The organism is Paenibacillus polysaccharolyticus, from assembly GCF_023714295.1.
Classification (GTDB): domain Bacteria; phylum Bacillota; class Bacilli; order Paenibacillales; family Paenibacillaceae; genus Paenibacillus; species Paenibacillus polysaccharolyticus_A.
Map to the genome: position 1 here is coordinate 980,416 of NZ_JAMAUN010000001.1, position 230,686 is coordinate 1,211,101.

General features: G+C 45.3%; 213 protein-coding genes and 2 pseudogenes (1 of these 215 cut by a window edge). 183 read left to right on the top strand and 32 right to left on the bottom strand.

Annotated features, from left to right (window positions below; genetic code table 11):
- The 6 genes from M3629_RS04760 to M3629_RS04785 form a co-directional block, all read left to right on the top strand.
- Window positions 1–237, top strand: the final stretch of a protein-coding gene (locus M3629_RS04760; RefSeq protein WP_251503093.1) for a metalloregulator ArsR/SmtB family transcription factor. 357 nt of this gene lie to the left of the window's left edge; only the last 237 of its 594 coding nucleotides appear in the window; its start codon lies off the left edge, out of view; its stop codon occupies window positions 235–237.
- 503 nt (window positions 238–740) lie between these two features.
- A complete protein-coding gene (gene rsgA / locus M3629_RS04765) occupies window positions 741–1,838 on the top strand; it encodes a ribosome small subunit-dependent GTPase A (protein ID WP_435368176.1) in 1,098 nt (365 codons plus the stop codon).
- 57 nt (window positions 1,839–1,895) lie between these two features.
- Window positions 1,896–2,234: a L,D-transpeptidase gene (locus M3629_RS04770; protein WP_251503095.1), complete on the top strand. Its 339-nt coding sequence runs from the start codon at window positions 1,896–1,898 to the stop codon at window positions 2,232–2,234.
- A gap of 36 nt (window positions 2,235–2,270) precedes the next feature.
- Complete coding sequence (locus M3629_RS04775) at window positions 2,271–2,792, top strand: GNAT family N-acetyltransferase (protein ID WP_251503096.1); 522 nt, start codon at window positions 2,271–2,273, stop codon at window positions 2,790–2,792.
- Between the two features lie 146 nt (window positions 2,793–2,938).
- Window positions 2,939–4,420, top strand: a complete 1,482-nt coding sequence (locus M3629_RS04780; protein WP_251503097.1) for an aldehyde dehydrogenase family protein — start codon at window positions 2,939–2,941, stop codon at window positions 4,418–4,420.
- 245 nt (window positions 4,421–4,665) lie between these two features.
- Window positions 4,666–4,818: a hypothetical protein gene (locus M3629_RS04785; RefSeq protein ID WP_251503098.1), complete on the top strand. Its 153-nt coding sequence runs from the start codon at window positions 4,666–4,668 to the stop codon at window positions 4,816–4,818.
- Between the two features lie 105 nt (window positions 4,819–4,923).
- Here M3629_RS04785 and M3629_RS04790 read toward each other — a convergent pair whose 3' ends face one another.
- Window positions 4,924–5,163 (bottom strand): hypothetical protein, encoded by a 240-nt coding sequence (locus tag M3629_RS04790; protein ID WP_110892980.1) that lies wholly within the window; start codon window positions 5,161–5,163, stop codon window positions 4,924–4,926.
- A gap of 419 nt (window positions 5,164–5,582) precedes the next feature.
- Here M3629_RS04790 and M3629_RS04795 point away from each other — a divergent pair, with 419 nt between their 5' ends.
- The 11 genes from M3629_RS04795 (at window position 5,583) to M3629_RS04845 (ending at window position 20,380) form a co-directional block, all read left to right on the top strand.
- Window positions 5,583–5,903, top strand: coding sequence for a hypothetical protein (locus M3629_RS04795; protein WP_251503099.1), 321 nt, complete (start codon window positions 5,583–5,585; stop codon window positions 5,901–5,903).
- A 54-nt stretch (window positions 5,904–5,957) separates the two neighbouring features.
- On the top strand, window positions 5,958–9,962 hold the full coding sequence (gene essC, locus M3629_RS04800; RefSeq protein WP_251503100.1) for a type VII secretion protein EssC: 4,005 nt from the start codon (window positions 5,958–5,960) through the stop codon (window positions 9,960–9,962).
- Between the two features lie 16 nt (window positions 9,963–9,978).
- Window positions 9,979–10,809: a hypothetical protein gene (locus tag M3629_RS04805; protein WP_251503101.1), complete on the top strand. Its 831-nt coding sequence runs from the start codon at window positions 9,979–9,981 to the stop codon at window positions 10,807–10,809.
- 6 nt (window positions 10,810–10,815) lie between these two features.
- Window positions 10,816–11,364, top strand: a complete 549-nt coding sequence (locus M3629_RS04810; protein ID WP_251503102.1) for a WXG100 family type VII secretion target — start codon at window positions 10,816–10,818, stop codon at window positions 11,362–11,364.
- A gap of 182 nt (window positions 11,365–11,546) precedes the next feature.
- Window positions 11,547–11,822 carry a WXG100 family type VII secretion target gene (locus M3629_RS04815; RefSeq protein WP_251503103.1) on the top strand — a complete coding sequence of 92 codons (276 nt, stop codon included), beginning with the start codon at window positions 11,547–11,549 and terminating at the stop codon, window positions 11,820–11,822.
- A 155-nt stretch (window positions 11,823–11,977) separates the two neighbouring features.
- Window positions 11,978–14,023, top strand: coding sequence for a hypothetical protein (locus M3629_RS04820; protein ID WP_251503104.1), 2,046 nt, complete (start codon window positions 11,978–11,980; stop codon window positions 14,021–14,023).
- 34 nt (window positions 14,024–14,057) lie between these two features.
- Window positions 14,058–14,810: a vWA domain-containing protein gene (locus M3629_RS04825; protein ID WP_251503105.1), complete on the top strand. Its 753-nt coding sequence runs from the start codon at window positions 14,058–14,060 to the stop codon at window positions 14,808–14,810.
- Window positions 14,811–14,820: 10 nt separating this feature from the next.
- Window positions 14,821–15,663, top strand: coding sequence for a protein phosphatase 2C domain-containing protein (locus M3629_RS04830; protein WP_251503106.1), 843 nt, complete (start codon window positions 14,821–14,823; stop codon window positions 15,661–15,663).
- Between the two features lie 210 nt (window positions 15,664–15,873).
- Window positions 15,874–16,680 carry an SDR family oxidoreductase gene (locus M3629_RS04835; protein WP_251503107.1) on the top strand — a complete coding sequence of 269 codons (807 nt, stop codon included), beginning with the start codon at window positions 15,874–15,876 and terminating at the stop codon, window positions 16,678–16,680.
- 234 nt (window positions 16,681–16,914) lie between these two features.
- On the top strand, window positions 16,915–19,443 hold the full coding sequence (gene hrpB / locus M3629_RS04840; RefSeq protein ID WP_251503108.1) for an ATP-dependent helicase HrpB: 2,529 nt from the start codon (window positions 16,915–16,917) through the stop codon (window positions 19,441–19,443).
- Window positions 19,444–19,771: 328 nt separating this feature from the next.
- A complete protein-coding gene (locus M3629_RS04845) occupies window positions 19,772–20,380 on the top strand; it encodes a general stress protein (RefSeq protein WP_090921042.1) in 609 nt (202 codons plus the stop codon).
- Between the two features lie 141 nt (window positions 20,381–20,521).
- Here the strand turns inward: M3629_RS04845 and M3629_RS04850 are convergent, their stop codons facing one another.
- Window positions 20,522–20,899: a YidH family protein gene (locus M3629_RS04850; protein ID WP_090921040.1), complete on the bottom strand. Its 378-nt coding sequence runs from the start codon at window positions 20,897–20,899 to the stop codon at window positions 20,522–20,524.
- Window positions 20,900–20,968: 69 nt separating this feature from the next.
- On the opposite strand from M3629_RS04850, the gene M3629_RS04855 reads away from it, so the two are divergent.
- The 5 genes from M3629_RS04855 to M3629_RS04875 all read left to right on the top strand — a co-directional run bounded on the left by M3629_RS04855 (window position 20,969) and on the right by M3629_RS04875 (window position 26,151).
- Window positions 20,969–22,150: an acyltransferase gene (locus M3629_RS04855; RefSeq protein WP_251503109.1), complete on the top strand. Its 1,182-nt coding sequence runs from the start codon at window positions 20,969–20,971 to the stop codon at window positions 22,148–22,150.
- Between the two features lie 194 nt (window positions 22,151–22,344).
- Window positions 22,345–22,719, top strand: a complete 375-nt coding sequence (locus M3629_RS04860) for a helix-turn-helix transcriptional regulator (RefSeq protein ID WP_154958912.1) — start codon at window positions 22,345–22,347, stop codon at window positions 22,717–22,719.
- A gap of 2 nt (window positions 22,720–22,721) precedes the next feature.
- Complete coding sequence (locus M3629_RS04865) at window positions 22,722–23,738, top strand: Gfo/Idh/MocA family protein (RefSeq protein ID WP_251503110.1); 1,017 nt, start codon at window positions 22,722–22,724, stop codon at window positions 23,736–23,738.
- A 296-nt stretch (window positions 23,739–24,034) separates the two neighbouring features.
- Entirely contained in the window at window positions 24,035–25,291 is a 1,257-nt protein-coding gene (locus tag M3629_RS04870; RefSeq protein ID WP_251504567.1) for an MFS transporter, read from the top strand.
- An 89-nt stretch (window positions 25,292–25,380) separates the two neighbouring features.
- Window positions 25,381–26,151 (top strand): helix-turn-helix domain-containing protein, encoded by a 771-nt coding sequence (locus M3629_RS04875; RefSeq protein ID WP_251503111.1) that lies wholly within the window; start codon window positions 25,381–25,383, stop codon window positions 26,149–26,151.
- A gap of 201 nt (window positions 26,152–26,352) precedes the next feature.
- Here M3629_RS04875 and M3629_RS04880 read toward each other — a convergent pair whose 3' ends face one another.
- Window positions 26,353–26,919 carry a TraR/DksA C4-type zinc finger protein gene (locus M3629_RS04880; RefSeq protein WP_145329922.1) on the bottom strand — a complete coding sequence of 189 codons (567 nt, stop codon included), beginning with the start codon at window positions 26,917–26,919 and terminating at the stop codon, window positions 26,353–26,355.
- 200 nt (window positions 26,920–27,119) lie between these two features.
- Between M3629_RS04880 and M3629_RS04885 the strand changes: the two genes are divergently transcribed.
- The 46 genes and pseudogenes from M3629_RS04885 to M3629_RS05100 all read left to right on the top strand — a co-directional run bounded on the left by M3629_RS04885 (window position 27,120) and on the right by M3629_RS05100 (window position 67,310).
- Complete coding sequence (locus M3629_RS04885; RefSeq protein WP_251503112.1) at window positions 27,120–27,497, top strand: DivIVA domain-containing protein; 378 nt, start codon at window positions 27,120–27,122, stop codon at window positions 27,495–27,497.
- Window positions 27,498–27,539: 42 nt separating this feature from the next.
- Window positions 27,540–27,989 carry an Rrf2 family transcriptional regulator gene (locus M3629_RS04890; RefSeq protein ID WP_154886308.1) on the top strand — a complete coding sequence of 150 codons (450 nt, stop codon included), beginning with the start codon at window positions 27,540–27,542 and terminating at the stop codon, window positions 27,987–27,989.
- Between the two features lie 17 nt (window positions 27,990–28,006).
- Complete coding sequence (locus M3629_RS04895; protein WP_251503113.1) at window positions 28,007–28,504, top strand: metallophosphoesterase family protein; 498 nt, start codon at window positions 28,007–28,009, stop codon at window positions 28,502–28,504.
- Between the two features lie 274 nt (window positions 28,505–28,778).
- The gene (locus tag M3629_RS04900) at window positions 28,779–29,699 is read left to right on the top strand and encodes a sugar phosphate isomerase/epimerase family protein (RefSeq protein WP_251503114.1); all 921 of its coding nucleotides are present in this window, start codon (window positions 28,779–28,781) and stop codon (window positions 29,697–29,699) included.
- On the top strand, window positions 29,696–30,868 hold the full coding sequence (locus M3629_RS04905) for a Gfo/Idh/MocA family protein (protein ID WP_251503115.1): 1,173 nt from the start codon (window positions 29,696–29,698) through the stop codon (window positions 30,866–30,868). The genes M3629_RS04900 and M3629_RS04905 overlap by 4 nt, the downstream gene beginning before the upstream one ends.
- Window positions 30,869–31,073: 205 nt before the next feature.
- A complete protein-coding gene (locus tag M3629_RS04910) occupies window positions 31,074–32,171 on the top strand; it encodes a Gfo/Idh/MocA family protein (protein WP_251503116.1) in 1,098 nt (365 codons plus the stop codon).
- 233 nt (window positions 32,172–32,404) lie between these two features.
- Window positions 32,405–33,103 carry a hypothetical protein gene (locus M3629_RS04915; protein ID WP_251503117.1) on the top strand — a complete coding sequence of 233 codons (699 nt, stop codon included), beginning with the start codon at window positions 32,405–32,407 and terminating at the stop codon, window positions 33,101–33,103.
- A 166-nt stretch (window positions 33,104–33,269) separates the two neighbouring features.
- Window positions 33,270–33,839, top strand: coding sequence for a hypothetical protein (locus tag M3629_RS04920; protein ID WP_251503118.1), 570 nt, complete (start codon window positions 33,270–33,272; stop codon window positions 33,837–33,839).
- A 278-nt stretch (window positions 33,840–34,117) separates the two neighbouring features.
- A complete protein-coding gene (locus tag M3629_RS04925) occupies window positions 34,118–35,344 on the top strand; it encodes a GNAT family N-acetyltransferase (protein WP_251503119.1) in 1,227 nt (408 codons plus the stop codon).
- A gap of 138 nt (window positions 35,345–35,482) precedes the next feature.
- Window positions 35,483–35,896, top strand: a complete 414-nt coding sequence (locus M3629_RS04930) for a GNAT family N-acetyltransferase (protein WP_154958889.1) — start codon at window positions 35,483–35,485, stop codon at window positions 35,894–35,896.
- 10 nt (window positions 35,897–35,906) lie between these two features.
- Window positions 35,907–36,839: an aminoglycoside phosphotransferase family protein gene (locus M3629_RS04935; RefSeq protein WP_251503120.1), complete on the top strand. Its 933-nt coding sequence runs from the start codon at window positions 35,907–35,909 to the stop codon at window positions 36,837–36,839.
- A gap of 59 nt (window positions 36,840–36,898) precedes the next feature.
- Window positions 36,899–37,282 (top strand): GrpB family protein, encoded by a 384-nt coding sequence (locus tag M3629_RS28605; RefSeq protein ID WP_353056733.1) that lies wholly within the window; start codon window positions 36,899–36,901, stop codon window positions 37,280–37,282.
- A 52-nt stretch (window positions 37,283–37,334) separates the two neighbouring features.
- The gene (locus tag M3629_RS04940) at window positions 37,335–37,961 is read left to right on the top strand and encodes a Type 1 glutamine amidotransferase-like domain-containing protein (protein WP_251503121.1); all 627 of its coding nucleotides are present in this window, start codon (window positions 37,335–37,337) and stop codon (window positions 37,959–37,961) included.
- Between the two features lie 90 nt (window positions 37,962–38,051).
- Complete coding sequence (locus M3629_RS04945) at window positions 38,052–39,047, top strand: phosphotransferase enzyme family protein (RefSeq protein WP_251503122.1); 996 nt, start codon at window positions 38,052–38,054, stop codon at window positions 39,045–39,047.
- Window positions 39,048–39,138: 91 nt separating this feature from the next.
- Window positions 39,139–39,621, top strand: coding sequence for a DinB family protein (locus M3629_RS04950; RefSeq protein WP_251503123.1), 483 nt, complete (start codon window positions 39,139–39,141; stop codon window positions 39,619–39,621).
- A gap of 40 nt (window positions 39,622–39,661) precedes the next feature.
- Window positions 39,662–40,135: a hypothetical protein gene (locus M3629_RS04955; RefSeq protein ID WP_251503124.1), complete on the top strand. Its 474-nt coding sequence runs from the start codon at window positions 39,662–39,664 to the stop codon at window positions 40,133–40,135.
- Between the two features lie 23 nt (window positions 40,136–40,158).
- A pseudogene (locus tag M3629_RS04960) lies at window positions 40,159–40,499 on the top strand (low molecular weight protein tyrosine phosphatase family protein).
- Window positions 40,500–40,504: 5 nt separating this feature from the next.
- Window positions 40,505–40,924, top strand: a complete 420-nt coding sequence (locus M3629_RS04965) for an HD domain-containing protein (RefSeq protein WP_251503125.1) — start codon at window positions 40,505–40,507, stop codon at window positions 40,922–40,924.
- Between the two features lie 30 nt (window positions 40,925–40,954).
- Window positions 40,955–41,536 carry a hypothetical protein gene (locus tag M3629_RS04970; RefSeq protein WP_251503126.1) on the top strand — a complete coding sequence of 194 codons (582 nt, stop codon included), beginning with the start codon at window positions 40,955–40,957 and terminating at the stop codon, window positions 41,534–41,536.
- A gap of 14 nt (window positions 41,537–41,550) precedes the next feature.
- Window positions 41,551–42,006: a hypothetical protein gene (locus M3629_RS04975; protein ID WP_251503127.1), complete on the top strand. Its 456-nt coding sequence runs from the start codon at window positions 41,551–41,553 to the stop codon at window positions 42,004–42,006.
- A gap of 63 nt (window positions 42,007–42,069) precedes the next feature.
- The gene (locus M3629_RS04980; RefSeq protein ID WP_251503128.1) at window positions 42,070–42,519 is read left to right on the top strand and encodes a hypothetical protein; all 450 of its coding nucleotides are present in this window, start codon (window positions 42,070–42,072) and stop codon (window positions 42,517–42,519) included.
- Window positions 42,520–42,607: 88 nt separating this feature from the next.
- On the top strand, window positions 42,608–42,865 hold the full coding sequence (locus M3629_RS04985) for a hypothetical protein (RefSeq protein WP_251503129.1): 258 nt from the start codon (window positions 42,608–42,610) through the stop codon (window positions 42,863–42,865).
- Window positions 42,862–42,927, top strand: coding sequence for a hypothetical protein (locus M3629_RS28610; RefSeq protein ID WP_353056734.1), 66 nt, complete (start codon window positions 42,862–42,864; stop codon window positions 42,925–42,927). The genes M3629_RS04985 and M3629_RS28610 overlap by 4 nt, the downstream gene beginning before the upstream one ends.
- Window positions 42,928–42,992: 65 nt before the next feature.
- On the top strand, window positions 42,993–43,652 hold the full coding sequence (locus tag M3629_RS04990) for a hypothetical protein (protein WP_251503130.1): 660 nt from the start codon (window positions 42,993–42,995) through the stop codon (window positions 43,650–43,652).
- 127 nt (window positions 43,653–43,779) lie between these two features.
- Window positions 43,780–44,325 carry an O-acetyl-ADP-ribose deacetylase gene (locus M3629_RS04995; protein ID WP_251503131.1) on the top strand — a complete coding sequence of 182 codons (546 nt, stop codon included), beginning with the start codon at window positions 43,780–43,782 and terminating at the stop codon, window positions 44,323–44,325.
- Window positions 44,326–44,364: 39 nt separating this feature from the next.
- Window positions 44,365–44,652, top strand: coding sequence for a hypothetical protein (locus tag M3629_RS05000; protein ID WP_154958883.1), 288 nt, complete (start codon window positions 44,365–44,367; stop codon window positions 44,650–44,652).
- A gap of 146 nt (window positions 44,653–44,798) precedes the next feature.
- Window positions 44,799–45,305: pseudogene (locus M3629_RS05005) on the top strand (YfiT family bacillithiol transferase); the annotation flags it as partial.
- 63 nt (window positions 45,306–45,368) lie between these two features.
- Entirely contained in the window at window positions 45,369–45,872 is a 504-nt protein-coding gene (locus M3629_RS05010) for a helicase (protein ID WP_251504577.1), read from the top strand.
- A 134-nt stretch (window positions 45,873–46,006) separates the two neighbouring features.
- The gene (locus tag M3629_RS05015) at window positions 46,007–46,552 is read left to right on the top strand and encodes an AAA family ATPase (RefSeq protein WP_251503132.1); all 546 of its coding nucleotides are present in this window, start codon (window positions 46,007–46,009) and stop codon (window positions 46,550–46,552) included.
- Window positions 46,549–46,848 carry a hypothetical protein gene (locus M3629_RS05020; RefSeq protein ID WP_251503133.1) on the top strand — a complete coding sequence of 100 codons (300 nt, stop codon included), beginning with the start codon at window positions 46,549–46,551 and terminating at the stop codon, window positions 46,846–46,848. The genes M3629_RS05015 and M3629_RS05020 overlap by 4 nt, the downstream gene beginning before the upstream one ends.
- A 105-nt stretch (window positions 46,849–46,953) precedes the next feature.
- Complete coding sequence (locus M3629_RS05025) at window positions 46,954–47,472, top strand: phosphotransferase-like protein (RefSeq protein ID WP_251503134.1); 519 nt, start codon at window positions 46,954–46,956, stop codon at window positions 47,470–47,472.
- 116 nt (window positions 47,473–47,588) lie between these two features.
- Window positions 47,589–48,182: a hypothetical protein gene (locus tag M3629_RS05030; protein ID WP_251503135.1), complete on the top strand. Its 594-nt coding sequence runs from the start codon at window positions 47,589–47,591 to the stop codon at window positions 48,180–48,182.
- A 55-nt stretch (window positions 48,183–48,237) separates the two neighbouring features.
- Window positions 48,238–48,771, top strand: coding sequence for a hypothetical protein (locus tag M3629_RS05035; protein WP_251503136.1), 534 nt, complete (start codon window positions 48,238–48,240; stop codon window positions 48,769–48,771).
- A gap of 194 nt (window positions 48,772–48,965) precedes the next feature.
- Entirely contained in the window at window positions 48,966–49,454 is a 489-nt protein-coding gene (locus M3629_RS05040; RefSeq protein WP_251503137.1) for a DinB family protein, read from the top strand.
- A complete protein-coding gene (locus M3629_RS05045) occupies window positions 49,451–50,386 on the top strand; it encodes an acetamidase/formamidase family protein (RefSeq protein ID WP_251503138.1) in 936 nt (311 codons plus the stop codon). The genes M3629_RS05040 and M3629_RS05045 overlap by 4 nt, the downstream gene beginning before the upstream one ends.
- 499 nt (window positions 50,387–50,885) lie before the next feature.
- Complete coding sequence (locus M3629_RS05050; RefSeq protein ID WP_251503139.1) at window positions 50,886–52,277, top strand: extracellular solute-binding protein; 1,392 nt, start codon at window positions 50,886–50,888, stop codon at window positions 52,275–52,277.
- A 90-nt stretch (window positions 52,278–52,367) separates the two neighbouring features.
- Window positions 52,368–53,777, top strand: coding sequence for an ABC transporter substrate-binding protein (locus tag M3629_RS05055; protein WP_251503140.1), 1,410 nt, complete (start codon window positions 52,368–52,370; stop codon window positions 53,775–53,777).
- 147 nt (window positions 53,778–53,924) lie between these two features.
- On the top strand, window positions 53,925–56,798 hold the full coding sequence (locus M3629_RS05060; RefSeq protein WP_435368194.1) for an extracellular solute-binding protein: 2,874 nt from the start codon (window positions 53,925–53,927) through the stop codon (window positions 56,796–56,798).
- A 72-nt stretch (window positions 56,799–56,870) separates the two neighbouring features.
- Window positions 56,871–57,776 (top strand): carbohydrate ABC transporter permease, encoded by a 906-nt coding sequence (locus M3629_RS05065; protein ID WP_240037208.1) that lies wholly within the window; start codon window positions 56,871–56,873, stop codon window positions 57,774–57,776.
- Window positions 57,777–57,779: 3 nt separating this feature from the next.
- The gene (locus M3629_RS05070; RefSeq protein WP_251503142.1) at window positions 57,780–58,643 is read left to right on the top strand and encodes a carbohydrate ABC transporter permease; all 864 of its coding nucleotides are present in this window, start codon (window positions 57,780–57,782) and stop codon (window positions 58,641–58,643) included.
- Window positions 58,644–58,660: 17 nt separating this feature from the next.
- Window positions 58,661–60,100, top strand: coding sequence for a gluconolactonase (locus tag M3629_RS05075; protein ID WP_251503143.1), 1,440 nt, complete (start codon window positions 58,661–58,663; stop codon window positions 60,098–60,100).
- Complete coding sequence (locus M3629_RS05080) at window positions 60,087–60,710, top strand: Yip1 family protein (RefSeq protein WP_251503144.1); 624 nt, start codon at window positions 60,087–60,089, stop codon at window positions 60,708–60,710. The genes M3629_RS05075 and M3629_RS05080 overlap by 14 nt, the downstream gene beginning before the upstream one ends.
- A 22-nt stretch (window positions 60,711–60,732) precedes the next feature.
- Window positions 60,733–63,399, top strand: a complete 2,667-nt coding sequence (locus M3629_RS05085) for a DUF5696 domain-containing protein (protein ID WP_251503145.1) — start codon at window positions 60,733–60,735, stop codon at window positions 63,397–63,399.
- Window positions 63,396–64,295, top strand: coding sequence for a carbohydrate ABC transporter permease (locus tag M3629_RS05090; protein ID WP_090920925.1), 900 nt, complete (start codon window positions 63,396–63,398; stop codon window positions 64,293–64,295). The genes M3629_RS05085 and M3629_RS05090 overlap by 4 nt, the downstream gene beginning before the upstream one ends.
- Before the next feature lie 257 nt (window positions 64,296–64,552).
- Window positions 64,553–65,566 (top strand): carbohydrate ABC transporter permease, encoded by a 1,014-nt coding sequence (locus M3629_RS05095; protein ID WP_251503146.1) that lies wholly within the window; start codon window positions 64,553–64,555, stop codon window positions 65,564–65,566.
- A gap of 175 nt (window positions 65,567–65,741) precedes the next feature.
- The gene (locus tag M3629_RS05100; protein WP_251503147.1) at window positions 65,742–67,310 is read left to right on the top strand and encodes a glycoside hydrolase; all 1,569 of its coding nucleotides are present in this window, start codon (window positions 65,742–65,744) and stop codon (window positions 67,308–67,310) included.
- 96 nt (window positions 67,311–67,406) lie between these two features.
- Here the strand turns inward: M3629_RS05100 and M3629_RS05105 are convergent, their stop codons facing one another.
- Together M3629_RS05105 and M3629_RS05110 are read right to left on the bottom strand one after the other, a co-directional pair.
- Window positions 67,407–67,721 (bottom strand): cupin domain-containing protein, encoded by a 315-nt coding sequence (locus tag M3629_RS05105; RefSeq protein ID WP_251503148.1) that lies wholly within the window; start codon window positions 67,719–67,721, stop codon window positions 67,407–67,409.
- A gap of 110 nt (window positions 67,722–67,831) precedes the next feature.
- Window positions 67,832–68,659: a helix-turn-helix domain-containing protein gene (locus tag M3629_RS05110; RefSeq protein ID WP_251503149.1), complete on the bottom strand. Its 828-nt coding sequence runs from the start codon at window positions 68,657–68,659 to the stop codon at window positions 67,832–67,834.
- Between the two features lie 374 nt (window positions 68,660–69,033).
- Between M3629_RS05110 and M3629_RS05115 the strand changes: the two genes are divergently transcribed.
- The 9 genes from M3629_RS05115 to M3629_RS05155 all read left to right on the top strand — a co-directional run bounded on the left by M3629_RS05115 (window position 69,034) and on the right by M3629_RS05155 (window position 79,561).
- A complete protein-coding gene (locus M3629_RS05115) occupies window positions 69,034–69,810 on the top strand; it encodes a class I SAM-dependent methyltransferase (RefSeq protein WP_251503150.1) in 777 nt (258 codons plus the stop codon).
- A gap of 43 nt (window positions 69,811–69,853) precedes the next feature.
- Window positions 69,854–70,678 carry a methyltransferase domain-containing protein gene (locus M3629_RS05120; RefSeq protein WP_251503151.1) on the top strand — a complete coding sequence of 275 codons (825 nt, stop codon included), beginning with the start codon at window positions 69,854–69,856 and terminating at the stop codon, window positions 70,676–70,678.
- 138 nt (window positions 70,679–70,816) lie between these two features.
- Window positions 70,817–71,269: a GNAT family N-acetyltransferase gene (locus M3629_RS05125; protein ID WP_251503152.1), complete on the top strand. Its 453-nt coding sequence runs from the start codon at window positions 70,817–70,819 to the stop codon at window positions 71,267–71,269.
- 597 nt (window positions 71,270–71,866) lie between these two features.
- A complete protein-coding gene (locus tag M3629_RS05130; protein WP_154983809.1) occupies window positions 71,867–72,748 on the top strand; it encodes an AraC family transcriptional regulator in 882 nt (293 codons plus the stop codon).
- 22 nt (window positions 72,749–72,770) lie between these two features.
- Window positions 72,771–74,042, top strand: a complete 1,272-nt coding sequence (locus tag M3629_RS05135; RefSeq protein ID WP_251503153.1) for an ABC transporter substrate-binding protein — start codon at window positions 72,771–72,773, stop codon at window positions 74,040–74,042.
- 113 nt (window positions 74,043–74,155) lie between these two features.
- Window positions 74,156–75,061 carry a carbohydrate ABC transporter permease gene (locus tag M3629_RS05140; RefSeq protein WP_251503154.1) on the top strand — a complete coding sequence of 302 codons (906 nt, stop codon included), beginning with the start codon at window positions 74,156–74,158 and terminating at the stop codon, window positions 75,059–75,061.
- Window positions 75,061–75,885 carry a carbohydrate ABC transporter permease gene (locus M3629_RS05145; RefSeq protein WP_154886269.1) on the top strand — a complete coding sequence of 275 codons (825 nt, stop codon included), beginning with the start codon at window positions 75,061–75,063 and terminating at the stop codon, window positions 75,883–75,885. Before M3629_RS05140 ends, M3629_RS05145 begins: the two co-directional genes overlap by 1 nt.
- A 5-nt stretch (window positions 75,886–75,890) precedes the next feature.
- Window positions 75,891–78,446, top strand: coding sequence for a hypothetical protein (locus M3629_RS05150; protein ID WP_251503155.1), 2,556 nt, complete (start codon window positions 75,891–75,893; stop codon window positions 78,444–78,446).
- Between the two features lie 35 nt (window positions 78,447–78,481).
- Window positions 78,482–79,561, top strand: coding sequence for a glycoside hydrolase family 88/105 protein (locus tag M3629_RS05155; protein WP_251503156.1), 1,080 nt, complete (start codon window positions 78,482–78,484; stop codon window positions 79,559–79,561).
- A 93-nt stretch (window positions 79,562–79,654) separates the two neighbouring features.
- On the opposite strand, the gene M3629_RS05160 is transcribed toward M3629_RS05155, so the two are convergent.
- From M3629_RS05160 to M3629_RS05170, 3 genes are read right to left on the bottom strand one after another with little or no spacing between them, the layout of a single operon-like run.
- Complete coding sequence (locus M3629_RS05160; RefSeq protein ID WP_251503157.1) at window positions 79,655–80,665, bottom strand: sugar ABC transporter substrate-binding protein; 1,011 nt, start codon at window positions 80,663–80,665, stop codon at window positions 79,655–79,657.
- A complete protein-coding gene (locus M3629_RS05165; RefSeq protein ID WP_251503158.1) occupies window positions 80,658–82,256 on the bottom strand; it encodes a response regulator transcription factor in 1,599 nt (532 codons plus the stop codon). The genes M3629_RS05160 and M3629_RS05165 overlap by 8 nt, the downstream gene beginning before the upstream one ends.
- Window positions 82,253–84,064 carry a cache domain-containing sensor histidine kinase gene (locus tag M3629_RS05170; protein ID WP_090920897.1) on the bottom strand — a complete coding sequence of 604 codons (1,812 nt, stop codon included), beginning with the start codon at window positions 84,062–84,064 and terminating at the stop codon, window positions 82,253–82,255. Before M3629_RS05170 ends, M3629_RS05165 begins: the two co-directional genes overlap by 4 nt.
- A 247-nt stretch (window positions 84,065–84,311) precedes the next feature.
- On the opposite strand from M3629_RS05170, the gene M3629_RS05175 reads away from it, so the two are divergent.
- The 25 genes from M3629_RS05175 to M3629_RS05295 all read left to right on the top strand — a co-directional run bounded on the left by M3629_RS05175 (window position 84,312) and on the right by M3629_RS05295 (window position 106,006).
- Window positions 84,312–85,337: an ABC transporter substrate-binding protein gene (locus M3629_RS05175; protein ID WP_251503159.1), complete on the top strand. Its 1,026-nt coding sequence runs from the start codon at window positions 84,312–84,314 to the stop codon at window positions 85,335–85,337.
- A 123-nt stretch (window positions 85,338–85,460) separates the two neighbouring features.
- A complete protein-coding gene (locus M3629_RS05180) occupies window positions 85,461–86,993 on the top strand; it encodes a sugar ABC transporter ATP-binding protein (protein ID WP_251503160.1) in 1,533 nt (510 codons plus the stop codon).
- 4 nt (window positions 86,994–86,997) lie between these two features.
- Window positions 86,998–88,041 (top strand): ABC transporter permease, encoded by a 1,044-nt coding sequence (locus tag M3629_RS05185; protein ID WP_186812273.1) that lies wholly within the window; start codon window positions 86,998–87,000, stop codon window positions 88,039–88,041.
- On the top strand, window positions 88,031–89,005 hold the full coding sequence (gene yjfF, locus M3629_RS05190; RefSeq protein ID WP_154886262.1) for a galactofuranose ABC transporter, permease protein YjfF: 975 nt from the start codon (window positions 88,031–88,033) through the stop codon (window positions 89,003–89,005). Before M3629_RS05185 ends, yjfF begins: the two co-directional genes overlap by 11 nt.
- Window positions 89,006–89,132: 127 nt before the next feature.
- Complete coding sequence (locus tag M3629_RS05195) at window positions 89,133–90,188, top strand: ABC transporter substrate-binding protein (protein WP_251503161.1); 1,056 nt, start codon at window positions 89,133–89,135, stop codon at window positions 90,186–90,188.
- A gap of 112 nt (window positions 90,189–90,300) precedes the next feature.
- Complete coding sequence (locus M3629_RS05200) at window positions 90,301–90,879, top strand: AAA family ATPase (RefSeq protein ID WP_251503162.1); 579 nt, start codon at window positions 90,301–90,303, stop codon at window positions 90,877–90,879.
- Window positions 90,845–91,312 carry a DUF2691 family protein gene (locus M3629_RS05205; protein ID WP_251503163.1) on the top strand — a complete coding sequence of 156 codons (468 nt, stop codon included), beginning with the start codon at window positions 90,845–90,847 and terminating at the stop codon, window positions 91,310–91,312. The genes M3629_RS05200 and M3629_RS05205 overlap by 35 nt, the downstream gene beginning before the upstream one ends.
- 148 nt (window positions 91,313–91,460) lie before the next feature.
- Window positions 91,461–92,339, top strand: coding sequence for a class I SAM-dependent methyltransferase (locus tag M3629_RS05210; RefSeq protein ID WP_251503164.1), 879 nt, complete (start codon window positions 91,461–91,463; stop codon window positions 92,337–92,339).
- A gap of 35 nt (window positions 92,340–92,374) precedes the next feature.
- Window positions 92,375–93,358, top strand: a complete 984-nt coding sequence (locus M3629_RS05215; protein WP_251503165.1) for a phosphotransferase enzyme family protein — start codon at window positions 92,375–92,377, stop codon at window positions 93,356–93,358.
- A gap of 40 nt (window positions 93,359–93,398) precedes the next feature.
- On the top strand, window positions 93,399–93,890 hold the full coding sequence (locus tag M3629_RS05220; protein ID WP_251503166.1) for a GNAT family N-acetyltransferase: 492 nt from the start codon (window positions 93,399–93,401) through the stop codon (window positions 93,888–93,890).
- 27 nt (window positions 93,891–93,917) lie between these two features.
- Window positions 93,918–94,385 carry a GNAT family N-acetyltransferase gene (locus M3629_RS05225; RefSeq protein WP_251503167.1) on the top strand — a complete coding sequence of 156 codons (468 nt, stop codon included), beginning with the start codon at window positions 93,918–93,920 and terminating at the stop codon, window positions 94,383–94,385.
- Window positions 94,386–94,426: 41 nt separating this feature from the next.
- A complete protein-coding gene (locus M3629_RS05230) occupies window positions 94,427–95,020 on the top strand; it encodes a GNAT family N-acetyltransferase (RefSeq protein ID WP_251503168.1) in 594 nt (197 codons plus the stop codon).
- Between the two features lie 18 nt (window positions 95,021–95,038).
- A complete protein-coding gene (locus M3629_RS05235; RefSeq protein ID WP_251503169.1) occupies window positions 95,039–95,572 on the top strand; it encodes a GNAT family N-acetyltransferase in 534 nt (177 codons plus the stop codon).
- Entirely contained in the window at window positions 95,569–96,204 is a 636-nt protein-coding gene (locus tag M3629_RS05240; protein WP_251503170.1) for a hypothetical protein, read from the top strand. Before M3629_RS05235 ends, M3629_RS05240 begins: the two co-directional genes overlap by 4 nt.
- A 277-nt stretch (window positions 96,205–96,481) precedes the next feature.
- The gene (locus M3629_RS05245) at window positions 96,482–97,684 is read left to right on the top strand and encodes a glycoside hydrolase family 5 protein (RefSeq protein WP_251503171.1); all 1,203 of its coding nucleotides are present in this window, start codon (window positions 96,482–96,484) and stop codon (window positions 97,682–97,684) included.
- Window positions 97,685–97,902: 218 nt separating this feature from the next.
- Window positions 97,903–98,442 carry a GNAT family N-acetyltransferase gene (locus M3629_RS05250; protein WP_251503172.1) on the top strand — a complete coding sequence of 180 codons (540 nt, stop codon included), beginning with the start codon at window positions 97,903–97,905 and terminating at the stop codon, window positions 98,440–98,442.
- Window positions 98,443–98,679: 237 nt separating this feature from the next.
- A complete protein-coding gene (locus M3629_RS05255; RefSeq protein ID WP_251503173.1) occupies window positions 98,680–98,961 on the top strand; it encodes a hypothetical protein in 282 nt (93 codons plus the stop codon).
- 13 nt (window positions 98,962–98,974) lie between these two features.
- Window positions 98,975–99,814, top strand: coding sequence for an aminoglycoside phosphotransferase family protein (locus M3629_RS05260; protein ID WP_251503174.1), 840 nt, complete (start codon window positions 98,975–98,977; stop codon window positions 99,812–99,814).
- Window positions 99,815–99,889: 75 nt separating this feature from the next.
- On the top strand, window positions 99,890–100,369 hold the full coding sequence (locus M3629_RS05265) for a GyrI-like domain-containing protein (protein ID WP_251503175.1): 480 nt from the start codon (window positions 99,890–99,892) through the stop codon (window positions 100,367–100,369).
- An 86-nt stretch (window positions 100,370–100,455) separates the two neighbouring features.
- On the top strand, window positions 100,456–101,004 hold the full coding sequence (locus M3629_RS05270; RefSeq protein ID WP_251503176.1) for a glutathione peroxidase: 549 nt from the start codon (window positions 100,456–100,458) through the stop codon (window positions 101,002–101,004).
- Window positions 101,005–101,090: 86 nt separating this feature from the next.
- On the top strand, window positions 101,091–101,939 hold the full coding sequence (locus tag M3629_RS05275) for an AraC family transcriptional regulator (protein ID WP_251504580.1): 849 nt from the start codon (window positions 101,091–101,093) through the stop codon (window positions 101,937–101,939).
- Between the two features lie 240 nt (window positions 101,940–102,179).
- Window positions 102,180–102,425 (top strand): hypothetical protein, encoded by a 246-nt coding sequence (locus M3629_RS05280; RefSeq protein ID WP_251503177.1) that lies wholly within the window; start codon window positions 102,180–102,182, stop codon window positions 102,423–102,425.
- 102 nt (window positions 102,426–102,527) lie between these two features.
- Window positions 102,528–103,127, top strand: coding sequence for a nitroreductase family protein (locus tag M3629_RS05285; protein WP_251503178.1), 600 nt, complete (start codon window positions 102,528–102,530; stop codon window positions 103,125–103,127).
- A gap of 122 nt (window positions 103,128–103,249) precedes the next feature.
- Window positions 103,250–104,893, top strand: coding sequence for an S-layer homology domain-containing protein (locus M3629_RS28615; protein ID WP_251503179.1), 1,644 nt, complete (start codon window positions 103,250–103,252; stop codon window positions 104,891–104,893).
- 186 nt (window positions 104,894–105,079) lie between these two features.
- The gene (locus tag M3629_RS05295) at window positions 105,080–106,006 is read left to right on the top strand and encodes an NAD(P)/FAD-dependent oxidoreductase (protein ID WP_251503180.1); all 927 of its coding nucleotides are present in this window, start codon (window positions 105,080–105,082) and stop codon (window positions 106,004–106,006) included.
- 75 nt (window positions 106,007–106,081) lie between these two features.
- On the opposite strand, the gene M3629_RS05300 is transcribed toward M3629_RS05295, so the two are convergent.
- Entirely contained in the window at window positions 106,082–106,291 is a 210-nt protein-coding gene (locus M3629_RS05300; protein ID WP_251503181.1) for a hypothetical protein, read from the bottom strand.
- A gap of 220 nt (window positions 106,292–106,511) precedes the next feature.
- Between M3629_RS05300 and M3629_RS05305 the strand changes: the two genes are divergently transcribed.
- From M3629_RS05305 to M3629_RS05320, 4 genes are all read left to right on the top strand, one after another.
- The gene (locus M3629_RS05305; protein ID WP_123066707.1) at window positions 106,512–106,865 is read left to right on the top strand and encodes a DUF3243 domain-containing protein; all 354 of its coding nucleotides are present in this window, start codon (window positions 106,512–106,514) and stop codon (window positions 106,863–106,865) included.
- Between the two features lie 284 nt (window positions 106,866–107,149).
- The gene (locus M3629_RS05310; RefSeq protein WP_251503182.1) at window positions 107,150–107,716 is read left to right on the top strand and encodes a hypothetical protein; all 567 of its coding nucleotides are present in this window, start codon (window positions 107,150–107,152) and stop codon (window positions 107,714–107,716) included.
- Window positions 107,717–107,927: 211 nt separating this feature from the next.
- Window positions 107,928–108,785 carry a heme o synthase gene (gene cyoE, locus M3629_RS05315; protein WP_251503183.1) on the top strand — a complete coding sequence of 286 codons (858 nt, stop codon included), beginning with the start codon at window positions 107,928–107,930 and terminating at the stop codon, window positions 108,783–108,785.
- 189 nt (window positions 108,786–108,974) lie between these two features.
- Window positions 108,975–109,457 carry a tetratricopeptide repeat protein gene (locus M3629_RS05320; protein WP_251503184.1) on the top strand — a complete coding sequence of 161 codons (483 nt, stop codon included), beginning with the start codon at window positions 108,975–108,977 and terminating at the stop codon, window positions 109,455–109,457.
- Between the two features lie 3 nt (window positions 109,458–109,460).
- On the opposite strand, the gene M3629_RS05325 is transcribed toward M3629_RS05320, so the two are convergent.
- Window positions 109,461–110,336 carry a LysR family transcriptional regulator gene (locus M3629_RS05325; protein WP_251503185.1) on the bottom strand — a complete coding sequence of 292 codons (876 nt, stop codon included), beginning with the start codon at window positions 110,334–110,336 and terminating at the stop codon, window positions 109,461–109,463.
- 182 nt (window positions 110,337–110,518) lie between these two features.
- Here M3629_RS05325 and M3629_RS05330 point away from each other — a divergent pair, with 182 nt between their 5' ends.
- The 6 genes from M3629_RS05330 (at window position 110,519) to M3629_RS05355 (ending at window position 117,985) form a co-directional block, all read left to right on the top strand.
- Complete coding sequence (locus M3629_RS05330) at window positions 110,519–111,430, top strand: DMT family transporter (protein ID WP_251503186.1); 912 nt, start codon at window positions 110,519–110,521, stop codon at window positions 111,428–111,430.
- Between the two features lie 199 nt (window positions 111,431–111,629).
- Window positions 111,630–112,661 (top strand): LacI family DNA-binding transcriptional regulator, encoded by a 1,032-nt coding sequence (locus tag M3629_RS05335; protein ID WP_251503187.1) that lies wholly within the window; start codon window positions 111,630–111,632, stop codon window positions 112,659–112,661.
- A 245-nt stretch (window positions 112,662–112,906) separates the two neighbouring features.
- A complete protein-coding gene (locus tag M3629_RS05340) occupies window positions 112,907–115,456 on the top strand; it encodes a beta-mannosidase (RefSeq protein WP_251503188.1) in 2,550 nt (849 codons plus the stop codon).
- 202 nt (window positions 115,457–115,658) lie between these two features.
- Window positions 115,659–116,126 (top strand): stalk domain-containing protein, encoded by a 468-nt coding sequence (locus tag M3629_RS05345; protein WP_251503189.1) that lies wholly within the window; start codon window positions 115,659–115,661, stop codon window positions 116,124–116,126.
- Window positions 116,127–116,243: 117 nt separating this feature from the next.
- Window positions 116,244–116,948, top strand: coding sequence for a response regulator transcription factor (locus M3629_RS05350; protein ID WP_251503190.1), 705 nt, complete (start codon window positions 116,244–116,246; stop codon window positions 116,946–116,948).
- Window positions 116,945–117,985, top strand: coding sequence for a sensor histidine kinase (locus tag M3629_RS05355; protein ID WP_251503191.1), 1,041 nt, complete (start codon window positions 116,945–116,947; stop codon window positions 117,983–117,985). Before M3629_RS05350 ends, M3629_RS05355 begins: the two co-directional genes overlap by 4 nt.
- A 146-nt stretch (window positions 117,986–118,131) precedes the next feature.
- Here the strand turns inward: M3629_RS05355 and M3629_RS05360 are convergent, their stop codons facing one another.
- Entirely contained in the window at window positions 118,132–118,797 is a 666-nt protein-coding gene (locus tag M3629_RS05360; protein WP_251503192.1) for a hypothetical protein, read from the bottom strand.
- A 60-nt stretch (window positions 118,798–118,857) separates the two neighbouring features.
- Complete coding sequence (locus M3629_RS05365; RefSeq protein WP_251503193.1) at window positions 118,858–119,379, bottom strand: hypothetical protein; 522 nt, start codon at window positions 119,377–119,379, stop codon at window positions 118,858–118,860.
- Between the two features lie 227 nt (window positions 119,380–119,606).
- On the opposite strand from M3629_RS05365, the gene M3629_RS05370 reads away from it, so the two are divergent.
- From M3629_RS05370 to M3629_RS05390, 5 genes are all read left to right on the top strand, one after another.
- Entirely contained in the window at window positions 119,607–120,284 is a 678-nt protein-coding gene (locus tag M3629_RS05370) for an SOS response-associated peptidase (protein ID WP_251503194.1), read from the top strand.
- A gap of 295 nt (window positions 120,285–120,579) precedes the next feature.
- Window positions 120,580–121,713: an NADH-dependent flavin oxidoreductase gene (locus M3629_RS05375; protein ID WP_154985831.1), complete on the top strand. Its 1,134-nt coding sequence runs from the start codon at window positions 120,580–120,582 to the stop codon at window positions 121,711–121,713.
- Between the two features lie 168 nt (window positions 121,714–121,881).
- Window positions 121,882–122,649, top strand: a complete 768-nt coding sequence (locus tag M3629_RS05380) for a DeoR/GlpR family DNA-binding transcription regulator (RefSeq protein ID WP_251503195.1) — start codon at window positions 121,882–121,884, stop codon at window positions 122,647–122,649.
- Window positions 122,650–122,933: 284 nt separating this feature from the next.
- Window positions 122,934–123,392 (top strand): OsmC family protein, encoded by a 459-nt coding sequence (locus tag M3629_RS05385; protein WP_251503196.1) that lies wholly within the window; start codon window positions 122,934–122,936, stop codon window positions 123,390–123,392.
- Between the two features lie 58 nt (window positions 123,393–123,450).
- The gene (locus M3629_RS05390; protein WP_090920818.1) at window positions 123,451–124,047 is read left to right on the top strand and encodes a DUF2062 domain-containing protein; all 597 of its coding nucleotides are present in this window, start codon (window positions 123,451–123,453) and stop codon (window positions 124,045–124,047) included.
- Here M3629_RS05390 and M3629_RS05395 read toward each other — a convergent pair.
- Window positions 124,025–124,954, bottom strand: coding sequence for an AEC family transporter (locus M3629_RS05395; protein ID WP_251503197.1), 930 nt, complete (start codon window positions 124,952–124,954; stop codon window positions 124,025–124,027). The genes M3629_RS05390 and M3629_RS05395 overlap by 23 nt on opposite strands.
- 222 nt (window positions 124,955–125,176) lie before the next feature.
- Between M3629_RS05395 and M3629_RS05400 the strand changes: the two genes are divergently transcribed.
- The 12 genes from M3629_RS05400 (at window position 125,177) to M3629_RS05455 (ending at window position 140,392) form a co-directional block, all read left to right on the top strand.
- Window positions 125,177–126,259, top strand: a complete 1,083-nt coding sequence (locus M3629_RS05400; RefSeq protein WP_251503198.1) for a lactonase family protein — start codon at window positions 125,177–125,179, stop codon at window positions 126,257–126,259.
- A 672-nt stretch (window positions 126,260–126,931) separates the two neighbouring features.
- Complete coding sequence (gene hxlA, locus M3629_RS05405; RefSeq protein ID WP_090920812.1) at window positions 126,932–127,564, top strand: 3-hexulose-6-phosphate synthase; 633 nt, start codon at window positions 126,932–126,934, stop codon at window positions 127,562–127,564.
- Between the two features lie 4 nt (window positions 127,565–127,568).
- Window positions 127,569–128,132, top strand: coding sequence for a 6-phospho-3-hexuloisomerase (gene hxlB / locus M3629_RS05410; RefSeq protein WP_251503199.1), 564 nt, complete (start codon window positions 127,569–127,571; stop codon window positions 128,130–128,132).
- Between the two features lie 189 nt (window positions 128,133–128,321).
- Complete coding sequence (locus M3629_RS05415) at window positions 128,322–128,696, top strand: winged helix-turn-helix transcriptional regulator (protein WP_251503200.1); 375 nt, start codon at window positions 128,322–128,324, stop codon at window positions 128,694–128,696.
- A 220-nt stretch (window positions 128,697–128,916) separates the two neighbouring features.
- Complete coding sequence (gene pepF / locus M3629_RS05420) at window positions 128,917–130,719, top strand: oligoendopeptidase F (RefSeq protein WP_251503201.1); 1,803 nt, start codon at window positions 128,917–128,919, stop codon at window positions 130,717–130,719.
- Between the two features lie 98 nt (window positions 130,720–130,817).
- Window positions 130,818–131,369 (top strand): DUF2500 domain-containing protein, encoded by a 552-nt coding sequence (locus tag M3629_RS05425; protein ID WP_251503202.1) that lies wholly within the window; start codon window positions 130,818–130,820, stop codon window positions 131,367–131,369.
- Window positions 131,370–131,581: 212 nt separating this feature from the next.
- Entirely contained in the window at window positions 131,582–133,078 is a 1,497-nt protein-coding gene (locus tag M3629_RS05430) for a rhamnulokinase (protein WP_251503203.1), read from the top strand.
- A gap of 2 nt (window positions 133,079–133,080) precedes the next feature.
- A complete protein-coding gene (locus M3629_RS05435) occupies window positions 133,081–133,842 on the top strand; it encodes a DeoR/GlpR family DNA-binding transcription regulator (protein ID WP_251503204.1) in 762 nt (253 codons plus the stop codon).
- A 50-nt stretch (window positions 133,843–133,892) separates the two neighbouring features.
- Window positions 133,893–134,621 (top strand): (Fe-S)-binding protein, encoded by a 729-nt coding sequence (locus M3629_RS05440; RefSeq protein ID WP_251504583.1) that lies wholly within the window; start codon window positions 133,893–133,895, stop codon window positions 134,619–134,621.
- Window positions 134,618–136,138: a LutB/LldF family L-lactate oxidation iron-sulfur protein gene (locus M3629_RS05445; protein ID WP_154958825.1), complete on the top strand. Its 1,521-nt coding sequence runs from the start codon at window positions 134,618–134,620 to the stop codon at window positions 136,136–136,138. Before M3629_RS05440 ends, M3629_RS05445 begins: the two co-directional genes overlap by 4 nt.
- A complete protein-coding gene (locus M3629_RS05450) occupies window positions 136,128–136,853 on the top strand; it encodes a LutC/YkgG family protein (protein WP_251503205.1) in 726 nt (241 codons plus the stop codon). Before M3629_RS05445 ends, M3629_RS05450 begins: the two co-directional genes overlap by 11 nt.
- Window positions 136,854–137,218: 365 nt before the next feature.
- On the top strand, window positions 137,219–140,392 hold the full coding sequence (locus M3629_RS05455; protein WP_251503206.1) for a bifunctional cytochrome P450/NADPH--P450 reductase: 3,174 nt from the start codon (window positions 137,219–137,221) through the stop codon (window positions 140,390–140,392).
- A gap of 171 nt (window positions 140,393–140,563) precedes the next feature.
- Here M3629_RS05455 and M3629_RS05460 read toward each other — a convergent pair whose 3' ends face one another.
- Both M3629_RS05460 and M3629_RS05465 read right to left on the bottom strand, forming a co-directional pair.
- Window positions 140,564–140,989, bottom strand: a complete 426-nt coding sequence (locus tag M3629_RS05460; RefSeq protein WP_251503207.1) for a hypothetical protein — start codon at window positions 140,987–140,989, stop codon at window positions 140,564–140,566.
- Between the two features lie 209 nt (window positions 140,990–141,198).
- A complete protein-coding gene (locus tag M3629_RS05465; protein ID WP_090920758.1) occupies window positions 141,199–142,488 on the bottom strand; it encodes a Gfo/Idh/MocA family oxidoreductase in 1,290 nt (429 codons plus the stop codon).
- 125 nt (window positions 142,489–142,613) lie between these two features.
- On the opposite strand from M3629_RS05465, the gene M3629_RS05470 reads away from it, so the two are divergent.
- The 22 genes from M3629_RS05470 to infC all read left to right on the top strand — a co-directional run bounded on the left by M3629_RS05470 (window position 142,614) and on the right by infC (window position 165,607).
- Complete coding sequence (locus tag M3629_RS05470; RefSeq protein WP_251503208.1) at window positions 142,614–143,510, top strand: helix-turn-helix domain-containing protein; 897 nt, start codon at window positions 142,614–142,616, stop codon at window positions 143,508–143,510.
- 167 nt (window positions 143,511–143,677) lie between these two features.
- Complete coding sequence (locus M3629_RS05475; RefSeq protein WP_251503209.1) at window positions 143,678–144,136, top strand: RidA family protein; 459 nt, start codon at window positions 143,678–143,680, stop codon at window positions 144,134–144,136.
- A gap of 5 nt (window positions 144,137–144,141) precedes the next feature.
- A complete protein-coding gene (locus tag M3629_RS05480) occupies window positions 144,142–144,732 on the top strand; it encodes a GNAT family N-acetyltransferase (RefSeq protein WP_251503210.1) in 591 nt (196 codons plus the stop codon).
- Window positions 144,733–144,934: 202 nt separating this feature from the next.
- A complete protein-coding gene (locus M3629_RS05485; RefSeq protein WP_353056722.1) occupies window positions 144,935–147,085 on the top strand; it encodes a class I SAM-dependent methyltransferase in 2,151 nt (716 codons plus the stop codon).
- A complete protein-coding gene (locus M3629_RS05490) occupies window positions 147,082–147,660 on the top strand; it encodes a histidine phosphatase family protein (RefSeq protein WP_251503211.1) in 579 nt (192 codons plus the stop codon). The genes M3629_RS05485 and M3629_RS05490 overlap by 4 nt, the downstream gene beginning before the upstream one ends.
- A 5-nt stretch (window positions 147,661–147,665) precedes the next feature.
- Complete coding sequence (locus M3629_RS05495) at window positions 147,666–148,355, top strand: 3'-5' exonuclease (RefSeq protein ID WP_251503212.1); 690 nt, start codon at window positions 147,666–147,668, stop codon at window positions 148,353–148,355.
- Window positions 148,352–148,711, top strand: a complete 360-nt coding sequence (locus M3629_RS05500) for a hypothetical protein (protein WP_154958815.1) — start codon at window positions 148,352–148,354, stop codon at window positions 148,709–148,711. The genes M3629_RS05495 and M3629_RS05500 overlap by 4 nt, the downstream gene beginning before the upstream one ends.
- A complete protein-coding gene (locus tag M3629_RS05505) occupies window positions 148,668–149,123 on the top strand; it encodes a putative metallopeptidase (RefSeq protein ID WP_251503213.1) in 456 nt (151 codons plus the stop codon). Before M3629_RS05500 ends, M3629_RS05505 begins: the two co-directional genes overlap by 44 nt.
- Before the next feature lie 180 nt (window positions 149,124–149,303).
- Window positions 149,304–150,617, top strand: coding sequence for an RES family NAD+ phosphorylase (locus M3629_RS05510; protein ID WP_251503214.1), 1,314 nt, complete (start codon window positions 149,304–149,306; stop codon window positions 150,615–150,617).
- A gap of 241 nt (window positions 150,618–150,858) precedes the next feature.
- Window positions 150,859–151,194: a hypothetical protein gene (locus M3629_RS05515; protein ID WP_251503215.1), complete on the top strand. Its 336-nt coding sequence runs from the start codon at window positions 150,859–150,861 to the stop codon at window positions 151,192–151,194.
- A gap of 114 nt (window positions 151,195–151,308) precedes the next feature.
- A complete protein-coding gene (locus tag M3629_RS05520) occupies window positions 151,309–151,929 on the top strand; it encodes an SH3 domain-containing protein (RefSeq protein ID WP_251503216.1) in 621 nt (206 codons plus the stop codon).
- A 45-nt stretch (window positions 151,930–151,974) separates the two neighbouring features.
- Window positions 151,975–152,718: a hypothetical protein gene (locus M3629_RS05525; RefSeq protein ID WP_154886208.1), complete on the top strand. Its 744-nt coding sequence runs from the start codon at window positions 151,975–151,977 to the stop codon at window positions 152,716–152,718.
- A gap of 365 nt (window positions 152,719–153,083) precedes the next feature.
- Window positions 153,084–153,521: an Imm8 family immunity protein gene (locus M3629_RS05530; protein WP_251503217.1), complete on the top strand. Its 438-nt coding sequence runs from the start codon at window positions 153,084–153,086 to the stop codon at window positions 153,519–153,521.
- Window positions 153,522–153,742: 221 nt separating this feature from the next.
- A complete protein-coding gene (locus tag M3629_RS05535; protein ID WP_251504588.1) occupies window positions 153,743–154,729 on the top strand; it encodes an ABC transporter substrate-binding protein in 987 nt (328 codons plus the stop codon).
- Between the two features lie 134 nt (window positions 154,730–154,863).
- The gene (locus M3629_RS05540; protein WP_251504589.1) at window positions 154,864–156,507 is read left to right on the top strand and encodes an AraC family transcriptional regulator; all 1,644 of its coding nucleotides are present in this window, start codon (window positions 154,864–154,866) and stop codon (window positions 156,505–156,507) included.
- A 232-nt stretch (window positions 156,508–156,739) separates the two neighbouring features.
- Window positions 156,740–158,884, top strand: a complete 2,145-nt coding sequence (locus M3629_RS05545) for a putative PEP-binding protein (RefSeq protein WP_251503218.1) — start codon at window positions 156,740–156,742, stop codon at window positions 158,882–158,884.
- A 336-nt stretch (window positions 158,885–159,220) separates the two neighbouring features.
- Window positions 159,221–161,164 carry an LTA synthase family protein gene (locus M3629_RS05550; RefSeq protein ID WP_251503219.1) on the top strand — a complete coding sequence of 648 codons (1,944 nt, stop codon included), beginning with the start codon at window positions 159,221–159,223 and terminating at the stop codon, window positions 161,162–161,164.
- A 282-nt stretch (window positions 161,165–161,446) separates the two neighbouring features.
- A complete protein-coding gene (locus M3629_RS05555) occupies window positions 161,447–162,454 on the top strand; it encodes an LLM class flavin-dependent oxidoreductase (RefSeq protein WP_154958809.1) in 1,008 nt (335 codons plus the stop codon).
- Window positions 162,455–162,592: 138 nt separating this feature from the next.
- Entirely contained in the window at window positions 162,593–163,342 is a 750-nt protein-coding gene (locus M3629_RS05560; RefSeq protein WP_251503220.1) for a metallophosphoesterase family protein, read from the top strand.
- Window positions 163,343–163,459: 117 nt separating this feature from the next.
- The gene (locus M3629_RS05565) at window positions 163,460–163,783 is read left to right on the top strand and encodes a (2Fe-2S) ferredoxin domain-containing protein (RefSeq protein ID WP_154886199.1); all 324 of its coding nucleotides are present in this window, start codon (window positions 163,460–163,462) and stop codon (window positions 163,781–163,783) included.
- Between the two features lie 210 nt (window positions 163,784–163,993).
- Window positions 163,994–164,926: a manganese-dependent inorganic pyrophosphatase gene (locus M3629_RS05570; protein WP_251503221.1), complete on the top strand. Its 933-nt coding sequence runs from the start codon at window positions 163,994–163,996 to the stop codon at window positions 164,924–164,926.
- A gap of 189 nt (window positions 164,927–165,115) precedes the next feature.
- On the top strand, window positions 165,116–165,607 hold the full coding sequence (gene infC, locus M3629_RS05575; protein ID WP_251504591.1) for a translation initiation factor IF-3: 492 nt from the start codon (window positions 165,116–165,118) through the stop codon (window positions 165,605–165,607).
- Between the two features lie 116 nt (window positions 165,608–165,723).
- Here the strand turns inward: infC and M3629_RS05580 are convergent, their stop codons facing one another.
- Window positions 165,724–166,548 carry a protein-glutamine gamma-glutamyltransferase gene (locus M3629_RS05580; protein ID WP_251503222.1) on the bottom strand — a complete coding sequence of 275 codons (825 nt, stop codon included), beginning with the start codon at window positions 166,546–166,548 and terminating at the stop codon, window positions 165,724–165,726.
- 202 nt (window positions 166,549–166,750) lie between these two features.
- On the opposite strand from M3629_RS05580, the gene M3629_RS05585 reads away from it, so the two are divergent.
- A complete protein-coding gene (locus M3629_RS05585; protein ID WP_251503223.1) occupies window positions 166,751–169,501 on the top strand; it encodes a PAS domain-containing hybrid sensor histidine kinase/response regulator in 2,751 nt (916 codons plus the stop codon).
- Window positions 169,502–169,715: 214 nt separating this feature from the next.
- On the opposite strand, the gene M3629_RS05590 is transcribed toward M3629_RS05585, so the two are convergent.
- Entirely contained in the window at window positions 169,716–169,928 is a 213-nt protein-coding gene (locus M3629_RS05590; protein WP_090920691.1) for a hypothetical protein, read from the bottom strand.
- Window positions 169,929–170,066: 138 nt separating this feature from the next.
- Window positions 170,067–170,804, bottom strand: a complete 738-nt coding sequence (locus M3629_RS05595; protein ID WP_251503224.1) for a hypothetical protein — start codon at window positions 170,802–170,804, stop codon at window positions 170,067–170,069.
- Between the two features lie 595 nt (window positions 170,805–171,399).
- Here M3629_RS05595 and M3629_RS05600 point away from each other — a divergent pair.
- From M3629_RS05600 to M3629_RS05660, 13 genes are all read left to right on the top strand, one after another.
- Window positions 171,400–173,094 carry a M3 family oligoendopeptidase gene (locus M3629_RS05600; RefSeq protein WP_251503225.1) on the top strand — a complete coding sequence of 565 codons (1,695 nt, stop codon included), beginning with the start codon at window positions 171,400–171,402 and terminating at the stop codon, window positions 173,092–173,094.
- A gap of 203 nt (window positions 173,095–173,297) precedes the next feature.
- The gene (locus M3629_RS05605) at window positions 173,298–174,449 is read left to right on the top strand and encodes an iron-containing alcohol dehydrogenase (RefSeq protein ID WP_251503226.1); all 1,152 of its coding nucleotides are present in this window, start codon (window positions 173,298–173,300) and stop codon (window positions 174,447–174,449) included.
- A gap of 712 nt (window positions 174,450–175,161) precedes the next feature.
- A complete protein-coding gene (locus tag M3629_RS05610) occupies window positions 175,162–176,325 on the top strand; it encodes a glucose-1-phosphate adenylyltransferase (protein WP_285888422.1) in 1,164 nt (387 codons plus the stop codon).
- Window positions 176,326–176,359: 34 nt separating this feature from the next.
- Complete coding sequence (glgD, locus tag M3629_RS05615; protein WP_251503228.1) at window positions 176,360–177,463, top strand: glucose-1-phosphate adenylyltransferase subunit GlgD; 1,104 nt, start codon at window positions 176,360–176,362, stop codon at window positions 177,461–177,463.
- A gap of 363 nt (window positions 177,464–177,826) precedes the next feature.
- Window positions 177,827–180,259 (top strand): glycogen/starch/alpha-glucan phosphorylase, encoded by a 2,433-nt coding sequence (locus M3629_RS05620; RefSeq protein WP_251503229.1) that lies wholly within the window; start codon window positions 177,827–177,829, stop codon window positions 180,257–180,259.
- Window positions 180,260–180,536: 277 nt separating this feature from the next.
- Entirely contained in the window at window positions 180,537–181,406 is an 870-nt protein-coding gene (locus M3629_RS05625; protein ID WP_251503230.1) for an AraC family transcriptional regulator, read from the top strand.
- 182 nt (window positions 181,407–181,588) lie between these two features.
- Window positions 181,589–183,292 (top strand): glycoside hydrolase family 13 protein, encoded by a 1,704-nt coding sequence (locus M3629_RS05630; RefSeq protein ID WP_251503231.1) that lies wholly within the window; start codon window positions 181,589–181,591, stop codon window positions 183,290–183,292.
- A 193-nt stretch (window positions 183,293–183,485) separates the two neighbouring features.
- Entirely contained in the window at window positions 183,486–184,178 is a 693-nt protein-coding gene (locus tag M3629_RS05635) for a metal-dependent hydrolase (RefSeq protein ID WP_251503232.1), read from the top strand.
- Window positions 184,179–184,469: 291 nt separating this feature from the next.
- Window positions 184,470–186,185: an alpha,alpha-phosphotrehalase gene (gene treC, locus M3629_RS05640; RefSeq protein ID WP_251503233.1), complete on the top strand. Its 1,716-nt coding sequence runs from the start codon at window positions 184,470–184,472 to the stop codon at window positions 186,183–186,185.
- A gap of 37 nt (window positions 186,186–186,222) precedes the next feature.
- Window positions 186,223–188,217 carry a PTS system trehalose-specific EIIBC component gene (gene treP, locus M3629_RS05645; protein WP_251503234.1) on the top strand — a complete coding sequence of 665 codons (1,995 nt, stop codon included), beginning with the start codon at window positions 186,223–186,225 and terminating at the stop codon, window positions 188,215–188,217.
- A gap of 243 nt (window positions 188,218–188,460) precedes the next feature.
- A complete protein-coding gene (locus tag M3629_RS05650; protein WP_251503235.1) occupies window positions 188,461–189,315 on the top strand; it encodes a chemotaxis protein in 855 nt (284 codons plus the stop codon).
- Window positions 189,316–189,352: 37 nt separating this feature from the next.
- Window positions 189,353–189,616 carry a YkgJ family cysteine cluster protein gene (locus M3629_RS05655; RefSeq protein WP_154958793.1) on the top strand — a complete coding sequence of 88 codons (264 nt, stop codon included), beginning with the start codon at window positions 189,353–189,355 and terminating at the stop codon, window positions 189,614–189,616.
- A gap of 73 nt (window positions 189,617–189,689) precedes the next feature.
- Window positions 189,690–189,893 (top strand): hypothetical protein, encoded by a 204-nt coding sequence (locus M3629_RS05660; RefSeq protein ID WP_251503236.1) that lies wholly within the window; start codon window positions 189,690–189,692, stop codon window positions 189,891–189,893.
- Between the two features lie 81 nt (window positions 189,894–189,974).
- Here M3629_RS05660 and M3629_RS05665 read toward each other — a convergent pair whose 3' ends face one another.
- Complete coding sequence (locus M3629_RS05665) at window positions 189,975–191,309, bottom strand: MFS transporter (protein ID WP_251503237.1); 1,335 nt, start codon at window positions 191,307–191,309, stop codon at window positions 189,975–189,977.
- A gap of 77 nt (window positions 191,310–191,386) precedes the next feature.
- The gene (locus M3629_RS05670; RefSeq protein ID WP_251503238.1) at window positions 191,387–192,103 is read right to left on the bottom strand and encodes an O-methyltransferase; all 717 of its coding nucleotides are present in this window, start codon (window positions 192,101–192,103) and stop codon (window positions 191,387–191,389) included.
- 173 nt (window positions 192,104–192,276) lie between these two features.
- Here M3629_RS05670 and M3629_RS05675 point away from each other — a divergent pair, with 173 nt between their 5' ends.
- On the top strand, window positions 192,277–193,176 hold the full coding sequence (locus tag M3629_RS05675; protein ID WP_251503239.1) for a LysR family transcriptional regulator: 900 nt from the start codon (window positions 192,277–192,279) through the stop codon (window positions 193,174–193,176).
- Window positions 193,177–193,233: 57 nt separating this feature from the next.
- On the opposite strand, the gene M3629_RS05680 is transcribed toward M3629_RS05675, so the two are convergent.
- Window positions 193,234–193,959: a YoaK family protein gene (locus tag M3629_RS05680; protein WP_251503240.1), complete on the bottom strand. Its 726-nt coding sequence runs from the start codon at window positions 193,957–193,959 to the stop codon at window positions 193,234–193,236.
- Between the two features lie 232 nt (window positions 193,960–194,191).
- Between M3629_RS05680 and M3629_RS05685 the strand changes: the two genes are divergently transcribed.
- Window positions 194,192–194,938 carry a GTP pyrophosphokinase gene (locus M3629_RS05685; protein ID WP_154984253.1) on the top strand — a complete coding sequence of 249 codons (747 nt, stop codon included), beginning with the start codon at window positions 194,192–194,194 and terminating at the stop codon, window positions 194,936–194,938.
- Window positions 194,939–194,983: 45 nt separating this feature from the next.
- A complete protein-coding gene (locus tag M3629_RS05690; protein WP_251503241.1) occupies window positions 194,984–196,222 on the top strand; it encodes a multidrug effflux MFS transporter in 1,239 nt (412 codons plus the stop codon).
- Between the two features lie 73 nt (window positions 196,223–196,295).
- Here the strand turns inward: M3629_RS05690 and M3629_RS28385 are convergent, their stop codons facing one another.
- Window positions 196,296–196,934, bottom strand: coding sequence for a hypothetical protein (locus tag M3629_RS28385; protein WP_435368178.1), 639 nt, complete (start codon window positions 196,932–196,934; stop codon window positions 196,296–196,298).
- A gap of 245 nt (window positions 196,935–197,179) precedes the next feature.
- Between M3629_RS28385 and M3629_RS05700 the strand changes: the two genes are divergently transcribed.
- From M3629_RS05700 to M3629_RS05715, 4 genes are all read left to right on the top strand, one after another.
- Complete coding sequence (locus M3629_RS05700) at window positions 197,180–197,800, top strand: flavin reductase family protein (RefSeq protein WP_251503242.1); 621 nt, start codon at window positions 197,180–197,182, stop codon at window positions 197,798–197,800.
- A 183-nt stretch (window positions 197,801–197,983) separates the two neighbouring features.
- The gene (locus M3629_RS05705) at window positions 197,984–200,125 is read left to right on the top strand and encodes an MMPL family transporter (protein ID WP_251503243.1); all 2,142 of its coding nucleotides are present in this window, start codon (window positions 197,984–197,986) and stop codon (window positions 200,123–200,125) included.
- A gap of 185 nt (window positions 200,126–200,310) precedes the next feature.
- Window positions 200,311–201,330, top strand: coding sequence for an alpha/beta hydrolase family protein (locus M3629_RS05710; RefSeq protein WP_251503244.1), 1,020 nt, complete (start codon window positions 200,311–200,313; stop codon window positions 201,328–201,330).
- Window positions 201,331–201,462: 132 nt separating this feature from the next.
- Window positions 201,463–202,581, top strand: coding sequence for a rhamnogalacturonan acetylesterase (locus M3629_RS05715; RefSeq protein ID WP_435368195.1), 1,119 nt, complete (start codon window positions 201,463–201,465; stop codon window positions 202,579–202,581).
- Between the two features lie 373 nt (window positions 202,582–202,954).
- On the opposite strand, the gene mnhG is transcribed toward M3629_RS05715, so the two are convergent.
- From mnhG to M3629_RS05745, 6 genes are read right to left on the bottom strand one after another with little or no spacing between them, the layout of a single operon-like run.
- Complete coding sequence (mnhG, locus tag M3629_RS05720) at window positions 202,955–203,347, bottom strand: monovalent cation/H(+) antiporter subunit G (protein WP_251503246.1); 393 nt, start codon at window positions 203,345–203,347, stop codon at window positions 202,955–202,957.
- Window positions 203,331–203,615, bottom strand: a complete 285-nt coding sequence (locus tag M3629_RS05725; protein ID WP_090920611.1) for a Na(+)/H(+) antiporter subunit F1 — start codon at window positions 203,613–203,615, stop codon at window positions 203,331–203,333. Before M3629_RS05725 ends, mnhG begins: the two co-directional genes overlap by 17 nt.
- Window positions 203,615–204,091, bottom strand: coding sequence for a Na+/H+ antiporter subunit E (locus tag M3629_RS05730; RefSeq protein WP_090920607.1), 477 nt, complete (start codon window positions 204,089–204,091; stop codon window positions 203,615–203,617). The genes M3629_RS05725 and M3629_RS05730 overlap by 1 nt, the downstream gene beginning before the upstream one ends.
- 6 nt (window positions 204,092–204,097) lie before the next feature.
- The gene (locus M3629_RS05735) at window positions 204,098–205,576 is read right to left on the bottom strand and encodes a Na+/H+ antiporter subunit D (protein WP_251503247.1); all 1,479 of its coding nucleotides are present in this window, start codon (window positions 205,574–205,576) and stop codon (window positions 204,098–204,100) included.
- Entirely contained in the window at window positions 205,569–205,907 is a 339-nt protein-coding gene (locus M3629_RS05740) for a Na(+)/H(+) antiporter subunit C (RefSeq protein WP_090920602.1), read from the bottom strand. The genes M3629_RS05735 and M3629_RS05740 overlap by 8 nt, the downstream gene beginning before the upstream one ends.
- 1 nt (window position 205,908) lies before the next feature.
- A complete protein-coding gene (locus M3629_RS05745; RefSeq protein ID WP_251503248.1) occupies window positions 205,909–208,863 on the bottom strand; it encodes a Na+/H+ antiporter subunit A in 2,955 nt (984 codons plus the stop codon).
- Between the two features lie 309 nt (window positions 208,864–209,172).
- Here M3629_RS05745 and M3629_RS05750 point away from each other — a divergent pair, with 309 nt between their 5' ends.
- Together M3629_RS05750 and M3629_RS05755 are read left to right on the top strand one after the other, a co-directional pair.
- Entirely contained in the window at window positions 209,173–210,813 is a 1,641-nt protein-coding gene (locus M3629_RS05750) for a diguanylate cyclase domain-containing protein (protein ID WP_251503249.1), read from the top strand.
- Between the two features lie 90 nt (window positions 210,814–210,903).
- Window positions 210,904–211,428, top strand: a complete 525-nt coding sequence (locus tag M3629_RS05755) for a hypothetical protein (RefSeq protein ID WP_251503250.1) — start codon at window positions 210,904–210,906, stop codon at window positions 211,426–211,428.
- A 121-nt stretch (window positions 211,429–211,549) separates the two neighbouring features.
- On the opposite strand, the gene M3629_RS05760 is transcribed toward M3629_RS05755, so the two are convergent.
- Window positions 211,550–212,398 (bottom strand): GGDEF domain-containing protein, encoded by an 849-nt coding sequence (locus tag M3629_RS05760; RefSeq protein WP_338119248.1) that lies wholly within the window; start codon window positions 212,396–212,398, stop codon window positions 211,550–211,552.
- A 502-nt stretch (window positions 212,399–212,900) separates the two neighbouring features.
- On the opposite strand from M3629_RS05760, the gene M3629_RS05765 reads away from it, so the two are divergent.
- From M3629_RS05765 to M3629_RS05795, 7 genes are all read left to right on the top strand, one after another.
- The gene (locus M3629_RS05765) at window positions 212,901–219,614 is read left to right on the top strand and encodes a DUF7507 domain-containing protein (protein WP_251503252.1); all 6,714 of its coding nucleotides are present in this window, start codon (window positions 212,901–212,903) and stop codon (window positions 219,612–219,614) included.
- Window positions 219,611–221,323 (top strand): DUF11 domain-containing protein, encoded by a 1,713-nt coding sequence (locus tag M3629_RS05770; RefSeq protein WP_251503253.1) that lies wholly within the window; start codon window positions 219,611–219,613, stop codon window positions 221,321–221,323. Before M3629_RS05765 ends, M3629_RS05770 begins: the two co-directional genes overlap by 4 nt.
- 161 nt (window positions 221,324–221,484) lie before the next feature.
- Window positions 221,485–221,742: a YolD-like family protein gene (locus M3629_RS05775; RefSeq protein WP_090920584.1), complete on the top strand. Its 258-nt coding sequence runs from the start codon at window positions 221,485–221,487 to the stop codon at window positions 221,740–221,742.
- A 104-nt stretch (window positions 221,743–221,846) separates the two neighbouring features.
- Entirely contained in the window at window positions 221,847–221,966 is a 120-nt protein-coding gene (locus M3629_RS05780; protein WP_017688846.1) for a hypothetical protein, read from the top strand.
- Window positions 221,967–222,132: 166 nt separating this feature from the next.
- A complete protein-coding gene (locus M3629_RS05785; RefSeq protein ID WP_090920581.1) occupies window positions 222,133–222,636 on the top strand; it encodes a ferritin in 504 nt (167 codons plus the stop codon).
- 447 nt (window positions 222,637–223,083) lie between these two features.
- Window positions 223,084–223,827 (top strand): polysaccharide deacetylase family protein, encoded by a 744-nt coding sequence (locus M3629_RS05790; protein ID WP_251503254.1) that lies wholly within the window; start codon window positions 223,084–223,086, stop codon window positions 223,825–223,827.
- A 58-nt stretch (window positions 223,828–223,885) separates the two neighbouring features.
- Window positions 223,886–224,809 (top strand): hypothetical protein, encoded by a 924-nt coding sequence (locus M3629_RS05795; RefSeq protein ID WP_251503255.1) that lies wholly within the window; start codon window positions 223,886–223,888, stop codon window positions 224,807–224,809.
- Between the two features lie 172 nt (window positions 224,810–224,981).
- On the opposite strand, the gene M3629_RS05800 is transcribed toward M3629_RS05795, so the two are convergent.
- From M3629_RS05800 to M3629_RS05810, 3 genes are all read right to left on the bottom strand, one after another.
- A complete protein-coding gene (locus tag M3629_RS05800) occupies window positions 224,982–225,581 on the bottom strand; it encodes a response regulator transcription factor (protein ID WP_251503256.1) in 600 nt (199 codons plus the stop codon).
- A complete protein-coding gene (locus M3629_RS05805) occupies window positions 225,578–226,726 on the bottom strand; it encodes a sensor histidine kinase (protein ID WP_251504593.1) in 1,149 nt (382 codons plus the stop codon). The genes M3629_RS05800 and M3629_RS05805 overlap by 4 nt, the downstream gene beginning before the upstream one ends.
- 92 nt (window positions 226,727–226,818) lie before the next feature.
- Complete coding sequence (locus tag M3629_RS05810; protein ID WP_251503257.1) at window positions 226,819–227,877, bottom strand: fatty acid desaturase; 1,059 nt, start codon at window positions 227,875–227,877, stop codon at window positions 226,819–226,821.
- A 401-nt stretch (window positions 227,878–228,278) separates the two neighbouring features.
- Between M3629_RS05810 and M3629_RS05815 the strand changes: the two genes are divergently transcribed.
- Together M3629_RS05815 and M3629_RS05820 are read left to right on the top strand one after the other, a co-directional pair.
- On the top strand, window positions 228,279–229,118 hold the full coding sequence (locus M3629_RS05815; protein WP_251503258.1) for a YitT family protein: 840 nt from the start codon (window positions 228,279–228,281) through the stop codon (window positions 229,116–229,118).
- 254 nt (window positions 229,119–229,372) lie between these two features.
- Window positions 229,373–230,605 (top strand): ROK family transcriptional regulator, encoded by a 1,233-nt coding sequence (locus M3629_RS05820; protein WP_251503259.1) that lies wholly within the window; start codon window positions 229,373–229,375, stop codon window positions 230,603–230,605.
- Window positions 230,606–230,686: the final 81 nt, after the last annotated feature.

The window sequence follows — 230,686 nt, forward strand, 5'->3', positions numbered from 1 at the left end:
CGTCAAATTCCTGCACAGTACAAGAAAAAACTGGTTGTGCTTGAATATCTGGTGGAACAATTAGAGTTTGGACGCAAGTACAGCGAGAAAGAAATCAACACGTTTATTCAAGAATACCATGAGGATTTTGCAACCCTTCGCAGGGAGTTTATCATGCATCAGTTCATGTACCGCGAAGACGGAGTGTATGAACTAAACCCTCGAGAAATGTGGACGAGATGGGATCAAGTGAAATAAAGAGTGAATAGCTACAAAAAACAATGGGCTTGACAAACGCACAACAGACTGTGTAACATGATGGCATATTCTACAAGGGAGGCGATGTTCATGACAAATCTAACGGCAGTATACGTGGAGTTGAATAGGAACAGCGTCTCCGGAACGGATCAAGGTACATCGATTTTGCTATAGCTGGATAGAAGTATCCAACTTGGGCGAGCGATGATAAGACCTTCATACAAAGTCACGGGTGACGTACCCGTGGCTTTTTTGTGTGCTGATATGGGGAGTTCCAGGGCTGGGATAACGGACGGAGTACAGGATGACCGTTATTCAACATGCTGTGGAGGCAACCTCATATTCGGATAACTATGGATTGCCGCGGGTGTGAATCACCTCGTGGTTTTTTTGTTTGGATCTGTAATCGGAGATGCAAGACGGTATCGTGAAAAAAATGAATTTAAACACACTTCAACTGAATCATAAACAATCTGGGAGGAATTTTTATTTTAAATCAACGTATGGAAAGTAAAGGTATTGAAAATTATGGATGGTCTGCGGTATGGGAGAAACGATGGTCTGAGGAACAGTTGTTGAGCTTGGAATCCAGACGGCCTGCCCGAATAATTGCGGATCATGGACATATGCAACGTCTGATCACAGCGGACGGAGAATGTTGGGGCAAAGTGTCAGGAAAACTTCGTCATGACAACTTGGAGACAGGGCTTGCACCTGCTGTTGGCGATTGGGTAGCTGTGGCAGGAGAACAGGGCGAGGAAGTGATTATTCATCATGTATTGCCACGTCAGAGTCGTGTATCCAGGCAAGCCGCTGGCCCGGTAACGAAAGAACAATTGATTGCAGCGAACGTAGACGCTCTTCTGATCGTTGCGGCGCTTAATCATGATTTTAACCTCAGAAGACTTGAAAGATATGTGTTAATGGCTTGGAACGGGGGAGTAAGACCGGTTATTGTCCTCAGTAAAAGTGATCTGTGTGATGATGTGCAGGGACGAATCCGTGAAGTGGAGGGTATTGCACCAGGCGTGGAGGTACTGGCAATTTCGGCAATCGAAGGACAAGGGAAGGAAATGCTGGAAACCTATCTGAAACCAGGTGCAACTGTAGCGCTCACAGGCTCCTCTGGAAGTGGTAAGTCCACACTGGTCAACTGGATGATGGGCAAGGATGTTCAGATTACGCAATCCGTGCGTGAAGGGGACAGCCGTGGCAGACATACAACGACACACCGGGAGATGTTTGTATTACCACAGGGAGCTGTCTTGATCGATACGCCGGGCATGCGTGAACTTCATCTCTGGGACGAAGGAGAAGAAGGTCTTTCACAGGCATTTGGAGAGATTGAAGAGCTGTCTGGCGCGTGCAGATTTATGGATTGCAGTCATACGAAGGAAGAGGGCTGTGCAGTTAAAGGGGCCATTGAAAACGGTGAGCTGGATGAGAAGCGACTTCATAACTTCCTGAAGATGCAGAAAGAAATGCAGTATCAGCGGCGCAAGGAAGAGGTGGCTTCGCGAAAACGGACAGCTTCAAGCAAACCGGTAAAAACACGCAAGGCCAAACATGCCCAGCGGGCCAAAGATTGGGAACAGGACTGATATGAGGCTGGGCATCCGTATTTCTCTTGCATAGGATAAAGCAGGAGGGATGTCGTGATGCCGAATTACAGAATCATTGTGGACTTGTCCGACCATATGTTATACCTGCTGGATGGAGATCATGTTGTGAAAGGCTATCCGGTAGCCACAGGTAAAATGCTGACCAACACTCCAAGCGGAGAGTTTACCATTGTCAACAAACAGGAGAATCCTGGAGGGCCTTTCGGTGTGCTCTGGATGGGCCTGTCCAAACCCCATTATGGTATTCATGGAACCAACGAACCATCTTCGATTGGCAAGTCCGTATCACATGGCTGCATTCGGATGTACAATTCAGACGTGCTGGATTTGTCCTCGAAGGTATCCGTGGGAACCCGAGTTACGATCCGGCCATAGGCCGGATATTCTTTTTTTTGAAAAGGGGGCGAAGCTATGTATATAAGGTTAGCAAGTGAAGGGGATGCGAGGGGGATCGCATACGTACATACAGAGAGCTGGAAAACGACATACCGCGGAATTGTGCCAGATCACGTTTTGCATCTTTTGACTACAGAATCACGATTAGCTCAGTGGGAGCAGCAGTTACGCGCTAGCGAAAATGATCAGATTTTGATCGTCGCCGAGGATGAAGAGGGGGAAATTGTCGGTTTTGCCTGTGGAGGTAAGGAACGCGAAGGTAAATTACCTTATGATGGCGAGCTGTACGCCATTTATCTGCTCCAGTCTCATCAAAATTCTGGAATAGGCAGACAACTTGTGAAGCAGGTGGTTCAGCACCTCCAGACATGCAAGATTGATAATATGATGATTTGGGCTTTGGAGCAAAACCCGGCGTGTCGTTTTTACGAAAAAATGGGCGGCATACCTGTTCATACACAGTCGATTCGTATCGGGGAAAAAGATCTGGTAGAAATCGCTTATGGCTGGGCTGATTTAACTTCTTTTAAAGAATAATTCACACGTGGCTTTGACCATGTGCTGACAAAGCCCGATCCGCTTTCAGGTTGCATAATCCGTTTGCCTAACTTCGAACAAGGTTAATGAATGGGACATCGTTTTTTTTTATGTACATTCTAATCTGAAGATCGGAGGCGTGTGTTATGACTTTAGTGGATAACCAACATAAAACGGCAACGTGGACTAAACAGTTCATTTCAGGTAAATGGATCGAAGGCTCTGGCGAGAAATCGATAGAAAATATCAATCCGTATACGGGTGAAGTGATCGCAACCTGGCGTTCGTCCAGTCAGGAGGATATAGATCAGGCTTATGAGTCTGCACAAAAGAGTTCGATGGAATGGAAAGCAACGCTACCTTCCATTAAAGAAGGGGTGCTCCGGAAAGTCTCATCTTTAATGGAAGAACGAAAAGATGAGATAATCCAACTACTGATTACGGAATCCGGTAGCACACGCATCAAAGCTGAAGCGGAATTTGCCGCAGCGAGACGTATTGTGGATGAATCGGCTTCATTTCCTTTTCGAATGAAAGGCGAACTGCTCCCATCGAATACGCCGGGCAAAGAAAATCGGGTAGTCCGTGAGCCCAAAGGGGTTATCGGCGTTATTGGACCATGGAATTTCCCGCTTCATCTATGTTTACGTTCCGTCGCACCCGCGATCGCACTCGGTAATGGTGTGGTGATAAAACCCGCTTCAGATACCCCGATTACGGCAGGGTGGCTAATTGCGGATCTGTTTGAACAAGCGGGTCTGCCGGAGGGAGTATTAAATGTAGTCGCCGGAAGTGGCAGCGAGATTGGGGATTATTTTGTCACACATCCAATTCCTAAGGTAATCTCATTTACGGGTTCTACAGAAGTGGGTAAGGGTATAGGTAAACTTGCCGGTGAACATCTCAAAGAAACTGCACTGGAACTCGGCGGCAACAATGCGATGATCGTTCTGGATGATGCGGATATTGAGCATGCTGCACAAGCCGCTGTGTTCGGTAAGTTCCTGCATCAGGGTCAGATTTGCATGGCGCTAAATCGTATTATCGTGCACGAAGATGTTTACGATCGGTTTGTACAATCCTTTGTTAACAAAACGAAAAACATACATGCTGGTGATCCGGCTGATGAGAAAACACTAGTGGGTCCCCTAATCCGAAAGAAAGAAGTGGAACGGCTTCTAGAGCTCGTAAAGCAGGCTAAAGAGGAAGGCGCGCAATTAGTGCTTGGCGGAACACATCAGGAAAGTGTGCTTATGCCAACCGTGCTTGCAGATGTCCAACGCGAGCAGGAGATTGTACAGCAGGAGCTGTTCGGACCAGTAGCTATCATTATGAAAGCTACAGATGAGCAGGATGCTATTGGGCTGGCTAATGATACTCCTTACGGTCTGAGTGGCTCTGTATTTACGGCCAATCTGGAGCGGGGGTACCGGGTGGCAGGGCAGATTGAATCGGGTATGGTACATGTCAACGATCAATCGGTGAATGATGAAGCACATGTCATGTTTGGCGGAGAGAAATCGTCAGGCATAGGTCGTTTTGGCGGAGACTGGGCGATTGATAAATTCACACGTACACGCTGGATCAGTCTACAACATCAATTTCGGGAGTATCCGGGTGTGGATTAAGTCGAATATGCATGAATAGAGAGAGGCAGTCCGTGGTTTATCCGAGTCGGTTCGGGATGAAGCGACAGGAGATGCAAAAGCCCGTCTGAGTCTTATGGGAACGGGCTTTTGCATCATTTTACAACAGATGTAAATACCGCTCTCCATCGAATGCAAAAGCTGTTTGGGCAACTTCTGATCTGGTTATTTATGGATACACGGAACATAGTGCTCCGTAAAAATCATGGCAAAGGGGCTTGGAACTTATGTCCATTGACCGCTTTATTTTAAGAAAAATAAATACCTGTCAGGAAGAACATACACGAGCGAATTTGGTTAGACTGTTTGTCATTCGAATACGAAAAGCTGAGTTTGCAGAAGAATATGATGCGGCTTACGTGTTGGAAAAGCTGAAATAAGAGGGTGCGGATATGCCCAAAACCACGTCAAAAAGGAAGCTTGTCCTTTATAGGGAAGCTTCCTTTTTCATGGTAACGCATAAACGAAGGTTACTGGACTCTTCTTCAATATAACGATAGAGCAAGAGAGTCATTTTCACTGCGGCTATGAAGAATAGCTTCGCCGCCAACAATTTCAATACTAATCAAAGAGTGCAGACATTTTTGCAAAGCGCGTTTACCATTACTGATCTTATGCTCAAGAGCACTGCTAAGCAATCTTAATGTTTTTTGCACAGGTTGTTTGTTTTCTTGATTAAAATATACAGGGATTGATTTGTTTTGAAATGTTATTAGAGTTCTCACTTGAAATCACCTCACGAGAGTTATTTCATACAGGTAATATTAAATACCAATGCTTAAAATTACCTTAAAATCAGCTTATGAAAACATAAAGGTGGATAAAGTTTGAAAAGTGTTCACAATTCAATTGTGGACGAAGGAATAAAAGTCCCGAATCCCTTCTTTCTTTTTCTATTAAATGGAAATCACAGTGATAGTTTCGCATCGTTGCAATTTTTTTACCAAACAATGACACGAAAGTTCTGAGTCAAATGGACGATATTGTAATATAAACGTGGGTCATATGTAACAAAATTACAGCGAATACGTTGCAAACAAGGGTTTTATATAAGAAAATAGGATGGAATACCGTTTCACTCGCATTTTTTTGATTTAATCTGACATTAGGACAATTTACATATGAGACCTTGGGAGGGATTCACATGATTCTAACCGTGTATTCCGGCCGGGAGGAAGGCGAATGGTTCGACATTGAGGTTCCGGATGAATGCACCATTGAACATCTGAAGACGTTGCTCGGTGTACGAATATTCGGACAGGCGCCGGGAGATGGCGTTCAGTATATTTTGGAAGCCAGATTTCCTGAGGGGCTCTGGTTTACGCCGCAGAACGCCCAGCAGCTAATGGAGACGGGGCTACGTCAGGGAAGCTGTGTGCGTGTACAGCGGGCTTTTTCGACGACTTCTGAAGAGGCACCCATCTACGGGAGACGCTCATTATTTCAGCAGGAGAGCAACGAATGACGCTCTGTGGCGTATCATTCATTAATTGAACGACTAAAAGGAGGTCTTTTCTTCGTGAATGTGTTATATCAGCGTTCTCCGAGAATGACACCGGTTTTGAAGGAAGAGAGCCTCGAAATTCTCAGGCCGCCTGCAGAGCCGAACAAACCTACATTTTCCATGATTTCAATCGTGGTTCCCGTGATGATGACGATGGTCAGCATCGGTTTCTACGTGTACATTAATATGACGGGTAAAATGAATAACAGCAATTATATGATGTTCCAGATGATGACGGTTATGATGATGCTTACATCTTATACCATCCCGTTCTTTGTATATCTCAGCAATAAAAAATCATATCGCAAAAAGATCGAGGAACGTAAAGCGATGTATCTTGCACAGCTGGATAAACATCGTGAAGAATTGAAGGAAGCACAGGCGGAGCAAGTGAAGAGCCTGCATGAAATCCATGGTGATCCATCCGTCTGCCTGCAAATTGTCAAGAACCGAAACAGCTCGCTCTGGGAGCGTTCCCCGGAAGATGACGATTTTTTACAGGTACGTATCGGTACAGGAGAGATTCCGTTTCGCATCAAACTTCAGGTACCACGTATCGATGGATATGAAAAGGATGAGTTGATTGAGGCCGCTCATGGGCTCGCTGCGGAATTCCAGACCGTGCCGGATGCCACGATAACCCTGCCTCTGTTCGAATCCAAGGTCATGGGTCTTGTGGGGGATCGGGAAGAAGTGATGGCTTCGCTGCGTGTTATCGTCTCACAGCTTACGGTGAGGCACTCACCCGATGAACTGAAACTTGCTGCGTTTTATGAAGAAAAGGATACCAAGGAGTGGGAATGGCTCCGTTGGTTGCCTCATATTTGGGATGAGGATCTGGGACAGCGATATATGGCCGACAGGCACAGCAGTGCGCATCAATTGGCGGACAGCTTGTTTTCCGTGTTGAACCGCCGCCGTAATAATAAGGAAGATCGCTACAAAAAAGCGGTGCAAACTCCTTGTTATGTTATCATTCTGTCGGATACGCAACTGATCGAAGAAGAACCTTTACTTCCATTACTGCTGGAGGCTGCGCAAGAGATTGATGTATGCACGATTGTGCTGGCGAACCGCAAACAATCCCTGCCTATGCACTGTCAGTTAATTATGGAGGCTTCCAAAGGCAAAGGAGTGTACATCAAAAAGACGGAAGATGCGGATGTCGTCTCGCAGACCTATAAACCGGATGTGATCTCCAAGGAGACGGCAGAGGCGTTATCCCGTTATATGTCACCGATTCGTCTGAAGCGTTCCTCCGCTTCGGAGATCCCGCAAGTGTTGCCACTATTCGATATGCTCAGCACTTCACGTGTGGAGGATCTGGATGTTGTCTCCCGCTGGGGGCAAACCAGATATCCGGATACACTGCCTGTACCTATGGGGGTAAGAGCTGGTGGTAAAAAAATAGCTATTAATCTGCATGATAAAATCGAGCGGCAAGGGCATGGTCCCCATGGTTTGATTGCGGGTACAACAGGCTCGGGTAAGAGTGAGGTTATTCAGTCTATTGTTGCTTCACTGGCAGCCGAGTTCCATCCACATGATCTTGCTTTCATGCTGATCGACTATAAGGGCGGAGGTATGTCTAATACCTTTGTCGATCTACCGCATGTTGTAGGTACCATTACGAATCTGGATGGAAATCTTATTGAACGTGCCAATGTTTCTCTTCGTGCTGAACTGGTGAGAAGACAGAAGATTTTAAATGATGCGGGCAACCTGCAACATATTGATGAGTACTACAAAATTTTGCGTTCAAGACACGAACAACCACTGCCGCATCTTGTAATAATCATAGATGAGTTTGCTCAACTGAAACGTGACCAGCCGGAATTTATGGATGAGTTGATCAGTATTGCGGCGATCGGCCGGACACTGGGTGTTCACTTAATTCTCGCAACCCAAAAACCTGCAGGAGTCGTGGATGATAAAATTTGGAGTAACTCTCGTTTCCGTATCTGTCTTCGTGTTCAGAGCGAGGGAGACAGCAGAGATATGATAAAAATTCCGAATGCTGCATGGATTACGAAGCCTGGTCGAGGTTATTTTCAGGTCGGCAGTGACGAAGTCTTTGAAGAAATGCAATTTGCCTGGAGCGGCGCACCTTATAATCAGCAGGAGGATTCAACAACGGTGCTGCCTGTAATGGAAGTACGCCTGAACGGCAAACGTGAACCACTGCTGACAGGAGAGCGAAGAGCTGTTCTCAAGGGAGAGGATGTGCCGAAACAGCTACAGGTGTTTATCGATTATGTGGCAAAGGCTGCTACAGAAGCTGGTATCGAGCGTTTGCCTGGACCTTGGTTGCCTCCGCTGCCAGAGATACTGGAACTGGACGGTCTTCATGACTGGAAACAGAAGGAGAAAAGAGAATCTCTGCTTGATGATGGGGCGAGTGGTCTCAAACCTTTGGTTGGCATGCTGGATGATCTTCCGAATCAGCGTCAGCTGCCACTGGCATTGCCTATGGATCAGGGGCACCTTGTCGTATATGGCATGCCTGGCCTTGGCAAAACGACTTTTGTTCAAACGTTATTAATGTCTCTTGCCCGTACGGAGCGCACAGAGCCGTGGAACGGATATATTATTGATATGGGCCGTATGATGAAAGACTTTGCGGGACTTCCGCAGATCGGTGGCGTAATGATGGCCGAAGAGGAAGACCGCATCAAACGCTTATTCCGTTACATTCTGAAAATCTCAGCGCAGCGCAAAGATATGATCTCAGAGGCTGGGGTTAAAACGATTTCAGCTTATCGTCGTACGTCTCATGCTACAGTTCCGCAGATTGTTGTCATTATTGACGGTTATATGTCTTTCCGTAATGCTTACCCCGATGAAAATGAATCGCTTGAGACCATTCTGCGAGAAGGTGGAAGTTTAGGTATTACCTTTGTGCTGACCGCCAATCGGGTCACTGATATTTTCGAAAAATTCAGAAGTAATATTCAAAATGCTGTTTCATTTGAGCTCTCTGATCCAAGTGATTATTATTATGCTGTAGGACGGCCTTCCAAGGCGCCAAGCCAGCTGCCTCCTGGCCGAGGTCTAGTGAAGGGACAAGTCCCACCACTGATGTTCCAGGCTGCTCTGCCATCTTCAGGAGCGGACGAGGGTGAACGATCTGCTGCTTTACGCAGAGCAATTACGGAGATTCGTCAAGACTGGACGGGTGAGGAAACGCCACAAATTGCGCCATTACCGGAAGAAATCAAGCTTAAAGATTTGCTTGTTCGTACAGGTACCTTCGGCAACGTAGGGGGAACTTCAACGGTAAATGTACCTGTAGGTCTGCTCACGGATGATTTGGAGCCATTTGAACTTAACCTGCGTGAAGGGCCACACTTTATGGTGACCAGTCCGATGGAAGGAGGTAAAACAACTTTCTTGCAAACCTGGATGTTATCACTGGCCTACCATGCTTCACCTGAGGATGTGCAAATATACACGGTAGATATGAGGTATGGGTCAGGTGGAATAGGTGAAATCAGCAGTTTGCCCCATGTCCGTGGACACGTATCGAGGGAAGAATTGCTTGCGCCTGTCATTCAGGAGTTGTACGATGAAGTTCTAAAACGTGGTGAGATTACCGGAGGACCTGAAATCGTGCTCGTCGTGGATGATGCGGACACCTTGTCCAAACAGCTCACCGATTTTAGTATCAAAGATCAACTCGGTGTTATTGTTCGTCAGGGCAGAGACAGAGGCATTCATGTGATTCTCTCAGGCGTTCCGGCGGATTTTCCAACGTTCGGGTCGGATTGGGTAAGTGATGTAAAAGCATCCCAAAGCGGATTGTTGTTCGGGACTTTGGACCCTAACGATCTCTCGTTCTTCCGTATACCTTATTCGGAATCCGGGGGTACTGCAGGTGGGCTGAAGGTACTGCCACCAGGTCAAGGTTATTATATAAAACGTAAATATTCCAGGGTTAAAGGTGCAGTTCCATGCGATAGCACTTGGAAAATGAATAATTGGATTTCAGAAATTCGTGACCGATGGCATGTTGTAGTTTGAGGGGAGGTGGCTCATAATGTTGACGGTTCATGATTCTAAGCAAAAAGTAGTCACGTTGCAGATTAAGGAACTATTTTTCCTAGCTGGTATTCTCGGTTCAGATCGATTGCTCGGCGTGGAAGACCCATTCCGAGGTTATATGGCAGAAGATATTGCCAAAGAATGGGAGCTTGTCAAAACCTCTTTGCTGGACAAAGGCTACTTGATTCAGGATCAAGATACTCATGAGCTGATCATGACACCAACCGTTTTTTCCAGAGTAGCCATTGCCGGATTATCCGACAGAGCATGCTGGCTCCGCTATACGATTGACGGGAAGTCGCAGGAAAGTTATATACACTGCACAGATGAACGGGTCGTTGAAGTAGCCCGCGCTACGGATGCCCCCGATTCGTTCCGGCTAAGGGACCTGGGAAATGTTCGTGAAGCCATTGATGTTCTGATTGAACGGATGAAGTGGAGCGGCCATTCTCCAGTGGATAAACCGGCACTGATGTGTTCCAAGAAAAAGTTTTATGATGTCTTGAACGGGTTGAAGGGGTATGAAGTACAAACCGTCGCTGATGAACTCTCACAGGAAACGAATGATCCTGAAGGTTCACTGGCATTAGCACGTTGTCTTGTAGGCAAGCAATCTGACGGAGAGCTCCGATTACTTGTATGGGGACAGGGGGGCTGGCAATCACAATCGGCGGCATTCACCGCAAGCGCAGCCTCCAACTGGTTATTCCGAATGAGCACAGCGGCTTCGGATGACTGGCTCGTTGCAGCGCTCACAACAAAAGAACAGTTTCACGAAATGCTGCTGGACTGGCTTAAACAGCCTGCAGGGGAAGAGGAAAGGTGATGGTAAATGCGCATTCGTGTGGAACCGGATGTGCTTCGGGCACTGAGCAGGCAGATTCAGTATGCAGCGGAGCAAATACAGCAAAAAATGACAGTGTTGGATCAGGCGCTACATTCGCTGGATTGGGATATCGAGTCCCGTGCAGCGGTGATGAGCGAATGGGATCGTAGTAAACGGCAGGGTGAGGAAGCCCTTCGTCGTTTGATGGACTTAAGTGTACAGCTTGGACGCAAGGCATTGTTATTCCAACAAGCAGACATGGAATATCGTTCCGTGCTGAGTCATGTCAATGTGGCCTATGGCAATGCGGTCAATATGCTGAATGTTCTTCAGAGTAGCCGTAGTGGTGATATCCTGCCTGCGCATGCTGCTGATGTAGCTGTTGTATCCGACCCGCTTTCCGCTATGGCGGCTGTGTATCGGGTACAGGATAGTGCTCCACCTCATGGTTCTCCAGCAACCCTTGTTCAGGCTACACAGCCTGAGCCTGTTGCATGGAGATTTAGAGACCCCTCTTTTCGAGAAAGAAGAGGAACTGAACCTGTAGTTTCATAGCCGCCTACAAGGGTAGTACAACTGCACGTTAAATAAATTGTAAATAGTCTGTTAGTTGAAGTTTCATATGCTAAAAATGGGGTAAATAGGAGTAGGTCCTTCGGCTTTTGTCCGAATGATCCTTGTATAGTACAATTTGAACAAATCAAATTTAATTGCACACATCAAGGAGGAATTTAACAATGGCAGGACGTATTTTAGTTACCCCAGAACAACTGGATCAAGTTTCGAACCAATTCAAACAAAGTGGAGAACAAAGTCAACAAATCGTATCTTCATTGACTCAATCCATCACAAGCATGGAAGGACAATGGGAAGGTATGACGAAGCAACGTTTCTTCCAAGAGTTCCAGGAAGCTAGCAAGCAAATGCAATCTTTCGTTCAAACGTTGAATAGTATTAGCGTGGAACTTTCAGCGATCGCAAACAAATTCCGCACAGCAGACCAAGCTCGCTAATCTGCTTTACATAGATCAGGACGATAAGATATTTGAGATCGCTCTGAGCATATGCGGGCAGCAAGTTAAAGATTGCACAATGACGGCAAAAACCGGGTGGATTACACCCGGTTTTTGCCGCAACTATAACACGAAAAACAGAGAGAGGGATGAGCATGTCTTTTCAACCGAATCCCGGGGATGAAGTGGTGATTAACGATATTGCCTATACGATTGGTCAGCATCCGGCTGCGCCCGGTCTTGCTTATGCCCAAGCGGGAAGGCAAGGAATAGTTTATCAATTAATTCCCCGCACGGGTACTATTCATGGGGCCAAAGCACTAAAAGTATTTTTTCCCAAATTCCGTATACCGGCGATGGTCTATCAGTCCGAGCATATGGAGCCTTATAGTGAACTGCCAGGTTTGCGTGTATGCAAGCGTGAAGTGCTCACTCCGGAAAGAAACGGAGCGCTTATTGGAGAACATCCCGATCTGTTATATGCCGTACTGATGCCATGGGTACAGGGTCTGACCTGGTTCGATGTGATCAGTGATCAAAAGCAGCTGACAGCGGAGGAGAGTCTGCAGCTGGCTAGAGCACTTGCAGGTACAGGTTCTGCAATGGAGCAGCGTGGACTCGCACATTGTGATATGTCAGCGCCCAATGTAATGATTCCGTTTTTTTCCGAAGTGCAGAACTCTGCACTGACTTCTGCAGTTGAGCTGGTTGACGTGGAGCAGATGTACGGCTCTAAGATGGACAGACCAGATGCACTGCTTGCTGGTTCACCTGGTTATGCAGCCCATCGGACGGTGCACAGCGGCTTGTGGAGTTCGTATGCAGATCGATTTGCCGGAGCTGTTATTATCGCTGAGATGTTATGTTGGTCTGACCCCTTCATCGTAGAGAAAGCTTGGGGCGAAAGCTATTTTGATCAACATGAGATGCAGACCATGAGTGAGCGTTATTTCGCGATGCGGGGTTCCCTTGAGAATCGCTGGGGTTCGAAATTGTCCGATCTCTTTATCCGGGCATGGGAAAGTCATGATCTGAGCAGTTGCCCGACATTTGGGGAATGGTACATTGCTCTTGCAGCCGTGGATACGGGGCAGGCTGAGGCTGCTCTGGCAGCATCGGAGGAGGATGTAACAGGTTCATCAGAAACCGATGTGGTTGCTGTTCCAAAAGACTCTTATACGTCAACAAGTATGAAACAAGATACTGAAGTCGGCAAAACATCAAATTCAAAACAATCTCCGGACCAAGAGGCTGTTGTGAACCGGTTGTTTTTGCAAGCGAGAGCACTGGAGGATGAAGACAAACCTGCCGCTGCGCTCGAGGTTTACCGCTCACTGTATCACTTCATTCCGCATAACAGTGCGATGCAGCTGGAAGTGGAGGCTGCGATCAAGGAACTGGATGCCAAAATCAACTCGAAAACGGAGAGCTTAGAGCCGGTAGCGGTTCCATTTTACCGTTCTAAAAAGTTCATGATCTCCTCGGCAGTGCTTATTGTACTGCTTGCTGGGGGAGTACCCACAGTTAAAATTCTGGCGGATCAGGCCGAGGTCAAACAACAGGAAGCTACTCGTCTAGCGGCAGCCAAAGCGGCACAAGATGCGGCAGCCGCCAAGCTTAAACAGGAAGAAGCGGAAAAGCAAAAAGCTGCAGAAGCGGCAAAGCAGGAAGCTGATGCGAAGAAAAAGCTTGCTGAGGCTAAACAAAAGGAAAAAGAAACAAAGAAACAAGAGGAAGAACGCAAAGCATTGCAAGCGAAATATGAGAAGCAGGCTAAGTATGAGGCTTATCTGGCGAAGCAAGAGCAACAGAAAAAGGAAGCAGCACGTAAAGCTCTGCAAGCAAAATATGACCAGCAAGCGAAGTATGAAGCCTATATAGCATGGAAAAAAGAAAATGACGCCAGAATTGCAAAAGAGAAGGCTGCGGCCGAAGCCAAACGCAAGCAAGAGTTGGCGCAGAAAGAAGCTCTTAAGAAAAGACGGGCGCAAAACGTTGTGACACTGATCGCGAGCTATAACAAGGCGTACAATGCGCAAAAAGGCAGAAAAACAGATAACGCACTTGCCTATGCCCGTGATTTTAAAAATCTCTATAATACAGATGCCTCGTATTTTAAAGGTGTTGGGAAAGTAGCAGCACGGATGAGTGCGATTAACAAATTTTTGAGTAATTCCAAGTATTCACTGCCAGACTTATAAATTTATATTAAATAATAGAGGTGACACACTCTAGATGAACTACACAATTCAAGCATCACAGCGTACACCTGCACTTATTATTTATTTGATTGATATTAGCGCCTCGATGAATATGGTTCTGGACAATCGTCGCCGGATTGACATCGTTTATGATGCCTTGTCTTTGGCAATCCGCCAAATGGTATTTCGATCAACCAAAGGAAATCGGCTGACGCCGCGTTACCGAATTGCTATATTGGCCTACAGTGATGATGTATACGACGTATTGAACGGAATTAAAGGAATCGACGAGATTGCGGCTGTAGGTTCGTTACCGGATTTGACACCTAGACGTTTTTCGGACTCCGCAAAAGCATTTTTGCAGGCAGAGAAAATTTTGCAAGCAGAAATACCTAATATGCAGGACTGTCCGGCTCCGCTCGTATGTCATATGACCGATGGAGTTGCGACTGGCGAAGACCCGGAGCCGATTGCCAAGCGTATTATGGGCATGAGTGTGCCAGACGGTAATGTCCTGGTTGAAAATATATTTATAAGTGATCATCTGCTCGAAGCTCCAATTGCAGAGCCTAGACGCTGGAAAGGGATCTCTCCAGAGACGAACTTACAAGACGAGCATGGAGAGAAGTTGCGTAATATGTCATCCGTTCTGCCTGAAAGCTATCGCGAAATGTTGGTGGAGGCAGACTATTTGCTTGCGCCAGGAGCACTTATGATGTTGCCTGGTACTTGTGCAGAACTGGTATCTATTGGATTCCAGATGTCTGCTGCAACACCTGTAAGATAGGAGGGGAATCATGCGAGCAATGCGTATGGCAACATTGTCTGCAAGTGATCGAGGAGGTCATGCGAAGCAGCCAGATGATAATTTCCGCTATGTGAGCATTCAGACTGGAGAACAGCCCTTAACTCGCTACCAGGGCAAGCTGAAATGCAGATACGGATATGGACGTGCAGCAGAAACCGTGAACCAGGGTGACGCAGGGCAAGACTTTGTTGCGATTCGCATGCAAGGTAATGTCTGTCATTTTGTATTGTGTGATGGTGTCGGCATGAGTTATCTGGGTGATTTTGCTGCGCGTTTTCTCGGTAGTGCACTGCTGGAATGGCTGGAAACGACGTCATCATTAACCGCTGAAGGGGTCGAACAGTTTCTCCAAGGTCTAACGGGTTCTGCATCTGAACAGCTGGAACAATTACAGCCTTTGGATACCTCCCCGCTGCTGCTGCGGGAGGTATTGATGGAAAAACGGAGCCAAGGAAGTCAGGCGATGTATGTATGCGGACGCATTGAACTCACGTCTGGAAGACGAAAGAGCCGAGTTTGGCTGGCATGGCAAGGAGATTCCAGGATCCGCCTCTGGCGTAATGGACAGGAGCAGTCGGAACCATTCCAAAAACACTGCAAGACGAGTGAACGTTGGTCTACACGAGAAGGGTCCATAGGGGGCAAACCCCATGTTTTTGAAATGAAAGGTTCAGGAAGTGAAACATTTCGCCTTCAATTGTATACAGACGGACTGAATGATCTCGATGCCGTTGGTACATACATCCCGGATGAGCATATTCAAGTGTTGCTGGATGCCGCCCATACGGGAGGACTTGAGGATGATGCCGCTTTCATCGAACTAGAATGGTGAACACGGCTATGCAGAGGATCGCTTTTTGAGAAAGAGGCATGTGTAGCTTCTGCGGATCGTCAGTATACGTAGCTTCCTGAAAATGAAAAAAAAGTTAAGGCTATTGATTTAAAAGCTGCTCGTTTTGGGTAATCTTGTGAAGAATTGATTGAAAGTAAAATCGGATTAAATCTTCTTACATAATTTCCAAAACGAAGGAGTGGTTAGGCGATGACACAACACAGCAGCAGATTACCATTTCAAGGTAAGGTGGCTATCATTACAGGGGCTGGCTCGGGAATCGGCAAGGCCACGGCGCTCAAACTGGCGAATGAAGGGGCGCATGTGGCGTTGTTCGATCTGGTGAATGATCGGATTTCTAAGACAGAAGCGGAGATAAATGCGAGCCATGAAGGGGCTGCACGAGCGTTCGATGTGGATATTTCCGATCCAGCGCGGGTTGAAAAGGCTGTACTGGAAACGGTCGAATTGTTTGGGGGACTGGATATCGTTTTTGCCAATGCGGGCATAAACGGGGTGTCTGCTCCAATCGAGGAAATTCAGGTGCAGGACTGGAAACAGATTATTACGACGAATCTGGACGGCACATTTTTCACCGTAAAATATGCACTGCCTCATCTGAAAAAACGCGGCGGCGGCAGCATTATTATTACGAGCTCGATCAATGGGAATCAGCGTTTCTCCAGCTTCGGTATGTCGGCGTATAGTACGTCAAAGGCAGGACAGGTTGCTTTTGCCAAAATGGCGGCTTTGGAGCTGGCGAAATTCAAGATCAGAGTGAATGTGATCTGTCCAGGCGCGATTGCTACCAATATTGATCAAAGTACAATCAAGACAGATGATCTACAGGACATCATTATCCCGATGGAATTCCCGGAAGGACAGCAGCCGCTCGCGGATGGACCAGGGCAGCCAGAGCATGTTGCGGATCTGGTTAGCTTCCTCGCTTCCGGTGCCTCTAAACATATTACAGGGGCAGAGATTGTGATCGATGGTGCGGAGTCTTTGCTAAGCTGATCTGGTAAACGATAGGACAGTAACCCGATAAGACAGAAACTGTTTGAAATGAAGGATAGCCCATTAGCCCAGACGTTAAATGACTGAATGGCCTTGGGAATATCGTTACAAGTGATAGATATCGTACAGTCGTTCCTTCGGAACGGCTTTTTTTGTTATAATGCTAACAATCGAATACTGAGCTTATAGAATGATATTTAAACGGTAAGACTTGCATGCATTAGGAGCGATGATATGTACACTGATTTACCAATACAAGCCATTATTCCGGAGTTACAGCAGTTGTTCCGTGAGCAGGAGACAGGTGTTTTGATCGCTGAACCGGGGGCCGGAAAAACAACGGTTGTACCGCTGGCCATGCTTGAGCAGCCTTGGCTAGATGGCAAAAAAATCATTATGCTGGAGCCGCGGAGACTCGCTGCTCGATCAGCCGCATCAAGAATGGCAGCAACGCTGGGTGAAAAAGTAGGACAGACGGTGGGATACCGCGTACGAATGGATACCCGGGTAAGCCCGGCTACACGAATCGAAGTGGTCACTGAGGGTGTGTTAACGCGCATGTTGCAGCAGGATCAGGGACTTGAAGATACGGCAATGATCATTTTTGACGAGTTTCATGAACGGCACCTGCACGGGGATTTGGGGCTAGCTTTGGCGCTGGAATCGCGGGCCATGTTGCGGCCTGATCTGAAGCTGCTGGTCATGTCGGCAACGCTTGACCCGGAACCGGTCTGTCGTATGCTGGGCGAAGATACACATGTTGTACACTGCGTGGGACGTACGTATCCAGTGAAAACGAAATATGTCGCGAAGCCTGCGGCATTCGAACTTGAGAGCTGGACGGCTCGTACCATTATTCGGGCATTGAGTGAAGAACAGGGGGATGTTTTGGTTTTTCTTCCTGGAGCAAGAGAGATTCATCGTACGGAAAGGGAGCTGATGCAAGCATCTCTTCCTCCGCAGGTCCATGTACATACGCTGTATGGCAGTATGCCTGCCGAGAAGCAGGATGAAGCCATCCGGCCTGCTGCCGAAGGATGGCGCAAGGTTGTGCTGTCGACCTCCATTGCGGAGTCGAGCTTGACTCTTCCGGGTATAAAAGTCGTTGTGGATGCCGGGCTCAGCCGGGCGACGGCTTTCTCGCCAAGAACGGGGATGAGCCGGCTTGTCACACAGCCGGTCTCCAAGGCGTCCGCCGATCAGCGGCGCGGACGTGCGGGGCGTATTGCCCCGGGGGTGTGTTACCGGCTATGGAGCGAGGAGGCTCATGGCGCGTTGCCTGAAGCAACACGCCCGGAGATCACCTCCGCGGATCTTGCGCCGCTGGCGCTGGAGCTTGCCGCGTGGGGTGTCCAGTCCCCAGCTGAGCTGAGCTGGCTGGACACCCCACCTGATGCGGCTTACGCTCAGGCACAGGCGCTGCTGCGCCAGCTGGGCGGCCTGGACGACGCAGGCCGCCTCACGCCCTTTGGGCGGCGGATGAACACGCTTGGCGTTCATCCGCGGCTGGCCAGCATGTTGCTCCGCGCGGCGGAGCTTGGGCTGGCCAGCTACGCCAGCACGCTGGCGGCGCTGCTGCAGGAGCCGGCAGGCCTCCGCAGCAGCAGCGCAAGTGCTGGCGGCGCGGGCACGGACTTGCGCCCGCGCGTAGAAGCGCTGCTGGCCGCAGGCAGCAGCGGGGGGCCGCCAGCGGCGGCGGCTGGCGCAGACGGCGCTGCCGTGCGGCGCATGTTGCAGGAGAGCCGCCAGCTATGCTCGGCGCTCGGCAGCGCGGCGGCCGATCCGGTGCGGCCGGATGAGGACAGCTGCGGGTTGCTGCTGTCCTTTGCGTATCCGGACCGGATCGGGCAACGCCGCGAGGATGGCCGCTATCTGCTGAGCAGCGGCCGCGGAGTACGGCTCGCGGGGGCAGAGTCGCTGAGCCGTTCCGCCTATCTGGTCGCAGCCGAGGCCGACGACCAGGGGGCAGATGCGCGTATCCTGCTGGCTGCGCCAGTGCAGGAGCAGACGATGCTGCGTGCCGCGCAACATCTATTGCACGAGGAGGTGCTGGTGGCTTGGGATCGCACGACTAGAAGTGTGCGGGCACATAAGCGGCAGCGCATCGGAGCAATAATGATCAAGGAAAGCATGATTGCACAGCCACCGGAAGATCAGGTGCTGGAAGCACTATTGTCGGGGATACGACTGGAAGGGTTGGACATCCTGCCGTGGAGTAAAACATCGCGCCAACTTGCGGAGCGCATGCGTTTTCTGCATCTGCACATGCCAGACTGGCCTGATCTGATCGAGAATCATCTGACGGATGAGCTGCAGGAACAGCTTGCACCGTATCTGGCAGGAATGCGCTCGGCCGCTGATCTGAAGAAACTGTCCATGCATGATGTACTTTTAGGCGGACTTAGCTGGGCGCAGCGGCAGCAACTGGATGAAGAGGCGCCTACCCACATTCAGGTTCCAAGTGGTTCTCGGATTCCCGTAGATTACAGCAATCCGGAAGATCCGATTCTGGCTGTTCGATTACAAGAGATGTTTGGACAGCAAGAGACCCCTCACATCGGAGGCGGTCGTGTTCCGGTCACGTTGCATCTGTTATCTCCAGCGCAACGCCCTGTACAGGTTACAAGAGATTTGGCGAACTTCTGGCGTGAGACCTATTTTGAAGTGAAGAAAGATTTAAAAGGGCGTTATCCGAAACATTACTGGCCGGATAATCCACTTGAAGCAGTCGCAACGAATCGTGCGAAACCGCGAACAACCTGATAATCAGGTTGTTCATAATCTACAGAAGTCAAACGGAACATGTCTATACCTACAGTCTGATGACAGAATAACCCTACGGAACGCTGTATTTTCGCTTTGTCGTGTATGCCTCTCTCGTCGCGAAGCATATGCATCAGACGCAATCCGCAGTATCGCTGTTTTTCAATTTTTCTCTGAACGATCTCGTCATTTTTTGGGCTCTGCGGGATTCGGTCTTTTGGCTCAAATTAGTATTTATGCATATGATCATTAGCCCAGAGACGTTTGAAAGAGAGAATGACGGGTAATAACATAGCGAACCACTCAAATCCATGAGGAGGTATTCACTATGAAGAAGAAAATCGTAGGTGTGTTTAATACAGAGCGTGAGGCATCCGATGCTATTGAAAGTTTGAAAGCCGAAGGATTTACATCGGATGAGATATCTGTCGTAACGCAGGACAGAGATGAGCTGAAGGCTATTCGGGAAGAGACAGGCACAAAAGCGCCAGAGGGTGTAGCAGCAGGTGCAGCCACAGGCGGTGTGCTTGGAGGTGTAGCAGGTTTGCTTGCTGGCATTGGTGCACTGGCTATTCCGGGGATCGGCCCGATTCTGGCTGCAGGACCTATTGCCGCAGCATTTACAGGTGCAGCTGTAGGTGCAGGAGCCGGAGGATTGGTTGGTGGACTTGTAGGACTGGGTATTCCAGAAGAGGATGCGAGACAATATGAGGAGTATGTGCAGCATGGTAAAATTTTGTTGCTCGTAGACTCATCGGATCGGGATAGCGCGGTATACGATGTGTTCAACCTTAACCGTCAGACTCATTCCAACATCGATCCCGTGCATGGTGAAGATGTGAATACTGCTGATGCCCGTCCAGATCTTGATATGGAAGAACGCCGGATGGAAGCGCAGACCAAAGCTGCTCGTTTCGGCAACAACACCTTTTTGTAAAGACTGAACGCCACAGAACACATGCGGGCTCATTTGGGTTAGGGGCTTGAAACAGCAATGATGCATGTGAACGATAAAACAGACTGAAGCCGGTCTCCGCTGAGGAGAGCGGTTTTTGTCCTCATACGGGATTCGGCTATGTCAGGCAGGGAATAACAATACATATAGCAGCACCGCAAGCGCGAGGCCAATCACAAGCAACAGGAGACTGAGAAAGGTGATAAGTCCGGTAGTGGCTTGGAAGGTCTGCTCATTAATCTGTGTGCGTTTACGGTGGTAAGCAATGGCTGAACAACCAATGACGGCAATGCCACCAAAGAGAGAAGTGATTCCCGTGATGATGGCAGCAAGATGGGCAATGCGGTCATAGGTGGTTGAATGAAAACCGAAACCGGCGGCAAGGAAACCGATCCCGGCCATTGCAATGCCTGTGCGCACCCAGGCGAGAAATGTACGTTCGTTAGCCAAGTGTTGTTGAACCGTTTTGGATTCAGGGATTCTGGATGATTTGTCAGACATTCGTTTTACATATCTCCAATGGACGGTTATCATTATTTGTTTGATATTGCAAGAATGAAGAAAGGTAGGTTGAGTGATTTGCCTCGCAAAGAACGAATTACTGAAATCGAAACATTACGAGGCCTGGCCTTTGCAGCGGTTGTACTACAGCATTCAATTGCTCATTATTCGTTGGTTCCGCAGGCTGGACTTCAGGACGGCGTCGTGCTGGCCTTGCTACTGATGTTAGCGAAGTTTGCTGTGCCACTTTTTATATTTATAACCGGGATGGTGCTGTTCTACAACACAGGTGATAAGCTCCATTACGGCCAGTTTATGCGAAAAAGAGTCATGGATGTCATCTTGCCTTATGTGGTCTGGTCTCTTATTTATTTTATACTTGCCCCGCGTAACTGGGCAACATTCGGCTGGCAGGACATTCCGGACCTCGCTCTGAAGCTCGTGACGGGTAAGACGGCTTCACATTTCTGGTACATCATTATGCTCATTCAGTTTTACGTGTTTTTCCCGTTATTTTTGCGTGGTATTCGGTACGTGGTTCATCGTTACCAAGCCAAGGGGCGAATGCTCGCACTGCTGGGTTCAGGTGTCGTATTTCTCATTTTGGCGGATCAATTAAGGAATATTGCCGGATGGATGGAGCGGATGCAAATCCCCGTGCTGACAGATGCTTTTACAACCTATGCAGACCGTAATTTCATCTATTTCTTTTTTTATTTTGTACTTGGTGCTGCGGCAGGACTTTCGGTACAGCGCTGGAAAGAATGGATTAATCGGTTGCGCTGGGTCTACTGGTTGGTGTTTATAATCTTGGGTCTACGGTTTATGTATCTATTAATGCTGGAGTTTCAGAAACCCGAAGGAATTCAAATCCGATTTTATACCGTCAGCCTGATCAGGCCGGATATGATTTTGTTCCTGATTGCTTCCATCATGGTCATGTACCAATTAGCCAGTAAGTTTTATCACCATCGCGTTCTTTACTGGCTAGGATGGATTGGTGGTATGTCGTATGGAGGGTATTTGATGCACATGCTGGTACTGCGTTACAGTTACATTCCAGACGAATGGTTGTACGTGGCGTGGGGCTGGAATCCTGCGATACGCACGATTGTCACTTGGATTGTAGCACTGACCGCATCTTGTGTGCTGACCTGGCTGATCTCGCGTTTTAAATGGGGAAAATGGATCGTAGGCGTTGTACCGAAACACACCCAAGCCAATAAAACACCTACTTCGGTCCAAGTTTGATTATTTCATCATATGAAAAATTCACAATAATAAAAGCTGTGCTTTCTTACATCAGCCCTCCTATATCCAATCTCTTGATCCTGCTTACTCTCCATAAAAACACGTTACAAGAGTGGAATCAGGATCAAGATGGCAGGATCAGAACATATGTTTTATAATGAGAGATAGACAGGTTCTGACAGGAGGGAAAGCACATGGCTTTTATGATTGCACAGCGGGCATTTATCAAAGTTTATCTGATCACGATGGTAGAGCAGCATAGGGGTTATGGTTACGAGATGTTGGAAGCGATGAAGCAGGAATTCAAAGATTACGGATATATACCACCCCAAAGTGAAGTATATCGGGCATTACATGAGCTGGTGCAACAGGGCATCTTTTATCGAACCAAAAAATTAAAGGGAAACGACCCCAAAGTTGATTTCCAGGAAATTGTTCTTTATCACTTCACTGATGATGGGGCGGCCAAAGCAGAGTTGTACAAGAAACAGGTGAAAGCCGATCTGGATCGTTGTCTTGGCATTTTGCACAAGGCAGAAGCGGATAATTACGGTACGAAAGGAAGATGAGCATGAACAGACCTCTGCAGTGGGGTGTACTGGGTACTTCAACGATTGCCAAAAATGCTATTATTCCTGCAATTCAGCAGTCTGAACGTGGTGAAGTACTGGCGATTGCCAGCCGTTCCAAGGAAAAGGCTGAAGCTCTGGCTGAAGAGATGGACATTGTCAGATCCTATGGCAGTTATGAGGAACTTATTGCTGATCCGGATATCCAGGCCGTCTATATCCCGTTGCCAAACCATTTGCATCGAGAGTGGACGATTAAAGCTGCCGAGGCAGGAAAACATGTGCTTTGTGAAAAACCTGCCGCGCTGAATGCCAAAGAATCTATAGAGATGATTAAGACATGTGAACGTCATGGGGTGTTGTTCTCAGAAGCTATCATGTATCGATATCATCCGAAGCACAGACGGGTGCAGGAGATTATCGAGAGTGGCGAGATTGGAACGGTCAGAGCGATTCATGGTAATTTTACATGTAATACCGCAGATGACAAAGACAATGTGAGATTCAAAAAACACATGGGTGGCGGTTCTATTTTTGACCTCGGTGTATATCCCATTTCTGCTGCCCGGATGTATCTGGGACAAGAGCCGGAAGCCGTTACGGTTCATGCTTTATTCTCAGAGGAACATGATGGGGTGGATATGATGGCTTCAGGTCTGATTGAGTTTCCGAACTCGGTCGCATTGACCTTTGATTGCGGCATGTGGGCGTCAGGACGGGCTGAGATGGAGATTCTCGGAACGGAAGGACGTATTGAGCTGCCTAAAGTGTTCGGCTGGGAGAATAGTGATATTCCGCCTCAGATCATCATTCATACGGATTCCGTCAGCCGGGAGGAACGAGTTTCGGTATCCAACTCCTATGTGCTTCAGGTCGAAACATTTGCAACTGCAGCTCTTGAGGGAGAGGCGTTGCCATTCGGTCCGGACAACACCATTTTGAACATGCGTGTGATTGATGCCTGTTTGGAATCTGCGCGCAAGCGTCAGCGGGTGCTGGTAGATCGTAGTCCGATTTAAACAACTGCTACAGATGTAGTGCAATAACCTCCAGACCTTAACCTTTAGGCTGTAAATTTTAAAATCAGAGATGATACAGGACTCCATCGATGACGATGAGAGTCTTTTTTGTGTGGTTATGCAAGGGCCATTCAGGATGGAGAGTTAAGCCTGATATTTGTTTAGAATTTCAACGTTAAAAACATCCTTAAGGAAGAACGTTAAAAATATTTTCACGTTTGTATTGATTTTTGCATAAACTTCGTTAAAATAATATTAACATGAAAAATATTTTAACGTTGAGGAGTGGAACAGTGATGAACGAGGGTGCTGTGGCGGGGAAACAAGGTTTGGGAGAATTAATTCGAATCAGGCCATATATGCAATTTATGTTGAGTAAGATGGTGTCCCGCTTTGGGGATTCCATCGATTCGATTGCGTATAGCTGGATGGTGTATATTTTAACCGGCTCAAAGGTACTGATGGGCACACTTCTAGCCATTAACTTTTTACCTAATATTGTGTTTGGGCTGTTCGCCGGGGCATTGGTGGATCGATTATCTCCGAAAAAAGTCATCGTCATGACGAATACCGGACGCGGAGTGATGGTTGGACTCACAGCACTCTTATTCGCTCTGGGGCAACTTGAAGTGTGGCACTTATTTGTATTTACGGTTCTGAACTCCTTGCTGGAATGTTTCACGTCACCTGCCGAGGTGTCCAGCGTTCCCAGGTTATTGCCTCAGTCCATGTTGCTTTCAGGTAATGCGATGACCTCTTCAGCCACTCGATTGGCTGAACTGGCGGGGCTAGCCGCGGCAGGCGCTTTAATTGCAACTGTGGGTATCGCGTGGACCATCTGGATTGACGCCGCGTTGTTTGCACTAAGCGCAATCTTGATGAGCCGGGTGGACTATCCAGAATGGATGTCACCACGAGCAGTGTCATCTGGCGCCAAGAGTCTGATCTCCGAGATGGCGGAAGCTTTTCATTTTCTACGTAAACATGCCTTGTTATTGGTCTCTTCCGTGTTATTCGCTTGGGTTAACTTCTGCCTGATGCCATTTAATGTGCTACGTACACCTTACGTGATGGAAACACTGCAAGCAGGTGCTTGGGGATTAAGTCTGCTTAGTGGGCTTTTAGTTGGAGGGATCGTGCTTGGGGGTCTGTGGATGTCACAACAAGGGACGCGTTACCGTAAAAGCGTACTGGTTATCTCCGGCATTGTTATGCTTGGTTGCGGATACGCCATGACTGCACTTCCGGCTTATATGACGTCATTCCAGCTCCCAACGGCAGGTGTGTTCTGTCTGCTTATGGGTTTAGGCATACCGCTTGCGACAACGCCGCTCGTTTCATATCTGATGGAAGTAACCCCAGGTCATATGCTTGGAAGAGTGTCTGCGCTGCAAAGTATGCTGGTCCTAAGTGTTTCACCACTCGGTAGTTTGTTGTCCGGTGTTCTGGCCGATTGGTTTTCCATGCCGATCCTGTTCATTGTATTTGGCGTATTACTGGGGTTGTCTGCGATATTACTTCTTACCAGCAAAAGTTTTCGGCGGGAGATGTAAGTGTACGTCCTTTTGACCGAAGTCCTGTCTGAACGGTATAATATAGGGAACGAAGGGCAGGCAGGTACCCCGGAAATGAGGACTCGGATATGCAGCAACATAAAGTGCTCTCAACAATTGAAGAGATCAAAATTTATTCTGATCCATACCGGATACAGATTATGAATATGTTTAACCGCCAGGGCAGACCTTCTACCGTGAAGGAAATTGCAGATCTGATGGGAGAAGTGCCTGCGAAGGTGCATTATCATGTGAAAAAACTGGAGAAAATCGGTCTTCTAACCATGGTATCCACTCGGGAAATCAACGGCATTATCGCAAAATATTACGAGCCCTTCTCGGGTGAAATCCACCTTCGTCACAAGGATGAAGAGGATGAAAATTCACCGCTGAAGCAGGTTTTTCGCTCCGAAACGCTAAAGCTGCTGAACGAAATGTTCGAACAGAGCCGCCAGCGCTTTATGAATCATGCAGAGCATGATCGTCAGGAGAAACGTTTTATCTCAGACATGACGCTCTACGCTACGGCGGATGAAGTAGAAGAGCTATATCAGCAGATTGTGGAGCTGTGCAAACCCTATTTAACCAAGGATGAACAGAAATCAGACCATCAGGTTTTTCAGCTGTTCACGGCGCTGTCCAAAGAGGCACAGGTTGCGTCGCATTCTGATTCTGGAATTAAGAAGAAAAAGGCAGTTTCGGCTGGGCAGAAAAAAGAAAAAGAAAAAGAGTCTGCTTCCAATGCATCTACAAAGGCACCCTCAAAGGCATCGAAAACATCAAGTACGGCGAAAAAATCGAAACCTGCTGCCAAACGGAAAGCCTCAGAACCTAAGGCGCGCAGGACGGACCAAATGTAGACGTATGATAGTCGATTCATTCATTTTAGGAAGAGAAAACAATCGGGTAGCATGGAGTTACAGCAAAAAAAGCCGCCAATGGCGGCTTTTTATTATCATAATGGATAGGGCTGATTCCATCTGGATCGATGTCCAGACTATTGGATCATTAGATGTCCATATGCCTTGGTTAATCTGGACTTGAGGTATATTTCTTTTACTTTACATGTTCTCGTCGTAATCCTTCACATCTCGTTTGGCGGCCATCGCGGGGGAATTGGATGTACCGTAGTCCTCAACAGCTTCCCATGCTTCTGCATGGTCAAACTTGCCCGCGTTACGCTGTCTCACTTCCCCGGCACCACTCGGTGGCATCGTCATGACCTCTTCCTCAACAGGACGATCATTACTTACGTCCCGGTTTGGAGTATCATCGATGCAATAGGCGGTATAAGGTATAGCTTGCAAACGTTCAAAAGGGATCTCTTTGCCACATGTAACACAGGTTCCATATGTACCCTCATCCATACGTTCGAGGGCTTCATTGACCTGATTAAACTCTTCGGTTAGTGTATCGTCGATTGCGAGGTCACGGCTACGTTCAAACGTTTCTGTTCCCGCATCTGCCGGGTGATTATCGTAAGAGGAGAGTTCGCCTGTAGAATCTTTTAACGACTCTGCTGGTGCGCCATCCTCCATGCTGGATTCAAAATGACGTTGCAGATCCTCACGCTGCTCCAGCAGGGCTTGCTGCAATTCTTTACGTTGTTCTTGGGTTAATGTACTCATAAGGACATGCTCCTTTCCCGCTTAGGGGTTGTAACGACTTCTTACCCGAAAAGCAAGAGAAACAATCATTTTGCACGGGAGAGGGCGGTTTCGTTTTATATCTGATGCATTATGTGTTATAAAAAATAGAGAGAGAAATTGCCGTGTGTTCTTTTCAGATGAATTGAACCGCTGCTCGGCTATAATGGAGGGTTGTCAAGATGGATGAACATATGAAACGAAGATTGGACAAACAGAGACAATTGTTCAAACAACTGGGTGTGCAGCTGGATGCTTTATCAATTCATGAGAAACAGTTCAATTATAAACTTCGTGGCTATGACCCGGACGAGGTAGATGCTTACCTGGATCTGGTGATTAAGGATTACGAGCGCTTTTATGCGAATATTGCGGATTTAATGGATAAATGGCAGGAACAACAGTTGACCATTCGTGACCTCAAAAATTCGGTCAAACCTGTCGAAGACCCGAATAAGATTGATCGCAAACAACTGGATGACATCGTGAAGCAACTGGAATACACCGTGCGGCAACTCAAAATCAGAGCACGTCCTGAACAGAATCTGTTTACGGAATAGCAAGGGTACATTCAGGATTATATTAAATAAAGGTGGTTAACCATGAGTACTCATTTTTCGGTCAGTGTGCATTGTTTGTTGTTACTGTCTCTCAGCGCGCCTGAACGAATCACGTCTGCTGAAATTGCAGGCAGCGTAAATACCAATCCTGTCGTTGTCAGACGTATACTGGGAGGGCTGAAAAAGGCAGGATTAGTCAATTCTTCACCAGGCACTCGAGGGTTTTATTTGGCAAAGCCAGCGAGTGAAATTACACTTGCCATGGTTTATGAGGCAGCCAAGGATGAAGGACCATTGTTCCCGATTCATGGTAATTGTAATCCCAATTGTGAAGTAGGCCTTCAAATCGATGGACTACTGACCAATCTGTATCAGATTGCTGAATCTAAAGTGGAGCAGTTTTTTGCAACGATTACGCTTGAAGATATGGAACGGACCAGTACCGAGCGGATCCAGGCTTCACAATTAGAGGCGAATCAGAAGTCGAACTAAGGGAAGGCGGTAATCACATGAAAATCATTGTTATCTCCGACACGCATCTACCCAAAAAAGCAAAAACGTTACCAGCGCCGTTGGCTCAAGCATTGTCAGGTGCAGATCTCATCCTCCATGCGGGGGATTGGTCAGACTGGAGCGTGTATGAACTGCTTAGCCAATACGCTCCGGTCGAGGGCGTCGCTGGTAATACGGATCCGTCCGAGATTGGGGAGAAGCTTGGATTCTCTCGTATTGTCGAGGCAGAAGGGTTACGGCTTGGACTGGTGCATGGTCACCGTGGATCAAGCGGCACAGAGCAGAATGCTATTCAAACCTTTGCTGGAGAGCTACTCGATGCAGTGATCTACGGGCACTCACATGTTCCGGTGATGCATACGGTAGACGGTTTGCTTGTATTTAATCCGGGTTCACCCACGGACCGCCGATTTCAGAAGCGATTTTCGTTCGGGATTATGACGGCAGAAGATGGGAAATTGCAGGCTGAACATGTTTTTTTTGACCGGGAATAGATCGTGTTTTTATGGACAAGTTTGCTTGGACAACAATAGAACAACGTTCAATATAGAAGGTGTCTCTGAACAGAAGTCATTCTGATTTAGAGACGCTTTTTTTGTTTTCTAAAGCATGCTTTTGGATTATAACGTTATCTCTGAATGGGGAATATGTGCGGTTTGTTATCTGTCATTCATCTGTTTGCGTTATGCTCTATGGCAGTGGTCGTTAGAGTGATACAATGCGTTTACATGAAATGAATGCGTTTACATAAGGGGGAGGTTCAAGAACATGAAACTGTCCATATTCACTGTTGCTGTCCCTGATCTGGATGCTAATGAGCTGGCTTCCGCAGCTTCGGCAGCGGGTATCGATGGAATAGAGTGGAGATTTCGTGGCATACCGGAAGATGCGTTATCGGAACAACCTTCGTTCTGGCGGAACAATCGTTGCTCCATTGATCCGGACAGGTGGCAGGAACAAGTGCCTGTTTTTCGGGAAGCAGCCAAGGATCATGACAGAACGTCTATTGCACTTGTACCGTATCTGAATTGTGGGGATATGACTGCAACCGAGCAAGCGTTCCAGGCCGCTTCTACACTTGGCGCTTCTATGATGCGTGTGGGTGTCCCGGGTTATGACCGGAGTACAGCTTATCCCGAGTTATACGGGAAGGCCGTTCGTTATCTAAACGAAGTTCAGGATATAGCAAAACAGTATAAGATCAAGGCCATCGTTGAGACGCATCATCAAACGATCGCGCCCACGGCTTCACTGGCCTACCGTCTTGTACAATCTCTAGATTCCGAGCATGTCGGGGTACTCTATGATCCAGGTAACATGGTGCATGAAGGGTATGAAAACCATCGCATGGGACTTGAACTGCTTGGTCCCTATCTCGCCCATGTGCATGTGAAAAATGCCGGGTGGTACAAGAAGTATGTCGGGAATGCATCCGATCAAGGGGCTTTGACTCCGAGAAGTGACTCTAAACCGCTTTTGAGCACGCCCTGGCAATGTCGCTGGGCTCCGCTGACGGAAGGTATGGTGGACTGGGTACAGATGGTACGTGATCTGAGAGCGGTAGGATACGACGGCTATTATGGCATTGAAGATTTTAGCGGAACTTTGGATTCAAGAGCGATGTTGCAGCATTTTGCAGATGTCTTTGCAGAAATTGAGCGTCGCGTATACGAGGAGGAACAAGCATGAGTATCGTTCGAGTAGCGGTTATCGGGATTGGAAACATGGGGGCATCACATGCCAGAACATTAGTGGCTGGAGAAGTGCCGGGCGCAGAGTTGGTAGCTGTGTGTGATGTGAGAAAAGAGATGGAGAGCTGGGTAACGAGTAACCTTCCGTCTACCGTAACATATTGGCAGGATGCGGAGCAGATGATGTCTTCGGGAACGATTGATGCCGTTATTGTTGCCACGCCACACTACGATCATCCCGAACAAGCGATTCAGGCATTCCGGCATGGCTTGCATGTCATGATCGAAAAACCGGCAGGTGTGTATACAAAACAGGTACGGGAGATGAACGAGGCTGCGGCGGCAAGCGGTAAAGTGTTCTCCATCATGTACAATCAGCGGACCAATCCGCTGTACATTAAGCTGCGTGACCTGATTGCTTCAGGTGAGCTTGGCGAGGTTCGGCGTACCAACTGGATTATTACGAACTGGTATCGCTCCCAGAGCTATTATGATTCCGGCGGCTGGCGTGCAACATGGGCAGGCGAAGGAGGCGGTGTGTTGATTAACCAAGACCCGCATCAGCTGGACTTGTGGCAATGGACGATTGGCATGATGCCTGTGCGTATGCGTGCCTTCTGCGCCTTCGGCAAATACCGGAACATTGAAGTGGAAGATGATGTGACCGCTTATGTGGAATATGAAAATGGAGCGACCGGTGTGTTTGTAACCACCACGGGTGAAGCACCAGGAACGAACCGCTTTGAGGTCAGCGGCGACCGCGGTAAAATCGTCATCGAAGACGGACAGCTCACCTTCTGGCGGTTACGCGAATCGGAGCCGGAGTTCAATCAACGTTTTACGGGCGGATTCGGACAGCCCGAATGCTGGAAATGCGATGTGCCGATTACAGGCATTGAGACAGGTCATCCAGGGTTAATCCGCAACTGGGTTGATGCGATTCGCACAGGTGCGCCACTGATCGCTCCAGGGCAGGATGGTATTCACGGTTTAACGTTATCCAACGCGATGTTGCTCTCCACATGGACGGATAACTGGGTCGATCTGCCGATCAATGAAGACTTGTTCTATGAGCACTTGCAGGAGCGGATTGCTAATTCAACAACGAAGAAAGACAAGGCGTATACGGGCGGTCAACCTGCCGATCTGAGTCAGACCTTTAAATGATGATGTAGATAAGTTCAACTGGGATTTACACGGAACACTCCGATGACAGAATAATCTTTCAATCGCTGTTATCCCCGGATTTTTTTTATTCCCAATATCAACGGGGGAATCCGGAAAATAACAGTCAAACGTATTGATGGGTTCTTGGATATCAAAAGGCTTGATCAAAATACATTAAATGCAATATAGAAAAGGATGGGATAACATGGCTAAAGACGGAATGTTTTATGCACCCAAAAGTGCTACAAAAGAGGTCGTGTGTGAACCGGGAGAGTTCACGATCGCAGCAGTGGCTTTGGATCACGGGCATATCTATGGCATGGTAGGCGCATTGCTGGAGGCTGGAGCTACGCTGAAATGGGTATATGATCCAGACCCGGCTAAAGTGGATGCGTTCCGTAAACAGTTCCCTCAGTCACAGGTAGCCGCATCCGAAGCGGAAGTACTCGCGGATGAAGAGGTGTTGCTGGTAGCAAGCGCAGCTATAACATCAGATCGAGCACCACTCGGCATGAGAGTGATGGCGGCTGGCAAAGATTATTTTACGGACAAAGCCCCATTCACCACGATGGAGCAATTAGACTTAGCGCGTGAAGAAGTGAAGCGTACGGGCAAAAAATACATGGTGTATTACAGTGAACGCTTGCATGTGGAAAGCGCCATCTATGCGGGACAGCTCATTGAACAAGGAGCCATCGGCAAAGTAGTTCAAGTTATGGGTACAGGACCACACCGTTTGAACGCGGGCGGACGACCAGATTGGTTCTTCAACCATCAGCAATACGGCGGCATTCTCTGTGACATTGGTAGCCACCAAATTGAGCAGTTCTTGACCTTTGCGTCGTGCAGTGATGCACAGGTAGCTTTCAGCCGGGTCAACAATTTCAATCATCCACAGTTCCCTGAACTGGAGGATTTCGGTGAAGCTTCCCTGATCGGTGATAACGGAGCATCCGGCTACTTCCGAGTAGACTGGTTCACACCGGACGGCCTCGGCACTTGGGGCGATGGACGTACTGTGATTCTCGGTACAGATGGTTACATCGAGCTGCGCAAGTACATCGACATTGCACGCGAGCCGGAAGGGGATCAGGTGTATCTGGTTAACCATGAGGGTGAGTTCAGATACAACGTCAAAGGCAAAGTCGGTTATCCTTTCTTTGGTCAGCTTATCCGCGACTGTCTGGATCGTACCGAGACTGCTATGACACAGGAGCACGCGTTCAAAGCGGCAGAGCTGTGCTTGATCGCCCAGCATAAAGCGATGAGCGAACGCGTAGTGTGGAGTGTCGGTGGCAAGTAAGGTTTAGGTGTAAGGAGTAAAATTTTAGGTATGAGGCAGTAAGGATTTAAATAAGCCCAAGCAGTCCCATAGTAACTGTAGGTATGCTTGTTAGTTCGTACTAACAAACGACGCGCAGTTGTGGGGCTGCTTTTCTCTATTGACGACTTCGCAGATGGAACAAATTGGGTTATATTAGATGTAGTTCGGATATGGGTTTGAAATGAGATGTATATACGGGGTTCGTAAATACAATGTTAGGCAAAATTATCAGAAAGAAGGAAAAATATATAATGACTCATAAACTAATCATAGTAGATGGAATACCGGGGTCTGGGAAGTCAACGCTTTCGGAAATGATATCTAAAGAGTTGGATAAGCAAGAAATAAACAATATATTTTATCATGAATTAACTGAAAATCACCCACTATTTATATGGGAGCGTAAATTTACGACCTTAAAAGATAAAGAGGAGGCAGAGTATTATTTTAATCGAGTAGTTGAATTGTTTAATCGTTTTGTAGAATCCCATAAAAATAAATCGGAAGTTATTATAATCGAAAGTGTATTATTTCAAGATACATTAAGTTTTGCATATAACAGGGGAATGGACCGGCTAAAGATTGAAGAACTATTTAGTAAATTAGTAGATATATTAAGAAACATGAATCCTATTCTCGTTTATATCTATCAATTAAATGTTAGAAGAAATTGGGAAATAATTGGTAAGGTAAGAGGTGTAGAATGGATAGCTTCTTTACATACTCAAGAAGGATTAGATGAAGCTGAAAGAGATTGGAAACCGAATCAAGAATTTATTAAGTCATTGATTGAAGAATGGAAGATACCAAAATTAATTATTGAAAACAAAGATTATTTGTGGGAGGAATATAATGAAAGAACTAAAGAATTTCTGAGAGCTAATTCAATGCTGTCTGATAAAATCACCTAACATCACATTCCTACTGCGGGGCATTCGCCACTTGCTCCGGCAGAGGTTTTTCGAAGAAGAGGAAGCAGCTGGACACATCCATTTCCCTAAGATAAGAGCTATTTAAGGGGAATGGATGTCGCGAATATTAGCTCAAATAACCGAAACATTAAAAAGGTGAGATAAAATGAAGTTCACTTATACATTAAATAATATTGGTTGGGCAGATGCTTATCTACAAATTGGAGAATCAGAAATATATATTTTCCCAAGCTATCTCTCAGAACCATTAGTTGACTTAGTAAGGGCAGTTGAACTATTACTATCTGAATGTACGCCTCAAGATGAAGTTAAAAATATAGTTTATTTTGATTGGAATTCGGAGCCCGCTATTCATAACTGGAAAATTGAAATGAAATCAAAAGAAAAAATACAAATAAATATTACGGTATATGACGATGGGATAAAGACAATTCCAGGGGAATTAGTGTTCTGTGAGGAATGTAATCTAAATGAATTCATATCAGAAGTCGTACAATTTATGGAGGTATTATTGAGGGATCATGGGATATTAGGATATAGAAAGCAATGGTATGCCCAAGATTTCCCGATCAGTAGTTATCTTCAATTGAAATATTATATTTTGAATCAGAGTAGCTTTCCATTACAGATTAGAAATTCAAATAATGAATGGATTGAAAAAATAGAAACAAGTCTAAAAGATGAAATAGATATTATAAAGAAATTCATAGTCTAAGTAAGGAATCAGTTACATCAGCCAACATAATATTCAAGCAGCGGCTCCGTTGGAGCCTTGGTCTGCAAGGTGTAGTTTAAAGAGGCATTTCAACAGACAACCCCTCCTCTGGAGTTCATGAATACCAAAAAGTTAGGTGAAATTATCAGAAAGAAGGAAAAATATAATGACTCATAAACTAATCATAGTAGATGGAATACCGGATTCCTGGAAGTCAGCGCTTTCGGAAATGATATCTAAAGAGTTGGATAAGCAAAAAATAAACAAAATATTTTATCATGAATTGGACTGAAAATCACCCACTATTTATACGTGAGCGTAAATTTATGATCTTAAAAGATAAAAAGGAAGCAGAGGATTGTTTTAACCGATTAGTTGAATTGTTTAATCGTTTTGTAGAATCACATAAAAATATAGAGAATTTAAAAACCGGATTAAAACTTATTGTCAATTGGGAAGAACATTTAAAGTTGAAATATCCTGAACGAGAGTTTATTTTGATTTTAAGTTCAACAATCGCAGGTGAAGACGTTGCTATTCGATTTAACCAGGATACGCTGAGTCGTGAATACATGAACGCTATCAGAAATAGGCTCAGAATTTATATAATATGGGGGATTGTCATGAAAATTGTTTTTAGAAATTTCGATGATTCGTATTATGAACAAGTTTGTGATTTTTTGATTGAACTATCAAAAGACGACCGAAAACATATTAATTGGAACTGGGCAAGGTGGGAATGGATGTTTTTTCATCCTGAATTTAATCGTGATTTAAAAAATAAAATTGGATTATGGTATCTTGCTGATGAGTTAGTAGCTATAGCAACGTATGACCATTATTTCGGTGAAGCTTTTTTTGCTACTAAACAGGGATTTGAAGAATTCGAAAAAGATATATTAGAATATGCTATTGCTACTTTCAGTAATGAAGGTGGCCTTGGGGTTGCGGTGAATGATAAAGATATCCATACTGTAGATTTACTGCGTAGTTATCATTTTGTGAAGCATGACCAGACGGAAAACATACTTGAGCTTGCGCTAGAGAATGTTAGCCTTGAAGGTACAATTTCTGAAGACATAACCCTAAAAAACATCGATATAAAGAATGACTTATATAAACTTCATCATATGTTATGGCAAGCATTTGATAACGAAGGGCCTGTACCCGTTGATGAAGTTACGATGAATAAGCAAAAAGAAATGTTATCCGCAACCCATTTGAACCCTTTTCTACATGTTGTGGCTGAAAATAAAGATGGGGAATATGTTGCATACTGTGGCTTATGGTATAGTCCGAAAACGGATTATGTTTATGTTGAACCTGTATGTACGGTTCCTGAGTATCGTCATAAGGGTCTAGGCCAAGTAGTGGTTATGGAAGCTTTAAAAAGAGGCCGTTCCCTAGGTGCTAAGAAAGCATATGTTATTTCTGATAGTCATTTTTATAAGTCATTAGGATTTCAACAGCATTCACATTACATGTTTTATTGGCATAATAGCTGATATTTCGATCATCATTAAGTGAGAGTTGCATATATTCAAGTTGAGTCCTTGTCTATCTTTGGTCCGAGTTGAAGCATAGATGAGGTTTCAAAGAAGCTGATTCAGTAGCTGTTCATTTACAATGAAGGGTGGACCAAAATGCATATTGAATTTGATGAATTTCTTATTTCTGATGATAAATCCTTATTAGATTATGAAACCATATGTGGCTTCTTATCAAGAAGTTACTGGGCTAATAAGAGACCTAAAGAAAAGATTATAAGGTCATTCCAATCATCAGAATGTGTTGGTGTGTACCATGAGAATAGACAAGTCGGCGTTGCAAGGTTAGTTACGGACTATGAGACGGTCTATTATTTATGTGATGTATATGTAGATGAAGATTATCGCGGTAGAAGTATAGGGAAAAAATTAATTGAAAGTATTACGACCTCTGACAAGTATAAGAATTTATTAGGTATTCTCGGAACGAAGGATGCTCATGGATTATATGAGGAATATCAATTTATAAAAGACAATGATAGATTTATGCGGCGAATGCCTGATTTATAAAGGAGGATCAATGAATACAGAACTTAGAAATACAATGCAGAGTACAATTGACCGTTTCGTATCGCCTAATGCAGAAATATTGAGTATTAAAGATCACGATCTTGCTTACGGCACCTCAGCTGTAGAACTTAAAAGACATGAAATATTACTTAGAAATGATACTCGTGATTGGAGTATTAATCTTATTTCAAAGAGAGCGTCACTCAGTGAAAGGCGTACATTAAATTATCTACATGATCAATCAGCAAATGTTCCATTTAGTTTTACATTAAATATGACAAGTAACAGCCGAGAATATCTTTGCATGCAGGATGTAGATTATGAAACGGATTACAATAATTTAGATAACGAACTGCTTCAAAAAAATGAACAAGCTGCTCTGGCAGATATACATGCGTTCAACTTTGAAAAATATTATAAATTGCAATGGCTTCCATTGCTTGATTCAAGATATATTAAATCAGTACTGAACGAGAAATGGGGACCGACTTGGAATAATGCAAAATCAGATCCGGATTTTATAAGTCATTTTGGTGATCTTATTCCAGAGATTGATAAGGTTGCAGAGCATATAGTTAAGGACATGGATAAAGTTCTCAGAGATGAAAGCTCCCATACCCTTGTACATAACGATCTACACCCCGGCAATACATTAGTTCACAAAAACCGAAATGTATATTTCATTGATTGGGAAGAAGCACATTATGGTTCCTTATACATTGATGTAGCGCTTAGGTATAGAGAGTTTTCTCAAGCCGAGAACTATAGAATGTTGATGAATTCGAGAGGCTTAAATCTATCGGCGGGTATATTTAAACTGAATTATACAATTACGTCCAGATACTTGGGATTACGATATATGTCATGGTTTTTATCCACGTGGAAAGATGATAAGCGATGGCTGGACGAATTAAACAAGTATATAAATATGACTATATCCTAAATAAGATTGAAACTACTTTAGTGAAGGGATATAACATAATATTTATGTTGCGGATATTCATGCTTGGCCCTGCATTAGCTGGAAAATCAGTATCCTTGAGCCGTGAATATCGTAGATCTTTTAGAAATATTTTCAAACTCAAGGAGGATGGCGATGGAGAATCAAAAACCAGTAGTCATAGAAGAATACACTACGTACCTTACAGTGTTGAAAACGTTATCAAGTACAAACATCATCTGTACGTATGTAATAGAGAAAGTAATGAACTACAAAGACATATCATGTTCCGGGACATATTAAGGAAGAGTCCCCTATTGGTATGTGAGTATTCAAATTTGAAGATTCAACTGTCATCTGAATTCAGAGATAATCGCAAAGCCTATACTGAAGGGAAAACAGAATTTGTTACGAGGATAATGAAAGAGTACAAAGGTGTTTTGTAGCGTATTTCAGGTTATGAAGATCAGATAAATCCTTATTAAGGGCGGGGATTCAATGAGTAGCGTGTTACTGACCTCTTGTGGGTTTAATACGGAAGACATTAAAAATCAATTTCTGAATTATATTGATAGAGATATTTCTCAATTAAAGGTCGCTATTATTACAACAGCATCTCCTATGAAAGAAAATAATAGATATGCACAAAGGGCAATGCAAGATTTCAAAGACATGGAGTTTCAGCATATTGAGTTTGTAGATATCGAATTTGATGACCCGCAAGTTCTCGTACATAGAGATGTTATATATATCAATGGTGGAAATCCATATACATTATTGTATTACGCTAAGAAAAGTGGTGCTGATGCAATTATTAAAACATTGGCTTCGCAGAATGTAATTATAGTTGGAGTAAGTGCTGGCGCGTTAATACTGGGGCCAAATATTAACATTGTCGGTTACTTTACTCCAGAGATGAATACGATGGATATAACGGATTTTAGGGCATTAGGTGTAACCGACAAGTTTATCTTTCCTCACTATGATCGAGAGGACATATTTAGAGATAGTACGAATAGAAGGATTGAAGAGAGAATCGTTGAATTTGAATCTAATGAGAATTGTAAAGTGACAAGGCTTAGAGATGATGAATATATTTCGATTTTAATGAATCAAACACAGTAGAAGTCGTAAATGCTGAAGCCCTTAAGCCATACAAACTAAGTAAATACGTAGATGTTAGACGAGATCGTGATATAGAAAGGAAGAGATTTGATGGAAAAGCGTCTTAAAGAACTATTTACTAAGGAAGTACTTCATGAAGCAGCTCAAAAGTTTAATATTATTCAATCCAGTCTTAAAGACTTGCAAGGGTTTCAGAACTTTGTTTATTTTGGAAAATCAAATGATGAAAGTATTGTCCTTCGGATAACACATAAATCTCATCGAACCGAAGAAGAGATTTTATCTGAAATTGATTTTATAAATCACTTGTCTTCTCATCATGTATCTGTTTCCAAAGCTATAACATCTATTCATGGGAAATTTGTAGAGGAAATCAGGGATGGGGAATTTTATGCAACATCTTTTGAGTTTTCTAGTGGAAGAAAGGCTAAAATCGCTGAAGAGAGCGATCTGTTCTATCAAAGAATCGGTGGTTATGCAGGAAAAGTACATAGTCTTTCAAAGACTTCAAATCTGATACATCATTTAAACAGGAGACAATGGCATGAAAAAGAGTTTTTGATCCATATAAAAGAATATTTACCTGCGGAACTTTCTTATGTCATGCATCAATACGAAATTCTGAAGAGAAAGCTTAGTCAGCTTCCAAAGAATACGGATTCGTATGGAATGATTCATGGGGATTTAAATCATGGGAATTACTTAAATGTAGGCGACGATGTCATATTTATTGATTTTGATGAAGCCGAATACAGTTGGTTTGTGAGTGATATTGCTATCCCGTTATTTTATGAAATTCCAATCCCTTGGGTAGTCGATGGAAAGCAAAGGTTAGAGATAACTAAGAGGTATTATTATAATTTTATGGATGGTTATGTTAAAGAAAATACAATAGATCATACATGGTTAGAATTAATCCCTGATTTTATTAATCTTAGACAGTTTGGTGTAGTTTCCGCGATTTATAGAAGTTATAATTTTGATAATTACAACAACTGGAGTGATTGGGACAAGGAAGCGTTGAAATTCTATCTGAATAATATCGAGCATGATATCCCGTATATTGATATGGATTTTAGCAGGTAGTTTAATGTGGCATGGACTAAGCTTGTATTATAAATGCAGGACGTTTACTGAAGAAATTAACACTTAGAATGAATGAAGAGAAGAGGATCAAATGATGAGCTATAAATCCATTTTAACAGATCAAATATCGGCATGTTATAACGATAAAAGCTGGTTTATTCCGCTGGAGGACATATTGAAAGATGTAACAATGGAAGAAGCATTGACTGAGGATGATAATAAACAAACCATTTGGTCCATCGTGAATCACCTTATTTATTGGAATGAGAAATGGCTTGAGCGTTATAAGGTCGGAGAATTTGTATTAAATCATGGAATCAACAATGATGAAACTTTTGCTTTGAATGAAGATCAATTGAATGGTGCTGGCTGGAAGGAAACATTAAATAGACTTGAGCATGTTTTTATCAGTTGGAGAGTTGTTTTAGAAGAAACAGATGAATCTAAATTCACGAAGCAACTCCCAGAATATTTTAATGCTCCTTGGTGGGGAGTTGTTTCTAATCTAAGTATTCATAGTGCATATCATATTGGACAAATTATGTTATTAAAGAAACAAATCCGAGGTAGATAATATCAGATTAGACTACTATCCATTCATGGGAGTGAATACAATGTTGATTTTTGAGAATCTGGCTATTTACAATTTCAACTTAACAACTGAAGAAGAAGCAACAATTTTAAGTAAGTTTATAGATGCAGACCATGACTTGTTATTTCCTTATTTTGAATGTAATTTTCGGGCATTTCCTGAGGATCGGGCATATATTGAAGAGCGAACAATAATAAGGAGCAAAGAGAAAGTTTTTGAAATGAATTATTCATTTGTCGAAAATGAATTAGTTTATTGGTATAAGCCTCATGATCGAGACGATTTAATACATATTATTAATCAGGACAGGATTACTTATCGAAGCATAGTAGTACCAAAGAATGGGGGGCTGAATGACTATAGATTCAAACTTTTTACATATGAGCATGCTATCTACAATGAAGAAGAAACTAGGGTGCTTTGGATAGAAGAGGCCATTGAAAATGACTATATCGAAAATATTTGTCCTAAAATAGTAAGTCAAACAAATGAATAATCAAAAAGGATAGGTGAGATGACATCAAATTACTGTTTATTTGCAGCCGGAATAAATGGCGTAGCTTAACTGCTGAGAAAATTTTTGAAGGGTACAACGGATATGAAGTAAGGTCGGCAGGAACCGAAACTGGAGCAAGAATCAAGGTTACGGGAGGGCACATTGGATGGTCAGAATTAATTTTTGTTATGGAGAAAAAACATGTGAGAAGATTGAAGGAAAAATTTCCAACAAGTCTAAAAGATAAATGTTTAATCTGTCTGGATATTCCAGATGATTATCAATTCATGGATGAAGAATTAATCAAAATTTTGAAAGCAGAGTATCCGAATATATTGAAGTGCTCATCTCAATAAGGAGTTGACTATTTTGGACATCGAATTGGCTATATCTGTCGCGTTAAAAGCTCATAAAGGGCAGCTTGATAAAGGTGGGCACCCGTATATTTTACATCCGTTAGCTGTTATGAACAGAGTGGCAAGCATAGAAGAGAAGGTCGTGGCTGTTCTCCATGATGTCATTGAAGATTCAGAAGTCACAATTGAAGAGTTAAGAGAATTAGGATTTTCGGAAGAAATTTTAACAGCCATTCAGTTGTTGACGAGATCGACAGAGGATAGTTACGAAGAATTTATTGAGAAGACGATAATGAATCGAACTGCAAGAAATGTGAAAATCGCTGATATTCAAGAGAATATGAACATATCAAGAATAAAGAATCCGATGGAGGAAGACTATAATCGACTTGAGAAATATAGAAAGGCGTTGGAAAGATTAGAGCGTGAATAACATGTGAAAGAAACTAAAAAGAGGTACGTTATGTCCCCGACAATTACGATTCCTAGAATACAGATGAAATTTCAAAGTGCTGTATGGACAGCAGTAGTCTTAAGACAGAAGGATATAAATATCAAAGTAAGAGAAGAGCTGGGTCATCTACTGTTAGTAGATGCTAGGGCCTGTCCTGAAATGTTTTTATTAGCCAGTTTATTTCAGCACGCCATGTATACTCACGACATTATTTATTTTGCGAGAGAAGATGATTTAAGTTGTGATCTCTTGGTATTTAACGGTGCGATAACTCCAATAAATCAAAAAGATTTAAAAAATCTAAAAACAGTGATAAAGCATACACAGTCAGGAACTTATACAATTCCGTTGATAGATTCTCACGATGAATCAATGTGGAAGACTTGGCAACATTGGAAACACGATGAACAATTGAGAGTCATGGCGAACAAAGATTTAGCCATCATTAATGCATCTCAGCTGGGATACGAACTATTAATTCATCAATGTGCATACTTAGCAAGCTCGTATTCAGGGCATTCACATTTTGATCAGTATTCAACCAAGAAATCTATAGAACTGATTATACGTAATATGAAGCGAAATAATTAAATGAGGTATTTTATATGAGTGAGCCAGTGCAGTTTTTTTATAATGATGATCTTATAGGAGTTTGGTCGTCTGAAGCGTTTTTCTATGATGCATTTGAAGATACACAGTTAGAATTTCATGCGGATAGCACAGGATGTCATGCCTATTTGAGACCTGATGGTCAAGAGATTACCTTATTCCGATGGACGTTAATTAAGGATCGCATTGAATTTGAGGAATATTTCAGGATATCCATTGAGGTGAGTGAGGTTACGGGAGAAGAAACTTGTTCCACAGATCGATTTGAAAATAAATATTCAGCAAGGTTTTTCAAAGCGAAGGGATTAAATGTGGCTAACGAAGAGATCAATGTAATCGTATTTTATTCTCCTTTGATTGAAGGCATCAATTCACAATCATTTGGAAAGATATTAAAAACATTGGATAGATCACTTATTGATGTAGCCATGAGATATGAGCAGGACATCTGATAGATCATGGAAGCTGGGCTGCTCAGAATAATCTGTACAAATACTCAATGATTGGAGTCCAGGATGAGTAAATTAATTCCTATATTGATAGGTGTCCTTCTACTTATAACAGGTTGCAGTACTACACATAAGATCCATACCGATTCCACCAAAGAATTAACAAAAGAGCTGAAGGAACTTTTTCCGTCGATTGAAAAAGTTGATTTTACGTTTACCCGTCCAGATCTCTCTTGCAGAATAGACATGAGCAAAGAACCGAGTAAAGAAGAACTGGAAGCAATTCTTACAGTAGTCGAGAGATTTACAACAGTAGATAACATGAATGAGATTGCTCGTAGCGTGAAATGGGGACTGGAAATATCCAAAATTTATCTTGATATGAATACGGATGAGGACACGAAAACCATTGAACATGCTTATTATGCGAGATATTTCAAAACATCCAACGCTAGCGACTATTCAGAAACAAACATTGAGGGCTACAAAATTTGGTATAAAGTAAATGAGAAATAGTGGCCACTGTACCTATTAAATTCTCAGATTAGCAATTAAACGCTACCCTAACCATTGAAAGTCTTATAAAGAATAGGAGTACAATGAATTGATTACTTTTAAGGAGATCTTAGAGCGTGTTACTTTCGATGCCGTTTGGGATAACTTGATTACATATTATCCTGATATGTCTCAAATAAAAGAAAATTATTTAATACTATATGAATCCATTCTTTTACAAAACTCTGCAACTAACGTGGTTGAAATGATTATTCATATAGACTCGATTGATTATAATGATGATAAGGATAAAAAAGACATCAATTCTCAAATGAACAAATCGTCGCACTTTGTTTGGTTGAAATGACTTGGTTTGGTTTTTCTGAAGAACGAATCAAGGATCGGATTGATCATCTTGAAGATGATTAACAATTCGGAGTGAACACAGGAACTTTAGGCAAAATTGGCGCAGATATGATGTTGGGGTGATCAGGATGAAGCACAAAATAAATACCATTACCAAGCTTGTATACAATGTTGCTAATTACTTGGTTGAGGAAAAGGACTACACAAGTACATATAATAAAATTAGGTTGTTAACCAAAGAAGTATGGAATATTCATCACAACGAGCTATTGAACGAACTAAGTAAGTTAGATAATTCTACTGCTGATTATCAATTATTCTGGCTGGAATGCCTAAGTTGGCCAAGAAAGTCTCCAAACTTGAAAGGGTTAGATGGAATGCCATTATTTTTTCCCTATAGCTCATTACCTTCAGATTTTAATGGTTTCGGTTTCCATGAATCAACCATAGATTCAATTTCTGTGAATGATCCAAGGGAAGTCGTTCTTCATATCAAACTTGATTCTTGGGATTATCAAAAAGCAGAACTGACTTTTTACAACGTAGGTAGTTGTTTTTATCAGACAGAAGAAGGGACAATTATTGAGAACCTAGGTCGTATTCAGGATTTTTGCATTTTGTCAGATGGGGAAGTACCGAACATCAGCTTTGCTTTGAAGCATTTAAAGATTAGCCAGGTAGGCACTATAACGGATAAAAGACTGTTTTATTTCTCGGGATCAGCGTCTTCAAACACTTATGGATCAATCTATATTTTTGCAGAAAATTGGAATATAGAAACCATGTAATAGCTTTAAGTGAATAACAACATTCCTATTATATCCTTGAAAGGGGAATTCGCCCTTGGTTTAGCATGGTTAGGGGGAACGTAGTAAGACAAAAAAGTAGAAATAATGATGTGACCGGAGGGCAACCATGGAAGCAATGTTTAATGACTCGATAATTCAACTAGTTCGAGGAGATATAACCAAAATAGAAGTGGATGCTATAGTCAATGCTGCTAATACTAGTTTAATGGGAGGGGGCGGAGTAGATGGTGCTATTCATAAAGCTGGAGGAAAAGCATTATTAGATGATTGTATAAAGATCCGGAATCAACGAGGTGGTTGTGCAGTCGGAGAAGCAGTAGTAACGACTGGGGGTAATCTGAAATGCCGATATGTGATTCATACTGTAGGCCCTGTTTGGAATGGTGGAAAAAACAATGAAGAAGAAAAACTTAGAAACTGTTATAAAAATTCGTTAATGCAAGCTGATCTTCATAGCGTCTCCAGCTTGGCTTTTGCTAATATAAGTACAGGCATATATAAGTATCCCAAAGAATCAGCCTGTAATGTGGCCTTGGATGAGGTATCACAATATCTATTGAAAAATCAAACAAAAATTCAGAAAGTAATATTTGTTTGTTTTGATGACGAGAGTTTAGAAATATACACGAATGAATTAAAGAGATTGGGGTAACGAAAATGAAGCATCATTTGTAAACTGAGGAGCGAATGAATGGCATTTTGTATTGATTTTAAATTAATTTGTGTCAATGACGGTACTGCAACGTATGCTTACGGAGACTGCTCTGAGAATCTTGAAGGCCGGTTTGAATTAAATATAGAACGCCTGCTCACAGGCGAAATGAGCATGGATACAGATATGAGAGAAGTTGTTAAGGTAACCAAGCCGTGTTTAAGTGATGGAGAACATCAACATAAAGCAAACCGGGCATTCAGTAAGATCTATAAACATTATAAAGTTACGGCTTCGTATCTAAAAGAAGGAGGGTACTATGCCTGATTTTACTATATAAGATGGAGTCATTGAAGCTAGCCGTTAAGATCATGGCTGCTTCTTTTTTTATTTTTTCACTTCGCAAATGGAACATTGTGGGTTATATTGGATATGATTTGATTCTGTAGTAGATGAATGGAGCAGTGTTTAAAATGGCTTTAGATGAAAAGATACGTTTTCCAATCGGACACTTTGAGCCCCGCCTGGACTTCACCAATGAGAATCGAAAACACTTATTAGATCAAATTCCCAAGATTGCGAAGACCTTAAGAGAGATTACACAAGATCTTAATGATGAGCAACTTCGTACGCCTTATCGTACAGGCGGCTGGACGGTTATCCAGATTGTGCACCACCTTGCAGACAACGATATGAACGCGTACATAAGATTCAAAAGAGCATTAACTGAGGACCAACCACTCGCAAGCTCGTATAGGGAAGATTTATGGGCATCGCTACAAGAGTATAAAGATTTGGCATTGGAAGATTCAATCATGTTGCTTGAAATACTGCACAAACGATTTCTCACGCTGCTGCGTGGTTTACAACCCGAACAATTTAGGCGGAAACTGCGAACAGAGGTATTAGGTGCAATATCGCTGGATATCGCTATTCAACGATTCGTCTGGCATGGTCAGCATCATATTGCCCAGATTAAATCTTTAAAAAGTGTCACAGAAATCGGTGACTTTTACCAAGAAGAAATTTACCCTCATTGTCCCATGAAAATAAGAGTCATTGAAGTTGGGGGAGTAAGCAAACCGCAGCTTAAAGATAAATTACAGCAGTGTTCAATTCGAATGAATGAATACGGAAATAAACTGTTTGATGATGAGAAATTTGTCATTTCTCCCACCAAGAGGCGGCTAGAGACGGTCGAGTTGGCTGTTAGAAATCTAGGATTTTTGGATGGAGCTACGACCCTACAACTCTTTCAAATGGCAGATACTCTTGGTTTGCAGTTATGTCCTATTGATTTGGGTCCCTTTCTTAGAATTCAATATTTGGATCAACCTGAGACATGTACATCAAGCCCTGAAAAAGGAAACCAAGCACCATCAGGTTCGATTACAATAGCTTCTAAACCTCTTACTGAGGATGATTATTTTCCAAAAGGTTTTTATCTCAGACGTATAGAAGACGAGTTGTGGTTACGAGGTTACATTGCGGACGGTCTGCATGTGTGGAACCCTTATGACCGTTTTATCTTTTGCAGAACTTGTTAGAAAAAAGCTGATTGGATCGAGAGGGCTTTGGTTGGATCATCCAATCGGAGAGGGAATGATACGGAAACTTTTCACGAAGCATTAGGATTCAATATGTGGCATATCTAGATGTATAAAAAGAAGGGGAACACAACATGAGCCGAACAGTATATGTGATCTCAGGGCCGGCTGGGGTAGGAAAATCGGCAACCTCGCAACAGCTTGTTCAGACATTGAGCAAAAGTGCGTATATTTCGGGAGACGCAATCAGTCATATTCCAGTGAATGGACGGGGTAAACCATGGTTATGCAAAGAGACGTATGATCTGACATGGAAAAATATACTGAGCTTAACCCGGAATTTGTTAGAACAGGATTATAATGTTGTCATTGACTACGTTACTTTCCCTTCAGAGATAGTATGGCTTGTACAACAGTTAACGGGCTTTCAATTCAGGGTCGTCTATGTTGTCTTGTTGGTAGATCGAAGTACCCTGATCACCAGGGATCAATTGAGACACATAGATGCTCAGATGGGTGAGCGCAGTTTGGTTTTACTGGAAGAATTCGAAGCGTGCTCAGAATTAAAAGAACAATATAAACTCTATACTCAACATTACAGCCGAGAGCAAGTATCTGAAATCATTGAAGATTTACGAAACAATCTGAGATTTATTTGGAAAGGAGAACATTCGAGATGAAGCCAATACCCATGATTTTTTCATTTATTTTCATTATTGTAGGAATCAGCATAGTGACTCTTACCAAAACGATGGAAGAGGTCATTCCCAAACTGGGATATGCCGCATTTCAGGCTGCAGGAGCGGGAAGTTATAGTCCGATCAATTATGAGATGGATTTGAATCTAAACTACTGGGTAGGAAGCATATGTATCCTAGTGGGAACCGTTTACTTTATTCGTCACATCGCTTTCATTCAACATTCGCTTACCGAAATGAAAAATAGAGATAAAGAGTTTGAGGAGCAATATAAATAACTGTTGTAAACGATCCCGCTTGATTGAATGAGCCGTTTGGAATGCTTGTTAGTACACGCTGTAAAATATTTATAAATTCATACTTTAGCAAAGGAAGATAACATAATGGATAAAGGTAAAATTATATTTTTGAATGGTGTAACGAGTTCGGGAAAAACGTCAATAGTCGAGGCCATGCAGTCATATGATGATCCGTTTTTCTATGTCGTGGCGAATGATTTATTTGAGAATACAATCGGGGATAAACATCTACAGACCGATTACTGGAAATACCTAAGCGAAGCCATCATCATGATGTATCACACAGCAAAGGTATTCTCAGACCATGGCAAGCATGTGCTGATCGATGGGATTTTGGTGGAGAGACCGGAGCTTGCACCGCATTATGAACAAGTGAAAAAGATATTTGAAGGATATCCACTAGAGATTGTGGAGCTACATTGCCCTCTCGATATCTGTCGTCAGCGTAACATTGAACGGGGAGACCGCAGAGAAGACCAGTCTGAAGAGCAACATCGTATGATGGCGTCCGACATTCAGTATACGTACTCGGTTGATACGAGTCAGCATACACCTGAAGAATGCGCCGAGATGATTATCAACACGTTATTCAGAAGTGAATAAGGTTTCTTCTATGGCATGAAACGAGGAGAATAAAAATGAAGCTGGGACGTCTAAAGCAAGATGGACCAGCTTCTTGACTATTTCAGCACAATAGCAGGAAGAAGGAGCAAACAGATATGCAGTTTGGGAAACATAAAGAGCGCTCGAATCGAGAAAGAATACTTCTTCAATTCATAACCTTGCGCTGGGAGAAGGATGTAAGAGGGGCCCCTTTTTCCACTGCCCGAAATGATATGGAGAAAGCCTTCCGTTTACCGGATATGCTGTTCAGTTACGACACGTCCTATGGTCTGCCTTACCATCGAATGCTCATTTTGCATAACAAGAACGGTTTTGAGAAGATTCAAGATAAAAGTGTCATTCTGAAACCTACTGCAAAGAATTTCAAATTGGGTTGTGTTTTGATTGATAGTAAGGAGCCCGAATCTGAAACTTCCGAATATGATGTAACCTTCACCTACTTCCCAGAGTGTGGAAAACCAATCCGATATGACAAGCGATATCAGCCTTTGACAGAGCGGGCATTTGGATTGACTTCAAACGAATATGGAAGAGTGGTGTACAACGGAAGGCATATCTATCAGGATACCGGAGAATGGTACTACGAGTTAAATATATTGAATATGTTACTTACCGAGCAGAAAGACCCGAATATGTTGATTGATCAGGAGCCGCTGAACGTATACAACCAGATTGAGATTTTATATTAATGTAATTTAGATACGAATGATTGATATAAAATGAGCGTTAGGAGTGGGACGCATAATGATGAATCCTCAAGAGATTTTACCGTTAGTCAAACGTTTAGAAGCGAATCATATTGCATATTCATTGGGTGGAAGTGCCATGTTGTGTTTTCTTGGCTTGGTTGATTCCGTGAACGATTGGGATCTGATGGTCAATTGTCCAAAATTCAAATTGATAGAAGCGATTGCTGGATATGAGTGGATCGAGAGGGAGAGCGGCGACAAACCTTTTGCAAGTGAATATAGAATGGAAATTGGGCCGTTAAATGTGGATGTCATTGGCGGATTTGCTTTTGATGTAGGTGGAAGACGACTGGAGTTACCTATATCATCTATTCGAAATGTAAAATGGCACGGAATGTATGTTTCAAGTCCTGAAGTGTGGTACGTTGCTTATCAGATGATGGGTAGACATGAGAAAGCGGATTTGATTTTAGATTATTTGCAAACAAGCAATGAGTATGTGAATCAGGATCTGATTAAGAGCTTGTTAGCGAACGACAATTTAACAGATGAGATTAGAAAAGGATTGTGTACGTTGATTGAGACTTAACTTCATCGAACAGAGGTGTATCAAATGCTATATCATTTCAGTGAAGAATCTGATATTCATATCTTTATACCGAGAACGAAGCAGAATCGGCACCGTTTCAATTATGCAAGAAAATCGTGACCAAAAAAATCATACAGATATAGAAAGTGAGAGAGTGAATCATGTTCAACAAAGAAAGAAGGGGGAAGTAGATTATGAATAAAGAAATGGAACATTTGCTTCAAGCTTTTGAAGAATGGACGCTATTTGTCAAAACATTGAGTCGTCTCGAAGAAAAGATATGGAATTCCAGTCTGGAAAAAGGAAAGTGGACGATCAAATCCATCGTAAGCCATATGATGTTATGGGATCGATATTTTTATAAGGAAGCGATTGAGAAGATTGCCCTGAATCAGCAGATTACGTTGAAGCATCTGGATTTTGATGAGTTTAATCGTAAAGCTGTGGAGTACGGGAACCGCACAGAGCCGTCCGAAATTGTCGACAAGGCGATCACTTACCGTCACAAAATTATGAATGATATTCGAGGGTTATCGGAGGAACAGCTTTATCAACGATATGTGGATCCAGAGAACAAGGATAATGTATTTTACATTCCCCAATACCTTAAAGATTTTATATGGCATGACCAGCATCATATGGAGCCGTTAAAACAATATCTGGCCGGGGAGGGATTGTTGTGAGTATTCATACGATTACATTAGCTCAGGAAAATCTGATCGGTTCATTTACCAATGAGGTAGCACCTATATTAAATATAAAGTCAGGTGATTCCATCCGCTTTCAGACGTTAGATGCGGGTTGGGGTACGGGCAAGAGTTATGCGGAACGGATAAAACCTTTTCCACGACAAGGTGAAAAAGATGGAGGTCACGCCTTAATTGGTCCAATTTATATTGAAGAAGCGAAGCAGGGCACAACGTTAGAGATCATTTTCAATGAGATCATACCGGGCAGTTACGGGTTTACTTCCGCAGGAGGATATCCGAACTGGCAGAATCAAAAATTGCATCTAACAGAGGTCGATGAACTGTCGCTGAATTGGACACTTGATCAACAAGCAATGAGTGCTTCTTGTGAAGTGCGGGGAAAAAAATACTGCGTATCCTTAAATCCATTTATGGGTGTCGTGGGCATGCCGCCAGAATCAGGCGGAATTCATACGACGTGGCCGCCGCGATATTGTGGAGGGAATATGGACTGCAAGGAACTTGTACAGGGAAGTAAGTTATATTTGCCTATTCCAGTAGACGGGGGTTATCTTGCGATCGGTGACGGTCATGCACGGCAAGGCGATGGGGAAGTCAGCTGTCAAGCGATTGAATGTGCTATGGAGCTTGTAGAAATCACAGTGAATGTCATAGATGATATAAAGCTGACCAATCCACGTGCGCATACGCCTTCTGGATGGATTACCTTTGGTTTTGATGAGGACTTGAATGAAGCAACGGTTCAAGCGTTGGATGGCATGTTAGGCCTGATGGGCGAGTTATATGGCCTGGAGCGGGTAGAAGCGATTGCGCTGGGAAGCGCAGTGATTGATTTGCGTATCACGCAAATTGTGAATGGTGTGAAGGGCGTGCACGCTTTTTTGCCTCATGATGCATTTAAGTAATTATAATACGCAGCAACACCTCGGGCAGATTGTTGTGTCTATGAAAGTATGAATATAAGGCATTCGGCAAATCAACTCGGCTTGAAGACTTTACTGTTTGTTCTTTCTCAAACTAGAACCCCAAAACCAATCATATATGAAGCCCTCCAAGCTGCTATTTCGTTTGATGCTAGAGGATTCTGATGGTTTCCCCCCTTTAAGTGTTATGTTTTCCTGAAATTATGCGGAATGAAATAGTGATGATCAAAATATTCTAAATAATAACAGAATATGTATTGACCCAAGGCTTTTCATGATACTATAATGAAATGGGTTTCATGAAATCCGTTTCATTAACTCCTAACAATTTCGTAAGCGCTTTCTGTTGAAGGGGGTTGGCAGGTTTTCAAGTTCCCATCCGTGACAGCCTTGTGATGAATTAAGTCACTCGAGGAAGTCATCCAAGTATGATGCAAGCTTGATTCATCTTTATCTAACTTTGAGGGGGAGCGTGTGAAAGATGAAGTTTGTGAGAAAGAAGAGGTTCAGCCTGTTGGTGATATTCACTCTACTGGTAACCATTATTGCTGGTTGCAGTGGTGGAAGTACACCATCTGATACAGCGACCCAGCCACCGGCGGATAAAAACAAAGAAGCGGCAGTCGAACCTGTACAGGAAAAACAGGAGCCTAAGGTGGATTTGAACGGCAGAGCTGTCCGCATATCGAACTGGTGGGATGCATCTCCCAAGGGAGATTCGGAGGCAGATGAGCGCGCTCGAGAACGAATCAAAAATGTAGAAGAGAAATACAACGTTAAAATTTCTTACTTGAATACAGATTACGGAGCAACATCCGAGAAAATTTCTTCATCCGTAATGGCGAATGAACCTTTTGCAGAGATTGTACGTGTGCCTGACGGCAATATTTGGGGTCTTATGCAGGGCGGATTCCTTACACCACTGGACGAATATCTGAAGGATACGCAGATCAAGCCGGATGTCATCGATTCGATGCGATTCGGCAGTGATAAAGTATATGGGCTGACGGGTTGGTATACCCCGAATGACAGCGGAATGTTTTACAACAAACGAATCTTTAAGGAAGCTGGTTTGAAAGATCCGCAGCAATTAATGGAAGAGGATAACTGGAACTGGGATACGATGCTGGATGCAGCCAAGAAGCTAACCGTAGATAAAAACGGTGATGGCAAGACGGATCAGTATGGTCTGTCGGGTGCGTACTATGTATTTCATGAAATGCTAATCGGAAGTAACGGCGGCAAGATGTATGACGAGGCAACGCAAAAGGCAGCGTTTGATTCACCTGAATCTTTGGAAGCGCTTAACTTTTTGTATAGTCTTTACAATGACCACAAAGTTGTGAAGGCTAACGCTGGTAATGATTGGGAAGATCCATCCAAATTCTTTTCAGAAGGTAATATTGCGATGTACCCTGGGGGATTATGGGAAGTCGAAGGCCGTATTCTGGATAAGTTAAAAGACGACTGGGGTTATGTTTACATGCCTAAAGGTCCAAAAGCAAAAACGTATCTGGATACAGTCAACAGTACAGAAAGTTTTGTTATTCCTAAGGGCGTAAAGGATGCCGATATCATCGTGAAAATTTGGGAAGAGCTTCAGGACTTTGACAACTGGCAGGATAATCACCGTCTGTGGTTAGAAAACATTTTGCCTGACGAAGCTTCCATTGCTAACGCCATGAATGACAACGGGCAGGTTGAACGCGTATACGGCGCCCGTGCCGGAGGACTAGGGGTTAAGGAAGCTCTTGGCAGTGTAACCGAAAAGTTTGTGAAAGGTGAAGTGACTCCATCTACAGGTGTAGCTCAGGTCATTGGACCTGCACAGGCAGGAATTCAGAAAGTACTGAAAGGTGAACAAGGCAAATAAGGAATGACCTAAGGCACGTCGAGTTGAATCTGATGTTTCTTTTATGGAATTAGCAGTAAAGGAAATTCATTTACTTAAGGGAGGCAACCCATGTTGAAAAAATTGATTTCTAACCAAATCATGTTCATCGTTTTGTTTGCCGCTTTGATTATGCTTTTGTCTGCATGTAGTGCTTCTAATGATAAACCAGCCGAGCCTGTTGCGACTAAACCAGCTGAGACGGAGACTAACACCACACCTGCCAAGGAAGAAGAGAAGGAAGAGGCGGCGCCAGCTCCTGATTTGAACGGACGGGTCATTCGCATATCTCACTGGTGGGATGCTACTCCCAAAGGAGATTCGGAGTCAGATGAACTGGCGCGTGAGCGGATCAAAATGGTGGAAGAAAAATATAACGTGAAAATCAAGTATTTAAATACAGAATACTGGTCTACATCTGAAAAACTGTCTTCCTCCGTGCTTGCGAACGAGCCTTTTGCGGAAATTGTCCGCATTCCTGATGGTTTCATCTGGGGACTTATGCATGGTGGATTCCTGACCCCGCTGGATGATTATCTCAAAGACACTCGGGTCGAGAAGGATGTTGTGGACTCGATGCGCTTTGGCGGTGACAAGGTGTATGGTCTCGAAAGCTGGTATACACCGAATGAAAGTGGCTTGTTTTATAACAAACGGATTTTCAAGGAAGCGGGCTTGAAAGACCCACAGCAGTTAATGGATGAGGATAACTGGAACTGGAATACGATGCTAGATGCAGCCAAAAAGTTAACCGTTGACCGCAATGGTGACGGTAAGATGGATCAGTACGGTCTCGCTGGAGCGCATTACGTACTTTCGGAGATGCTGATCGCGAGCAACGGTGGCAAACTGTACGATGAGCAGACAGGCAAAGTGACGTTTAATTCTCCCGAAGCTATGGAAGCGCTCAACTTCCTGCATAGCTTGTACACCGAGCATAAAGTGATCAAAGCCAATGGAGGCAACGACTGGGAAGATCCAGCCAAATATTTCGGAGAAGGCACGATTGCAATGTATCCTGGTGGACTCTGGGAGGTTGAAGGCCGGATCGTAGATAAGCTGAAGGATGAGTGGGGATATGTTTATATGCCTAAGGGCCCTAAAGCGAACTCTTACTATGAACCATTCGGTCAGACGGCAGCTTATGTTATTCCGAAAGGCGTTAAGGATGCAGATGTGATCGTGAAGATCTGGGAAGATCTGCAAGACTTTGATAACTGGCAGGATAACCGCAGACTGTCTCTTGAAAATATTTTACCGGATGAAACTTCAATCGCGAATGCGATGAATGATGATGGCAAGGTACAACGTTTGTTTGGCGGACGCTTCGGCGGTCTGGGCATCAAAGAGCAATTGGACAGCGTAACCGAGAAATTTGTTAAAGGTGAAATTACACCTTCTACAGGTATTGCACAAGTTATTGCACCTGCTCAGGCTGCGGTGAAAAAAGTGCTAAGCGGAGAGCAAGAAAAGAAAAAATAATGGATATAAGTTGACGGCCTCATATCTGTTCTCGGTTAGCCGGGAAACAAATTTGCGGGCCGTCCATCTGATTACGTTTACGAGAGTCAGTTAAAGGAGGGGCATTGGGTGAAATTCACATTATCCCGAGTGACGATTGTCGTCGTCATGGTCATGCTCGTCGTGGTGTATGCGATATTCAGTTCCGGTGCGAGCGGTAATTCCAAATCCGGAAATCGAACATCAGATCCGAGCCGTGTGATGCCGATATCGGAGTCTGCTGCGGAGGGTAGCTATGATTATTACCTGCAGCAACACCAGAACGAGAAGCGGCCTTCAAGGGAAATTGTCATTCAGGGAGCAGATTACACAGCTGCTGAAGGAATGAAACCAGAGATGATCACAGAGCTCGGCGGCGAAACGGGCAAGTTCATACGAACAGAGGAAAGTGGTTCCATGCAGTGGGACGTGGATGTTCCGGAATCCGGGATGTATCACATGACGTTGCGTTATTACCCGATTCAAGGAAAGAGCTCTGCCATCGAACGCGAGTTATGGATTGATGGGAAGATCCCTTTCAACAGTGCACGCAACATGAGCTTTCATCGGGTTTGGGTCAATGAAAAATCCGAGATTGAGCAAGACAATAGAGGCAATGACTTGCGTCCGCGTCAGATTGAAGCACCCATGTGGCAGGAGTCCATCCTGAGAGATAAAGAAGGCTATTATGAAGAGCCGTACCAGTTTTATTTTTCAGCAGGGAAACACTCCATAAAGCTTGTATCAACGCGGGAACCGATGGTCATTGATTCGATCAAGCTACATCATTACGAAGAACCGCCTTCCTATGCGGAACTGAAGCAGGAGTACGAATCGAAAGGATACGCGGAAACAAGCGGACACTTGATCAAAGTTCAAGGGGAACAGGCAGCAACCAAGTCATCACCGACGTTGTATCCGATTACAGATCGATCCAGCACCTCAACGGAACCGTATGATGTTTCCAAGATCAGAATGAACACCATTGGCGGAAACAACTGGCGTGTGCCAGGGCAATGGATTGCATGGGAAATGGATGTGCCGGAGGATGGTTTATATAAAATTGCGATCAAAGGCAGACAGGAATTGCTGAGAGGCATTTATTCCACGCGCTCGCTGCAGATTGATAACCAAACGCCATTCAAAGAAATGATGCAGATTCCATTCTTCTATGATTCGGATTGGCAGATGCATGTGCTTGGCAGTGAAGAAGAGCCTTATTTATTTTATTTAACCAAAGGAAAACATGATTTACGGCTTGAGGTCAGTCTTGGGGCCATTGCGCCTTTGATTCGCCAGGTTGAAGCCAGCGTGCTTGAAATCAATGCGATGTACCGAAAAATTCTGATGATTACAGGAAATGTTCCTGACCCGTATCGGGATTATCAATTAGAGAAACAGATTCCAGATATGGTGGAAGTATTTCATAAGCAAAGCGATATCTTGAATGCGGTTTCTGAAGAGTTGATTCGTCTAACAGGAGAAAAGAGTGACAAAACTGCGATTTTGAATAAAACCGCTTATCAGTTGGCCGATCTGGCCGACAAACCGGAAACGGTTCAGAAACGGTTGTCTCAATTCAAAATTAACGTCGGAAGTGTCGGTTCTTGGCTTCTGGAAGTCCGGGAGCAACCGCTGGAAATTGACTATCTGCTCTTAGCTTCCCCTGATGAGAAGTTGCCAAACGCAAATGATTCGGCCTTCCGTAAAGCCGGACATGAGGTTTCGTCTTTCTTCCATTCTTTCTTCGAAGATTACGACACCATCGGTAGCACAGCGGATGAAGATAAATCCGTTACCGTCTGGATTGGTACAGGCCGAGACCAGGCGCAGGTATTAAAAGCGATGATTGATGACACGTTTACACCGCTGACAGGCATTAGTGTCAATCTCAAGCTGGTCAATGCCGACGTGTTGCTCCGCGCCTCCCTTGCAGGAGAAGGACCGGATGTGGCGATGCAAGTAGGCAATGATGTGCCGGTTAACTTCGGCATGCGGCATGCGGCAGAGGATCTGTCTACGTATCCGGGGTACCACGAATTGATCAAACAGTTCAGGGACAGTGCCATGGTTCCTTATCAATTTGAGGATCAAGTATTTGCCCTGCCGGAACAGCAAATATTCAATATGTTATTTTACCGGAAAGATATTCTGGAACAGCTTGACCTTGAGCCGCCGCAGACGTGGGAAGATGTGTATGCCATGATTCCGGTGCTGCAGAAGCATAACATGGAAATGGCACTGCCGCTTGCTCAAACCACAGGTGTACCGGTACTCGAAGTAAACCGGGCGTATGCAATGCTGCTCTACCAAATGGGTGGTTCATTCTATTTAGACCAAGGTGCCAGAAGTGGTATGGATACGGAAACGGGGCTGGAAGCGTTCAAAGAATGGACGAATTTTTATACCAGTTATAAACTTCCGCTCACCTTTGATTTCCCGATGCGCTTTAGAACAGGTGAAATGCCAGTGGGCATTATGGATTACACCTTCTACAACTATTTGTCTGTATCTGCGCCAGAGATCAAAGGATTATGGGAGTTTATCCCGGTTCCAGGAATCAAGCAGAAGGACGGAAGCATCAAACGGGATGTGGCTAGTGGTGGCACGGCGACGGTCATGCTGAAACAATCCAAACATAAGGATGCGGCATGGGAATTCATGAAATGGTGGGTTAGTAAGGATGCACAAGTTCGATTCGGAAGGGAAATGGAAGGTCTGATGGGAGCTGCGGCGCGCTATCCGACAGCCAACATTGAAGCATTACAGGAATTGCCTTGGCCAATCCGCGATTATCGCAGTTTGGAAGAACAATGGGAGTGGGTGCAGGGCGTGCCTGAAGTGCCTGGAGGTTACTTTACAGGTCGCCATCTGGACAATGCCTTGCGTGAGGTCGTGAATAACGGTACCAATTCCACGGATGCCATCTATGATTATGTGCAGGAAATTAACTACGAAATTCAGCAGAAACGAAAAGAGTTTAAATTGGACGGAATGCGCTAGGGAGGGACTCTTTTGCAAAAGACAGAAATGGTGAACAAAACCGGTTCTCGGCCCAAGCGCACGCCTGCCGGCATGCCGGGAAAATGGGAACTCTTTGTCAGAGATATGAAGCGGGATAAACATCTGTATGTTCTACTATCTCCGTATATGTTGTTGTTTTTACTATTTACCGTGTTTCCCGTCATCATCTCCATTTTCTTCAGCTTTACTAACTTCAATATGCTGGAGTTTCCGCAATGGGTCGGCTGGGAGAACTATTCCAAGCTGCTCTGGAATGATGATGTGTTCTTGATTGGTCTCAAAAATACAATTATTTTCTCGGTGGTCACCGGCCCAATCAGTTACATCGCTTGTTTTGTATTCGCGTGGCTGATTAATGAGCTGAATCCCAAGGTGAGAGCCTTTATGACCCTGATCTTTTTTGCACCTTCAATTTCGGGAAATGTGTTCTTTATTTGGCAAATTATTTTCTCCGGGGATTCGTACGGCATTATGAACGGTTTCTTGATGAAAACAGGCATTCTTTACGAACCGATCCTGTGGCTTCAAGATCCGAAATATATGCTGGCGATCATCATGCTAGTGCAGCTGTGGCTCAGCTTGGGAACCAGTTTCCTGGCGTTCATCGCCGGTTTGCAGACCGTGGATCGTACGCTGTATGAAGCAGGAGCAATCGATGGGGTACAAAATCGCTGGCAGGAGTTATGGTACATTACGCTGCCTTCGATGCGGCCTCAGTTGATGTTTGGTGCGGTCATTCAGATTACTGCGTCCTTGGCGGTTGCCGAAGTTGCTACGGCGCTAGCAGGGTTCCCAAGTGTGCAGTACGGTGCCCATACGATCGTCACTCACTTGATGGATTACGGAACGATCCGCTTCGAAATGGGTTACGCGTCTGCTATTGCAACGGTGTTATTCGGTCTGATGCTGGGTTCCAACCTGCTTGTACAAAAGCTTCTGAAGAGAGTGGGGGAATAGCAGATGAAAATAGCCCTGCGTATGAAACGAAAAATCAACCGATCCTGGCAGGTCGACATCCTGCTGTTCCTGCTACTTGGCGGATTTGGCGCGTTTATGGCGGTTCCGCTCATCTATGTCATTAATAATGCGTTTAAACCGCTGGATGAGCTGTTCATATTTCCGCCAACCCTGTTTGTTCGGAATCCGACGTTTGAGAACTTTTCGGATTTGTTTCAGGTGATGAAAAATTCATGGGTTCCCTTCTCAAGATACATTTTTAATACGGTGTTTATTACGGCGGCGGGCACATTCGGTCATATCATGCTGGCCTCGGCCGCAGCATACCCACTGGCAAAACACAAGTTTCGCGGACATAAGATTTTGTTCACGGTAATCGTCTTGTCGTTGATGTTTTCGCCACATGTCACGGCCATTCCGAACTATATGATCATGTCGACACTCGGCTGGCTTGATTCGTATCAAGCAATCATTATCCCGGCCTTTGCTTATCCGCTGGGTTTGTATCTAATGAAGCAGTTTATGGAGCAAATCCCGGATGCACTGCTTGAAGCGGCAAAAATGGATGGTGCGAGCGAATACCGAATTTTTTTCCAGGTCGTTATGCCGCTCGTTAAACCGGCGTGGTTAACGCTACTGATCCTGATGATGCAGATGTTATGGGGAACGGATGGCGGCAGTTTCATCTACAGTGAACAACTCAAAACGATGCACTATGCCATGGGACAGATTGTGCAAGGGGGAATTGCTCGTGCAGGGGTAGGCGCTGCCGTGGCTGTCATCATGATGACGGTGCCAATCGTGACGTTTGTACTATCGCAGAGCAATGTCATTCAAACGATGGCTTCATCCGGCATGAAGGATTAAGGGAGAGGGTGTTACAGATGAGAGTGAAATCATGGCTAATCGTTCTGGTAGCTTCCCTGCTGATTGCCGGATTAGGACATAATCAGGCTCATGCGGCACCGTATGAGGGATATACCTACAACTATTGGGGAGATTCGGTAAAGTCACCGATTGCGTTTCTTCCCTCCAGAGTAATCACAGGGGATGAGGCCGGAACAGGAGCATGGCAGTCTCCGCTGGATTTATATGCTGCGAAAGATGGCTTGCTCTATATTCTGGATTCAGGCAATGGACGGATCGTTGTCTTAAACGAGAAATGGGAAGCGGTTCGGGTCATACAAGATTTTAAACATGACGGTAAACAGGATAGCTTTAACAATCCGGAGGGAATCTTTGTGACGGAAGCAGGTCAAATCTACGTTGCGGATACCGAAAACAGACGAATCGTGGAGTTGAATCACGATGGTACTTTTGTGCGTGCCATCGGTGCACCAGAGTCGGATGTGCTTAGTGATACGTTTGAATACTTTCCTCGCAAGGTTATCGTGGACAAAGCTGGACGGATCTACGTGGTTGGTCGCGGGGTCTTTGAAGGACTGATTGAGTTCGACAGTGACGGACGTTTCACCGGATTTATGGGTACCAATCGAGTGCAATTCGATCCGGTCGACCTGTTCTGGAAAACCGTATCTACCAAGGAACAACGGGAGAAAATGGTGCGGTTTATCCCGCTGGAGTTCAACAACGCGGACATCGATGACGGCGGTTTTATCTACACCACAACAGCGGATAAAAACTCGCTTTCTTCCGTCAAAAGATTGAATCCGTCCGGTATTGACGTACTTCGGGTCAACGGTGAATTTGCACCGGTCGGAGACTTGACCTTCAATCGCTCTTCCTTCGTGGATATCAAGGTGTCCAGTAACGGTGTCTATCGTGCGCTGGATTCAACTAGAGGACGGGTGTTCACGTATAACGAGGACGGTAATCTCCTCTATGTCATAGGTCAGCTTGGTAATCAGATCGGTACGTTCAAAAACCCGGTCGCTATTGAGAGCCACGGGGACGCTATCTACGTACTGGATCGGGATCTCGGCCGGATTACGGAGTTCAAGGCGACAACGTTTGGAAGCCTGGTTAACGAAGCCAATCGGTTGTACAGCTCTGGCAAACATACGGAAGCCGCGAAGTTATGGCAAGAGGTGTTGCGCCTTGACGCGAACTATGAGATGGCCTATATCGGTATCGGCAAATCGATGCTGCGAGAAGGGAAGTACAAGGACGCAATGACCTATCTGAAGTTAGGGAATGACCGCGAATACTATTCCAAAGCTTTAGCGAAATATCGGAGAGAATACATGCGTGAATATTTCGGGATGTACATGACTGTAGCAATTGCCTTGCTAATCAGCGTCATCGTCTGGCGCAGGATCGCCAGGACAAGGAATGAGAGGGGGGTCAGAGATGTCGCTAATTAAGGAACTCAAATACTCTCTGCATGTCGCGGTACGTCCTTTTGACGGATACTGGGATTTGAAATATGAAAATAAAGGCAGATTGCGCGTTGCATTGTTAGTGCTTCTGGCTGTCACGATAACGATGATCTTGAAGCGACAGTTTGCAGGGTATGTTGTCAATAATAACTATCCACTTTCACTTAACAGTATTAACGAGTTCAAGTATATCGTACTCCCTTTTCTGCTCTGGTGTATTTCCAATTGGTCGCTGACTACGCTGATGGACGGTGAGGGCAAGTTCAAAGACATCTTGATTGCTACAGGATATGCGATGCTTCCGCTTATTCTGGTCAACATTCCTAATATTTTGCTCAGTAATGTGATTACGCTGCGCGAATCTTCTTTCTATTACTTGCTGGATTCGTTCGGTGTCATCTGGTTTGTGTGGCTGCTGTTTATCGGAACCAAGACAGTACATCAATACTCGGTCATGAAAACGATTATGACCATGCTGCTTACGCTTGTAGTAATGGGTGTTGTGATTTTCCTGGGCTTGCTTTTTTTTAGCCTGATCCAGCAAATTATCAGTTTCGGTTATACCCTCTTTCAAGAGATTACACTGCGCGAATAGGAGAAGAAAGGAGGTGCCTGATATGAGAAAAAAGCGTACCGCATTGGCAGCGGCTATCCTCATCGCAAGCTTGTTCATGTCTCAAAATGTCAATTATGCGGAATCCGTATCGGAACGGGTGGCAACCACATCTGGCGATTCACAAGAGACGAGTAAGAATACGTCTGCTGAGTCGTCTGAAACACAACAAAGTCCTTCGGAGCAGGTGAAGGCGGATGCTTCACGTGAGGGAGAAGAGCAGTCTGCTGCGACCAGCTCAGGCGCGAAGGCAGCATCTACAAATCAACAGAATAAGGAAGCGGTAGCTGTTGCTGAGGGGATGGAAGCTGTTGCGGAAAAGGACGGCCTGATCCTGTATCTAAAGCCGGAAACGACAGAGATTGCGGTCAAGGACAAGAAGAATGGTGCCATGTGGTTTTCCAATCCACAGGATCGTGAAGCAGATGCCATTGCGACCGGATATAACAAATCCCAGCTGAATGTGCAGTTTGAATTGACGTATTACGATAATACGGGCAATGCGCTCAAATACGATAATTTTACGCACAGTGTAGAGAGTGGTCAGTTTGAAGTTGAAAAAGTAGAGGACGGCCTCAACATCGTATACACACTGGGTGAAGTCAAAAGTGATATTGAAGCTATCCCTAAATATATTAGCGAGGAACGCTTTAACACGTTGATTCTCGCGAAACTGGAAGAAAAAGACCAGAAAGAAATCGAGAAGCGCTTTAAGTACGATGAGAAGAACAAACGTTTTGAGAGACGGGACTCTTCTCTGAAAGGCGTAGGTTTGTCCAAAGTCACCCGAATTTTCGAGTCTATCGGTTATGATGAGGCACAGATCGCAATAGATAAAGCGGCCTACGGCGAAGAGGAAAACGTGAGCACAAGTGTCGTTGTACCTGTTCACTATCGGCTGGAGCAAGGACGACTGCGTGTATCCATCCCGGAGAACGGAATCCAGTATCCAGATACGATGAAAATTCAATCGTTGTCCCTGCTGCCGTTTTTCGGAGCCAGCGGGCCGAAGGATGAAGGATATAGCTTGGTGCCGGATGGATCAGGATCACTGATTTATTTTAATAACAAAAAAACGTCTGTATCCCCATACAGTACAGTGCTGTATGGTAGCGATCATGCCGTGAACCAGCTCACCCAGATTCAGAAAGAACAGAAGGCAAGAATGCCTGTGTTCGGTATGAGTTATGGAGACAAAGGTTACCTTGCGGTCATCGATAAAGGTGATGCGGTTGCGTCTGTTGAGGCGGATGTCAGCGGCAGATTGAATCAGTACAACACCGTACATTCAAGCTTTGCCCTGAGCAGCATGGAAGAGGTTACCCTGACGAACGGCTGGCGTTCCAGCACAGTCAAACGGTTTCAGGCACAGCCTTTTCATAACGAGATGGCTGTCGTGTATGAGTTCCTCGGAGCCGAGGATGCGAGTTATTCAGGCATGGCCTCGACTTACCGGGAGTATCTGACGGAGCAGAAGAAACTCACCCGTTTAGGCGACGATGCGGAAATGCCTTTCTATGTCGAACTGATTGGTGGCATTCCGAAGAAAAAATTCTTCCTGGGTATCCCGTACAATGCCTATGAACCTCTGACGACGTTTGAAGAGGCACAGGATATTTTAAAAGAAATGCAAAGCCTAGGCGTGCAAGATATCCAGCTTCGGTACTCGGGGTGGTTTGGCGGAGGCATTCATCATAATATGCCGAAGTCCATCGATGTTGATAAAAAGCTGGGTGGCGCTAAAGGTTTGCAAAGCCTGCAGGCCTACGCACAAGAGAATGGTTTTGGATTATATCCGGACGTATCCTTCCTGGAGGCATTCCCGGAAGCGAAAGGATTCAAGAAATCGTATGCTTCACGCCAAATTACGGGGAAACTTGCGCAGTTGTTCCCGTACCGTATCTCCACTTTTGCACAGGACGATGAAGTCCCTCCGGGGTATGTCCTGAGTCCGGAAGCGGTGCCGGGCATTGTGAATGGATTTTTGCAAGATTTTAAAGGGAATGGACTTACAGGTCTGTCGCTCCGAGACTTAGGCGACCAGCTGAATTCCGACTTCAACCGCGCTAAGGTGATCAATCGCGAGCAGGCCAAACAGGTTGTAATAAAGCAGCTTGAGAAGGTGCGCAGCTCGGACGTATCGCTTCTTGTGGAGGGCGGCAATAGTTATGCGATTCCCTATGCCAGACATATTGTTGACGCACCTGTGAGCAACAGCGGGTTTAACATCACCGATGAAGCGGTTCCTTTTTTCCAACTGGTCTATCACGGCTACGTGCAATATACAGGGCAGGCATGGAATATGGCGGATGATCAGGATTCCCATGTACAGATGCTACGGGCGATCGAAACCGGATCAGCACCGTATTACACGTGGTTCTACGCAGATCCATCTGCGATCAAACTGACAAGTTTTGACGCGTTATATTCAGCCGATTATCGGCGCTGGATTCAAGAATCAGCAGAGCGATACAAGGAACTGCGGAACGTGTTGCAAGATGTACAGAACCAAACGATTGTTAAACATGAGAAGCTAAGTAGTGGTGTTTATCAAACGACTTACGAAAAAGGCAAAACGGTCATTGTGAATTACAACGATGCTGCTGTGGAGTGGAATGGCATACGTGTGGCAGCGAAGAGCTACTGGGTAGGAGGTGACATGCCGGAATGAAACTTAAGAAATTATCCCTAGAGCAAAAAAACAGATATTACGGTTTGTATTTCATCCTGCCTTGGTTCATCGGTTTCCTGTTACTTTTCATGGTGCCGCTGATCTCTTCGTTCCGATACAGTCTGAGCAATCTGCAGGTGTCTAATGAAGGGTTTACGCTGGAGTTTATTGGTTTGGCGAATTTCCGTGAGGCGTTATTCTCTCATGAATCCTATGTGAGGATGTTGACGGAATCTGTAATCAATATTGTCGTGAATACACCTTTAATTATTATTTTCAGCCTATTTTTTGCGGTGATTTTGAATCAGAAGTTTCATGGAAGGGTGCTGGCGAGGGCGATTTTTTTCCTTCCGGTTATTCTGGCTTCGGGTATTATTGCGAGTATCGAAAACGGGGATTTGATGCAATCCGTTGTACGTAGTGCCAACGATATGACGGGCGGTGGACTGTCCGTGATGAAAAATCTGGATCTGACCATTATGTTGCTTGAATCAGGTATGAGTCCGATTCTGGTCGAATATCTGACAGGTGCGGTTAGCCGGATTTACGAAATTGTCAGTCAATCAGGCGTTCAGATTCTGATTTTCCTTGCCGGTCTGCAGTCGATTTCTCCATCGCTGTATGAAGCAGCGAAAATCGAAGGGTCTACGGGCTATGAAGCCTTTTGGAAAATTACGTTCCCGATGCTGAGCCCGCTGATTCTGACCAATCTGGTGTATACCATCGTGGATAGCTTCATCAGTGATCAGACGAGTCGGCTTGTGGTAGATACGGCCTTCAAAAGCTTTAACTTTGGGCTCAGTGCGGCGATGTCCTGGATGTATTTTGCTGTGATTGCACTGATCCTGTGGGTAACGACCGCGCTAGTGTCCCGCAAGGTCTTTTATCAAAACTAGCTATATAAGTTAAACTAATTTTTTTACACAAAAACGGAGAGGACAGAAAAAACCTGGAAAAGCGGAGCTGAAAGCTTTCTGAAAGAAAGCTACATCGGAAGCATAGGCTTCGCCTTTATCACCGGATTTTCACCTTTTATTAAAGGTAATCAAAGAAATCTGGGGATAACAGCGATTGAAAGGTTATTCTGTCATCAGAGTGAATGTGTAAACATCTTTGGTTTAGCTTATGTAGAACAAGGAAAAGGAGGCCTGACATGAAGACAGAAACCGCAGCAGGGCAACCGCCAGCGAAAAAGGAATGGCTGCATCGCCTGGGTTCCACGGCCTACTGGTTTGAAGCGATCAAGAAGTGGGCGTGGATTCTGGTTCGATTTGTCTTGATCTTTGGCATTTCATTTGTGATTCTATATCCGATTTTATTGAAAATATCGATATCCTTTAAAAGCATGTCCGATCTGTATGACCCAACGGTGATCTGGATTCCGCGTACGTTTACGCTCGAAAATTTTAAGCTGGTCTTCACGGCGATGAACTATCCTAGTGTGTTAATGAACACCTTATGGTTATCCTCTGCGGTGATGCTTCTGCAAACGATAACCTGTGTGCTAGCCGGCTATGGGTTTGCAAGAATCAAGTTCAGAGGCAGTGGTTTGTTGTTTGCTGCCGTCATCTTTACCATTCTGGTGCCTACACAGACGATCATGATTCCGCTCTATCTGAATTTTAAGAATTTTGATGTGATGGGTTTAATCGAGCTGTTTCGTGGCAGTCCTGCTAATCTGATCAACACATACTGGCCGTTTCTAATCTCCGCAGCACTCGGTATGGGTGTGAAAACAGGTCTGTACGTCTACATTTTCCGCCAGTTCTTTAGAGGTATTCCGCGTGAGATTGAAGAGGCTGCCTACGTGGATGGTGCAGGATATTTCAAAACGTTTGGACGTATTATTTTGCCTAACGCGATCCCTTCAATGGTTACGGTCATGTTGTTCTCGTTCGTATGGCAATGGAATGACTCCTTCTTCACCAATATGTATTTGAATGAACCTAAAGTGATGTCATCGATGATGTCATCCTCGGGCTTTACCATTGCGACGTATCTAACGGGCGGAGGCCAGGCTGCGGCATCTTATACACAAGACCCGTTTTTCATGTCCATGATGATGAATACGAGTGTGCTGATGGCGATTCTGCCGCTGATTATCATTTATCTGTTCGTTCAGCGTCATTTCGTGGAGAGTGTGGAACGTTCCGGTCTTGTGGGATAAAAGGATTCAGAGTGGAGAACAGAAGGAGAATAAGTCCTTCATGACTGGAGAAGGATACTGAATTTGTAAAACGTTAAGAGACTGCCCACATCGATGGCAGTCTCTAACCCATAGCTATTTAACAGTGTATGGTGCAAAGACCTGCAAAGATAGATCAGGAAGAGGAGGATGAGGAATGCAAAGAGATAACCCGAAATCAAAGGATAGGCTGGATGCACAAGTCACGATTGATGGAAATACATGTTATCAGAGCATAGACAATTTTGGCGCGTCGGATGCGTGGTCGATGGAACCGCTAGGGAAGCATTGGAGCGAGGAAAACAAGGCGCAAATCGCCGATCTGTTATTTTCCAGGGAGCGAGGCATCGGGTTGTCCGCATGGCGTTTTAACATAGGCGCAGGTTCAACAGAAACCGATCAGGATCGAATTCCCGACCCTTGGAGAAGAGCCGAAGCTTTCAGAATATCAGAGGAGCACGAGTATGACTGGAGTAAACAGTCGGGCCAACAGTGGTTCCTTCAAGCCGCGCGTGATCGGGGAGTTGGGACACTTATCGCATTTGTAAATAGCCCACCGGTATGGATGACCAAAAATGGGCATGCCCAGCCTGATCTTGAAGTGGGTTCGACGAATCTGAAACCGGAGTATAATGGAAAGTTCGCGTCGTATCTAATTGATGTTTTATCGTATTTCAAGGGAAAAGGACTTGCTTTTGACTATATTAGCCCGATCAACGAGCCGACTTGGGACTGGAATCAGTCTTGGCAGGAGGGAAATCGTTATAATAATGATGATCTGAAGCAAGTGATTCTGGAATTATATCGCCAGTTACAGCAGACCGATTTGCAGACACGGATCAGTGCACCGGACGGTGTGGAAATTACGGCGCTCTTGGACGACGAATACTATCGTCAGTTTGCGGGAAGTAGAACGTATTCCAGCGGCGCTAACAAGCTGGGTACAGGGAAGTATCGGGAATACATAAAGGATATGATCGGTGATCCTGAGGTGAAAGAAGCGATAGGAAATAAAATGGCTTCTCATTCATACTGGTCTGACTACAGTAATCCGGGGGATGATCGGTTAGTCAGATTGAGGCAATTGCTGCACACGAACATGAAGCATTACGATGAAGAGAGCAAGTACTGGGTGACGGAATATTGCATTCTGGGGGATTATGGCCCTGGACGTGATTTGGGGATCGAGCCTGCGCTTCATGTGGCAAGAACGATTCACTTTGATCTGGTGGAAGCGAACGCGGCAGCATGGCAATGGTGGACAGCGGTTTCCAAAGTAGATTACAAAGATGGATTAATCTATACGGATTTTAATGAACCTGGCGATGAGCAAAATATTCTGACCTCGAAGATGCTGTGGGTACTCGGTAACTATAGTCGATTTATTCGGCCTGGTGCGAAGCGAATCGATTTGACCGGACTCGGTGAGGAAGCTGACAGCGGTTTGTTAGGTTCTGCATATGTTCATGAGGGAGAGCAAACCGTGACGACCGTTTTTGTAAATCATGGTGAACATGACAAATGCGTGCAACTAGACCTTCATGAGCTAGGATTAAATGAACGAATTACGACAATGCAGTCTTACGTAACCAACGCGGAACTGGATCTGGTTTGTCAGGAGAGAGTTACCGCAGCGGAAGAAGAACAATCTTTTATCGTGAACATTCCAGGGAAATCGGTCGTGACCGTCACTGGCTGTGTACAGAAAGTGGAAAGTAAAGAGTAAGAGCTTCACTTCATATTGCCCATGACATCATGAAGCTTGAACCATGCAGAAGTGTGTGATTAAGCTGAAAGTTTGTCATGGGCTTTTAATTAATAATTAAAGTTCTTTAGGCTCCATCAGCATAATATGGCATTCACTCTCGGCAGAGGGCTTGATTTCGAGTCCTTTAGGAACGATAAACATTTCGCCTTTAGCAATTCTCACTTGTCGATCACGCAGATCAATGATCATTACGCCTTCGAGCACAAAAAAAACTTTATCTGTTTCTTCATGAGCGTGCCATTCGTATTCCCCAATCATTTTAACAAGTTTGAATTGATACTCATTCATCCCACCAATGTATTTCGGAGACCAAAACTCCGTAAATTTAGTAAGCTCCTGCATTGGTTTTATAATTTGATATTGGTTCATAATTCCTCCTTTTATTAGCTAGGGGTTTGTTGCCTGATTAAAGATGTTTTTTAACCTTGTCTATAAGTATATAAATTTCATTAGCCATCTAAAATAGATACCTGTTGAAATCAGAATGGATTATTGATGAATTGATGACGATATGCAGCAGGAGAACAGCCCACCTGTTTTTTAAATACTCTGCTAAAATAATAGGCATCATGGATACCTACTGCTTGGGCAATATGTTGTATCGTGGCTTGGCTTTTAAGCAGTAACTTTTTGGCTCTTTCAATACGGTATTGGGATAAATATTCACCTGGCCCCATATCCGAATGTCTTCTAAAGACATAAGAGATTCGATTGCGATTAACACCAAATTGTTCTGCAAGTGATGCAACGCTATGATCTAAGTGATAGTTTTGATGGATATAGTGGGAAATCTGCTCAAACAAGTCAGAAGAGTCATGTTGATTTTGTCCCTGTGCAGCAGACAGGAGGGCTTCATTAAGTACATTGCGAAATAACATTTCAGTTTGAAACCGCGAAAGACCTCCGCACTGATTATATACTTGCCAGAGTTGCAGAATGAGTTCTTTAAGGCGGGGAGATTGTCCCGTTGGTAATTCAAAATGCTGATTGGAAAAGCTTGATTTTTCAAGTTGCGAACCATATGTCTCGTATAAAACAAGAATGTATTCCCAATTGGAGTTGTGGAATGTTTTCTTGGCCAGTTTCATTCTGGCACCACCGTGTACTACCTTTCCTGGCGAAAGAATATAAGGCATTTCATTGAATTGAAATTGTATCTTTCCTGTGAGAGGAAACACAAATCCTGGATAAGAATCGGTGTAGTCAGCGTGTGGCACCCCGCGAAATTGGGTATATCGATAGATTCCTTTAACTTGAAAAGGAGTATAAGCAAAATGCTCTGCTAACTGATTAACGTCTATGTTCACAAGACCTGCCCCGTTTCAAATATGTTTAACATGCTCGGAGAGCAATGATGAGTACTTTTACATTATTGATAACCGTTATCAATGTCAAGCAGGCTTCTGAAGGAGGAGATTGAAGAACGCAAACAGCTAAACGCCAAATTGCTTGGGATGATGGTCCAGATCCTTTTCCCCATTGCTCATCTGTCAGCTTCCCGAAAAAGGATGGGGATATTTTCATCGGAACACCTCGATCCATTTTAGTAACTGGTGAACTAGAAACAGGATCATTCCATTATTGAGAGGTTTGTTCGGATATGTTCAACAATAATAAAATATGGTAAGTTTTAGTCAATCAAAAAGAGTGAAATAATGTTAGCAAAATGGAGGCGGATACCATGGAAAACAAAGAAACATTTAATCTCGTAGCGAGTGAATATGAGCGTTACAGACCTGTCTATCCGAGCGAAATGTTTGATGATATTTTTACATATGCGAAGCTTGATAAGCAAGATTCCATTCTTGAAGTTGGTTGCGGAACAGGGCAGGCCACTGGTGGTTTGGTGAGTAAGGACTACACCAACATTACGTGTATTGAATTAGGTAGCAATTTGGCACAGTTTACCGCAGATAAATTCAGATCGTATCCATCCATTCAAGTGATCAACACTTCGTTTGAGGAATGGAATGAAGAAGGAAAGCTTTTCAAGTTGATGGTGTCAGGGACAGCCTTTCATTTTATTGATCCAGAGATCGGCTACCGCAGGGCCTGGGAAGTGCTTGAGGATGAGGGATGCATAGGTTTTTTTTGGACCATTCATGTTCCTGGCTACGACCAGCTGCATCGAGAAATACGTGCGCATTACATTGCGCTAGCCCCTCATTTGGATGATTCTCAATATTCTTCGCCTGATGAAGTCATTCAGGAGCGCAAAGAAATAACGGAGCGTTCGGGCTTGTTCACAGACATTAAGGTCAAGGAATATAACTGGATACAGTCCTGTTCGAGCGATGAATATGTCGCACTTTTAAATACAAATTCCAAGCATCAGCAGCTTTCTGAGGATGTTCGGAGTACGCTTTTGGAGAGAATCAAACGTTCAATAGATCTTGCAGGTGGAACGATAGACAAATATCACATGGTTGCTCTTTTTTTAGGTAGAAAAAAAGTGTAAAAATACAGGTTCTATCATTTTAATCAAGAGGAGGAAAAGGAATATGACTGACCCGCGTTCAACTTACAATATCCAAACCGCAGTATTAAGTTTCGAAGATGAATTAGAGAGGTTAAAGATGCAAGCCGGCATGGGTTGGTTCAAAGAATTTCGTAATCTGGCGTGGTATGGGCTGAAAAATGGAATGCGTGTATTAGAGGTCGGAAGCGGACCCGGCTACATCACAGAACAATTATTGAACAGTCTACCGGGCAGCGAGATTACCTCGCTTGAGATAGATCGTACGTTACAAGCGCAAGCCAAAGAACGGCTGAAGGACGTTTCTTCGGAGCGACTGCAATTTGTGGAATCTTCCATTTATCAGATGGATCTGCCGGATAACTCCTTTGATTTTGTGGTGGCTAGGCTGATTTTTCTTCACCTGAACAATCCGATCGAAGCTGCGCAAGAAATTTATCGTGTGCTCAAGCCTGGTGGCCGGCTGGCCATTATTGATGTTGACGATGGTGTTTTTGGGGCAGTGAGTCCAGATATACCGGTGCTATATACCGTATTAATGAAAATCGCGGGCTATGTAGCCCAACATGGCGGTAATCGGTTAATTGGCAGAAGTTTGCCGCGGCTCCTCTCTGAGAGTGGATACATTGATGTTGACATTGATGCGGTTGTGCAACACAGCGACATCATCGGTATAGAGGGTTTCAAGCAACAATTCAATCTCCAGCGTTTTGTACATTTTGTTGAAAAGGGGATCATTAGCCGGGAGGAGTTTGCCCAGTTACAGCGAGCTTTCGAAGCTATAAATCATTCGCCAGAAGCCTATGCCATGATGAATTTTATTACCGCTTGCGGCACGAAGCCATTGTAAGGGTTATGAGGGACTTAGAGAGATACAGCGAACGCCAGCAGTCTGTACCTAAATCTACGTGAAAGGAGTGATGCAGTATGAGTAAACAGTTGAATATGTGCATTAGAAAACGAAGAAAACCATTAGGAGGATTTTTAAATGACTATTCAGGTTAGAACGGTTTCGATGGATGATTGGTTTGCTTGTACTCAATTACAGGTAAGTGAAGAACAGAAAAAGGCGTTCCCTGCACCCGTGGTATATTGGTTGGCTGAGTCCAGGTTTGTCACTGACTTTCAACCCATGGCCATCTACAAGGACTTAGATTTGGTAGGTTTTGCAGTATACTCCGATCAAGAGCATGACGAGGGTGATTATTGGCTGCCTGCTTTGATGATTGATAGTAAATATCAGGGTAGAGGATATGGAAAAGAAGCGCTTCGTGCTTTGATTCAAAGGATGCAAAAGACACTAAACTGCAAACGCATTCTAATTGGACATAGGCCTGATAATCACGTTGCCGGCGCCTTATACGAATCTCTTGGTTTTCAGCGGATCAGTGAGCAACTTATCGATGGTGAGGTTGTTCGAGCTCTGAAATTCGGCATATAAAGGGTTTGAATAACGTCTTTATGATGGATTGAACCCATGAGCCTCAACTTGTTTAGAGAGGAGGGACAGACGAAGATGAACATATTCAAAAGGCTGACCTTTTGGTTAGTCCTTTTCTCATTACTGGTATGTTTCAATAACCTAACGGGCAATGACGATAAAAACATTTTGATATATTTAACGAATCCATTCAATCCACTATTAAACCGCTGGCTAACAGACATCAATATGAACCCGGAGACAACGTACTTGTTTAAACCTCTCATTTGTGGATTACATCTACTCTTTTGGACAGCATTGGGTCTGATTATTGATAAATTAATAAAGAAGGATAACATCAGGAAACAAACCGGGAGGTAATATTCAATAATGGTTGATCAACCACGTCGTAGACTAAGAGCTATGGCGTGTTTTTTATTTCCAGCATTTAGATGGTTGAGATCCTTTGGAATCATTTGCAACAATTGTGATCAACAATACAGCAATATAGTTCATATTAGTTCGAAATATCTGTGATACAATTCATTGTAAAGCGCTATCATTACAAATGATTAAACTATATTGCTATTTGTATTCAGAGAAGGGAGATCTTTATTGATGTTAACTATACACACCCCGACGAATATGGCATTGCAGGAAAATGAAGTTTATGTGCGCTCGGAAGCTGACAATTTTCAGGATGAATGGCCCATTCATACACATAACGGGTATGAGATTCATTATTTCATCCAAGGGGATGCAACCTTCTTAATCGGTGATCGAATCTATAAGCCGAAGCCCGGGGATATGTTTATTTTCAGAGGTGGAGTTCCTCATCGAATTAATCCTTCGAGAGAGATTGTGTACAAGCGAAGTTTTGTTAATTTTACGGAAATATTGCTATTAGATATGCTCGAACTTAGTCAATTAGAAAATCTGATGTCTATTTTCCGTCACCCCGACGGTTTATTGGTACATTGGTCCCCGGAGGAGCGTGAATACATCTCAAGTACATTTAAAGGGATTAAAGAGGAGATGGATGCCCGAAGTGCGGGATGCAAAACGATGGTTAAATTGATTCTTACTCAGTTGCTACTGCGGATTTATCGAAAAATGACTACGGAGCAATCTGTCGATCCGATTCTGATTTCCTCACAGAAGCAGTCCAGTGTGAGCCGCGTTCTTCATTATTTGAACCAAAATTATGCGGAGAATGTTTCGCTCGATGAACTGTCCAAAACGCTACATTTGAATAAATATTATATTTGTCATTCTTTTAAAGAAACAACGGGATATACGATCAGCAATTATGTCATACGAAAAAGGGTGGCAGAGGCCAAAAAGCTGTTGCTATCTACCGATGCACCGATTTTGTCTATATCCGAGACATTAGGCTTCAATACACCTGTGTATTTCAGCAGAGCATTCAAACAATACGTGGGTGTTTCTCCACAGTTGTTCCGTAAAAACGAATTGCTTCATGTATCCCAAAATCATTAATTCTTCTTAAGGAGAGGTTAAAATGACAAGAAAAACATGGTTTAAGATGAGCATCAGCGTGTTACTGACAGCTGTGCTCATCCTGCTGAGTGCTTGTGGAAGTGCGGGTAACAACGCTAATGGGAAACAAAAATCTCTTGATTTCTTATGGTTCTCAGATGGGAAAGAAGGAGAAGTCATCAAGGAGATTATTAAAGAATACGAGCAAAGTAATAGCAACGTAAAAATCAATCTGATTGAAGTTGGCTTCAAGGATATCCAAACCAAGTTGAAAACGATGTTATCTGGAGGCAAACCACCAGCCTTGAGTAGGGTGACGGATACGGGGTCTTTTGCCAATCAGGCTGTTGATCTTACCCCTTATGTACAGAATGCGGAACAATTCCAAGATCAATTTATCGACTCGCTTAAACCTTACTATGTTATGGATAACAAACTGGTAGCCGCACCGATGGATGTTACAGCAAATGGATTGATTTATAACAAAACCTTGTTTGATAAAGCCGGTGTCAAGGTGCCAACTTCTCCAGATGAAGTATGGACTTGGGATGAATATATCGCTGCATTAAAGCAGGTGATGGACAAAGGCGGAGCACGGTATGGCATGGTTTGGGATGTCACTCCCCACCGGTGGTCTACGCTGTTGTACCAGAATGGCGGAAGCATCTTGACAGAGGATGGCAGTGCTGCGGCGATTAACAGTGAAGCTGGAATTCGCTCCATGGAGATGTTCAAACAGCTTCATCAAGAGGGTATCATGCCTGAATCGGTGTGGCTGGGTGGAGAAAATCCGAACAACTTGTTCCGTTCCGGAACGGTAGCGGCGCACTGGGCTGGCAACTGGATGATTAGCAATTATAAGGATATTACCGACTTCGAATGGGGTGTCACCTACATGCCAAAAGGAACGCAGCGTTCTTCCGTACCCGGAGGGAAGTTCCTTATGGCCTTTAAGGGCAGCGGACAGGAAGAGGAAACTGCAAAGTTTATTGAATATTTGACGTCCAAGGAAGTGAATTCCAAATATAATCAGGAGTCCTTGTTCATGAGTCCGAGGAAGGACAGTTCCACACTGAATTATGAATTTGGCAAGGAGATGTTTGAAATATTCTCGGATGAACTGAAAAACAGTTCGCCTCTTGCAGCGAATGATTGGTCCAGACAAACGCTTATATCCAAGATTTCTACGGATTTGAAAAATCATATTATGGACGTGTTATCCGATAAAGCAACCCCGCAGGATGCATTGGATCAGATGGCTAAGCAGATCAATGAAGCCATTGCCAGTCAATAAGGTCTAAACCAAACACAAAGTTAAACGTAAAGCCAAATGTTCATCACAACCGGGGGCTTAGCGATTCCAGTTAGGCCTCCCTTTCGTTTAATTTATAAGGAAGGGGCACGCAGATGAGTGAAGCACAGCGAACAAATCATAAAACATTGACCAAACAGAACAGGAAACTCGTTATTGCTCCGTATCTGTTCATACTTCCGAATCTCCTGATCTTTAGTACATTTATTGTCTTTCCCTCTTTATTGGGGCTGTACTATTCATTCCATGTCTATGATGGGTTGAATCCGATGAAGTTTAATGGGCTGGACAATTATTTGAAGATTCTGACGGATCAGGAGTTTTGGTCAACCATAGGACGAACAGGCGTTTATGCTGTCATTGTTGTTCCATTAATTTATGCAACGGCTTTAGGCATTGCGTTGTTGCTAGCGCGTGAGATACGGATGCGCGGTTTCTTCAGAGCTATCTTTTACTGGCCGACCATGATTTCTTTTATCATTGTAGGTTTAACCTGGAAGTGGATTTTCGGAGATTCTTTCGGCATTCTGAATCATCTGTTAACGATGGTAGGTGCAGAACCCGTAGGCTTTCTAACTTCATCTTTCTGGGCCAATACGGCCGTTATTGTAGCGACGGTATGGTCACGAGCAGGATTTTTCATGGTCATTTTTATTGCGGGATTACAAGCTATACCCACAGATTATTATGAGGCCGCTCGCTTGGATGGAGCAACGGGCACCAAAGTTTTTCGTTATATTACCTTACCACTATTGAAGCCGACAAGTTTACTCGTGGTTATGCTTTGTCTGATTGACGCGTTTAAAGCCTTCCCACTTATGTTTGCGCTTACAGGCGGTGGGCCAGGTAAAGAAACGACCTTTATTGTTCAATACATTTATGAGATTGGATTTAACAGGCAGGAATTAGGTCTTGCTAGTGCCATGTCTGTCATTCTGTTTATTCTCATCGGCGGATTCTCGGCACTTCAATTCCGCTTATCGAAAGGAGGAGCTGTCTGATGGTGATGAAACCTATGGCCAAAATTGCAATCTACAGTATATTGAGTGTGGCCGCAGTGTTATGGCTCCTGCCTGTGCTATGGGTTGTGATCTCTGCTCTGAAAACCAATAGCGATCTATACAGCTTTCCTCCTAAATTGTGGCCAGATCCAGTGACCTTCGAACATTTTAAGGCGGCATTCAAAAAAGGTGATTTTGGCTTGTATTTTATGAATAGTACGATCGTCACGATATCTTCAACGTTATTGCTGTTATTGATCAATTCCATGGCAGGGTTTGCACTCGCAAAATATCGTTTCCGTGGAAGCTCCATTATACTTATTGCTTTTATCTCAACACTTATGATCCCGATTGAGGTCATTATGATCCCAATCTTCAAAGTGCTAAGTGCACTTGGTTTATATAACAGCCTGCTTGCCATCATCATCCCGCCTGCAGCAACGCCGACAGGTGTGTTCCTTATGCGGCAATATTTGCTGACCGTACCGGATGAGTTGTTAGAAGCGGCTCGTATGGATGGAGCTGGCGAATGGAAAATTTACTGGAGCATTATTCTTCCGATAGCCAAACCCATTTTGGCTGTACTTGCGATCTTTTCGTTTATGTGGAGATGGGATGATTTTGTATGGCCTTTGATTGCAATCAGTGATCCATCCAAATACACCATTCAGCTGGCGCTCTCTAATTTTATTGGGGAATACAATGTCGATTGGGGAAGCCTGCTTGCGATGTCCGTTATTACGATGCTTCCGGTCTTAATTGTATTTATGGTTTTCCAGCGTTATTTTGTCAGCGGTATGATTACTTCAGGGATGAAAGGATGAGTTAAATGATAGAATCCACCCAGGGCAGGACGGATACGTTGAATTACAAGCCGATGAAACTAGGCGGAGATCAAGTGATCAATCATTGGTTGATCAGTGGTATATATACGGAGCCTGTTGCGTTTGTTCCAACAACGATGGAGGGAGATATTAATGATTGGCTTATCGATGGATTTGCTATTCACGAAAACCCGTGCAGGCAGGAGTTCGTTGAACATAGAAGATCACAGCCTGTATCCCGATTTTTCGATCAATGGAGTGAGTTCCCGAGTCCGGGAGATCGATTTCGTGGAGAACAGGGTGAAAAGCCATGGGAGATTTATTCTCCCTGGGGTAATCCGCGAGTAGAGAAATCAGGTTTCTGGTTTGTACCCACTCATCTACGTAGCTATGCCGCGACACGTCTGGTCTCTCCAACCGCTCATAAGGCGTCATTCCGAATCAAAACGTATGGAAGCCTGACACTGTGGATCAATGGAGAACAGGTCACGGATTTTGCGCCACTTGTTCGTAACAAGGAACAGGAAATCGTGATTCAAGCCGATCTTGTAGCCGGAATCAATGAGATTTATGCCTGCTGGGAGGATCTGGCTGAACGAGATACGATGTATGCTTTTGCCTTAGAATACCTTGGAAAAGAAGAATTGCAAGTTTCGTTGCCTATTGCTTCCCATTTGGTAGAGCCTGTGCGATCCGCCGAGCGTGCTCTGGAACAAGCTTACTTTCCTTCGGATATTTTTAAAGGCGAACAGATTAAACTGAAGCTTCCGCTTTCCTTGCCAGATATCGTCAGAGAGATGCGTGTTGAGTATGGCAATTTCTTTGATGGCACCGAAAATAAGACGATACAGATCGCCGAGAAGGAAGCGGAGCTGGTTCTGGGACATACCAATGAAATTGGACATCATTACGTCTATTTCACGCTGACCCTTTCGGTTTCAAACGTAGTCCTCACCAAAAAGTTTGGCTGCCAATCCTACGATACCCGATATGATGAGGCTGCTCAACAAGCCAAGGATATTGAAGCCCGCAAATTGCTGGCTCTGAAGTGTATTGCCGAGAAGGGTAGCTCTAACATTCACACAGCGATCGCTATGCTAAAAACAAATGGCAATGTGCAAGCCGCGGAGACCATGCTGTTAGAAGGTGTGGAGGGCATTGAAGAGCGGAAGGATTGTAGTGATTTTTATCTCGTAGGGCTGTTCCGGCTATGGAGAGATGAACGAGATAGCGGGTTGTTCAGTGAAGCATTCTGGGAGCGGGTAAAAGCAAGTATCCTGAATTATCGGTATTGGATCGATGAACCTGGCGATGATGTGATGTGGTTTTTCAGTGAGAATCATGCTTTGTTGTTCCATACGAATGAACTGTTAGCGGGGCAATTGTTTGGGGAAGAAATGTTCACGAATAGTGGTGAAACCGGTGAAGTACATCGTCAGAAGGCAGAGCAGCGGCTTGCTTTATGGTTTGAACGCTTTATGGAAGAAGGATTGGCTGAATGGAATTCTAGTGCGTACATTCCCATTGATGCCGTTGGACTCTTGCATATTTACGAGTTTGCTCAGAATGAACAACTTAGAGAGCAAGCGAAAAAAGCAATGGATTTGTTATTTTATTATATTACGATACAGATGCATCAAGGGGTAATGTCCACCACGTTTGGGCGTAGCTACGAGAAGGAATTGCTGGGGAGTTATGCCGCGGGGACAACGTCTATGTGCTGGATCGGTTATGGTGTCGGTCATGTGAACAATTATTCGATTAGTAACGTGGCTCTGAGTTTATCCGATTATATCCCTCCTGCGACTTATCAGGAACATCTCTTGCTTGAGGAAAATGAACAGTTAACGTTTACTAATCAGCAGGGCAAGGGAGGGTATGCCAAACTCTATCACTATCGAACAGCGGAGTACGCTTTGTCTTCCATTATAAACTTTAGACCTGGAAAATCAGGTTATCAGGAGCATGTTAACCATCTGTCCCTGTCGCCAGAGGCGCAGGTATGGGTGAATCATCCCGCAGAGATATACAAACATGGGGATGGTAGACCATGTTTCTGGGCTGGAAATGGTATTTTGCCTGACGTTGTTCAGCATGAAGCAATCGCTTTGATGATGTTTGATATTCCGGCAACGCATACTTCCGATTGGACACATGCTTATTTTCCTACGTCATTTTTCACAACATGGGAGAAACATGAGAATTGGTATTTTGGCTGTCTGAATAAAGGGTATGTGGCTCTATATGCAGCGAATGGAACGAGCATGGAGAAGAACGGAGTGACCAGAGAGCGTGAGCTTGTTTCCCCCGGATTGCGTAATGCCTGGATTATCAGAGCAGGCAATGAATCGCAATTCGGATCATTTAGCCATTTTATAGACCAAGTTCGTTCTTCCAGCCCGCAATTCGACAGTACTTCTCTGACGCTTAGCCTGACCGATCCGATATACGGTTCCGTTCAGTGGGGAATGAACAAACCTTTATTTGTCCAAGGAAAGGAAATCGTACATGCAGGTCATGGTGTTATGGGACAGTTGCATCTAGATAACATCAAACGTTGAATCGTGTGCAATAAAATCTGGGGAGTGAAACAATCATGCTGAATCAAGATATGCTTATGGAGAAAATAAGCAAGGTATCAGGTGCGATGAAATCGATGAAAAATACAAGCATCAACGAACAGTTTCCCATTGGACTGATCGACATTCATCTATGGGAATGGCCTCAAGGGGTCGGACTTTACGGTCTCCTTCAGCTCTATGAAGCAACCAACGATGCTGAAGTGCTTCGTTTTCTTGAATCCTGGTATGATGCCAGGCTGATGGAGGGACTACCCGAGAAAAATGTGAATACCTGTGCACCGTTGCTTACTTTAATGACACTAAGCCAGCTGACCGGAAACAAAGAATACGAACGTGTCTGTGAAGAATGGAGCAGCTGGATTATGGATGAACTGCTACGGACCGGAGATGGTGCGTTTCAGCATATGATCACGGGAGATGCAAATGACGGACAGATTCTGATCGATACCCTTTTTATGACGGTGTTGTTTTTAGCTAAAGCAGGAGTGCACTTTGAGAAACCAGCCTATGTGGAAGAAGCCAAGCGACAGTTCCTTGTGCATATTAAATATCTATACAATAAACAAACCGGATTGTTCTATCACGGCTGGGATTTCAATGAAAACCATAACTATGGTGCTGTTCATTGGGGGAGAGGCAATGCGTGGTACACGGCCGGAGTGATGGATTTTCTAAATATCATCCCCATTGAAGATGGGCTGAAGTCTTATCTGCTAGATACAGCGACTGCGCAAGTCAGAGCACTTAGCAAGCTACAGCATGAGGATGGCATGTGGCATACGGTACTGGATGATCCAGACTCCTATAAAGAAACGTCTGCAACGGCGGCGTTTGGATACGGAATTCTCAAGGGAATCCGGTACGGCTACCTGGATGAATCCTATCTTGATACGGGGATGAGGGCGCTTGAAGCCGTGTTGCAGCATATTGATGAAACCGGAGTCGTACAGCAAGTATCTTATGGAACACCTGTAGGGCATGATGCCCAGTTTTATAAAGAAATACCGATTAGTCCAATGGGCTATGGACAAGCGTTGACGTTATTTATCCTCATTGAGGGCTTGCGGTCTTCAGTCGTTGCAGAAGTGTCTTAAAAAAGATAATACTCTCTACATGATTCGATAAAATTTCACCCTATAGCGAAGCCCTCTGAAAGGGTATTTCTATAGGGTGATTTCAATTCGTTACTATTCAGATGGAAGTATAGTTTGGTTGATTTCCTTTATCCCGGTATTAATAAAATTCTCAACAGGAAGTCCCTCGCTTGCACGCAGCAACGTCTCAATAATTTTTGTTCCCCATACCTGCTCACTTTGCGAAATCACGGTTGATATCTGCCCATTTGACAGTCCTTTTTCGCTAATTGAATTGCCACCGAAAGCGATTAGATGCCGGTTCAAGCCTTTGGCTTTCCAAACAAGGGTAGAGGCGGAAACGGATACAAAATCCAGCCCCACCACTGCATTAAAATGGGGGTGTGCATCAATCATGGATTCAATATCGTTGACCGCTCGATCTTCATTGCCTTGATTGTATCTGACTTCCAAAATTTCGATGTCAGTGTCATTACGAATATAATCAATGAATCCGTCCAGACGTTGCTGTAGACCAACCATCTCTTCCATACCACTTTCGACTAGAATCATGCCTTCATTATTCAGGAGCCTGGCTGTGGTCTGAGCAAACTGTCGGCCCGTTAGATAATTATCCGCTCCAACATACGCCATTCGATCGCTGGAAGGTGCATCCGATTCAAATGTAATCACCGGAATACCTGCTGCCGTAGCTTTATGAATGACCGGTGTAAGCGCGGCAATATCAATAGGAGCGATGGCAATTCCGTCAACATGTTGTTTGATCATATTTTCCAGAATGCGTATTTGCTGTTCGGTACTTGCTTCGTCTGGCGCGTTGACGGTAAGCGTCACGTGATGTTTTTCAGCAGATTGTGTAGCATCCATTGTGATCATCTCATATGTCGGATAGGTCATCGGATAGATGATTCCGAAAGTTTTGTTTTTGGACGCGGATGCTTCCTCAGCTGTAGCAACATATTGGATTACTTCCCTATTTTTGGGATGTGAATCACCTGAATCCGAATGGATCGTTGAACTCGAAGGGGCTCTCGTGCAAGAGGTTATCGATGATGCAAGCAAGATTAACAACAAGAACCAGCCAGCACTTTGGAGCTTACTCATACATCGGCTCTTTTCTCATGTCCACAGATGATTCATCGGGTACCACGGCCCCCCGTGTGCGATATTCCTTGGGCGTAAATCCGGTTGTCTTTTTGAATATATTTGAAAAATAGTGTGGATCATTATATCCAACCTTGAATGCAATCTCAAATGTCTTGTTGCTCGTTGTTTTCAGCAGTTCTTTGGCTTTGCCGATTCTCACTTGGGTTAAGTATTCCGTTATGGTCTGACCGGTTTCCTGGCTGAAAATTTTACTGAGATGACTTGGGCTAATACGCACATGTGCTGAGATACTCTTCAAGGAAACCTGCTCGTTATTGTATTGCCCAGACACATACGCTTTGACCTGATCAATGACATCACTGTATTTGCCAGAAGATGCTGCTCTTCGCTGCCATAATTGATCGAGCAGATCACACAAGTATCGGGTACAGGCCTCCCAGCTTGTAATTCCCCGAATCATCTGTTGCAAGCTCCGAATGTTTTCGTCCGGGTCAGCGCCCATACGAAAGATTTGATTCGCGATACGGAAGGATTCAAGAGTAAGATCGTTTAACAAATAAACGCCATACGACGAAGAATTCCAGTCCATCGACTGTAATGGAGCTGCAAATTCTTGTACAAAGCTGTCACGTAGATGGGGGTCACCAATCTTGAGAAATTCAAGAAATCGACTGCGATCTAACAAAATATTCATTTTCTCATCCAGGTGAATCTCTCGTAACGAGGCTTTGTTTTGCTGCGTCAAACGCGTGATATATTTGTCTTCATCTGCTTCCAGATAGGAAACATGAATGCCTTGCAGGCGTTCCTGATGACTTCCAATGCCAATAACGACACTGCAGTTGAATTGTTGCTCCAGATCCAGACGTATCTGTCCTCGAAGCTGTTCCAGATAAGCCATAATACGGTTTTCGGAGCTGGATTTAAGCAACAGCACCCGTTCCGTCCGGCTACGAATGTAAGAGAGAAATTCCACATCAACGCTACAGAATTCCTCCAGAATCCGAAGTGTTTTATTTAATAATAACTCCGAATTTTGAGAATCATCATGGGGTCTGATATCCAAAATGACTATGGTGTAGAATTTGGCAGAAAGAGATAGTGAGAGCTTTTTGGCAGAATCGATGGCATCCGATGTACCGATGAGTCCCCCGCACAGATCGGCGAGCAATTTTTCTTTGGTCATCGTAAGACTGGTCAGTCGTTGTTCTTCTTCATCCATCTTCTGGCTGACTTCATGCAATATCTGAAGAAGTTCTGTTGCGCTGACGGGTTTAAGACAATATTCGGTAACGCCAAGCCGGATTGCCTCCTGAGCATAACTGAACTCATCATGTCCGCTCATAATAATGATTTTGATATGAGGTTTTTGCGCACGGATGATAGAGGCCAGCTCTAAACCGTTCATAAACGGCATTTTAATGTCGGTAATGAGAATATCAGGTGCCCATTCTTCGATTAAGGGTAAAGCTAGCTCCCCATCCGGTGCATCTCCGCAGTAGTGAAAACCTTCCTTTTCCCATTGTACGCTGTTGCGTATGTTCTCCCGAATCCCGATCTCATCATCGACAATCATTACCTTTTTCAATGCTGAACCTCCTTGCTTTTGGGGATGCGAATCTGAAATGTACTTCCTTCCATATACGTGCTCTCCATCTCAACACCATAGGATGGGCCGAAATAGAGACGAATGCGATCATGCACATTCAGCAGACCAAACCCGCCGTCTTGCTCATTTTCTTGAGGAGAACGGGAACCAGCAGGTTGATCTAATTTTTCTCTCAACTGTGTCAGTTGTTCGGTGTTCATACCAATGCCGTTGTCACGCACCGTGAGCACAATGCTTGTATCGTCCGAGTATCCCTGAATCGAGATGAGTCCTTGACCTCGTTTATTTTTAATGCCATGGTAGATGGCATTTTCGATCAGAGGTTGTAGTGTCATTTTCAGAATGGGATACTCTTGAAGCTCATGTTCGACCTTGATTTCGTATGTCAAAATATCGTGATACCTCATCTGCTGAATGACCAGATAATTGCGCGCATGTTCAAGCTCCGTCTGGATCGATACCCAATCAAAGCCTTTGTTCAGACCCAACCGAAAGAACCTGGAGAGCGCCTGAACCAGCTTGATCACACTTTCCTTTTTTTCGGCTTCAGCCATCCAGATAATGGACTCCAGCGTATTGTATAGAAAATGCGGATTAATCTGCGCTTGCAACGTTCGTAATTCGGCTATTTTGACTTGTTCATTTTCTTTGATGCTTTGGTCAATCAGCGTTTTAATTTTCTCCAGCATGATGTTGAAGCTTTGCCCTAAATCCGCGATTTCGTCCGAACCGGTAGGGGTGACTTTGACCTCCAGATATCCGCTAGCCGCTTTACGCATCTTGTTCATGAGAATTTGTATGGGATGAATGAGTCTGTTATTCAGGAAAAAATATAAAGAAATCGCAAAAAATGCGCTTAATAAAACACTGATGATAATTAGCTGGCGAATGCCATTGGCCTCCGTAATAATTTCCTGAAAAGGCGCAGCTCCGATGATTTTCCATCCCGTCTGCCTGGATGTACTATATACGACAAACTGCGGTTTCGAGCCTGCGGACAAGTTGAAGCTGTCTTGCTCTGCGTGTAGAGGCACGGAATTGATCTGGTTGATGATGGCGAGAGACGCCTCGCCCGCAGGCGGTGTGAAAAGTGTTTTCCCATATTGATCGTTAATATAGAAGAAGCCGGAATCTTTAATTTTCGTCGTTGTCAAAAAATCATCAATGAATGAATCATTCATATCAATCACAATAAAGCCGATGACTTCATGTGTAATGCGTTCCTTGACGGTTGTCATAATTGAAAGCGCATTCTCTTTTGGGTACGCGAATCCATCCAAACGGTTATATTCAGCATAAGGTGCAGCATGAGGAATTCGCAAAATAGCGTTTGGGTACTGTACCAGATACTGAAAATAGGGATTGCGAAGCGGGTTACGCTCCAGCTTGAATACTCCTTTTCGTTCGCTGATGCCTTTGCCATAGAAGTTAACAAATGAGATGTTGAGTACCTTATCGTATTTGTAGGTTTCACGGTAAAGATTGTAGGTCTGTAAAATAGCCTTGGCTTCGCCATACGACTCGGATTGTGCGTACAAATACTGTAGAACTTGTGGATTCTTGCCCAGTTCTAGTAGCCGCTCCGTATCTTCAAACATGATGTCAATATTTCTGGCAAGCTGGTCCGCAGCCAGTTGGGTGGAGGCTTTGTTGTGATTCGATACAACGGTATATGACTTGTGGTACGAAATTAATCCAACGATAATCAGCGGTACAGAACTGAGGATGATAAACATGCTGAGTAATTTAAGTCTGAGGCTTGAAGCTATCCACCTAACAAGTTTCAACGTATTCCACTCCATCTGAAGGAATCAGGATCTAAAGGTAGCATTATTATAACATGAATTTGAACAATGAAAGCGTATCGCAAAATAGTACACCATTCACTAAAAAAATTACACGTTTATATGACATGTCCTCCACAATTACTAAATTATTACATAAAATTCGCATCACATTCCATGTTAGTAAATGATGTAAGCGTTTTATAATGTGATCACACCACACAAGGTGAACTGAAAAAGGGAGGATCACATGATGCGAAGCAAAAAAAAGTGGGGACTCGCCATCACACTGGCGATGGTTATGCTTGTAAGTACAGCGTGTAACAGCGGTAATGGGGCATCTGGTACAAATCAAGCGAGTTCTGGAGGAGATAGCGGAAGTGCACCTGCGACTTCCAAGACGATTACACTTGGTTTTTCTCAAGTAGGAGCGGAGAGCGGCTGGCGTTCAGCCAACACCAAGTCCATTCAGGACTCAGCCAAAGAAGCCGGGTATGATCTGAAATTCTCGGACGCGCAGCAGAAACAGGAAAATCAGATCAAAGCCTTGCGCTCCTTTATTCAGCAGAAGGTGACTGTGATTGCTTTTTCTCCGGTGGTGGAGTCTGGTTGGGATACGGTCTTAAAAGAAGCAAAGGATGCAGGCATCCCGGTCATTCTGACGGACCGCGCCGTAGATTCACCGGATAAATCACTGTACAAGACGTTTATCGGTTCCGACTTTGTAGAAGAAGGACGTAAAGCAGGCCAGTGGCTGAGCGATAAGTATAAAGATGCACAAGAGGAGATCAATATTGTTGAACTGCAAGGTACAACAGGTTCTGCTCCAGCGAATGATCGCCAGGAAGGTTTTATGGAGATCATTGGTTCCAATGCCAAGCTGAAAGTGATCGCGTCCCAATCCGGCGACTTTACACGTGCCAAAGGGAAAGAGGTTATGCAGGCTTTCCTCAAAGCTCATAAAAAAATCGACGTTCTCTATGCACATAATGACGACATGGCACTTGGGGCCATTCAGGCCATTGAAGCTGCGGGGTTAAAACCTGGTGTAGATATCACCATTATCTCGGTTGATGCGGTGAAAGATGGTATGCAGGCAGCAGCAGATGGCAAAATCAACTTCATCGTGGAATGTAATCCGCTGCTCGGACCTCAGTTGATGGAGGCGGTTCAGGCTGTGGTGGATGGCAAGGAGATTGAGCCGCGCATTGTCACGGAAGAAACGACCTTTACATCGGAGCAAGCCAAAGAAGCACTGCCATCACGGCAATATTAAAAGCAGCTGCGGTTAACACCGAAAAGTCATTTTTCGACCTCACTGTCGCTAAATGACTTTTTTCTATCCCAATCGGATGGCCGTTTGAATGCGAACGGCTTCTACAATAAAGGAGAGATGGATATGGAGGATCATCACGCACCGATCCTGCAGATGACGGGGATCACCAAACGTTTTCCAGGCGTTAAAGCACTCTCTGACGTCAGCTTTCGCCTGTTTCCGGGTGAGATTCATGCATTGATGGGTGAGAATGGAGCGGGAAAATCAACATTGATCAAAGTATTGACAGGGGTATACTCGATTGACGAAGGCACGGTGACGATGGACAGTCGAACGCTTGCCATATCAGGGCCGCTAGAGGCTCAAAAAGCGGGGATTAGTACGGTATATCAGGAAGTGAATCTTTGTCCGAATCTGACGGTAGCGGAGAACATTTATATCGGGCGGGAGCCGATGAAGTATGGCCGAATCAATTGGAAACAGATGAACCAGGATGCGGAGAAACTTTTACGTGAACGATTAAATCTGGTCATCGACGTGAAAGCGCCTCTGCAGTCTTATTCGGTAGCGGTACAGCAACTCATCGCCATTGCAAGAGCACTTAGCATCTCGGCTAAAGTCCTTATTTTAGATGAACCCACTTCCAGTCTGGATAAAAATGAAGTGCAGCAACTTTTCCAGATTATGCGCAAGCTGAAAAGCGAAGGACTGGCGATTCTGTTCGTCACGCATTTTCTTGACCAAGTGTACGAAATGTCGGATCGTCTGACCGTGCTCCGCAACGGGGAACTCGAAGGGGAATACATTGCTTCATCGCTTCCACGTATGGAACTCGTACTCAAGATGATTGGTAAAGAACTCGAAATTCTAGAGGATCTTCCTAAGCAAACGATCGAAGGGAAGTCAGAGACAGAAGTAGACGCAGACGCAAGGGAGATCATGATTACCGCAACGGGATTGGGACGAAAAGGAGCGATCGACCCATTCGATTTAACGATTCGTAAGGGCGAAGTTGTGGGTTTGGCTGGATTGCTCGGATCAGGTCGTACGGAGATTGCTCGTCTGATCTTTGGCGCAGATCGTGCGGATGAAGGCAAGCTGACGGTAGCAGACACAGGTAACTCAGTAAAGTCACCGCGGCATGCGATTGACCAACATATTGCCTTCTGCTCGGAGAACCGCAAAACCGAAGGCATCATCGACGATCTGACGATCAGGGAGAATATCGTTCTTGCCTATCAGGCGACACGAGGCTGGTCGAAGCCTATATCGCGCAAAAAGCAGGATGAGCTTGCAGAGAGATATATCAATCTGTTGCATATTCATCCTAAAAATCCGGAGCAGCTGATCAAAAACCTGAGTGGTGGCAATCAGCAGAAAGTATTGCTTGCGCGCTGGTTATTGATGAATCCCGATCTGCTGATCCTTGATGAGCCTACACGCGGTATTGATATCGGGGCTAAGGCGGAAATACAGAAGCTGGTGCTCTCATTGTCGAAGCAAGGCATGGGTGTTCTGTTTATTTCGTCGGAGCTGGAAGAAGTGATTCGGGTTAGCGACCGGGTAGCGGTGTTGCGAGACCGGAAAAAAGTAAAAGAGCTCAGTGGAGAAGAGATCAATCAGCAGCAAATTATGAAAGCGATGGCAGGAGGTTGACGTCATGATGAGCAGGATGCGAAAACATCATTTGTTTTGGCCGTTATGTATGCTCGGTTTACTTTTATTATTTAACTTGATTTATTCACCCGATTTTTTCTCGCTTGTGATACGTGAAGGCAATCTATATGGCAGTCTGATCGATATTCTTAATTTCGGCGCACCGCTGATTCTGGTCTCCATAGGTATGACACTGGTCATCGCAACCGGCGGTATTGATTTGTCCGTAGGTTCGATTGTTGCGATCTCGGGGGCAATGGCTTGCATGACGATCAGCAAAGGAACAGATCAAAGTTCACTTTGGCTTGTTCTGAGTGCACTTGCGTTATCGATCGGTCTTTCGCTTGTTCTTGGTGTGTGGAATGGAGCGCTTGTATCGGTAGCTCGAATCCAACCAATTATTGCAACGCTCATTCTTATGGTGGCTGGACGAGGTGTTGCGCAACTAATCACCGACGGACAGATTATAACGGTGTCCAACGCACAGTATCAGTTCATTGGCGCGGGTTCACTCTTAGCGTTGCCTTTTTCCATTTTCATCGTACTGACAGTACTGCTCGTTGCCGTTCTTCTCACCAGAAAAACAGCACTGGGGCTGTTTATTGAGTCGGTTGGCAATAACGCGCGGGCGAGCCAACTTGCTGGCATTCGGTCCAAAACGGTCATCCTTGCCGTGTACGTGTTCTGTGGTCTCTGTGCCGGGATTGCGGGACTGATTCTCAGCTCCAACGTATCCAGTGCGGATGGCAATAACGCCGGCCTGTGGTATGAGCTGGACGCTATTCTAGCCGTCGTCATCGGCGGAACTTCGCTGAACGGTGGACGTTTCTATCTGATGGGCACGGTGGTCGGTGCGCTCATTATCCAGACCTTAACGACAACCATCTACATGATTGGTGTACCGCCTGAGGTTACACTCGTTGTCAAAGCCTTTGTTGTACTCGCCGTATGTCTAATCCAATCCGATGCTTTCCGCAAGTCCATGGCAGAACGCCTGAAAAAGCGGAAGTTTCCAGCTGAACAAGGGGTGAATCGCCATGTATCTTAATCGAAAGCTGCTCCCGGTTCTGGTCACCTTTGGCTTACTGGCTGTTATGATTGCCATTGGCTCGTTCCGTTACACGGGTTTCTTTTCCACACAAGTACTGTTTAATCTGTTGATTGACAATGCTTTTCTCATTGTGACGGCAATTGGCATGACCTTTGTCATCGTATCCGGCGGCATTGATCTGTCCGTCGGTTCGGTCATTGCACTGACCACGATTATTAGTGCGAGTTTGGTTGAAAAACAAGGCTGGTCGCCTACCGTGGTCATTCCCATGGTGCTCATAATGGGTGCGGTATTTGGTACATTGATGGGAGCCATTATTCATTATTTTAAAATTCAGCCCTTCATCGTGACACTCGCCGGTATGTTTCTGGCAAGGGGACTCTGTTATGTCATCAGTACCGACACCATTACGATTACCAACTCGTTCTATACGGACGTTGCACAAGCCAAGATTCCGTTACCTGGAGGCAGCTTCGTTTCCGTTAATGTAATCATAGCTCTGATCGTCTTATTGCTTGCCATCTTCCTTGCCCACTACACCCGCTTTGGACGTAATGTGTATGCCATTGGCGGAAGTGAGCAATCGGCCATGCTGATGGGTCTACCTGTAGCACGCACCAAAATTTTGGTGTATACCTTCAGCGGTTTTTGCTCTGCACTGGCAGGAGTTGTATTTACGTTCTATATGTTGTCGGGTTATGGATTACACGCCATGGGTCTGGAACTGGATACGATTGCTGCGGTTGTTATCGGGGGAACATTGCTGACGGGTGGCGTTGGTTACGTAGCTGGCACGTTCCTTGGTGTATTGATCCAGGGGGTTATCCAAACTATAATTAGTTTCGAAGGCACGCTCAGCTCCTGGTGGACGAAAATTGTGATCGGTTTGATGCTGTTTGTCTTTATTTTATTCCAACGACTTCTCAGTGAACGGCGAGTATCCGCCAAATCATTGCATTAACCTACTTTATAACCATTGGCGAGTTGAATTTTTCAACACACATTTAAGAAAAGCACGTCAGATCAGATTGTAGTGAGAGGCTGGCAGACTTGGTTGGTATAAATGATGTAAGAGGGGGGGGGAATTGGTGAAAACAAATGCGATTGGGTTGTGTGTACTGCTACTGATACTGTTGTGTCTCTCTGGCTGCACCCTGGTTGAGTCCGAGTCCAAACCTCTTCCTGTCCCTTCAAACGTTGAATCTCTGCCCTCGTTAGAGGAATGGATGGAATCAGCGGAATATAATCTGCCTTCCAAAGAACCGATTATATTGGGCTTTTCGCAACTGGGTACGGAGAGTGCCTGGCGTATCGCCAATTCCACCTCTATTCAGGATGCCGCCAAGGAATCTGGAATTACCCTTATTATAAAAAATGCAGAGCAGTCTCAGACGAAACAATTTGAGGCTGTTCGTTCGTTTATCAAGCAAAAGGTAGATGTAATCGCTATTGCACCCGTGGTGGAATCCGGCTGGGATGACATTCTGCAGGAAGCGAAGCAAGCCGGAATTCCCGTAATCATCGTAGATCGGTCCGTTGACGCTAAAGATACCTCTCTGTTTGTAACGACGATCGGCTCGGACTTCTATGAAGAGGGTGTGAAAGCCGGAAAGTATATTCAGGATCGGCTACGGAATATGCCAGGAACGATTCGCATTGCTGAATTGCAGGGCACAAGTGGATCAACGCCGTCTATCCAGCGGGGAGAGGGCTTTCGAAGCATTTTAGGGGATAAAGCCCAGATCTTGTTCTCGCAAAGTGCCCCTGCTGATTTCACAGAAAACAAGGGCAGGCAAGTGATGGAAGGTTTTCTTCAGGTTCGGGAAGAGGAGCGACCACAAGTCCTTTTTGCGCATAATGACGAGATGGCTTTTGGTGCTATTCAGGCGATTCAGGATGCTGGCTTGAAACCTGGTGAAGACATCATTATTGTGTCGGTAGACGGATCACGGAAAGCACTGCAGAGTTTGGCGGACGGGCAGATTAATGCCGTGGTGGAATGTAACCCGTTACTTGGACCTCAGTTGATGCAAGCTACCAAAGAAATTATGGCAGGGCGCACACTTCCCAAACGCATGGTACCCCGAGAGGATATTTTCACACAAGAAAGTGCGAAGCGTGAGATGCTTAGTCGAAAATTTTGAGCGGCTAGAGTTTATAAAAATCCTGTTGGAGAATCCCAACGGGATTTTGCATTTTTATTGAAGATGGCATATAGTATTTACCCGATATGATTTGATGTGAAGGAGTGAGTGTATGATCATCATGATTAATGGTGCGTTTGGTTCCGGTAAGACCTCAGCAGCGAAGGCGCTACAGCCAAGAATTGAAAATAGCATGATCTATGATCCCGAAGAGATTGGTTATATGATCCGAAAGCTTCTGCCTGAGGAACATCGGGAAGAACAGGAGCGCACCGATGATTTTCAGGATATTGAACTCTGGAAAGTGTTGACGGTGAACGCTGCGAGAGAGGTGAAGCAAAAATACAATAAACATTTGATTGTCCCCATGACGCTCTACAAGAAAGCAAACTTTGATTACATTTATAGTGGGCTAAAGAAGTTTGATCCGGACCTACATCATTTTTGTCTAACGGCTGAACTAGAGACGATATATAAGCGTCTTGCCAAGCGTGGAGATGAATTCGGCGGATGGCAATATCAACAGGCTCCGAAGTGTGTTGAAGCGTTCAAGGCAGATGTATTCGAAACCCGAATTGCGACAGATCATCTGGCAACAGATGAAGTGATCGATATCATTTTGCAGAAAGTGAAGGGTAAAACGAAGAGGAGGCAATATGAAAAGAGGCATACAATTTCAAATTCCAAATGAATATGGGAGCTTCTTGGGAGAAATCCTGAAACCGATCAAGATCGCGGATTATGACTGGTTTGTTGGCGGGGAAGAGTCCTATTTAGTAGTTAAGAATAGCTTGGGAGAGAGTCTTTTTCCAGACCGGGTTATGGGCATGGCAGGAGAAGAGTTGCAGACAATGATTGATGATAACAAGTATTATTTGATCTTTGCCAATCTGAAAGCCTATCCGAGAGGTACAGCAATTATAGATATAGAGACATATGAAGACTATGCAGAGAGTGATTGTCAGCTTGCATTGCTTGTCGTAGATAGCAGTTACGTTGCGGTATACATTAAAGATGCTGAAATACGGGAAGAAATGCTTGAGCATATCAAGAGAATAGGATACGAAGCGCTGGATTATATTACGGATGATAATGACGTAAGAACAAAACTGTTCGTCTGGTGATAATTGCTGGAGTTCGGGATCATATCATCCTGAAGTTGGATAGACTATGACATATTTTAGGATTAGAATGAGATGTATTAAATTGTAAATGAAGTTAGATGAAGTCCTTTGGAAATGTGAATGCGTTTACAAGTAAGGGGTGTAACTATTGTCGGATTATTATTGGGATAACCAAATAGAGTATCTGAGAAATACACGCTGGCTTTATTATAACGATGATTATCTCGAATTTTTGGTTGAACGCGTTTGGAAGATTAAGCAAGCTGTACATATGATTGATTATGGATGTGGTTTTGGTTACATGGGACTGAAGTTACTCCCGCTCCTGCCTGTTGGCTCAAGGTACACGGGAGTAGATCAAGGATCAGAACTGATTAAACATGCGAAAGAACTCTACGCACAAACAACTTATCAGGCTGAATTTATAGAAGGTGACATTGAAACGGTGCAGGTCGAACGAGCTTATGACATCGCGATAAGTCATGCTTTTTTGTTACATATGACAGAACCACGTGTGATATTAGAAAAGATGATTGGCAGTGTGGTGAATGGAGGCCGAGTGATTTGTTTCGAGCCACACTGGATTGCCAACATGGCGAGTTATGCAATAGACGGTATGGAGCAGTCCAGTATTGTGCAACTGGGCGTACTTCAGAAGTTGTATGAGCAGGCTGCCGGAGAGAGTGGCAAAGACGGGAATATAGGAATGAAGATTCCGACACTGCTCAGTCAGCTTGGTGTTAGAGGCGTGGAATGCCGAGTAAGCGATCGTGTGAACTTTTTAGATCAACAGTTGAATAACTCGGATAAACATACGTTGTATAACGCGTTAAAAGAAGAAGGGTTAGGGGCTGTCCCGGGTAACCGAGAAGAAGTCATTGCCCACCTTATTAGACGAGGATTAACTTCCGAGGAAGCCATCCATCAGTATGAGGCAGAAGAGAGATTTGCCAGGGAATTCAATGAACACACGTATATGACGTATGCTCCGAACATGAAAATTACTAGCGGAATTGTAATGGGATAAATTGAATGTATACCGAAGAAAGGCAGTGAAATTATATGGTGCCTACAGCAATACTTTCACAAGCTTCTCAATCCTTTGGCATTGCTCCGGACTCACTGGTTTTAGTAAGTCGATCCACGAATGTGGTTTACAAATACCATCAGCAAAATAAAACATATTTTCTTCGGTTATCGGAGAAACCGGCAGCTTATGAAACATCTATTCAGGCAGAAATTCACTGGGTTCGCTATCTGGTATCCAAGGGAGTTCGTGCATCATTACCCATTCTTACAGTAGAAGGCAAGCTGACTGCTGTATGCCGTGATCAAGAGAAATGTTATGTTGCCGCGGTATTTGAAGGAGCGACCGGATATTTTTTTGATTATGACTGGAGTGTATGGGATACGGATTTATTTACTCGATGGGGGAGCGTGATGGGCAGGTTACACCATTTAACACAAAGCTATCAACCCGAAGATCCGAGGTTAGTCAGAGCGGACTGGGCGCCACTGGAACTGGAGAATCCACATCTGCATACAGGTGACTATGTCTTGCTCCTAGGGAAGCTTCGAGCATTGGAGCAACAACTGACGGATTTGCCCAGAGAGGCCGAGGGTTATGGCCTAATTCATTATGATTTCCATCCTTATAATTTTTTGATTGATCAGGGTGAGCTTAATGTCTTTGACTTTGATGATGCGATACGCGGCTGGTATGCTCTGGATATTGGGATCGCGGCTACACATGCGGTGTGGTGGGGGTCATATGATCCGAAGTGGGGAACGAAGGATGAGTTCGCTAAGACGTTTCTGACCGCTTTTCTGGAAGGGTATGTGCAACAACAGCCAATAAGTCAGGAATGGATCGCTCGGATTCCTTTATTCATGGAGTACCGAAATATAAGTTCATTCTTCTGGTGGTTAAAGGATTGGAATGGGGATGAAGGTAGCTTATCTAAACATCAAAAAGGGGCTATCGCATCAGCAGTTAATTTGATCCAAAACGATCTAACGTTTGAAGGTTGCCGTTTTAAACTATAGAAGACCAATTGAACTGTTAAAGCGAGGAGTGTACTGCATTATGGAAACAGAAAGGCTTATATTTCGTGAATATACTAAGAATGATTTCGAACATTTATATATGATGACAAGTGAACCAAATGTGATGAAATACATTCGCCACGGAAATCCATGGACAAAAGAAGAAACGATGCAGACACTAGAGAAGTTTATTCAATGGAACAAGGCAGGAAAAGGACTTTTGCTTGCCTTTAACAAAGAAGATAAGCAGCTTGTTGGAACGTCTGGATTGATACCGCAAGTGATTGATGGAACCGATGAGCTGGAAGTCGGTTATTGGGTGCGAGAGCCCTATTGGAGACAAGGCTATGGGTATGAGCAAGCCAAAGTCTGGAAGGAGTACGGTTTGCAACAAGGGAAGGAACGTTTGATTTCCTTGATTCAACACGGAAACGTAGGCTCGATGCGGATCGCGGAAAAGAATGGAATGACCCATGAGAAGGATGTCGACATCATAGGGAAACATGTTGCGGTATTTTCAATCGAGGTGTAGAGGTTAAACGTTAAATGAGGAGATTATATGAGAACACACATCATCCAGATTCATCCTGTAACAAGATATAATTGGGAACAGGCTCTAGAAATTTCTTTACTTGAAAACCAGAAACATCTAGTTCCAAGTATTACGGAGGGACTTGCTTATGCCTATATTAAACCGTGGGATGAAGCATTGGATCCTTACGTTTTGCAGATAGAAGAACAAGTAATCGGATTCTTTTATTTGAGTTATACACCCGAGAGTTTAGATAATTATTGGATTGGCGGCTTTCAGATCGACAAGGCGTTTCAAGGGCAAGGTATGGGAAAACGAGCTTTAAGAGCCATCATCGATTTTCTCACCGATAAACATCCGTTATGTCACGTCCTTTCTCTGACCGTTGAACGAGATAACCATATTGCCCAGCACTTATATACAAGTATGTCATTTGTAAGCGAGAATCTGACCAATTCGGATGATGAAATTATTTACAGATTGAGAATAAGATGAATCACAAAATCAACATACATCGTTTAAAGGGAGGTATTTTTATGAGAACAATCGATTACAGCCAGTATTACTGGCAAGATGACAAAGTAAGGCTGAGAGCTTTTGAAGAAGAGGATTGGGAGAGTTGTTACACCGGTGGTTTTGACTCTCCCGCGCGCATTTTGCTTGAATGTGCTGTTGAACTTCCGCCGACGATTGCTGGAGCCAAACGATTTATAGATCAGAACGTAGCATTCTCATCAACCAATGGTCGTATTATGTTTACCATCGAAAACCTGGAGGGGCAAACCATCGGTGGTATTAATCTGAACAGCATTGATGAGCGAAACGGAACGTTCAGTATCGGCATAGTCATCGATCAACCTTATCGTGGTCAGGGATATGGTACAAGCGCGATGAATATTTTGCTTGGTTATGCTTTTTTGGAGCGCAGACTTCACAAGTTCAACGATTATGTGCTGGAAGTTAACGAAGGCTCGGCTAGAATGATGCAGAAATTAGGTTGTGTGCAAGAGGGGATTCGTCGTCAGGTTGTTTATATTCATGGGAAACATATGGATTTTATTATGTTCGGATTAACGAAGGATGAGTATCTCGCTAATCGAGATACAAACAAGGGAGACTCACGGGGCTAATAAAAAGGAGACAAAAGAATGATTACATACCAAATCTTGAACCAGGATCATGTAAAACAGTTACATGAAATTGATCGTTCTGAGTATATCGACCTCATCTATGAGGCCGGTGAACAGGGCTTAGTTGAGCACAAACAAGATCATGAGTGCGCGAATTGGGGTCAGGAACAACTGGAAGAGATGCAGGATCGTTATATTTATGAATTGCAGCAAGGTGGGATGGCTTATGGGGCTTTTGATGGTACGAGATTAGTAGGCTTTGGTGTACTTGCCCATCAATTTAGAGGGAAAGAGCAGAATCAGTTGCAGCTCGATCTCATGTATGTATCCAGAGCGTACAGACGGCAGGGAATTGGGACACGCATTCTTGCTTTTTTAAGTGAAGAGGCAAGAAGGCGTGGAGCGCGGTCCTTGTACATCTCGTCAACCGAAACGAGATCAGCGGTTTCTTTTTATCAAAGCCAGGGAAGTGAAGTGACAGAAGAAGTGGACGAAGAACTGTACACCAAAGAGCCCAAAGATATTCATATGGTAAAGGAGCTTAACGGATGACGACGGTTGGCTTGTTAGGAACCATTCATAACGCGGAACTTAGAGAGCGGTACAACTGTTCGCTGTCTCTATACAAGCGGATCATTCACGAATTCAAACCTGACGTGATTTGTGGTGAGGTGCACCCACAGAGCTGGCAGAAGTATATAAATGATCCACAAGACAAGGGATACTGGGGAGAACCAGCCAGTGAATATTGGGAACTGATTTTTCCATTGTGTGAAGAACATCGCATTACTTTTGTTCCTATTGATTGGTTTGAACTGGATGTGTGGCATGACTTTGATCCGTTTATCGGGTATGGAGTCGAAGAACGTAAAAAACTAGAGCAGCAGGATGATGCCTGGTTTATAAAGCAAATGGAAACTAGCTCGTATGGGAACATTCCGTTTAATTCGAATGAATTCGATCAAATTACTAGAATGAAATATGAATGGTTAAGTAAGGTTAGCCCCAAGTCGCAAAATATGCGCTGGCAGGTTCGTAACCAAATTATGATCCAGCGAGTGAAAAATGCGATGAAGGATTATGCAGGTAAGCGAATTCTCTGCATTGTAGGTGCGGATCACAATTACATATTTCAGGATGAGTTACGGAAAGAGGATGTTCATTGGATTTATCCTTTGAAGTAAAAGGAGAAGGAAACATTCATGGCTTGGCTGATTGAACATTTCAAATAGGATTGAAAAGTGTAAAAACCTGTCAAAAAGGACAAGAGAATGAACTTTATTTACCATAATTGTGTTATTATGTTGGTGCGAACCGTTTTTTCGCATAATCTATTCATAGAGAAGGGAGGAATAGTTTTTCTTATTTCTTCAATCTAATCAATCCATTTCTTTAACCAGCCAGGTGAACCAAGAGAATAACTGTACTGCTAGTTACTAAAAAAGAATCGGAGGTATCGTTATGACGAAAACGTTTAAAAAATTTGGCATAGCCAGTTTGGCGCTGCTTTTCATGGCCACAGCGGCGTTTGCGGGATGGGGCTCCAAAGCGTCGGCTGCTGACATGAGATCATTAACCGCTGCGCAGATTACGGCGGAGATGGGTGCGGGCTGGAATCTGGGGAATCAGTTGGAAGCTACCGTAAACGGGACGCCGAATGAAACGTCATGGGGCAATCCAACGATCACACCTGAGCTGATCAAAAAGGTAAAAGCGGCAGGTTTCAAAACGATTCGTATTCCGGTTTCTTATCTGAACTATATTGGAAGCGCTCCCAATTATACAGTGAATGCATCTTGGCTTAATCGTATACAGCAAGTGGTGGACTATGCGTATAACGAAGGTTTATATGTAGTCATTAATATGCACGGAGACGGGTTCCACTCGATTCCGGGCTCGTGGTTACATGTGAACAGTGGAAATCAGAACGTTATTCGTGAAAAGTATCAAAAGGTGTGGCAACAAGTTGCCACCAAATTCAGCAATTATAATGAACGTCTTATTTTTGAATCGATGAATGAGGTATTTGACGGGAATTACAACAATCCAAATACATCTTATTATGGTAATCTGAATGCGTACAATCAGATCTTTGTGGATACGGTTCGCAAAACGGGTGGCAACAACAATGCAAGATGGTTGCTTGTTCCAGGCTGGAACACAAACATTGACTACACTGTGGGCAATTATGGTTTTGTCGTTCCAAGTGATAATTTCAGATCTTCCGCCATTCCAAGCTCTCAGAAGCGAATCATGATCTCGGCACACTATTACTCGCCATGGGATTTTGCTGGTGAAGAAAATGGAAATATTACGCAATGGGGAGCTACCGCGACGAATCCTTCCAAAAGATCGACATGGGGGCAAGAGGATTACTTGGAATCTCAGTTCAAATCTATGTACGATAAATTTGTGACCCAAGGTTATCCAGTCGTTATGGGTGAGTTCGGTTCCATCGACAAATCTTCTTATGATTCCAGCAACAGTACCTATCGAGCGGTTTATGCCAAAGCCGTGACTGCCAAGGCGAAAAAATATAAAATGGTTCCGGTTTATTGGGACAACGGGTTCAACGGCCAGCATGGATTCGCGCTGTTCAACCGGTTTAACAATACGGTAACACAGCAAAATATCATTAATGCGATCATGCAAGGCATGCAATAATTGATATTGTCAGAAGGAAGAATGGGGCGGCATGTTTCTTATAACCAGAGACATGCCGCTTTAGTATGTTTTCTCAAAAAAGGTGATGCGAGTTCACTCGTAATTTCTCATGAATTTTTACACAAGCCGCAAGTAGAATTCATTAAATGCCACACAATCATGGTTATACTTAATTTTGCTTTGATCTAGCGAACTTGAAGGATTGGGTGGTAGACAGAATGTTGAAGAAGCGTGAGATGCATGAATGTCAATCTCTGTACAGCTTAATGATGGATCCCGCAGTTTCCCCTTATGTTCGTTATGCATGTCAGTCGCAAGAGGAATTTATGTTTTTAACGAGGCAGTTGATCGCAGAAGAAGAACAGGGAAGTGTTATAACGCGTACGATTTTGAATGAAACAGGCACCGCAATTGGCACTGTTGATCTGTATCAGATTGTCAACCAGACTGGATTTCTGGCAACTTGGATTGGTGCTTCTTATTTCGGACAAGGATACAGTCAAAGAGCCAAGTCCGCGTTTTTGACAGAATTGTTTCTTGAACAAGATATACAGACGGTTTTTATGAAAATACGCAAACAAAATGTTCGTTCCCGCAAAGCGGTGGAGAAGCTTTCTTACGTTAAATTTTCGAGCGACCTTTACCCAGAGGTTATGCAGGACATTAATTCGGAGCAGGCAGTATATGATTTGTACCATGTCGAACGTGTTACTTTTCTCGAAAGTCATATGGAATTGCACCACATTTTAGCTACGTAAGATAACTCGGGAGGAGTAAAAAAATATACTATGCGCCGTCAGAGATGACGGCGTTATTTGATATACAGAGAAACATGATCCCATGAAACTAGGCATAGCTTCATTCGTAGAGGCATATGTGAAATCAAATCTCCGGGATAAAAAGCTCTGCATATCTGGTAAAAGGTTATAGAAAATTCCTTAATGGAAGAACATGGATTATAATTGATGCGAAGTCTATTGAAGGAGGTCGTTGTTTTGACAACAGAGGTATGGATCCCAATGGATGAGATTCGGGATCAGGAGACGATCTGGGCAGGTACCAAAATTCGAATATATCAACAACAAGAACATCCAACGGTTTACTTGCTCTCATACATATATGGAAATTCGAATGAGCTTCAACTAACCTGCTTAACCCATGGCGAGGCAGGTAATATCGGAGGCGTCATTGCTAAAGATTTTTCCAACCACTATGCACTAGCTCAAACGCTAAAGACCTTTTTGACTGGAGTGTACAGTGAGATTTGTTTTGAATAGAGGAGGATTCAAGTTGTCTGAACTACCGGAGGAGAAGTTAACAGGTGGTAACGTGAATGAGGTTGTGCGCGTTGGAGATACGGTTCGCCGGGGGAGTAACCCGAATCGTTATGTACATGAACTGTTGTTGCATCTGGAAAAAGAGGGCTTCCATCAGGCGCCGAGATATCTCGGCATGGATGAGAAGGATAGAGAAATGCTCTCTTACCTTGACGGAGACGTCCCAGGTAATGATTATCCGGAGATCGAGAGCTATATGTGGTCCGACGAATCACTTATTGCTGTTGCCAATTTATTAAGAGCGTACCACGACGCAACCGTTAACTTTATCACTGTAGAACAGCCGGACAACAAATATCCAGGTGTAGAGGAACAGGCGGATGAATCTGTTTTGAGGGCGTCTGAGGATACCGAAGTCGTATGCCACAACGACTTTGCTTTATACAACATCGTGTTCAGACATGGTTTGCCGCAGGGCATTATTGATTTTGATCTGGCTTGCCCGGGGCCAAGGCTATGGGATATCGCGTACACTTTATACACGTGTGTACCCCTAGCCAATTTTTCGCCCAAGCTTGAAGAGCAAGGCAAATCAGTTACCTTATATGATAGAGAAAATCATGCCAACGTCCGGAAAAAACGCATTGAAATATTTATGAATGCTTACGGGTTAAATGTTCCGCCTAATCTGAAACATTGGGTCGTGTCCCGTATTCGCTTTATGTGCAAAACATTAGAGGATCGTGCTGCAGCAGGAGATGCAGCCTTTGTGAAGATGGTTGAAGAAGGTCATCTGGCTCATTATGAGAGAGAAGTGATTTTCCTGGAGCAACATTGGCAAGAGTGGACATAGTTTTTGTCGTATGATTTCGGGCCAATGCAACGTTAAAACGGTTTGTATTCTATTTGTTCATTGGGGGAGAAGAAGATGGAAACGAAGATCGTTACATTGGCTGCATTTCATGTTGCAGGTTATCGCATTGAAGCTACGGTGGAAGAGTTTGAGGCAGGATTACGACAGAATCTTTATGATAAGTTAATAGAGAACAAAGACGAGATCAAGCATCGGAAAAACGACCAGGTTCTCTTAATGCAACTTTATCCGTCCCATGAGGACTTTAATGCGAAAGTAGATTCATTCACACATGTATTGTGCTATGAAGTAAACGTGCCGGAGGGCATGCCGCCTGGAATGATTATTCATCATGTGCCAGCTCGCTCATACGTTACATGTACGCACAGAGGACTAGAATCCGAAATAGGTGATACTTATGACTACGTCTATGGACAATGGTTAGATGATACTGGGCACGTACCTGAGTGTTATGATTTTGAAATCTGGGATGAACGTTACCAGCCGGATAGTGTCGATAACGAGATCGATATTTATGTGGCTTTGCAATCCTAGTATTCGTGATGAACGAGTTCGTATATAATGAGAGGTGAATCTACAAAACAATTAACTACATACTATTGCGAGGTGCACTTCGACTTATGCCAACGATCTATGATTTTACTGTGACGAGAACGAGTGGAGAGCGTTTTCCGCTCTTTCAATATGAAGGAAAGCCTGTACTGATTGTGAATACGGCAAGCAAATGCAAATACACGCATCAATTCGACGACATTCAGAAGTTATATGATGAGTACAAGGATCAGGGGTTGCAGGTCATTGGCTTCCCATGCAATCAATTTGCGGAGCAGGAGCCGGGTAGCAGTGCGGAAGCCGAGTCTTTCTGTCAGATCAATTACGGGGTGAAATTCCCGATGTTTGCAAAACTGGATGTGAACGGAGAGGAAGCGCATCCCCTGTATGACTTTTTGAAAAAGTCAGGTCCGTTTGCCGGCTTCGATGAGAGCGACATTCAAGCCAAACTGCTCAAACTGATGGTGGCAGACAAAGCACCAGAGTGGCTGCACGGCGATGCAATCAAATGGAATTTTACGAAATTCCTCATCAATGCAGAAGGTCAAGTCGTTCGGCGCTTCGAGCCGGTGGATTCCTTGGACGAGATCAAAGCTAGTATCCGAGAGTTGTTATAAAATGTTAGCTTAACAATGGCGGGGCAACCAATCATAACGTTGATCCAGCTCTCTTTTTTTGTACAGGAGGTGATGACGTGCCAAGCATGATGCAGTTTAATGCCCCACTGGCGTATACGTATAGAGCCACGAGTCAGTTTGATCCAGGTAATTCGGACGGATTTCATTCGCATCCGCACTATGAGATTTATTATTTTCATGAAGGAGAATGCACCTACATTATTGGGGATCGGGTATATGCTCTGGAGCCGGGGGATCTGGTATTAATGCATGGATTGACTTTGCATCGGCCGCATCCCAAAGTCGGTAAGCCGTATGTTCGGACTACGCTTCATTTCGATCCTTCTGCCGTTCGTAAAAGCCTGCACCCCGAGCGTATCCATGAAGTGCTGAAGCCGTTCGATGAGCTTGGCAATTGCCGGGTGAACCTTACCGGTGAGGTTCGAACCGAGTTTGAAGCACTGCTGCTAGATCTGCACCAGTTATCTTCTCATTCGTCCAGATTCAGACAGGAGCGTATGCATATCCGGGTCTGTGATCTGTTATATTGTGTAGCAGAGATCTGTCAGGGACATGTGCAGGAACAGCGTTCTTCATCGGAAAAAGAAAGACATGTCCAGCATATCATCCGATACGTGGATACGAATTACATGCATGACATCGGTCTGGATGATCTCGCTCAGGAACTACATCTGTCCAAGCCTTATTTGGCAGGTATGTTCAAAGAGATGACGGGACTGACCATATTTAAGTACTTATATGACCGGCGTATTAATCAGGCGAAACTGCTATTCCAGTTTCAGCCCGAGATGAGTGTGACGGAGGCCAGTCGGTTGTCTGGTTTTAAAAGGTTGTCTCATTTTAGCCGAATTTTTAAACAAAGCGTGGGCTGCTCGCCCGATCTGTATCGAAGTCAGCTGCATCGGCAGCTGTAGGGTCGATAGGGATGTTAAAGCAACGTTTAGCGCTGTTAGCGTTAACGAGGAATAAATGGTTGTATGTAGAAGCCGACCCGCAGATTCATCGCGGTCGGCTTCTTTAGCTTTATTTTTATAACCATAAGCAAATAGCGAGCAAGGATCAGCACCCTTCACGTAACGCAGATGTTTAAAATGCCAAACGAACAGGTAAAGAAAGGTAACGAGAAAAAGACGATTACAGGAGGCGAAAAGGGAATGGAGAAGCAAACACCGGCGCAACAACGGGAAAATGGCAAACGAGATAAGATGCCAGACCACCCGGAGCAACATAAGACGGAACATGAAAGCATGCTGGATCGATACGAGCAAGAGCAAACGGTCGATCCCATTCCAATGCAAGATTTGAACATGGAAGCGCAGGAAGAGAAGAATAAGGATCAGACGAAAAGTAATTCGTCTACAGAAGAGAAATACCGGGCAGACTATCGCAAGAGGGATTAAATAATAAAATGAAAATAAAATAGTTTATTGACTAATGTATGTTACTATATTATAGTTACCTTGTTGGCAATGAACAACAAATGACTTAGGAGGCGTATACGAATGTCTACTTTTTTTGATGCGTTGAAGAACAGAAGATCTTATTATGGAATCAGTAAGGAATCCACAATCTCGGATGCTAAAATTCAGGAAATCGTCGAAGAAGCGGTAAAGTATACACCAACTGCATTTAACTCGCAGACTTCCCGGGCAGTTGTATTGCTTGGTGAACAACATGATAAACTATGGAATCACACGGAAGAAATTTTGCGAGAAGTGGTGGGCAACGAAGAGGCATTCCAATCCACAGCTGAGAAAATGGCAGGTTTCCGTAACGGTTATGGTACGGTTCTGTTTTTCGAAGACAACAATGTGGTAGCACAGCTTCAACAAAACTTTGCTGCGTACGCAGACAACTTCCCGATCTGGTCTAACCAATCCAATGGTATGTTGCAACTGGTCATCTGGACTGCATTGGAGCAAGAAGGACTGGGGGCATCCCTACAACACTATAATCCACTGATTGATGAAAAAGTGAAGCAAGAATGGAATATTCCGGAGCACTGGAGACTGATCGCTCAGATGCCGTTTGGTAAACCAACCGCAACCCCAGGCGAGAAAGAGTTCCAACCGATTGAAGAGCGCGTCAAAGTACACAAGTAAGGAAGAACGCATTAAAGTACACAAGTAATTCTTAGACATTACCAATATTTAACCACATACGGCCTCGCTTCAATTTGATACGATAATGAAGATCGTAATCTATTAAAGCGAGGCTTTTTAATGTGAAAATAGTAAATGATAATAGAGCTTCTCGAGCCTTTCATCCCGTCTGGAAGATCGTATTAAGCGGCGTCATTTTATTCGGTTCAGTGGTTGGACACGGAAGCGCCGTTCACGGAGCGGGGGGCGAGCAGCCTACCTTTCAGGATACAAGTAAAAGCTTCGCAAAAGAAGCCATTGCGCGATTAGTACAGAAAGGTATTGTGACAGGAACAACGGAGCACACGTTTGAACCGAAAAAAGCGGTCACACGCGCTGAATTTGCATCATTTGCGGTTCGATTGCTCGGACTAGAGCCAGTTTCAAACAACATTAAACCTTTTGCAGATATTTCTGCGAAAGCTTGGTATTACGGTAACGTAGCTGCGATGACCAATCTATCGATTCTTGAGGGTAAAGGGCAGAATCAGTTTCAGCCGAACGCTTCCATTACACGGGAAGAGGCAGCTGCTCTGCTTGTTCGTATGCTGAAACAGTACCCTGTGGCAAGCGATAATATATACAATACATATGCAGACGCAGCGGACATCTCAAGCTGGGCTCTTCCATATGTACGTAAAGTGCATCAACTTGAACTAATGCGCGGAAGCAATGGGATGTTTCGTCCAGCTGACCAGGTCACAAGGGAAGAGGCTGCGGTTATGTTGGATGCAATTTTACAAAACAGAACTTGGGCCGGACAGATCCAGCGGAAGCAGGATCATGGGATTCAACTGGGATGGCAGTATAATTCATCGACAGCAGAATTCATAAGACAAGTGGAGCAGTCTCCTGTGAACACGGTCGTTCCGCGTTGGTTTTTCCTGAATAAAGATATGAACGTTTCGGATCATGCCAATGCCACATTGATCTCTTGGGCATCTGCTTCGGGCAGAGCGCTTTGGCCGATGCTGGGTAACCGTTCCAATAAGGAGATGACACATCAGATGTTGTCCAGCTCGGCGAACCGGGATGCGGTGGTTAGTCAAGTGAGTGCTTATGTGAAAAAATATAAACTCGGCGGCATTAATGTGGATTTTGAAAATGTAGACCCTGTCGATCGCGAAGGTTTTACGGCGTTTGTGACTTCGTTAACGAAATCCTTGCACACACTTGGCGCTGTGGTATCGGTTGATGTATCTCCCAATCTCGGTTCAGATTGGACGGCAGCCTTTGACTACGTCAAGCTGGGGGCGATCTCGGATTATATGGTACTTATGAGTTATGAAGAGCATTGGAACGGTGACCCCAAGCCCGGTTCGGTCGCTTCGCTTCCATGGGTGGATCGAGCACTGACAAAGATGCTCTCCGAGGTACCACGTACCAAGACTATTTTGGCGCTTCCACTATATACGCGGGATTGGTCCACCGTGAATCCTGCAACAGCTTCCTGGGACATTACACTGGGAGAGCAAGGAGTGCGGGCATCAGCATCAGGTTCGCTAAGAAACTGGGATACACAGCTGAAGCAGTATATGATTAACTACACGTCTAAATCGGTGGCACGAGCCATCTGGGCGGAAGAGAGTCGCTCCTTGTCTGCCAAAGTTCGGATGAGTGGTGAGCGAAACATTGCAGGACTGGCTTACTGGTATATGGGCGGCGAAACTGCGGATGTATGGAACGCCATCACCAATGCTATGCGTTTCGAATCGTATCAGTTCTAACACTTGAAGACCGAAACCTTTCGTTTGAAACCGGAGGTTTGGGTCTTTTATTTTTGGTTTAAGCTATGGAATAAGTCAGGCCGTTTAAGCCTCTTTGTACGGTTTAATGTATAGAAGGACAAGAATTGTCCTGTAAATATACCATTGAAAAAGAGAAGTTATTGGATATACAGGAGGAGAATACACATGCGAGAGTTTGATTGCATTATTGTAGGCGGAGGGATTGCAGGGCTTCAGGCAGCCATTCAGCTGGGACGTTATTCAGCGCATCAAGTACTGGTAGTCGATGCTGGGGAAGGCAGATCAACGTTATGCCGAACCTATCATAACATTCTCGGTTATCCGGATGGGGTGTCGGGCAAAGAATTACGGGCCATTGGCAGGATGCAAGCTGAGCAGACAGGTGTTTTGTTTGAAAAGGATCGAATTGTAGAAGCCATGCGTGTGCATGAGGACAAGATCAGGCTTAAAGGGTCCTCTGGAACCCTGTATCAAGCCAAAACAGTGCTGCTGGCAACCGGGTTATCGGATCGAATACCTGATATTCCGGGACTGAAGTCTACACTCGGCAGAACCGTGTATGTATGCCCTGACTGTGATGGTTATGAGATTCAAGGGAAGCAAACGATCCTGCTGGGGGCTGGCGAAGCTGGAGCGAATATGGCCATGACCTTAATTGAACGTACTAATGATCTGTTATATATCAACCACGAGCAGACAGCGATCTCGGCTAACCTTCATCGTCAAATGAAACAAGCAGGAGTCCGTTATCTTGAGGCAGCGGTACAGGAAGTACAACAGATGGAGGACGGTCATATTACAGGTGTTTTAACCGAAGATGGTCAGATTTTTGAATCAGAACGTGGATTTATCGCGTTTGGCGGGAACCGGGTTCACTATGAGCTCGCTGAGCAGCTTGGGGCGGTCATTGCAGACAATAAACATGTAGAAGCGAATCCTCGTAGTATGCAGGCGGCTCCTCACGTGTGGATTGCTGGAGATCTTGGTCTCCATGCCGAGCAAGCGACTGTTGCTATGGGCGAAGGCGCGATCGCGGCCATATGGATTCATAAAGCATTACAGAAAATAGCTAAGAGTAACGGCATATTATAAAAAAATCACAACAAAACAAGTCCTCTCTTTCCTGTTGGCATAGAAGGACTTGTTTTGGTGCGTTTCTTTTAAGGATTATTTACCTGGTTCATCGGTTGCATTATTATTGGAAGAATGATCATGTCCTTTGTGGGTGAAGTCTTTGCGAATGTTGTCTACAATGTCTCCGACGACACCTTCAATCATGTCCGTAGGTCCCGGATTTCTTTTGTCTGGTTCGATGACGGTATTTACGCCGGGTTTGAGTTCATCGTTTGTTTTGTCGTGTTTAGGCTTGTCTTTCATGAGGTCTCCTCCTTTAACTCGGTAGTAATCAATGTTTACTAACATAACCAAACATCTACATGTATATGTAAAACGTTTAACCGAACTACGATTTTTGAAACGGCTGATTAAACTTCAGCGAGACGTTTATATTATAAATGACTCAGGTTGCGAAGCTTATTGCAAGCTCAACATAAGTCACAAAAATGAATATGCAATTAAACTGAAGGAGGTAACAAGCATGAATGAACAAAATCATGTGATCCACAAAGACGGGCAGGTTTCCACAGATCAGGTAGACAACGCAATCGAAAAGATTGCACCGGAGGAAAGAGACCACATTTTACAAAATTTTGATGCATTCAAAGAATACCTCGGTAAACGGATTGCCATGGGCGAATCCATCGGTTTAAGTGAAGAACAAATGGCTAAAATTGCACAAAAAGTAGCAGATCATCTGGCGGCTAACGAAGAACCGCGCAACCGGGAAGAGAAGCTCTTACAGGAACTCTGGAACGTAGGCAAAGAAGAGGAACGCCATATGCTGGCTCATATGCTGGTTCGTTTGGCGCAAGACACCAGAACAAGTCATTAAAGAAGTTCAGGCATAAATGGATGGTACAAGCATAGATTAATATAGATGCAGCGGAAACCCCGAACGTAGCAGATTTGGGGTTTCTCCATGTAAACGGGTGGACAAGCTTGGGAGTGATGACGTGAATTGTAACTATTTTTAATCTGGCTGATACTTTTCAGAAAGTGCAATGACGTATGATAAGTACAACATAAACGAATGGTTAATGTTTGGCGTGTCCGTTTGAGAAGAAAAGCTTTCGTTTAATAATTGAAGAGACGTATGAAATAAGGAGAGATGCTGGCATGAAAAACGCGGCGAAACAATGGAGATATCGGATGATCGGTGCAGCAGTGGCTTTACTAGGCATCATCGTGCTGACTACATATTTGCTTACCCCTGCAAATGCAGAGAAGCGTACCAATGTTCAGTCACCTTCTGCTAATAAGGCTCAGTTGTCCAATTCTGAAGTGTATACGGCTTATATTGACGGGATGCGTGTGGAAGACGGTAAATTAATGTTGACTGTAGATAAAATCGGCTGGTATCAGGGCGAGGAAGCCAATACCATTTTCAAACAACGAAATCCGGATGCCGGCATGGACGAAGCACCTGACGGTTATTATATTGTTAATGATAACAAAGAACAAGAACAGGTTGAGGTCAAATCTGACGCCAACGTTCTCATGCAACTGTATGACCGTGATGGTACGGTTCAAGGGGCAGAAATTCAGTGGAATGAACCCGTGAGCTTGACCAAGTTTGAGTCGCTGTATGGGGATAAACGCATTTTGGATATGTCTGTGTTTCCTTACCACTTGACGATTCAAGATGGAAAAGTAATTAAAATCGTACAACAGTATATTCCTTAAACAGAGATCAATCCAGACGAAAGTATAAAATGGCCCGTAAAATATGGCTTGAAAAAGGTAGCATTCAAATAAACAAAAGGCATTCTTTCCGTTCAATTAAACGGTGAAGAGTGCTTTTTGTTATGACAAATGGTTGAAAGCGATTGTAATTCGTTGGTGGTACATGTATCATTATAGGAATGGCGTTTTTACATCATTCAGGAGGCTTCTGATGCTTAAAGACATGATTGCATTAACCAAGCCCGGACTGTTAAGGTTGAATGTATTTGCGGTCGCCGTCGGTTTCTGGGTTGCTTCACAATGGGATATCGCATGGATATCTCTGCTTATGGTCGTGATTGGTTCGACGCTCGTGATTGCTTCGGCTTGTGTCATCAATAATTATTGGGACCGTGAGCTGGATCAAAAGATGGAACGAACGAAAAAAAGGATGGATTACATTAATCATCTGAAACCTGGATTTGTTCTTGGTTATGGCTTGGTGCTCGGAGTTGCTGGTTTGGCGATATTGTTCCTACTGGTGAATCCGTTATCCGGCTGGATGGCTTCACTCGGTTGGTTTGCGTATATCGTGATCTATACGATGTGGCTAAAACGATCATCGACATGGAGTACATCGCTGGGCGGAATTGCAGGGGCGATGCCACCTGTCATTGGGTATACTGCCGTAACGAATGCAATCGATGCAGGAGCCTGGCTGTTGTTCGCACTGTTATTTTTGTGGCAGCCTCCTCATTTCTGGTCGCTAGGTATTCGCCGTGTAGAAGAGTATCGTGCTGCAGGCTTTCCACTCTTACCGGTGGTCAAAGGTGTGAAACGTACCAAGCTACAGATGATTCCTTATGTTTTTTTGCTGATTCCCGCTGTATTCCTGTTGTATTATTTCGATTACGTTGGACTGGTGTTTCTGATTGTATCTCTGATTAGCAGCGTGATCTGGTTTGTACATACACTCGGCGGATTGAAAACACAGGATGATGAGAAGTGGGCGAAGGTTAACTTTTTGATCTCGGTCAATTATCTCATGCTCATATTTATTGTAATGGTTGCGAACACCACGTGGTCTTGAAACAGAATCATAGGAGGGCACTCATGTTCTTCTGAACGCACCTTTTGAATGAAAGAGGGACAACCCTGGTTGTCCCTCTTTTTCGAAAGTGTGCATTTTGTTATGCGTTAAGTTATGCTTAATATATGTAAGTAGTAAAAAGAATTATGCTCAGGAACTATATTATTGGTTATTGGATGTGACAACAACATGAGTGATTTGCAACAAGCGATCTGCCTGCGACAGGAAGGCAAAGTGAGGGAAGCAATTGAGCTTTTGAACCAAATTACCGAGTTTGAGCCGGAGAATGGAGAAGGCTGGTATCAGCTCGCATGGGCACATGACTCGCTAGGATTGGAACGTGAGGCTGTGCCTTATTATGAAAAAGCACTGCAGCTGGAACTATCGGCAGAAGATCGGGCTGGTGCAATTCTCGGACTAGGGAGTACTTATCGTACGCTTGGGCAAAACGAGCAGGCTAAAACATGGCTGCTGGCAGGAATATCGGAATTTCCTGAGCACCGGGAATTTGAGGTATTTTATGCCATGGTGCTCTATAATCTCGGCGAACACGCAGAAGCAATGCAGCGGCTGCTTGTTCAGCTCGCGGATACTTCCGGGGATTCGCGAATAATGGACTACAGCCGGGCGATACGCTACTATGCAGACCAGCTAGATCGGGTCTGGGAATAATATTTAATTGTTTGAAATGAGCCATTGCTGGACATCTTCAATAAAACGACGTGCGGCTGGCGAAAGGTTTTGAAGTGAAGCACAAGCTAAACCGATCATCCGGTAAGGGTCACCTGCAAGTGGCACGAGCGCGAGTGATTCCGTATGATTTTGCAGCACCATCTCGGGAAGCAGGCTGATGCCAAGTCCGTTACGAACCATGGCCATAATAGCCTGATCCTCGGCAACCTCGTACACAACATTTAATTTGGCAGCATGCTGACGAATCAAACGTTCAATTTCGTTGTCGCCGCCCCATTTGGGAAGAATGAAAGGCTGCTCTAGCAAAACTTCAAAAGATACCGATTTCTCTGAAGCCAGCGCATGATCCAGAGGCAGGATGCACATCATCCTGTCTTTTTGTAATGTGATCGTTTCAAATGGCGACGAGTCGCCAAGAGACAAGAACCCAAGGTCGATGGCCCCGCTGGCGAGCCAGTTCTCAATTTCGGCATAGTCACCCTCCCACAGCTTAATCTCAATTCCGGGGTGACGGAGTCTGAACTGCTTGAGAATACCCGGCAGCCACTGGGTCGATACACTAGCAAATGTCCCGATTCGTACCGTGCCAATCTCGGCACCGCGGATCAGGGAGATTTCCTGGTTCATTAGTTCGGCCCAGCGGATGATTTCACGAGTATAACCGAGAATACGCTCACCTTCCGCGGTGACCCGGACACCTGAGCGGCTGCGATGCAGCAGGGAGAATCCATATTCGCTTTCCAGACTGGCGATGGCGTGGCTGACGGCGGATTGTGTAATATTCAGGGCCTCGGATGCTTTGGTCAGACTGCCATATTCAACTACCGTGTTTAGAATTTCGTATTTAATTAGCGACATGTTATAGTACTTCCCTTCCAGATTAATCCACATTTCTATACATGAGTTTATTTCATATTAACTATTATAAATATTCATTTTTATAATGCAAAGAGATCGTTTATACTTGCCAAGGCGAGTTAGTTTAGTACATATATATAACGTAGCTCAGACTATTATTGAAGAATGAAGGTAGAAGTTAGATGAATGGGGTACAGGGAAATCAGATTCAGGCATCACGAAGAGCAGACGTGCAGATGTTGCTTGCAACCGTTATTTGGGGTTCTTCTTATCTGTTTATGAAATCGGGACTAGCTTCAATGCAAGAACTAAATTTGATTGCTTTGCGATTTGGAATCGCTTTTGTAGCGGCGGGGCTGCTCTTTCACCGCCGTTTGAGAAGTGTAGACCGTGGGACGTTGCTTGCCGGAGGCATGCTGGGTACAGCGCTGTTTGCTGCGTTTGTATTCATTACCTATGGGGTACAGCGAACGACGGCTTCTCAGGCGGGGTTTTTAATCAGTTTGGCCGTCATTTTTGTACCGATATTAACGACTCTCTTACGCCGACGATTGCCGGACAAACGTCTTAGTGTCAGTATTGTGGTCGCAGTAGCAGGGCTTGGGCTATTGACCCTTCAGCATGAGATGAGTTTGCACCTTGGGGATCTGTTGTGTATTGTAGCGGCACTGGTTTACGCCGTATATATTCTGCTAGCCGGTAAATATACACCGCGGCATGACCCACTTACACTAGGAATGGTTCAACTTGGTGTAGCAGCTCTTTTAGGGGCCGTTGCTACATTTGTGTTTGAAACCCCGCAGTTGCCAGATACGCCGGAATCATGGGCATCGATCCTGGGACTCGGAGTATTATGCAGTGGGCTTGGTTATATTTTGCAAACTTTTGCCCAGCGCCACGCTTCACCTACGAGAACGAGCCTGATCTTTTCGCTGGAGCCGCTGTTTGCCGCAGCGTTTGCTTTTATTTTTCAGGGAGAGTCTCTTACGTTGCAAGGATACTGCGGAGCGGCATTGATGCTGGCTGGCGTATTGATTACGGATATCAAACTGCCGCTGCATGTGTTCAGACGCAGAAAGCGCCCGGCGTTATAGTGTGAAGCGAATCTGTTGGTTCATCTAACCATGTTTAGTTGAAGACAGTCGCCCATAAATAAACGATAGATAAACGAAGTTACAGGTTATTCCGCCTTGCTACAATAACCTAACAAACCCCGAATGGACAAAACATGTTTTGTTCATTCGGGGTTTTATGCTACACTGGATGAAATATCAGGAAAATCGGGTGAGCAAGATGGGAAAAAGAGTGACCATGCAGCAGATTGCAGATGCTGCAGGAGTATCCAAGTTCGCAGTTTCCCGTGCACTGACGGGTAAACCAGGGGTTAGTGAGCACACACGTGAGATGATTGTTAGAACCGCAGGGCAGCTGGGTTATTTTAAAATAGAGCCAAAATATAATGCAGTGGATTCTCATACATCATCCAGCAGAAACGAGGGGAAGAAACACGAAGGTACCATATTGATTTTGTTTCCGAATATACGCTCTCAAAATCGATCTTCCTTGTATTGGGGGCCTGTATTCGACGGGATTTCAGCGCGTTTGAATGAGCAGGGCATGGATATTTTGACACTGACAGAACCTTCCTCCGACCATATGTTTTCGGTTCTCAATCCTGACGCCATTCGGGGTGTCATTACGGTAGGCACGATCTCAACGCCAGTGCTGCTCGAAATATATCGCATGCGCATTCCGCTCGTTATGGTCGATCACGAGGATTCGGCAATACATACGGATACTGTATTTACTGACAATGTGAAAGGCATGAAAGAGTTAGTCCTGATGCTTGCAGCAAAGGGTTATCAACGTTTTCAGTTTGCTGGACAGCTACCCGATGCGGTTAGTTTCAGGGAACGGTGGCTCGGGTACCGGATGGGACTTGAAGAAATGCAGTTACAGGCAGAACAGCATGCGGGGCTGCTCGTGCAGGAGTACGGGGAGATGCAACAGACGATCAGAGAGCTGAAGCTCGACGATATTCCGGAGGTGATCGTCTGCGCGAATGACCATACGGCATTCATTATCATTGAGGCTTTGTCAAGTCGAGGCGTTCGGGTGCCTGAACAGTGTGCGGTAACAGGGTTCGATAATACACGTGCAGATGATCCTATTATGGCTACGGCACATATTCATAAGGAACATCTCGGAGCCCGTGCTGTAGATCAGCTGTTGTGGCGCATTAGCAATCCGAAGGTTCCATATGAGCGTAAGCTGATTCATGCGGACATCATTATGCGCGAGGAATATCATTTGTTACGGAAGTAGCCAGGTAAGGTTTGTGGTTTGTGGACCTTCTTAGCGGGATGGAAACAAAATAGAAGGGAAAAGACATGGAAAGTAAATCTCTATGTCTTTTTTTGTGATTGCAGTGATAATAGAACAATTTAATTGACCAAATGCATTGACTGTTATACGGCTAACATGTTAATTTTGTTTTGTGAATTGTTTGCTTATATAATAACAAAACCTAACAAAATACGTTGGTTACTCTAACGACATGGGAGGCTGTCATGAGCACAAACCTATCGCAACGATTTGAAAACTGGACGTTCAAGGCTAGTGAGGATCAGGAATGGATGCCGGCTCAGGTGCCTGGATGCGTACATACCGATCTGCTGAGATTAGGCAAGATTCCTGACCCGTTTTACGGGACAAATGAGAAGGAAGTGCAGTGGATCGACAAGAAGGACTGGGAGTATCGTACAACGTTCGATATTGAATCTGTTTTATATACGCAGGAGCATCTCGAACTTGTTTTCGACGGACTGGATACGTATGCGGATGTATATGTGAATGACACACATGTGTTGTCTGCGGATAACATGTTTCGAGTATGGAAGGCAGATGTAAAAGCATTGGTAAAGGAACGGGGGAATATGCTTCGCATTCATTTTCGTTCTCCCATTCAGGAGGATTTACCGAAGCTGGAGAAGCTGGGATATGCCTTGCCTGCATCCAATGATCAATCTGACGTGGGCGGTCTCGGGGATAAACGAGTAAGTATCTTTGCTCGCAAAGCGCCATATCATTACGGCTGGGATTGGGGTCCACGTTTTGTCACCAGTGGCATCTGGCGTGAAGTTAGGCTTGAGGGATGGACAGATGTGAAAATTAATGATTTATTTATCCGTCAAAATGAAGTGAATGCCACTTCGGCACAAGTCACCGCCGTGGTAGAGGTGGAAACTTCTCAGCCTATAGATACCGTTATTCGCGTAGGCGCAGATGGTCAACGCTGGGAGAAGGCCATATCTTTGCAAGGAGGCTCCCATACGGTAGAGATCCCGATCTCGATTCAGAATCCTAAGCTCTGGTGGAGCCGCGGATTGGGTGAAGCGTATCGGTATGCATTTGCTGCCGAAGTACTTCAAGGTGACCGTGCGGTCGCAGCGTATGAGGTCAAAACGGGACTTCGCTCCATCCGTCTTGTTCGCGACCCGGACGAAGCCGGAGCTTCCTTTTATTTTGAACTGAACGGAGTTGCGGTGTTCGCTAAGGGAGCCAACCACATTCCGAATGACAGTTTTATCACCGAAGTGACACGAGAGCGGTACATGCATGAGATCATATCGGCAGCGGAGTCCAACATGAATATGCTGCGTGTATGGGGCGGTGGCTTTTATGAAGAGGACGTGTTCTACGACCTGTGTGATGAATACGGTATCATGGTGTGGCAGGATTTTATGTTCGCGTGCAGCATGTATCCGGGTGACGAATCGTTCCTGAGCAGTGTCCGCCATGAAGCGATTGACAATGTGAAACGACTGCGTAACCATCCGAGTATTGTACTGTGGTGTGGCAACAATGAGATTGATTCGGCTTGGGCGCATTATAATGAAAACGGTGGCTGGGGCTGGAAAAAGGATTACAATGCCGAACAGCGCGAACGCATCTGGGCGGACTATGAGGCCATTTTCCATGACCTACTGCCAGAAGTGGTCGAAGCGTATGCACCTGGTATCGACTACTGGCCTTCTTCCCCTATCGTATCGCTGACAGGAGACGAAAAACAGCATGCTCATCCGTCTACATCGGAAGGGGATATCCATTATTGGGGCGTGTGGCACAATGTCGAGCCTTTTGAGAATTACAATACTTATGTAGGCCGTTTTATGAGTGAGTATGGGTTCCAGTCGTTTCCGGAATACAAGTCGGTACGCACGTATGCGGAGGAAAAAGACTTGGCGCTGGAGTCGGAGGTCATGCTTGCACATCAGAAGAACGGTGCGGGTAATCGGCTGATCAAGCAGTATATGGATATGTATTTGCATGAACCGAAGGATTTCCCATCCTTCCTGTATATGAGTCAGGTCCTTCAAGCGGAAGCGATGAAAACCGCAATCGAAGCCCACCGCCGCCGCAAACCTTACTGTATGGGAACGCTCTACTGGCAAATGAATGATTGCTGGCCTGTCGCTTCGTGGGCGGGTATGGACTATCTTGGTCGCTGGAAGGCATTGCAATATTATGCGAAACGTAGTTTCAATGATGTATTGGTTTCCGTGGATGGTACCAAAGAAGACGTCACAGATATCTATGTGGTTTCTGATCTATTGAAGAAGGTGGAGGGGGAGCTTCAAGTTCAATTGATTGGATTCGATGGCACGGTGCACTGGGAAGAGACTTTTGCAGTAAACGTAGCACCCAATGCAGGTGAGAAGTTGTTGTCCTTACGTAATGCAGACTGGCTTGAAGGGCATGATGCTACGACGACGCTACTGCGGATCGCTCTCCGTCAAGAGGGAGTAACAGACATTGTCCAGGAGCATTACTTCGTGCCTGCCAAAGAGCTTGCGCTTCAGCCTGCGAGCATCAAAGTCAGCGGAGGAGCGGATGAGGAGGGTGTACATCTGTTGCTGGAAAGTGATGTTCTTGCCAAGCAGGTGTGGATGTCTTCGGAAGTTGAAGGGGTCTTCTCGGATAACTTCTTTGATCTGATTCCCGGGTTTCCGGTAAAGGTGAAGTTCATCTCCAGAGAAGGTTTACAGCAAGCAGATGTCAATTCGAATCCAGGGGCGGCCCAGGTTCGATCCATGGCTGATTTTATTCGAGTGAACTAAATGTGAGGCAAGCGAAAAAAAAGACGTAGCAACGAATAAAACGGTTGAAGTCTCTCGCGGAGAGGGACTTCAACCGTTTTTTGTGACAGGATGATACCACAAATTACATCGTAATGGTTTCGTAACATTTTGCTTAGAGAATCGTAAGTTGTTTTCCTTATTGTAGTTCATGCAAGCAACTAAACCATGGAGAGTGATAACAATGATGAAAACAAGCAAAAGCAAAAAAATGATTGCGGCAGCGGTGTTGATGATGTCTTTAACCTTTTCAGGATTAGCAAGTGCAAGCGCTACAGAGATGAAAATGATTAAAAAGGATGGCATGGAACTTGTGCAATTGAGACAGGCGGCAAAAATGTATGGTTACAGCATTATGTGGGACAGCAAAGACCGCTCGGTAACGTTAATGTATATGGACAACATGCACGACAAGATGATGGAAGACGATATGAAAATGAAAAATGACATGATGATGAAGGACGACATGATGATGGAAGGTGCTATGATGCCTGCAGCTAAAACCATTAAAGTGTGGGTTGGTTCTACAAAAATGATGGTAGACGGCATGCAGGTTAGCTTGAAGTCAATGCCCATGATTCATGAGGGCAACACATATGTAACGGATATGGTCATTTCCAAATACATGATGCCGATGAAGGCCATGAAGTGAAGGTAACGAAGTAAACGTAAAAAATTGAAAGTAAGGCAGATCAATAATACTGAAACATGATCCTTGCCCTGTGATATGATGATGCCAGATGCTTGTTTTGAATATGGGGTGAGTTCATTGAATGAGCGTATCATGGTTGCCGATGATGACAGTAATATTACAGACGTTTGTCGCAGGTACCTCGAAAGGGAAGGTTATTCCGTGGTGACAGCTAAGGATGGTATGGAGGCGATTGAGTTGTGGCGCAGCCACACGCCAGATCTGATTGTGCTGGACCTGATGATGCCACATAAAAATGGATGGGAAATCTGTAATGAGATTCGGCAATACGAGGATGTACCCATTGTTATGCTGACTGCTCGTGGGGAAGAGCAGGATCGACTGATGGGTCTGACGATGGGAGCAGATGATTATCTGACCAAGCCATTTAGTCCGAGAGAACTCGTTCTGCGTGTCAAAGCGATATTGCGCAGAATGCGAACGGTACAGGTGTCGCCTGCCACTCATTCATCACATACGATTCGTTATGAAGGGCTGACCATTGATTTTGTGAAACGTGAGGTAGAGATTGACGGACGGCTGATTGACTTGACAGTTACTGAATTTGAGATGTTGTATTTGCTAGCCAGCCACCCGGGACAGGTGTTTTCGCGTAGTCAGATGTTAAGCAAAATATGGGATTTTAGCTACGAGGGAGATACGACGACCGTAACCGTGCATATTCGAAGATTACGAGAGAAGATCGAGCAAAATGCTTCCGATCCAAAATATATTAAAACGGTTTGGGGTATAGGTTATAAGTTTGCAGGTGGCTCATCATGAAATTACGCACGTATCTGGTATTGTCCAGTCTCCTGGGCATCGGGGTATTGTTGATTTGTTTGTTCGTCAGTTATTCCAAAATGCTGCTCACCATCGATCAATTGTATTGGCTGTCGGGTATAACGGCCGGGGTAGGTTTACTTTCGTTTGTTCTCCAGTATGTATTAACGAAGCCATTGGAAAAATCAATAGCTCGTATTACCGAGCGTACAGTGAAGGTAGCCGAAGGGGATTTCCATACGGAAGTCCCTCTCATCGGGCCACAGGAATTCAAACTGCTGGCACAGCAATTTAATGAAATGAGTTCCAGACTGAAGGATAGTTTTGACGATCTTCATCAATCCGAATCGGCCAGGCGTGAGCTGATAGCGAATGTGTCTCATGACTTACGTACACCACTGGCCTCGATTCAGGCCTTTGTCGAAGCGCTGAAGGATGATGTGATTAAGGATGAAGCCACCTTCAGGCGTTATTTGAATACGATTCGCCTTGAAACGAAGAGGCTGGGAGGGCTGATCCAGGACTTGTTTGATCTATCGAGTCTGGAGGCCCAAGGGGAGCCATTTGATCCAGAGCCCAATCATGTTGATGAGTTGTTGCTTAGCACACTCGAGGGCTTTTCGTTCCATCTTGCCGAGAAAGAGCTGAATGTGGAGATTGAGTTGCCTGATCAATTGCCAGCTGCCATGATGGTACCTGCACAGATGAAACGGGTGGTCTCCAATTTATTGCAAAATGCCATCCAATACTCTTCTACAGGAGGCACAATCATGCTTACTGCCACAGAGCAGGGAGCGTTTTTGCAAATTGCGGTGTTGGATCAAGGTGAGGGGATTGAAGCGGAAGAAACGACACGTATTTTTGAACGGTTTTACCGGATTGATAAATCCCGTAGTAAAAGTAGTGGTGGAGCTGGACTTGGGCTCGCGATCGCTCAATCCATTGTGGAACGGCATGGAGGCGAAATTGGAGTTCAGAGTAAGAAGGGAGAAGGAAGTTGTTTCTGGTTTACCCTTCCGGTATTTGTCAATCGCTAGCCATTGGCATGGAGAGATTTTGATCATAACGATAACGTAAAAACGTGCCACCCCGTATTTGGGGTAGCACGTTTTATTATTCTTATGTAGAGCGGCATGTTGAGATGGACATCAAATAAGTAAGTAGGTAAAAGAGTAAATATACGTTACGGATTGGACTGTTTGTTTTTGATTTGTTGCAATTCGCTCAGGCTGAGCGTCAGATCATTCTCCGGATTTGCGCTAACAATCACCTCAGACTGGGATTGCTGGCTGGCTTGGTTTGATTTTGAAGCAGGTTTGACCACATAGAGACTTTGGACGCTGTTCAGCAGGCTTGCAGGAGTATCCGCATATGTTTCGAGAAAAAGTACATAATCCTTGGCTTGCATAAGCTTAAAGCTGTCATCGTTGACGATTTCGGTGTTGCCCAATTGTCCACCCAGCTGTTTGACTTCAAGCCGATCCCCGGTTGTGTAAGCCCCTTTGTAGGATTCAGTCACCTGAACCGTATAGATCGTATAGATTTTGTCGAAAGAAACCTGTGCATCTGCTGCACTTCCCGCTGCATTCATATGGTTCTGATCCTGGGAGGCAGCTTGTACCCTGTCATCTAAAGCTTCAACCCGGGTTTGGATGACATTGCCCTTCACAATGGTATCGGCCCGTTGGGACAAGGCATCTACACTGCCATAAGTGGGATAATCTTCGGATGCGATGATCGTGACGGGAGCATCGGGGGGAGAAGCGGCGGGAGTTGCTGGAGAGCAGCCGATGGCAGACAAGGTAAAGATGGACGAGACGAGCAAGGTAAGTACTCGATTCTTTTTCATGGATTGGAATCCTCCTTGGAAATAAAATATAAATGAAGTGGAATGATGACGTACGAAAGATTAGTATCTGGATCTGACATTATTGATATCGAAGGCTTGCGGTTTGGTCATGGAATTTCGGTTACGTGTGTAAGACATAATGGAAGGACTATTCGTTGTAGGGTTGTCCCCAAGCCAGACGGAGTGGCCCAGTTCATGGACGAACACACTTTGTATAAAGTTGGATAGATTGGATGCATCAGCAGTAATCGTGGAGGCGTTGAGTTCGATGCGGAAGTTGACAACCTGATTGCCGGAGACGGAAGCGTAGTTGACACCATAAGCGGTATTGTTGAAATTACCAGCGGTGATCGTGTTCGGAGAATTATTCGTTTTGACGAATTGCACTTTGGCTCCCGCATTGTTCCAGTTGGCAAGAGAGGCATCCATTGGACCCTGCCATGCAGAAGCATAGTTGTAGGTCTTGATTGGAATGGTGGAACTTGGGTAGCCGTAATTCAAAAAGGTTGCTGCATAGATCGTGCTACCAAACATCGCAAGCGCAGAAAAAAACATCAGGCTCATCAAAAACTTCCTTTTCATACTTAAAACCTCCAATAAATGTATATTTTCTCTATTATAGTAACAAGGAAATGTGTACCTGAAATGAGTCTCAAGTCGTTGTTTTTGTTATGGAAAAAAGGAAAAAACCTGTGCAATAAAGGAATGTTGTCACAACAAGTCGCTTTCTGTCTTGGGAAGGTATGCATAAATTCCCTTAACTCACAAATAATACACTCAACCTTACTAGGAAAAAGGAGTGTATAGGGATGTGCGAACGTTTTTCACTCGCGGCTGATCTAGATGAAGTTCGGGATCATTTCAAGGTACAACGAGTCATGTATTACTATAAAAATCGCTATAATATCAGTCCAACGCAACATACGCCGATCATTCTGCATCAGGATGGAGAACGTGTGCTGGATGAATTTCGTTGGGGATTCATTCCGTTCTGGGGGAGGGATGCGGTGAATGCTAATTTAATGACTGTGCATGAAAACCCCGCGTATTATAAGTTAGTGGAGACCAAACGCTGTGTTATTCCATGCAATGGGCTGTATTACTGGCGACAAGAAGGCAAGAAGCGTTATGCCGTGCGTGTTGTCATGCCGGATCGCGGACTTTTTGGCATTGCGGGATTGTATGAGATCTGGAAAGATACCCGCAAGCAACCGCTTCGCACCTGTACGATGCTCATGGCTGGCGCGAATCTGGCAACACGTGAGTTTGGAAACAAGATGCCGGCTATTCTCATGGATGATGAGATCAACACCTGGCTTGATCCGGCCAATACCAGAGTTACACAGTTGTTGCCACTGCTTAAAACATACAATCGCACAGAGATGAATCTATACCCGGTCACGCCGATGGTGGCGAACGACGAACATGATTGTTATGAATGTGTGGAAGAGATGGATCAGAAGCTGGCTTACGTGCGGAGTTACTGAGGAATGACTCAACTGAGGGATGCTTAGGGTATTACCGAGGTTTTCTGAAGATTTAGCTACGTTCATGTTTATGGTTTCTAAGTTTCTGAACTCTGGAAATGGTTAATAACAGGATGGGGCGTCTGAGGACACTCTGTCCTTTTTTAGTTGTGTCATTGTTTCCGTTGTAGGCTGACAAGGAATGGAAAAAGAAAAGTTGCAATTGAGTTGAAACGTAACTATAATAATTACAGTAGTTGAATGTATATATCCATATATCTATTTAAAGAGATATAATATCAGGAGGGAACCACGAATGAATCCAAAGTATTCGAAAATGTTTGAACAAGTTTCACTGCCAAGCAGCGGCATTACACTGAAAAACCGGATCGTGCTTGCTCCTATGACTCATATGTCCTCTAATTCAGATGGTACGGTATCTGATGCCGAGCTTGCATATTATGCACGTCGCACAGGTGGGGCTGGCATGTCGGTTACAGCGGTAACACATGTTACGCCTAACGGTATCGGCTTCCCTGCACAATTCGGCTCTTATGATGACAGCTTTGTGCCTGGACTGAAACGTCTGGCTGAAACGATTAAACAGCAAGGTTCTGTTGCCGTACTGCAAATGTTCCATGCAGGCCGTCTGACTCCGGAACAAGCCGTTCCTGCGGGACAAGTGGTTGCACCTAGTGCAGTCGCAAGTGAACGCCCAGGTTCACCGGAACCAAGAGAAATGACGGATGAAGAGATTACTTCTGTCATTCGTGATTTCGGTGAAGCGACTCGCCGTGCGATTGAAGCTGGTTTTGACGGTATTGAGATTCATGGTGCGAATGGTTATCTGATTCAGCAGTTTTTCTCCCCACATTCCAACCGGCGCGAAGATCGCTGGGGCGGCAGTGTAGAGAAACGTTTGGCGTTCCCATTAGCCGTTGTAGATGAGGTACAGCGTGTCGTTGCCGAGCATACTAAACTTCCGTTTATCGTGGGTTACCGTTTCTCGCCGGAAGAGCCAGAAACGCCAGGACTAACAATGGAGGATACGTATGCACTGGTTGATGCTTTGAAAGATAAAAATCTCGACTATTTGCATGTTTCCTTGAATGAGTTCTGGTCGAAGCCAAGACGTGGTGAAGAGGATACACGTGCCAGAATTGAATTTATCCTGGATCGTGTTGGCGGTAAAGTACCTGTAATTGGTGTTGGATCGATTCATACCGCCGATGAAGCAGCAGAAGCGCTGGAAACCGGCGTACCGTTGCTTGCGATTGGACGTGAGCTGATCATCGAGCCAGACTGGGTCGAGAAGATTGAAAGCGGACGTGAAGAGGATATTGAGACCATTCTGACGAAATCCGATCAAGAGCGTTTGGTGATTCCTGATGGATTGTGGAATGCAATTATCCACACACCGGGTTGGTTCCCTATGGCAGAGGATAAATAATTTATCGGAATGACTGGATGGAGGAGGCGCAAGCCTCCTCTTTTTACATATGCATGGATGTTTATGGACGTCATTTTTTGTAGATGTGTGAAATTCTCCTTCCAACTGCTCTATGGTATGATGGGTAACAGGATTAACTGGTATATTAACGGTTTGGAGTGAATGAAGATGCTCGTTGCGGAACGATATGAGAAAATTGTGGAATGGGTGGATGCGCATGGAAGCATGCGTGTCACTGAGCTTAGTGAGCGCTGTGGAGTGACCGAAGAAACGATTCGCCGTGATCTGGACAAGCTGGAGCAGGCGGGCAGGCTCAGACGCTCGCATGGTGGAGCGGTGAGTGTGAAATACAAGGATGAATCGCAAACCGAGATTCCGTATCCCGAGCGTGCTGTTGCCCATGCCGATGAGAAGCGCCGCATTGCAAGTGAAGCGGTGAAACTGGTGGAACCCGGTGACCGGATTGCTTTGGATGCAAGTACTACCGCGTGGTATATGGCAGCTGGACTGCCCAATATTCCGCTGACGGTATTAACCAATTCAATTAAAGTTGCCGCGGAGCTAAGCGCGAAAGAACAGATTCGCGTCATTGCTACAGGTGGACAGCTTGCCTCCAAATCCTTATCCTTTGTCGGGCCGCTCGCAGAGCGCTCGCTGGATGCGTATCATGTGGATAAAGTGTTTTTGTCTTGCAAAGGCGTACATCTGACCAAGGGCATCAGCGAGTCGAATGAACTACAGGCTTTGGTAAAGCAGAAAATGATTCATATTGCTGACGAGGTCATTTTGCTAGCCGATTCGAGCAAATTTAACATTCAAGCTTTTACAAGAGTAGCTGGCATGGAGAGTGTTGGAAAGGTCATTACCGATCAGGGTGTGCAGGATGAACATGTTGACGCACTGAAAGAGCTTCAAATTCCGTGTATACGTGTGTGATCGTAAAGGAAGTCAGAATATTACAAATGAATATTTATAAGTTAAACTCTTTATTTACACTTTAACGGAGGGGACAGAGAAAAACTGAAAAAGCGGAGCTAAAAGCTTTCTTAAAAGAAAGCTAACATCGGAAGCATACGCTTCGCCTTTATCACCGGATTTTTCCCTTTGGAAAAGGGAATCCAAAAAAATCTGGGGATAACAGCGATTGGAGGTTTATTCTGTCATTGGAGTGTCGGTGTAAAAGTATTTAGTTCGACTTATCATAGAAAGGATCGATGACAATGAAACATCCGTTTCACTTAAAGGCGGTATGGAATGGCGGACGTAACAGTGAGGGCACGATTGATGCAGGAGGTTTGAAAACCGTCATTTCGATCCCGCAGGAGATGGGCGGCCCTGGTACAGGAACGAACCCGGACGAGATGCTACTGGGGGCAGCGGCAACCTGTTACCTGATTACCCTTGCGGCGATGCTGGAGCGTTCAGATATTACTCCTGATGAGCTGACGCTGGAATCGGAGGCAACGGTGGATGTGACCAATAACATCTTTACGTATGAACGTATCGTACACAGGCCGCGAATCGTGCTTCCACAAGATACATCCGAATCGGATCTGAGTAAGGCCGAGAAGCTGGCGCATAAGGCAGAAGCATCCTGTATGATCTCTCGGGCAGTATCTGGCAATGTGAGGATGGAAACCTGTCCGGTGATTGTAACCACTGGAGCTGACGCAGTGTGATATAATTGGTGGGTAGACGACATGATTCGTCATTTGTGCAAATAAGGAGAAATTCAGGATGAAAAACCAGAAGCGCAAACCCAATCGAATGGCACGTTTGACTCGTGCAATGAAACTGAATTTTCTCAAACTTTTACGTGCTCCGGGTGGTGCTCATAAAGTATCTACCGGATTTGCTATAGGATTCGGTCTCGAACTGATCGTAATCTCGACTGCATCCCTGATTTATCTTGTGTTTTATCCGATCGTTCGTTTGTCTGGCGGCTCCATGCCAGCGGCCATTGTAGGCAACGTGGTGGGCAAATTGACATTTCTGCCGATTATTCTTATGCCACTTGCGAAACAGATAGGTTCATGGATTTTGCCAGCGCACAGTATGGGACAGGGACCTATGCATGAGAGCGCATGGAGGGAACTGTTTCATGGAAACTGGTCAGCGGTAAGTGAATTGCTGCTCGGTGGACTTGATATCCTGGCAGGTATGAGTGTGCTTGGGTTAATTTTGGGATTCATTTCGTACTTTGTCGTCAAATACTTCTATGTTAGAGCTCTTCATCGGCGGCATGAACGCCGGCTGGAGAAGCGCCGCCAAGCGGCAAACGCTTCAGGCCTTAGCACGGCGTCTGTACTGATCAGGAAGACATCACAATCATAATTGGCAGGAAGACCATGGAAACAGCGGTAGTCCACAGAATACAGCGGGATACAAATTGCGGAGATGCACCGAACTGTTCAGCCAAAATAACAGCGTTCACTGCGGTTGGCATCGAGGCGAGGATAAGCAACACAGGGAATAATGTTCCTTCTACTTGCAGTGCTTTCAGTATAAGCCAGGCTAAAATCGGTGCTGCAACCAGCCTGACAACAATTCCGGCCCAAAAAGCCTTACGAACATTCGATTGCCAAGGTGCTGTATCTCCTTTGGGTCGTAACATCTGAGCGCCCAGAATCGCCAAGACAATAGGAGAATAACCGGTAGCCATCATCGAAACGCCCCCATCCAGAGCATCAGGAAGGGAAATGCCCGAGCTCCGCATGATGACTGCGATCACAGCTGCGTAGATGGTAGGCATGCGGAATACGGACAGCATCGCGTTTTTTACCGTGAATTCGGATCTTGCGGCAAAGAAAATACCTACCGTATTGACGATAATCATCTGTCCAATGACGTAGACCGAAGCCTTGTCCAGTCCAAGTTGACCAAAGGCAAGCAACACAAGCGGGAGCCCGTAGTTCACACAGTTGGTAAATGTGGAGACGAGGGTCAGTCCTGCTTTTTCAGGTGCACCCAGACCAAAGATTCTGCTTATGATCTCAGCCAGAGCCCAGAGGGCGATCAAGTTGAGGATAGAGAACCAGAAAGTGCTTGTAACATCCGTCCAGGTAATCTCTGCGTGTAGCAGGGTATGGAAGATAAGCGCAGGACTTAAAATATAGAGTGAAAATGCCGAAAGCGGCCGTGTATCCCAGTCCTTGAAATGTTTTAACAATATTCCGCCAATGACGGGCAAGGATATGGGTAGGAACACATGATAGAGCGTAATGAAGAACGAGGTAAACAATCTGTTCAGTCCTTTCTAGATGAAAAACCTATCTTATCATAGCAGGAAATGCTCGACAGTTGAATGTATAGGGACATAATCCTTGTACAGATACGCATTTCATTGCGTTAAACATGGCAGGCTCCGGTAGAGTGAGCAGGGGTCCGATTGCTATTTTGATATGGCAGATTTATTATAGAAGAGGTGCAACAAGATTACATACACATAGAGGAGGAAACTGTAATGAGTGAATCAAAACGCTTGCTCGTACTAGTCGGCTCTTATGCCGAAGCGGAAAATGAGGGCATTTACGCATATGAATTAAATGAGGATACAGGCAGTCTGGCGAAGCTGGACGGCATTGCGGGCGTGAAAAACCCGACGTTTGTTAACGTGGACGCGCAAGCAAACAAGCTATATGCGATTGGTGAAACGGTGTCTGCCGAGGGCAATAAAATGTCTGAAGCGGTAGCACTGAGCGTAGATCCTTCGACGGGTAAATTGACTTTGCTCAATCGCAAAGACTCCATCTCTGCTCCTCCATGCCACATTCAGCGTGACCCTTCCGGTAAATATTTGATCCTGTCCAGCTATCACGGTGGATTGGTAGGACTTCAAGCCCTTACAGACAATGGTGAAGTTGGAGCACTTCTGGACGAGAAGAAACATGAAGGACACGGGGCACATCCTGAGCGTCAGGACAAGCCACATGTGCACTCGGCATTCTTCAGCCCGGATGGTAAATATATGATGGTACAGGATTTGGGCGCAGATAAAATTGCGATCTACTCCATTAACGCAGACACCAATGAACTGGTGCTTCACAGCGAAACGAAAACTCATCCGGGCGCAGGACCACGCCACTTGGCCTTCCATCCGAATGGTCAGTTTGCCTATGTGATCAACGAAGTGGATTCGTCTGTCACATCTTACAAGTATGATGCAGCTGCGGGTACGCTGACTGAAATCTCCAATATTTCAACGCTTCCTGACGGCTATGATGGCGCTGAGAATACTACTGCTGAGATCACGGTTTCGAACGATGGCCGTTTTGTATATGGTTCCAACCGTGGACATGACAGCATCGTCGTATTTGCAGTAGATGCAGACAAAGGTCATCTGAGCCTGGTAGAGCATGTCTCCGCAGAGGGACAGCACCCGCGTCATTTCGCATTGACACCGAATGGTAAACTGCTGATTGCGGCTAACCGTGATACAAACAACATGGTTACCTTTACGGTGGATCAGGAGAGCGGCCGCCTGAAATACACAGGTCACAGCACAGGCGTATCCAAGCCGGTATGTGTGAAACCCGTATATCTGTAAGAGGTCGATGGATAAATAGATAGGAACATACAGCGCTTATGCTGCTATGAAAAATCAAGAAGAATCCTGCCTGAAAAGACAGGGTTCTTCTTTTTCTTTTTGATAAAAGACTTTATGAAAAGTGAATAACATCCATTGTAAGAAACCTACATCATTGATGTTGTACAAACAATACGCTGTTCGTAAATAGCATTGACTTTAGAATAGATGAAGATAGATGTATCTCAAGAATTGATTCGTATAACAAGGTAAAATATACATTAGTTTCTCCCAAGTAACTACCTCACTTGAAAGTGCGTACTTCCTGAATGGATAGTCAGGCTCTACAATGAACTAGCAACCACCATTACGAGATGCTGGCCTCAGCAACGGATCATTGGCGGTAAAAATAAACATTTGGATCTATATAAGTTGAACTATTTTTTACACGTTAACGGAGAGGACAGAAAAAACCTGGAAAAGCGAAGCGCTCGCCTAAAAGCTTTCTGCAAGAAAGCTGCATCGGAAGCATACGCTTATCACCGGATTTTTCCCTTTGGAAAAGGGAATCAAAAAAATCTGGGGATAACAGCGGTTGGAAGGTTCTTCTGTCATCGGAGTGGACTGTGTAAATCTTGATTTCAACTTATACAGCATCATTAATCAACCTCAAATACAAAGGAGATATAAAACATGAAATTACAACTCGCACTAGATTTGGTTAACATCCCGGAAGGTATCGCATTGGTTAAAGAAGTTGAACAATATATTGATATCGTTGAGATCGGCACACCGATTATTATTAATGAAGGATTGCATGCTGTAAAAGCAATGAAGGAAGCTTATCCTAATCTGCAAGTTCTTGCGGACCTGAAAATTATGGACGCTGGCGGATATGAAATCATGAAAGCAGCTGAAGCGGGTGCAGACTTGATCACCGTTCTGGGTGCAAGTAACGATATGACGATCAAAGGCGCTGTAGAAGAAGCGAAAAAACAAAACAAAGAAGTTCTCGTGGATATGATCAACGTGCCTAACCTGGAACAACGTGCACGTGAAGTTGACGCTCTGGGTGTAGACTACATCTGTGTTCACACTGGTTATGACCTGCAAGCGGTTGGACAGAGCCCATTCGAAGACCTGCAAACGATCAAAGGTGCAGTGAAAAATGCAAAAACTGCGGTTGCTGGTGGTATCAAATTAGACACATTGCCAGAAGTTGTGAAAGCACAACCTGACTTGGTCATCGTTGGTGGCGGTATTACAGGACAAGCTGATAAAGCAGCTGTAGCATCCGAAATGCAGCGCCTTGTTCAACAAGGGTAAGCTGATGAGCAGCAAACAATACGCCGCAGACATCCTGAAGGAATTGGAACGCACGTTAAGCCAGCTTGACGATGGCGAGATGCAGGCAATGGCCAAGCAGGTGTTAGCTGCGGAACGCGTTTTTGTAGCTGGAGCGGGTCGTTCAGGTCTGATGGGAAAAGCATTCGCGATGCGATTGATGCAGATGGGACTTACCGTTTATGTCGTAGGCGAGACGGTGACGCCAGGGATCAGCTCAGCAGATTTCCTGCTGTTATGTTCTGGTTCTGGCGAGACAGGCGGGCTGGCGGCGATGGCACGTAAAGCGAATCATGCAGGTGCACCTGTAGGATTAATCACAATTAAGCCGGAGTCCACGATCGCACAGCTGGCACAAGCAGTCGTTCGTCTGCCTGCCTCTGCAAAAGAGGATACGGCGGGAGCTGGAGCAGACGTTACCATTCAGCCTATGGGCTCCTTGTTTGAGCAAAGCCTGTTGTTAAGCATGGACGCGCTGATCCTCACTATGATGGAGATAAAAGGCATGACCGGTGCAGATATGTTCAGCCGACACGCGAATCTGGAGTAGCCGATCGAAGCGTTTACTTGTAAACTTGTAAATAAGTTATTAAATAAGAAATAGACCGGAATCCTGTGCTATTGCAAGGATTGCGGTCTTTTCTGTGAAAAAGATGAGCGAACTTTTCATTCGGTCCGTGCTATAGTAAAATGAAGTATTAGAGTTTGATATCGTACGAGATAAAGGGGGCTTGGAGCCATGGCGTCCGAGGTCAAAGAACGCATTAATTTAAAAGAAATCAACTGTGAAAAGGAATTAACGCTGGCGGTGATTGGCGGCAAGTGGAAACTGATTATATTGTGGCATTTGGGTCTGGAGGGCACCAAACGTTTCAGTGAGTTAAAACGCCTGATTCCCCATATTACGCAAAAGATGCTAACGAACCAACTACGGGAGCTGGAGGAGGACAAACTGGTGGAGCGCAAGGTGTACGCCGAAGTTCCGCCGAGAGTTGAATATTCACTGACGGATCATGGACAGAGTCTGATGCCCGTGTTGCATGCGATGTATAACTGGGGTAAAAACTATGGTGAAAATGTCATCTGGAAAGCGGACGAATTGAACGTTTTATAGTACACCAATGAATATCCTGAAGAATCAGAAATGAATGATCGATTAACGAAACGTCAAGCAAACTGGACATCCCCAGAGCTTGACGTTTTTTTACTTTTCCAGCCGGATTGATTTCTGCAGATTTAAACCAAAAGTCTCATAATCAGGAGATGTCATGTATCGATTAGCAGAGTATGATACGATGAGAGATATTGGAAATGCAAGGAGGATGACGATTAAAATGGAAAAGATACGTTTACGTGCCGAGGTTATGGAAGAAACAACCTGGGATTTAAGTGATTTGTTTGCAACCGATGCGGAGTGGGAACAAGAGCTTATATCCCTGCCGGATGCTGCTACTGATATCGAAACGTTCAAAGGTACATTGGGTCAAAGTGCGGGGCAATTGCTCGCTTGTCTTGATGCTCGTGAAGCTTTGCAGGAACGAATCGGTAAAACGGCTGCGTATGCGCGCTTAAAACAATCCGAGGACAGCACGAGCTCGGTGAATATCGAGAATGCGGCTAAAGCTGGTGATATTCTGTCTAACTTGTCGTCCAGCTTGTCATTTGTCAACTCCGAGATTGTTTCGCTGCCAGAAGGCACGATTGAGAAGTATTTGAATGAACTTCCGGGTCTGGAACCTTACAAGCGCAGCTTGGAAAGACTTATGGAAGAAAAAGAACACCGACTCTCGCCGGAAACGGAGAAAGTGCTCGCTTCACTTGGTGAAGTACTGGATTCCCCTTATCGAATCTATCAACGTGGCAAGCTCGCGGATATGACTTTTGGTGAAGTGTTGGATGGTGAGGAGCAATCACGTCCATTATCGTGGTCTTTTTATGAAAATAATTACGAGATGTCAGCCGATACCAGCCTGCGTCGTTGCGCTTATGCCTCGTTTACTGAAACGTTGAATCAATACAAAAATACGTTTGCTGAAGGATATGCGACTGAGGTTAAAAAACAAGTCGTTTTATCCCGTCTACGCGGATATGAAGATGTGACGGACATGCTATTAGCTCCGCAACAAGTAAGCAAGGAAATGTATACCAACGTTCTTGATATTATTCAAAAGGAGCTTGCGCCGCATATGCGCAGACTAGCTGCACTGAAAAAGCGTGAGCTTGGACTCGACCAATTGATGTTCTGTGATCTTAAGGCTCCGCTTGATCCGGAATTTAGTCCAGCGATTACATATGAGGAAGCGTGCGCGTTGATCCGCGAGGCGCTGGATGTACTGGGGCCAGAATATGGGGAGATCGTTGAACGAGCCTTCAATGACCGCTGGGTTGATTATGCAGACAATGCAGGTAAATCCACGGGAGCGTTCTGTTCCTCCATCTACGGCTCGCACTCCTACATCTTAATCTCTTGGGCGAATAACATGCGCGGAGCATTTACACTGGCTCATGAAGTGGGACATGCAGTGCATTTTATGCTAGCTGGTAAATATCAGCGGCTAACCAATACGCGGCCGTCTCTTTATTTTATCGAAGCACCTTCGACAATGAACGAAATGCTACTGGCGGATCATCTGTTGAATCGTTCTGAAAATCCGAGAATGCGGCGTTGGGTGATTTTGCAACTGCTCAATACGTACTATCATAACTTTGTTACACACTTGCTAGAGGGTGAACTACAGCGGAGGGTATATGCACTCGCAATGAATGATAAGCCGATTACTGCAAAGACGTTAAGTGAGCTGAAAGGTGCGATCCTTTCCGAATTCTGGGGGCCAGAGCTGGTAGTGGACGAAGGTGCCAAGTTGACGTGGATGAGACAGCCGCATTATTACATGGGCTTGTATCCGTACACGTATGCAGCTGGTTTAACTGCGTCAACAGCAGCAGCACAGAAGATTAGAGAGGAAGGGCAACCCGCAGTGGATCGCTGGCTTGAGGCACTTAAATCCGGCGGGAGCCTCCCGCCGCAGGATTTGATGAAACTTGCAGGTGTGGATATGTCTGGACCTGAACCAATCCGTACAGCCGTTGCTTATGTTGGCAGTCTTGTGGACGAACTTGAACGTCTGTATTCCTAATCGGGCTCATATAGTATAGGGACAAGGCAGAGCGGGTTGTCTGCCGATGTATCACGATGTGAACGGGAACAAGAAGTAGAAAAGGAAAAGGTGTTATTTTGCGTGCGGAAAGGATCGATGCGGTTATGGCGGTTACGGGCATATTTTCATCAGTAGGCCATTTAAGTGTAGATGGCTTTGGTGGATTCGATGAAATGAGTGGCGTGCCGGGGTTTGAAGGCAATCAGAGCGGTTTTTTTTCCGGGTTCAGCGAGCTTGGAGCAATGGGCACGATCGTGCCTATTTTGATCGGCATCGTGTTTCTGGTTGTGGCAGGCGGCATCGTATATGCAATCTTCTCAGGTGTGCGAACCTGGTCTTCCAACAATGCTGCAGCTGTACTTACCTTACATTCCAGAGTCGTTACAAAACGAACGGAGGTCAGTGGTGGAAGTGGGGACAGCAGTGCAACAACGAGTTATTATGCAACCTTTGAGTTCGACAATGGGGAACGACTTGAGTTAAATGTAGGTGGTCAAAATTACGGTATGCTGGTGGAGCAGGATCGAGGCATGTTAACCTATCAGGGTACACGTTTTAAACATTTTGAGCGGGATATTCAGCCTCAATCCGGGCAAGCCGGGGCGGAGAGTGGACAGTTTTATATGTAAAAAGAAAGCAACGACTCTTCTCGAAAGGGAATGAGTCGTTTTTGTTATGGAATAAGAAAGCGAATTCACGGGTATTCAAACGTTTACATTGATGATATACTCATAAAATAAAACAAAACAGTATTAAACAAAGGTAAACAAACAGAAAATCAGTGATTAAATAAAGATAAAAACGAAGATGAAGACAACAACAACTGAAAGGTGGGAGAGCAGTGAGTGTATTAGCTTATGATTTGGGTGCAGGAAGTGGCAGAGCGATACTTGGTCATCTGAATGATCGAGGGATTGAAACCCGTGAAATTCACCGGTTCAAAAACGAACCGGTGAAGGCTGGCGATCGGATGCACTGGGATATTTTGCGGCTACATCATGAAGTACTGCAGGGTTTGACGTTAATAAAACAACAAGGTGAAGTGCCGGAGAGTTTGGGCATCGATTCTTGGGGTGTAGATTTTGGTTTGCTTGGTAGCAACGGCGAAATGCTTGGTAATCCCTATCATTATCGTGACACACAGTTTAACGGTGTGATGGATACGGTTTGTCAGGAGTTAACGGCTAAGCGAGTTTTCGAGCGCACGGGGATACAGTTTCTACCGTTTAATACATTGTACCAACTCGCGTCACTGAAGCGAAGTGCTTCTCCCTTGCTACGCGAAGCGGAACGTTTTCTAATGATCCCTGATTTATTAAGGTATTTTCTCACGGGAGAAGCGGTGAACGAGTTCACTAACGCTACAACAACACAGTTATACAATCCTGTACTTGGGCAATGGGATCGTGAACTTCTCGCCCATATTGGTGTTTCCGACCAATGGTTTGGCGAAGTAGTCCTTCCGGGAACCCCTGTTGGACAATTACGCAGCAGCATATGTAATGATATTGGCCTGCCGTCTATTCCCGTCCTGGCTGTAGCAGAGCATGATACCGGTTCAGCTGTAGTTGCGGTTCCAGCTATAGAACGAAGCTTTGCTTATCTAAGCTGTGGAACGTGGTCCCTGATGGGCACTGAACTGGATCAGCCCGTTATCAGCGCGGAGAGCATGGAACTGAATTTTACGAATGAAGGTGGTGCAGGTGGCACATATCGTTTACTCAAAAACATTATGGGCCTCTGGATTTTGCAGGAATGTATGCGGCAATGGGAACGTGAAGGGCAAGGAATCAGCTATGGCTCACTCCTTGCGAAGGCTGAGATAGCTCCGGCGTTTGCAAGCCTTTTCGACCCGGATGATGTGTTGTTTCTGCCTGCTGGCAATATGACAGAGCGCATTCGGCAGTATTGCCAGAAAACAGGACAGCGTGTGCCAGAGGATCAGGGCAGTATAGCCAGAGCTATTCTGGAGAGTCTTGCTTTGAAGTATAGAAGAGTTCTGGAATGGACAGAGCAACTCTCAGAGAAAACATTCGGCGGACTGCATATGGTGGGCGGCGGTATTCAGAATGAGTTATTATGCCAGTGGACAGCGAACTCTATCGGCAAGCCTGTATGGGCAGGGCCAGCGGAGGGAAGTGCAATCGGCAATATGGCTGTGCAATGGATCGCGAGCGGAACGTTTAAGGATATTTGGGAAGCGCGCCGGGCTATTCGCGATTCATTCCCGGTAAAGGAATATGAGCCGCAAGACAGGTCGGCTTGGGCAGAAGCCTATGAACGATTTTTGCGAATAACGGCCTTATCGCCGGGTACAGAAACCGGGAGTGAGGTGTAGGCATGCTCGCGGCAGAACGATATGACCGGATTGTAGAGCTAGTCAATATTAAGGGCAGCATGCGAGTATCTGAGCTTAGTGAACGTTGCCGGGTAACCGAAGAAACAATCCGCCGTGATCTGGATCGGTTAGAACAGGCTGGTCGGTTACGCCGATCACACGGCGGAGCGGTGAGTGTCAAAGAGGATCAGCCGGAGATTCCTTACCGGATACGGGAAACGACACATGCAATGGAGAAGAAACGGATTGCTGATGCGGGATTGGCGCTAATCGTGCCGGGAGATCGCATTTTGCTGGATGCCAGTACAACAGCAGGTTATATGGCGGCGAACATGCCGGATATGCCATTAACGGTGCTGACCAACTCGATTCAAGTTGCCACCGAACTCAGCAGTCGGGACAACATCGAGGTGATTTTTACTGGAGGGCAACTGGCTGCCCGCTCCTTATCCTTTGTTGGACCACTGGCGGAGCGTTCTCTCGAAACGTATCATGTGGACAAACTTTTTTTATCCTGCAAGGGTGTGCATCTTGAAAGCGGCAGCATCAGTGAATCCAATGAGCTTCAAGCCAGATTAAAACAGAAGATGGTAGGTATTGCAGATCAGGTGATCCTGCTGGCTGATGCGAGCAAGTTTGGCCTGAGGGCTTTCGCTCGTGTGACCGGACTGGATGAGGTGCACACGATTATTACGGATCAACCCTTGACCGAAGAGCAGATTTCCTTGTGCAGTGCCTACCAAATGCTGATTCGCACGGTATAACGATAACGAGGCGTTAACATGAAATAATTTGTTTATTGGAGTGTGTAATGATGAAGGTATCCTTGTTTATAACCTGTCTCAGTGATGCCATATACCCCCGAGTGGGAGAGGCAATGGTTCGATTGCTGGCCGCACATGGCATTCGGCTGGAATTTCCGCAGGTACAGACCTGTTGTGGTCAGCCCTCTTATAACAGTGGGTATTGGGATGAGACCCGGGTAGCTGCCAAGACGATATTAGAAGCGTTTGATGACAGTGATTTTGTGGTCTGTCCGTCAGGCTCATGCACTTATATGATCCATCATTATCCAGAGCTGTTTGCAGATGAGCCGGAATGGCTGGATAAAGCGAAGCGCCTTGAGACCAAGGCTTACGAGTTCACACAATTTCTAGTACAGGTGTTAGGAATAACAGATCTCGGTGCACATTTTCCGCATAAAGTAACCTACCACCCGTCCTGCCATGGCAGTCGTCTGCTTGGGGTGAAGGACGAACCGCTGGCCTTGCTGTCCAACGTGAAAGGGCTTGAACTCGTTCCATTACCTCATGCAGAGGATTGCTGCGGATTCGGAGGTACGTTTGCGATTAAAATGTCGGATATTTCCGGGGCGATGGTGACCGAGAAGGTGGATCATGTGAAAGAAACACAAGCCGAAGTTCTCGTTGGGCTAGACATGGCTTGTCTGATGAATATTGCGGGCAATCTGCGGCACCGAAATGAACCTGTGCGAGTGATGCATCTGGCTGAACTTTTATATGAGGGGGTGCAGACACGATGAGCCAACCTGGTGTTATGGATGAAACGGTCAAATCCCGTGCGGGTTTGGCACTGAATGATGATTTTCTCCGTAAAGCGGTCAAGTTCACAACAGAACGTTTGCGGAATGGCAAGAAAGCTGCGTCGGAAGAGCATGGCAACTGGGAAGAATGGCGGGAGCGTGGACGCCAGATTCGGTTGCATACAATCGCACATCTCGATTATTACTTGAATGAGTTCGTGAACAACGCCCGTGCGAACGGAGTGCATATTCATTTTGCAGATACTTCAGCGGAAGCGGCTTCCATTGCCCTTGATATTGCCGCCCACAAGCAAGCTACAAGTGTGGTGAAATCCAAATCCATGGTGTCCGAGGAAGTACATCTGAACCATGTGCTAGAATCTGCAGGCATAGAAGCCATTGAAACCGATCTTGGCGAATACATTATACAACTGGCGGGTGAAGCGCCGTCCCACATCGTTATACCGGCCATTCATAAAAACAGATATCAGATTGCGGAGTTATTATCCAAGGAAGCCGGAGAGGTACTGGAGCCAGATACGACGGTACTCGCCGGGTTCGTCCGCAAAAAGCTGCGCGAGAAATTTTTGGAAGCGGATATTGGTTTGACAGGTTGCAATTTTGCGATTGCGGAGACCGGTTCGATGGTGTTATTTGAAAATGAAGGCAATGCCCGTATGGTATCTACCGTGCCAAAAACACAGATTACACTTATGGGCATGGAGCGCATCATTCCGTCATGGGCAGATCTTGAAGTCATGGCAACCTTGCTGCCACGCTCTGCCACTGGACAAAAGCTCACGATGTACATGTCAGGCATTACAGGTCCTCGTCGCTCGGCAGATGCAGATGGTCCGGATGAGATGCATATCATTATCGTAGATAATGGACGATCTTTACAACTCGGAGATCCCGAGTTCCAGGAACTACTTAACTGTATTCGCTGCGGGGCATGCCTTAACGCTTGTCCGGTATATCGGCACATTGGCGGTCATGCTTACGGTGGAACCTACAGTGGACCGATTGGGGCGGTGCTGACTCCTGCATTAAACGGTAACATTGAGGAGTGGAACGATATTGCGAGCGCCTCAAGTCTGTGCGGTGCTTGTTATGAAGCTTGTCCCGTTAAGATTCCACTGCATGACATGCTTGTATATTTACGGAGACGTAAGGTGGAAGACGGACATGGAAATAAGCTGGAAACGATGGGCATGAAGGGCTTTGCGGCGGTTGCGGCAAACTCCAAACGTTTCGCTCTTGCTATTCGGCTTGGGCAGATCGGACAAAAAGCAGTTGTGCGCAATAATGGTATTTCACTGAAGCTTGGCCCGCTTAAAGGCTGGAATACGTATAGAGTAGCCCCCAGTCTCGCGAAAAAGTCCTTCCGACAACAGTGGAACAGTCTGGATCAAGAGTTGAATCAGCAGCAACATACTGCTATGGATACATCTGTACGAGAGCGTATGCAACAGATTGTGCGTGATCGCGGGGAGGGAGGTTCGAAGCATGGGAAGTGAACATCAGCAATGGCTTGCATCCATGGAGGAAAAGTCAAGGCGTAGACAGGAGAAGTTCATGGACGATATCGCCACCAAGTTGAAAAGACCTAGACAGCTTCATGCACCGATCCATGCTTTTCGAGGTTCCCCGGACTTCTGGAATGAACTGGAATGGGATGAGGAACAGCGAATACAGGCGTTTACGGATAACTTTGTTAGTGTCGGTGCTCATATTGCCCGAATGTCAAATATGGAAGAAGTAGCAGGGTTTATAGGCAATAAAGCACATGAATTAAGCGCTAAATATCTAATTCGCCAGAATGAGCAAGCTCTTACGGATCTGGGACTGGAGAAACAACTTCCAGATGTGCAAGTATCCGTGTGGAACAGTGCTCCGGATGTAGACTGGCGAGCCCGAGCAGCCGAAGCGGATATCGGTATAGTTATGGCGGATTATGCCACAGCGTACACCGGCTCAGTCACTGTCCTCTCTTCCCCGGAGAAAGGACGTTCGGTCAGCCTACTGCCGACCGTGCTGATTCTGATTATTCCGCTTGAGCGGCTGCATACAAGGCTCGGAGAGACACTGAAACGTTTTGACGAAGCAGGGCGGGTACAGCTACCGGCAGGCATTCATTTTATATCAGGTCCTAGCCGATCATCCGATATCGAAAATGATTTAACGATCGGAGTTCATGGTCCAGGGATTGTGTATGGTTTAATTGTCGGTTAGCCCGCGGATCTCTAGCCCGCTTGAAACGGGGAACAAAGGTAAACATAGAACTGTCCTTAAGGTAGAGTTACTGCTGAGGACAGTTTTTGTTTTTTTTAGAAGTGAGGATGCCGACAGAGAAACTGAGACTTTAGGGCAGTTGAAGATTGCAACTGGAAATGATATGGTAAAGATAGACATAGAGAAATGCCCATTTTTTTTACTCGGAATTGACCGGATTACGATTATGGTCAGTTGGTTTTGGGTATGACATATTACACACTACACACACGTGAATAAAAGATGGATTCAACTGAAATCTGATTCAACGCACTGTGCTTCAGGACTCATTATTTACATTTGGAGAGAAAGAAGGAGTGAGAGCTATGTCATCTATTTCAGTGCCTCAGCCCAAAACGTACGGTCCGCTGGGCAATCTGCCGCAGTTGAATTTTGATGAGCCGACCCAGTCCTTGGTTAAGCTGGCAGGCGAGTACGGACCTATTTTTCGGATGGATTACCCTGGAAGAAGTGAGCTTTATATTTCAAGTGAGAAGTACGTAGCCGAAGTGACGGATGAATCCAAATTTGATAAAAGAGTATGGGCCCCGCTTGCGAAGGTCCGTGCTTTTGCCGGGGATGGACTCTTTACCAGCTGGACGGACGAGCCGAACTGGAAAAAGGCACATAATGTGTTGCTTCCAAGTTTTAGTCAGCGTGCGATGCAAGGATATCATAACAAAATGGTAGATCTTGCTGTGCAGCTCGTGCAGAAGTGGTCAAGGCTTAATCCCGATGAAACGGTGAATGTACCGGATGATATGACTCGTTTGACGTTAGACACCATTGGCTTATGTGGGTTTAACTATCGTTTCAACAGCTTCTACCGCGAAGAGCCGCATCCATTCATTACAAGCATGGTTCGTGCCTTGGATGAATCGATGAGTTCGTTGCAACGTCTGCGTTTGCAGGATAAATTGATGATCAGTAAAAAGAAACAATTCGAACAGGATATCCGTTCCATGTTCTCCCTAGTGGATCACATCATTGCAGAGCGCAAGGCGCAGCCTCAGGAAGGGGCAGATGATCTGCTCTCTCACATGCTTAGCGGCAAGGACCCGGAGACAGGCGAAACGCTGGATGATGAAAATATCCGGTATCAGATTATTACATTTCTAATTGCAGGGCATGAAACGACGAGTGGTTTGTTATCGTTTGCCGTGTACTACCTGATGAAAAACCCGGATAAGCTCGCGAAAGCTCAGGCGGAAGCAGATGCGATTCTGAAAGATCCGGTGCCAACGTACAATCAGGTTCGTCAATTGAAATATATACGTATGGTACTGAGTGAAGCACTGCGATTGTGGCCAACCGCACCAGCATTTTCGTTATATGCAAAAGAAGATACAATGCTCGGCGGACAATACCCGCTTCAAAAAGGGGACAGTGTCAGTGTGCTCATTCCCAAGTTGCACCGTGACCGTGAGGCATGGGGGGATGATGTAGAGGAGTTTCGTCCTGAACGTTTCGAAGACCCAAGCAAAGTACCGCATAACGCGTATAAACCGTTTGGCAACGGTCAACGCGCTTGTATTGGTCAGCAGTTTGCGCTTCAGGAAGCGACGCTTGTGCTGGGCATGGTCCTGAAACATTTTGACTTCATCGATCATATGAATTATCAATTAAAAGTCAAAGAGACATTGACACTCAAACCCGATCAATTGATCATTCGTGTACGTGCGCGCGGAGGTCAGCCTGTGATGGCTGTACCTGGTGTGGCTATACAAGAGCCTGCTAACACAGTGAAAAAGGATGAACAAGGTGCTGTAGAAGCACACGATACTCCCTTGCTTGTACTCTACGGTTCAAATCTCGGGACGGCTGAAGGGATCGCTCGCGAAATAGCGGATACCGCGAGATACCAAGGTTTCCGTAGTGAAGTGGCTGCGCTGGATGATCGCGTCGGTAGGCTGCCTAAAGAAGGAGCTGTCATCATTGTCAGCGCATCGTATAATGGTCAGCCGCCAAGCAATGCCAGAGCGTTTGTAGAGTGGATACAGCATGCCGATCAGAGGGAATTCGAGGGCGTAAATTATACGGTTCTCGGATGCGGTGATCACAACTGGGCTAGCACGTATCAGCGAATTCCACGTTTGATTGATGAACAGCTCTCCTCACGGGGAGCCAAGCGTTTATCCTCTCTAGGAGAGTCGGATGCCAGCGGGGATTTTGAGAAGCAGGTGGAGGACTGGACGGAACAGTTATGGCCTGATTTGGCACGAACGCTGGAATTGAATCTGAACACGGGAGCCAAAAGTGAACACAGCTCCCTGTCGGTACAATTTGTTACTGGCAGGGCGGTTACTCCGCTGGTCGAAACGTATGACGCACATGTGGCAACCGTGCTGGAGAACCGGGAGCTTCATGATGAAGGGAGCGAGCGAAGCACAAGACATCTGGAGATCAAGCTGCCGGAGGGGGTCACGTATAAGGAAGGTGATCATCTTGGCGTTCTGCCACAAAACCCTCCAGAACTTGTGGAGCGAGTGTTACGTCGTTACGGATTAACGGGAACAGAGCATCTGCTACTCGATGCATCGGGGAGAAGCGCGGCGCATCTGCCATTGCAACGACCAGTGAACTTGTTCGATCTGCTCAGCCATAGCGTGGAATTGCAAGAGTCCGCAACACGTGCACAGTTAAGGGAACTTGCTGCCTATACAGTCTGCCCTCCACACAAGAAGGAACTTGAGGGGCTCTTGGATGAGACATTATATATTAAGGAAGTTCGTGACAAACGGATATCGATGCTAGACTATTTGGAGAGATATGAAGCATGTGAATTGCCATTTGAACGTTTTCTTGCGTTGCTACCTTCGTTAAAAGCCAGATACTATTCCATATCCAGTTCACCGCGGGTGCAAGCAGCGCAAGCAAGCATTACGGTAAGTGTCGTAAAGGCATCTGCCTGGAGCGGAAAAGGGATTTATAAAGGTATTGCTTCCAATTATCTGGCTGATCTGAAGCCTGGTAATGAGGTTGTAATGTTTGTTCGTACACCGGAATCCGGCTTCCAATTGCCTGAAAGAGCAGACGTGCCGATCATCATGGTTGGTCCGGGAACAGGGGTAGCGCCGTTCCGTGGTTTCTTGCAGGCGAGACATGTGATGAAGGAACGAGGCGAGCCAGTTGGTGCAGCGCATCTGTATTTTGGCTGCCGCAATCCGGAGCATGATTATCTGTACAAAAACGAGCTGGAAACTGCAGAGAGAGAGGGGCTTGTACAGCTCCATACAGCCTTCTCCAGGATGCAAGGGGAAGACAAATGTTATGTGCAACATCGGATGAAAGAGGATGCACATCTGTTAATTCCTTTGCTGGTAAACGGGGCGCATCTATACATCTGCGGAGATGGCAGTAAAATGGCTCCTGATGTGGAAACAACGCTAAAACAGGCTTATGCAGATACTCAAGGTAAGACGGCAGAAGATGCAGAAGCCTGGCTTAATCAGCTTCAAGAGCAAGGTCGTTATGCCAAGGATGTCTGGACAGGCATTTGATTGGATGGAGCGAACGCGTTCTAAGATTTGAATAAATACAGCAAGCATGCGTAGCAATGTGCGCATCTAGCCTCGCGGTGAGAAGCGGAGACAACCGATTCTCACCGTTTTTTTCTCATGGGCTTGTTGATTAGTTATCTAACTTGAGCAGTTCTTTCAACTCGATCTGATCTATCTACGACGGATACAAGCACGTTTCCGCTTCAAGGTTCGCTTGCGAGGGCGATAGATGGACTCCACGCTGGAAAGCGGAAACAGAATACGTGAAGGAACTCTACCTTTGCCTTGTACCTCAATATAATTGAGTCCAACGCCAACCAGGCTAATATTTCGGAATGCATTGCGGGAAGGAAATGTTGTACGAATGCCAACCCGAATCCCTCGCTGTGTGCGTGGAACGTTGAACACACGAATGGAATTCAGGCTAAGCGGAATAAATAATTGATGATTGATTTTGACAAAATTACGAGGGAATACCCGACGGATGCGTCCAGGCTCCAGACCGGAACGCGGGGCGTTAAGCTCAGCAAGATGTCCCTGGAATTGGGCCAACCGTTGCTGGAGTGTTTTGCCTGTACGAAGATGTTGCCAGCTCATAATTTATCCTCCGTTCATCATTTATACCTAGTATATGAACGGAGCAAGGAGGAAGGTGAATACTTGACAGCCCATGTTGATGCCGAGGTGAAAGGTACATGAGACATACTATGGGATGTGAAATAGAATGTGCAATGAAATAAAAATCAGAAAAGGCATCAGATTAGAGATACAATGTCTCTATCTGATGCCTATTTACATGCACTTTATTAGAATTGCACCAGAGTATCCACTTTAACTGGAAGGCCTGTTGCAATCGCACGATTGGCTGCAATGCCTGTTAAAATCGAACGGGCGCCATCCACATGATTGGCTGCACGATGGAACGGATCTTCTGACGGTGCGCCGAACAGATCGTTGAGCAGTACAGGGTCGCCTCCGCCATGACCGCCTTCCTTTTCCTCGACTTCAACGTCATAAGGTGAGCCGAACATCGGAAGTACACGGAGTGTTTTGCCAATCAAAGCGCCTTCCTTGCTTTTGTCACCCAGGGAATTGACGTAGGATTGTTCGATAATGCTCATTTCGATACGGCCTTTAGTACCGTTAATCGCAATGCGGTAACCTTCCCACGGCTGATAAGCAACAAGGGAGTAAGTCAAGATTGCCTTGTTCCGATATTGGACAAGAACACCCATCGTATCTTCAATGTTGATTCCTTCACCAAATACACTCTGATCACGCTGGTAGCCATCTTCAGTCTCGGCATCCAGATACATCGATTTCAGGTGATCATCAGAATCCAGATGCAGTGCAAATGGATCATCCTGTGCGAGCGGATTACCTGTAGCACGGTTGTAGAATTGGGTAACCCCGCGATCCTCGGCATTTTCTCTGCCGTAGAACATCAAATCTCCAAACGCAAAGACAGTATCTGGCTGTGAGCCAATCCAGAAGTTGACGAGATCGAAGTGATGCGTCGATTTGTGAACCAGCAGACCTCCACTATTGCGCTTATCCCGGTGCCAGCGGCGGAAATAGTCCGCACCGTGACGTGTATTCAGTAGCCATTCAAAATGCACAGAAGTCACTTTGCCGATGGTATCGTTCAGAATAAGCTCGCGTATTTTCGTGTGATGCGGTGCATAACGATAGTTGAATGTCACGCGTACATTCTGTCCGGTACGTTTTACTGCATCCAGAATGTCCTGACATTTCTCTTCATTTATAGTCATCGGTTTCTCCGTAACCACGTCACAGCCGAGTTCCATTGCTCGAATGATGTATTTATGGTGAGTTCGATCCACGCTGGTCACGATAACGTAGTCGGGCTTCTCGTTCTCAATCATCTGGTCAAATTGATCTGCCAGGTATGTAGGCACCTCAGCATAGTTATATTTTTCTCGCAATAGCTTGTTCGCATAGTTCATACGTACTTGATTGATATCACAAAAGCCGACAAGTTCGGAAGTAGCGCTAAAATCCCGGGTCAAAGCACCATAGAAAAATTCAGCACGACCACCGGTTCCGACTAATACATAACGTTTTTTGTTCCCCACGCATATCGCCTCCTTGAATGTAGGTTTAGACTATAACAAAGGAGCACTTCTTTCACCGCATTTTATGCGTAACCGCTTTCAAACACCGCATATTTTGCTATAATTGTGAAAAAGGAGAGAGTGACATGACCGAAGCCATTCGTGCAGATTACCATGATGCAACGAGTTTATTACATATGGAATACGATCGCCGGATCGGATATTACTCTATGCCCAATGATCATTTCCATGACCATTATGAGTTGTATTATTTACTTTCCGGGGAGCGCATTTATTTTATCAAAGATCGTTCGTATCTGGTCAAAGCAGGGGACTTGGTATTTGTAGACCGCAATACGGTGCACAAAACACTGGAAAGTGGGATGCCTGATCATGAACGAATCGTGTTGTACCTGCAACCGGAACTATTTGCCGCTATGGCGGTCACGAATGAGCTCACAGAAGGGTTAACGGAGCCTTTTCGCTGGGATATACCGATTGCGAGATTCTCCGCTCAGGTCGCCAAGATGACAGAGGAAATCGTGGCAGAAATGGTCGCAGAGATGCGTAATCCCGACGAGGGAAGTGGAATGTTGCTACGTCACCGTACGCTAGAGCTGCTGCTGCACACGTACCGTCACCGTCATCTAGGACGTATACAGTCCGATGATCAAGACCCGGCCCTTCACCCCAAGATACAGGTCGTTGTCCGTTATCTGAATGCGAATTACCAGAATCCGGTTTCGCTGCCGGAGGTGGCAGGCAAGTTTAGAATTAGTCCGCATTATCTAAGTCGGCTATTCAAACAAACGACGGGTTTTACGTTTAGCGATTATCTGAATCTACTGCGAGTGAAGGAGGCCCAGCGATTACTGCGTGAGAGTGAAGAGTCGGTGACCGATATTGCTTTGCTGGCGGGATTCGGCAATTTTTCGCATTTTGGCAAGATGTTCAAACGCGCCGTTCAGATGTCGCCAAGGACGTACAGGCAGGAATACAATGGACGGGATGGAATTAAAAAAACACAATCAACAATAAGCTAAGGATTTAACACTATTAAGGCACCGGAAGAATTCAGTGAATGCATGACCTCTATTTACTTTCATGTTTAATATGAAGTTTTATATAATCATCTATATAGTACCGCTGGAAGCATGTAAAAGTAACATTTAGAGGCTTTTCATTTTATTGAAAATAGAGAGGCGGCCTGATGATGAAAACAATCGAAGCCAGACTACAGGAATTAGGAATCACACTCCCGCAATCCAGTTCTCCTGCGGGGAAATATGCGAACGCCGTCATTGTAAATGGAATGATGTATGTATCAGGAAAAGGTCCGGCTACGGATGAACGCGGCAAGCTTGGCGTGGAATTTACGACAGAACGGGGATATGACTTCGCCCGGAATGCAGGACTGGAGGTACTTGCAGTTGTTCGGGACGTGCTAGGTTCGCTGGATCGGGTTAAAAAGGTAGTTAAAGTGCAAGGGTTCATCAACGCTTCGGCTTCCTATGAGGAACATCATAAGGTGCTGAACGGGTTCTCGGATCTGATGATCGACGTTTTTGGAGAAGAACAGGGAGTTCACGCCCGCTCCGTCTTGGGGGCCGTTTCTGTCAGAGATCAGCTACCGCTGATTATTGATTCGATCTTTCAGGTGGAGGAATAGAGTTTATGACAGATTATGGTTCGATTGATCCCATATTGCTTGACTTTCCGGAGAGCTTTGATACAGAACGTCTTACGATTCGCTCACCGCAGTGGGGTGATGGCGCAGATGTTAATGAAGCCATTCAGGAAAGTGTGAAAGAGCTACGGCCCTGGTTACCTTTTGCAGAGAACATTCCTACATTAGAGGACTCAGAAGCATCTGTACGTAAAGCCAGACTACAATTTTTGGAACGCAGTGACCTCATGTTACACTTACGCGATAAAGACACGCATGAGTTTGTGGGCAGTAGCGGCCTGCATCGGATGGACTGGAATGCACGCTCTTTCGAAATTGGTTACTGGGTGCGGACCTCCCGGTCGGGCGAAGGCTTGGTTACAGAGGCTGTGCGGGGGATAGAAAAGTTTGCCATTGTACATCTGCAGGCCAATCGGCTTGAAATTCGTTGTGATGCCCGAAATGTGCGCAGTGCCAGTGTAGCTAAACGGCTCGGTTACACACAAGAAGGAATATTGCGCAGGGTAAAACAAGATCGCACAGGTGCATGGGTGGATATGATCATTTTTTCCAAAGTGAGAGGAATTGAGTTCGATTAAAAAAGAATCTCGCATACTCAGGGGGATAAGCAGATGAAGCTGGTGGGTTCAGGAAGAAGGGCGGGCGATGTGGCCAAGACATGGGTAATATTAAAGAGCGACAAGCTGCCAGACGATACCTTTTTCAGTTTGTGCGAGACAAACTGTGCTTAATGGATGAGACGGTTCATACAACATCATGAAATAAAGAGGTGGAGAATCCGTGCTACACGCGCTGGAAGTAATTCAACGTTATAAATCTGGAAAGTCACCACAACAACATTTACAACAAGAGCCGCAATGGCTGCAATGGTTAGTCGCGGCGGAGAAGCCTCGGATTAATCTGGAACGCATTCACTCTATTGCCGAGCTTCAGAAGACGAATGCGGTATTGGATTATACCGAACGCACACTTCGCATGCTGGATAGGCTTCAACTTTCGTTCTGGATTCGAGAGCTGCTCGAAGAGGTGTTGGTCTGGTCGGAAACGGCAAAAGGGGGTTCACTGGAACAGCGCAGAACGTGGCAACAACAAGGAATTAACCTCTTTGTACATAATGTTGGCTCGGCTCAGCTGTATCATCTTAATGCAACAGATCGAGAAAATGGACTGGAATCGGCAACGTCGCCGAGACAGGAGATCATTCGTATTTTAATATCAACACATGGACTGATCGGACAATACATACGGGGTGAAATTCCGTATGCAGAGAACACACCGTTGCGTACGTTGATCACCAAAGGCTGGGTTACTGGCGGTGAACTTCGAAGTATGTTAATGGCTCTGAACCAATGTATTATTGGAGCGGTTGATTCCGGTCTTTGGGAGCAGGTTCAGGATGAGGTAGGGCAGATTGTGGACTGGATCGTGTCAGGAACGGAGCATACAGACTGGAGCGTGAAGGAGCGATTATCTCGCCTAAGAAGTAATTCAATCCGCCAAGGTGAGGCAATTGACGAAACGTATGCCAGGCTGACACAACAGTTTCCTGTAGAGCAAGAACTGTCTGCTCTTGCCTCGCGCACATTGTGGTATGTGGAGTCAGCCATGCGGGATTTTTCGCTGGAAGAGATGGTCAAAGTATTTTTACTTGCCCTTCATAGCGAAGAATGGGAGAAGGAAATAGATGAGCATTTAAACGATTCTTCCGTGACTTCTATACGTCATATCAGCTTCGAACCGTTAATGAACACGATGTATTATGACTATAAGGGTGTCAAAAAGCTAAATATTTACAAGAAGCGTATGATTGAAAAATATCTGGAGCAGTATTCATGGGAACATATTACCGCTGGCGAGCAATTGCCTTATCCGCATCTGAGGCATCGGATTGAACGGTATCCCGATCTGCCCGATACGTTGTTTGTAACCTTTGAATTCTCGCCTGCGGCCGAAAAATTGATTGCTTTTTGCATTGAAGCAGAGAAATCTCCGTTGTACGAACAGGCGGTGCTGCTTTTATTTGATCTGTTTGGTCTGCGCCGGGATGCGTATGATCGGTTCCACAACGAAGAGACGTATCTTTCGGATATGAATAGCTCGGGTGATTACAAAAAAGTGCTGCTTGACTATATGGTGGGCAAGCGTGTGCTTGACATCGGTCCAGGTGGCGGCGTGCTGCTGGATTTGATTGAGCAGGAGAAGCCCGAAGTTGAAGCGATAGGCATCGATATTTCGGCCAACGTGATTGAGGCGCTGGAGCGCAAGAAGCAGCGGGAATCTCATCGCTGGCATGTGATGAAGGGGGATGCTCTGCAACTGGATCAGTATATGGATTCGGGCACAGTGGATACGGTTATCTTTTCCTCCATTCTGCACGAGTTGTATTCCTATATTGAGCGTGGCGGTCGCAGATTTAATACAGAAACGGTTGCGGCAGCACTGCATAGTGCTTTTCAGGTGCTCTCACCAGGCGGAAGAATCCTTATTCGGGATGGTATTATGAGCGAACCGGAGTCACAGAAACGACGTATTCGATTCCTGGAGCCGGATGGGTTAAGATGGCTGGAACGTTATGCGGCCGACTTCAAAGGGCGCGGGATCAGTTACGAGCGTATTTCCGATGATGAGGTAATCATACCGATTAACGATGCTATGGAATTTCTATACACGTATACCTGGGGTGAGGAAGCCTATGTGCATGAAGTTCAGGAGCAGTTCGGTGTATTTACACCGCAGGCGTACGAGAAATGCATACGCGACACGTTAGGGGAGCATGCGGATATCATCATGTTGCGTCATTTCTTGCAAAAGGGGTATACCGAAGCGTTGGAAGATCGGATTGTTTTTATGGATGAGGAGGGTACACCTGTTTCCTTGCCTGACAGCACCTGTCTGATTGTGATCGAGAAGAAGGGCAGGAGAGATGTATGAGCGCAGAAGCTTACACAAGCCTATATTTTGTGCGACATGTAGAATCCAGGTTCATCGAAGGTCAAGAGCGCGAGCGCGGACTGACTGAACAAGGAGATTTGGACGCGGAAAAGGTCGCTCAGCTTTTGCACAAAGAGGACGTGGAGGTGTTTTACTCCAGTCCTTATCTTAGGGCTGTACATACCATTCAGCGTCTGGCTGACTTGTGTAAGAAGCCTGTGTTAATCCATGAAGATTTGCGTGAGCGCGCGTTATCGGTTTCCCACGTAAAACGTGATGATTTTTTGGAGGCCAAGCGGCAGTTGTATCATGATGCTTCGTTCGCTTTTCCAGGAGGAGAGTCAGGGATTGAAGCTCGGGCGAGAGCCATAAACATGATTGAACAAATGCTGGACGAGCATAGGGGGAAAAAGATCGTGATCGGTACCCATGGTGATATCATGACCCTTATTTTTCAGCATTATAATCCGAGTTATGGTTTCGATTTCTGGAAGGGCACGACGATGCCGGATATCTACAGGATGGATTTGGATCAAGCTGACAAGATGCTTCAGATTACACGAATGTGGGAGTGAAAGATGTGAAAATCACGTTTTTGCCGGGTACATATACGTTGGACGAGCTAAATGTGACACCGTTACAGGATAGAACATACTGTATATTTGATCTGGAAGGAACAGGTATTGATGTAGCTGTGGAGAGTGTCACTCAGTTTGGTGCAGTACGTTATAAAAGGAGCGAGGGAGCCAGTGAAACTAGTTTCTCTTCTCTGGTTCGTTCATCCAAACCAATTCCGGCAGCGGTGGAGAAACTCACTGGTATTACGAATCAAGCGATGTCACAGGCTCCGCTTTTTAAAGAGGTTTACGAGCGATTCTGCAGCTTTATCGGAGATCAAGTGCTTGTGACTCATGCGGGATACGAATATGATCTGCCCATGCTAGAGCGTCATTGTCAAGAATTCGGGTTAACCATGTTTACTAACAAGGTACTGGATACCAAAGCGATGTTTACATATATTCATCCCGAGGTAACAGATGTAGTTTCAACCGATTTTCTTATCGCATATTACAATCTGAACACAGAAGGCATTCACAGGCATGATGCGCTGGCGGATTGTGGCATTATTGCTCGTATCTTCGAATGTGTACTTAAAGAATACGAGGAACGGGGATTAGATCATTTTATAGCAGATTCTAGTAAACACATGAAACGTTTTGTTATACCTGAGATGTATTTGAAGAAGGAAAATGAAGGAGTGACGAAATGAGCAGAAGCGATGTAGACACGTTGTTGCAAGATTTGAAGGATGGACGCTTGCTTGACAAACGGAATTTTGAAGGACTGGATGTAGATGCGTATCTGGATGAAAGGGATGAAGCCCCATTTGCAGATGAGTGGATGCAGGCCTATGAACGCTATGCCGGGGACTCGACCGTTGCCGAAGATGAAGTGTTGCGACAGATCAGGGAGACTGCGTTTAAACGAACACTGGCCTTAACAGGTGAACCGGAGTTAGCGGGATATGTCAGCGATGATTTTGGATTGATCGGTTGTTACTTGTTACAAGGTGGCGAGCAAAATGGGTTTGTGGAACGGTTGTATGAGGGTTACGTTAAGGCATAGGGAATTAAAGTGCTTTTTTAGAGCCGCTATAATAGTATTATCCCCTTTTGTAGACAAGAGAAAAAAGACATCTGTTAAGATGGACTTAATCTTACCAAACAAAGTGTGGGAACACCTAACGGATCAACAGAAAGAGGCGCTAGTCTTTCATGAGCTATGTCATGTTGAAGCATCGGTAGATAAAAATAGAGCCCCCAGAAATTCTTCTAATGATGGACGACCAGTCTTCAGACTATGTAGCCATGATCTAGAGGAATTTAAGCTTGTAGTAGAAAAATACGGGCTTTGGAGACCTGACGCTCAGGATTTTATGGTTTCTGCTAAGAAAGGCGAACAATTAACCATGGATTTCCCTCAGCAAAATCCCAAAAAGGCACCTAGCAGTAATGTAATACATTTACGTGCAAAATAAATCTAATCCATTCAGGGGCATAATGGCAACTAGTTGTGTCCCTTACTTTTTCTTACCCAGCTCCTGCTTCATACCTGTACTCCATTTAGGTATATGTAATAGTGTAGTATCCCGCCCCCAGGTGGTTATAGTACTATAGGAAGGAGAGTATTACCACAAGGTAGAGAGTAGGAGAAGAATATGCCAAATGAGTTATCCGATCTACATGAGCGTACGGTCTGTAGTTGTTGCGCAGAGGACATTTTTAAATTCTTTGAAAAAGTATGGAGGCAGATCAAACTCTACGAACGTTTTGTACAGAACCGTATTGCACTTGTATCCAGAGAGGTGCGTTGCGAAATCTGTAATTATCAAGTATTAGAGAACGAGAAATATCACAGGATTAATGTTGAAGACAAATTTCTTATTCCTATAGCGGATATGTTGTCCGAAGATATTGGTGGATGCGAACATTGCCACGGTAAAGAAATTGAAGATATGTTAAATGAAAACCGCATTGAGTTGCAAGATGAGTATATACCCTATGATCCTGGTGGTTCTTATTATAAGGCGGGCGAGTACATTTCTGACTACGGCGTTCCCGACTCTATATCCCCTTTATTCCTTTCACTGCTAAAGTGCCCCTGCGGCTATGGTAGAGGCCAAGCTGTCAGCTCATCCAACTCTAAAATGAGTTTCTCTAAATATTGTGATTTATATACAAAACAAGAGGTTGAATCCACGTATACTTTTGACATCCAAGAATTCTCCGATTTTGCTGAACAGTACGGAGAAGAGATTAGTCTGAAGGATTTAGAGGCATTTAAAGAAATACTCAGAACGAATCCGATGTTGGCTTATCATCATCAAACTGGTAGAGCGATCTATGAAGTTCTGAAGCAACACTTCCATCACGGAAATATACATATTTTATCAACTGGGCAGATGGATCTGTTTCGTGGAAGGACTAGAGCTGTAGATTCTATTAAGGCATACACATTCGAAGAATTATGGACTGCACCTGTCGGCAAATCTTCACATGGGAGATACAATTTCATTGGGGTGCCTGTTCTATATCTAACGAACTCAAAGGAAGCCATCCCCTATGAAATTAATCCTGCGCATGATCAGCTCATAGATATTGCCACGTTTAAGATTTTGAGAAGAGAACTTCGCTTGTTTAACCTGGGTGAATTTGATCCGAAGTTTCAAGGTTTCTTTAATGAATCGAATGCTGAAACAGATACGAGAGTCAAATCTGCATACCTGCTTCCTAACTATATTGGAGCTTGCTGCAGTCATATTGGCTACGATGGTATTGTCTATTCAGGAGTACACCATGTGGCCGGGTTAGAACCGTATACCAACTATGCGTTGTTTGATATGGATGCAGAATTAGATTTAATCCCCACGTCTCAAACAGTCAGTACGTTTAAACCCATGATACATATTACATTGCAGCATTGTGAACAGAAAGAGCTGAAGGATACTACTGATAATCTAAGTCATGTTTGAGCCAGGATTTTCGTTTTTCTCAAAACTAACTCCATAAAGTTCTACTTCGTTACTTTATTGCATATTATCCTTGTCTCATCATCCTGAATCTGCAGAGATCATAGAATTGCTTAAAAGGAGCAGCACCTATGTACGACAAATTGATATGGGATACCTTAAAACCACTTCTTGTTACGGAAGTTCCATCTATCGCCACTATGATTCTATCCTAGATGAATATATTGAGTCAGGGATTGAAAATATGAAATTCGTTAGAGAATGGTGGGATGTTGAAAAAGTCTATAATGAAATCAAATTATTTGATGGTGAAGAACTAGGAGGTATGGGATACCACATCTTCGAGGATGAAGACGATAAAGAAGATTGGTTAGCGGATTACATGCTTGAGCATCGAACGTGGCCAGAACCTATCATCGTCCTGGATAACTTAAGTTTAACTTCATGGGGAAAACCCTTTCATTTGATGGAAGGGCATCGTAGATTGGATTATTTTAGAGAAGTTTACCAGGAAGAAAGAGATACATTAAAATCACTACACGAAGTTTGGGTTGTGACTCTTAAATCAGACCGGATATAGAGGGTTGCTAGCCCATAAATTCAAATATATGATTTAATATTACAAAATGTAACAAATTAAGCGTGAGGCGGTGGTACAATTTAACTGATTACAAACTGGAAGGAGAATGTAACTGTGCTAAAATGTACTAGTGTATGTGGTAAATTATTCATCTTATTCATCTTTGCAGTTGTCTCGTTCTATATTCCAACAGACAAAGCAGACGCTAGGCTTGTATCGTACAGCAAAAAGGTCAGTGTATGGGATGTAAAAGCTTCAGGTTTGAACATTCGAAGTGGACCCGGTAGCGTGTATCCAGTGATTGCTCAAGTGAGTAAAGGCGCTGATCTCGTAGATTATTGCCCATCTGCAGATTGTGGTCTTACCACTGGTGGTGATTTTGAATGGAGTCGAGTTTATTACCCAAATGCTAGTATTGGGTATTATGCAAACGCTGCTTCAGGATGGGCTGCTATGTATAATACAGTAGGGAATACAGTTTTTAATTTTCATTATACTCACGTAGCTAAAACAAGTAGAGCTACCAGTATGTATACAAGTGATTGTAGCAATTTGAGTGGAATGATCAGACATTTCCCAGAGCAGAATTATTACCTGCAATCATTCGATTCTGAATTAATGGCTTCGCCTTGCAATCCTAATGCTTGGAGGTTGCAAGATCCTCAAGGTGATTCGGATGCACAGGGTTATTTTTATAGCGGATTTGTAAATGGCTGGAACTTAAAAGCGGAATAATGCGTTAAGAAGATATACAGAATAAATAAGAGGAGGATCTGAACTGTGAAGAAAAAATTATGGGTCTCATTGCTGACCATACCACTGGCCTTTGCATCTGTTGGGGGATACATCTATTTCAACCAACCGACCGTCGTAAGTGCGCAGAGTGACGTCGAAAGCGCAGCACAAAAAGCAACTCAAGCAAAAGTGGAGTACATTAAAGAAACGTTGGAAGATGGATCGTACACCGTTCGCTACCGGGATCGCGTCAATTTGACTGAGATTACCGAGGAGTATCGGGATAACAAACTTCACACCAAGTTGATCGTGGAAGATGGCGGGAAGAAGGTCACATCATACGGACGTGATTTTGAGTCTGGTAAATTGGTGGGTAACACCTGGACGATGCCTGAGAATATTGCCGCAGAAAATGAAAAATTGCTTCAAATGTCATTGCTTGAAAATGCAAAGCAAGAGTTACAAAAACAGAATTGGACAGTACTTGAGCCTGAAGGAGCACAGGCTCGTTCACTTGCAGAGAGTAACGAACAGCAAGCTGTTACAGAAGACAATCTCCATAAAGAAATTGTAACGATTGATGTTAAAACGGGCTTACCAACGAAACGTGTAATTTATATGAAAGATAAGAATGGTGAGATTGTCTCAAGTTCAACAAAAACAGAGGAATATAAGTATCTGGATGCTATGCCGATGAAAGTTCAAAGAATGGCTGCTCCTGAAGAATCGGTTGAGATTAAAGAAATTCCAGCACCGGTGATTGAAGACAAAGTGATTGAAGGTTCATAAACTGAAAGTGATCAACAAAAGCCAGCACCAATAACCTAGTGCTGGCTTTTTATTACACACTCAAGAATTTCTGTTAGAGTAGTTTCTAGGAATAAGTAACATCTTCTCGAACAGTTGCGGATCCGTATCTTTAAAGAATTAAACCTGCTTTTGACTCAGTTTGTCTAAAATGCCTTCTTGTTGAGCCATTACAAACATGGAGAGACCTATTAGCTTGGTGGGGAAAAAGGCATTTAAAATCTGATCCGGATATTTGTAATGGATAAGGTGAATAAAGGCATAAATACTAGATTTTAGGTAACGAATACAAATTATCATTTCTAATAAACTAGCAGATTATTTTTTGATGTAAGAGGTGCACTAACATGATCCAACCCGTACTAAAAGATATTGTCATTACAGGAAATCCTAACATCCATGGCAAATTAGAGTTCACAGAAACAGAAGATATTGGAGATGACTTTTATTTGTCAGGTACCGCTTGTATTGGAACTAAAGATGGTGATGGAGCGGATTGTTTTGATTTTGGAATAATAACCCCGAAGGCGCTTGAAAGAGAACTAGGAGATGGTGTAGATATTATATCAGGTTCAACATATTTTATTGTAAATAGGTTGGACTTTGAAATGATTACTAGAAAGATAGAACAGATACTACTTAAACATCAGAGGGAAACATGGGAAGAAGTAGCTAACAGTCTTGATCCTTATTTCAGATGGGAATATACCGATTCTATACGCTTAAATAGTGAGGAAGAGCTTCTTGAGATGATTAGCAGACATCAGGAAGAGAGTCTTAATTAAAACACTTGTAGATAAACTGCCCCTGCATTCGTAGCAGGGGTTATTTTTTATCAAGAATGCTTCGTTTGTATAAAAAAGAGTCTTCAAATGTGTATTGTGACGACACAGCTACATCATGTACAATTCACCTACAGAGTTTTATGAGAATGATTATCATTATAGATTAAAGTATTCTGTTCTCATGATGACATCTACAGATTACACATAGGGGGAAATGCATGATGGTAAGGCTAAGCAAAGTAATTCAAGGGTGGTTGATGTTGTTATTGCTCACTGCAATGGTGATATCCGGTTGTAGCGCAAATACGGAAACGTCAGCACAACAGGGAGAAGCCAAGAATAGTACCTCTGTAGAAACGGAGGCTCCAAACAACGAGACACGTGTCGTAAAGGATGAATTTGGAGAAGTAACGATTCCTGTTCATCCACAGCGTATTGCGGGTATCTATGTCGAGGACTATCTCAAGGCGATGGATATTACACCGGTTGTACAGTGGCATCATCCCACTTGGGGAGTACAGGATTATTTGAAGTTAGATGCGCCAAAGTTTGATATAACAGGCAGCATCGAGGCACTTTTGCAATACAACCCGGACTTGATCATTGTGGACGGTGGAGTAGATGCAACACAATACGAACAATATAGCAAAGTAGCCCCAACCTACCGTCTGCCGGAGAGTGTTCTTCAGGACTCCAATCAGGTATTGACGACCATTGCCGATATTGTAGGGCAGCCAGAAAAAGGGGTAGCATTTGAAGAACAATTCAAACAAAAAATTGCAGATGCGAAAGCAAAATTACAACAAACCATCGGAAATGAGACGGTTGCGGTTGTGAGGTTAAACGTAGCAGACAAAGGATTGGCGTTATTTGGGGTCAAAAATCGCTATACCGGATTTGTTTACTCTGATCTTGGACTCACTCCACATCCACTTGCACGAGATATGAAAGAGTACCAAGAGATTCTGTCCGAAGAGGCGATTCCGAGTCTGGATGCCGATCACATTATCGTGTTTCCATCGAACGGAACCTGGGATTCCGCAGAAAATCAGGAGGCCATCCACATGTTGGACGGAAAACTGTGGCAGTCGCTTCCGGCAGTTAAAAATAAACATGTCTACATGATGGAAAGGTCTCACTGGCAGTCCGGTGCAGTCATTGCAAATTCCATGAAAATTGATGATTTGTTGGAAAAGATGACGCCATAACTTGTGAATTGAATAGAGAAAGTTCTTCAGCGCGGCTTGAAGAGCTTTCTTTTTTCGTTTACACTAAATCTAATTGATAACAATTCTCATATAAGGAAGATGGATGCACAATGTACGCTTCAATACAGCACATCATGACCAAGCCGTGGCTCTGCTCTTTACAACGCATACAATACATAAATTATACATTGGAAACAAGCTCAACATATTCAGTTCAGCAAACGGAAGCTCATTCTTTTGTTATTGTGGTGCAAGGAAGGGGCGTTCTAACGTATTCTGAGGGCCAAACAAAGCTGGAACCGGGTTCCATATGTTTGGTGCGCGCAGATGTTTCTTTCTCTGTAACAGCTGATGTTGGAGAAGAAGAGGCCTTGACGTTCTATAAAATGGATATGAATTCAATGTTCGAAGACAGCTGTTCCGATAAGTTAATACCGATCCAAAACAATCTGGAGAAGCAGGCTAATAACCGTGAAATAAGTTTGGTTACTGACAACATAATATCCGTAATTGAGTTTACATATACCCCTTGGAGTGCTTGTGTGGAGTGTATAGAACAGTTATATCGCCAGCAACATGTTACAGTTGTGCATGACGTGTGGGATATGCAAATCCAGTTCCAACAGTGGTTCCGAGATGTCATTCGTCAAAATGATCCGGAGCTTCAACCGAATCATGATCGGACCCCACTCCAGCAATCCGTTCAATACATTGAATCGCATTATAATCAGATACTCACCGTGGACGAGCTAGCTTCCCGAGCCGGTCTATCCAGAACAAGTTATACGCGGCATTTCAAGAGATTGACAGGCCAGCTTCCTCTTGATTATGTGAACCGTGTTCGACTGGAGCGATCCAAACAGCTGTTACAGATAACGGATGATCGTCTGCACGATATTGCGAGTCATGTGGGATTTAACAATGAGTATTATTTTAGTCGCCGCTTCAAGCAATACGCGGGAGTCTCACCAGGCGTGTACCGTCGTCATCACCGCCAGGAGGTGCGAGTGTTTGCTCCTTACTTGGAGGATTTCCTGTTGGCGCTCGGAGTAAAGCCGATATTGCAAGGTTCGCACAGAGCCTGGGGCAAACAACGTTATTTACAGCTGGATGATGTGCCCGAATTTGACGTCAGTCAGCGGGATGCCAAGTTTCAGGCGGAGCATATACCAGAGTTCATCATGCTGGACATGGGATATAAAACATGGAACCTGGATCGATTCGAGCAGGTGGCGCCCGTGTATTATGTACATCAAGAGGGTGAAGATTGGCGTGCCATTTTGAAATCGGCGGCAGACGTGCTTGGCAGAAACAATAGAGTCCAGGACGTTATTGAGTCATATGAGGATAAAGCCATGGAGGCCAAAAGACATCTGCAAGGACGTATGCGCAAAGAATCGGTTGCTTTTCTCCGTGTTTCGGCTTCGGGAATTACACTTTACGGCGATCAATCTGGTTATGTAGGCCCAGTCATCTATCGGGATCTCGGTCTCAACCCTCATGAATATGTGACACAGTGGACACAACATGAGCGGAGAGTCGACATTGGATTAGAGCAATTAAGTCAGCTTCGGGCTGATCATCTACTGATTACCTTTGATACTCGTGACTCTTTAAGGATCGGAGAGGAACGGCAACTGCTGGATAGAACGGAATGGACGCAACTTCCAGCTGTGAAGAGTGGTCATGTTTATGAGGTAGACTTTTTGACGTGGATGAACTACGGTGTAATCTCTCATGGGAAGAAAATCGACGATATCTTGCGATTTATAGGGTAGTATTGGTTATGCAAAAAAACAAACAAAGGCTCCTTCAGCTCATGCTGAGGGAGTTTTTGCTTTGTACGGAATCAAATTTAACAAAAAAACAGAATAACGTTCACAAAATGTTGAACCTGTAGTCTTTGAAGACGCTCCTGCAACATAACATTAAAGTGAAGGCAGCGCTGTTTTAAGGCCTAACGACGCTGCTGATTAATTACAGCCATGGACGGCAGATGGGAGAGTTGCAATGACTAAACGGGTAATGCTGTTGGGAGAAAGAGGTGCAGACTTGGAAGGACTGACGCATGGTGTGGGGGTAGCCCTCGCAGAACTGATGCAAGCAGGATGGTCTGTTCCAGCGGGAATGGTCGTTACGACGGATGGCTGTCGCGCATATTGTACCCGTCTTGGTCAACTTTCCGATGAAATCATGGAAGAGCTGGTTAGAGCCATCCGACATCTGGAGCAACAAACGGGTACATCTTTTGGAGGACCGAACCATCCGCTTCTGTTTGATGTGCGATCAGATGAGGCTGGTTATTCTTCGGTATCCGAAGAATACGCTATATCTTACGTAGGTCTGAATGATGACACCGTCGAAGATCTCGCTCGCCAGACAGGCAATCGTTTTTGTGCGCTTCAATGTTATCTCGCCTTACTTCAGCAGTACGGGCACATGGTTCATGGTATTCCTTATAAGATGGCATTTGCGAAGACTGCAGATTCGGAGAACTATTTTACCAGAGAAGCGGAGCTTGAATCATGGATTGAAGAAAAGAAAGGCTGGATTCAGGCGATCAGCGGAAGCCCTTTTCCACAGGACGTAATTTCTCAACTTCAAGCAGCTGTTCGAGCCGTTTATTCTGCTGAACAGATCAACCATGGAGATGATCCCACTGAAGGTAAAACAAAGGCAGGGGTAACCAAAAAAGCAACAAACGGGGCAGCGGTTCTTATACAGGCTATGGTACAAGACGATTACGCTAATCACAAAGGTGCAGGGAAAGTATATACTCGTAATCCCGCAACAGGTGAACAAGGCATGATAGGGGATTATCTTCCGGCAAGAAGCAAGTCTGGCATGGTGCATGCTCTATCATATTTAAAAAGAAATAGTTTAAAGCGCTATACAGAGCTTGAGATGATCTGTACGGAGTTAGAGAGACGCGCGGGGGCAGTGCTGGAACTCTCCTATGTGGTGAAGCCGGGGTCGGTATGCATACAACATGTGCAACCTGCGAAATTAAGTTCATTGGCTACGATCAGAAACGCAGTCCATTTCGTGCAAGAAGGGCTGGTTTCAAAAGAGGAAGCTCTCCTCCGAATGAGATCAGAGGATGTAACAGCGTGTATGCAACAGGAGCTGCCCGAACTGAAGGTTTTGCTGGAATGGGCGAATGAAATAAAAGAGTTATCCATCCTCGCCAAGGTGGAACATATAACAGAGGCTTGGCAGGCACGAGTATGGGATGCGGAGGGAGTGGGGTTATGTACAACAGAGACGATGCTGTTGTCTCCGTCCAGAAAGCCTTTTGTGCAGAAGATGATACTTGCGGATACGGAAGCAGAACGTAGGCGCGGGTTGGAACGATTGTTGCCGATGCAGCAGTCTGACATGGAATGTCTTTTTGAAGTGATGGACGGACGACCGGTGAACATTCAATTATTTAATTTTCTGCTGCAAGGGTTGTTCCTGGATGTAAATATGCTGGAGCAGGATAGTAATGATTCGGCACTGATTTTATCCCAGATTCATGAAATGCAATTGGAGGCTATTTTCAGGGCAGCGGTCAAGAGTATCCGTAAAGGGCTATGGGTTCGTCCCGAAATCATGATTCCGCATGTGGAGCATGTACAAGAGATTCAAAAAATGAGAGCATTGGTGGATCATGTAGCGGATCAGGTACTCGGTGAAGAGCGACGCCACTGTATTTATAAGGTAGGGGCTGCAGTTACCTCACAAAACTCTGCAAGGAAAGCAGCACAAATCGCGCGTTATGCAGACTTTATCTCGTTTGATGCAGATACGCTGACACAATCTATATACGGCAACACTCGTGAGGAGACAACTGGGCGAGAGCAAGTGGACGAAGAGACTTTCCAGAGGGAATGTAGTTCTCCTCATACCTTTGATATAGAAGGGGTAGGCCGTTTAGTGGAGATGACAGCTACGCAAGGGCGAATTCGCAAACCACATCTGAAAACATCCATAACCGTTGAACATATTCTAGATGCGGCGTCCATTTCGTTTATCCATGATATCAAGTTAGTGGCTGTATGTTGCAGACCCGAGCAGATTCCATGGGCTCGAGTTGCAGCAGCGCAGGCAGTCATTCGAGCATCGCGCAACCATCAAAGCATGAAGAACGAGGATATATCCACGATCGCTTGAGTCAATCCTTGTCCTTCATTAAAACACATCTGAGCCAGTGTGGACGTCTTTATAAGTAGAACGATTCATTTACACAAGAACGGAGAAGACAGAAAAAACCTGTAAAAGCGTAGCGGTCGCATTTATCACAAGATTTTCCCCTTGAAAAGAGGGATCAGAAAAATCTGGGGATAACAGCGATTGAAAGGTTATTCTGTCTTCGGAGTGCCTGTGGAAATCATTTTAGTTCTACTTATATAGCATAACCTCAATGGAACAGACACACGAAAACTGTTATACTGAAATATGCGTTTTGTAAAATGAACGTAAAATTTCAGATAAGGGTTGAAAACGACCATGTTTACATCGACGAATAAAAGCAAGCAGTCAACATCACGGACCTTATTTGCCGTCTTGTTTATTTTAATGTTGCTGAAGTTATCCCTTCTGCGTTATTTCTTCTTCAATGGGTTGTCGGGCGTGGGGCTGTTCACCGATGCTCTCGCTGCGCTTACCATTGTATGCGTGCTGGATTTAATTGTACCGCTGAGCTGGAAGCGCACGGTATACGGGGCGTTTAATGTTTTGTTCTCCCTGATTTTGTTTGCAGCCACGTTATATAATGCACACTTCAGTTCAGTTCCTACGTATACCGCGCTAAGTGAGCTGGGGCAGGTTGCGCAGGTTAGAGGAAGTATCGGACCACTGGTCCGGCCGCAACACTTTATGTTTTTTGCCGATATTATTTTGGCTATACCGGTCTGGTTGGTCAGACGCAAACGCAGCAAAGGGGCGTATCGTAGCAGTTACCAGGAGAGTAGCCTGACATTTGGCAGAAATCGCAGGCGCTACTGGGGCAAACTGGGCGTTGCACTTACAGCAGCGTTCTGCATCGTTTTGTCTGGCAGCTTTATCGTCAAGGGGGAAACGATTGATAACGAGCTGGTACGGGCTGAAAATCTCGGTTTTCTGAACTATCAGGTGTCCTCGGCAATTCTGACGAGCAAAGAAAATGAGGCCATTGCCCATGGCAATATTAACGAAACGATTGCCAAGATTAATGCATTGGTTAGCCAATATCCATATAAGAACAACGCGGATAACGGTTCAGTGGTGAAGGCCAAATATTTTGGTCAAGCAAAAGGCAGTAACTTGATTGTGCTTCAATTGGAATCCTTTCAAAATTTTCCGATTAACGCTTCGCTAAATGGTCAAGAATTAACGCCAGTCTTAAATAATCTTGCGAAAGAAAGCTATTATTTCTCTCATTTCTTCCAACAGATCGGTCAAGGAAATACATCGGATGCGGAGTTTATGTCGAATACGTCCATTTATCCTACAGGAGTTGTACCGATGTCAGCCGGGTATAGTGACCGTGACCTTCCAAGCCTGCCCAAACTGCTGGCGAAAGAAGGATATGAGTCCGAGACATACCACGTCAATGACGTAACTTTTTGGAACCGCAACAAGATGTACCCCGCCCTGGGTTTCACAAGATACTTCGATAAACCGAGCTTTGCGAATGATAAATTCAACGATTTTGGGCCATCGGACGAAGAATTGTATCGGGTGGGTGTGGAAAAAATGACTGCGCATCAGGCGGCCAAACAGCCGTTCTATGCTCAGTTCATCACGGCGTCAAGCCATTCGCCGTTTACTGTTCCAGCCGATCGCGCACGTATTGAAATTCCGGCGACAATTACAAACAAACTGTTACATGATTACCTGCAAGCGATCAATTATACAGACTACGCAGTAGGTCAACTGATTGACGAATTGAAGGCCAACGGTTTATGGGATAATACAACGCTTGTGCTCTATGGCGATCACTTTGGACTACCGGAGGAACCAGAGATTACACAGCAGATTCAGGAAAACTTGAATATCCCATACGATGGAAAAGTAAGCCGATTCAATATTCCGCTGATGATTCATACGCCGAAACAAACGAAAGGGCAAGTGATTGAGCAGCCGGGTGGTCAACTGGATATTCTGCCTACCGTCATGAATCTGATGGGCGTATCGCTGAAGCAAGAGAAGTTCACAGCGTTTGGGCATGACTTGCTCAATATGGATCACAATGCATTCGGTATTCGTTATTACTTGCCAACCGGTTCATTTGTGAATAATGACATCATGTTTATTCCTGGTGCAGGCTTTGACGATGGAACGGCATACTCGCTCAAAACCTATGAGCCAGTCACGAATCTGGAGCCGTACCGTTCCGATTACGAACATGTGCTCAGCTTGATGAAGCTGTCTGATGAGTATGTGAAGTTATTGCCTAAACGAGCACCTTAATTTAAATGAGTTTGAATAGTGCAGTGTCATTTTAGTAAGGTGAATAAACAGGCTAGACAAATAAGGTAGACAAGTAAGTTAGGCCGAGATAATGTCCTATAACGCAGCCAGCTAAAAACTGGCTGTGTTTTTTTATTTTCTTTTCGATACGTCAGGGGGAAAATGAAGAGTAAAGTAATGTAAAGTTTGAAACTGTAATTTTTAATGTTACAATGGACAAGTAAGCATAAGGGGAAAACCACCTTTATTCCATCACTTCACTGACGAGAGGAATGAATATATATGAAATTGAGTGTACTGGAGCATGGACACATTAGTGAGGGTCGCCATGTACATGATGCCTTGCAGGAGGCTGTAACGTTAGCGCAGCATGCCGAGCAACTGGGGTATTCCCGATTTTGGATGTCCGAGCATCACGGCGGAGGTGCGCTGTCCTTTTCAAGCCCGGAAATCATGATTGGTCATGTGGCTGCCCATACGGAGCGTATTCGAGTAGGATCAGGAGGCGTTATGCTTCCGCATTACAGCGCGTATAAAGTGGCGGAAAACTTCCGTTTGCTTGAAGCTTTACACCCTGGACGTATCGACCTTGGCATTGGGCGTGCACCAGGAGGTATGCCTATTGCCAGTAGGGCTTTGAACGAGGGCAAATCATCGAATGTACAGTTTTTCCCGCAACAGATTGCGGATCTTGGTGGTTACTTCCACGAGCAGTTGCCTGAAGATCATCGTTTTGCTTCCCTTGTAGCCGGACCTTCCGTTCCAACGGTACCCGAAGTATGGCTCTTGGGGTCCAGCTCGGAAGGAGCAAGGATTGCCGCGGCGCAAGGGACTGCCTATGCATTTGCCCAGTTCTTTGGAACACCAGGCGGAGAGGAAGCGATGAAACATTATCGTCGGCACTTCAAACCGTCCATTCTAGGCGACAAACCTCACTCCATGATTGCGGTCTCCGCTTTCTGTGCGGATACAGAAGAAGAAGCCGCTGAACTGGCTCGCAGCAATGAGTTATTTTTCCTGCGACTTGGACGCGGACTGGAACAGAAGTCCTTCCCTTCTCTTGAAACAGTGAATAACTACCCATATACAGCGATGGAGCTCGAACAGATTCGTCAGCGCCGCTCATTCTCCATCATTGGCACGCCGGATCAGGTGAAGGACAAAATTATTGCGATGGCTGAACGTCACGAAGCCGATGAAGTGATTATTGCGTCTGCCATCCATTCGTTCGAAGCACGTCTGCGTTCTTTCCGTCTGATTGCAGAAGCTTTCGGTCTGAATCAGAACTAAAGCAGGATTATATCTATAGGATCGGGAATATAAGTTTGGATAAGACGGGAACCTTGCTGATTTGGCTGCAGTTGTTGCAGCAGGCAGACAGGGTTCCGGTTTGCATTTTGGGTTCAACCGGAAAGAGAGGAGATTCACTTGCGCAGATGTGTCATCAGTGACATTCACGGTTGTTATGATGAATTCAATGCACTGCTGGAGCAGGTTCATTATGACCCGTCGCAGGATGAGTTGATTTTGCTGGGGGATTATGTAGATCGAGGCCCTAATAGCAAACAGGTCATTGAGCAGATTATGAAGCTAAGACAAGAGAACCAAATCGTTATTCTCAAGGGGAATCATGATGCCATGATGGTGAAGGCTCTGACCCATGATGTCGAAGAGTACGATTTACACTGGATTCGCAATGGCGGATTACAGACGCTCGCGAGTTATCTACCCGTTTCATATGATGGTGATCAGATGGACTGGCAGGCGTATGCCCAGGACAAACAATGGATGCGCTCTCATTATGAGCATCATCTGCATTTTCTGGACGAGCTTCCGTTGTCGTATGAGATTCCGGGATACATTTTCGTACACGCGGGGATTAACCCGGCTGTAGCCGACTGGAGAAACCACCAGTCCGAACGGGATTTTCTCTGGATTCGCGAACCTTTTTACAGCAGACCTACAGCACTTAAGGAGATTGTTGTGTTTGGACATACCCCTGTGCAATATTTGCAGGATGAGCCTGGAATCTGGATGGACCCGCGCGGAGACAAGATCGGTATAGACGGTGGATGTGCTTATGGTGCACAATTGAATTTGCTGGAGATTAACGAAGCAGGTCGTTTGCAGACATTCTTTGTGAAAAAAGGATTGAATACGTTCGATCCTGAGCTGTAGTTTATCGTTATCGTTGCACAAACCTGGATAGATGTGCTAATTTATAGAGTTGTAATGTTATACTGTGCAATCATAAAAAGATACATATCCTATTGATGTGAGAGGAATGAAGCGAGTTTGGCTATCTATAATCTGGATCAACTGCAACACCATATTTTACTCTGTAACGGCGGAACATGCATGCGTAATGAGGGGGAAGAAGTCACTCAGGCGGTGCGGGACGAAATTGCGAAACAACAGGCCGGAGGATTCATTCATACAACACGTACCAAATGTAATGGCCGCTGTGATGATGGATGTGTCACCATTGTGTATCCGCAAGGGGACTGGTACGGTAAAATGACCCCGGAATCAGGCCGGGAGCTCGTGCAAGCCCTGTGTAAAGGTGACAAGCTGGACGGACATCTAATTACAAATGTAGCGAACACCCCTGCAAATTAGAACAGACGTGGATACCTGTTGATGATAATAAGCCAATAGCTTCTTCTTGATTCCCGGCGTTCGCCACCTGCGAAACTGGCCTTCATGTAATCTCTCATTAATTCGCTGTAAAGGGATTGGAATTAAGACGTATAAGCGCTATAATCAGTAAGGTATGATTCAAATAAGGATAAGTTTAACTTAAACTCGAATTGACGGAGGGCTATGAATATGGAAAAAGTACTAATTTTCGGCCACAAAAACCCGGATACAGACACGATCTGCTCAGCAATCGCGTATGCAGACCTGAAAAGCAAATTGGGACAGGAAGTTGAAGCCGTGCGCCTGGGCGAAGTGAATGGCGAAACGCAGTTCGCACTGGATCAATTCAAAGTTGAAGCACCGCGTATGATCAAAACAGCGGCTAACGAAGTGAATAAAGTCATTCTGGTGGATCACAATGAGCGTCAGCAAAGTGTAAGCGATATTGAAGATGTAACCGTTGTTGAAGTCATTGACCATCACCGTATTGCCAATTTTGAGACAAGTCAGCCTTTGTATTTCCGTGCGGAGCCTGTAGGCTGTACTGCAACGATTTTGAACAAAATGTACAAAGAGAACGGGATCGAAATCAGCGCGCCGATCGCGGGTCTGATGTTGTCCGCGATTATCTCCGATTCCTTGTTGTTCAAATCTCCAACTTGCACAGAGCAAGACGTAGCTGCAGCACGTGAGCTGGCTGCTATTGCCGGTGTAGATGCAGATAGCTATGGTCTGGACATGCTGAAAGCTGGCGCAGACTTGAGTCAGAAAACAATTGCTGAGCTGATCTCTCTGGATGCGAAAGAATTCGCTATGGGTACAGCGAAAGTGGAAATCGCCCAAGTGAATGCGGTTGACGTTAATGATGTACTGGTAAAACAGCCAGAGCTTGAAGCGGCGATTGAAGCGATTATCTCCAGCAAAGGACTTGACCTGTTCTTGTTTGTTGTGACGGATATCTTAAACAACGACTCCGTTGGACTGGCTTATGGCGCATCTGCTCAAGCGGTTGAAAAAGCATACAATGTAACGCTGACAGACCACAAAGCATTGCTCAAAGGCGTTGTATCTCGCAAATCGCAGATTGTACCTGTTCTGACAGAAGCATTTAACTCGTTGTAATTCGGGGGACACGCCACGATATTTCGAGAAAAAGTCATCGTAATGACAGGTTGTTAATCTTAACGCAACGTATGCAACGTAGGTAACGTTTATAACAGCACACGAAATGTAGTCTAATATTTAAGCCTGCTCTGATCTTCAGTGATCAGGACAGGCTTTTCATGTCAAGGAGGAAGATGCATGGCTCAGATCATTAAAAATGAAAAGATCAAAGCTAACGAAGTGCAACTCACCGGTCTGAATGGAGAAGACCTGGGCGTCATGTCAACACAGGAAGCACTGGCACTGGCCAAACAGCATAAGGTAGACTTGGTATGTTTGTCCCTGATGACCAGCCCACCTCCGTGTAAACTGATTGGTGCGGGCGCTGCCCGTGAAGAAGCACAGCAGGCGAAGAAAAAGGCAGGCAAATCTCCGGATAAACGCAAAGTAAAGGAAATTCGGTTGCATCTGCAAATGGAGGATCATGACCGGGATGTGAAGCAGTCACAAGCAGAGCGTATTCTGAAAAAAGGTGACTCCGTGAAATTGGTTATCCAAGTGCATGGAGCCAAAGAGGGAGAGTCAGGCAAAGCCTGGGCAGAAGAACTGTGCAAAGCGTTGAAGGAATACGGCGTTAAAACGACAGGAGTTCAGGTTAGCGGCAAGCAAGTTGTGGTTCAGCTTGATCCACCGAACTGATAACATATTGCAAGGAGCCCAATATCAAGTCAGCGGCATGGCTGCTTGTGATTGGGCTTTTTGCAATATATGGGTTATTCTATAAATGACGCTTAACTGATCTCATGATCGGACATTCAAGTACGCAAATAGCGGCTGCCGCCTACTCGAACATACATTTGTCCAGGTAATACGGGTGTGGTTATGTCCGGGTTGTTGCCGGTGGCATTTTTGGCATAGCGGGATAAATAAAGGAAGTCTGGATATATGACCATATCCATTAAATAGGCCGAGGTCATGCTGCCGGGAAAACGAAAATGATTTAAGGTTCGAATTATTTCCTGACCGTTTGCAATGCCAATACCATGTCCGTAGTACCAGTTTTCCCTCAACATAATGGTGTTTTCACCTTGCCATTCAGGGGTTTTGGGTGACACGTCTGGATTTTTGAAATAAAGCACATCTCCAGGTAGTGCGAGTTCCTTGCCATTCTTTTCTGTCAAACGCAGATCACTGTCGTAATGCCAGTCAAATAGCAACAGATTACGGAATAATGAATTAAAGGCATCCTCACGGATGCTTCCAAGTACGCCTCCATAGAGTACAATAACGGTAGCGGTTGCACACTCGAACGCATATAAGCGTCCGTTTCTCCATATATCTCGGATGCCTTCTGCAGGTGTTACATCTGGCCTTAGCTCGAATCCACCCTGTGCATTTCGATTCCAAAAGGCAGGGTTACACCTGGAGTCTTCGAATGAGGCAAAGCTGACACCGCTTCGGTTCAACCCTTCGGCTGCATCAACAAGGGATTCTCTTAAGCTCCATTCAAAATGGAGATGATCCATGGATTGATACACATACCTTATGGGGCGGTTTTGTAGCTGCTGTAACCAGTACCATTCAAATGCAGACCATTCGGATGGCGACAGTTGAATCGGTTGATTCGCAACAATAATCATGTGGCAATAACCTCCGTTCTTTCATGACCTGGGTGTGCTGAAAAGCTGAAGATCTTAACGTGTCGATTGTTGCCATGTTTTTTTGCTTTTGTTTCGTTTAACTATCGTGGCATTTGGGGTACTACTCTATAAGATATAGTTATGTTCAGGTCGATCTGTTCATACGAATAACATTTACATTCTCGGTAAGGGAGGATACGTAGTGTCGAACTCCATCACACAGAGCCGGTCTCTGTTCGAACAATTATACACACACGCGCCAATCGGCATTGCTGTCGCTTCTCATGTTAATGGACTGTGGGTGCAGTTAAATCCAGCTTTTTGCGAGATGCTTGGATCAACGGAGGAAGAACTGTTGCATACTTCCGTTGTACATATGATATATGAAGAGGACCTCAGGTACGAAGAGTTTCGCAGGAATTTCTGGGAGATGACTAACGGTGAACAGCCGATGTACGAAACAGAGGTGCGCCTGAAACGAAAAAACGGCACGTTGCTGTGGGCAACAATCAGAGCTTGCATTGTCCGGGACGAGGTAAGCGGAGAGCCATTATATTTACTAGTACAAGCTGCAGACATTACGAAGCAAAAAGAGGCAGAAGAAACACTCCTTGAACAGCGTCAGCAACTGGAAGAAAGTAGTCGTATTTCGCGCATCCTGGCTGAATCATCCATGGATCTGATTGCAATTCACGAAGCGGATGCCGAGCGCACGTTCAAATATGTATCACATGCCAGCAGAAAAATGCTCGGTTACGAGCCTGAAGAAATGATCGGACGCTCAGGAATGTTCTGTATTCATCAGGACGATATCCCGGCTGTAAAGGCTTATATCCGCCGTCAGATGATCGGGCTCACTCCGGAGCGGATTAGTTATCGTCTAGTGCACAAAGATGGTTCCCTTGTATGGGCGGACACGCTGACCCATTATGTTTGTGACGAGTCGGGAAATTTGCAAGAGATGGTTGCTGTCACACGTGATATTACAGAAAGCAAACAGCAACAATTGAATTTGCAGGAGTACAAGTCGTTGTTTGATTGTAATCCGCTTGGTGTGGCATCTCTGGATCTGGACGGTAACTTGCTGAAAGCGAATGTTGGGCAGGAGCAATTAACAGGGCATAGCAAAGAAGAACTGTTAAGCAGACCTTTTGATCATCTGATTGATCCGGTCGATTTGGAGAAGACACGTTATCATTTTGAAGAATCGGTCAAGGGTGTAGCGCAGCGTTATGAGATTGGTCTGATTCATAAGGATGGACAACGAATCGAGACAAGTGTGATCAACGTTCCTATTTTATTAGAAGATAAAGTGGTTGGTGTCTATGGCATTACGAGTGATGTTACAGCAGCCAAACGTTACGTCGAAGAGATTGAAAATTTAAGTTATGAAAGAGCACTGATCTTGAATGGAATGTCAGAAGGTGTGATTGGGCTGGATCTGGATGGAAACGTGAATTTTGCCAATCCTGCAGCGGCGGAGATGATGAATATCTGTCCGAGTGAGATGAACGGTAAACCTTTGGAAAAAATGATGATACAGATGCAGAGCGAGGGCATTCCATATCCGACGAACGGCACACCTATTTTGCGGGCTGTGCGTGAAGGTAGGGCCTTGCCTCGTACCGAATCCGTATTTTGGCGTCAGGACGGATCGAGTTTTCTCGCAGAGTTCCAACTGAAGCCGATTATGGATCAAGGGAAAACACGTGGTGCTGTGCTGGTCTTCCGTGATATGACTTCGGTAAAAGAAATCATTCGTGCCAAGGAAGCAGCAGAGCATGCGGATCGTGCAAAATCCGAGTTTCTTGCCATTATGAGCCACGAGCTTCGTACACCGCTAAACGGGATTATGGGAATGGCACATCTTTTGATGGAAACGGAGCTGAATGAGGAGCAACAGGGATTTGCCGAGATTATGATTGGTAGCGGGGAGTCGCTACTCTATATTTTGAATGAAATACTGGATTTCAGTAAAATCGAAGCAGGTAAAATGGATCTGGAACAGGGGCCAGTAGATATTCGGGACATGTTAAGCAGTGTAATAGAGCTGTTCTCCATTAAAGCCTCTGAGAAGAATATTGAGCTGTACAGTGAAGTATCGGATCACATTCCGGAACGTGTATGCGGAGATGAGACAAGAATTCGTCAAATTCTGATTAATTTGGTGGGTAATGCTGTTAAATTTACTGAAAAAGGAAGCGTCACGATCATTGCGGAGATGGATTCTTCGCAAGCATATGGTCCAGATCAGGTGATGCTTTCGTTTAAAGTCAAAGATACAGGCATTGGTATTGCATTTGATAAACAGCATCAATTATTTCAATCCTTCTCCCAGTTGGACCCAGCGATTAATCGGAAATTTGGAGGAACGGGACTGGGACTTGCCATTAGCAAGAAATTAGTGGAGCTGATGGGCGGAGCTATCGGAGTTCAAAGTGAGATTGGGCAGGGGGCGGAATTCCAGTTTACTATTATGCTGGACAAGTGGAGAGAGGAGGAAATGGTGTCAGAAGAAGGTGAGGTTGCTGTCACGGTAGAATTGCCAGAGCGTAACCGCCTTGCACAAGGCATTCGGATTTTGATTGCCGAGGATCAGGCTGTGAATAGCCATCTTCTGGAGGAAATGCTTCGCAAATTTGGCGGGGTGTGCGATGTTGTGGAAAATGGAGAACAAGCTATACATTTGCTCGCAACCACCCCTTATGATTTAATTTTCATGGATATTCAAATGCCTGTGATGGATGGGATTGAAGCGACTTGTGAAATTAGGAAAATGCATCCGGCAATCCCTGTCATCGCCGCAATAACGGCTTTTGCGGGGGAACGAGACAGGGAAGCATGTCTGCAATGCGGAATGCAAGACTTCATAAGCAAACCTTTCCACTCTGCAGAAATTGTCCGGGTGCTGAACACATGGGTACCTTATATTCATTCCCAGCGGGCGAATTAAACGTGGACATACGAAAGTGTCAGAAGTAACAGCAGCCCAAACGTCAAACGAAGAGCTAGGCTTGTAATTATACGTTAGATTTTGAGGGTACCCAAAGAATACCAAAGACAAAAACCTGTATCTCCAAAGGAGCACAGGTTTTTTGGGCTGAAATTTGCTGTTTTTTTGTGCGCTTAAGTGTGTTGAAGTTACTAAACTGCTAGGAAGCTCGTACTCAGGACCATCCTCCGATTAATCCTGAGAGTGTTACACATTCATCATCTTCCAATTCTGCGATCAGCGTAAGCTCTTCATTATCTTGCGGATTTACCGAAAATAACTCACGGCGTCCGTCTTCATGTTTGATGATAACTAACTGATTACCACCTTTTGTATGAAACTGGTACTTCACCCCGATACCAGGCAGGGCGCATTCCCGGATATTCATGAAACTTGTTCACCTCTTTAGTTGTGCTTTAATCATCGTTAACCGTTCTCACAGTACGGATGTATTCTACTATCCATAACACCGTTTGGCAAGTCACAAATCAGATTGCATGGAAGTTGTTATGAATTTTCAGGGTTTTCAAAACGAATTTTGCTGTCGTCTTGACCGTCTGCGCCGTATAAAGAACCAGATGAGCAGGACCAGGATCAGTACAAGGCCAGCGATGGCCACCAACAGGATATTCCGAATATTCGGAATCTGTACCGTCAAATCCAGCTTATTCTTTTGCAAGGGAGAAACGTTCCAGATCAACGTTTTGCCGCCATCCTCTACCTGATCGGCATTAGAGTCTTGAGCTTTAATCGGCAGAGAAAGTTTGAAATCAAAATTCACATCTTTTAACAAAAGACGTTTGAGAAAACCCGGAACGCTGTTGATCCTATCTTTAATATCCCCATCCGGCATCGATTCCATAAGGTCAGCTTCAGCAAGGATATGCATTCGGGATGTGAAAAAACCTGGTGTTGTTGATCGTTCGATATGAATTCCTGTCGGTAGCTTCGAGGAATCGAATCCGGTCATGTTGCTTTTCTCATAATGGGTCGTTGCTTTCAATACGTTCTGATCTGCCTGTTTGGTCACTTCTGCCTTAAAGTTATTTCGCTCCAATGCTTCCGCTAGCAAAGACATTAGATTGTCTTGTCCAATTTTGCCAAGAGCCGAGTCCGACACACTTAGATTCAGATCCAGATCGGCCGTTCCGTTTGTATTCACGGTTACATGAGCTTCTCCATCTGCACAGGCGGATAACATGATAAGCATGAGGGCAAGTATAATAGAAAGCGATAAATGACGTATATAATTACGAGTTGACATGAAGAGCCTGCCTTTCTGCGTAGGTCTAGTGTAGTTATGTCCATATCTATCCAATCCAGAAGTATAGTATACAACGGAACGACTGGAGATGCGAACAAGATGCATAAAGCGAGCTCTATGGTGCGATAACTATGGCGCTGGATAAAAAAAAGTAAAGTGAAAGTGATGTTTATCGTTGATTAAAATTAAAGATTTCGTATTTTTGTCAATACTCTGTTAATTCAAAAGGTCATTCCGCGTGTACACTAAGATAGAGATGAATATACGGGCAAGGGGGGTACATTCATGACTTATATTATTATTCTGGCTGTGATTATGGTTGTGGGTATGATTGGAATGGGCTGGTTCTATAAGATTGTTGACGAAGACAAACATTAATTGTGGAACCATCCATAGGAACAATTGAAAAAAAGACAAGCCTATAAGCTTGCTTCGCAGATGCGAGGCGGGCTTATTTGATATTTATGTAAAAGCATTTGACCGATGGACAAATATTTTTCGTAAAGTTGGGATTTTTAAGCTTCACTTTTGTATAATAAGGGATAGCTTCTCGGGTTTTTCCCGAAATTTGCCAAACAGGAAAGGGTGTACATAAATGAAGTTTAGTGAATACACGTATACACGTCCCGATCTGGAACACATCAAGACCTCTTTCGGTGAACTGCTGAAGGGATTCGAAGCGGCATCTACAGTGGAAGAGCAGAGTGAATTCATGGACAAGATCAATGCTTTGCGTAACGATTTTGAAACGCAAGCACAGCTGGTCTATATCCGTCATTCTATTGATACCAATGATGAGTTTTATAAGGCAGAGAATGAATTCCTGGACGATAGTCAGCCTGTTGTCCAAGAATACATTACCGATTTTTACCGTGCGCTGGTGAACTCCAAGTTCCGTGCAGAACTAGAGAAAAAGTGGGGACCCCAGCTGTTTCAGCTCGCTGAGCAAGCTTTGAAAACATTCAGCCCGGAGATCATTGAAGACCTCCAGAAGGAAAATAAACTTTCTACGGAATACAATCAGCTGATTGCTTCTGCCAAAATTCCATTCGAAGGCGAAGAGCGCACGCTGCCTCAGCTTCATCCGTTTGAGCTGTCTACGGATCGCTCGATGCGTGAACGTGCTTCAGAAGCCCGATATACATTTATGGCGGAGCACGAAGCTGAATTTGACCGCATTTACGACGAACTGGTGAAGGTACGTACACAGATTGCGAAAAAACTGGGGTATCCGAGCTATGTGGAGCTTGGTTATGACCGTATGAACCGTACAGATTATAATGCGGAGATGGTCGCTAATTTCCGCGCGCAAGTCCGCGACTACATCGTCCCTGTTGCGACCAAGCTTAGAGAGCGTCAGCGTAGCCGGATTGATGTCGATACACTTTATTTTTACGATCAAGGTTTTAGTTTCAAAACGGGCAATCCAACACCCAAAGGTGATCCGGACTGGATCGTAGAGAACGGGAAACGCATGTACGCAGAACTTTCACCAGAGACCGATGTGTTTTTCCAGATGATGACTGACAACGAATTGATGGATCTGGTAAGCAAAAAAGGCAAACAGGGCGGTGGATATTGTACGTTCCTGAACGATTACAAAGTGCCGTTTATTTTCTCCAACTTCAACGGTACGTCGGGTGACATTGATGTATTGACTCACGAAGCAGGACATGCGTTCCAGGTGTATGAGAGCCGCAATTTTGCAGTGCCGGAATATAACTGGCCAACCTTCGAATCTGCAGAGATTCATTCGATGAGTATGGAGTTTTTCACTTGGCCGTGGATGGAGCTGTTCTTCAAAGAAGATACAGACAAGTATAAGTTTGACCATTTGTCCTCTGCGTTATTGTTCATTCCTTACGGGGTCGCTGTGGATGAATTCCAGCATTTTGTGTATGCGAATCCAGATGCGACACCGACTGAGCGCAAACAGGCTTGGCGCAATATCGAGAAAATCTATCTGCCACATATCAACTACAAGGATAACGCGTATCTGGAGCAAGGCGGATTTTGGCATAAACAAGGTCATATTTTCTCTTCACCATTCTATTACATTGACTACACGCTGGCACAAATCTGTGCGTTCCAGTTCTGGAAACGCAGTAATGAAGATATGAAATCAGCATGGGCTGATTATCTGACATTGTGCAAAGCTGGCGGTAGCCTGTCCTTCACAGGTCTGGTGGAGCTTGCTGGTTTGAAATCACCGTTTGAAGACGGCTGCGTATCATCCGTCATTGGTGAGATTGAAGCATGGCTAGATGGTGTTAACGACAAGGCATTGTAATCGGAAAACGAATCAAACGATATGGCGACTTAGACCCTGAAGGTGTCTAGGTCGTCTTTTTATGATCGAAAAACAATAAAATCCGGTTAGCTTCATGGGATCATGTAACATTTATCAATTGATTGTGATTTATTTCACTATAGCTGGAAACGGATTCAGTTACAATAAAGATAGTAAATCAGGGTTACAGGAGGCTGGTTCAGATGGCAACGCATGCATATTATGTCCCACCCGTGAATTTGATGGGTAGAGGGTGTTTGCAGGATGCAGCTCCAATGATTGGACAGATGAGTATACGTAAGGCACTGGTTGTTACGGATCAGGAACTGGTTACGTCAGGTATTGCCGAACGTGTATTGTCTACGCTGCGAAAAGCAGGGTTAGACTATGTCGTGTATGATGAGGTACAGCCCAATCCAACGTGTGAGCAAGTGCATGAAGGGTTACAAGTATTCCAGAACCATGGCTGTGACGCCATTATATCGATAGGCGGAGGTTCACCGCAGGATGCGGCAAAAGCGATTGGAATCGTTGCTGCCAACGGTGGACACATCCGTCAATATGAAGGACTGCATCAATCCCGAACCAAATCGGTCCCGCTGGTAGCTGTGAATACAACAGCTGGTACATCCAGCGAGGTGACGATGAACTACGTCATTACAGATGAGGAGCGAAAAGTGAAAATGGTAATGGTAGATCGGAACTGTCTAGTTGATCTGTCGGTAAATGATCCAGAGCTTATGCTGAGTAAACCCGCGAGTCTGACTGCTGCAACGGGTATGGACGCGTTAACCCATGCGGTTGAAGCGATGGTTACACCAGGTGGGTTTACGGTTACAAGTGCAACTGCGGCGGCGGCGGTCAAATTGATCTTTGAATATTTGCCAAGAGCGGTGAAGGATGGGACAGATCTGGAAGCAAGGGAATATATGACTTACGCCTGTTTCCTGGGAGGTATTGCTTTTAACAATGCGGGTCTCGGATATGTTCATGCCATGGCACATCAATTAGGCGGGGTGTATGATCTGCCGCACGGTGTGTGCAACGCGATGTTGCTTCCTTATGTTGAAGAGATGAATGCGAAACATGTGCCGGACAAATTCCGTCATATCGCCAAGGCAATCGGTATGGATGTGAAGGAGCGCACCGATGAGGAATGTGCACAATACGTCGTTACAGCAATTCGGAACCTGGCCAAAGAAGTGGGTATTCCTGAAAAGCTGTCCGAACTTGGGGTACAGAATCCGGATGTGGAATTGCTTGCAAGGAATGCAATGAAAGATGCTTGTGCACCTGGTAATCCGTATCAACCGTCCAAGGATGAGGTGATGAACCTTTTCCGAAAGATAATGTAGAACCAATACAAATAAAGGATAGAGAGAAACTTATATATCTGCTCCGACATAGACTACAGAGAAAAAAATAATGGTACAATGGAGTCGCTGAGATCAGCGGCTTTTTTGACTTAATCAGATATGAATTGTGAGATTGCTTACATTTTTGATGTATATACATCATTCTGATTATCAAGGTGTATCATTTTACCAAATTATTACCAAGAGGATTTTAATTCGTATCTATCGAATAGATTAACATAACAGCTGCAGTTACAGGAGCGCGTAAGGTTCAAACCAGCGATGCCCTGATTTTTTTTCAAATTTGCTGTTACCGCAAGATTCCCCGATCGAATTCCTGTTTAATGGGTAATAAGCTCATTTTTCATTACCCATCGCTAGCACAGTCTACAATGCAAGCCAAGTCACTTTCTACACAATCAACATGCTCTGCAACACCAACACCATCTACATGCATTAAAACACACCATCATCGTCGCATTATTTGCATTTGAAAAGAAATTCGAACCAAACTGGATCATTAATTCGATCCGCATCAACATTCCAGTGATCATCTAACGAAAGACGTCCGGTTACATATGAATGATGTCTTTATTCCGTTACACATCTGTACAGCATGCTCCTAATCAAGACAGCCGTGTTTTCACAACAGAATATCGATTATGGGCTCTGAGATGAATCAGAATGAATGCACGTGGAGGAGGCTGTAATGATGGCAAAAAAAGAGGTTGTAGCGATGCTGCTCGCCGGAGGGCAGGGGAAACGATTAAAGGGATTGACGAAATCACTGGCAAAACCCGCTGTTTATTTTGGGGGAACCTACCGCATTATTGATTTTCCACTGAGCAATTGCTCGAATTCAGGTATTGATACCGTGGGTGTGTTGACCCAATATGAACCACTTGTCTTGCATTCCTACATCGGTATTGGCAGTGACTGGGATCTGGATCGTAAAAATGGCGGGGTTTATGTGCTTCCTCCCCATGAACGGGAAGACGGAAGTAACTGGTACCGCGGGACTGCTGACGCGATTTACCGTAACCTGAACTTTATTGAACAATTTGATCCCGAACATGTGCTGATTCTATCGGGTGATCATATTTATAAGATGGACTATGATAAGATGCTCCGGTATCACAAGGAAAAAAATGCCGATTGCACCATTTCCGTGATTGACGTACCGCTAGAAGAAGCGAGCCGCTTTGGCATTTTGAATACGAATGAAGACTACAGCATCTATGAGTTCGAAGAAAAACCTTCTCAGCCCCGAAGCACGCTTGCTTCCATGGGCATCTATCTCTTCAAATGGGATGTGTTGAAACGGTTCCTGATTCAGGACGAACAGCAGGCATCCACCTCCTATGATTTTGGTAAAGACATCATTCCGTTGTTGCTTGAAAATGATAAATCTTTAGTTGCTTACCCGTTCCAAGGATACTGGAAAGACGTTGGAACCATTCGCAGTCTGTGGGAATCCAATATGGATCTGCTGGACGAGGAAACACCGCTGAATCTGAATGATCCGAGCTGGCGTATTTTCACGCGTAACCCGAACCAGCCTGCTCAATATATATCGCCTGCCGCCAAGGTGCGCAACTGCATCATCAGTGAGGGAAGCATCGTGCACGGTGAGGTGAATCATTCCGTCCTGTTCTATGGAACCGAGGTGGGAGAGAACAGTGCAGTAATCGATTCCGTTGTTATGCCTCGGGTCAAAATTGGCCGTAATGTGTCCATTCACAACGCCATTATCGCTGAAGGCTTAGTCATTCCGGATGGAACCCAGATTGCCCCCGCGCCTGGAGACGAAAATGATATTTTACTGGTAGATCAGGAAGAATTGGAACGACAGTTGCGTCAAGGAATAGCGAATTGATTGACCAAAATGTTGGCAAAGGACGGTGCGCGGCATGAAATCACTAATTGGAGTTATTAACCTTGACCATGAACTGGAAGAATTGAAGGAATTGACGTACTTTCGCTGCGGAGCCGCGGTACCTTATGCCGGGCGTTATCGTCTGATTGATTTTGTCCTGTCTAACATGATGAATGCGGGTATTGAGAGCATTGGTGTCTTTGTTCGCCGCAAATACCGTTCGCTGATGGATCATCTGGGTGACGGTAAGCCTTGGGATTTGGACCGCAAACATGGGGGCATGTTTATTCTTCCTCCGGATTGGAACGATCCAACGGACACGTCGCAGGGAGATTTGCAACATTTTCACAACAATCTGGATTTCTTCAAAAGAGGCGCCGGGCAATACGTTGTGCATGCAGGCAGCCGGCATGTGACCAAGGCCGATCTTCAGGATGTATACCAGTATCATATCCGTAAGGGAGCTGACGTCACGCTGGTTTGCAAAAAAGTAGACCAAGTGCTGCCTGAGCATGAATCCTGCATCAAAGTCGATCATGATGAAGACGGCAATGTGGTGGACATTCACCAATGTGCTGACCATACGAATATATATACGGAGATTTTTATCATGGAAAAAGAACTGTTCCTTAAACAGGTGCAGCGCTGTATTGAACATGGCGAGACTCATTTCTTCCGTGACGCCATTCTGAAAAATCCGAGCGGATTGAAGATTGCAGCTTATGCCTACGAAGGGTATCATGCCGTAATTAACTCGATTGACAGCTATTACCGTAATAGCATGGATCTGCTGAATACAGGACAGTATGAACAGTTGTTCAAAGAAGATCCCGTACAAACCAAAATCAAATACGAAGCCCCTGCCAAATATCTGGAATCTGCGGATGTCAAACATTCCTTGCTTGCCAATGGCTGCATCGTTGGCGGTGAAGTGCAGGACAGCATCCTGTTCCGAGGTGTGCATGTGGCTAAGGGTGCGAAGATTAAGGGTTCGATCATTATGCAGAAATGTTATATTGGCGAGGGGACTGTGCTGGAGAATGTCATTCTGGATAAAGATGTGAAGCTGACCGGCGGGCAGACGTTAATCGGTGCCCCGTCGAACCCGTATATTTTAGCCAAAAGCACTATTATTTAAAGCCGAAATCTGTCCGATATCATCCATAGCTATATATAAAAAAATAAAATCCTGCGGGTAAGTTTTCAGGTTCGTGTCTGTTTGAACGTATGAAGTGCTACCGTCAAAGTTGCTATGTTGGTGCAGACGCAGTGGAGGGAACGAAATCAATTCTGGAGAAGCGAAGCGTTCGCCTTTGTCTCTCCATTTCAACCTTGTAAAAGGTGATCAGGAAATGGAAGAGACAACAGCGATCGAAAGAATGATTCGTGACTGAAACGGGTGCTCGGCTCCAACGTCCAGCTTTAAAAGGTGTAAACGCATGCCTTCGAACTAGTCACGAACCGTCCTCACCCGCAGGATTTCACCGGGAGGAACCTACTTTTGTTTGACAACAAAGAAACGTTCAAATCAATTTTTCAACGGAATCTCGTTAGCAAACTGGGCAAACCAATTGAAGAAGCTACGAAAGAAGACGTGTACCATGTTCTCGGCAGTATGATTCGGGAATATGTGGGTCAGGACTGGGCAGCCTCGAATCAGGGATTCAAGCAGCGTCAGGATAAACAAGTATATTACTTCTCGCTGGAGTTTCTGATTGGACGTCTGCTCGGCAACAATTTGCTGAACGTAAATGAGCTGGAACTGGTTCGTGACAGTTTGGCGGAACTTGGCTTTTCACTGGAGTGTATCGAAGAACAGGAAGCGGACGCAGGATTGGGTAACGGTGGACTGGGAAGGCTTGCTGCCTGTTTCCTGGACTCCTTGGCCTCCCTTGGCTATGCGGGACATGGATGCGGTATCCGATATAAGTACGGTTTGTTCGAGCAAAAAATTATCAATGGCAATCAGGTCGAGTTGCCTGATAACTGGCTGGATAAGGGTAACGAGTGGGAAGTACGGCGTCCAGACAAAAAGGTGGAAGTTCAGTTCTGGGGCCGGGTCGAAGCCTATGAGCAAGATGGACATTACCATTTCGTGACGAAGGATGCTGAATCGGTTGTTGCCGTACCGTATGATGTGCCCGTTATCGGTTATGGCCAGTCCCATGTCAACACATTACGGCTATGGAGTGCAGAGCCGAAACGGGAGACGTCACTGGATACGCCTTCGAACTATTACGGATATCTGGATTATAGCCGTTCCGTGGAGTCGATCTCTGAATTCCTATACCCGGATGATTCCCAATACGAGGGTAAATTGCTACGGTTGAAGCAGCAATACTTTATGTGTTCCGCAGGTGTGCAAAGTGCACTACGTACCTTTAGTAAGCTAGGACTGTCTTATGATCGCTTGCCAGACAAAGTGGCTTTCCATATCAATGATACCCATCCTACGCTGGTCATTCCTGAACTTATGCGAATTCTAATGGATGATAAGGGCTACGGCTGGGATGAAGCTTGGGATATTACTACACGCACTGTATCTTATACCAATCACACGACACTAAGCGAAGCGCTTGAAAAATGGCCTGTAGCCATGATCAGCAAGCTACTGCCACGCATTTATATGATTATTGAAGAGATTAATAAACGTTTCTGTGGGTTGCTGCTGGACCGTTATCCGGGTGATGACGAACGCATCGAGCATATGGCGATTATTGCGAATGATCAGGTCCGTATGGCACACCTTGCCATCGTAGGCAGTCATAGTGTCAATGGTGTGGCCGCACTGCATACCGAGATTTTGAAAGAGCGGGAGATGGCCCCGTTTTACGCCCTATATCCTGAACGCTTTAACAATAAAACAAATGGCATCACGCACCGTCGCTGGTTAATGCATGCCAACCCGAAGCTGTCCAATCTCATTACAGATACGATCGGCAATGAATGGGTTACGGAACCTGGCAAACTGGAGCAACTGGCTGATTACGCCGATCAATCCGCGTTCCAGGAGCAATTTCGTGCGATCAAACGAGATAACAAACATCGTCTGGCGTCTTACATCCTAGATCACACGGGTGTACCCGTTGATCCGGATTCCGTGTTTGACGTGCAGGTGAAAAGGTTGCATGGGTACAAAAGACAGCTCCTGAACATTTTGCATGTCATGCATTTGTATAACCAGTTGAAAAGCGATGCGTCGTTTGATATGGTGCCGCGTACGTTTATCTTTGGAGCGAAGGCAGCACCAAGTTATTATTTTGCCAAAAAAATCATCAAACTGATCAATACGGTCTCAGATACCGTGAATCGCGATGCAGCGGTAAATGACCGGTTGAAGGTCTTTTTCCTGGAGAACTATTCTGTGTCGCTCGCCGAGAAAATTATCCCTGCGGCAGATGTGAGTGAACAGATCTCAACAGCAGGGAAAGAAGCCTCGGGTACAGGCAATATGAAATTTATGATGAATGGCGCACTGACGATTGGTACGATGGATGGGGCCAATGTGGAGATGGCAGAGCAAGTCGGTGAAGAGAATATGTTCATCTATGGCTTGCGTGCCGACGAAGTATTGGAATATTATCGGAACGGCAATTACCGTCCGAACGAAATCGTGAATCAGGATGAACGTATTCGTGAAGTCGTGGAGCAATTGGTGCATCCGGGGGCATTCTGTGATCGGGATGGCGAGTTCTGGGATATTTATGACTCATTGTTAGCACATGGGGATGAATACTTTGTATTGCGCGATTTTGCAGCGTACGCTGATGCACATGTAGCAATTGATCAAGCGTATCGCGATGTTCCCGGCTGGACTCGCAAGGCTGTACTTAACACAGCACACTCAGGCATTTTCTCCAGCGACCGGACAATAAGTGAGTATGCCACCGATATCTGGGGCATTCATCCTGTGTCTGGGCACTGGAATGGTTAGGATAGAAAAGGTGCGAGTGTAAAAAAAGAACTCATAAATTAGTATTTAAACTAGCCGTACAAACGGAAGTTCATTCTCTCTTGTTTGATGACTGAGCCCTGCAACGACTTAAGTCTGCTGCAGGGCTGCGGACATGAACAAGAGATTTTTTTGTCTAAGTTCGCATTCAGGATCAAAAACTGCTCAGGCATTACAGTCATACTGAGTAAAGAAACAGAACAATAAAGTCTGTCACAGTAAAATACACATCATGTGATATGAATAGGAGACGGAACATATGGATCATTATGCACGTATTCAGCTTGCGATCGAGCATCTGGAGCTAAATTTGCAGGAGCCTTTTAACATGAAAGATGTGTCGGCCGCCGCCAGTTTTTCCGCATTTCATTTTCAACGTTTGTTTCAGGCGATTACAGGTTTTACTGTTCTGGAGTATTTGCGCAGGCGACGACTAACAGAGGCTGCTACTGCCTTGCGAAACACGGCGCAGGGTGTACTAGAAATTGCACTCAGCTATGGTTATCAATCACAGGAAGCCTTTACCCGGGCCTTCGATACACACTTTGGCATCACACCGGCCCGGTTTCGCAAGCTGGAGCAATTGACATCAACAAAGGAGCAAATGCAGCAACGTATTGATTTTAATGAATATCGTTTACAGCTTGGCACCGCGTTCCATATGAATCCGCCACGTATGGTGACACTGGAGCCGATCCGGATCATTGGATATGAATATAAGACCAACCTGAATTCAGAGCAACATTATACAGAGATTCCAGGATTCTACCATGAATTTGGGCGTGAGCAGAAGTTTATGAACATTCCAGAGCGAATTCGCCCCGATATGGCGTATGGTGTTGCGGCTCATTTTCAGAAGGATGGGGCATTTTCATTTATCGTTGGCGAAGAGAGCTCAGGAGGCGGTGATTCCTTAGAACCCGGATATACCTGTCTGGAGATTCCAGGCGGGCTGTATGCCGAGTTTACAACCGAAGGCTCAGAGCAGGATGTGCGCAAAATGATCTACGGAAGCTGGCTGCCAGCTTCCAAGTATGAGCGCCAGGAGGGGCCGGACTTTGAAGTGACCGATGTGTGGAAATCAACACCTGAGCGGTTAGACATGAAGATCTACATCCCGATAAAATAGACCTTACTGCTTATTTGGCGGGAAAACAAGGTCAAGAAAGACTCGAAGCTGATCGCGTGCTGCGATTGCGGTTTCGGGTCTTTTGTCTTTTTGTATAAAACCTGAGTTCAGGTGTTTATAAGGGTTTCTTTTCGGATAAAACATATTAACGGGTGAATTGCTTCACAAGAGAAGAAAGCGAGGTGGGTGTTATCGTTTGGTGGAAGGAAAGTGTGGTATATCAGATTTATCCAAGTAGCTTCAAGGACAGCGACGGAGACGGATATGGCGATTTGCAGGGGATTTATGAAAAGCTTGATTATTTGGAAAAACTCGGCGTGGATGTCATCTGGCTGTGTCCCATCTATGATTCCCCAGGTCATGATAACGGATATGATATCCGAGATTACTACGCGATTTTACGAAAATACGGGACGATGGAGGACTTTGACCGGCTACTTGCCGAAGCGCATAAGCGTGGGCTCAAGATCATGATGGATCTTGTGCTGAATCATACTTCGGATGAACATGCCTGGTTTGCGGAATCCCGTTCTTCCAAAACCAATGCAAGACGCGACTATTACATCTGGCGTTCCGGTAAAAACGGGCAGGTGCCGAACAACTGGGAGTCTTATTTCGGGGGTTCAGTATGGAAGCATGATCCGGAAACGAACGAATATTACATGCATCTATACTCTGAGCATCAACCCGATCTGAACTGGAATAATCCGGAGATGGCTGAAGAAATGTACGAAATGGTGAATTGGTGGCTGGAAAAAGGGGTGGATGGCTTCCGCTTTGACGCAGTTGCCCATATTGCCAAAGCCGATGGCTTGCCAAATGCACATAACCCGAACAACCTGCCTGTGGTGCAGGCATATGAGCTGTTTTCCAATCTGGAGCAGGTACATTCCATCCTCCGCAAGTTGAATCAGATGATACTGAAGCCATACGGCCCGATGACGGTGGGTGAAACCTCTGGGCTTGGGCCTGAGCAGGCTCTAGCTTATGTAGGTACGGATCGGGATGAATTGAATATGGTGTTTCAGTTTGAGCACATGTTTGTGGATGCTGAGTCCTCTGGTATAGGGAAATGGAATTACAAACCGTGGAAGCTGACAGAGCTTAAAGAAATCATGAGCCGCTGGCAGACGGTGCTGCACGGCCGGGGCTGGAACGCCAACTATATGGGCAATCATGATCAGCCGCGCCCGGTTTCGCGTTTTGGAGATGATGGTAAATACAGAGTTCGTTCTGCCCAGATGCTGGCAACCTGGATGTTAACGCTGGAAGGCACGCCGTATATCTATCAGGGAGAAGAGATTGGCATGACCAACGTAGCGTTCCCTGACATTGACCAATACCGGGACATCGAAACTAAAAATTATTACAATCACTATATAGGTCAAGGGAAATCCAAGCATGAGGTGATGGAGGCCATCTGGCTGAAGAGCCGGGATAATGCACGAACACCGATGCAATGGGATGAATCCGAGCATGCCGGTTTTACGGCAGGTAATCCTTGGATTGAAGTGAACAGCAATTATAAGGACATCAATGTGGCGGATGCGGAGACGGACCCACATTCCATTCTGCATTATTACCGAAAATTAATCACATTGCGCAAGCAAAATCATGTGTTAATCTATGGCGCGTATGAACTGCTTTTGCCAGATGACCCGGAGATTTATGCATATACACGTACATTGGATGATGAGCAGTGGTTAGTTGTAATGAATTTCAGTGCGAATGAGCCAGAGATGACATGGCCGGAAGGTTGGAATGCAGAAGACTGCAAATTAATGATTGGCAACGTGAGCAGACGTTATTCTACGGATGAAGGAGCTATCTTGCTCCAGCCGTATGAAGCAAGGGTGTATTGCAAAAAGCGTAAGAGCCGCGAATAAGCAACGCGCTAGCGGCGTAATGGAAGTGATTATTATGTATTGCTGGTTGACCAGCGTAACAAGGATGACAGTTTTGCGCTCGCAGAGCGTTCTGGATTATAATTAATAAAAATAAATACTCATTATAAGTTGAGTTTTTGGTTCACACAGCAACGGAGAGGACAACTTATATTAAAGTCAGGAGGAATATGAATTGTTGAATATTACGTATCACGGACACTCCAGTGTACAACTGGGCACAGAAAATAAATCACTCATGATTGATCCGTTTTTGCGTGGCAATGAGTTAGCGGTAACTAAACCAGAGGACATCAAGACGGATGTTGTCCTGTTGACACATGCTCACATGGATCACATTCTGGATGCGGAACCGATTGCCAAAGCCAACAATGCCAAAGTGGTGGCGATTGTGGAATTGGCTACATATATGTCGTGGAAGGGGCTGGATACCCTTGGCATGAATATGGGCGGTACGGTGGATCTGGAATTTGCCAAAGCGAAAATGATTCAGGCATTCCATACGTCCGGTATTGTGCTGGAAGAAGAACAGCGCATTATGTATGCAGGTTTGCCTGCGGGATTTATCATTGATATCGGTGGTAAAACGGTTCTACATGCTGGCGACACAAGCCTGTTCGGCGATATGAAGATGATTGGGGATCGGCATCAAATCGATGTTGCATTCCTGCCTATTGGCGGACATTATACGATGGGGCCTGAAGATGCACTACAGGCAGCGGAATGGTTTAACGCCAAACTGACGATTCCCGTTCATTATGATACCTTCCCTGCGATTCGTCAGGATGCGGAGCATTTTGTAGAGCAACTGGCTTCCAAAGGATTAGAAGGACGTGTAATGGCACCTGGGGATTCTATTTCCCTGTAAACGATGTTCACATATTCAAACAAAAAGACGAAGCGGAGTTGATCCGTATCGTCTTTTTTGCGTTCTCATTCTTGTCAATATTTTCTGAGTAAAGACTGCTATCAGTGGATTTACGAAACGTGAGTTCGAAAATAGTTGTTACAGAGTAACTATTTATGGGGAAGTTGTAGAAGAGGTACATCAACCAAATTCCCGTTTCAACTTGTATATACATGTTTACTTATGTAATATAGATGAAGAAGCTAACAGGTGGGTTAGATGAGGGCAATACAACATATTGGAGGCGTTAACATGAGTTCAAATCATAAGGAGCCGTCCACGTGGTGGAAGAAATCAACGGTATATCAGGTATATCCGAAGAGTTTCAATGATACAACTGGATCGGGAACGGGCGACATTCGGGGGTTAACCGAGAAGCTGGATTATTTGCGGCACTTGGGGATCGACATTGTTTGGTTGCAACCCGTATACGTATCCCCGCAGCGGGATAACGGGTATGACGTAGCAGACTATTACCGCATTAACCCCGACTTCGGAACGATGGAAGATTTCGATGAATTGCTTGCCGAGTTGAAAGCGCGTGACATGAAGCTGATGATTGACATCGTGGTGAATCACTCCTCGACCGATCATGAATGGTTCAAACAGTCTCGTTCATCGAAGGACAATCCTTATCGGGATTATTACATTTGGAGAGACCCCGCGCCGGACGGTGGTGTACCCAACAACTGGCAATCCAAATTTGGCGGGCCAGCCTGGCAGTATGATGAGCAGACCGGACAATATTATCTAACGTTGTTTGATCGAACGCAGGCAGACTTGAACTGGGAAAATGAAGAAGTGCGTAAGGCTGTACGCGATATGATCAAGTTCTGGGCGGAAAAAGGAGTCGATGGATTCCGGATGGACGTCATTAACCTCATCTCCAAAGACCAGCGTTTCCCCGACGACGATGGCAGCGTGTCGCCAGGCGATGGACGCAAGTATTATACGGATGGGCCGCGTGTGCACGAATATATTACAGAAATGTACGATGAGGTATTTGGACCCTATAACATGGTGACGGTAGGGGAGATGTCCTCGACTACGCTTGAGCACTGTATTCGTTATTCCAATCCGGCTTCCAGAGAATTCTCGATGACCTTTAACTTCCATCACTTGAAAGTGGATTATCCGGATGGGCAGAAATGGGAGCTCATGCCATACGACTTTGAATCCTTGAAGCAACTATTCAGTGAGTGGCAGGCCGGAATGCAGGCTGGTGGCGGATGGAATGCGTTGTTCCTGAACAACCATGATCAACCGCGTGCGTTATCTCGTTTCGCGGACGATGGAGAATACCGTGCAGAGAGTGCCAAAATGCTGGCGACGACTTTACATGGATTACAAGGAACGCCTTATGTCTATCAGGGCGAAGAGATTGGTATGCCTAACCCTGTTTGGAATGACATCAGCGAGTTCCGCGACATTGAGTCCACAAATATGTATCGTCTGTTGCAGGAAGAGCGGGGCAAAACGGCCGAAGAGGCTTTCCGGATTGTGAAGGAGCGGTCCCGGGATAATTCCCGGACACCGATGCAGTGGGACGGTTCGGCTAATGCTGGATTCACAACCGGAACACCTTGGCTCAAGGTGGATGAGAGATATCCGTCCATTCATGTGGAAGAGCAGATGGCTGACCCGAATTCCATCTATCATCATTACCGGAAGCTGATCGCTCTGCGTAAAGAGGTGAATGTACTGACTGACGGTTTGTATGAACGGTTGGATGATGCCCACCCTGAAGTATTTGCATATGCACGCACCAACGGCAATGAGACATTAATCGTAGTGTCCAACTTCCGCAAACAGGATACAGCATTTCAAGTTCCTGAAGCGGTCTGGAACAATCATATTGCAGGTAAATCACCTGAACTACTTGTCAGTAATACCGATGCAAAACCTGAGCTGAAGCAGCAAATCACGCTCAGTCCGTATGCTTCTTATATGTGGTTAATCCAGCAGTAACAGAATGAAGTCCATTTTATAAATAGGAAGTGACACTATGGCAATCGATAAAAAACAGGTCGAAGAGATCGTCCGGGCGGTCGGCGGCAAAGACAATATTGAAGCGGCGACACACTGTGTGACACGGCTACGGTTTGCTCTATATGATGAGGACAAAGTGGATACAGAGCTTCTTGATCAGAATGATCTGGTCAAAGGGCAGTTCTCCTCCCAAGGTCAATTCCAGGTCGTCATCGGTCCAGGTCTGGTGGATAAAGTTTATGAAGAGATGATTCAGATTACCGGAGGCGAACGGTCTTCCAAAGATGATGTGAAGGCAGCCGCGGGTAAAAAGCAAAATCCGTTGCAACGTGCCATCAAAACGCTCTCGGACATTTTCATTCCGATCTTGCCAGCAATTATTACAGCAGGTCTACTACTCGGGATTAACAACATTTTGACAGGTCCTGGTATTTTCTTTGATGGAAAATCATTAGTGGATGTGTACCCGGCATGGAAAGACCTTGCCTCCATCATTAACACCATAGCAAGCACTGCGTTTACATTCCTGCCCGCTTTGATCGGTTGGTCAGCGGTAACCCGATTCGGCGGCAGTCCGTTGCTCGGGATTGTGCTGGGTCTGATTCTGGTACATCCCGATCTGCTGAGTGCATATGGTTACGCTGATGCGGTAAACAAAGGCACGGTTCCGACCTGGAATCTGTTTGGCTGGGAGATTGAGAAGATCGGTTATCAGGGTCAGGTATTGCCCGTATTGGTATCGGCTTATCTGCTTGCCAAGATGGAAATTTTCCTGAATAAAAGAGTGCATGATTCCATCAAATTGCTGGTCGTGGCCCCTGTGACATTGCTGGTTACCGGATTTCTGGCATTTACGATTATCGGACCGGTTACATTTGCAATTGCAAACGCCATCACATCCGGTTTGATTTACGTCTATGATTCGTATGCTGCGCTGGGTGGTCTGATCTATGGTGGTTTGTATGCTTTACTCGTTATTACCGGTATGCACCATACGTTCCTTGCCGTAGACGTACAGCTAATTGGTAGCCAAGGTGGCACCTTCTTGTGGCCGATGCTGGCTTTGTCCAATATTGCGCAGGGTTCGGCGGCACTTGCGATGATGCTCGTGTTACGTGAGAAGAAAATGAGAGGGCTTGCGGCGACCTCATCCGTATCTGCTTTCCTCGGAGTGACCGAGCCAGCCATCTTTGGTGTGAATATTCGTTATCGTTATCCTTTTATCTTCGGTATGGTCGGTTCCGCCATTGGTGGTGTACTGCTTACGATGAATAATGTTCAGGCCACGTCCATCGGTGTAGGCGGTGTGCCTGGATTCCTATCCATTTTCCCGGATAAATGGGGTGTGTTCTTTATCGGTATGGCCATCGTTCTGGTGGTGCCGTTCCTGTTGACCGTTGTGTTTGGACGGGCGAAATTGAGAAAAGAAGATCGACTCATGGCTAACGGAGAGTCCACTTCTGGTATCACATCTGCCGAGACAGCAGCAGGAACAGAGATGGCTGAGCGCAATCGTAGTACAGCGAAGGCTGGAAATGCATCATCAAAAACACTCGAAGTCATGGCGCCATTGACGGGTAAAGCGGTACCGCTGGAGCAAGTTCCTGACCCGGCGTTTGCCGAGAAACAAATGGGTGAAGGTATCGCAATCGAACCTTCGGGGAATCAAGTGGTTGCTCCATTTGACGCAAAAGTGGCACATGTCATTAAGAGCAAACATGCAGTTATATTGGAACATGCGAGCGGACTTCAAGTGTTGATTCATGTCGGCATTAATACGGTATCCCTTAAAGGGGAAGGTTTCTCTATGTATGTAGACACGGGTGATCGCGTGAGAGCCGGAGAGAAGCTACTTGAATTTGACCGTAACGTTATCGAAAATGCCGGTTATCCACTCATTACGCCTATTATTATCCCGGATGGTCAGGATATGGTTGAACGGGTTGAAACGGTGACAGGAGATGTCACTTCAAGTCAGAGCGGCGTTCTCAGGATTCATCTGAAAGGATAAATTCATATCTGGTAGTAGTCAAAAGGAGCTGTGAAACCTGCAGCTTCTTTTGGCGTTTACAGGTGTGATTTTCTATAGTCATCATGATAAAATAGTTATGCCATCAAGTAATTACAATTTTTGATAATAAGTCGAAGTGCACTCGTTTGGCGCTTCAGTTGAATGTCAGTCATACGGAGAAAAAGCAGTTCATACAGTGGGTGTACAAGGCGTGTTCCTAGTCAAATGATAAGGAGGAAAGCCATGACTCGGGTAGCGGTGATGGTCATTCATGGACTGGGTATGCAAAAAGAGGATTATGCTGACAAGCTGATCGCTTGCTTGAGCAAAGAAATGGAACGTGTCATGGTGCTGCCAGGCGCCGCGAAACAGATGCTGGATATTGAACCTGTCTTCTGGGCGGACGTGTTCGAGGAGCGGGAAGAGGCTTTGTTTCAACAGTTGGTTCGTTCACCGGGACTGCACTATCAGGCATTGCGCCGTTTTGTCATTCATTATCTCGCCGATGCGGTGGCTTATCAACCTGTAGAGAACCAAGGACATCATTATGATGCCGTGCACCGGACGCTGAATCAGGCCATGCACGTTCTCGCACAGCGCAATGGGCCGGAAGCGCCGCTTTGTGTCGTCGCTCATAGTCTCGGAGCTGTCATTGCAAGCAACTTTTTCTATGATCTGCAGTATCCGTCATCCAACCGAATACCGGAAATAGTGGATGTGAATTCGGCTTTGGAGCGGGGAGATACGCTGACCAATTTTTACTCTTTTGGCACAACATTGCCGCTATGGAGTCTGCGCTACGAACATTTCAGCCGTCCCATTCGGGTGCCTGCGCCGCAGGCCACGCATTACTTTCCACATCTGGAAGGGGAGTGGGTTAATTTTTATGAAAGCAACGATATATTAGGTTATCCATTACGTCCCATTGACCCGGCATATGCGGTCGCTGTGAAGGAGGATATTGAGGTGCGTGTCGGTGGACCAGCTACAAGCTGGAATCCACTGAGCCACGGAGGATATTTTACCAGTGAGCACATGAACCGCAGAATCGCCCAAGGGTTAGCGCGAACATGGACATGGGTAAATCGCTCAAGGTAACAGAATGCTATATGAGGCAAATGAAGGAGGAAACATCATGGAATGCAGGACGGGATGTGCAGCATGTTGTATTGCCATATCCATATCATCACCGATTCCCGGCATGCCTGAAGGCAAACCTGCTGGAGTGCGATGTATCCAACTGACGGACGATAATCGCTGCGGTATATTCGGTCAGGCCAGCCGCCCGGCAGTATGTAGTGGATTGCAAGCTGAGGAAGCGATGTGCGGCAGCAACAATCAGGAAGCCTTTCATATTTTGACACAGTTGGAACGGCAGACAGCACCAGGCCTAAGATGAAAGACTTGTTTGATCATAGAAGGTTAATTATACTTAATATGGAATAATATTGATTGTGGAAGGGGGATTAATAATGGATTGGATCAAACGTCTAGTGAAAGTGGTTGGCCATATGATGAGCGATCTGTGGATGGGGTCATATCGCCGCAACTCCGATCATTATGATGAGCAAGCTCCAAGTCCAAAAAATAAACCGAGATATTACACTTTTGTTGTTCTAGCAGCGGTAGTCACGTTGGGCATAGTCGTTCTTATGTATAATCCAAAATATTGGTAGTTAATCAAGAGGAAATAATCAAAAAAAGAGTATCCTGTGAATGCTACAGCATGAGGATACTCTTTTTATAGTTGTTTATGGTTACGATCTGTCTCCAAGAACAGTAACAGAGGGCTTAGGCTCTCTAAACATGAAGTAGTACATCAGGGAAGAGATGACGTAGAGACAGCCTGTAATGCTGAACGTAATCGCGTATCCCCAATAGGTTCCATAGGTAGTAACCAGATATGACTGCACGGGCCCCATCGTGGCCCAACCAATCATAAACGAAGTTTGCATCATGGAGTTGGCGATCCCGCGGCGTTTATCCGAGATCCGGTCCACCAATATGGCGGAATGAATTGGATTAGCCGCATTCATCAGCGCTTGCCTGAACAAAAAGCTGACGGATGCAATGAAAAGCAGGTTGGTGAAACCTGTGAATAACAGGAAGGGTAGCGATAATACTTGGAAAATAACTACAGCTCGTACGCTGCCAACTTTGGCAGCTAACGTTGGGCCAATCAGCATGGATACAATGGTCATGATCTGACCGAGTGCAATCAGGATGCTCATGCCGCTTAACGATACGGCGAAGCGATTCGTAAAATACAAATTCAGATAAGGCACAACGAGTCCTGATCCTAATCCGATTAGCAACTGTGTCACAATGAACTGACCAATCAGTTTGGTATCTCTTTTTTTAATACGTGTGTCATCATCAACGGGTAATGGTATTATCACAGCACGAGTAAGCTCCGCTTCAGCCCCCTGAACAGATTGTTGGCTAGGCTGAAGTTGTTTCGTATTTAGATCTGTACTAGATTTCTGATTCTCGGTTACAAAAAGTAGCGGAATAAATGCGGCTAGGGTCGCAGCCCCGCCCATAAATAATACCGTCTGCAATCCGGTGACTTTGGCCATGCCGGCAGAATGAAGCACGTCTGCAAGCACGCCTCCGCCCAGGCTGCCAAGAACCTGAGATGCGAGCACCAAAGAGGAATAATAGCTGAACATTTTGAGGCGCTGGCTTTTTTTGACGTTCTCTGCGAGATAAGGAATAGCGAGTACCTGAAAAACACCAGCAAACAGGCCAGAAAATACAGCAAACCAAATCAACCCGCTCGCGGCATAATCGAAGGATCGTCCGATCAGAAAAGCACCGCTGAATAGCGCCCCGATAATCAACAGTTTTTTGCGGCTGAACTTGTCACCGCCAAATCCAATAGGAATGAACATGATTGCTGTAGCAAGAGATTGGATACTGACAATTTGACCATTCATGGTGTCATCGTAACCTAAGCCTTGAATGTACAGATTATAAAGAACCGAGAACATGCCGTTTCCGATCTGATACAGCAGACTTGCCAGAAAGAACAGTTGAATATTGCGAGACCACCCGCCAATTTCAACCTGAATCTGTCGTAAAGCTCTCAAGTGACTCCCTCCAGTCTGCCTGTGCAGTGATACCAGTGTAACAGGAAAGGCAGATTTTCGGAAGAATTGACCACTGTTTATTTTGTTGCAGGATCATCTGTGACGCGAGCAATCACAAATCCATCGTATCCTTTACTACCTACGGTTTGCAGTGCAGTGGCTTCAAGATGGGGGTGATCCCCGATGCATTCGAGAAAGGTTCGAACCCCTTGAACTCTTGGGTCTTCACTGTCAGAGTGAATGACTTCCCCATCCCTTATAATATTATCTCCGATGATCAAGCTTCCTGGTCGTGTCAGACGCAAAGCCCATCTCAGGTAATCCGGATTACTCGGTTTGTCAGCATCGATGAAAATCAGATCAAAGGGTTCAGGGTACTCTTCCTTAATATCAGGAAGGGAGGTTAGTGCCGGCCCTACTCGAAGATCTACTTTGTGCATTAGTCCGGCGCGGGTCAGATTGGCTTGTGCGATTGCCGCATGTTTAGGTTCTGACTCCAGCGAGACAATTCGTCCATGATCTGGCAAGGCTCTGGCCATCCAGATGGTGCTGTAAGCACCTAGAGTTCCGATCTCCAGTACGCGCGAGGCCCCCTGTATTTTCAGCAATAGTTGAAGAAACTTTCCTTGGTTCGGTGTGACATCATGTGACGGTAATCCTGCTTCTGCATTGGCTTCAAGTGCAGCTTGCAAGTCTTCGTCGTTTGGAAGAAGAAGGCTGTTTATATAATGATCGACCTCATTCCAACGGGCGGGTTGGTTAACCTGGCTACTATTCGAATCATGCTTACTCATTACACATCTTCCTTTCTGTTTAGCTGAATTCGTATTTCTTATAATTCAACTATAGAGGGGATTGACATATAAATAAAATATATATTTTGTATGTTAATATATAATTAAGTTATGTTTTATGATGAATAAAATGTTGGATCAGTACGTCAGTAACAAGGGAGAGGAGAAGATGTATGAACTTGCATGGATTACGATTGTTTCACGCGATTGTGAGGTACGGCGGAGTTACCCGGGCAGCCGAAGAATTGAATATCAGTCAACCTGCGGTATCTTCTCAGGTAAAACGGTTTGAGCGTGAACTAGGCATAGGGCTGTTTGGTTCCGAAGGACGAAAACTTGTACTTACCGATGCAGGGAAACATTTAATGGAATATGCCGAGCGTTTATTCATGCTGGAACAGGAGGTGGAGCAATTTGTAGAGGACATGAGGGAGGGGAGAAAAGGACTAATTCGTCTCACGGCGACTTACTTGCCGGCCAATTTTTTGCTGCCGAGTTGGATTGCGACGTTCAAGCAGACACATGAGGATGTTGAGCTTGTCGTAAGCACAAGCAATACACAGATGGCTTTTGACCAGTTGCTTCGTTATGAAGCCGAGATTGCGATATACGGAGGAAGTGGAGTCAGTCATCCGGGTGTGCATTGGGATAAGTTATTCGAAGATGAAATGTGGTTTGTGGTGCATCCAGATCATCCGTATGCAGGTCAAAACATTACATTGCACGAGATGATGGCTGAGCCATTCATCATGCGTGAGAAAGGCAGTGCAACACGAGAACGACTGGCTGCCTTGTGTACGACCAATAACCTGCCCTCCCCACGGATCACACTTCAGTTCAACGGATTGAACGAAACGATTAGCGCAGTAAAGGCAGGATATGGTGCTAATTTCATCTCATCCCTTGTTGTAAGAGAGGACGTTAATCAAGGCAAACTTGCCCGTGTATATGTACAAAACGTACAGTTACAAAACACGATTGCCATCTGTACACGGTCAGGAGAACAGTTGTCGCCAGCGGCAAGACAATTGGTTCAATGGATCAGGCAAGAAGCACTTGCCATGCACTCTTAAATAAATTGTTCGGTATTGTGCACGTGTTTTCGTAGCACATCATCGCGAGATGTCCTCTCACTCGGGATTACGATGTATATCCAACTCTTTGCCCCAAGACGAGAGTCTTGCTTGAAATGTAACACCGGCAATGATCAGTACGGGAACCCAGACCGCTACTAGGGGCACATGATGGAAAAGAAATGCTGCGATGATGACCCCGCCGAGATAGATCACAACTGCGCCTGCTCGCAGATAGGCATCAGTGGATAGCGCTTTGACCAAGGAGCGGATATTGGCATGTTTTAACCGATGAAGAATGCCTACAGCATCTTCAATCACGGCTGCCAGATTATTGGTGAGCACCGTTGTAGAGATTCCCGCTATACCAATTCTCCTAGCAGCCGTTGTTTGCATCCCCATGGCAACCGCAAGCAGTACAATTAACAGATAGGATAATTGCTCGGATAAGGGGCTGATCATAAGAATTGCAAACAGCAGAAGTAGCATGCTCTCAACGGAGAATACGGCAGTAACCCGAGGGGACCAGCCATTTTTGGTTTTGACCTTTCCAAGCATGTGTGCCGCGATTGCATTCCCCGCAATAAAACCGATGAGGGCAAGCAAAGCTCGCAGTACAACCAATTCTTGAGCACGGGCAATCGCGATGCCGAGCAGCACGATGTTTCCTGTCATATTAGCTGTGAGAACATGCCCAAGTCCTAGATATCCGATGACATCGACCATGCCGGCTGACATGCAGAGCAGCAGCATGGCGTATTTCTGGAGGTGATTGTGATTCATATTTTCCCGTCCTTTCAAGCAAACATAACTTCTCCAGTATACAGCTATTTTACTGCCTTCATCAAAACGAAATCTCAAACAAAGCAGCACACGCACATTTCTAAAATTCGTTTATTCATGTCAGATGTTTTATAATGATATAGAAGACATGTCATAAGACCAGCATGCATACGAACGTATACAAGTTGGTTATCAAATCATAGAGGTGTCAAAAGAAAGGAAGAAACTGATGATGAATGCTCCGCATCCGATTGACCAGTTCAAGAAATTTAAATACGAAATTACACGATTTATGATGATCTATAAATTTGCGCTGGATCAGATGGAAACCAAAATTGAAGTGCTGAAAGAAGAGTTCCAGTCCCTTCATGACTACAGTCCGATTGAGCATACCAAGTCGAGATTGAAGTCTCCCGAGAGCATTATGAATAAAATGTTCCGTAAAAATCATGAGCTGACGTTTGAAAGCATCAAGCAAAATATTAAGGATATTGCGGGTGTACGTATCACATGTTCGTTCATTTCTGATATTTATCGGATTAAGGATATGCTGTGCAACCAAAGTGACTTGCGTGTCCTCGAAGTGAAAGATTACATCCAAAATCCGAAACCGAACGGGTATCAAAGTTTGCATCTGCTTGTTGAAGTTCCGGTATACATGTCCAATGGCGAGGAACGTGCCTGTGTGGAAATTCAGATTCGTACAATCGCGATGGATTTCTGGGCGAGTTTGGAACATAAAATCTTTTATAAATACAACAAAGATGTTCCGGAACATTTAACAAGAGAATTGAAAAGTGCGGCGGATTCTGCCAATGCATTGGATCACCAAATGGAACGTTTGCACCGTGAGATCCAGGAGATCAAAGATGCCGAGAACGAGCGGGATGAGGAGGAGCTGCGCCGTATTATTATTAATAATCAACAGTTCACCTTGCCTAACAACTTGCTAAGATTGCTTGGAGGCGGAGAGGACTAAACATGAATATGGCAACACGATTGGAACGAAAGGGACATCTTTGGGATGAAAAATAAAGCAGCAGCTTCATTACACACCACGGCTACGCCAAGAGTGAGAATGGCGCTAATTCTCGGGACGCTCTCCGCATTCGGACCGCTGTCTCTGGATATGTATCTGCCAGCCCTGCCAACGCTGGCGGATGAATTTGGCTCGTCCACTTCGTACGCCCAGCTTAGCCTGACAGCATGTATGATCGGGCTTGCGCTGGGCCAGCTGCTCGCGGGGCCATTAAGCGATGTGAGAGGTCGTCGCATACCGCTGATTGCCGGACTTGTGCTGTATACCATTGCTTCTATTTTATGCCTGGTTAGCCCAACGATGGGGTCATTCGTTGTGTTACGTTTTATTCAAGGTCTGGCCGGAGCGGCGGGGATTGTCATCGCACGTGCAGTGGTTAGGGACGTATACGAGGGTCCAGAACTGACTCGGTTCTTTTCTTTGTTAATGCTTATTAACGGAGTGGCACCTATCGCGGCACCGATTATAGGTGGACAAATTCTGACCTATACTTCATGGCGAGGCGTATTCATTTTGCTAAGTCTTATTGGTGTGCTTGCGCTTCTCGCGGTCATCTTTGGTTTGGGCGAGACACTTCCGGCGCAAAAAAGATCGAGCGGGGGGCTTAAACAGACGCTGCTGACGTTTGGCAGCATAGCGAGGAATAGCCGTTTTATGGGTTATGCTCTAACACAAGGTTTTGCAGCGGCAGGCATGTTTGCTTACATATCGGGATCACCATTTGTGCTTCAGAAAATATACGGGGTGTCCCCTCAAATGTTCAGTATATGTTTTGCCATCAATGGACTGGGCATTATTCTTGCCAGCCAGATTGCAGGTCGGCTTGCCGGTAAGGTATCGGAGACACGGCTGTTAATCGCCGGATTACTTATAGCGGCTGTTGGAGGCACTTCCTTACTTATCGCGATCCTTGCTGGAGGCGGGCTGATTTCAGTTCTAATCCCCTTATTCCTGGTTGTGTCCAGCGTGGGGTTGATTAATACAGCATCGTTCGCGCTGGCTATGGCTGATCAGGCGAAATCTGCTGGAAGTGCATCAGCGTTGATTGGTGTTATGACCTTTCTGTTTGGCGGAATCGTTGCTCCACTCGTGGGTCTTGGAGGAGAACATACGGCTGTACCTATGGGAATTGTGATCGCATGTGCTGATCTGGGAGCATTGTTCTTGTATATTGTTATGATTGGTAGAAGTAAACCGAAACACAACGTTTCTAAAACTGCATAGTGCTTTGGTTAACCAGGAACGGCCCGCAGGGAAGCATAGTCTTCCAATGCGGGCCGTTTTAGTCTGCCTGCCACTAACAAAGGGCGAACAGAATTTGGGTGTTGAGCAGAATTCCTGGTGTCTGATATGGATAGAAATAGCCGACAACAAAGCCAAACAGATTAATAGCAGGCCACATTAAATACACATCATTATACGTAAACACGAGCGACCAACGGTTATAACAGAAGTTAGGGAGTACACGCTGCTCCTGATCCCGTGGGGCGGCCGCACCTGTTTGGGCAAATTGAACGGCTTGTGTCAAGCTTTGCGGTTGCTGCTGGAGGAAGAGTGGCAGTAGTCCAGGACTGCTTTTGATAAGGTTATACAAAAATAACATCTCGGCAGGCGGCTGACCGACCGGGCGAGGATAGGCGCTTAGCAGGGAAGGGAGATTTCCCTGAGCTAGCTGTGCGGGTACACCTGGAGCTGGGCCCGGACCAGGACCCGGCATGCCACCAGGGAAATAGGGACCCGGAGGGGTTCCTGCACCAGGAATGAAAGGAGGATAGGAGCCCGGGCTTCCGGGAATGCCTGGCGGAGTTTGCCCTCCAGGGAGACTACCTCCACCCGGGAAGAGTGGAGGGAATTGAATGGAACGATCTTCGCCGTAACTTGTATAACGACCTTCATAATAACCTGCATAAGGAGAATAAACATGGTTCATATTCAAGAACATCCTTCCTGTCATCTTATTCTGAAAACAGTCTATGACGGTATTCGCCTAGATGTGATTGTTTAACAAGTGTGTATTTCTAAACGTGAGCAATAAGGTGGGACACTCATGATTGCCATTAGGTCTATACAAGTATTGTTTTGTTTTTATGGACGGTATGCATATATAATAACGAAGGAGAAGTTAAAGCTAAGAAGCTGAGGATCAGCCTCATGCATGCGAGTAGGAAAGGGGACTTACATATGTATTCACTAAATTCGGCAGAACTCACGGCTAAAGATAATTATAAATTAATGAGCGGTTCAATCGTACCGCGTCCGATTGCCTTTGTAACTACGCTTTCAGATCATGATGGAATCATTAATGCAGCGCCATTTAGCTTTTTCAATATCGTGAGCTCTGATCCACCACTGTTATCCATCTCGGTGGGACGTAAAAATGGTGTAATGAAGGATACGGCACGCAATGTGCTCGCCCATAATGAACTGGTTGTGCACATTTGTGACGAAGACATTATTGAAGACGTGAATGAAACTGCGGCTTTACTGGAGCCACATGAAAGTGAATTAGAACGGACTCATCTGACAACTGTACCCAGTTCCGTGGTCGCTGTACCCGGAATTCAGGAAGCGCTGATCCGGATGGAGTGCAAGCTGTATCAACATATTCCGATCTCGAATGATGAAGGCGTACCTGTAAGTGATCTACTTCTGGTTCGTATCGTGCAGTATCATTTTAGCGAGAAGGTCTATCTTGCGGATAAAGGGTATATCTTAATGGATCAGTTAAAACCGATCAGTCGTCTGGCAGGTAATGATTATGCCAAACTTGGTGATCGATTCACCGTCATTCGGCCCGAATAATCGGATGTGAAATGAATCAATGAGGACGGACAGCCCCGTGCAGCACATGCATGAGGCTATTTGTCTTTGTTTCATTAGGAACATAATCATGTTGGCTGATGAATAGACTTGTACTATACAAAGCACAAGTTACGGCGTTGATCATGAATGAGAATCTATATTTTGTTGCAGAGGAGCTTGGGGATGGGATATCGAAGCTTGGCTGCCTTCATCAGCCGATATCCGCGGTTTATTATCATCTGCTGGGTGTTTATCATCGGGATGTCAGTAGCCTGGGCGTGGAAGCTGCCTAACATGGTTCAGGATCACGGGTTAAAGCTGGCTCAGGGACAAGCCCAAGCCGTGGAACGGATATTAGAGCAGGAGTTTGATACTCCACCTGATCCGGTCGTGTTGCTTTTTAATAAACACCCGAATACATCGGAGATCGGCTTCAGGACCTGGATTCAAGAACGGCTTGCCGCAGTCCGCACCTTGCCGGCAATAACCTCAGTGATCTCTCCTCTCGACGTGAACACACAGGGAAGACTTATGCGCGAAGATCAAGCTTATGCGCTGATTCATATGGACGTTGAACCCCATCAAATGAGGCTTCCATTAGAGCGATTACGCGGGCTTCTCGACATGGACAAACAAACTCATCAGCTCGGAACCATGCAACTGACAGGAAAACCAGTCGTGCAACAGGATGTTAATCGACTGAGCTTTCGGGATTTAGAACGAGCAGAGATCGTGGGGCTACCCATTGCATTAATCATTCTTTGCTTTGCATTCAGAGGACTGTATGCGGCATGTATTGCTGTCATGATGGGGATCAGTGCAGTGATTACGGCAATGGGCATAACGTCTTTACTGGGTCACTACCTGGAACTGTCCAATTTTATTATTAACGTCATTCCAATGGTGGGTATGGCGCTCAGCATTGATTTTGCACTTATTATTTTGAGCAGGTACAGGGAGGAACTACAGCGGATTTACGCAATGAAAGGCAAGTTCAACGTTAGCAACATGCAACGTGAACTTTTGCAACGGACATTGTGCACAGCTGGTCGAGCGGTTCTCTTCTCAGCGGCATGTGTATTCCTGGGTTTGCTGGGTCTGCTCTGGATCAGGCTGCCTATGTTTCTCAGTGTGTCGCTTGGGGCTACCATTGTTCTGGTGCTGGCTTTGTTGTTAAATGTAACCTTGTTACCTGCTATTCTTTGCCTAAGTGCAGACCGAGTATTTGCTCGCATAACACGTACATCCGGCGTTACAGAACAACAAACAAAGGAGAGTACACTTGAACACAGTTTCTGGCACCGCTGGTCAGCGATCGTCATGAAACGTCCTGTATGGATGGGACTCGTAGGTACGACACTATTGCTGTATTGCGTGTTTCCCGTTACAAGGATGGATTTGTCCGTACCCGATGCTTCTTCTTTACCTGCCAGAATGGAGTCCCGTCAAGCATCTGAGCAGATCGAGCGTAACTTTGGTCAGGAACATACTTCATGGGTCGATATGATCATCGGGAACAAGGATGCTCCGCTAACAGCTCCACATTTGGAACTGGCTAAACACAAAGTGACCCAGCTTCAACGGGATGCCAGAGTAGTGAGTATCCAATCCCAAGGAGGCATTTCGGATTCGTTTATCCGATTGACGGTTGGTGTTTACGGGGAAGCGGGTTCAGATGAGATGAAAGAATGGCTACGGCAGACAAGGGCAGAAGATATAACAGCTATGCCAAAGACCATTCCGATTCGTTATGGCGGCGAAGCAGTTTATGAGGATGAGATTAAACATGAGATTAAACAGCAGTTACCCAAAGTACTTGTATTTGTCGTGGTCAGCAATTATCTGGTGTTGCTACTCGCGTTCCGTTCACTACTAATACCACTAAAAGCGATTCTGATGAACTTGCTTAGTCTGGCGGCATCCTTTGGCATACTTGTATGGGTCTTTAACGAGGGTCATCTGGGAATGGAAGTATCATCAATTGCGATTATGATTCCGGTATTCATTGCGGGCCTTGTTTTCGGCATATCGATGGACTACGGTGTTTTTATGTTAAGCCGAATACAGGAAGTGTACAGACAAACAGGGGATAGTGACACAGCTGTTCGACACGGTTTGGCTTCAACAGGTCGTTTAATTACTTCTGCAGCAGGTATTTTACTGGCTGTGACTGTTCCTTTCGCTTTTGCTGAAGTTGAAGGGGTAAGGCAGCTTGGGATTGGCATTACGGCAGCCGTATTCATCGATGTTACGTTGATCCGTCTTGTGCTTGTTCCGTCCTTGATGAAACTGATGGGGAGATGGAATTGGTGGCTGCCTGGCTGAATGTAGTGCATATTGTAATGTTCAGGAAGGAAAAACACGGGAGCACGAGTGGTGGAAAGTGGTCTAAAGCCGTAAACTAAAGGTAGCGACGATGTTACTACTAGTACTATAATAGATAGGGGTTACCAAATTTTACAATTCACCCATTTGCATCATTCCAGAACCTATAGGAGGTACACTGAATCATGTCCGAAATCGAAGCTTATCTGCAGCAACAAACCACACTTCAAGGTCGTTCTGCGTATGATGCAGATCAACCCTTGGAGTTGTGGCAAAATCAATTGCGTACACGTGTCCAAGAAAAGCTGGGCGATTTTCCAATGATGCCCGCTTCATTGAACCCTGTCGTACTGGAACGTGTTCCATGTGACGGTTACATCCGTGAGCGGATTGAGATCACAACTTACACGGGACTAAGGATGCCTATTTATCTTTTAATTCCGGGAGATGTAAGCGCTACCGACATGAAGAGACCTGCTGTTGTTGCTTGTCATGGGCATGGCTATGGGAGTCGGGAGATTTGCGGAATGGAGCCGGATGGTTCGCCACGGGCAGGGGAGCCTGGATTACACAAAGATTTTGCCGTTGCGCTCGTGAAGCGTGGGTACGTTGTAGCTGCTCCAGAACTGCTTGGATTTGGGGACAGAAGGCTGGATGAGGATCGAGATGCACCTCCGGGCGCAAGTTCTTGTACGAAGATTGCCGCACATCTGCTTATGGCGGGTAAGACGCTTGCAGGACATCGGGTGTATGAAACAACGCGCGTGTTCGATTATTTATCGACACGGTCTGAAGTTAATTCTGAACGGATCGGAAGCATGGGTATCTCCGGTGGGGGATTGGTTACAGCCTTTACAGCCGCATTGGACGAGCGATGCAAAGCGGCCGTAGTAAGTGGTTATGCAAGTACATTCCATGGCAGCATTCTGGACCGCAATCATTGCCTCGACAACTACATTCCGGGGATTCTGCAGGAATCAGAGCTGCCGGATATCATCGGTCTGATTGCTCCGCGCCCTCTCTTTCTGGAGATTGGAAGCGAAGATCTTGTATTTCCGCTTCATTCCGCACGGGAGGCTCACGTACGGTTGAAAATGATTTATGAACATGCAGGAGCAGAACAAGCGCTGGATGCCGATTATTTCGACGGTGGACATGAGATAAGCGGTGCAAAAGCCTATGATTGGCTTGAACAGGTATTGTAATCGTAATATTTTTCATCATGATCTGGAATGTGATGGGTACAAAACCGTATCATTCGAATTCGAGAGGAGCGTTATATGATGAAATGGAGAACTTCTTTACGAATCATGTTATGTACTGTACTTGCTACGAGTATGATCGCGGTTGGATTTGGGAGTGACAGAGCAGAGGTGGCCGAGGCTGCATCGGATCATTACAAATTCGATTTTGGTTCAGGAACCGTGGCGAACGGATATACTGGAGTGTCTGCCTCGACAGCCTATACAGCTGCAAGAGGTTATGGTTTCAATACACCGGCTAATATGAAAAATGTTTCCGCTTCAGGGAGTGGTGTTGCAAGTGATGCCGTTCAATTTCTGAAATTTGGGACAAAAAGTGATAATACCTTTAATGTTGACCTGCCCAATGGTCTATATGAGGTCAAAGTAACTCTGGGTAACACGGCCAGAGCAAGTGTGGCAGCCGAAGGAGTATATCAGATCATGAATATGACGGGCAACGGCGCTACGGATCAATTCCAGATTCCAGTGACAGACGGACAGCTGAATCTGCTGGTAACGGAAGGAAAAGCAGGTACTGCTTTTACGCTAAGTGCCCTTGAAATTCGGAAACTGTCCAACCAGCCTGTCACGAATCGTACGATCTATATCGGTGGAGACTCAACGGTATGCAACTATTATCCGCTTGGGAGTAGCGTACAGGGTGGCTGGGGGCAGTTGCTTCCTTCATATGTAAACAATACAACGTTCCAAGTACGTAACATGGCCACAAGCGGGCAGATTGCCAGAGGATTCCGTGACGATGGTCAGATGGAAGCGATTCTGAAGTATATCAAGCCGGGTGACTATTTTATTCTACAGCTCGGAATTAATGATACGAACGCCAAAAACAACACAACTGAGGCTCAATTCAAAGAAATCATGCGTGATATGGTTCGTCTGGCGAAAAACAAAGGGGCAACCGTTATTCTCTCGACACCTCAAGGGAGAGCAACAGACTTTAATTCCGCTAATGTGCATCAGGCGGAGAACCGTTGGTATAATGCTTCAACGCGTGCACTAGCTCAGGAAGAGGGAGTAACTCTAGTGGATCTAAACAAGCTCAGCTCTGCATACTTCACTTCGATTGGTCCAGCAGCTACGCTTGCTCTGTACATGAATGGTGATACTTTGCATCCGAACCGGCAAGGGGCATCACAGCTTGCTCGAATCGTGGCTGCGGATCTGAAACGCCAAGGCTTAAACGGTTTCTAATAAGAAAGTAGTGTGTTGGGTAAGTTCTATCTGTATTTGAAGTACACAAACGATATTTAGGTTATATAAGAAATCCCCTGGAGGAAAGCCGCTTACGCGCGATATCTCCAGGGGATTTTTTACTTATTTTCGCCACCTATATAAGTTGAAAAATTTTTTTACACTTTAACGGAGAGGACAGAAAAAACCTGAAGAAGCGAAGCCAAAAGCTTTCTGAAAGAAAGCTAACATCGAAAGCATACGCTTCGCCTTTAACCCCGGATTTTCCCCTTTGGAAAAGGGAATAAAAAAAATCCGGGGATAACAGAGATCGGAAGGTTATTCTGTCATCGGAGTGTCTAGTGTAAACCTCTTAATTTAGCCTCTATACAAGCTACTCCATCATATCCTTTGCTTCATGATTCATCTTTTTCCCTTTTAACAGCGGTTCAAGTTCGTCTTGCACACTTTGCTCCCAGAGAGGCACATCGGTACGGTAGGCCGCACGGCCGTTCAGGTGCCCCGCAACAGGCGCAGTGATGAAAACAAACAATATACCGAGCAGTAGGCGAGCACTGATATAGTTGTCAAAATACCAAAAGAAGAAAAATGCACCGCTGAGTACACAAAACACGCCAAGTGTCATGCTTTTGGTGGCAGCGTGGGCTCTCAAATATACATCAGGCAGGCGAATGAGTCCGAAGGCGCTGAGTGCACTAAGGAGGGCTCCAAGCAGCACCAGCAGCCCAATTCCCGTTTCGGCGGTGCCACTAACGATCTCCTTCATTTTTAAACACCGCCCCTCGTTCAATATAACGTGCAAATGCGACTGTGCTCAGAAAAGCCAGAATACCGATCAGCAAAATGATATCCAAATAAGCCTGTGTCTTCAGCATCATGGAGAGTACAGCTACGATGGCAATGACATTGATACCGATCGTATCAAGAGCCGTAATTCGGTCAGCCATGGACGGGCCGCGAAGAACACGATACAAACAAGCCAGAATCGCAAGGGACAGAATGAGCAGTGAGATAAATAGTAGTGAGGATAACATTAACGTGTCACCTCCATGATTGCTTTTTCGAACGTATTCTGAATATCGTTACGCAGTTTCTCTTCGTCCTTGATATCCAGTGCATGAATGAAAAGCTTACGCTGATTCCCCGAGATTTCAAGTGGCAGTGAACCTGGTGTTAATGAAATCAGCAGACACAGCAGTGTCACTTCCCAATCCGAAGATAACTGTGTACGATAGGTGAAAATGCCTGGTCGAATGTCTAGCCGTGGTTTGATAATCTCTCGAATGACCTCGATGCTTGCTCGAACGAGTTCTTTGAACAGCAATCCGATCAATTTGAAGATAGCCCACACTCGAACGATGTAGAAGCGTTGCGGGAAGAAACGTCGCATGCCTCCGATGAGGAGCAATCCAAGCATATATCCAATGAGAAAACCAACGCCATTCCAGGCATTATTCAAAAACATCCAGACAAAGGCAATAATAAGATTGAGTACAATTTGAAAGGCCATAGACATCTACTCCTTCAATACGGCATCAATATAAATGTTGGGATGCAGCAGAATATCACCTGCGCGAGACGTGAGCTGAAACATACCTTCAGCCCCCAGACCCATGACGATGATAAAAGCAAACAGAATTCCGGCAGGAATCAGCAGTCCGTTCACTGCATAGGGACGTCTTGCCATGCCTGCAGGAGGCTCACCCCAGAACGCCTGAATGAAAATGCGGAGTACCGAATACAGCATGAGTAGACTAGAGAGAACGGCAACACCAGTTAAACCGTATAATCCGGCTTCGAAGCCGCCCTCAAACAGCATCAATTTTCCCGGGAATCCACTGAACGGAGGCAGACCCGCAAGTGCAAGCGCACTGATGAAAAACATCCATCCCAGCACGGGATAACGTTGGATTAGTCCACCCATGTTATCGAGCCTGGAAGTTCCCGCAACAGCAATGAGCGCACCGCCGAGCAGGAAGAGCAGTGTTTTGATCAACATGTCATGCAGCATATAAAACAGTAATCCTTCCAGAGCACTACGGCTGGCAGCAGCCATACCAAACGCGACGAAACCTACGCCAGCGACGACATTATAGATTAAAATTTTGTTCACATCACGGTAGGAGATCGCTCCAATCACACCAAGAATCATCGTAGCACCCGCCATCCAGCCGATCAGAGCATTAAAGAAGTCTGGATCATGATAGAAGATCAACGTAAATGTTCGCACAATGGCATACAGGCCGACCTTGGTTAACAAACCAGCGAATAACGCCGTAACGACCGCGGGCGGAGCCGCATAAGATCCAGATAACCAGAAAAACAGGAACAAGCCTGCCTTGATACTGAATACGATTAGGAAAAGAACGGCAATCAGTGTGACTACTCCGCTCTGCCCCACTTCAGTAATGCGTACCGACAAGTCGGCCATATTCAGCGTACCTGTGATGGAATACAGAAAGCCGATGGAAGCGACAAATAAGGCAGAAGACACGATATTGATCAGTACATATTTAATCGTTTCACGTAGCTGTCTTTCCGTGCCTCCGAGTACAATGAGAGCGTAAGAAGAGATCAGCATCAATTCAAAGCTGACAAACAAATTGAACAGATCCCCGGTTAGAAACGATGCGTTCACGCCCGCAATCAAAAAATGAAAGAACGGATAGAAGTGATGTTGCTCGCGCTCCTTGTTGATGCTTCGAAAAGCATAGAGCAGGCAAGCCAGCGCAATGATGGAAGCAGCAACAACCAGCAACGCTGCGACCATATCGGCAACCAGTACGATTCCATAAGGTGCTTGCCAGCCCCCCATATTAAGTGTCAAGACACCGGATTGCGCAACACGTGTGATGAGTATGGTTGAAACCGTTGCAGTGGATAACAGACCAATCACGCTAAAGAAACGTTGTGTATTGATTTTACGGAAGAACAACAGGGTGATCACGCCCGTGATCAGTGGAAGCAGGATAGGCAGAACCACAAGATTATTCATATGGACGCCCCCTTACTTCTTCCATATCGTCTGTTCTCAGCTTCAGATAAGAACGGTAGGAAAGGACAAAAAAGAAGGCTGTCAGACCAAAATTGATGACAATGGACGTTAAAATCAACGCTTGAGGGAGCGGATCAACGTATTTCTCCGCCATTTCTCCCAGCAGTGGAGGAGCGCCTGTCTTGAGACGTGACATCGTAATTAACAACAGGTGTACTCCATGTGTCAGAATCGACATGCCAAGTACGATACGGAGCAGGCTCCGTGACAAGATTAAAAAGACGGCAACCGCAAACAAAATGCCTACGGCCACGCACATCAAAATTTCCATATCAACGATCCTCCCCGATCTGTAAAATGATAGTCATGGTGACGCCTAGCACAGCGAGGTATACGCCTAGATCAAACAGCATGGCTGTAGCAAGCTCTGTCTCGCCCAGCAGAGGCAATTCGAAATATCCGAATGTCTGGCTGAGAAATGGGACACCGAATAGGAATGAACCTGCACCAGTAAGTAGAGCTATGCCTAAACCTATGGCTGTCAAAGTCCGAAAATCGATGGGTAACGCTTTGCGTATTGTATCCGTGCTGAAGGCCAGAGCGATAAGGACCAGGGCTGCGGCCGTGACGAGTCCACCGATGAAACCACCGCCAGGATTATGATGCCCGGCAAAGAACAGATGCATGGAGAAGGTTAAAATGATAAACACAACCACTTTCGTTGTGGTTTGCAACAATACATCATTACTTTGCAAAGGAACCGTGTCCCAGGACAATGTACTACGCTCGCGGTTTCCGTATTTTTTGGTGTTGTCCGCTTCATCGTCAAGCTCGGGTTCTTCGTCCTTTTTCTCCTCATTTTTACGGAATTTCAATCGGGCTCCAAGATCCTTCGCTTCGAGATTCAGGTTGATCATGGAGTAGATGGACAATGAGGCTACGCCAAGAACCATAATTTCAAGTAATGTATCATAACCGCGGAAATCCACGAGTAATACGTTTACGACATTTTTACCACCTGCGGAACTGTAAGCTTCCTGGATAAAGAAAGCCGAGATGCTGTCCAAAGATACGGTGCCGCTTGCAGCGAGTGCGACGAATGTCATCACAACGCCAACGGAAACAGCTACAATTCCATTCACTGTGAGGTAGCGGGGGCTGGACTTGCCCCGTTGTAACTCAGGCAGATGGTAGAAGCAGAGCAGGAACAATGCCACGGAGACAGTCTCCACAATCATCTGCGTCAGGGCAAGATCCGGTGCACGGAACAGAACGAACAGCAACGTAACTAGGTAACCGACAGCACCGGTCATAATGACAGCAGATAATCGGTTTTTCGCAAAGGGAATGGAAATGGCAGCTGCAATCAGCGTGACCAGCAACACAACTTCGTAGAATGAGTAGGATGCATTATCCTGCACATGCCAGGTAATATTTTCGCCAGAACGAAAGAAGGCGTAAACGAGCAGCGCAACGGTAAATGAGAAAATATAAACCAGATAATTGCGGACGGAGCCGTTCATGTAGGCTTCTGTCCACTTCCGTGCGTAGTGCTGTACATTGTCTAGAACAACATGATACATATTGTTAATCGTTAATCCCTGTGGATAATGCTCATAAATATTCCTCCATCGTGGCAGTAACTTGTATAAAATGACCCCTAGCGCAATTACACCGATGGTCATGAACAATTCGGGAGTCAAGCCATGCCATAAGGAGAAATGTACATCAAAGCGTTCATTCCCATTCAGCAGGGAAGGGAGCACGGCAGCCATTGCCGGTTCGATCAATGACCCGGATAGTAGATCCGGAAAGAGTCCAAAACCGATGACCAGCGCACCCAGAACGAGCGGCGGGATGAGCAGGCCGATAGGCGCTTCATGTAATTTCTCGGCAGGCAGCTCACTTTGGCTACGACCGAGGAATGTTTTGAACACAAAAATCAGGGCATAGATTAGTGTGAAAACGCTGGCAAGCCAGGCGACGACGGGGAGCAAAATACTCCAGGAGCCCATGCCAAAGATACGGAGATCTGTAATCTGTACCATAGCTTGAAAGAACAATTCTTTACTGAGGAAACCGTTAAATGGCGGAATACCTGCCATGGCTAATGAACCAATCAGCGCCAGGCTGAATGTGATGGGCATGAATGCTGCCAGCCCGCCAAGCTTGCGAATATCTCGTGTACCTGTCTCATGATCTACAATGCCGGCGACCATGAACAGTGCCGCTTTAAAGGTACCGTGGTTGAACAGATGGAGTAGTGCAGCAGTGATGGCTACGGTGTACATAGTAGAGGACTCACCATATCCGAAATAGAGAGCAGCAGATCCGATCCCGAAGAGGGACATAATCAGACCAAGTTGTGAAATGGTGGAGTACGCAAGAATGGCCTTGAGATCGTTTTTCTTCACTGCTAAAAATGATCCGTAACCTAATGTGAGCAGTCCGACGCCAGTTACAAGCCAGAACCAGAGTCCCTGTCCACCGAATATGGGTGTGAAGCGCGCGACCACATACAGCCCCGCTTTGACCATCGTGGCTGAGTGAAGATACGCACTAACCGGAGTTGGAGCTTCCATAGCATCAGGCAACCAGATGTGAAATGGGAATTGTGCCGATTTGGTGAACGCTCCAATCAGAATGAGAACAAGAGCCGGTAAGAATAGATTGCTGTCCTGAATATGCCCCCACTCGGTAATGGTTGCGCGGATACTGAATGTACCTGTCATCAGGTACATCAACATGAATCCGGCAAGCATAGCGAATCCCCCAAAAACCGTAATCAAGAACGATTTTTGTGCACCGGATGTGGAAGCTTTACGCTTGTAGTGAAAGGCGATTAACAGAAATGACGTAATGCTGGTGAGTTCCCAGAACCCATACAGCACGATCATATTATCGGATAATACGACGCCAAGCATGGCGCCCATAAACATTAACAAGTAGAGATAGAACCGGTTTAACGCTTCTGTTTTGCTCATATAAAAAATAGAATAAAAGACGACAAGCACGCCTATTCCGCTGATCAGCAACGTTAGCAGTAGACTGAGTCCGTCCAAATATAGATTAAATCCGATGTCCAGGGACGGAATCCAGGGAATCTGTCCGGATACCGGTTGACGCTGGGACACGGTAGAGATTTGGCTTACAAAATAAACAAATAACGATGCCGGTACGGCGAGTACAAGCCATCCCAAATGAATTTTCCGGATTAGTCTGTGTAGCAAGGCTAGAACGATGCCAGCTACAAAAGGCAAAATAACTGCAATGTGAAGCAGGCTCAAATAATTACACCCCCAATGTTTTTTCTCGTTAGTATCTCTGTGACATACAGGCGCAATGCTCTAAGGATATGCTTGCTTGCTCTCTCTATTCATAACCCAAGTTTGTATATACAGAATCGTGACTATTCTTTGAATAGAAGAAACCCGTTTGGTTTTGGGTAAATTTTGTATGTGTACATATATAAAAAAAGCAGTGAAAAATACCGATATAATTCAAAATAAGTGAAAGCTATTTCTTATCATTTTGCAGCGCAGAGCTGTGGATGATCGAGATTGTAAGAGCGGTTCACCGGATGTGCAGGAGGAATTATGTCATTTAAACTTAGAACGGTGCTCACCGTCATTTTCGCTGTGTTATCTCTGTTCGTTATCTTAACCATTGGATATGTTTTCAGCCAAAAATCATTTGATGCGGTGGAAACCGAAATAGGCCACTCTCTGGAAAGCACGGCTCTACAGACCGTGGACAAGCTGGATCGTTTCATGTACTCTCGTTCTGGTGAAATGAATCTTCTGGGCAACATGGCATCTATGAATGATGAATTTAACCATAAGGATATTCAAATGCTGTTGGATCAGCTGCAAAATAGCTTCCCCTCTTTTTCATGGGTTGGATTCATGGATCCAAAAGGAAAAGTGCTAGCCGCCACAGACGGAATACTTTTAGGCGAAGATTTATCGGAGCGGCCTGTGTACCAGGAAGGAATCAAGGGTAAATTTATTGGAGACGTACATAATGCGGTGCTGCTCGCCAAACTATTGCCTAATCCATCGGGAGAGCCATTGCAATTTGTAGATATCAGTTTCCCGCTTAAGGATAGTGACGGACAGATTCGTGGTGTATTAGCAGCACATCTCAGTTGGGCGTGGGCCAAAGAAGTCGAGGCTTCCGTACTCGTTCCCTTACAACGTGAGGAGAAGGATATTGAATTCTTTATCGTTAGCAAAAAAGAGCACACTGTGCTTCTTGGTCCCAAAGAGTGGGTAGGTAAACCACTTGCATTAGAAGAGATTGGAGACCATCGGAACAGTAAAAGTAGCTGGTCCACTGAAAGATGGCCGGATGGCAAGGAATATGTTACCGGTTTAGCCTATAGCCAGGGATATAAAGATTATCCGGGACTGGGTTGGACCATTATCATCCGTCAGGGTAAATCGGCAGCTTTTTCCTCCGTTGTTGATCTGATGTGGTTTAACATCGCTGCGGGCATCGTTGTGATGCTGTTCTTTGCGCCGATTGGGTGGCTTCTCTCCAGACTCATCTCGGCTCCACTGGTTCGACTGACCCGTGTTGCAGATCGTCTTGGTGCAGGAGAGAATATTGATATCCCCGAGACCAAAGGGCTGAAGGAAATTGAGGCATTGTCACGGTCCCTGCGAAACATGGTTTCTTCGATCATGAATAAAGACTCAGAACTGGTTGTGATGCAAAATCTTGCAAATTATGATCAGCTGACCGGATTGAAGAACCGCACAGCCCTAGAGACGTATCTTGAGGAAACTTTGGAGATGGAGAGCGAGGATCATACGTTAACTTTTCTCTATCTGGATCTGGACGGTTTCAAAAGTGTGAACGATTCGCTGGGACATCAGACGGGGGATGTTTTACTGCAAAAAGTTGCTCAGCGACTTACAGCCCTAAGTCATGAGGATGGTATAACGGTTCGGCTTGGCGGTGACGAATTCCTGATTGTACTTCGCTCAGCCTCGGATGATCCGCGGCAGGAAGCGATGGAGTATGCGCAAGATATTATTCAAACTCTGAACAAACCATTCATTATTGAGTATGAGCGAGTTCATATTGGATGCAGTATTGGAGGAGCGGAGTATCCGACAAATAGCAACAATCCGAGTGAGATTATTCGAATGGCAGACGAGGCACTTTACAGATCCAAACGGGCAGGCAAGAATAGAGTCACATTTTATTCCGAGTTGGAAAACGAGGGTTAGCATATAATAGTACTATGAAGTGGGGAGTCACTTGAGCATTAAGGCAGGTGTGCATGGACAGTGAGGTAATTGAGAAGGGAGGTGGGGCGCTTGTCTGGAAAATATGCAAACGTACCCTTTGGCTATGAGCCTGTTCAGCCTAGTCGCAAGGGCACGTTGATCTTCTACGACTCGTTCGAGAACGTAACGAACGAACAGCTTGAGCGTGCAGCTACGATTATGAATGCAAGAGCTTTCAAGCAGCTAGTGTTTTACCCATTACATGAAAGCACGGTAAAACGAATGAGCCGAGACGCGGTACAATCCTTTTACAAGAGAGAGGATCGTCTTCACGAATGGCGGCGTGATCACGCATCTGCATCAATTCGGGTAGAAGGACTAGAGGGGAAGCGCAAAAAGTATACCCCGATTGATACAGCCTTAAGACATATTCAAGCGGAATACCCGTCACCTCTTTTTCTGTATATGACTTTAGAAATGGCTAATCAATGGGCATCCTTTGACTCCTTTACCGATTGGATCAAGGAACTTCGCCTCATTATTGACGGTCAGTCTGATGAGGTCCATCCAAGGCTGGAGCAATATCGCCATCGCTGGGAGTGGGCAACAGAATAAAGAAAGAACCACAGTTCAAAAAAACAGGCAGATTCGTATGAAAACAAAAAAAGTTGTGCGGTGATCCGTTTGACCGGGTGTACACCACACAACTTTTTTCAATTTACTTTCTCATTAATCATCATGCTGGAACGAGTGAGGTTACGGTTTTATTTTTACCAGTACGTTTGGCAGCATACAGGCAAGCATCCACATCTTCAAACAACTTATCTTTACTCAAATCAAGGTTGTATCCTTTGAGGCCGATACTTACAGTGATGGAAGCACCCCCAAGTTCCAGATGGCCCATTAATGAAATTTTTTGCCGGATAAGCTCAACCAGATCATAAGCTTGTTCAAAGGATTGTTCGAACATTAACAAAGCGAATTCTTCACCGCCATACCGCGCAGCAATGTCACTAGCCGTGATGCTCTCTTGAATGATCAAGGACACCTTTTCCAAAATGATGTCGCCCACACGATGACCATACGTATCATTGATCACTTTAAAATCATCAATATCGATCAGCGCCAAATGCAGACTCATCCCGAGATTGGCGTACTCAAATGCCTTCTCATAATAATCTTTGAACGAGCTCTGATTATAAAGATTCGTTAACCCGTCTGTCTTAGACTGTTTGGCAATGATGGCATTTCTGACGATAAGGTCTTCCTTGGCGTTCATGCTTGTCTGTAAATCGTCCAGTACTTCGATGCCGGTAGTCACAATGATTTGTGCCACATAGGTGGCCAGGATCAGAAATATCGGAATGGAAACCATGTCAAAGGAGCTAAGATATGCACGATACACCGGGTCAAGTAGTAGAAGACCATATCCTGCCACTTGTAATGAAAAAATGAACCAAACGCGTTTGCTGTCATAAAACAACACAGAGGCAAAGATCGGTAAAAGACATATGGCTGGCATAATTCGAATGTCGTAATTGACATGAATAATGGTCCAGGCAATTACTGTACTGGTTATGGACATTGTAGTGAACGAACAGAAAGGAAATTTTCGATCCATATAACTGGTGAGCAAAATACAAAAAACAGCTAAAACTGTGGGCCAAAATAAAACGTTTACGATGAAATCCAGGGGGGCGCGATCATATTTCAAAAAAAGATAACAACCAATCTGAACTAAAAAATGTACAATAACAACGACCCAATAAGCATGAAGCATTTTACGTAACCATTTGGAATGCTTGATCTCATACTCTCTTGGAATATGTCTGCTATGTTCTGCTGAACTGTTCATAAATCACCGCTGACTGCATCAAAATGATACGACAGATTGCTCTCGTATAAGTAGATTATAAGATAGAATCGGCAAAACGCAAGGGATAAAATTTTAAACATGATAATAAACCTTACATAATAATCCAATGAATATCCAAACTTTCGGAAGCGGACATACAAATTCCCTGACTTTGCATCATAGACTGATAACAGGCTCTGTTGCAGAAATCCCATTTTCCGCTGAAGGGGAGGTGAAATCCATTCCTCTTGTCGTTCGTTCAACTGTCAACGCTACAGGTGCAATTACGTTCACGGGCAATACACTTGGACTAAGCCGTTCTGACACGGCAGGAGTGCCAGGGACGCAAGACAGTATCGGAGGATTTACAACGATTAATACGGCTTCCACTTATGGAACGTACCCGGCAGGTACAACCAGTCTGTACCAAAGCAACAGTTCAGCAGCGATTCTGGTTCTGCCTGCGGGAAGTACTGTTCTTTATGCGGAGTTGATCTGGGGCGGAAGTTATATTAACGGGACGGTTAACCTCAGTTCGGCAATCAATAACCCGGTTACGTTTACCACCCCTGCGGGCACATCCAGTGTTACGCCTGATCCGGCCACATATAATCAGTTTGACCTTGGCAACAACGCAGCGGGGTATGTCCGATCGGCTAACGTTACCACCCTTGTACAAAATGGGGGAGCAGGTACATATGTCACCGGGGGAGTCGTAGGAACGATTGTGATTACCAATGATGCTACAGCGAATCATGCAGGCTGGACGCTGGGCGTTATTTATCAAAATGGAAATCTACCTTTTCGTAACATGTCTTTACGTGCGGGAGGAGTACTGGTTCAATCAACTTCGGCGCCGGTTGTTACGACGCTTACAGGCTTTGCAACACCCATCTCAGGAGCTTTGGGGGGCAGAGCGCTGTTCAGTGCGCAGGAGGGGGATGCGAACCGCACAGGAGATCAGGCGTTATTTGGAGCGACATCCGCAACTTCAGTTGCCTTGTCCGGGCCCAACAATCTAGCGGCCAATTTTTTTGCGTCACAGATTAATGGGGATACGGGTGCACTGAACACGACAGGTACCTTTGGAACTCGCAACCAGATCAATGGAGCACCCGGAACGAATATTGTCGGGGGACGTCAGGGCTGGGATATTACCAATGTGGATGTGTCAGCAAGGCTGATTAATAATCAGTCTTCAGCCGTCTTGACACTTACCACATCTGGCGATGCGTACATCGTGAATGGTAACGCCATTCAGGTCGATATTAACGCACCACGGATTACGGTCGCGAAGTCATTTACAGCAACGGGCGCAGTTGCCGGAGATACAGTCACGTATACAGCGACCATTACGAATGGTGGATCGGCTAGTGCAGCCAGTGTGGTTCTGTCGGATACGCTACCTGCCGGTTTAACATTTGTACCTGGAAGCATTACGGTAGGGGGGGTGTCCAGGCCAACACTGGATGTGACATCAGGTATACCTTTAGGCTCTTTGGCGCTCAATAGCAGTGTTGTCGTCACTTACCGAGCTCAGATTACAAACGATACAAGCACTTTACAACTCGTCAATTCCGCAAATGCCGCATTTACTTTTCAAAGTGTTGCTGGCGGACCGGTCATTAGTGGGGTTGTTCCTTCCAATAATTCAACACTTCCTGTATATTCACCGAACCTCTCTATCGTAAAATCAGCGAATACCACTAATGCAACGGTAGGCGATCAGGTGACCTATACGCTTCAGGTGACGAATGGAGGAAATGTAGGAGCAAGTGTGACGATTGCTGACAATATTCCAGCTGGCAGTTCCTATGTAGCTGGTAGTTTCCGTGTCAATGGAACGGTGGTGGCAGGAGCCAATCCTGCTGTGGGTGTCAATTTGGGGACACTGGCAGCAGGGAGTGTGACAACCATTACGTTTCAAGTGCTGGTAACCAACCTGCCAACACCACCCACATTGGTTGATCAGGCGACTGCTTCGTATTCGTTTAACTCACCAGACGGAAGAACCATCACGGGTTCAGCGGCATCAAACACACTAACCATCCCGGTAACTCTGCCGAATGTGACGGTTCTCAAAACAGCAACGGTTACGGATGTTGCTGTCGGAGAGACCTTCACGTATTCAGTGGTCACGACCAACGGGGGCATACAGCCAATCACGAATGCAATATTGTCAGATAGTCTTCCAACAGGGCTGAACTTTGTCCCTGGAAGTGTCACGGTTCGGGGTACAAGTGTGCCGTCAGCTAACCCCGCCAGCGGAATCGCTCTGGGAACATTAAATGCAGGGACCTCCGCAACGGTGACTTTTCAAGTAAGTGTGCAATCTGTACCAACAGGAGGATCACTTCTTAACCGGGCCTCTGTGTCTTACAGTTCAGGAGCATTTACAGGCATATCCAATTCCAACTCAATAACCACACCTGTATATCAGCCTGTGATTAACATTGTGAAATCGGCAAGTCAGACCAATGCAACACAGGGAGATCAGCTTGCTTATACACTCGTTGTCAGTAATACAGGGAATATTGCGGCTCAAGTCAATGTGACAGATACGATTCCGGCGGGCCTTACATTTGTGCCGGATTCAGTAACGGTTAACGGCACAGCTAGACCAGGAACAAGTCCACTGACGGGGATTACACTGGGAAGTATTTTGCCTGGAGGAAGCGCAACTGTAATATTCCGAGCCACATTAACTACTATTCCTTCTCCACCTGTATTAGAAAATCAGGGGTTCTCCACTTACACCTATCAGCTTCCAAGTGGCCGAAATCTATCTGGCAGCTCCAGTTCCAATATCGTCCGTATCCCTGCTTCAGCACCTAATATTAGCTTGTCGAAAACAGTAAACACCACAGATGGCACAGTTGGAGATGCTCTCACATACAGGGTTGTTATCACAAACGCTGGTGGGGGTGCTGTACAAAATCTGGTGCTCTCCGACATACCTTCAGCCGGCTCCGAATTCATAGCGGGAACGGTTACAGTGAACGGGGTGGTGCAAAGTAATGCCAGTCCTGTCGCAGGTATCGCCTTGGGGACTTTGAGTAGTTCCGCTAGTATCACAGTGACGTATCAGACTAGAATTACTGCTATTCCCTCATCAGGTGTCGTGAGTAACAGGGCAAGTGCCGCCTTTACTTCAGGCAGCTTTAATGGTGTGTCTTCATCAGTAACCGTGAACACCCCCGTCTATCAACCGGTCATTCAAGTGCTGAAGTCAGCAAGTACGTCAAGTCTGACGGTGGGAGACACATTCAACTACAATGTTCAAATTACCAATACCGGCAATATTCCTGCAGTCGTTACCCTGACCGATCCTGTTCCTGCTGGGGCCATATTTGTGACAAACAGTGTTTTGATAAATGGAAACCCGGCTCCAGGTGTGAGTCCGAATACAGGAATCAGTCTGGGAACACTGGCTGCCGGAGCGTCCGTGACGCTGTCTTTTCTGTCAACCGTCACAAGTCTGCCTGATCCAAGACAGTTAATTAACCAGGCAGTTGCCTCATACAACTATACACTGCCGAGCGGAAGAATTATTGCAGGCTTTGTTCCATCCAACACGGTTACGATCCCGGTGTCCTTGCCGAACGTCAGCATTGTTAAAACGGATAATGCTGATTATGCGGTGTCTGGAGATGTGATCCGTTATACTTCTGTGATTCGAAATAATGGAACCACCGCTGTGAATAACGTCATTTTTATCGATCCGCTGCCTTCGAACACCCCATTTATATCCGGAAGTGTCCTGGTGAACGGCGTTGCTTCACCGCTCTCCAATCCGACCGCCGGCATCCCAATCGGTACTTTGGCCCCGGGAGCTGAAGTTACCGTAACTTTTGAGGTGAGGATAACTATGCCGATCCCTTCCCAGATTAACAATCAGTCGACGGTCAGCTTTACTTCCGGCTCTTTCTCGGGTTCGTCATCTTCCAATACAACACAGACCCCTGTCATACAGCCGCAAATTGCACTTGTTAAAACGGCGAACACCATCAATGCAACCGTGGGAGATACTGTTGTTTATACGATAACGGTGAGCAATACCGGAAATCTGCAAGCCAATGTTACCGTAACGGATACGATCCCGGCAGCGACAACCCTTGTGCCTAATAGTGTTGTTGTCTCGGGTGTACCACAGCCTGGAGTTACGCCAGGCGCTGGCATTCCGGTAGGTATTGTAGCGGCAGGGGCAACAGCCATTGTAACGTTTGCGGTTGTTGTGGATTCTTTGCCATCTCCGCAACAACTTAGCAATTTTGCTTCATCGACGTTTACATTTACGCCGCCTGACGGGCGAACGTTGACAGGAACAGCAACGTCCAACACACTTACTTTTCCGGTTTCATCGCCTAATGTAAGTGTAGTTAAAAGCACGGTATCTACAGCTGCAACCGTGGGTGACACTATTGTTTATTCTGTATTGGTGACTAATAGCGGTATCGCGCCTGTGAACAGTGTGCAGTTCTCAGACCCGATTCCGTCAGGGGCTTCATTTGTTCCAGGCACTGTAACGATAAATGGTGTGGCACAACCCGCAGCAAGTCCGTCAGGAGGAATACCGTTAGGTACCCTTGCTCCAGGCGGAACGGCAACCGTTACATTTAGCGTCATTGTTAACGGAATTCCTACGAATAATCAGTTGAGTAATCGGTCAACGGTTACGTTCACTTCCGGAACATTCTCGGGTACAACGTTCTCGAATACCGTCTTAACTCCGGTATTCCAGCCCGTATTAGTCGCTCAGAAAACAGCCAGTACTCAGAATGCCACCGTAGGTGATACGGTCAGTTATACGATTAGTGTGAATAATCAGGGGAATTATGGAGCGCAGATTAACCTGACCGATAATTTGCCTGCAGGCACAGTGCTTGTGCCTAACAGTGTTATCGTCAATGGTCAGCCACTGCCAGCTGCCAGTCCGACAACGGGTATTCCTGCCGGGACGGTTGCAGCCGGAGCTACAACGACGATTACTTTTTCGGTTGTCATAGACACACTTCCAAGCCCGCAACAACTTGTGAATCAGGCTTCAGTTGCTTTATCGTTCACCTTGCCAGATGGGAGAACTATCAACAGATCCGTGCTCTCTAATGTACTGACAATCCCGGTGTCGGCTCCTGACGTAAATGTTGTTAAATCTACCACGTCCACAGCCGCTTCTGTGGGTGATATCGTAACCTACAGCATTGCAGTGACCAACAATGGAATCGCCAATGTCAGCAATGTCATATTTACCGATGCTTTGCCTGCAAGTACAGTACTCGCGCCTAGCGGTGTCTTTGTGGATGGGGTGCTTCGTCCTAATGCAAATCCTTCCACAGGCATTACTTTGGGTTCCATTGCACCTGGAGCTACCGTAACCGTTGTATTTAGTGTAAGTGTGACGAGTCTGCCTTCACCGGCAGTATTGAACAATCAATCAACGGTAAGTTTTACCTCTGGAGCATTCTCTGCGACTACGTTCTCCAACACGGTATCAACCCCGGTATACCAGCCTATTTTGGCTGCAGTCAAAACAGGGGATCAAGCTATTGCCACGGTGGGGGATACGGTAATCTATAGCATTGCTGTCACAAATACCGGAAACTATGGTGCTTCTGTGACACTGACGGATACCATTCCTGCCGGTACAGAGTTTGTGCCGAACAGTGTCATTATTAATGGGGTAGCTGCACCAGGCGTTGACCCCGCTTCTGGAATTTCCCTTGGTGTGGTATCGACCACGACCATCGTCACATTTTCTATCGTGATCACAACATTACCCGTAAGTCAGTCCATTACAAATCAGGCGTCAGCAACCTTTACGTACACGTTACCGGATGGCAGAACACTTGGGGGAAGCATTACTTCAAACGCTCTGATTATTCAGGTCTCTGCACCGAATGTCACTGTTGTGAAAACAACAACTTCCACAGATGCCGTCGTAGGCGACACCATTGTTTATGAGATGGTTGTGACCAACAGTGGTATAGACCCAGTCAATAATATCGTCCTGACAGACCCGATCGATCCGGCGACCACTTTTGTTACGGGAAGTGTACTGGTTGACGGCATACCTCGGGCTTTGGCAAACCCGGCACTTGGCATTGCACTCGGTACGCTGGCTCCTGGAGAGTCGGTTGCGGTCTCCTACGCGGTCCGTGTTAACTCACTTCCGACACCGCCGCAAGTCAGCAGCCAGTCTTCCGTAAGTTTTACATCAGGTGTGTTCTCCGGAGCAGCGTATTCCAATACGATTGTTACTCCAATCTATCAGCCCATTATTGCCGTTTCCAAAACAGCAAGCAGATCGAACGCTACGGTTGGTGACGACATCGTGTATTCATTTACAATTAACAACAGCGGTAACCTTGTCGCCAATCTTACATTAACAGATAACATTCCAACCGGTGCGGTGCTTCTCCCGAACAGCGTTCTGATCGATGGTGTTCCGCAGCCGGGGGCTAATCCCGAAACGGGTATCGTCGTAGGCAACATCCCCCCTGGTGGCTCTGTAAATGTTACGGTCACCCTGGGCGTAACAGTCGATTCGTTGCCTCAAAATCAGCAACTCCGCAACCAAGCAGTCGCAAACTATACGTTTAGTCCGCCAGACGGTCGCGTACTATCGGGAACGGTATCATCCAATGTACTTATCATTCCTGTATCAGCTCCAAATGTAGTTGTTGCCAAGAGCACTAGTGCCATTGATGCTGTCGTTGGTGATGTAATCACGTATACGGTAGTGGTGACCAATAGTGGCATCGAAACGGTAAACAACGTGGTCATGGTCGACCCGGTACCTGTCGGTACTGTATTTGTGCCGGGGAGCGTTGTCGTGAACGGTGTGGCGAGACCGACGGGTAATCCGAATACGGGTATAACTTTAGGTTCCATTGCTGCTGGAGCTTCTACTACAGTTACATTCAATGTAGAGGTTGTGGTGATATGAGCGAAATTCCAGGTACGTTGTCCCACTGGTTAAAGAATCAGTCCCTGGTTCGATTCAGCTCGGGTACGACTGAACTGGAACAGGTGGCTTATTCCAACACCGTTGTGACACCATGGATCGGCCCCAGGCTCAAGGTAAGCAAACAATGCAATGTAACGACAGCAGCCTTGGGCCAATCTCTGACTTATCAGATTGAGATTGTAAACACGGGAAACCGCACGGCAATTGTCCGTGTGGTAGACCCGATCTCTCAGGAAACCTCGCTTCTGCCGAACAGCGTGCTGAGGAATGGCATCCCGTTGCCGGGAGTCTCTCCCGCGCAGGGATTACCTCCGTCAGAAATAGCACCTGGTGCAGTGCTGACCTATCATTTTCAAGTCGTTATTGTGCGAGTGCCTGAGAATCTCACGCTATTGAACCAGGCGGAAGTGAAATATGAGTTTGTCACAACAGACAGCAGAACGGTTAACGGGACGGAAAAGTCCAACGTTGTTGAAGTTCGTATCGAAACATCGCGGCTCGAAGTAAGTTTGCAAGTGGACCGAAGTAACACGTTTGCTGGAGATATCTTGATGTATACGGTGCTGGTGAGCAATCCGGGGTTTGCCGCGGCGACAGATGCCGTATTAACAGTGAGGTTACCCCAAGGTGCCATCTTTATCCCGGCAAGTGTGACGATTAACGATATGTTCGCACCACAAGTCACACCGGATGCCGGAATTGATCTTGGTGATATTGGGCCAGGAAGTGTGGTTCGGGTGCAGTATCGAGTACAGGTAACTGTAACCCAGGTGACAGGTTCGCAAGCGCCGGATCAATTATCAAGTGAAGCTGTCCTAAAATACATTACTGCGGGGAAACAAGAAGTTGTATATTCCAATGTGGTCACACTGATTATTGTTGAACCTCAAATTTCTGTTGTCAAAACGGTCTCACCTGTAATAACGACACCAGGAGATACGGCGAAATATCATATCACCGTGTCCAACCAAAGCAATTATGCGGTGGACGCCAAACTACAGGATGTTTTGCCTGCGGCGCTAGTCTTTGTTGAAGGTAGTCTCAGCTGGAACGGAGTCAAACGTCCAGGTTCGAACCCCAATACAGGGATAAACCTGGGCACATTAACTGCCCGCTCCGAGCTACATATTCAATTTGAGGCTCAGGTGGAAAACGAAGTGGCTGGGGCAGTGATTTCCACGCAACACAGTTATGTGAATCGCGCCGTATTACTATACACATTCCGCTTGCCGGATTCTCGTACAGTTCAACGCAGACTTATCTCAAATGAAGCTGTTCTGGAGGTCAGATTGCCTGTTATTCAGGTTCATGTGGAGGTATTTCCCCCTATTGTTGAGCAGGGAGGCACGGTCACTTTCAACGTAAGTGTCAGTAATACGGGTTCGTTGCCTGCACGCGTGCAGTTGGGCAATATTCTGCCTCAGGGAGCTAAATGGGTGGGGCAGGAGAGTGGTCCGATGCAGTTAAATGTCCCCGAATATTCGACTCCAAGGTATCTTCACATTGGTGAGCTCGGCGCAGGATCGGTAAAAGAATTTGCTTATCTTGTTCAACTTGCTCCTGAACAAACGGGTATTCTGCAAGGGACCTTGACGGCCCTCTACACGTATGAGTGGAATGCACAACGACGCTCAGGAGAGACTAGATCGAACGAATATACCATACTGGTCGAAGCTCAGGATGAGTAAGAGATGATGGGAAGTGAATACAAGTTGAATATATACGAAGGAACTTACCGAAAAAAAGGTGTCATGACATTACACAAACGTAAATGAATGGTATACTAATTGAATATGCACTCGGCAAGCAACCGTGGAATCGGGACGTCGTAGTAGAGGAGGTAGCCGTTTTGGCCAAAGCAAAAGTCGCAAAAAGACCCACACGGGATGAGTTCGAACTGGAGGAATTAGGGAATCAACTTGTGGAGGCTTTTCATGAGCGCTCAGAAGTGTTATTGACCGTCTGGGGTAAGGAGGAGCAGGTGCAGGGCATTATTGTAAAAATGGATTCCCGTACCCGCCTTGTACATGTTGAGCATACGGAAGAGGAATTCACGGCGAAGGTGCCTTTTATGGATATCATGCAGGTACAGTCGCCACGGTACTGATTCAAAATGAATTCAAACGAATTTTAACAATGGGGCATTCGCCCTGTCAAAGTTTTGTTCTCTGCATAAGATAACCCATACCTGTTGCAGAGGAGGTACAATCAATGAGCGAAGTTTTAGGTGGAGAAACAAGAGGTTACGGCTATGGTGGTTTCACTTCTGTAGGCGCGATTCTCGTTCTGTTCATCCTGTTGGTAATCATCTCCAAAGCGTTCTTGGTATAATCATTTTAATAAAAATGATAAAAGAAAGCTCTGCCTTCATGGCAGAGCTTTTTTATTATTATGTTCCGTGAATTCGTCCTTTGACGAATAATGTAGAAAATCGGATGCAAGCTACTTTCGTGTTGTGTTAAAATGAAAACATTCCCACAGAAAGAGGTGTTTTTTCATGAGTCAAGAACTGACTGCGTCTTTAAACGAGCAGATGAACTTCGAGTTTTACTCTGCTCATGTATACATGGCGATGGCTGCGTATTGTTCCAGTAAAAGCCTGGATGGATTCGCTAATTTTTTCCTCGTACAAGCGGAAGAAGAACGTTTCCATGGCATGAAAATTTATAAATTTCTGAATGACCGCGGACATCGTGCTACACTGGCTGCGATGCCTGAACCGAAAAACGAATACAACTCCATGCTGGATGTGTTTGAACACGGTTATGCACATGAGCAACAAAACACGAAGAAATTTTATGCGCTGGCGGATATCGCGCTGAATGAGCGTGAACACGCAACCATGTATTTCTTGAAATGGTTCATCGATGAACAGGTTGAAGAGGAAGCTTTGTTTGATAACATCATTCAGAAGCTTCGCCGCATTGAGAATGACAGCAACGCCTTCTACATGCTGGATGCAGAGTTCAGCAAACGTTCATTTACGGCTCCTGCGGAGTAAGCAGAGCTAAACATCAAAGCGTATATTCGTAACATTACATACCGTATAGCCTATTACTGTATCCCTAGAAGGAGTGCCAGGTCATGTTATAAAAAGGTCAGCGCCCCACTCAGGTTGTGACATATACGGAAGAAAGCTTGCATTCGTGCAAGCTTTTTTGCTGTGTTCAACCTTATTAAATTCATGATAAGTCTATCAGAATCTAAAAATAGGGTAATAAATAATATGTAAACATTGATCTATGGGTGCAGATACCAGGTTGAAGATCAAATCTCTCAAAATCGTTTTAATTTTTAAGTTTATCTGACAAAAGTGTAACTCAACCGTAGCCTTTAAAGCGAGAAGAGAAACTGGGATCTCTGATACTATTAAATTAATCGCCATGGGATACGAGTAGAAATCATTTACACACACCCGGGAAAAACACACACAAGGGAGACTATTATTATGCTACAATTTCGTAAATCATTCGTTGCTACACTTGCTATTTTACTTCTGTTTCCGTTGTTATTGTTGCCACAGTCTGCATCGGCCACAGCGTCATCCGCCGATAAATCAAACTCTAAGGCCAGTACAAAAATTTTATATCTGACTTTTGATGATGGCCCTACAGCGCATACCGATCAACTTCTCGATATTTTGGATCAATATAAAGTTAAAGCTACCTTTTTCATGCTTGGGCCTCATATGGAGCAATATCAGAAAGCAACGAAGCGTATTGTCAAAGAAGGACATGGACTTGGATTGCATGGTGTAACCCATGTGCCAAGCAAATTTTATAAAAATGCTTACAGCGGATTGAAAGAAATGCAACAAGCCAATGAAAGCTTGAACAAGGTTGCCGGAGTTAAAACGAGTCTTGTACGCACGCCCTATGGCAGTAAACCTTATTTGAAACCTGCTTATCGTAACGTGCTTCTTGCGCAGGGAGGATTTCATCTGTGGGATTGGAATGTTGACTCACTCGACTGGAAATACAAAAAGGATCATCAGAAAGTATATAACAACGTCATGCAGCAAGTCCGCAACATCCATAAAAACGGAACGACACCTGTAGTGCTTATGCATGATCAGGAGGCTACATTGAAAGTACTGCCTCAAGTATTGAAAACATTGAAGGCTGAAGGATACCAGTTCGAAATTTTAACCAAGAATGTGCAACCGGTGAATTTTTGGAATGACAAGCGTTAAAAAACAGGCTACCAGAGACTAGAAACTGGGCGAGTGCAATCATTAGGAGGAATACATCATGAAAAAACAATCGTTATGGATGACCATTCCGGTGACGACAGTCGTTTTGCTCGCGCTGGCCGGATGCGGAGGGCCAGACTCCAATCAGCCAGCGACAAGTGGGCAACCATCTACAACAGCCGGTAGTGAGCAAACGCAGGCTGGAAGCGGTGACTCCGCTTCTTCCAATACTGGTGAGCAGGGCACAAAAACGAACACAGCTTCCAATGATTCTTCTGCGTCAACGGGCAAAGACAGCACAGCCAATCCAAGCACGAATGAAAGTACAACTCATTCAAAGTTATCCGATGTTGACGAAGTGGTTAAGGCTGTTCGTAGCGAGTTGAAAAATCAGAATGTGTCCCTTCCGACATCCTTTCCATTACTAAACGGGCAGTATTTGGGCGCAGCCATTACAACAAATACGGCAGAGGCTTCACATGTAAACTTCTATATAGGAGACAAGCCACTAGCGTTAAATGATTCCTCATTTGCGAAGTCCAACAGTAAAATACCTTGGTTAGCCAGTTATGAAGTGAATACCTACGATAATCCCAATCAAACGGATCTATTTCCCGAAACGGATCTGCAAAACATACCGAAGGATATGAGCGTTGATCTGGGACACGGCATTAAAGGTATGGTGGAAGGTGCGGCGGGGAGCCAATATCTAACATGGCAAGAGGGAAGATGGACATTACAGATTCGGTCCGTGTCCGAAGATCAGATGAACAACCCAGGGATTGCGAAGAAAATGGTTGAGTATCTGGAGTCTCATACGCTACCTGCTCCCAAAGACAAAGGATTTGTGGACGTGCAATATGCTAGCGGGGGAAAAAGCGTGCGTGTTACGATTTCATGGCAAGACGGTAATCGAATTCATCAGTTGAAAACAGACCAAGTTCCACTGGATGCGCTTGGCATGGTTGTATCGGTAAAATAATGGGTTATTCTCTAGACGTATTTTACGGATGATCGCGATTAGTTAAACTAAGGGAAAATACCAAAAAAGCTTGGCACGGGGGAAACACTCTTGAGCCAAGCTTTTTTGGTTATTGCGTTTCTGATGCAAGGTAATGGGAAACGTTTATCTTTTGCGTCCATTACCGGCTCTTTCACTTAAACCACCCTTTTTCTTTGGAACGGGTGATCGCTTCAATGCGGTTACTTGCATTCAATTTATTAAGAATAATCGAGATGTAATTCCGAACAGTACCCGTTGTAATGAACAAGTGCCCGGCAATTTCCTTGGTGTTTTTCCCGTCGGCCATGAGGCCAAGCACGGCGTGTTCACGTTCGGTTAATGGATTTTCCTCTACATAAGCTTCATCCACTAGGTCAGGAGCGAAGATACGTCTGCCATTCATCACTTGACGAATCGCCGCGGCGAGTTCTTCAATGGGACTGTCTTTGAGCAGATAGCCGCGAACACCGCCTTTTAGTGCACGTTCAAAATATCCGGTTCTGGCAAACGTAGTGAGGATAATGACTTTGCAGTTCATGCTTTTAAGTTCCTCGGCAGCTTCTAACCCACTTTTAACAGGCATTTCGATATCCATTAAACAGATATCAGGCGCATGTTGATGTACGAGTGCAAGAGCTTCCTGACCATTACTAGCCTGTCCGACAACCTCCATATCTTCCTCCAGATTAAGTAGTGATGATAATGCGCCAAGCATCATGCGCTGATCTTCAGCAATGACGATTCTAATCATTCTTCTGCCTCCTTTATCGGCTTGCGTACCAGCTTGGGCACATGGATGATCAGCGATGTACCTTCGATTCCTGTACCTGACCGAATATCCATGCAGCCGTTCACAAATTCCAGTCGTTCTTTCATGCCGAGAATGCCTGTTCCGCATCGTTCCTGCTTGCGGGTCCGGTCAATACCTAACCCATTATCTTTTACGGTTAAGACGTTGTGCGAAGGGGTTTCCTCAATTTCAATAATGCACGTCGTAGCCTGACTGTGTTTGACTACATTGGTCACGGCTTCCTTCAAACACATCCCAAGCACATTTTCATTTAATTGAGAGGTGTCTTGTAACTTGGGGTTGCCTTGTAAAATAAACTCTATGGAAGCGGCTTTCAAAATTTGCTCCGCCCGGAACATCTCATCCACAAGTTGCGTCCCACGCATCGTTGTGACCATCTCACGAACTTCCTTCAAGGCTGTGCTTGCTGTCTGTCTAAGTTCATTCAGTTCAATGATAGCTTGATCCGGATTTTTGCGGAGCAAGCGCTTGGCCAGATCGGTTTTGAGACCGATCAGTGAGAGCTTTTGACCCAGCGTATCGTGCAAGTCGCGCGCAATCCGTTGGCGCTCCTCCATTTTTACCAGATCATCCAGGCGTTTGTTCGCACTTTCCAGCTGGCCTTCTAGCTGCTCACGCTTATTTTTATTGTACGTGCTAATCGGCAGAAGGATGGAGGCCATGAGACTGATAAAAACGAAAGGGAACTGACTAAGAAGCAATGAGCTTTGATTAATGAAGCCATAATTGACCGTAAGAAAGCTTGCACCGAGATTGACCGAGTAGAGGGTGAAAAATCCGGCTTTATTTTTAATATTGCCAATAAAAAAAGCGAGAAACAATGAAAAATAGGCATAATCGTAAGCGATCGTCATCGTAATGGATATGGCAATCAGTAGTCCGATCCACATGTAGACCTGCCAGCCCTTGGTGATGAAGGCCAGTAGATAACAGACGAAAAATACTAGAATAATGATAATACCGGTCACCATGGTCCACAATTGCGAATATTGAGAGATGTAATAGAAGGGCAGAATGAAAAAAACAAGCCATACATATGGATTCAACCCTGTATTTTTATAAAATAGCTGCGACCACTTCTGAATATCATTCTCCTCCTTGAAAAAGGTGTTACTGGACTTTAGCCTGACTGTAGCATGACTGCCGTCTGAATACAAGAAAACGAATCCGACAGAGCCTAAGGCTTCTCTGTCAGACCCGCTTGATTGGTTACCCGAATTGGATTCGGAATATATTTTTTGCGCGATGCTTGTTTCAGCTCTCTGAAACTGATGAATTGTTTGTGTTCTTCATCCCATAGACGGAAGCGGAGCGCAACCAGACTGGAACGTAGTGTGATCGTTGTGGCCTTCTGCAAAGGCGGTGTTGAGTTATGTGCTTCTTCCAGATAATAGTTCGGTACTCGCGGGCTCAAATGATGCACATGGTGGAATCCAATATTTCCGCTGATCCATTGGAGCAGCTTTGGTAACTTGTAATAAGAGCTTCCTTCTACCGCGGCTTTAACATAACTCCATTCATCTTCATGTTCGAAATATGTCTCTTCAAACTGGTGCTGTACGTAGAACAGCCAGATGCCGAAGAAACCGGAGAAGAAAAATACGGGTGCTTGAACCATGACAAAAGCTTGCCATCCAATCAACCAGCACATGAAGCTATATAGAGCGATGATTAGAATTGTTGTTAAATGGGTATTAATTCTTTCCTTGCGTCTTGCTGCTTTGCGATTAAATCGATAGGCAATCAGAAAGACATAGATCGGTCCAATGCCAAACATAACCACCGGGTTACGATACACGCGATAGAAGAGGCGCATCCAAGGTGTAGCAGACTTATATTCATCGACGGTCATGACCCAAATGTCACCTACACCGCGTTTATCCAGATTGCCGCTTGTCGCATGGTGGATCGAGTGCTCGGCTTTCCATTGCTGATAGGGAGTTAGGGTTAATACACCCGTGATGGTGCCAAGAATATCGTTAGCCCGTTTGCTTTTGAAGAATGAGCCATGACAACAGTCATGAAAAATAATAAACGTTCGAAGTACAAATCCTGATGCCACTAGTGCAATAGGGAACGTAAGCCAGTACGAGATCGATAAGCTGTAATATGCAGCCCCCCATAACAGAAAGAGCGGGACTAATGTATTGATTAATTGACGAATGCTAAGTTTGAGATCGTTTTTTTCAAAAGGCGTCACTTCTTTTTTTAGCGCCATTTCTTTGCTTCTACTCATACATGTTCCTCCTTATGCGTACAAACCATAGCGGTCTGTACCCTGCCGATTCCCGATAATCCTCTTTTGGGAAGCGTTTTTATCATTGTAAAAGAATGCGTGCATGACGGTAAGTCATAAATGTCAGCCTGTTGTAATGACAAATATCAAGTATGGACCATGACATTTGTCATGGTCAGTGTCCGTTTTACATGATACAGAGTGCGAAAAGATGACGTTTTCAAATTTCCTTTGCACAAATGACGCAACAATTTGTATTATGTATACAAATTTTACGAAGAGCATGGTAGAATCTATCCTGGAGTGTATTGATTTTAGAAGTTCTAAAGGAAGCATGATTCGATTTTAAAAAGGTCTGATAAGGATGTTATTATTTTTGGATGGATAGGATGGAGCGCTGAATGAAAAAAAGAATTACCGATATGTTCTTTCTTATGGCCGGTGCGTTTCTGTTTGCGCTGGCGGTAAACTTGTTTGTCATCCCCAATGATCTGGCAGAGGGTGGCGTGACAGGTATCACGATTATTTTGTATTATCTGTTTCACTGGTCTCCCGGACTGATGAACCTGATCCTCAACGGTATTCTATTACTCGTAGGTTACAAGTTCCTGGATCGAACGACGACAGTATACACGATTATTGCGGTTATCTTTAACTCGCTGTTCCTGCACCTGACCGAAAGCTGGAGCATTGCATCAGATGAACTGTGGGTTAATACCATTTTTGCGGGTGTATTTGCAGGTCTTGGGATAGGCTTAATTGTCAAAGTAGGAGGAACAACGGCGGGCACGGTCATTCTGGCACGGCTTGCGAATAAATATCTAGACTGGAATATCAGCTACGGATTGCTTTTCTTCGATCTGATTGTAGCGTTCTCTTCTTACTTTATTATTGGGCCACAGGGCTTGATGTGTACGATTGTGTTGCTATTTGTGGGAACCAAAACGATGGAGTTTATCATTGAAGGACTGAATCCGAAAAAGGCAGTCATGATCATCTCAGCCAAACAAGATCAGATTGCAAAGCAGGTCATTGAGAAGATGGATCGTGGGGTTACGGTTCTGTCCGGCCACGGGTATTATACGAAGAATCCGAAAGAGATTTTGTATATTGTCATTAGCAAGCAAGAGGTTCCGATGCTGAAGAAAATTGTGCGTGCAGAGGATGAGATTGCATTTATCACCATTCATGATGTACGTGATGTATTCGGGGAAGGGTTTATCGAGCTTTCGAAATCATAGTATGTTTTACTGGTTCAATGTAAAAGGGACGAAGCGGAGAGAATTCTCGCTTCGTCCCTTTTACGTTATGGAATGATATGGCCTTCGATAATAACAGAAGCTTATTGAGCCGTTTTTGATTCAACGTGATTGTAGCGGATGTCATTTGCATGAGATGTATTGGCGGAAAATATGCTGTACACACTCCAGAGTGGATGATATATTGAGTTTAATTCGTTAAGAAACTTAACTAATTAGGAAGTGGAGGGGATAAAATGGCTGGCACGCCGCAATATATCCGCAATCTAAATGAAAATTTGATTATGGATGCCCTGAGGGCACAAGGCACTATGTCGAGAGCGGATATCAGCCGTCAAACAGGACTTAGTAAACCGACAGTATCATCAGCGGTTGAGCACCTGATTGGACGTAATCTGGTGAAGGAGACAGGCAGAGCCGACAATGCCCAAGGGCGTAAGGCCACGTTAATTCAATTTAACGAAACGGCTTATTATGTCTGCGGTATTGATATCGGGGCTACACGAATTCGAATTGCCTTATCTGACTTAAACGGACAAATCGTTACATATGCTACCTATCCGCCGATGGATCAAAACATGAGAAGAATGCCAGGGCCAGACTTCGTTCAATCACCTGTAGAGGCAGAGATTGAGGGCAGGCACCACTCATTCGAATCATCTGAGATGCCTGTACTTCATGTGCTTTACAGCTATGTGGATCAGTTGCTTCGGGAAAACGGGCTTCAGTGGAATGATATTCGCTGTATCGGGTTTGGGATTCCTGGTGTTGTCTTGCCTGGCTCTGGAAAGATTAGCCGGATTGTCGACCCGCTTGTGGGTATGGAGGAGGACTTTTCACGTCACGCATTAGCCCGTGCTTTTCCATGTGATGTCATTTTGGACAATGATGTGAATCTCGCAGCGCTAGGGGAATACAGGAAGGGGGCGGCTAAAGATTCGCCCCTGTTCATATTTTTTTCCATTGGGGCGGGGACGGGTGCAGGCATTATGGTACAGGGACATTTGCTTCATGGATTGGGTGGTTTAACCGGTGAAGTAGCTGAGATGCGCATGGAGGATGGCCGCCGTCTGGAGGATGTGTTGTCGGCTGATGGACTGATGCGACTAGCGAGGCGACATTGCTTTAAAGACCCTTTTAGTTCAGACATGCAACCTGAGGACATCTTTGAGGGGACTCGGAGGGGAGAGGAATGGGCTATAAACATAATGAATCAGTACAGCCAGATGATCGCTTCGGCGTTGCGCCAGATCAGTACGTTACTTGCTCCTGAAATGATCGTTCTGGGTGGCGGCATTGGTGGGAACGGAGATGTATTGTTGCCATTGCTTAGGGAAGCTGCTGCAGAGCAATTTCCGGTGCAGCCACAGTTGATATGTTCGGAGCTCGGAGAACGAGCCGTCGTGACAGGGGCGGTGCAAGTGGCGCTGCAGCAGACCATGCTAACTCTCCAGCAAAAGGGATTTTAGGGATAGAAGTCAAGGTAAACCGAAGTTTAGAACCGTTGTACTACGAAACATAAAGAACAGATCTGCCAAGGAGGAAGTGTA

Coding starts and splice junctions, on each gene's coding strand:
- M3629_RS05025 (WP_251503134.1), top strand. CDS start 46,954: ATGGATAAAGGTAAAATTATATTTTTGAATGGTGTAACGAGTTCGGGA.
- M3629_RS05245 (WP_251503171.1), top strand. CDS start 96,482: ATGACGAAAACGTTTAAAAAATTTGGCATAGCCAGTTTGGCGCTGCTT.
- M3629_RS05400 (WP_251503198.1), top strand. CDS start 125,177: ATGAGTGAATCAAAACGCTTGCTCGTACTAGTCGGCTCTTATGCCGAA.
- mnhG (WP_251503246.1), bottom strand. CDS start 203,347: ATGAAGGAGATCGTTAGTGGCACCGCCGAAACGGGAATTGGGCTGCTG.
- M3629_RS05355 (WP_251503191.1), top strand. CDS start 116,945: ATGAAATTACGCACGTATCTGGTATTGTCCAGTCTCCTGGGCATCGGG.
- M3629_RS05160 (WP_251503157.1), bottom strand. CDS start 80,665: ATGAGTAAGCTCCAAAGTGCTGGCTGGTTCTTGTTGTTAATCTTGCTT.
- M3629_RS05715 (WP_435368195.1), top strand. CDS start 201,463: ATGATCGCGGTTGGATTTGGGAGTGACAGAGCAGAGGTGGCCGAGGCT.
- M3629_RS05530 (WP_251503217.1), top strand. CDS start 153,084: ATGATCCAACCCGTACTAAAAGATATTGTCATTACAGGAAATCCTAAC.
- M3629_RS05220 (WP_251503166.1), top strand. CDS start 93,399: ATGGAAACAGAAAGGCTTATATTTCGTGAATATACTAAGAATGATTTC.
- M3629_RS04915 (WP_251503117.1), top strand. CDS start 32,405: ATGTTAGGCAAAATTATCAGAAAGAAGGAAAAATATATAATGACTCAT.
- M3629_RS04825 (WP_251503105.1), top strand. CDS start 14,058: ATGAACTACACAATTCAAGCATCACAGCGTACACCTGCACTTATTATT.
- M3629_RS05800 (WP_251503256.1), bottom strand. CDS start 225,581: ATGATTAGAATCGTCATTGCTGAAGATCAGCGCATGATGCTTGGCGCA.
- M3629_RS05340 (WP_251503188.1), top strand. CDS start 112,907: ATGAGCACAAACCTATCGCAACGATTTGAAAACTGGACGTTCAAGGCT.
- M3629_RS05795 (WP_251503255.1), top strand. CDS start 223,886: ATGAAAAAACAATCGTTATGGATGACCATTCCGGTGACGACAGTCGTT.
- M3629_RS05120 (WP_251503151.1), top strand. CDS start 69,854: ATGACTGACCCGCGTTCAACTTACAATATCCAAACCGCAGTATTAAGT.
- M3629_RS05155 (WP_251503156.1), top strand. CDS start 78,482: ATGCTGAATCAAGATATGCTTATGGAGAAAATAAGCAAGGTATCAGGT.
- M3629_RS04880 (WP_145329922.1), bottom strand. CDS start 26,919: ATGAGTACATTAACCCAAGAACAACGTAAAGAATTGCAGCAAGCCCTG.
- M3629_RS05115 (WP_251503150.1), top strand. CDS start 69,034: ATGGAAAACAAAGAAACATTTAATCTCGTAGCGAGTGAATATGAGCGT.
- M3629_RS04805 (WP_251503101.1), top strand. CDS start 9,979: ATGTTGACGGTTCATGATTCTAAGCAAAAAGTAGTCACGTTGCAGATT.
- M3629_RS04975 (WP_251503127.1), top strand. CDS start 41,551: ATGAGTGAGCCAGTGCAGTTTTTTTATAATGATGATCTTATAGGAGTT.
- M3629_RS05590 (WP_090920691.1), bottom strand. CDS start 169,928: ATGAATATCCGGGAATGCGCCCTGCCTGGTATCGGGGTGAAGTACCAG.
- M3629_RS05375 (WP_154985831.1), top strand. CDS start 120,580: ATGAATCCAAAGTATTCGAAAATGTTTGAACAAGTTTCACTGCCAAGC.
- M3629_RS05020 (WP_251503133.1), top strand. CDS start 46,549: ATGAAGCCAATACCCATGATTTTTTCATTTATTTTCATTATTGTAGGA.
- M3629_RS04910 (WP_251503116.1), top strand. CDS start 31,074: ATGGCTAAAGACGGAATGTTTTATGCACCCAAAAGTGCTACAAAAGAG.
- M3629_RS05300 (WP_251503181.1), bottom strand. CDS start 106,291: ATGAAAGACAAGCCTAAACACGACAAAACAAACGATGAACTCAAACCC.
- M3629_RS05295 (WP_251503180.1), top strand. CDS start 105,080: ATGCGAGAGTTTGATTGCATTATTGTAGGCGGAGGGATTGCAGGGCTT.
- M3629_RS05280 (WP_251503177.1), top strand. CDS start 102,180: ATGGAGAAGCAAACACCGGCGCAACAACGGGAAAATGGCAAACGAGAT.
- M3629_RS05700 (WP_251503242.1), top strand. CDS start 197,180: ATGTATTCACTAAATTCGGCAGAACTCACGGCTAAAGATAATTATAAA.
- M3629_RS05735 (WP_251503247.1), bottom strand. CDS start 205,576: ATGAATAATCTTGTGGTTCTGCCTATCCTGCTTCCACTGATCACGGGC.
- M3629_RS05415 (WP_251503200.1), top strand. CDS start 128,322: ATGGCGTCCGAGGTCAAAGAACGCATTAATTTAAAAGAAATCAACTGT.
- M3629_RS05345 (WP_251503189.1), top strand. CDS start 115,659: ATGATGAAAACAAGCAAAAGCAAAAAAATGATTGCGGCAGCGGTGTTG.
- M3629_RS05450 (WP_251503205.1), top strand. CDS start 136,128: ATGGGAAGTGAACATCAGCAATGGCTTGCATCCATGGAGGAAAAGTCA.
- M3629_RS04995 (WP_251503131.1), top strand. CDS start 43,780: ATGGAAGCAATGTTTAATGACTCGATAATTCAACTAGTTCGAGGAGAT.
- M3629_RS05820 (WP_251503259.1), top strand. CDS start 229,373: ATGGCTGGCACGCCGCAATATATCCGCAATCTAAATGAAAATTTGATT.
- M3629_RS04885 (WP_251503112.1), top strand. CDS start 27,120: ATGGATGAACATATGAAACGAAGATTGGACAAACAGAGACAATTGTTC.
- M3629_RS05550 (WP_251503219.1), top strand. CDS start 159,221: ATGTTTACATCGACGAATAAAAGCAAGCAGTCAACATCACGGACCTTA.
- M3629_RS28605 (WP_353056733.1), top strand. CDS start 36,899: ATGCTTGGCCCTGCATTAGCTGGAAAATCAGTATCCTTGAGCCGTGAA.
- M3629_RS05705 (WP_251503243.1), top strand. CDS start 197,984: ATGGGATATCGAAGCTTGGCTGCCTTCATCAGCCGATATCCGCGGTTT.
- M3629_RS05685 (WP_154984253.1), top strand. CDS start 194,192: ATGAATGCTCCGCATCCGATTGACCAGTTCAAGAAATTTAAATACGAA.
- hxlB (WP_251503199.1), top strand. CDS start 127,569: ATGAGCAGCAAACAATACGCCGCAGACATCCTGAAGGAATTGGAACGC.
- M3629_RS05460 (WP_251503207.1), bottom strand. CDS start 140,989: ATGAGCTGGCAACATCTTCGTACAGGCAAAACACTCCAGCAACGGTTG.
- M3629_RS05385 (WP_251503196.1), top strand. CDS start 122,934: ATGAAACATCCGTTTCACTTAAAGGCGGTATGGAATGGCGGACGTAAC.
- M3629_RS04870 (WP_251504567.1), top strand. CDS start 24,035: ATGAACGAGGGTGCTGTGGCGGGGAAACAAGGTTTGGGAGAATTAATT.
- M3629_RS05000 (WP_154958883.1), top strand. CDS start 44,365: ATGGCATTTTGTATTGATTTTAAATTAATTTGTGTCAATGACGGTACT.
- M3629_RS05320 (WP_251503184.1), top strand. CDS start 108,975: ATGAGTGATTTGCAACAAGCGATCTGCCTGCGACAGGAAGGCAAAGTG.
- M3629_RS05490 (WP_251503211.1), top strand. CDS start 147,082: ATGAGCGCAGAAGCTTACACAAGCCTATATTTTGTGCGACATGTAGAA.
- M3629_RS05035 (WP_251503136.1), top strand. CDS start 48,238: ATGATGAATCCTCAAGAGATTTTACCGTTAGTCAAACGTTTAGAAGCG.
- M3629_RS04845 (WP_090921042.1), top strand. CDS start 19,772: ATGAAGAAGAAAATCGTAGGTGTGTTTAATACAGAGCGTGAGGCATCC.
- M3629_RS05180 (WP_251503160.1), top strand. CDS start 85,461: ATGGAGGATCATCACGCACCGATCCTGCAGATGACGGGGATCACCAAA.
- M3629_RS05675 (WP_251503239.1), top strand. CDS start 192,277: ATGAACTTGCATGGATTACGATTGTTTCACGCGATTGTGAGGTACGGC.
- M3629_RS05095 (WP_251503146.1), top strand. CDS start 64,553: ATGAAGACAGAAACCGCAGCAGGGCAACCGCCAGCGAAAAAGGAATGG.
- M3629_RS05240 (WP_251503170.1), top strand. CDS start 95,569: ATGACGACGGTTGGCTTGTTAGGAACCATTCATAACGCGGAACTTAGA.
- M3629_RS04925 (WP_251503119.1), top strand. CDS start 34,118: ATGAATTGGACTGAAAATCACCCACTATTTATACGTGAGCGTAAATTT.
- M3629_RS05235 (WP_251503169.1), top strand. CDS start 95,039: ATGATTACATACCAAATCTTGAACCAGGATCATGTAAAACAGTTACAT.
- M3629_RS04970 (WP_251503126.1), top strand. CDS start 40,955: ATGTCCCCGACAATTACGATTCCTAGAATACAGATGAAATTTCAAAGT.
- M3629_RS05075 (WP_251503143.1), top strand. CDS start 58,661: ATGAGAGTGAAATCATGGCTAATCGTTCTGGTAGCTTCCCTGCTGATT.
- treP (WP_251503234.1), top strand. CDS start 186,223: ATGGCAATCGATAAAAAACAGGTCGAAGAGATCGTCCGGGCGGTCGGC.
- M3629_RS05605 (WP_251503226.1), top strand. CDS start 173,298: ATGGCAACGCATGCATATTATGTCCCACCCGTGAATTTGATGGGTAGA.
- M3629_RS05455 (WP_251503206.1), top strand. CDS start 137,219: ATGTCATCTATTTCAGTGCCTCAGCCCAAAACGTACGGTCCGCTGGGC.
- M3629_RS05130 (WP_154983809.1), top strand. CDS start 71,867: ATGTTAACTATACACACCCCGACGAATATGGCATTGCAGGAAAATGAA.
- M3629_RS05580 (WP_251503222.1), bottom strand. CDS start 166,548: ATGATTATTGTTGCGAATCAACCGATTCAACTGTCGCCATCCGAATGG.
- M3629_RS04815 (WP_251503103.1), top strand. CDS start 11,547: ATGGCAGGACGTATTTTAGTTACCCCAGAACAACTGGATCAAGTTTCG.
- M3629_RS05090 (WP_090920925.1), top strand. CDS start 63,396: ATGAAACTTAAGAAATTATCCCTAGAGCAAAAAAACAGATATTACGGT.
- M3629_RS04920 (WP_251503118.1), top strand. CDS start 33,270: ATGAAGTTCACTTATACATTAAATAATATTGGTTGGGCAGATGCTTAT.
- M3629_RS05445 (WP_154958825.1), top strand. CDS start 134,618: ATGAGCCAACCTGGTGTTATGGATGAAACGGTCAAATCCCGTGCGGGT.
- M3629_RS04940 (WP_251503121.1), top strand. CDS start 37,335: ATGAGTAGCGTGTTACTGACCTCTTGTGGGTTTAATACGGAAGACATT.
- M3629_RS05100 (WP_251503147.1), top strand. CDS start 65,742: ATGCAAAGAGATAACCCGAAATCAAAGGATAGGCTGGATGCACAAGTC.
- M3629_RS05710 (WP_251503244.1), top strand. CDS start 200,311: ATGTCCGAAATCGAAGCTTATCTGCAGCAACAAACCACACTTCAAGGT.
- M3629_RS05655 (WP_154958793.1), top strand. CDS start 189,353: ATGGAATGCAGGACGGGATGTGCAGCATGTTGTATTGCCATATCCATA.
- M3629_RS05040 (WP_251503137.1), top strand. CDS start 48,966: ATGAATAAAGAAATGGAACATTTGCTTCAAGCTTTTGAAGAATGGACG.
- M3629_RS04820 (WP_251503104.1), top strand. CDS start 11,978: ATGTCTTTTCAACCGAATCCCGGGGATGAAGTGGTGATTAACGATATT.
- M3629_RS04990 (WP_251503130.1), top strand. CDS start 42,993: ATGAAGCACAAAATAAATACCATTACCAAGCTTGTATACAATGTTGCT.
- M3629_RS05225 (WP_251503167.1), top strand. CDS start 93,918: ATGAGAACACACATCATCCAGATTCATCCTGTAACAAGATATAATTGG.
- M3629_RS05510 (WP_251503214.1), top strand. CDS start 149,304: ATGCCAAATGAGTTATCCGATCTACATGAGCGTACGGTCTGTAGTTGT.
- M3629_RS05480 (WP_251503210.1), top strand. CDS start 144,142: ATGACAGATTATGGTTCGATTGATCCCATATTGCTTGACTTTCCGGAG.
- M3629_RS05250 (WP_251503172.1), top strand. CDS start 97,903: ATGTTGAAGAAGCGTGAGATGCATGAATGTCAATCTCTGTACAGCTTA.
- M3629_RS04810 (WP_251503102.1), top strand. CDS start 10,816: ATGCGCATTCGTGTGGAACCGGATGTGCTTCGGGCACTGAGCAGGCAG.
- M3629_RS05205 (WP_251503163.1), top strand. CDS start 90,845: ATGAAAAGAGGCATACAATTTCAAATTCCAAATGAATATGGGAGCTTC.
- M3629_RS04980 (WP_251503128.1), top strand. CDS start 42,070: ATGAGTAAATTAATTCCTATATTGATAGGTGTCCTTCTACTTATAACA.
- M3629_RS05535 (WP_251504588.1), top strand. CDS start 153,743: ATGGTAAGGCTAAGCAAAGTAATTCAAGGGTGGTTGATGTTGTTATTG.
- M3629_RS04780 (WP_251503097.1), top strand. CDS start 2,939: ATGACTTTAGTGGATAACCAACATAAAACGGCAACGTGGACTAAACAG.
- M3629_RS05670 (WP_251503238.1), bottom strand. CDS start 192,103: ATGAGTAAGCATGATTCGAATAGTAGCCAGGTTAACCAACCCGCCCGT.
- M3629_RS05730 (WP_090920607.1), bottom strand. CDS start 204,091: ATGGCCTTTCAAATTGTACTCAATCTTATTATTGCCTTTGTCTGGATG.
- M3629_RS05740 (WP_090920602.1), bottom strand. CDS start 205,907: ATGGAAATTTTGATGTGCGTGGCCGTAGGCATTTTGTTTGCGGTTGCC.
- M3629_RS05010 (WP_251504577.1), top strand. CDS start 45,369: ATGAAAATAAGAGTCATTGAAGTTGGGGGAGTAAGCAAACCGCAGCTT.
- M3629_RS04860 (WP_154958912.1), top strand. CDS start 22,345: ATGGCTTTTATGATTGCACAGCGGGCATTTATCAAAGTTTATCTGATC.
- M3629_RS05150 (WP_251503155.1), top strand. CDS start 75,891: ATGATAGAATCCACCCAGGGCAGGACGGATACGTTGAATTACAAGCCG.
- M3629_RS04895 (WP_251503113.1), top strand. CDS start 28,007: ATGAAAATCATTGTTATCTCCGACACGCATCTACCCAAAAAAGCAAAA.
- M3629_RS05055 (WP_251503140.1), top strand. CDS start 52,368: ATGTTGAAAAAATTGATTTCTAACCAAATCATGTTCATCGTTTTGTTT.
- M3629_RS05660 (WP_251503236.1), top strand. CDS start 189,690: ATGGATTGGATCAAACGTCTAGTGAAAGTGGTTGGCCATATGATGAGC.
- M3629_RS05600 (WP_251503225.1), top strand. CDS start 171,400: ATGAAGTTTAGTGAATACACGTATACACGTCCCGATCTGGAACACATC.
- M3629_RS05285 (WP_251503178.1), top strand. CDS start 102,528: ATGTCTACTTTTTTTGATGCGTTGAAGAACAGAAGATCTTATTATGGA.
- M3629_RS05335 (WP_251503187.1), top strand. CDS start 111,630: ATGGGAAAAAGAGTGACCATGCAGCAGATTGCAGATGCTGCAGGAGTA.
- M3629_RS05305 (WP_123066707.1), top strand. CDS start 106,512: ATGAATGAACAAAATCATGTGATCCACAAAGACGGGCAGGTTTCCACA.
- M3629_RS05275 (WP_251504580.1), top strand. CDS start 101,091: ATGATGCAGTTTAATGCCCCACTGGCGTATACGTATAGAGCCACGAGT.
- M3629_RS05085 (WP_251503145.1), top strand. CDS start 60,733: ATGAGAAAAAAGCGTACCGCATTGGCAGCGGCTATCCTCATCGCAAGC.
- M3629_RS04950 (WP_251503123.1), top strand. CDS start 39,139: ATGATGAGCTATAAATCCATTTTAACAGATCAAATATCGGCATGTTAT.
- M3629_RS04785 (WP_251503098.1), top strand. CDS start 4,666: ATGTCCATTGACCGCTTTATTTTAAGAAAAATAAATACCTGTCAGGAA.
- M3629_RS05570 (WP_251503221.1), top strand. CDS start 163,994: ATGGAAAAAGTACTAATTTTCGGCCACAAAAACCCGGATACAGACACG.
- M3629_RS05060 (WP_435368194.1), top strand. CDS start 53,925: ATGGTCATGCTCGTCGTGGTGTATGCGATATTCAGTTCCGGTGCGAGC.
- M3629_RS05105 (WP_251503148.1), bottom strand. CDS start 67,721: ATGAACCAATATCAAATTATAAAACCAATGCAGGAGCTTACTAAATTT.
- M3629_RS05145 (WP_154886269.1), top strand. CDS start 75,061: ATGGTGATGAAACCTATGGCCAAAATTGCAATCTACAGTATATTGAGT.
- M3629_RS05135 (WP_251503153.1), top strand. CDS start 72,771: ATGACAAGAAAAACATGGTTTAAGATGAGCATCAGCGTGTTACTGACA.
- M3629_RS05650 (WP_251503235.1), top strand. CDS start 188,461: ATGACTCGGGTAGCGGTGATGGTCATTCATGGACTGGGTATGCAAAAA.
- M3629_RS04930 (WP_154958889.1), top strand. CDS start 35,483: ATGCATATTGAATTTGATGAATTTCTTATTTCTGATGATAAATCCTTA.
- M3629_RS04830 (WP_251503106.1), top strand. CDS start 14,821: ATGCGAGCAATGCGTATGGCAACATTGTCTGCAAGTGATCGAGGAGGT.
- M3629_RS05080 (WP_251503144.1), top strand. CDS start 60,087: ATGTCGCTAATTAAGGAACTCAAATACTCTCTGCATGTCGCGGTACGT.
- M3629_RS05015 (WP_251503132.1), top strand. CDS start 46,007: ATGAGCCGAACAGTATATGTGATCTCAGGGCCGGCTGGGGTAGGAAAA.
- M3629_RS04955 (WP_251503124.1), top strand. CDS start 39,662: ATGTTGATTTTTGAGAATCTGGCTATTTACAATTTCAACTTAACAACT.
- M3629_RS05390 (WP_090920818.1), top strand. CDS start 123,451: ATGAAAAACCAGAAGCGCAAACCCAATCGAATGGCACGTTTGACTCGT.
- M3629_RS05515 (WP_251503215.1), top strand. CDS start 150,859: ATGAAATTCGTTAGAGAATGGTGGGATGTTGAAAAAGTCTATAATGAA.
- M3629_RS05770 (WP_251503253.1), top strand. CDS start 219,611: ATGAGCGAAATTCCAGGTACGTTGTCCCACTGGTTAAAGAATCAGTCC.
- M3629_RS05555 (WP_154958809.1), top strand. CDS start 161,447: ATGAAATTGAGTGTACTGGAGCATGGACACATTAGTGAGGGTCGCCAT.
- M3629_RS05175 (WP_251503159.1), top strand. CDS start 84,312: ATGATGCGAAGCAAAAAAAAGTGGGGACTCGCCATCACACTGGCGATG.
- M3629_RS05625 (WP_251503230.1), top strand. CDS start 180,537: ATGGATCATTATGCACGTATTCAGCTTGCGATCGAGCATCTGGAGCTA.
- M3629_RS05750 (WP_251503249.1), top strand. CDS start 209,173: ATGTCATTTAAACTTAGAACGGTGCTCACCGTCATTTTCGCTGTGTTA.
- M3629_RS04890 (WP_154886308.1), top strand. CDS start 27,540: ATGAGTACTCATTTTTCGGTCAGTGTGCATTGTTTGTTGTTACTGTCT.
- M3629_RS05365 (WP_251503193.1), bottom strand. CDS start 119,379: ATGAAAAGGAAGTTTTTGATGAGCCTGATGTTTTTTTCTGCGCTTGCG.
- hrpB (WP_251503108.1), top strand. CDS start 16,915: ATGTACACTGATTTACCAATACAAGCCATTATTCCGGAGTTACAGCAG.
- M3629_RS05680 (WP_251503240.1), bottom strand. CDS start 193,959: ATGAATCACAATCACCTCCAGAAATACGCCATGCTGCTGCTCTGCATG.
- M3629_RS05050 (WP_251503139.1), top strand. CDS start 50,886: ATGAAGTTTGTGAGAAAGAAGAGGTTCAGCCTGTTGGTGATATTCACT.
- M3629_RS05360 (WP_251503192.1), bottom strand. CDS start 118,797: ATGAAAAAGAATCGAGTACTTACCTTGCTCGTCTCGTCCATCTTTACC.
- M3629_RS05595 (WP_251503224.1), bottom strand. CDS start 170,804: ATGTCAACTCGTAATTATATACGTCATTTATCGCTTTCTATTATACTT.
- M3629_RS04935 (WP_251503120.1), top strand. CDS start 35,907: ATGAATACAGAACTTAGAAATACAATGCAGAGTACAATTGACCGTTTC.
- hxlA (WP_090920812.1), top strand. CDS start 126,932: ATGAAATTACAACTCGCACTAGATTTGGTTAACATCCCGGAAGGTATC.
- M3629_RS05610 (WP_285888422.1), top strand. CDS start 175,162: ATGGCAAAAAAAGAGGTTGTAGCGATGCTGCTCGCCGGAGGGCAGGGG.
- M3629_RS05815 (WP_251503258.1), top strand. CDS start 228,279: ATGAAAAAAAGAATTACCGATATGTTCTTTCTTATGGCCGGTGCGTTT.
- M3629_RS05310 (WP_251503182.1), top strand. CDS start 107,150: ATGAAAAACGCGGCGAAACAATGGAGATATCGGATGATCGGTGCAGCA.
- M3629_RS05380 (WP_251503195.1), top strand. CDS start 121,882: ATGCTCGTTGCGGAACGATATGAGAAAATTGTGGAATGGGTGGATGCG.
- M3629_RS05270 (WP_251503176.1), top strand. CDS start 100,456: ATGCCAACGATCTATGATTTTACTGTGACGAGAACGAGTGGAGAGCGT.
- M3629_RS05125 (WP_251503152.1), top strand. CDS start 70,817: ATGACTATTCAGGTTAGAACGGTTTCGATGGATGATTGGTTTGCTTGT.
- M3629_RS04865 (WP_251503110.1), top strand. CDS start 22,722: ATGAACAGACCTCTGCAGTGGGGTGTACTGGGTACTTCAACGATTGCC.
- M3629_RS05185 (WP_186812273.1), top strand. CDS start 86,998: ATGATGAGCAGGATGCGAAAACATCATTTGTTTTGGCCGTTATGTATG.
- M3629_RS04835 (WP_251503107.1), top strand. CDS start 15,874: ATGACACAACACAGCAGCAGATTACCATTTCAAGGTAAGGTGGCTATC.
- M3629_RS05725 (WP_090920611.1), bottom strand. CDS start 203,615: ATGTTATCCTCACTACTATTTATCTCACTGCTCATTCTGTCCCTTGCG.
- M3629_RS05370 (WP_251503194.1), top strand. CDS start 119,607: ATGTGCGAACGTTTTTCACTCGCGGCTGATCTAGATGAAGTTCGGGAT.
- M3629_RS05780 (WP_017688846.1), top strand. CDS start 221,847: ATGAGCGAAGTTTTAGGTGGAGAAACAAGAGGTTACGGCTATGGTGGT.
- M3629_RS05200 (WP_251503162.1), top strand. CDS start 90,301: ATGATCATCATGATTAATGGTGCGTTTGGTTCCGGTAAGACCTCAGCA.
- pepF (WP_251503201.1), top strand. CDS start 128,917: ATGGAAAAGATACGTTTACGTGCCGAGGTTATGGAAGAAACAACCTGG.
- M3629_RS04795 (WP_251503099.1), top strand. CDS start 5,583: ATGATTCTAACCGTGTATTCCGGCCGGGAGGAAGGCGAATGGTTCGAC.
- rsgA (WP_435368176.1), top strand. CDS start 741: ATGGAAAGTAAAGGTATTGAAAATTATGGATGGTCTGCGGTATGGGAG.
- M3629_RS05215 (WP_251503165.1), top strand. CDS start 92,375: ATGGTGCCTACAGCAATACTTTCACAAGCTTCTCAATCCTTTGGCATT.
- M3629_RS05325 (WP_251503185.1), bottom strand. CDS start 110,336: ATGTCGCTAATTAAATACGAAATTCTAAACACGGTAGTTGAATATGGC.
- M3629_RS05330 (WP_251503186.1), top strand. CDS start 110,519: ATGAATGGGGTACAGGGAAATCAGATTCAGGCATCACGAAGAGCAGAC.
- glgD (WP_251503228.1), top strand. CDS start 176,360: ATGAAATCACTAATTGGAGTTATTAACCTTGACCATGAACTGGAAGAA.
- M3629_RS05785 (WP_090920581.1), top strand. CDS start 222,133: ATGAGTCAAGAACTGACTGCGTCTTTAAACGAGCAGATGAACTTCGAG.
- M3629_RS05065 (WP_240037208.1), top strand. CDS start 56,871: ATGCCGGGAAAATGGGAACTCTTTGTCAGAGATATGAAGCGGGATAAA.
- M3629_RS05540 (WP_251504589.1), top strand. CDS start 154,864: ATGACCAAGCCGTGGCTCTGCTCTTTACAACGCATACAATACATAAAT.
- M3629_RS04770 (WP_251503095.1), top strand. CDS start 1,896: ATGCCGAATTACAGAATCATTGTGGACTTGTCCGACCATATGTTATAC.
- yjfF (WP_154886262.1), top strand. CDS start 88,031: ATGTATCTTAATCGAAAGCTGCTCCCGGTTCTGGTCACCTTTGGCTTA.
- M3629_RS05230 (WP_251503168.1), top strand. CDS start 94,427: ATGAGAACAATCGATTACAGCCAGTATTACTGGCAAGATGACAAAGTA.
- M3629_RS05070 (WP_251503142.1), top strand. CDS start 57,780: ATGAAAATAGCCCTGCGTATGAAACGAAAAATCAACCGATCCTGGCAG.
- M3629_RS05475 (WP_251503209.1), top strand. CDS start 143,678: ATGATGAAAACAATCGAAGCCAGACTACAGGAATTAGGAATCACACTC.
- M3629_RS04775 (WP_251503096.1), top strand. CDS start 2,271: ATGTATATAAGGTTAGCAAGTGAAGGGGATGCGAGGGGGATCGCATAC.
- M3629_RS05505 (WP_251503213.1), top strand. CDS start 148,668: ATGGGTTTGTGGAACGGTTGTATGAGGGTTACGTTAAGGCATAGGGAA.
- M3629_RS04945 (WP_251503122.1), top strand. CDS start 38,052: ATGGAAAAGCGTCTTAAAGAACTATTTACTAAGGAAGTACTTCATGAA.
- M3629_RS05470 (WP_251503208.1), top strand. CDS start 142,614: ATGACCGAAGCCATTCGTGCAGATTACCATGATGCAACGAGTTTATTA.
- M3629_RS04905 (WP_251503115.1), top strand. CDS start 29,696: ATGAGTATCGTTCGAGTAGCGGTTATCGGGATTGGAAACATGGGGGCA.
- M3629_RS05265 (WP_251503175.1), top strand. CDS start 99,890: ATGGAAACGAAGATCGTTACATTGGCTGCATTTCATGTTGCAGGTTAT.
- M3629_RS05440 (WP_251504583.1), top strand. CDS start 133,893: ATGAAGGTATCCTTGTTTATAACCTGTCTCAGTGATGCCATATACCCC.
- treC (WP_251503233.1), top strand. CDS start 184,470: ATGAGTTCAAATCATAAGGAGCCGTCCACGTGGTGGAAGAAATCAACG.
- M3629_RS05545 (WP_251503218.1), top strand. CDS start 156,740: ATGACTAAACGGGTAATGCTGTTGGGAGAAAGAGGTGCAGACTTGGAA.
- M3629_RS05810 (WP_251503257.1), bottom strand. CDS start 227,877: ATGAGTAGAAGCAAAGAAATGGCGCTAAAAAAAGAAGTGACGCCTTTT.
- M3629_RS04875 (WP_251503111.1), top strand. CDS start 25,381: ATGCAGCAACATAAAGTGCTCTCAACAATTGAAGAGATCAAAATTTAT.
- M3629_RS05790 (WP_251503254.1), top strand. CDS start 223,084: ATGCTACAATTTCGTAAATCATTCGTTGCTACACTTGCTATTTTACTT.
- M3629_RS05140 (WP_251503154.1), top strand. CDS start 74,156: ATGAGTGAAGCACAGCGAACAAATCATAAAACATTGACCAAACAGAAC.
- M3629_RS04850 (WP_090921040.1), bottom strand. CDS start 20,899: ATGTCTGACAAATCATCCAGAATCCCTGAATCCAAAACGGTTCAACAA.
- M3629_RS05690 (WP_251503241.1), top strand. CDS start 194,984: ATGAAAAATAAAGCAGCAGCTTCATTACACACCACGGCTACGCCAAGA.
- M3629_RS05760 (WP_338119248.1), bottom strand. CDS start 212,398: ATGTCCATAACCAGTACAGTAATTGCCTGGACCATTATTCATGTCAAT.
- M3629_RS05030 (WP_251503135.1), top strand. CDS start 47,589: ATGCAGTTTGGGAAACATAAAGAGCGCTCGAATCGAGAAAGAATACTT.
- M3629_RS05500 (WP_154958815.1), top strand. CDS start 148,352: ATGAGCAGAAGCGATGTAGACACGTTGTTGCAAGATTTGAAGGATGGA.
- M3629_RS05435 (WP_251503204.1), top strand. CDS start 133,081: ATGCTCGCGGCAGAACGATATGACCGGATTGTAGAGCTAGTCAATATT.
- cyoE (WP_251503183.1), top strand. CDS start 107,928: ATGCTTAAAGACATGATTGCATTAACCAAGCCCGGACTGTTAAGGTTG.
- M3629_RS04900 (WP_251503114.1), top strand. CDS start 28,779: ATGAAACTGTCCATATTCACTGTTGCTGTCCCTGATCTGGATGCTAAT.